Origin of the sequence: Mycoplana rhizolycopersici, from assembly GCF_013378445.1 — a bacterium.
Classification (GTDB): domain Bacteria; phylum Pseudomonadota; class Alphaproteobacteria; order Rhizobiales; family Rhizobiaceae; genus Mycoplana; species Mycoplana rhizolycopersici.
In genome coordinates this window covers 1-227,961 of sequence record NZ_JABXYK010000002.1, presented here as the reverse complement: position 1 = coordinate 227,961, position 227,961 = coordinate 1, and the positions used below count along the sequence as shown (strand labels likewise).

Here is a 227,961-nt window from a genome sequence, read left to right as displayed (position 1 = left end):
CGCATTGACACGACCGACCGACGAGGACTGATGCGCAAGCGGCAAGCCGGCCGCGAAATTGGCAAAGCTTTGTGGAAACAGTTCATTGCCGATGAACCGAATTGAGACGCCGCTGACGCGATCGGCTAAGGTGCCGATGCAATTCGCGTCCGGGTCGATAGACATTTCTGGTCTGGAGTAAGACAAACATGCCCATCACACTTCTCGACGGCATCGTCATCGGCGTTGCGCTGTTCTCGGCAGTGCTTGCGATGGTGCGCGGCTTCTCGCGCGAGGTCCTGTCAGTCGCAAGCTGGGTGGGAGCCGCCGCTGCCGCCTACTTCCTCTATCCCGTGCTCGTTCCCTACGCCAAGGAGTACACGACAAGCGATACCGTCGCGATCATCGGCTCGGCCGGCGTGGTCTTCCTCGTCGCGCTCATCGTGATCTCCTTCATCACCATGCGCATCGCCGACTTCATCATCGACAGCCGCATCGGCGCGCTGGACCGCACGCTGGGCTTCCTGTTCGGGGCGGCACGCGGCATCCTGCTCGTCGTTGTCGCCATGCTGTTCTTCAACTGGCTCGTCGCGCCGCAGCAGCGTCCGGGCTGGATCGAGAGCGCGAAGTCCAAGCCGCTGCTCGACAATCTCGGAAGCAAGCTCGTGGCGCTCCTGCCGGAGAACGCCGACAACGAGATCCGCGACCGCCTGCTCGGCCGCCGCGCGCCCGCCGAGGGCACCGAGACGCCGGCGGATGGCACCGATGGAGCGACAGGGCGGGCTCCCGCCACCGGCGAGGAGCCTACGGAAGACGCCCCCGCAACGAACGGATGACGATGCAAGGCTGCTCCGCATTTTTCGCGAGAGCAGCCGCAACGAAAATCTGGTAGGATGAAAACAGCTACCACTGAAGCCTCCGGACTTCGGTGGTAAAGTCGTTAAGGAATACACATATAGGCATCGCGGTCAGGCGAAGTGAATTCGGGCCGCGCCACACGCATTTCCGGTGAAGAGGCCGACGCAGCGCCGGAAGAAGCGTACTTACGTGCAACCCCGTACCGTCCCGATCAAAGGCTTGCAGCACATGACCGAACTATCCGTTTCCGCCCACCGTTCCGACAGCGATCTGGACGGCGATACGCTTCATGAAGAATGCGGCGTCTTCGGCATTCTGGGCCATCCGGATGCAGCCACGCTGACCGCGCTCGGCCTGCATGCCCTGCAGCACCGTGGCCAGGAGGCGGCCGGCATCGTCACCTTCGACGGCAAGCAGTTCCACAACGAAAAGCGCATGGGCCTCGTCGGCGACCACTATACCGACCCGGCGACGCTGGCCAAGCTGCCCGGCTTCATCGCCATCGGCCATACCCGCTATTCCACCACCGGCGAAGTCGCCCTTCGCAACGTCCAGCCGCTGTTTGCCGAACTCGAAGTCGGCGGCATCGCCATCGCCCATAACGGCAACTTCACCAACGGCCTGACGCTCCGTCGCCAGTTGATCGCCGGTGGCGCCATCTGTCAGTCGACCTCCGATACGGAAGTCGTGCTGCACCTGATCGCCCGGTCGCGCTACACTTCCACAGCCGACCGCTTCATCGACGCGATCCGGCAGATGGAAGGCGGCTATTCGATGCTGGCGATGACGCGGACGAAGCTGATCGCCGCGCGCGATCCGATCGGTATCCGCCCGCTGGTCATGGGCGAACTCGACGGCAAGCCGATCTTTGCTTCCGAAACCTGCGCACTCGACATCATCGGCGCGAAGTTCATCCGCGACGTGGAGAACGGCGAGGTCATCATCTGCGAGATCCAGCCCGATGGCTCCATCTCTATCGACGCCCGCAAGGCCGGCACCGGCCAGCCCGAACGGCTCTGCCTGTTCGAATACGTCTATTTCGCACGGCCGGATTCGATGGTCGGCGGCCGCAGCGTCTATGTCTCGCGCAAGAACATGGGCATCAACCTGGCAAAGGAATCCCCGGTCCGGGCCGACGTCGTCGTTCCCGTGCCGGACGGCGGCACGCCGGCAGCGCTCGGCTATGCGCAGGAAAGCGGCATTCCGTTCGAATACGGCATCATCCGCAACCACTATGTCGGCCGCACCTTCATCGAGCCGACGCAGCAGATCCGCGCCTTCGGGGTGAAGCTGAAGCATTCGGCCAACCGGGCGATGATCGAGGGCAAGCGCGTCGTGCTCGTCGACGATTCCATCGTGCGCGGCACGACCTCGCTGAAGATCGTGCAGATGATCCGCGACGCCGGCGCCACCGAGGTGCACCTGCGCGTGGCAAGCCCGCGCATCTACTATCCGGATTTCTACGGCATCGACACGCCGGACCGCGAGAAGCTGATCGCCAACCAGTACGACAGCCTCGAAGCCATGTGCAAATACATCGGCGCGGATTCGCTGGAGTTCCTTTCGATCAACGGCCTCTATCGCGCCGTCGGCGGCGAGGATCGCAACGATGCCCGGCCGCAGTTCACCGATCACTATTTCACCGGCGACTACCCGACACGGCTCCTGGACAAGGAAGGCGAGACGATGGGCCGCAAGGTTTCCGTGCTTGCCAGCAACGGCTGAGGCGCAGTTGCGGTTTCCATTTCGAAACGAACGCTTTAGAAGGCTGCGGTAACGCGGCCTTTTTCTTTTCCTCTGGCCGGCACGATATGGGACGGACATGATGGATATCGATCTGAAGGGCAGGATCGCGCTGGTCACCGGCGCCTCACGCGGCATCGGCTATTTCACGGCACTCGAGCTCGGCAAGCGCGGCGCGCACGTGATTGCCTGCGCGCGCACGGTCGGCGGACTGGAAGAGCTGGACGACGCCATCAAGGCCGTCGGCGGCAGCGCCACGCTGGTGCCCTTCGACCTTGCCGACATGGCCGCGATCGACAAGCTCGGCGGCTCGATCTTCGAGCGCTGGGGCAAGCTCGACATTCTCGTGGCCAATGCCGGCGTGCTCGGCACGATCTCGCCGATCGGCCACGTCGAGGCGAAGGTCTTCGAAAAGGTGATGACCATCAACGTCAATGCCACCTGGCGGCTCATCCGCTCGGTGGAACCGCTGCTGCTGAAATCGGACGCCGGTCGCGCGCTGATCCTGTCATCGTCCGCCGCCCACAAGTGCAAGCCGTTCTGGGGTCCCTACTCCGCCTCCAAGGCGGCCGTCGAGGCGCTGGCGCGCACCTGGGCGGGCGAGACGCAGCGCACGCCGCTGCGGATCCTCTCGGTCGATCCCGGTGGGACGCGAACGGCGATGCGGGCGCAGGCGATACCGGGCGAGGATCCCTCGACCGTGCCGCATCCTTCCGAGGTCGCCCAGGCGCTCATGCCGCTCGTCGGCCCCGACATGACCGAAACCGGAAAGCTGTTCATCGTCCGCGAGAAGAAGATCGTCGACTACCACATGCCGAGCTGAAACAGGCCGGCCGGCAAAATCCGGACAATCGAACGCCCCGCGCCTCTATTGAAGCGCGGGGCTTTTCATTGCGCCGCCGGGTTTCAGCCTTGTGGCTGGGCGACAGGTCCCGCCGCGGCCGTATCGGTTGCACCGCCCACGACGGTGCGGACCACGACCGAGAGTCCCGGCGCCAGGTACTTCGCCTGCTGCTGGCCGGGGTCGATCGAGATGCGCACCGGAACGCGCTGGGCGACCTTGGTGAAGTTGCCGGTGGCGTTGTCCGGCTTGATAATGCTGAATTCCGAACCGGCGGCAGGAGAGAACCGCTCGACACGGCCATGCAGTTGCACGTTGTCGAGCGCATCGACGGTGAAGGTTACCGCCTGACCGGGGTGAATGCGACTCAGCTGCGTTTCCTTGAAATTGGCGATGATCCACGTGCCCTCCGGCACAACTGCCATCAACTGCGTTCCGGCCGATACATACTGGCCGAGCTTGACGCCGACCTCGCCGACCACGCCGTCGCGCGGCGCGGTGATGCGGGTATTGGTCAGATCGATCTCGGCAAGCTCGAGCGCCGCCTTGGCACCGGCGACCGCCGCCCGCAGCGCGTCGCGGCCGACGATGATCGATTGCAGGTCCTGATTTGCGACTTCCACCTGGGCCTTGGCCTGGCTGACGGCAGCTTCGGCCTGATCCAGCGTCGCACGGCTCTGCTCCCGTTCGCTTTCCGAGACGACGCCTTTGCCGGCGAGACGCTCGACACGGTTCCAGTTCTCGTTGGCCCGGCGCAGGGCCGATTCGGCGCTGTCGACGGCGGCCTTGCCGGCGCCGATCTTCGCCTGGCCTGCCCGCTCCTGCTGGAGCGAGTTGGCGAGTTCGGCCTCCTGGCCCGCGAGCGTCGCCTTGGCCTGGTCCACCTTCTGGCGGAAGATGCGGTCATCGAGGCGGGCGAGCACCTGCCCGGCCTTCACCGTCTCATAGTCCTTCACCGGCACATCGACGATGTAGCCGGACAATTGCGGACTGATGAGGGTGACCGAGCCGCGCACATAGGCGTTGTCGGTGACCTGGATTTCACTCTGGAACGGCGGCAGGTCCCAGGCATAGAGGACGAGCGTCACTCCGCCGACACCCATGGCGACGGCGATGGCGGATGCGAGATTTGTCAGCAGTTTTTTCATGGCATTTACTCAGGCGGCGACCGGCGCTTCTGCGGCATGGCGGTCCCGGATACGGTTCTTGATTGCGTTGAAGGTGACGTGGGCGAGCAGGCAAAGGGCCGCGCCCGCCGAAAGAACACAGATCAGCAGGAAGACGTCGTTGTAGGCGAGCACGTTCGCCTCGCGGGTGATCTGCTGGCTCAGAAGATTGGTGCCTTCGGCCTTGAGCAGCGCACTGTCGGTCAGGGTATGCCCGTAAGTGGCCGAAAGCTGGCTGACACGGTTTGCGACGACGGGATCCGTCAGCGTGATGGCCTGCGCCAGCACATTGGCGTGGAACTTCTCCCGCAGCGTGATCAGCGTGCCGAATGCGGCAGACGCCATCTGCGCGCCGAGGCTCTGTGTGGCCAGGAACAGGATGATGAAGGAGAAGATGTAGTTCGGCCCCTTCTTCAGCGCGTTCGCAAGCCCCTGCCCCATGGTGAGAGGCAGGAACATGGCGGAGGCAACCGCGATCATCCCCTGGCTGAGATAGATGTCGTGCGGCCTGGTCAGGTTGGTGGCGCGGCTGTCCATGAACGCGCCGATCGCGATCAGGGACAGGCAGAACAGATGGATGTGCGGCTCGCGCCCGGGCTTGATGACGAGCGCGCACAGCAAGCCGCCGAACACAGTCGAGACCGCGATCACGGAATAGAGGCCGGTCAGCTGGTCGGCCTGCAGGCCGAGAATCAGGAAGAAATTGGTGGCCGAAGCCGTCTGCTCGGTCAGAAGCAGGCGGAACAGCAGCAAAACCAAGGTGAAATGCACGATCTCCGGGCTCGTAAGCCAGCGAATGTCGAAGAACGGCTGCTTTCGGTTCAGCTCGATCAGGGCGGCCGCGGCAAGGCAGGCGAACGACACGACCAGCGCCTTTCCGATCCAGGGCGCTTCCAGCCACCAGTAAAGCCGTCCCGTCGTCAGGACGATGGCCAACGCGCCGAAGCCGACGGCCACGAACAGGTAGCTGATGATATCGAGCGGTTCGATCACCTTCGCGCGCGGCGGGGAGGCAAGCGGCAGAAGATAGATCGCCCCGAATGCCATCATGGCGAGGCCGAGCTCGAACAGATAGAGGGCGTGCACGCCGCCAAGATCGAAGAGGGCAGGAAAAAGGACACGCGTCAGCGACGGCATGAGCGCGATATTGGTCAGCGCGGCCGTGAGCCCATATGTGAGCTTGTGCTCGGGTGACACTTTCTCGATCATGTAGAGAAAGGCCAGGCCCGACATCGGTGCTGCGGCGATGCCGGCCACGAAACGGATGGCGATGGCCGACTGCAGGTCGGTGACGAACAGATGCAGGATGGACACGAGCACGAAGACGCCGATGCTCCATTCCGCGAAAGTGCGAATACCGAACTGCTGGCGAACCTTGATGAGCGCGACCGAGAGGCTGACGTTCGGCGCCAGATAGGCTGCGATCAGCCAGGTGGCCTCCGTCTGCGTCGCGCTGTAGGCGCCCTGGAACTGCGGCAGGTTGCCGGCAATCATGTTCATCCCGAAGCCCTGAGCCAGCGCCAGCAGCGTGGATGCGCCGAAATAGGCGAAGGCCGGCATTGTCCGGACCGGCGCGGCGGCGGCCGGCGGAACCGGCGCGGCTAGCTCAGGTTCGGAATCGGTCTCCTGCGCCGCCACGAGATCTGCCGCGGCAACGTCGTCGTTCGCTGGTGTGGGTAGGGTAGAAGCGGCAGTCGCGCCGCTGCCGATCTCCTGGTCGTTGATGGTAACCGCGCGCATGGTCACACGCTTTCCCGACAGGAGGTCGACGCGCAGGCGGAGATATTGCGCAGGACCCGGAGCGTCGTCGCCATGTCCTCGTCGCTGACGCCCTTCAGGAGGTCGCGCCTGAGTTCATGCGCCAGTTCCTGGATTTCGAGGGCAACGATTTCGCCGCCGGCCGTCATGACGATCTGCTTGGCGCGGCGGTCGCCGTCCACATTGCGGCGTTCGATGAAGGCCTGCTTCTCCATGCCGTCCAGAAGGCGGACGAGCGTCGGCGTTTCGATATCCAGTTCCTCTGCCAATTCGCGCTGCGTCAAACCCTGCCGTTTCGACAGGATCAGCAGGGTACGTGCGCGCGAAAGCGTCAGCCCCCTCTCCTTCACCCGCGCGTCAAACAGAGCCCGCATCTTGCGCCCTGCGCGCGAGAGTTCTTCGAGAATGACATCATTGGGGTTCGCGGTGGACATTTCATAGCTCGTATATAATTAGCATACTATCGACTAGCATGTTAACTATCACGGCGGGGGACGCTTTTCAATGGTATGGCATCAGGTGGAAACGCAAAGCTGATACCCGGCATTTGCATGCCGAGCCGGACATCCGCCAATGGTCAGGTTTCTCGAAGCGGAAGCGCGAAGCCTCAGTGCTCGTCGTCGTCCTCGCCGGCGAACCGGTTTTCCACCGCCGTATCGGTCGACGGCCAGCCGCCGTACTTGCGATACCAGGCGCGCGCGCCGAACGGTAGTGACGCGAGATAAAGCGCAACCGTCACCACCATGGTCTCCCAGGTGAAGCTCATCAGCGTCGCGACGTAGAAGACGACGACGAGCATGACGGGCAGGACGAGATCCCTGCGAATGCGGCCACCCTCGGACTTGCCGGACCAGACCGGAACGCGGCTGACGAGCAGGAAGGCGATCAGGACGGTGTAGGCCGAGGAGATCAGCGCGAAGGGCGTGCTGGGGGCGACCCCCAGGAAGCCGACATAGACGGGCAGGAGCACGAGCATGGCGCCGGCCGGAGCCGGCACGCCGACGAAATACTCCGATTGCCAGGTCGCCTTGGTCTCCCGTTCCGCCATGACGTTGAATCGCGCCAGCCGCAGGCCCGCGGCGATGGCGAAAATCAGCGCGGCGATCCAGCCGATGGAACGGGCCTGGTCGAGCACGAAGACATACAGCACCAGCGCCGGCGCCACGCCGAAATTGACGATGTCGGCCAGCGAATCCATCTGCACGCCGAACTTGGACGTCGCCTTGAGCAGGCGGGCGACGCGCCCGTCGATGCCGTCGAGGAAAGCCGCCAGCAGCACCATGGCGACGGCGAGTTCGTAGCGGTTCTCGAAGGCAAGGCGGATGCCGGTCAGGCCGGCGCAAATCGCAAGGATCGTGATGAGGTTCGGAATGATGACCCGTAGCGGGATCTGCCGCAGGCGGGGCCCGCGGGCTTCATCATTGGGTCCGTTCGGCTCGTAGGGGTGAAACGGCGTCTTCATCTCGTATCGCTTTGCTGGAGCGGCAGGGCGCACGACGTCTGGCGTCGACGGATCAACGTATCCGACATCGTGCGCGCGCCTCGATCTGTCAACCCCGGCGCCCCAGTGTCGGCCCCTTGGCAGAGCCGAATTCTGCCAGCACCGTCTCGCCTGCGATCGCCGTCTGCCCGACGGAGACACGCGCCTCGGCGCCGGCCGGAAGGAAGACGTCGAGCCGCGAGCCGAAGCGGATCAGGCCGAAACGCTCGCCGGCTTCCAGATGATCGAAGGTCGAGGTCCAGCAGACGATGCGGCGCGCCACGAGGCCGGCGATCTGGACGACGCCGATCTCGCCGTGGGCGGTATCGATGACGAGACCGTTGCGCTCGTTCTCCTGGCTGGCCTTGTCAAGTTCGGCATTGAGGAAGCGACCGGCGCGATAGGCGATCCGGCGCACGCTGCCGCGCATCGGCGAACGGTTCACGTGACAGTTGAAGACGTTCATGAAGACGGAGATGCGCAGCATCGGCTCCGAGCCGAGTTCCAGCTCGAGCGGCGGCGTCACCATGGCGATGGCAGAAACGCGGCCGTCTGCCGGGCTGATGACGAGGTCCGGATCCTGCGGCGTCACGCGTTCGGGGTCGCGGAAGAAATAGGCACACCAGACCGTCAGGATGAAGCCGATCCACATCAACGGCTCCCACAGGAAGCCGAGGATCAACGACACAACGAAGAAGGCGGCAACGAACTTCCACCCGTCGCGATGGACGGGAACCAGCGTGTTACGCACCGTATCGACCAGACTCATGCCATGCTTCTCCGCTTCTTACGTGCCCTGCAACTAGCGCGAAACCGGCGCGGGAGCAATGCGGCGGGGCAAGTTGCCCTTCCTCTGAGGGCCGCATCCACATCTGAACGGTGCACCCATGCAACTTCCAAGGCCATATTGGCCACCAGACGGCGGTGGCCGAAAGTTTCTTTTGGTTGTATTAATATATTTTACAATCAAAAGTAGGAGGACATCATGGCACTCACCCGCGTCGACAGGATTTCAGGACTGCCCCTCTATTACGACCGTTTCAACGGTAACTCCTACGGCCGCACGGCCGTGCCGATGCGCCCCTATATCGATGCGAATTTTCTCGCGCAGTGTACAGCCTGCTTCGACGATCTGAAAACCGTGCTCGCTTCCGGAGAATTCGACATCACGCAGATCTGGAGCGGCGGCGTCGGCCGGGAGGGAAGCGGCACTTCCTATCACTACAAAAACAGGGCCTTCGACCTGGATGCCCTGATCTTTGCCGATGGCACCCGATGGGTGGCGAATACCTTTCCCGAACGGCCGTTTCTCTATCTGGCGATCGAGGCCGTGCTACGACTGCATTTCGGCACCGTGCTCAATCACGACTACAACAGAGCCCACGAGGACCACCTGCACTTCGACAACGGCACGGCCCCGCGTTTCAAGCGGGACGCTCGCAGCCATGTCATCTTCGTCCAGTATGCCCTTGCGAAACTGTTCAACCAGAGCGTCGGCGATGCCGGCGCAGACGGGGTCTTCGGGCCGGAGACCGAGCAGGCGCTCAACCGGGTGCGCCGTCAGCTCGGCATCGGCAGCCTGAGCGAGAACGAAAACTGGTTCGCATTTCTGCGGGCGGTGGCAAAGGCCGCGCTCGCCAGCGAACGAGGCATCGTTCATGCGCCGGAACTGGTAAGCTAGCGCAGAGTTCCGTTGCCCGAGCGTGCGGCGGCGTAACGCGCCATGCTTGCCGGCGCCGGCGTCAGTTTGCCGGCGCCTTGCGGATCACCACGCCCATCTCGTCGGCCTCGCGCACCTGCTTCAGATGCTCTTCCGCCTCGGTCGCCTCGCGCTGGCGGCTCCACATTGACGCATAGAGGCCGGTCTGGCGCATCAGATCGGCATGAGTGCCGCGCTCGGCGATCAGACCGTCCTTCAGGACGATGATCTCGTCGGCGCCCACCACAGTCGAAAGCCGGTGGGCGATGACCAGCGTCGTGCGGTTCTTTGAAACGAGATCAAGCGCCGTCTGGATCTCCTGCTCCGTCCGGGTGTCGAGCGCCGAGGTCGCCTCGTCGAGGATCAGGATGGGCGGGCTTTTCAGGATCGTCCGGGCAATCGCCACGCGCTGCTTCTCGCCGCCGGAGAGCTTCAGGCCGCGCTCGCCCACCATGGCCTTGAAACCGCCCGGCAGGTGATCGATGAAGCCGCTGATCTGGGCAATGTCGGCAGCAGCCCTCACCTCTTCCTCGGTCGCAGCGGGCCGGCCGTAGCGAATATTGTAGCCGATCGTGTCATTGAAGAGCACGGTATCCTGCGGCACCATGCCGATCGCGGAGCGAAGCGATTTCTGCGTCACCTCGCGCACGTCCTGCCCGTCGATGGTGACCGATCCCTGCTGGACGTCGTAGAAGCGATAGAGAAGCCGCGACAGGGTCGACTTCCCGGCTCCCGACGGGCCGACGATCGCGACCGTCTTGCCCGCCGGCACCTCGAAGGAAACGCCCTTCAGGATGGGGCGCGCGGGATCGTAGGCGAAATGCACGTCGCGAAAGGCGATGGCACCGGCACCCGCACGCAGCGGCTTCGCATCCGGGGCGTCCTCCACCTCGGCCTGGACCTCCAGCAGATCGAACATCTGTTCGATGTCGGTGAGGCCCTGGCGGATCTCGCGATAGACGAAGCCGATGAAATTCAGCGGGATCGCCAGCTGGATCAGCATGGCGTTGACGAAGACGAAGTCGCCGATCGTCTGTTCGCCGCGCTGGACGGCCAGCGCCGACATGACCATCATGACCGCCGTACCGATGCCGAAGATCAGCGCCTGGCCGAAGTTCAGCCAGCCGAGCGATGTCCAGACCTGGGTCGCCGCCTTCTCGTAGCGCTCCATCGACTGGTCGAAGCGCTTCGCCTCCATCTCCTCGTTGCCGAAGTATTTGACGGTCTCGAAATTCAGAAGCGAGTCGATCGCCTTGGTGTTGGCCTCCGTGTCACTGTCGTTCATCGAGCGGCGGATGGAAATGCGCCAGTCGCTGGCGCGCACGGTGAACCAGATGTAGAGCGCGACGGTGACGGCGGTCACCAGAAGATAGCTGAAGCCGTAGCCGGCCCAGAAGACGATCGCGGTCAGCAAAAATTCGATGATGGTGGGAATGGAATTGAGGATCGTGAAACGGACGATCGTCTCGATGCCCTTGGTGCCGCGTTCGATGACGCGCGACAGGCCGCCGGTGCGCCGTTCGAGGTGGAAGCGCAGCGACAGGCGATGCAGGTGGACGAACGTGCGATAGGCGAGCTGGCGCACCGCATATTGCCCGACGCTGGCAAAGAGCGCGTCGCGAAGCTGGTTGAGTCCGGCCTGGAGGATGCGGGCGAAATTGTAGGCAAGCACCAGCATGACCGCGCCGAGCAGGAACGACGGCAGGAGATCGACCGCGTCCATCCGGCCGTTCAGCGCATCGGTCGCCCACTTGAAGAAGTAGGGCACAAGCAGGAGGACAAGCTTGGAGGCGAGCAGGAACACCGTCGCCCAGACCACCCGCATCTTCAGGTCAGGCCTTCCCGAAGGCCACATATACGGCCACAGATTGACCAGGGTGCCGTAAGGATTGCTGCTGTCGGCCGAAACCGTCTTCTTCGTCGTGGCCGCCATGCGCGCCTCCGCAGGCCGGCCGCCGCCGGCTCACCTATTCAAGAAAAAATGCGGCGCCCGATTTGGACGCCGCATTGGTGAGATAGGACCGTCAGCCGCGCGATGCAATGCTGCAGACGGCGAAAAGGCAGCTGGAGCTCAGTTGCCCTTCACATGCTTGCGGTGCATTTCCTCCGCCTCGGTCTCCGGCATGGCGCTGTCGGGAACACCGAAGACCTGGCCGGGCAGGATGCGGTCGGGATCGATGATCTGGTCCTCGTTGGCGAGGTAGATCGTCGTATAACGCACGCCCTGGCCATAGACGCGGCGGGCGATCTGCCACAGCGTGTCGCCCCGGCGGATGATGACCGAGTTCTTGCTTTCCTTCAGCGGCGCCTGCTCGATCGTCTGCGGCTGGCCGGCCGACGCCTGCTCCTGACCGACCGCCTGAGCGGCGTCGGTCGCAATACCGGACTGCGCGGCGGCCGGCTGGCCAGTGCCGGCAGCGGCAACGTCGGTGGACGACAACAACGCTTCCGGCGCCGCCTTCAAGCTCGCAAGCGCACCTGCATAGGCCGTCTTAGGCGCATCGGCCGGCACGGACGACAGTGCCTCGACCACGGACCGCGCCCACAGCTTCAGCTTGTCGACGAGCGCCAGCCTTGCGGCATCGATACCGGTCGGCGCCGCATAGCCGACGACCTGGCCGAGAGCACCTTCCAGTTCGACGCGGGCGGCAGCGATCCTTTCAGGCGTCGCACCGGCGTCGGCCAGCAGGTCGGTGAACCGGCGGGAAAGATCGAGTACGCGGTTTTCCAGAGCGCCGACATCGACTGTCGGCGCCGGCGCCTGTTCGGCGACCTGGCCATTGGTGGCCGGCGTCAGCGCGTCCTTCACCGCCGTCTCGATCTGACCGATCGCCTTGCCGACGGTTGCGGCATCGGCGGGCAACGTCTTCAGTTTCGCCAGCACTTCGGCGGCAACCGCAGCCGTTCGGGCAGCGATCGCCTCGCCAGCGCTGCCGGCCGGCGTCTTGTACTCCGAAAGCGACTGCAGCGCGATCTCGGTTGCCGAGCGTGCCGCAGCGAGTTGTTCGGCGGTCGGAACCGCGCCGTTGGCGTAAAGGCCGGTCAAAAGCGCCACCGCCTTGTTCGCCTCCGCACGGAGCTTGTCGAACGAACCGGCGTCGATCAGGCCGAGGGTCGGAGCGGCGCCATCCGTTGCCGGCTCCTGCGCCACGACGGCCACCTGCTCGCCTTCGGGACGATCGAAGGGGACCGATGCCCGCAGTTCGACCTTGGAGGCATCTTCGCTCATCACGTCGGCGCGGATCACGTGGCGGCCGACCGGAAGCGGCAGGACGCCATCAACCACGAAGCGGCCCTGCGGATCGGCCTTGATCTCGCCCAGCAGCTTGTCGTTGGCATAGATGCGCACCAGCGCACCGGCCCGCGAGCTGCCCGCCACGAACATCTTGTCGCCCTCGAGTTCGACGGCGGAGATGCGAACGTTCGGCTGCAGCCCAGCAGTTGCACCCGTTTCCGACTGCGAAGCGCCATTTGCCGCAGTGGCTGCGTCACCCGGCTGGCCGACGGCCGCGGTCTCAGTCTCTGTCTCGGATGCACCGGCCGCTGCTGGAGCGGCAGTCGCCTGCCCTGCATCCTGCGTTGCGTCGGGAACGGTAATCAGGCGGCTCGCCTCGCCGGGCTTGGCGACCATCGCCAGCAACTCGCCGCTGCTGTCCTTCGGGATCGAGACGGTCGCGACCTCCTCGGAGGTTTTGGCGGCACCGCCATCACCCAGGATGCGCAGGGTCAGTTCGTGGTCGCCGACGGCCAGCGGCTTGTCGAAGACTGCAGCAAACTCGCCGGAGGGGCCGACAGCGGTCGTCGCAACCACAGTCTGGCCATTCAGGATCTGCAGCGTTTTGTTGGGTTCCGCGCGGCCGGCGATCACGGTGGAGCCATCCGGCTCCACGCGCAACACGTCAAAGGACGGCGTCTGCCACGCTGAGGCCGGACCGCCGGCGCCTGCCTGCGGCGCTGCCTGGCCGGCTGCGGTTGCAGCGGCCTCGCCTGTCGCAGCTTCGCCTGCGGCAGCGTCGCTGCGCGCACCCTTGGCGTCGGTCATCGTCGTTGCGGCGGACCCGGTTTCGGCTGCCGGTGCCGTGGTCTGTGCAGCGTCCTGCGTCGCTTCGGGCGCCTTGTCCTTTTCGAGGTTCGGAAGGACGAAGAACACCATCAGCGCCGTGGCTGCCGCCAGTACCCCCAATGCAACGAGGCCGGTCTTGTGCTTCATATTTCACTGTCTCCAGGCTGAGCGCCGCTTAATCTGCTAAATTGCTAGCGATTTCCGAGGGTTTGCACAAGCTTGCGGCACTCTCGCATCGCGGCGGCGCGCCTTTTTCGTCATTTTTCTTGACCATCGCGGGTCAGGGATGGCTCAATCGGACCATGAACGAAGAAACCATGCCGATCAGAGCCATATGCGTCTATTGCGGATCCCAGCCGGGCCGCGATTCCGCCTACATCAATGCCGGTCGCTCGCTCGGGCGCTCGATTGCCGCGAATCACCTTCGCCTCGTCTACGGCGGGGGCACCAAGGGGATCATGGGCGCCGTCGCCAGCGGGGTCCTGTCCGCAGGTGGCCGGGTCACCGGTATTATACCGCAATTCCTCGTCGACATGGAGGCCACGCGCCACTCTCTCGGCCAGCTCTCCGAATTGATCATCACAGCCGACATGCACGAGCGCAAGCACAAGATGTTCGAGCGTGCGGATGCCTTCGTCGCTCTTCCGGGCGGCATCGGCACGCTGGAGGAAATCGTCGAGGTGATGACCTGGGCGCAGCTCGGCCGCCACCGCAAGCCGATCGTGTTCGCCAATATCGGCGGCTTCTGGGATCCGATGCTGAAGCTGATCCGCCACATGGCCGAGGCCGGCTTCGTACATGCCGCCCATCTCGTTCAGCCGATCGTCGTGGACGAGGCCGACCACATCGTTCCAGCCCTCATCGAGCACTGGTCGAACACCGTCGACCGCGAAGGCGAGGCAGGTATCGTCGCGCGGCTTTAGCCGTGCGCCGTTTCACCGCAACGCCCCCGGTGCGCCAGATCATTGCGCCGGCTTGGGCACCGCCTTCATAGCCTGCGCGCGCTGTGCGCGGGCGGTCCGCAGCATCGATCCCGAATAGACGAAGAGTGCTACCCAGATCAGCCCGAAGGCCAGCATCTGGGCATGACCGAATGGTTCGTGGAAGATGAAAATAGCGATGATGAAGATCATCGTCGGCGCAATGTACTGCATGATGCCGATCGTCGACAGCTTCAGGAGCTTGGCGCCGTTGGCATAGACCATCAGCGGCACCGCGGTTATCACGCCGCTTGCCAGCAACAGCAGCAGATCGGCCATCCCTGTATCCCCGAAATGACCACTGCCCGTCGTTTCGAGCCAGATGATGTAGCCGACCGCAGGAACGCTCAGCAGCAGCACTTCCAGAAAGAAGCCCTGATTGGGGCCGATCGGCAACGTCTTGCGGAAGAAGGCGTAGAAGCCCCAGGAAATGCAAAGGGTAAGCGAGACCCAGGGCAGGCCTCCGGCCTCGATGGCCAGCACGGCAACGGCCACCGCCGCCAGGGCGATTGCGATGATCTGTGCCCGGGTAAGCTTTTCCTTCAGCAGCACCGCGCCCAGAAAGATGGAAAAGAGGGGATTTATATAGTAGCCGAGCGCCGTCTCGATAGCGCGCCCTGCCCCGATCGCCCAGACATAGATACCCCAGTTCACGGTAACCAGCGCCGCCGTCAGGCAGGCCATCGCCAGCATGCGTGGCGTACGCAGGGCCGTGCGGACCTCCGACGTGCGGCCGAGCACGACGAGCACCATGCCGGCGATCGGCACCGACCACAGGATGCGGTGCGCGACCACTTCCATCGAAGGAATATGCGCCACCGCCTTCATGAAGAAGGGCAGAAAACCCCAGAGCAGATAGGCCGTCAGTGCGAAGAGAAACCCCTGCAACGAATCGCCGTTCGCCGCCGCTGGCGTGCTGATCTTTTCGTCCATGATGCTGGATCCTGCTCCTCACCGGCGCGGGCGACAACGCGCGCTCCACGCACCTTCGTGCAGGAACCTCCTAGTCGAACGGCGACGAATGTACCAATTCATTTCCTTGAAGGATCTATCAGGGAAGCTTCATGCCCCGCCGCGCGTCGCCATCCGCGCCAAGATGGACCATTGGATGACGCCGCAGACCGCGCCTGCGGCAGCGCCCATGAGCGCGTAGGTCGGCTCCAGCCCCGGTGTGGTGAAGTAATCGTCGAGCGTCGCAAACAGCCCGAACAGGGCCCCAGTGACGAGACCATTGCAGACGAGAACCGATAGGGCGCGCGCGGGGCTGCCCAGCCGGCTTTCGGCAAGCAACTCGGCAAGCCAGGCCGTCAGCGCGCCGGGTGCGAGGATCGTCGCCACCATCAGCACCGCGAGCCCGTCATCGGGATCAAACCGCAGAGGCTTGCCGTAGAGCACCTCCTCGACTGCGGGAGACACCTGTCCGAGCAGCACGAGCAAAAGCCCCGAGATCCCCGCCGCGATCACCACCATCGCCAGCTTCTTCATCATCCTCATGCTTTCATTCCTTGGCTGCCGGTCATCATTCCGCGGCGATGCGCCCGGCCTCGCCCCGATTCTTCAAGAGCTTGTAGACGATGCTGTCCATCAAGGCCTGGAAGGACGCATCGATGATATTGTCGGAAACGCCGACCGTCCACCAGCGCGCGCCCGTGCCGTCGGTCGATTCGATGAGGACGCGCGTAATGGCTTCCGTGCCGCCGTTGAGAATGCGCACCTTGTAGTCCGCAAGCTCGAGATCGCCGATTTCGCTCTGATACTTGCCGAGATCCTTGCGAAGCGCCAGGTCCAGCGCATTGACCGGCCCGTGCCCTTCGGCGACCGACATCATCGTCTCGCCGTCGACCAGCACCCTGACCACCGCCTCGGAAACCGTCTTTAGATTGCCGTTGGCATCATAGCGCCGCTCGACCATCACGCGAAAACTCTCGACGTGGAAGAAGTCCGGGATCGAGCCGAGCGTGCGGCAGGCAAGCAATGCGAAGCTCGCATCGGCCCCCTCATAGGCGTATCCGGTCGCTTCCCGTTCCTTGACGATCTCGATCAGCCGATCGAGTTTCGGATCGTCCTTGGACACCGTGATGCCGCGCAGCTTCAGGGCGTTGATGAAGTTCGCCTTACCGCCCTGGTCGGACACCATGACCTTGCGCAGGTTGCCCACGCTTTCGGGCGGCACGTGCTCATAGGTCCGCGGGTCCTTCAGAAGGGCCGAAGCATGGATACCCGCCTTGGTGGCGAAGGCCGAAGCGCCGACATAAGGCATCTGGTGATCGGGAGAGCGGTTCAGAAGCTCGTCGAACTGGTGCGACAGGCGCGTCAATCCCTGCAGGCGCTCGTCGTCGATCGCGACCTCGAAACGGCTGCTGTAGCTCTCCTTCAGCACGAGCGTCGGGATGAGGGTGACGAGGTTGGCGTTGCCGCAGCGCTCTCCGATGCCGTTCAGCGTTCCCTGGATCTGGCGCACGCCCGCGTCCACGGCAGCCAGGGAATTGGCAACCGCCTGCCCGGTGTCGTTGTGCGCGTGGATGCCGAGGTTGGCGCCGGGAATGCCGGCGGCGATGACCGCCTTTACGATCTCGCGGATTTCCGGAGGCTGCGTGCCGCCATTGGTATCGCAGAGGACCACCCAGCGCGCGCCGGCATCGTAGGCGGCCCTCGCGCAGGCGAGCGCATATTCGGGATTGCCCTTGTAGCCGTCGAAGAAATGCTCGCAATCGACCATCGCCTCCTTGCCGGCCGCATTGACGGCCTTCACGGAGGCGGCGATCGCTTCGAGGTTCTCCTCGTTGGTACAGCCGAGCGCGACGCGGACATGATAGTCCCAACTCTTGGCGACAAGACAGACCGCATCGCTCGACGCCGCGATCAGGGCCGCCAGCCCCGGATCGTTGGAGGCCGAAACGCCGGGACGCTTGGTCATGCCGAAGGCGACGAAGCGGGCGTTCTCCGTGCGCCTGCGGGAAAAGAAGGCGGTGTCGGTCGGATTGGCGCCGGGATAGCCGCCCTCGACATAGTCGAGGCCGAATTCGTCCAGCATCGCCGCGATCGCGATCTTGTCCTCGACCGAAAAATCCACGCCCGGCGTCTGCTGGCCGTCGCGCAGCGTCGTGTCGAAGAGGTAGATGCGTTCTTTCTTCATTGCCTGTTCCCTCCCTGGGAACGATCTTTCGTCTTGTGGCCCTCACCCGGCCTGCCGATCACCTGCCGCACCGCCTTCGTCCCCTCTTGCTGTTGACGGGGAGAAGGTCAGGATGCGTGGGGGCAATTCCCGCCTGCGCTTTCACACAAGCTTCAAATCTTCAGCCCGTGCGCGGGCCAGTGGTCGGTCTCGTGATCGGGGTGCTGGAAGGAGATGATCTTCTCCTGACGCGAATAATAGTCCTGATCGTCATGCACCGGCTGATCGAAGATGGTCTCGACCCAGGGCAGACGGGACGCATAGTTCACCTGGATCTGCGGCGCGAGATCGGTGCGATCGTCGAAGGTGCCGATCGCGATCTCCAGCCCGCCGGGATGTCGGTAGGTCATGGGCGTGCCGCAATTCCTGCAGAAGCCACGGCCGATATTCACCGACGACTGGAAATAGCTGGGTTCCTCGCGCGTCCACTCCACCCCGTCCTTCGGCGCGGTGACAAGGGCAGAGAAAAAGCCGCCGAACTGCTTCTGGCACATGCGGCAATGGCATATCGACGGACGCCCGAGGGCGCCGTGGATGCGGAAGCGGACGGCGCCGCACTGGCACCCGCCGGTTCGAACGGTCTCAGTCATAGTCACTCCTCCGGTGGCCAGTGATCCGTGTCGTAGTCCGGATGCTGGCGGTTCGATTCAAGGATGGCGATGTGGCGCTCGCGTCCGGCCGGTCCGGCCGCATCGGTCTCCGTCTCAGGCAGGCGGGCGAGCTGGGAAAACCAGAACATGCGAGACTCGACGCCAGACTGCGCATGCGGGCGCACGTCCTCCGGATCGTCGAGCGAGCCGAGTACGATGTTGATAAAGCGCTCCTTGGGCATGTCGTAGAAGAGCGGCGTGCCGCAGTCGCGACAGAAGCCGCGGTACACATGCTCTGACGACTGGAACCAGCCGGGCGCACCGCGGGTGACGCGGAACGTCGCGCGCGCGGCATTGGCGAGCGGCAGAAAATAGTTGCCCGCCGCCTTCTGGCACATGCGGCAATGGCACAGGTGCGGATCGTCGAGCGTGCCCTCGGCGCGGTAGCGCACCGCCCCGCACTGGCAGCCGCCCGTATAGATCCGCGCGATGCTCATCGGCGCTGCTCCGGAGGCCATGTCTCGGTGTCGTGGTCGGGATGCTGGTAGGAGACGATCTCGAGCACGAACGGCGCCGCTTGCGCATCCTCCTCCGTCGCATGCCCCGGCAGCGTATGCAGGGCATCGACGAAGGGCACCTTCGCCTCGGTGCCGAACTGCACCACCGGCGGCAGCAGCGAGGGGTCGTCGAAGGCGCCGGCTGCGATCGCGACCCCGTCCGGCGCCTCGTAGGTCAACGGCGTTCCGCAATCGGCGCAAAAGCCGCGCAGCACAAAATTCGACGAACGAAACCGCTTCGGCTCTCCCCGCGTCCAGGAGAGCTCGGCGCCGCGCGTGGACACCAGCGGCGCATAGTAGGCGCCGAAGGCCTTCTGGCACATGCGGCAATGACAGATCGAGCTGTCCGTCAGCGCGCCGTGAACGCTGAACCGGACCGCGCCGCACTGGCAGCCGCCGGTATGGAGGGGGGCGGTCATGGTGTGAGCTCGTCGCTTTGGACCCAATTTTCCATTGTCAGTCCTTCGATGCGGGTAAACTCACGCATATTGTCCGTTACCAGTGTCATGCCGAGCGAAATCGCATGGGCGGCGATCAGCATGTCGTTAGGACTGATCGGCGTGCCGCGCCCCTCCAGCGACAGGCGAATGTCTGCATAGGCCTCGTCTGCCGGCGGACCGAAGGGGACAACTTCGACGCGCGCCAGATACTCTTCGACCGCGGCGGAGAGGCGAACCGAGTTCTTCTTGCAGCTGCCGTAGCGCATCTCGGCGGCGACGACGACGCTCACACAGATATTGTCCTTTCCGACCTCGGCAATGCGCTGCGCCACAGCTCCCTGAGGGCGCTTGAAAAGATGGGAGACCGTATTCGTATCAAGCATGTAGCGCGCCTCAGTCACAGATCGACATCCCGGTTCGGCAACAGGCTCTCGTCGAGATCGGGAAAATCCTCGTCGATCGGCTCAAGCGTGGAGAGCCACTCCAGGAGATCACTCTTCTTTTGTTTCGGCTCGATGATCAGGCGGTCGCCGTCCCTGCGGATGACGGCCTCGTCGCCCGGCAGCTCAAACTCCACAGGAATACGCACAGCCTGGTTGCGGCCGTTGCGAAATAGCTTGACGACCCTTTCACCTGTTTCCTGGCCGGTGTTCTTTTCGACACGCACGACATTCATCGCAGCCTCCATTGCCAGCTGGCCTATGCCTCAGCATATGCCAATAGAGACCTGGCCGCAAACCTCACCTCTTCACCTCCCAGGTCGTCACGCGCTCGCCGGTCGCCGGGTCCTTGCCGTCCTTGAGCTGGATGCCTTTGGCGAGAAGATCGTCACGGATCTTGTCGGCCCCGGCGAAGTTCTTGGCCTTCAGCATCTCCAGGCGAAGCTGAATGATCGAATCAACGCCCGCCTCCAGGGCCTCTGAAATCTCGACCTTTTTCGGACTTACCCCGAGCAGTGCCGCACTCGCCTGGAACGATGCCGCAGCCGCCGGATCGTTGGCCGCCTTGTGGGCCAGCGCGTGCAGCGCCTGAACGGCTGCGACCGTGTTGAGATCGTCGGCCAATGCCGCGAGCACGGCCGGATCGACCGTCCCTTCGCCCGCCTCGCCGGTGTTTCCGGCGGGCCACTTGGCGAGCAGCCGCTCCGCCTCCTCCAGTCGCTTCACCGAAAAGTCGATCGGCTCGCGGTAGTGCGTCATCAGCATGGCAAGCCGCAGCACCTCGCCGGGCCATTTGCGGCCGCCGAAGGTCTCGGTCGCCAGCAGGCCGTGGATGGTGACGAAGTTGCCCTCCGACTTCGACATCTTGCGGCCCTCAACCTGCACGAAGCCGTTGTGCATCCACACGTTCGCCATCACCTTCGTGCCATGGGCGCAGCGCGACTGGGCGATCTCGTTCTCGTGATGCGGAAAGATCAGGTCGAGACCGCCGCCGTGGATGTCGAAGGTCTCGCCGAGATAGGCGGCCGACATGGCCGAGCACTCGATGTGCCAACCCGGCCGCCCCCTGCCCCACGGACTGTCCCAGCCGGGCTCTTCCGGCGACGACAGCTTCCAGAGCACGAAGTCGCCCGGGTTCTTCTTGTGGCTGTCGACGGCGACGCGGGCGCCGGCCTGCTGTTCGTCGAGATTGCGCTTGGAGAGTTCGCCGTATCCGGACCAGGAGGTATCGAACAGCACCTCCCCGCCCGCCTGATAGGCATGGCCGCGCGCGATCAGCCGTTCGATCAGCGTGATCATGTCCGCGCGGCCGTCCTGCCGTTTCTGCACGAACTCGGTGGCGCGCGGCTCGTGCGTCGGCGGCAGTGTGCCAAGGGCTGCAACGTCCGAATGAAACTGGTTCGCGGTCTTCTCCGTCACGCGGCGGATTGCCTCGTTCAACGTGACCGTGCCGGCGTCGATATCCTTGCCGAAGTCGCGCAACGCACGCGCGTTGATCTTGTCGTCGACGTCGGTGATGTTGCGCACATAGGTCACCTGCGCTTCGCCATAGACATGCCGCAGCATCCGGTAGAGCACGTCGAAGACGATGACGGGACGGGCATTGCCGATATGGGCAAAGTCGTACACGGTCGGCCCGCAGACATACATGCGCACATTTTCGGCATCGATCGGCACAAACGGCGCCTTCGACCGTGTCAGCGTGTTGTAGAGGGTCAGAGCCGGTCTATCGGCCATCGAAATTCTCCCAAGGGCAAGCGTCCGGCTGGCCCGGCCCGTTTGTCATCTGGGGATTTCAGGAGACGAAAACGGCCAAGCCAGCGGTGAAGCTAGCGAATAATGCTCCGGCAAATAATGCAGAGTACCGTTTTCATGGCCTGCTTTATCGCGCCGGAAACTCCGACGGTCAAGGGGGGCCGCACCGCAAGCCCATGCGGGGAAATCATTTTCTCCTGTGTACTTTTCGGCGCGACCTTCGCGCCGCCGCCAATTCGTCATCTTTGCCGCATGAGAGGGCCATGACGAAATCGAAATCCTCAAGCGGGCTAACGTGTTTCCGGGGTGACATCGGACGGATGACCACCATGCGAAAACAAGGACACGGCAAGTTCGCCAGCAGCGACCAAGGAGAAAGACCATGAACAAGCAGACGCCCCAGCAGAAGAAGCCGGCCACCGGCACCGATCTCGTCGAACGCTACCGTCCGCTGGGCCTCAAGGCCGTCATCGCGGCCGCCCTGCAATTGAAGGCCCGCCGACGCGATGCAAGTGTACCGAACGCCTGAAATATGACTAAATGTCGCATCCGCGGCACATGAACGGCCCTATATTGTAAACATATTAACAATTATTAACAAAACATGAACATGACAAGACAAAGATAAATCGAGTTTTCGGCAGAATTTGACCAAGATTATTGGATACAACCACCTCAACGCCGAGATGACCAATCATTCAACTTAGGCGTAACGGAAATGTTAATGGGAGCAAAGAATGTTTACTGAAGGTGCGAAGCGTTCAACTTCGCCGCGCGACCGCAAGACGGAGAAGCTCGAGGACCAGTACAGGCCGCTGGGCCTGAAGGCCGTGCTTGCCGCAGCCAGCCAGCGCAAACCGCAGGGCAACAAGAACAAGGGTGAATTGCCAGCCGGCCTCAAGCATATGGAAGCGTGAAGGCGGACCGGAGAGGGAGCGACCGCGCGGAGCTAACGGTTCCGCGCGGTTCGCCCGAGGCCGGTACGCGCTCCTGATCCAGAGTAGAGCGCTTGCAAACTAAAGCAATGAGAGCTGGCCGTCGTCATCGTCGGCCGGTTTTGCCTTCGGAAGCGGAAGCGGAGCCGCTTCCTCGACGCGCGACTGGATATCCGGATCCGTATTCACGACCTTGTTGACGCGGTCCGAAACCGGAACAGTCTCGAAAAAGTCGTCCTCGACCGGCGCGAACAGATCGGCGACCTCCCGCGGTTCCTGCGTCTTGCAGTCGAGCCAGCGGGCAAAATCCTCCTGCTTGATGACGACGGGCATGCGGTCGTGAATGCGGCCGATGGCACGATTGGCGGCCGTCGTGAGGATGGCGCCGGTGTCGACCTCCGAACCGTCGGCGGAAGACCAGGTCTCCATCAGCCCGGCAAAGGCGACCAGGCTGCCCTTGCGCGGACGGATCCAGTAGGCCTGCGACTTTTCCTTCGCCCCCTTGGGCGGCCGGCGCCACTCGTAAAAGCCGGTGGCGGGCACGAGGATGCGGCGATGGCGCATGGCGGCGCGGAAGGATGCCTTGCCGATCGCAGTCTCGGCACGGGCATTGATCAGAAGCGGGAATTCGCGCGGATCCTTGACCCAGGACGGCGTAAACCCCCACCGCACCAGCATCGCCTTGCGTTCCGGCAGGTTGCTGCCCGGTTGCTGCCGCTCGCCCGCCACCACGATCAGGATCGGCTGGGTCGGGGCGATATTGTAGCGTGGCGGAAATTCCTCCACCTCGACGACGTCCAGAAACTCCTTCAGTCGGGCGGAAGGCTCCGTCAAAGCAAATCGTCCGCACATGATGGCCGCCTCCGAGTAACCGGTGCCGCCAGGTAAAACCTGCGCGCACCTCATTCGAGATAGATGGCCAAGCTTGCGTTTTCAACGCACGGCTTTGCCTTTGCCGGAGCATCTATGGATCAAATCCCGCCGAACACCTATAAAGGCACGATGAAGAATCGGAACCGCCGATGACAGCCCAAGCCGCCTCCTCTGCCATTCTCGAACGCGACGGGCGCTACCTGCTGGTCCTGCGGCGCAATCCGCCAGCAGCCGACATGTATGCGTTTCCTGGCGGGCGGGCGGAGCCGGGCGAGACGCCCGAAGAGACGGCGCTGCGGGAGTTTGCCGAGGAAACCGGCATCGTCGCCCGTCATCCGAGGCTCTATGCAACCTACGACCTCGACAGCAGATCGACCGGTAGCCACTACTTCCTGTCCGTCTTCCGCGTCGAGGCCGATCGCATGGCGATTGCGGTCGCCGCCGACGATGCGGCTGACCTCGGCTGGTTTACCGCAGCTGAGATCGACAACCTGCCGGCGCCCGAGAGCGTGCGCGACTGCATCCGCCGGCTCGAGGCCGATCGCGATCGCGGCGACGTGCCGCTGCCGCGCCACGTCAGCGGCTTGAGGTGAGACACATGTCGCCTGTCGCCCGCCTTGTTTTTTTGGTCACTCTCGCGGCCGCCTGTCCGGCCGCTGCGCAAACGGCCGCACCGGCAGCGCCCGCAACGAAGACCGCGGCACCGCCGGCCGAGAACAAGCCCGCACTCTATGACGGGCGGCTGGAGCGGTTGTCGGAAATCCTCGGAGCGGTCCACTACCTGCGCAATCTGTGCCTCAAGGACGGCGAAGACAGCTGGCGCAAGGCCATGGAGGACCTGATCTCGATGGAGGCGGGAAGCGAAGCTTATAGGAAGGAGCGCCTTACGGCGGCATTCAACCGGGGATATCGCTCGTTTGCCTCGGTCTACTCCTCTTGCACGGATCAGGCAGTTGTCGCAGAAGAACGCTACCGTATCGAAGGTGCAACACTTGCGACAGAAATTACCGCGCGATTCGGAAATTAGAGGATAATTAACCTCTTTTCTGCCGCACCCGTGTCGTTTTGATAAAAGGCTGCTAAGCTTGTTAACAGTCTGGTAAAGAAGTAGATGCCTCGCATGGATCACATGATGGAACCAAGCCTCAACGATATCGACGAGATGATCGTACACGAGAAGATGCAGGCCGCGCTGGAATACCAGAACGAAGCCTGGGCGGATGGCATGGCCGACGGCATCGAGCCGGAGATCATCGCCGACGCCGCGATCGCGCTCGCCATGCGCGAAACGATTCGCCTCCTAGGCGAAGACGGCGCTGAGGCCATGCTCACATCCCTGCGCGAGCGCATGCTTGCCGGTGAGTTTTCCCCGGAACGGACGCTTCAATAAAGCGGAAAGACCAGGAAATGCCCAGCTTGTCCGACCGCATCAGGCTGCTTCGCGGCAGCGTGTTCGCCGTCTCGCTTTCCCTGGCGGTTGCCGGCGTCTTCGGTACAAATGCGTTCGCACTCAGCGAATTGCAGCAGATTCCCGGTCAGCCGCCACAGCAAGAGCAGTCGGAGCAGCCAGCGTCCGAGCAGCCGCCGGCCGAGGCCGAACCGGACTCCGAACAGAGCGAACCGCTTCAATTGCCGATGCCCGATCCGCTGATAAGGCGCGATTCGGCAACGAAGGACACGGCAGAACCTCCCGAAGAAGATCAGGCGACACAGCCTGAAACGCCGGTCGAGGTCCTCTATGACATCGAAAAGGTGCCAGAGCCTGTCCGGCGCATGCGGGAACTGATCGTCGAGGCAGCGGCATCGGGCGATATCGAACGGCTGCGCCCCCTGCTCGGCAAGGGGCCGACGCAGACCCAGGTCTCGGTGGTGGACGGCGACAGCGATCCGGTAACGACGCTGCGCGGACTGTCCGGCGATTCGGAAGGGGTCGAGATCCTCGCCATCCTGCTCGACGTGCTGGCAACCGGATTCGTGCGCGTCGATGCCGGCACGCCGAACGAGACCTATGTCTGGCCCTACTTCGTGGAGAAGTCGCTGGACACGCTTTCGCCGCCGGAAAAGGTAGAGCTGCTGCGCATCGTGACTGCGGGCGATTTCGCCGACATGCAGGAATTCGGCGGCTACAATTTCTACCGGGCCGGCATTTCGCCGGATGGCCAGTGGAAGTTCTTCGTCGCAGGCGACTGATTTCCCTCGTCCCCTTACGCCGGCCGCCGGCAGGCGCCCGGCGGGACTTGCACAGCCGGGTCCGGCGTTCTACCTCTGTTTCCAAAGACAGCCTCCGGCGCAATCCATGCGCCGCCTGACCATTGGACATGACCATGCCTGCCGTAACGCTCACCGGACGCGCCTATATCGCCATCGCCGGCGCCGATGCAGAAGAATTGCTGCAAGGGCTCATCACGACCGACCTGCCCTCCCTGCCGGCCGGCGAGGCGCGCGCTGGCGCGCTTTTGACCCCGCAGGGCAAGATCCTTTTCGACTTCCTCGTAAGCCGCGCCCCTGGCGGCGGCTTCATCCTGGAGACGACGCAGGAACAGCGCGACGCGCTCGTCAAGCGGCTGACCATGTACAAGCTGCGCGCCGCCGTGACCCTGACGGCCCTGGACGAGACGCGCACGACGGTTTCCTGGGATCAGGATGGCGAAGGTGTCATCGACGGTCGTTTCGCGGTGGCCGGCGTGCAGGTGCTTCGCGCACCCGGCGGTGACGGCAACGAGGCGACGGCAGCCTACGACGCGTTGCGAATCGCCTGCGGCATCGTCGAATCAGGCCCGGACTACCCACTTTCCGATGCGTTTCCGCACGACGTCTTGCTCGATCTCTCCGGCGGCCTGTCGTTCCGCAAGGGCTGCTATGTCGGCCAGGAGGTCGTATCGCGGATGCAGCACCGCAGCACGGCAAGGCGTCGTCCGGTGATCGTGCAGGCCGATACGGCGCTGCCGCCGACGGGCACTCCCATCAGCGCCGAAGGCAAGCCGATCGGCACGCTCGGCACCGTCTCCGGCCGCGACGGCCTTGCCATCATCCGCATCGACCGCGCCGCCGACGCCATGCGCGCGGGTTCGGCTATCCTTGCCGGCGACGTCGCGATAAGCGTGCGCCTGCCGGAATGGACCGGGCTCGCTTTTCCGCAAGACAGCGCCGAGGTGCGGCCACAATGAGCGGCATGGCGCGGCCGAAGACCGAGGCCCGGGCCTGGCAGCGGATGCTTTCGGGGCGCAGGCTCGATCTGCTCAACCCCTCGCCGCTCGACGTCGAACTGTCCGATATCGCCCACGGGCTCGCCCGCGTCGCGCGCTGGAACGGGCAGACGTCGGGCGATCACGCCTTTTCGGTTGCCCAGCACTCCCTGATCGTCGAAACCATCTTCCGCCAGCAGAACCGCTGCGGGCCTGAGGAATGCCTGATGGCGCTGCTGCACGACGCGCCCGAATACGTAATCGGCGACATGATTTCCCCCTTCAAGGCGGTCGTCGGCGGCGGCTACAAGACGGTTGAGAAGCGACTCGAGGCGGCGGTGCAACTGCGCTTCGGCCTGCCGGCAGAAACGCCGCGGTCGCTGAAGGACAAGATCAAGAAGGCCGATCGCATCGCCGCCTTCTTCGAGGCCACGGAGCTTGCCGGCTTTTCCCGCACGGAAGCTGCAAAATTCTTCGGCGAGCCACGCGGCATCACCGTCGAAATGCTGATGATCGCTCCGGTGCCGGCCGTGGAGGCGCAGCGGCTGTTTGCCGAGCGCTTCGAGGCACTGGAAGCGGAACGGGCAGGCGCACGGGAGCTTCGGGCATGAGCTCGATCGTCGTCGCACCGCTTTCGCGGATCGCCGAGATGGCCGTGCGCAACCGCTGCCGGGAGATGATCAGCCTGGTGGCGCCGAAGCAGGGTTTTCATCGCCCTGCGGTGATCGATCCTGCCCGTCACCTTCTTCTCGGCGTCAACGACATCACCTTTGCCGGAACGGGTGCGCTGGTCGCGCCGCAGGAGGCGCATGTGGAGGCGGTGATTGCCTTTGCCCGCGCCTGGGACCGTACAGCACCCCTTCTGGTGCATTGCATGATGGGGGTTTCCCGCTCGCCTGCCGCAGCATTGATCGCAACTCTTGCCGTGGAGCCGGGCCAGGACGAGGACGAGCTGGCGCTTCGTATGCGGCAGGGTTCGCGGCAGGCGACGCCCAACAGCCGGATCGTTGCGATCGGCGATCACCTGCTTTCGCGCGGCGGAAGGCTGGTGCGGGCCGTCGAGAAGATCGGTCGCGGCGCGGACTATGCAGGTGACCAGCCCTTTTCCTTCAGCATCAGGCCTGTTTTGGCAAGTTCGCCAGAGCGGACCGCGCCATGATCGTACCCGCGCCCTCGCCACCGGTCGAAATCGGCCTGAATGCGGTGGTGGTGGCGATCTACAACCGCGGGCCGGCCATTCTGGCGGTCGGCGGCAGAGAGGGCGCGCGCGATGCCCTTCCCTTTGGCCCGTTCGACCCGACACGGCACCGCACGTTCGAAACGAGCCTTCGCGCCAGCGTCGAGGCGCAGACGGCACTGAAGCTCGGCTATATCGAACAGCTCTACACCTTTGGCGACCGCGGGCGGCAGAAGGCCCCGAACGAGGCTGCGACGCACATGGTTTCCGTCGGCTATCTCGGGCTGACGCGCATGGATGCGGAGGCGACGGAACGGCTGGAGGCGGTCGGCGCGCGCTGGCGCGACTGGTATGCCTTCCTGCCATGGGAGGACTGGCGAAGCGGCCGGCCCGCGTTGCTGGACCAGACGATCATCCCAACGCTCAGCGCGTGGGCGGAAGCGCCCGGTGGCGACAGCAAGTCACTCCCTGGCCGCAGGGCGCGGCTTCGCCTCGCCTTCGGCCTCGACGACTTCCCCTGGGACGAGGAACGCGTCCTGGAGCGCTATGAACTGCTCTACGAGGCGGGCCTTGCCGGCGAGGCGGTGACCGACGGCTGGACCGCCGCCGGCAAGCCCGCAGTCGGCCTCGCCATGCGCCACGACCACCGCCGCATCCTCGCCACTGCGGTCGCGCGGCTTCGGGGAAAACTGAAATACCGGCCGGTGATCTTCGAGCTCATGCCGGTGGAGTTCACGCTGACGGAATTGCAGGCGACGGTGGAGGCAATTTCCGGACGGCATCTGCACAAGCAGAATTTTCGCCGCCTGGTCGAGGGAGCCGAACTGGTCGAACCCACTGGCGGCGCCACCGCCGCCACCGGCGGTCGCCCCGCCGCCCTGTTCCGCTTCCGCAGACAGATCCTTGAAGAGCGGCCCGCACCCGGCCTCAAGGTCGGCGGGCGCTGAACGGCAAATCACCGGGAGCCGATGCGCAACACGGCCGGGGTGGTCGCGCGAAGCCTCACAGGATGAAGTCGCCCTTCACAAGAGAATGAACTCCGTCAAGCTTGATAGAGAAATCCGACTTGCCGTCCCCATCCACGTCCGCACGGATATAGATACCGGACTTGCCCTTGTCGTAGCGCAGTTCACCGGCCTGCTTGGAGAACTGCTCCGCGCCGATGAACGTGAATGCCTGATCGCCCTTGCTCTTCCTGCTGGCGTCGATGGCCGACAGGTCGATCCTGTCCGCGCCGCCGAAGCCGAAGATCGTGTCGCGGCCGGAATTTCCGGACGTCGATTCCTCGATCGAGGCGAAGACGAACACGTCCGCGCCCGTGCCGCCGTGGAGATCATCGGCGCCGAGCCCGCCCGTCAGCGTATCATTGCCCTTACCGCCATCCAGCCGATCGCTGCCGCCGCCTCCGTCGAGCCGGTCGCCTCCGCTGCCTCCGTCGAGCCGGTCGCTTCCGCTGCCTCCGTCAAGCCTGTCATTGCCGGCGCGTCCATAGAGCCGGTCGTCGCCGCCACGACCGCGAAGCGTATCGGCGCCATCGGCTCCCCGCAGGTCGTCCTTGGCGCCCGCACCGTAGATGATCTCGATGCTCTTGAGCGTAAGCCCCTCGGCGAGGCCAGCATTCTTGCTCTGGGCGGCGAGGTCGATGGTCGTGGACTGGCGGACATCGCGCAGGCTGTAGAGCTCCAACAGATCCTCCATGGAATCCGTGGGGCCCTCCGGGTGGCCGGTATAGTGATAGGACAGGCCGAAGGTGCCGAAACGCACCGTATCAGTACCAGCGCCGCCGTCGAACACGTCGGTGCCGGTCCAACTGCCGTCGCGGTCGGAATACTCGGCGGCGCGCACGAGGACGTCGTCGCCTACACCACCGGAGAGCCGGTCGTCGCCGCGACCGTCGGCCAGCATGTCGTCGCCGCGGCCGCCTTTCAGCGTGTCGTTACCATCGTTACCCTCCAGGAAGTCAGAACGCGCACCGCCCGTTACTACGTCCGCCCCCGACCCGCCGGCCCAGGAGAGCTCCTCGAAATTGGCGACCGTTGTGTCGGCATCGATCAAGGCGGTGCCGGTCGTAAACGTGAATGTCGTGTCGCCTTCGGCAGTAAAGAACAGGCGATCGATATCCGCCCCGCCGTCGGCGCTGTCGCCACTGGTGGCGGAGATGTAGTCGTCTCCGTCATCGCCGTAGAGCCTGTCGGGGCCGCCGCCGGCACGGATGAGATCGGCGCGGTTGCGACCGCCATATATCTCGTCGTCGCCCGCGCCGCCCCGGATCGTGTCGCTCCCGTCGTTGCCGGCGAGCCGGTCGTCACCGCCACCGCCGGCCAGCGTATCGTCGCCGCCGCCCCCGTAGAGCCAGTCGTTTCCGCTACCCCCGTCCAGCGTATCGTTGCCTCCGTCCCCGTGGAGAAAGTCGTCACCCCCACGGCCGTCGAGTACATCGTCGCCGTCGCCGCCGGCGAGGCTGTCCGACAGCACGCCACCGACAAAGGTATCGTCTCCTGAACCGCCGATGACGTCGAGGCTTTCGAAGTTCGTCAGCCTCACCGGCGATGTGACGTCCGGAGCCTTTTCCGCAAGCGAGATGGTGAGCGCGGACTCGGCATAGAAAAAGTCCAACTCGGCCCGATCGAGACCGCCGCCGCCGTCGATGACATGGCTGGAATTGCTGTAGGAACTGAAGAAGAAGTCGTCGCCCGCGCCGAGGTCGACTGTATAGGTTGTCCCCTTGGCCTCAATTGGAGGAGCGACGGGGTCCTCGTCGAATTCACGCGGCCTACCGAACCTGACGTAGTCATTACCGGAATTGGTGACGATCTCGCGGTCGGCGGTGCCGTCAACACTAACGTTCAGGCTTTCGATACCCTTGAAGGTCGTGCCGTTCGCAAGCGTGGTGGTCTCGTTCGGCGACAGCACCGTCAGGTTTTCGGCCAGGCTCATGATGAGCCGGTCGCTGCCGCTGAAATCGACGATCGTGACCCGACCCCGCTCTATAAAGTATACGTCGTCGCCCGCGCCGCCCTTCAGCGTATCATCACCCTGGTCACCGACGAGCGTATCGTCGCCGCGGCCGCCGTTCAGGATATCGTTGCCGCGGCCGCCACGAAGGTCGTCGTCGCCGTCGCCGCCATTCAGCACGTCGTCTCCACCCTTGCCGCGGATGCTGTCATTGGCTTTGGTCCCCGACAGTATGTCTGCCTTGTCCGTCCCCTTGATTAAAGCCATGCGCCCCTTGTCCATGCGACTAGAAATTGCAGCCTGAACGCAAACTGTATTGGCTGTTCCGCCCACCGTCAACGGTTGATCGGACCGCCAAATTTCAACTCGAAAGCGGGGAGCCCTGCAACAACTCCAGTTCCGAAATCGGACTGTTGGCGGCACATCCTCCAATCAATAGACACGCCGACAGGCTTCGCCGGCATGCCTCCTGCAAGGCTGGCACTCAGGGATTGATCTACTGGATCACTGCACAGGCCAGACGGTCTCCGGCGCCGCCGGCGGGGCCGGTGCGATAGTCGTCGAAGCCGGCATGGACGACGATGGCGCGGCCGCGGATGCTGCGGTCTCCCTCCTTCAGCGTCACCATGCCGTTGAAGACCTGGGCGCGCATCACGCCGTCGTCGCCGACGTACTGGTTGGGCATGTCGCCGGCATGCGGACCGTTCGCGGCGAGGAAGCCGTGCTCCTTCTCGTCCGGATTGAAGTGGCCGCCTGCGGATTCGTGCGACGAGGTCGGATCGCAGGCGCCCGTTTCGTGAATGTGCAGCGCCACCCATTTGCGCGGCGGCAGGCCGGATACCTCGATCTCGAACAGCACGCCGCCTGCGCCCTCCGTCATCGTCGCCCGGCCGCTCTCGCTGCCGCCGAGCCCAAGGAAATCGGCCTGCGCCGTATTGCTGTCCTGAGCGGTGGCGACATTTGCAACAAGTGCTGCAGCCGCCAAGGAAAGCCAGATTTTGCGGATCATCGAACGTCCTTCCCTTCCTAAGTGGTGTCAGGACGTCAACTCTCCCGTGCGGCGCGTGTTCCGAAAACCGGCGAAAAGCGTTATCCGACAGCGATATCAAGCCCGATATCGAGTGTGGGGGCGGCCATGGTGATCTTCGAAGTGGAGATATAGTCGACGCCCGTCTCAGCGATCGCCCGGATCGTCTTTATGTTGACGTTGCCGGAGGCCTCCAGCTTCACCCGCCGCGGATCGGCCGGATAGTCCGCGTCCGAAAGGCCGGCGCAATCGCGGCTGATCTCGACTGCGCGGCGCAGCAGTTCCGGCCCCATGTTGTCGAGCAGGATCACGTCGGGGGCGGCTTCCAGCGCCTCCTCCAGTTCCTCCAGCGTCGACACTTCCACTTCGATCTTGACGAGATGGCCGGCGAAGGCGCGTGCGGCGTGTATGGCACCGGCCACGCCGGCGGAGACGGCAATGTGGTTATCCTTGATCAGGATCGCATCATCGAGGCCGAAACGGTGCGACGACCCGCCGCCCATGCGCACGGCATATTTCTCAAGCGCCCGAAGGCCCGGAAGCGTCTTGCGCGTGCAGCAGACCTTCGCGCGGGTCCCTGCGATCGCGTCGGCGAAGGCTGCGGTGTAGCTGGCAACGCCGGAAAGATGCATGAGGAAGTTCAGGGCCACGCGTTCGGCCGACAGCACCGCACGCGCGGGCCCCGACACCCGCGCGAGAACCGTATCGGGCTCGACGCGATCGCCATCGCTGACGAAGGCCGTAAACACGATTGCCGGATCCATCAGCCGGAAGGCGGTGGCGGCGAGATCCATGCCGCAGACGACACCGCTCTCGCGCACGTTCAGCTCGGCCCTTGCGGTCATCTGCGGGGCGATGGTCGCCTGGCTGGTGATGTCGCCGGCGCGGCCGAGATCCTCGGAAAGTGCGGCACGCACCTGATCCTCGATCAGCAGCGGCGAAAGGACGGGGAGATTGGCCTTGGTCATCGACATTGTTTCCTTCTGTGCATACGCGCGCTACGCCGCTGCGGTTTCCGGCAGTTCGGACACCACGCGATCCGCATCGGCGAGCGTCATATAGGTGCGGTGCTGCCAGGCCTTGCGCTGTTCGGGGAAGTCCGACCGGAAATGGCCGCCGCGGCTCTCCTCGCGCAGATAGGCACCGACGGCGATCAGCTTGGCCGTCGTCACGATGTTGTGGAAGCGCATGCGGCTGTTGGCGCGTTCCAGCTCGGCAATCGCGCGAATTGCCTGCTTCAGGCCGTCGCGGCTGCGGATGACGCCGACGTGATCGCTCATCAGTCCGCGCAGCTTCGTCAGCGCCGGGCTGTCCTCGAGCGTCACCGGATCGTCGCTCTCGCCGGCGTCCTTGCCCCAGTCGACCCGCTGCGGTTCCGGCAGCATGCCCTTGATGTTGTCGGCGATGCGGGCGGCGAAGACGACAGCCTCCAGCAACGAGTTCGAGGCCAGCCGGTTCGCGCCATGAACGCCGGTGGACGTCACCTCACCCGCGGCCCATAGACCGTCTATGGAGGTGCGCCCTTCCGCATCCGTCAGCACGCCGCCCATGTGATAGTGCACCGCCGGCACGACGGGGATCGGCTGCTTCACCGGGTCGATGCCCGCCTGCATGCAGGACGCATAGACGGTCGGGAACATATCCGGGAAATGCTTGCCCACCGCCTTGGTGCAGTCGAGAAAGGCGCCACGGCCGGCCTGGACTTCGGCGAAGACACCGCGCGAGACGATGTCGCGGGGCGCCAGTTCGCCGTCGGGATGGATGTCCGGCATGAACCGCCTCCCCGCCGCATTCACCAGATGGGCGCCGTCGCCGCGCAGCGCTTCGGTGGCGAGCGGCGCCGGATCGCGGCCGATATTGATCGCGGTCGGGTGGAACTGGACGAACTCCGGATCGGCAATGATCGCGCCGGCGCGCGCTGCCATGCCGACGCCCTGCCCGCAGGCCTCCCAGGGATTGGTGGTCACGGCATAGAGATGTCCGACGCCGCCGGAGCACAGCACGACGGCGCGGGCCGGAAAATGAACCCGCTTCGTCGACTGGCCGGCATCGGGACGGGCGACGACGCCGGAGATGAATCGGCCTTCACGCACCAGTTCCTCGACCACGTAGCCTTCCAGCACCCGGATCGAGGGCGTCTTGCGGACGGCGGCGATCAGCGCCTCCATGATCGCCTTGCCGGCCATGTCGCCACGGACCCGCACGATGCGGCGCTCCGAATGCGCGGCCTCGCGCGAGAGCAGCAGCTTGCCTTCGAGGTCGCGGTCGAAGGGAACGCCGTATTCAAGAAGATCGTGAATACGGGCCGGCGCCTCCGAAACCATGGAGCGCGCCATCTTCTCGTCGACAATCCCCGCACCGGCTTCGAGCGTGTCGGCCACGTGCTTGTCGAACGTGTCGCCGGGGCTCATCGCAGCGGCGATGCCGCCCTGCGCCCAGGCCGAGGAGGCACCATGGCCGATGGGGGCCGCCGCCAGGATCGTCACCGGGCGCGGGCTGAGCTTCAGCGCGCAGAAGAGGCCGGCGAGCCCGCCGCCGACGATGACGATGTCATCGATGGCGTTCCATGATTGCGGACGGAAACTTTCCATGGGCATGTCCTACTCCTCCAAGGCGCTCACGACTGATCCGCCCCCTCACCTGCCTGCCGGCATCCTCTCCCCACAAGCGGGGCGAGGAGCGATCGGCTTGCCGCCTTCCTCCTTCTCCCCGTCTGCGGGGAGAATGTCCCGGCAGGGGGATGAGGGGCCAGGGCGATCGGGACAAACGGGAATGATCTGTCGCGCGCCCTCTCTCCAAACTGCGTGCCGGGGCCGCGAGCGCCCCGCGCTACTGCTTCAGGTTCACCATCCGCTCGACGGCGAGGCGGGCGCGGTCGGCGATTGCCGGATCGACCAGAACCTCCTCCGTCATGAACACAAGGCTGTCGAGGATCTTCGGCAGCGTGATGCGCTTCATGTGCGGACAGAGGTTGCACGGCTTGATGAAGTCGACGCCTTCCACTTCCGCCTGAATGTTCGATGCCATCGAGCATTCGGTGACGAGCAGAACGCGGGAGGGGCGGTTGTCCTTGACGTAATTGATCATGCCCGCGGTCGATCCGGAGAAATCGCACACCGCGATCACATCGGGATGGCACTCGGGATGGCCGATAATCTCGATAGACGGGTCGGCTTCCTTGTAGGCGAGCAGTTCGGCGGCGGTGAAGCGCTCATGCACCTCGCAATGGCCCTTCCAGGTCAGGATCTTCTTGTTCGTCTGCCGGGCGACGTTCATCGCCAGATATTCGTCGGGGATGCAGAGAACGGTGTCGCTGTCCAGGCTTTCGACCACCGAAAGCACGTTGGAGGAGGTGCAGCAGATATCGGTCTCCGCCTTCACGTCTGCGGACGTGTTGACATAGGTGACGACGGGGACGCCGGGATAGCGCTGCTTCAGCAGCCGCACGTCGGCGCCGGTGATCGATTCGGAGAGCGAGCAGCCAGCCTTCGCATCCGGGATCAGCACGGTCTTTTCCGGATTGAGCAGCTTCGACGTCTCGGCCATGAAGTGCACGCCGCACTGGACGATGATCTCCGCATCGACCCTGGTCGCGTCACGGGCGAGCTGCAGGCTGTCGCCGACGATGTCGGCCACGCAATGGAAAATCTCCGGCGTCTGGTAGTTGTGGGCGAGGATTACCGCCCCGCGCTCTTTCTTCAGCCGGTTGATGGCATGCACGTAAGGGGCGTAGACCGGCCACTCGATCGCCGGAATGAACTTCCTGACCCGCTCATAGAGATGTTCGGTCTCGCGCGCGACCTCCGGCGTGAAGGTCAGATCGGGCATCTCGGCGATGCCGAAGCGCGCAGCCGCGGTTTGCGGCACAGCCTCCATGGCATCGGCCGACCGGGTAGCAAGCTGGGTCATGACCACTCCTCCTCCTGTGCCGTCATAGGCGGCCTCCAATTTTGCTCATATTGAGCATAACTGAAGCCAAATAAAACCGGCGTCGCCGGCGGCGTTTGATTTAGAAAGTTTTGTGACGGTTTGCAAGGCGCTGCCCGCACAAAGACGGGCAGCCGGACCTCGTAAAAACTCAGGCGAACGCCGGACGGCCTACCGGCTGTTCGCGTATCGGCATATGGACGATCGCGGCGAAGAGGCCGAGCACGACACCGAACCACCATACGGGATCATAGGTCCCGAAGTGGTCGTAGAGATAGCCGCCCATCCACACGCCCAGGAACGAGCCGACCTGGTGCGACAGGAAAACGATGCCGCCGAGCAGGCCGAGATGGCGCGTTCCGAACATGATCGCCACCAGCGCGTTGGTGGGCGGCACGGTCGAGAGCCACAACAGCCCCATGACGATGGCGAAGACGATCACCGACGTCGGCGACTGCGGCAGGAGCAGGAAGGCCGCGACCGCCACCGAGCGGGCGAGATAGATCAGCGCCAGGAAATAGGGCTTGGAATAGTGCTGGCTTATGACGCCGGAGGCGAGCGAGCCGATGATGTTGAAGAAGCCGATCAGGGCGAGCGCAATCACCGCGTAGCGCGCATCGATGCCGATATCGCCGATATAGGCCGGGAAATGCGCGGTGATGAAGGCTACCTGATAGCCGCAGACGAAGAAGCCGGCGACGAGCAGCAGATAGCTGCGATGACTGAGCGCCTCGGTCAGCGCCTGCGCCACGGTCTGCTGAAACGCCGCCTCGTTGCCGCGCCCGCTCGACGAATTGCCGCGCAGGGGTATGGCGAACAACGGCACGAGCAGCATCAGGGCGCCGAGAACGACGAGGCTGTCCGACCAGCCGAGCGCAGAGATCAGCCCCTGGCTCAGCGGCGCGAAAAGGAACATGCCCGCCGAACCGGCTGCGGTGCCGATGCCGAAAGCCATCGAGCGCTGCTGCGGCGTGACATGCCGGGCGAATGCCGACAGCACGATGCCGAAGGAGCCGGAGCCGACGCCAAGACCGACCAGCACGCCGCCGCCGATATGCAGCGTCGCCTCGGAGCCACCGAGCGACATGAGGAACAGGCCCGATGCGTAGAGGATGCCGGACAGGGCAAGCACGCGCCAAGTGCCGTATTTGTCCGCCACGGCGCCGAAGATGGGTTGGCTCAGTCCCCAGCAGAGGTTCTGCACCGCCATCGCCAGGCCGAAGGTCGTGCGGTCCCAGCCGGTGTCCTGCAGCATCGGCAACTGGAAAAAGCCCATCGCCGAGCGCGGGCCGAAGGTCAGCATGGCGACGATCGATCCGGCGGCGATGATGAGCCAGGGCATGTGATCGCGACGTACGGCGCCGGCATCGGTCGAGGTAGTGGCAGACATCGGCGGCTCCATTCCGTCCTTGAGGAGCCATAAAATAGAGTCCCTCATCGATGCGAAAAAGTGAATTAAATTGAGCAATCGATCAGCCGCGTTGATATGCAGGCGGCCGTCGGCCGGATCGGGTTCAGCCCCTCACCTTCATCGGCCAGCGCTCAGGACGTTGGCCAATCACCGTTACGGTATCGCCGAGCCGCAGCCGGCCTTCCGTGCGCGGCACCGCATTCCAGCCGAACAGAACACCAGCGACGCGGCGGTCGGCCGACATGCGCTTTTCGGCCAGCCCCTGGATCGGATTGCCGCCGATGCGTTCGCCCGTCGTCTGGTCCTGCGTCGTCATGATGCAGCGAGAGCACGGCTTGACGAGATCGAAGACGATGCCGCCGATTTCGACGGCTTCCCACAGATCCTCGTCCCAGGCGCCATCGTGCGCGATAAGGATGTTGGTGCGGAAGCGGTCCATGCCGACAGGCTCCTGTCCCTTGGCCACAAGCGTGCGGTTCAGGTCGGCGAGCGATCCGGTCGTGGTGATCAGCACCGGGAAACCGTCGGTGAAACCGACCGGAACCGGCCTACCGGCCCACGCCTCGCCTTCCAGGCGGCTCGCCTGCTGGTCCATGTGCACCAGTTGCACGTCGCGGCCGAGCCATTCGGAGAGCACACCGTTTGTGTTTTCGTCCGCGACAGCGGCATCGACGCTGCTGTCCCAGACCGTGACCGCGGCGCGGCGGGACGGATCGAAGGTGGGCGCGACCGAGCGGCCGTTCATCGCCAGCCGGATCGTTCCGTCCACCGGATGGGCCTCGACCTGCGCAAGGGCCTGCAGTTCGCGCTGGGTGATGAAGCGCCCGGCAGGATCGGTCAGCATGAAACGCCGGTCGTCAGCAAAGCCGTCGAGACGGACCGAGACCTCGCTCATGGGGATCGCGCGGCCGCTCTTCAGGGGATGGATGTTCAGGGCCGCGACCGTCATGTCGGGGGCGTCGTCTTTCGTGGCCATCATGGGTTGAACCTTTCCGGGTTGCGTCCGGGGAAGTGGATACCGGCTACCTCCTTAACCGAATTGGCAGCAGACAGGAACGGGGCGTTTTCCCCCCCTTTTCCGACCGCCAACGGCAACTGGCGCGATCGGGCGCTATTCGGCGTTCAGCATCCCCCTGCTCTCGCCTGCGTTGCCGGTCGGCGCATGAGGCGCAGACGTGTTTCCGAGCGGTGGCGCGCCCCGCCCGGAGAGAATTTTCTGGTAGAACAGCCCGATACCGATCAGCACCGCGCCGAGACCGATGAAGGACAGGGCGCGAAGGATTCCTTCCAGATTGGACATGTCGACCAGAAACGCCTTGATCACGGCGACGAACACCAGTGCCGCCGAGGCAAGACGCAGGCTTCTGGCATCGAAGCGCAAGCCGAGCACCAGCAGTGCCACGCCCGTCAGAAGCCAGACGACGGAGTAGGTATAGGTCTCGCCCTGCAGGAAACCTTTCCAGTCGGCAATGCCTTCGCCGTGCCAGTAGCGCCGGACCGAAAGAGAAATCCAGGCGAAGACCAGTGCCGCCCCCGTCAGCGCGAGCAGGGTCACATAGGGCGCCGGACGCCGGCCGCGCGCATACCAGGCCAGCCCGGCAAAGGCGAGGCCGGGCAGCAGGTAGCCGACCAGCAGCAGGTTGAAGAACGGCCAGCGTCCGGTCAGCTCCCCCGTAAAATAGGGGTTGAGCGCGAAGAAGTGCGCCGACAGGATCGACAGCATCGACAGCCCACCGATCGTCATCGAACCGTAGCGGAACACAGGACTGGGCGACTTCAGGTCGAGCGTCATCAGCACGGCCGACGCGCCGGCGGCAAGCAGCGTATAGATCGCCTGTTTGCCCAGCGTCGGCGCAGCACTGTCGAGCACCCCGCCGTTCATCGCATGGCGCACGAGGATGGCGACGGCCAGGAGCACGAAAAGGCAGGCGAGCGCCTGCAGGAGATTGCGCGCCCGCTCGCCCGGCCACGCGCGGAGCAGATAGGCCGAAAGGGCAAGCAGCAGCGCCGGCCCGCCATATCCGGGCAGCAACTGGTTGAAGAGCGGCGTCTTCGACAGATTGACCGCACCGACGATGGTGGGCTCCCAACCGATGCGGACCGCAACGACGAGTGCAGCACCGACCATAGCCCACGGCAGCACCGGCCAGGGGCGCAGGCAGGTCGAAAGCACCATCGCAAAACCAAGAAGGGTCACGAGCAGCGTCGTGGCCAGCCCGTCGGTCAGCGCGAAGAGCGCCAGCACGAGAAAGGCGAAGCCGCCGGAGACCAGCGCCCATTGCGGCAGCTCCGCCACCCGGCCCCTTTCCTCCGTCATTGTGCGCGAAAACACCTCGGCACCGGCAAAGAAGAGAAGTCCTACGGCAAGCGCAAACAGCCCATGCCTCACGTCGAGCGAGAGATTGCCGAAGGCGGCGAAGCTGAGGGCTGCGATTGCCACGGGGAACGCCGCCATGAGCAGGCTGCAGAGTGCCGCGTGCGCTGGGGCCTTCTCTCGCCACAGGCGTATTCCCGCAGCGCCAACGAGCGCCAGACCGGCGGACAGAAGCAGCAGCAGGTTGACGGGGGCGGAACCTGCGACAGAGATAGGCGCGGCACTGTCAAAGGACGGCTGTCCGGGCAGCGACATCAACGTTTCGAGCGCCAGGCGTCCGGACAGACCTGCGAGGACCATGGTCCCTGCAAGTGCGCAAAGATGGGCCAGCACAGCCGGATAGAGCGCCCAGGCTCGGAAGGCACCGAGGGCGGCAAGCGCCAGGGCGAGTGCTGCAAACGCCGCTGCAGCGGAACCCGGCAGCGGATGGAGAAAGGCAAGCACGATCGCCGGCAGGGTGGCTGCTATCGCGGCACTGAGCGAAACGGGCATGAAGGCGGGGGCGAGGATGCGCTGCCAGCGCCCCATGACCCGAATGGATGCCGGCATGGCTGCGCCATCGGATGCGGCAGCCATCGCGGATGCCTCCCGTGGCGCGGCAGTAGCGATCTCCGCCTCGGACGGCTGTCTGGTGCCATCGGCGATGGCATCCACGCTTGCGGCAGACATCGCATCCTGCGGCGACTGGCTGCCCGGCCAGAGCAGGGCGACGCCGGCCAGCATGACGATCAGAGCGAGCGTCAGCGGCAGCACCTGCACGCTGTCGGCGGCCGCCAGATAGAGCAGCGCCCAGAGCCCAAGCCCGGCATTGGCCAGCGCCGGCACCGCCTGCCAGCGGCGGAAACGCGAGGCCGCCAGGGTGGCAAGCCAGGCAATGGTGAGATAGGCAAAGAGGCGCCTCGGATCGGGCTCGTCCGTCGAGACCAGAAGCGGCGTCACCATGGAGGCGAGCAGACCGAGGCCGGCGAGCGCCTGGCCGTGCAGGAGCGACAGGCCGATGGTCGCGACCGCGATGCCCGCAAGGAGCACGAACGTCAGGGGCGCCCCCATGAAGCCATAGAAGCCGTGGGCGACATAGGTTGCGCCGAACAAGGTCACGACGCCGGCCGCGGTCAGCACGCCGGGGATCATCGCGTTCTGGAACGGCTGCGCCGCAACCGGCTGCCCCCTGCGGCGGATCACCTCGCCGACGGCGACGAGCGCAAGCCCGAAGAGTGCGGCCAGCCAGAGGCGGACGGCCGGGCTGAGAACGCCGCTCTCGATTGCATACTTCACCATGAAGATCCCGCCGAGCGCCAGCGCCAGCCCGCCGACCCACACGGCCCAGCGCGCGCCGATCCGGCTTTCGAGGCTCTCGCGAACGGGAGTGAGGTCGCCGCCGGCGGCAGCAGCAGGCATCGACGAGGGAGCCTCGACCGCCTGCGTGGCGTCTCCGGCCGCCTCGCCTTGGGCACGCTCGCCCGTACCTCCTGCCTCCTGTCGCGCCTGCAACCAGGGGCTGGCAAACGGCGCCTCGCCGTCCGCAGCTGTTGCGTCTGCAGGTGCGGGCAGGGCAGCGTCCGCGCCAGCCGCAATCGGCGGGGCCGGGAGCACTCCATCGGCTTTCATGAGGTTGAGTTCGTCGCGAAGTTTGCGAATCTCTTCAGTGAGTTTCGCCGCGTTCTTACGACTCCGATTCATCGCGGTGATAGCCAGGATGAGGGCGACCAGAGCCAGGATTTCCGCCATTTCGTCTCCGCTTCGCGGGTTGCCCCGCCGCATTGTCCGCCTGCCTGCCATGAAGGCGGCAGCACAGCCCACAATCCTAACCTGTGTGTCCTTTTAAAGAAACCGGCCCCGCAGATCCCGCATGAGGCCGGCTACTGCGACAGATTTGCGATCGGGAAGATGGCGCAGGTCTCGGTGCCGTGGGCGAGCAGCTTGCCGTTCGCATCGCGCATCCATGCCTCCGACGTCGCGATCGTGCGGCCGCGATGGACGAGGCGGCCCTCGCAAAAGACCTCGCCCATGCCGGGAAGAAGCGGGCGGACGAGGTTCACCTTGAACTCGATGGTCGTGTAGGCCTCGCCCGGCGCCACGGTCGAAAAGACGGCGCAGCCCAGCGCCGAATCCATCACCGTCGCGGTCCAGCCGCCGTGCACGGATCCGAGCGGATTGAGATGCTCGTGCGTCGGGAAACCCTTGAAGAGCACCCTACCCTCTTCGACCTCGGCGAGGGAGAAACGAAGCGTCTTTGCCATAGGGGGTGCCGGAAGTTCGCCGGCGAGCATGGCCTGCATCACCTTCAACCCGCCGTCACGGGTAACAACGTCGAGTGGCAGCGTGCCGACGCCGGAAACGGTCAGGCCCGGGTAAATTTCGACATTCATGAAGCAAACTCCGCAGAACGTGCTGCGAGCGCCTTCAGTGTCGCCTGCACGAAGCCTTCCCGCGCGGTGGACAATTGCAGTCCGCGCGGCTCGCATACATGCCGGTTCAGGAAATAGGCGCTGAGGCGAAAGCCCTCTGCGAGCGCCTGTGCGTCGGCAGCGGCACCGGTCGCTTCACCGAGGAAACCCGGCAAGGCCAGCATCCGATCGGCCCAGGGCATCCCGGCACTGCGGCTGACGGCTCGACCGGACTTCGGCGAGACGAAGACGAGATCAACGGTATCGCCGGTCGCCGCGCACCGCGCCAGATCGAGGCCATAACCGAGATCCTCCAGCACGGCGAGTTCGAAGCGCACGACCAGTTCGCCCGCATCGGCCGGCTCGTGCAGATGTTCGAGCACGACGGCCAGCATCTCGAAGAGGTGAGGATGGGGATCGCGCTCCGGCAGGAAGCGCAGCAGGGCTGCCATCGCCTGCACCCCGTACACCGCAATCGCCGCTTCCATCAGCCGGCCGGCGCGGAGTTGCAGTGGCTCGATGCGGAACTCGCCGAGATGCTCGTCCAGGCGGGCCCGCCAGGTTACGTCCACCGAATTTCCGGGCTGCAGCACCGGTTGCATCGCGCGCGAGCGGCCCGAGCGGACGACCCCGAGATGGCGGCCATGACTGCGCGTCATCACTTCCGCGATGACGGATGTCTCGCCGTGGCGGCGTACGCCCAGCACGATGGCCTCGTCGTTCCATTGCATGGCAAAGGCATACGCCCGGCAGACGGGATCGGCAAGCTCGATACGGCGGGCGGAAGAAGGGAGCGTGGCATATGCGCCACAGCCCCCTCAATGCCGCATTGTTGTATAGCCTTCGCCACGCCATCGCCTCTTTTGCTCCGGAGGGAACACATTCCCACCGTTCCGATTCCGGAAAGCCAAAAGGTCAAGTTTATCATGCCTCTGCCGTTGCCCCGCGCCGCTTCCCCGTTGCGCGTCGCCGCCCTCCTGCTGCTTTGTCTGCCGCTCGCAGCCTGTGTCTCGACCGGAAAGCCGGTGAAGAAGGGACCGGATCCGATGCATGTGGCGATGTACGGCGCACATCCGGACGAAAGGTTCCCGCTGCCGGCGATGGACATCTCGAAAGTCGACCCGAAATACTTCCGCCAGCAGGTCGCGTATCCGACATCAGAGCTGCCGGGGACCGTCGTGATCGATACGAGTAACCGCTTCCTCTATCTCGTGCAGGAAAACGGCATGGCGATGCGCTACGGCATCGGCGTCGGCAAGGCGGGCCTGGAATTTGAAGGCTCCGCGCGGATCGGGCGCAAGGCCGAATGGCCGCGCTGGACGCCGACGCAGAACATGATCGCTCGCGAACCGGAGCGCAACGCGCAATGGGCTGGCGGCATGGAACCGGGCCTGACGAACCCGCTGGGGCCGCGGGCGCTCTATCTCTACCAAGGCGACCGCGACACGCTGTTCCGCATCCACGGAACCTCCGAACCCTGGTCGATCGGCAAGGCGGTGTCGAGCGGGTGCATCCGGCTGTTCAACCAGGACATCATCGATCTCTATGGACGCATTCCCGTCAATACGCGCGTCGTCGTCCTGCAGCAGGAAGTGCCCCAGAGCGCGCCCCTGAATGGAACGCCGATTGCCGGCGCGTCCCCGTCGGCGGTGGGGTCCGCCGCCATCTGAGGACGCATCACCCGGCGCCAACGGGGCGCCGGGTTCTGGCGGCGATCAGGCGATGTCGGCTTTCGGCGCGAGATCGACGGCATCGCCTCCCTAGACGAATTCCTGCTGCTCCGATGCGACCACGCCCTTCAACTCGCTCGGATAGTAACCGTGGCGCAGGTTGATGCCGTATTCGAGATAGGCCTTCATGCAGGCAAGCATCTGCGACCAGCCTTCGCAGTTCATGTACGAACTCTTCTGCCCGCGTGCGTCTTCGCGCCATCCGGCCTCGGCGATCGTGACCATCGTGCCACCGTCGTCGAGCGGGGTGAAGCGCATCTCCACGCGCGTCCTGTAGGCCTCCTCGCCCTCGTCCACCATCGCGTCCCAGCGAAAGACGATGCGGGCGTTCTCCTCCACCTCCTCGACGATGACCGGCGCGGAACCCCACCAGGTGACGGTCGTTCCGGCGACGAGCGGTGCGCTCGCCCCGCCGATCGTGGTGAAGTAGCCGCTGAGCTTGTTCGGATCGACCACGGCGTCAAACACCTCGGCCACCGGCTTTGCAATCCGGCCGTTCACGCGAAACTCCAGCGTCATGCCATCCTCCATCATCGCTTGAACCTGCCGCAATTATGTTATAAAAATATAACATGTCAAGCGAATCGGCCGACGATGCGATCTTCAAGGCGCTGGCGAACGGCAAGCGCCGGCAGATGCTGGACGCCATCAAGGAAACGCCGATGACCACCGGCGGGCTTTGCCAGATTTTCCCGGAGATGGACCGCTGCACTGTCATGCAGCACCTGAAGGTTCTTGAAGATGCCGGACTGGTGATCGCCCGGCGCGAGGGGCGGGAACGCTGGAACCATCTGAATGCGCTGCCGATCAAGGCCATTCACGACCGCTGGATCAGTCGGTATGCGGGCCACGCCGTCAGCGTACTGGAGGCGCTGAAGGGCGAGCTGGAAACGTAGCGCGCGTCAACCGCCAAGGATGCGATAGCCGTTTCGCCCGGCGGACTTGGCCTCGTAGAGCGCCGTGTCCACGGCCTTCAGCAGTTCGACCCTGGTTCTTCCCTGATCGGGCGCCACCGCGCCGCCAACGCTGATCTGCGCGCTCAGTTCGACGCCCTCGACCTGGAACGGATCGCGGAAGGTTGCGACGATGCGCTCGGACAGGGAGCGCAGCGCGCCGGCATCCGGAGGATCAGGCAGGAACACCGCGAACTCGTCGCCCCCCATGCGCACGGCCATGTCACCGGCACGAATGACGGAACGGATGCGGTCAGCGGCCTGCTTCAGCACCTGGTCGCCGGCATGGTGGCCGAAGCGATCGTTGATGCCCTTGAAGCCGTCCATATCGAGATAGAGGGCGCCGAACCGCCTGCCCGCGGCCAGCGCGTCCTCCATCGCCTCGTCCACGAAGGTCGGCAGCGCCTGACGATTATAGAATCCGGTCAGCGGATCGGTGACGGCTGCAGCCCGCAGGCTTCTTTCGGCCAGCCCCATGACGATGTTGGCCGTCTGCAGCCGCAGCAATGCGCCCGCCACCATCGCAAAGCGGCGCAGGTTCTTCACCTCCGCCTCGCTCAGCGAGCGCGGGCGCGTATCGAGCACACAGAACGCGCCGACCACGAGTCCAGCCTCGGTGACCACCGGCGCGCCGGCATAAAAGCGGAAACGGGGCTCACCCGTCACATAGGGCATGTCGCACAGCTCCGCGTGCCTGGCCAGGTCGGGAATGACGACGACATCATTTGCATGAACGACCCGCGTGCAGATGGAGATCTCACGCGCGCATTCGCCGAGTGCTATTCCAGCCTGGCCGGCGACACGCTGCCAATCCTCGTCGATGACGTTGACCGCGGCAAACGGCGTGTCGAACACCCCCTGCGCCAGATTGGCGAGGGCGGAAAGCTCCGGCGTGGGACCGCTATCGGCGAGGTCAAGCGCGCGCACTGCAACCAGACGCTCAACCTCGTTCGCCGGCAGACGCAAAACTTGTCCCATTCATCACTCCTCCGTCGTTGCGAGCCGCATAAAGCGACTGTCAGACGATTCCTCTCAAGATCGAGCGGGCTTCAGCGTTAACGCTCTTCGATAGCCGTTCGGTTCCGGCACAAATGTCTGCCGCGCTTCGCACAAGCGCTACTTCCGCTTCATCGCTTCGGCCAACGCCGCCCCGAACGCGCCCTGTGCAGGCGGCTGCGGCTTGGGCGGTTGCGCGCGGCTGTTGCCGCCGCGTGGCGCGTCGCGGCGCTGATCGCGGGCCGGCTGCTCGCCGCCGCCGTCCTTGCGCATGGTCAGTCCGATGCGCTTGCGAGCCACGTCGACCTCGGTGACGCGTACCTTCACGACGTCGCCTGCCTTGACCACCTCATGCGGATCCTTGACGAAGCGATCCGCCAGTTGCGAGACGTGGACGAGACCGTCCTGATGGACGCCGATGTCGACGAAGGCGCCGAAGGCTGCGACGTTCGTCACCGTCCCTTCCAAAAGCATGCCGACCTTCAGATCCTTGATGTCGTCGACCCCGTCGGCAAAGGTCGCCGTCTTGAATTCCGGGCGAGGGTCGCGGCCGGGCTTTTCCAGTTCGGCCACGATGTCCTTCACCGTGGGCAGGCCGAAACGCTCGTCGACGAACAACTGCGGGTCGAGCTTCTTCAGCGCCGCGCTGTCCCCCATCAGGCTGCGCACGTCGCGGCCGCACGCGGCGACGATCTTCTTGGCGACGCCGTAGGCTTCCGGATGGACGGAGGATGCGTCCAGCGGCTCCTTGCCGTTCGGGATGCGCAGGAAGCCGGCACACTGTTCGAACGTGCGCGCACCGAGACGCGGCACCTTGAGCAGTTCCTTGCGGCTCTCGAAAGGACCATTGGCGTCGCGATGGGCGACGATCGCGTCGGCGGACGATTTTCCAAGCCCGGAAACGCGCGCCAAGAGCGGGGCGGACGCGGTGTTCAGGTCGACGCCGACCGCATTCACCGCATCCTCGACGACCGCATCCAGAGAACGGCTGAGCTTGCCCTGGTCGACATCGTGCTGGTACTGGCCGACGCCGATCGACTTCGGCTCGATCTTCACCAGTTCGGCGAGCGGGTCCTGCAGGCGGCGGGCGATGGAGACGGCACCGCGCAGCGAAACATCGAGATTCGGGAACTCGGCAGCCGCGGTCTCCGACGCCGAGTACACGGATGCACCGGCCTCCGACACGATCACCTTGGTGGGCTTGGGCGCGGGCAGCACAGCCAGCATGTCGGCGACGAGTTTTTCCGTCTCGCGGCTGCCGGTTCCGTTACCGATCGCGATCAACTCGACCTTGTGCTTGCGGATCAGCGAGGCGAGTTCGGCCTGCGTGCCGCGCACGTCGTTCTTCGGCGGGAACGGATAGACCGTTGTGGTCTCCAGCACCTTGCCGGTGTTATCGACGACGGCAACCTTGACGCCGGTGCGGATACCCGGATCGAGCCCCATCGTCGCACGCGTTCCAGCAGGTGCCGCCAGAAGCAGATCCTTCAGGTTGCGGGCGAAGACGCGGATCGCCTCCTCCTCCGAGCGCTCGCGCATCTCCCGCATCAGGTCCAGCGACAGCGACATGGAAAGCTTCACCCGCCACGTCCAGCCGAAGACCTCCGCCAGCCACTTGTCACCCGGCTTCTGGCCGAGCGCGTAGAAGGAGGCGATGATCCGCTCGACAGGCTTGACCTGTTCCACATTGTCCTGATCCACGACGATGTCGACGGACAGCACCTCCTCGTTCCAGCCGCGCAGCATCGCCAGCGCGCGATGGCCCGGAACGGTCGCCCACCTTTCGGTATGTTCGAAATAGTCGGAAAACTTGGCGCCAACCTCTTTTTTCCCGTCAACGACGCGCGAACGAAGGAAGGCGTTCTCCTTCATATGGTGGCGCAGCCGCTTCAAGAGGTCCGCGTTTTCCGTGATCTGTTCGGCAACGATGTCGCGCGCGCCCTCGAGAGCGGCCTTGGCATCCGGTACCTCTGCGCTGAGGAAGGCCTGCGCCAGATCCGCCGGTGCCTTGTCGCGTTCGGAGAGGATCCGATCGGCGAGCGGGCCGAGCCCGCGTTCGCGGGCGATCTCGGCCTTGGTGCGGCGCTTGGGCTTATAGGGCAGGTAGATGTCTTCCAGCTCGGCCTTCGTGGAAACGCTTGCGATCTTGGCGGCGAGTTCGTCGGTGAGCTTCCCCTGCCCGGAGATGCTTTCGAGGATGGAGGCGCGCCGCGCTTCCAGCTCGCGCAGATAGACAAGCCGTTCGGAGAGCACGCGGAGCTGGGTGTCGTCGAGCCCGCCGGTCACTTCCTTGCGGTAGCGCGCGATGAAGGGGACGGTTGCGCCCTCGTCAAGGAGCCCGACTGCAGCCGAAACCTGCGCCGAGGTCGCCTTGATCTCGGCGGCGATCGTGTTGGCGATCTTGAGCGGTGTGGCAGCCATCGAAGTCTCCTGTGCAATCTTGCCGTTGGAAGCGCCGCGCCTTCAGCGCGGGCAAACGCTTCGGCGGGCGGCGACCATAGTGCCGTGCCCGGCGAACGCCAATCGCCAGATCTGAGGGAGTCCACAGCTTATAGCGCGCGTCAGCGCCGGAAGCGGACCGGGGCGAGCGGTGGGCGCTGCGCCTCGAACGCCTTGAGCGAAGCTTCCGCCTCGCCGATATAGTCGCGCGCATAGGGTACCGCATCCTGATGGCGGGCAAGCTGCAGCTGGATGATCGGCAGGCGATCGTGCCGGAACGCTGCCTCCATCGCCGCGAGATAGAATTCCCACATCCTGCAGAAGCGCTCGTCATAGAGACGCGCCGCCTCGTCCCACCGCGCGACGAAGCGCTCCCGCCAGGCCTTCAGCGTCCAGGCATAGTGCATCGGCAGCATCTCAATATCCTTCACCAGGAAGCCTGCCCGCTCGATTGCGGGCAGCACCTCCGACAGCGCCGGCAGATAGCCGCCGGGGAAGATGTACTTCTCGATCCAGGGATTGATGCTGTAGGCGGGCTTCACCCGGCCGATATAGTGAAGGACCATCACGCCCTCCTTCTTCAAAACCCGCGCCATCGTCTTGAAGAACCTGTCGTAATTGGCAAGCCCGACATGCTCGAACATACCGACCGAGACGATACGGTCGAACTCGCCCTTCAGGTCGACATAGTCGGTCAGCTCGAAGCGCACCCGGTCGGAGAGGCCGCGCTCGGCGACGCGGTTTCGGGAGACGGTGAGTTGCTCCTCGCTGAGCGTGATGCCGGTCACATCCACGCCGGAGCTTTCGGCCATGTACATGCCGAGGCCGCCCCAGCCCGAACCGACCTCCAGCACGCGCTGGCCGGGCTGCAGCAACAGCTTGGCGGTGATATGCCGCTTCTTGGCCGTCTGCGCCTCATCAAGCGAAATGCCGCGCGGCTGGAAATAGGCGCAGGAATACTGCCAGTCGTGATCGAGGAAAAGATCGAACAGGCGCGCGTCGAGGTCATAATGATGCGCCACGTTCCTGCGGTTGCGATTGACTGGAATTCGGGCGCCAAATTGATAGGCCAGCAGGCGCAGCAGCCCCTTCGCCTTGAGCCGCGGGGTCGCGACGCGGCGGATCCCGTTGCGGCGCAGCAGCGACAGCAGATCGAATATATCGCCCTCCTCCACGACCAGCCGCCCGTCCATATAGGCCTCGCCCAGCTTCAGCGCCGGGTCGGCGGCGATCTCCCCGCCGACTTCCGCATCGGCAAGGCGTATGCGCAGCGCGCGGCCGGAACCGTCACCAAAGTGCGTCTGCCCGCCGGATGGATCGACCAGTAGCAGCTGGCCGCTACCGATAACCCTACCCAGCAGTGAAGAAAGTTCCGCTCCCATGCACGCCTCTCCGACAGTTACCTCTTTGGCAACCTAGCAACCTCGCAGTGCAGCGCAATGTGTTCGTGAAGGTTCAACGCGGGGTTTTCCTGTAAGAATTCCTCAATCGTTGCTCGCTATCCTTGTCTCGTTAAGGGAAAGCCGGGGCCTGTATATGCGGAAATCTGTCTTGGTCGCGACTGCGACACTCGCCGCGTTCTGCACGCCACCATCCGGCGCATCCGCCGAAACGCTCAACCTGCTGATCTGGGAATCCTACATCGACGACGCCATCCTGAAAGAATGGACGGAGAAGACCGGATACGAGGTGCACCAGACCTACTACGACAGCGGCGACGCCCGCGACCAGGTCCTCTCCGATCCGCTGAGTGATGTGGACCTGGTGGTGACGGGCGAAAACGGCGCGCGGCTTTTCGGCGAACGGGGAGTGCTGACGGCCCTCACTCCTGAAAACGTACCGTCACTGTCGGAATATGACGACAGCTGGACACGGCGCTGCGGCGGCTACGGCGTTCCCTATCTCTGGGGAACGATGGGCATTCTCTATCGATCCGACGCAGTCAAGACGGCGCCGGCTTCCTGGGCCGACCTCATGGCGCCGGCCGAACCCATGCGAAACCATATCGCCATGTACCAGGACCACAACGAGGCCTTCGTGCCGGCCCTGGTCCTGCTCGGAAAGTCGATCAACGCGAACGACAACGAGACGCTCAAGGAAGCCTACCAGCTGATGAAGGCGCAGGAGCCCTTCGTGCTCACCTACGACTACGTCATCACCTCGATCCAGAACCCGGAGGTCGGGCCGGAGATCCAGATGGCGCTCGGCTACAGCGGTGACCAGCACGTCCTGAACGAAAAGGTCGGCACCGAAGGGCTTTGGCACTACGCCGTCCCCAAGGAGGGCACGCTCTTCTGGCTGGATTGCATGGCCCTGACGGAGCGGTCGAAGAAAATGCCGCAGGCGCTGGACCTGCTCAACCATATCTCGAACGCCAAAAACGCGGCGCGCAACGCGATCGCGCTGAACATGCCGATCGCGAACCGGGAGGCGATGTCGCTCCTGCCTGTCGAGATGCGCAACAATCCCGAGATCTTCACGGCACCGGAGATCCTGGCAAAGAGCCAGCATCAGGAAGAACTGACCATCCAATCCGTGCAATCCCGCAGACGCATCATCAGCAGCCTGGTTCAGTTACGTGACTCTCGGTAAACGCGCCTTCGTCCTCATCTTCCCGGTTGTTCTTGCAGGCTACGTACTGGCAGCCAGCCTTCTCTACTTCAGCCAGAGCCAGTCCATTCTCGGCCTTGAGCGCGCCCGCCTCTGGCAGAAGCTGGGCCTTCTCGGAGCGGTGTTCGAAAACGACGTCACCAAAAACAAGAGCCTGATCTACTCGCTCGTCGAGGGCAATGCGGTAAGACTTTTCGTCAGCGAGCCGGACGCCAGCTATCGCAGCAACGCCATAGGCGTGCTGATGCAGAAGAACATCAAATCGCTTTCGGAGGATGCGACGCGCTTCGTTTCGCTCGCCATCATCCGCCCGCCGCTGTCGGTCGATTTCTACTATGAAAACAGCCAGGATCCATTCGCCGAGATCTCGGCGGAGCAACTGGAGCACGCGCGAAGCATCATCGACAGCCCGAAGCTCTCCGGATGGTCCTATATCGAGCCGGAAGGGGCCTCTCCCCTCATCGTGCATTCCCAGTTTCTCGATCCGCTGACGTTCAACCAGCCCGTCTCCAGCGCCAAGGATGGATCTATCCTGATTCAGACGGCCGTGCTGCCGCGCCCGTTTCTCGACATGAAGAAGGCGCTCGAACGGGAATATGGCGCGAAGATCGAGATATCGACCCATCCGCTGACCGCCAAGGGCGCGCTATCGGCCACGGTCAGGCTGGGGCCTTCGCTGCATGCCCGCCTGACACCGCCGCAGGACCATCTCGATTCAAAGCTTCTGAATCTCAAGCTCCTGCTTGCGGCCGGTGCTGTGGTCCTCAGCCTTTTCACCATTGGAATCGTGCTGGTCCTTGTCCGCCGCTTCATCACCAACCCGGTCGCCCGGCTGGACAAGCAACTGATGGAGGTCATGTCCGGACGGCGCAGCGAACTGGCGCCAAGCGATGAGGCCGGAGAGATCGGCCGCCTATCGGCCAACATGAAGCAGTTGCACGACAACGTGGTGGAGTCTTTCGCCCTCGTGCAGACCGCTTCATGGACCGACACGCTGACGGGCATTTCCAATCGCGAACACTTCAACGCCCGTTCGAACCAGATCCTCGACGGCGCCCGCCGGTCGGGCACGGGCTGCACGCTTCTGTTCATCGACGTGGACAACTTCAAGTTCGTCAACGACAAATACGGGCACAAGGTGGGCGACGAGCTTCTGAGGACGCTCGCGCCGCGCATCCAAGCCATCGTCCGGTCGGTGACGGAGCACCGCGAGCTGCCCGAGGCGCTGGTGGCGCGCCTTTCGGGTGACGAGTTCGCCATCATGGTGCAGTCCAACCCGGCAGACGGCACCATCACCGAAATATCGCGCTCCATCCTGGGTCTCTTCTCCGACGGCTTCCAGATGCTGGAAAAGTCCTATCCCGTCACCGCCAGCATCGGCATCGCCATCTTCCCCGACGACGCCGCCGACCTGCAGGAGCTGCTGGCGAACGCCGATGCGGCGATGTACCAGGCCAAGGCGCAGGGCAAGAACGGTTCTGCCCGCTACTCGCGCTCCCTGCACGAGAAGAGAACGCGCCAGCGCCAGATCGAGGAAGAACTGCAGACCATGTGCCCGGACGACGAGATGCATCTCGTCTACATGCCGATCGTGGACGGTCGCGGCAGGGTTTCGGCGTGCGAGGCGCTGCTGCGCTGGACGTCGCCCTTGCTTGGCCGGGTGACGCCGGACGAATTCATTCCGATCGCGGAGACGACCGGCCTGTTCAGCAAGATCGACAGCTGGGTCATCGACAAGGCAATGTCGCAGTATGGGCAGATCAGGCAGCTCTTCGGTTCCGACACGGTGCTCTGCATCAACATCTCGTCGGCCGAGCTCTACAACAAGTCGATCTGCGAGCGGTTCTGCGACGGCCTGATCCGCTACGGGATCGAGGCGCGCTCGATCGAGATCGAGCTGACGGAGACGTTCGCCGTCAAGCTCGGCGATCTCTCACAGCGCAATATCGACATGCTGCGCAGCAAGGGCTTCCGCATTTCCATCGACGACTTCGGCGCCGGCTACACCTCGGTCCAGCAGATCATCGACTATCCGGCCGAGACGATCAAACTCGACCGGGCGCTGGTCGAGAGCCTGGCCAATGCCGCCGCACTCCCCACCCTGCGCGCCGTCATCGCACTCTGCCATGCCCAGGACATGCAGGTCGTGGCCGAAGGGGTCGATACACCCGAGAAGATGGCGCTGCTGGCCGCGGCCGGCTGCGACCTCTACCAGGGCTACCTGATCAGCGAGCCACGGACGATCGACGACCTCGGCCTATGGGCCATGCAGCGACTGATGGAGCAGGCAAGGGAAAAGAGCCCTTCCAGAAAGGCCGGAACGGCTCGAAAAGCGTCGCAAGCCTGAGCGGCTTGCGACCTGCGACGTAACTGGCTTCCATAATCTGGCGAGCGCGCGCAGCCCCTCCCCGAGACCGCGCGACGGCGGCAAGCTCAGCGCGGGAAGTCCAGCCCCATCTCGCGGAAGCGCTCGGGGTCGTCCCCCCAGTTCTCGCGCACCTTGACGAAGAGGAACAGATGAACCGGCTGTTCGAGGATCTCGGACAGTTCCTTGCGCGAAGCCATCGAGATCGCCTTGATCGCCTCGCCGTTCTTGCCGAGCGCGATCTTCTTCTGGCTGTCGCGCTCGACGAAGATCACCTGCTCGATGCGTACCGAACCATCCTTGCGCTCCTCCCACTTTTCCGTCTCGACATGAGAGGAATAGGGCAGTTCCTGGTGCAGGCGCAGGAACAGTTTCTCGCGGGTGATCTCGGCTGCGAGCTGGCGCATCGGCAGGTCGGAGATCTGGTCTTCCGGATAGTACCAGGGGCCTTCCGGCAGGGCCTTGGCGAGATAGTCCATGACGTCGTCGCAGCCCGATCCGTTCAGTGCCGAGATCATGAAGGTACGCTCAAAGGGAACGACGTCGTTCGCAGCCTTCGCAAGCGTCAGCAGCGTCTCCGGCGACACCTGGTCGACCTTGTTGAGCACGAGGATTTTCGGCTGGTGGACCTCTTTCAGTCCTTCCAGGATCGTCTCGGCGTCGCCCTTCAGGCCGCGTTCGCTGTCGATCAGGAACATGATGAAGTCGGCATCCTTGGCCCCGCCCCAGGCGCTCGTGACCATGGCGCGATCAAGCCGACGGCGCGGCTTGAAAATGCCGGGCGTGTCCATGAAGACGATCTGGGCGTTGTCGTGGATGGCGATGCCGCGCACGATCGCCCGCGTCGTCTGCACCTTGTGGCTGACGATCGAGACCTTGGCGCCAACGAGCCGGTTGACCAGCGTCGACTTGCCGGCATTGGTGGCGCCGATCAGGGCGACGAAGCCGGAGTGGGTGGGAGCGCCGGCTTCCACGGCTTCGTTTTCTTGTTCTGTCATGGCAAAGTCCGTTCTCTTCTGCGCCGCCGGCATGCATCATGCGCACAGGTCGCGGCGGCACTCAATTCATTTCGGGTCGGTATTCTTTTCGTGTCCATCGCCGGCGGGCAGCCAGCCTTATGGCCACCTCAACCGGCAGGCTTCGGCCAGACGCCCTCGCGTTCCAGCACCCTGGTCGCAGCCACCTGTTCGGCCGCGCGCTTCGAACGCTCCGTTCCGGTCGCGGGTGCCACGCCGGCAATCTCTACCGTCACCGTGAAGCGCGGATCGTGATCCGGACCGGAGCGGTCATCGATGCGATAGACGGGCGTCGTGGCAAAGTTGGCGTGTGCCCATTCCTGCAGTTCGGTCTTGGCGTCACGCCGTCCGCCGTGTTCGCTCCTGGCGCGGTTCTGCCAGTTGCGCAGGATGAAGCCGCGCGCGGCCTCCAGGCCGCCGTCGAGATAGATCGCGGCGATCAGCGCCTCGACCACGTCGGCGCGCACGTTCATCATCGGCTTTCCCGTGAGCTTCTTCACGTCGGAGCCGGTGCGGATGAACTGGTGCAGGCCGAGATCGTCGGACACGCTGGCGCAGCTCTCGGCGCTGACAAGCTGGTTCAGGCGCACGGAAAGCTCGCCCTCGCTTGCCTCGCGGAACGTCTGGAACAGCATTTCGGCAACGCACAGGCCCAGCACGCGGTCGCCGAGAAACTCCAGCCGTTCGTAGTTGCTTCCCTTGGCAGGGCGCGCACTGGCATGGGTGATCGCCCGGTCGAGGCGTTCCTTGTTGGTGAAGGCGTATCCGATCGCGGCCTCGAGGCGGCCGCGATTTTCCTCGTTCAACGGCTTTGCCGATTTCATTCTACGACCTTGAAGAGGCGATCCCAGCGCAGGTTGGTGGGCCACTTCCAGATTTCGCGGAAAGCGGTGTCGTTGCCGAGAGAGAAGAAGATGAGGCTGGCGCGGCCGATCAGGTTCTCCGCAGGCACGAAGCCCACGTCGAAGCGACTGTCAGCGGAATTGTCGCGGTTGTCGCCCATCATGAAATAGTGGCCCTCGGGAACGAGGAACTCGCGCGTGTTGTCGCCGATGGTGCCGATGCGGGTATCCAGCGTGTCGAACGACACGCCGTTGTCGAACGTCTCGCGGAAGAGGGGGATGTTCTCGCCGGTGTCGTACTGGCCGTCTGCGCGGAAGAAGCCGTCGGGCTGGCGCGGAACCGGTTTGTCGTTGATGTAGAGGACGCTGTCGCGCACCTGCACGCGATCACCGGGCAGGCCTACGACGCGCTTGATGTAGTCGATGTCCGGGTTCGGCGGAAAGCGGAAGACGACGATATCGCCGCGCTTCGGCTCGCTTGCGAAGATGCGTCCCGAAAACAGGTCGGGCGAAAAGGGCAGCGAGTACTTCGAATAGCCGTAGGAAAACTTGTTGACGAACAGGTAGTCGCCGACGAGCAGGGTCGGCATCATCGAGCCGGACGGGATGGTGAAAGGTTGAAACAGGACCGTGCGAATGACGACCGCGAGCAGGAGCGCCTGTATGATGACCTTGACGTTTTCCCACAGGCCGCTTTCAGCCTTCTTAGTCTTCTCTGTCACGCCTGATTTGTCCTCTTGTGCAACCATGACGCCCTCTTAGCGCAAGTTCGAATGAATTGAAATCGCAGGCGTGAAAATGCCGCAAGCGCCGCTTGGCGGCGCGCTTACTGCGCCGGCGATACGGGCAGCGCCTCGATGATGACGAATGCCTGCGCCAGAGGGAAATCGTCGGTGATGGTGATGTGGATGTGTGCTTCGTGCCCTGGCGGCGTCATCGCCTTCAGGCGCTCCCCCGCCCCGCCGGTCAGCTTCATCGTCGGCTTGCCACCCGGAAGATTGACGACACCCATGTCCTTCCAGAAGACGCCCTGCGCCAGGCCGGTACCCAGCGCCTTGGAACAGGCCTCCTTGGCGGCGAAGCGCTTGGCATAGGAGGCGGCGCGATTCTTGCGGCCGTCCGACTTCCGGCGCTCGATCTCGGTGAAGCAGCGCCGCGTGAAGCGTTCGCCGAAGCGCTCCAGCGACTTTTCCACACGCCGGATATCGATGAGGTCGCTGCCGATGCCGATGATCATGTCTCAATCCTGTTTCCAACGAGCCAAGCGGAACTGGCCGAATTCAAACCGTCGGCGGCGACAATGCTCGATCGCTCTGCCCGACCAGGCGTTGCGACCGCCGCCGCTGGAAGATCCGCACGCCGATCAGCGTCGCGCCATACGCCAAAACCGCGACAGGCAAGCCGAGCACGAATGATCCGACGAGCATCGGCTTGAGCACCGGCGCCCACAGATCGGCAAACTTCAGATGTTCGAAAAGGTGGCGCAGGTCAATTGGCCCGCCGCTGTGCTCCGAAGCCAGACCCAGAAGCCACTCCCCGAGCCTGAACGTACCGGCCCAGATGAAGGGAAGCGTCAGCGGATTGGCGAACGTGGTCGCAAGGGCTGCGGCGACCAGGTTTCCCGCGAGCACATAGCTCACCAGGACGGCAAGGATCACATGAAGCCCGAGAAAGGGCGTGAACGCGCTTAACGTGCCGACGGCGACGCCGGTGGCGATCGCGTGAGGCGTGGCCGACAATCGCAGGATTCGCTTGCCAAGATAACGGAACGGCCGGCTCAACCCCTTGCGGGGCCAGAAAAATTCTCGGACCCGATCACGCCAGGTCGCAGGCTTGCGGCGTCGGAACAACATGGCTCAGACATAGCCGATCGCTTGGTGGCTTTTCAATGGCGGTCCGTCACCACGAGCCACAAGGTGGCGCAAGCGTTTCGCTGCGCCACAAGGCGGCATCTTTGCTTAGAAGTGCTTGCGGAACAGACCGCGGTCGATCTGACGCTGGCGATATTCGAGATCGATGCGATCGATTGCGCCGTTCAGATAAGCTGTCTCGCGTTCGGCAGCGGTTGGTACGCGCAGGGCGCGGGTGAAATTTCTGATCTGCTTCAACATCGGTTAAACCCTTGTCTGGTTCGACCTCCCGAGGACAAAGATAGTAAAATCCGAGCAAACAACCAGCGTTACTAACGTACCTCAGCCATGCACTTTACGCATATCACGCCGGTCAAAAAATAGGCATTTGTGCATTTTTCAGGGCAAGCGCCGGCAAAACTGCATGGAACCGCCCGGTATCGGGCGGCTTTGACCGGACGCACCCCGGCAGCGTCTCAGGTAAAGACGCGGCTGACCGTGGAAACGCAGTTCAGTTCCTTGAGCTGGCCGATGATCTGGTTCAGCTGGCGCAGGTCCCAGACTTCCAGGTCCATCTGGACTTCGGTGAAATCGGCGGCCACGCGGTTCATCGTCAGCGAGCGAATATTCACGTCGCCGGTCGCCAGCACCTGGGTCACCTCCGCCAGGGAGCCCGGCTCGTTCAGCTCGTTGAGCACGATGCGGGCCATGAAGCGGGTATTGTTCGCCTCGTCCAGATCCCAGCGCACGTCGATCCAGCGCTCCGGTTCGTCGTCGAACTTCTGAAGCGCGGGCGACTGGATCGGGTAGATGGTGATGCCCTTGTCCCGCTCCATGATGCCGACGATGCGATCCCCCGGCACGGCGCCGCCTGCGGAGAAATGGACCTCGGCATTGCCGGAGAGCCCACGGATGGGCAGCGCCTCGGGGCCAGCGGCCATCATCGCGTCCAGCTGCGCCTTGGACTTGCCGGGCAGCTTGAAGACCATGCCGGAGGCGCTGCGCATCGGGAACCAGCCCTCCTCCTGATTGGGCTTCACGGTGACACGCTCATCCTGGTGGTCCGGGTGCACGGCGCGCAGCACGTCGAGCGAGGAAAGCTCGCCGCGGCCGACGGCTGCGATCGCATCCTCGACCTCCTTCTGGCCGAGCCGGTGCAGAACCGGCTTCAGTGCATCGCGCGAAAACGACTTCCCGGCACGGTCGAAGGTGCGCTCGATGATGCGGTAGCCGAGACCGGCATACTGCTTGCGCACCGCAGCACGCGTCGCACGCCGGATGGCGGCGCGCGCCTTGCCGGTCACGACAATCTCTTCCCAGGCCGGCGGCGGCACCTGGATGCCAGAGCGGATGATCTCGACCTCGTCGCCGTTGTTGAGGCGGGTGACGAGCGGCATGATGCGGCCGTTGATCTTGGCGCCGACGCAGGTGTCGCCGATGTTGGTGTGGACCGCATAGGCGAAATCGATCGGCGTCGCCCCGCGCGGCAGGGCGATCAGCTGCCCCTTCGGAGTGAAGCAGAACACCTGATCCTGAAAAAGCTCCAGCTTCGTATGCTCGAGGAACTCCTCGGGATTGTCGCCTTCGGCCAGCGATTCGATCGTGCGCCGCAGCATCGCATAGGCATTGGAGGGAGCGGCCTTCTCGCCGTTGGGCGCCGGCTCCTTGTCCTTGTAAAGCGAATGGGCGGCGATACCGTACTCGGCGATCTCGTGCATGCGGCGCGTGCGGATCTGCAACTCGATGCGCTGGCGGGACGGACCGATGATCGTGGTGTGGATCGACTGATAGTCGTTCTGCTTCGGGGTGGAGATATAATCCTTGAAACGCCCCGGCACGACCCGCCAGCGCGTGTGGACGATACCGAGCGCGCGGTAGCAGGAGGGCACGTCGTCGACGAGGATGCGGAAGGCATAGACATCCGACAACTGCTCGAAGGACAGCGATTTGGACTGCATCTTGCGGAAGACCGAATAGGGCTTCTTCTGCCGCCCCTTGACGATCGCGGTCGCAAGGCCGTTCGCGACCAGCAGCTCGCCCAGTTCCGCCTCGATCTTGCGGATCAGGCCCTCGTTGCGCTGCGACATCTCGGCCAGCTTGCGCGTGACCGTCTCGTAGGCCTCGGGATTGATATGCCGAAAGGCGAGGTCTTCCAGTTCCTCGCGCATGTCCTGCATGCCCATGCGGCCGGCGAGCGGCGCATAGATGTCCATCGTCTCTTCGGAGATCCTCGCCCTCTTCTCGGCCGTCATGTGGTCGAGCGTGCGCATGTTGTGCAGCCTGTCGGCCAGCTTGACGAGGAGGACACGCACGTCGTCGGAAATCGCCAGTAGCAGCTTTCGCAGGTTTTCCGCCTGCTTGGCCTTCTTGGATACCAGATCGAGCTTCTTGATCTTGGTCAGGCCTTCAACCAGCCGGCCGATGTCCTCGCCGAACAGCTCGTCGATCTCGGCGCGGGTTGCCGTCGTGTCCTCGATCGTATCGTGCAGCAGGGCGACCGCGATCGTGGACTCGTCGAGCCGCATCTCGGTGAGGATCGCCGCCACTTCCAGCGGATGGGAGATATAGGGATCGCCGCTCGCCCTCTTCTGCTGCCCATGCTTCTGCATGGCATAGACGTAGGCCTTGTTCAGCAGGGCCTCGTTCGCATCGGGCTTGTATTTCTGAACCCGCTCGACGAGTTCATATTGGCGCATCATCCGGCGGCTGCTCCCACTGCGCCGGGCGCCCGGCCGGGCGCAAATGAGCGCAGTTATATCTTCAAACGACTCATGCCGGACGGACTGGACCGTTCCGGAACAAAGGCGGGCAACGAAAAAGTGCGCCGATCGAGAAGACGGCGCACTGCACAGCTTTCATATATGCGACGGCGCGTGCGCCATCAATAATCGTCGCTCTTCTCCGGCGGGACAAGACCCTCGATACCGGCCAGCAGTTCTTCCTCCGACATACGGTCGAAGGTGACGACTTCCGGCTGGTCTTCGTCTTCCTCGGCGAGAACGAAGCCTGCCTCCTCGGTGACGAGCGAGGCCGCATCGGGCTCGGGCTCGTCCACTTCGACATGCTTCTGCAGCGAGTGGATCAGGTCTTCCTTCAGGTCGCCCGGCGACAGCGTCTCGTCCGCAATCTCGCGCAGCGCGACGACGGGGTTCTTGTCGTTGTCGCGATCGACGGTGATCGATGCGCCCTGCGAAATGAGGCGCGCGCGGTGGCTTGCGAGAAGAACCAGCTCGAAGCGGTTGTCTACCTTATCAATGCAGTCTTCAACGGTGACACGGGCCATTGCCTGTCCTTTACGCTCGAGAATTTCCGGAGTTTTAAAGCCCCGATACAATCAATGGGCCGGGAATTCAAGCTTTTCCTTGCCGACAGAACACGTGAAGGCCCGACGCGCCTCCCGCAGCGGTCTGCCAAGAATTTCACTGTATTCAACCTAGGTTTGCTTGGAAATTTCTAGGCCCTGCCCTAAATCGCGTATATCATTCGTTTGTAATGTTTCTGAGCCGGGTACGCATCAACGCATCGGATTCATACAGATTTTTCAAGCGCTTTCGGCAAAAGGATATCGCTGAATGTTTGATCCCCGCGAAAAGATCGCACTCTTCATCGACGGCGCCAATCTTTATGCCGCGTCGCGAACACTCGGATTCGACATTGACTACCGCAAGCTGTTGAAGGCCTTCCAGAAGCGAGGCTATCTTCTGCGCGCTTATTATTACACGGCACTGATCGAAGACCAGGAATATTCCTCCATCCGCCCGCTGATCGACTGGCTGGACTACAACGGCTACAAGGTCGTCACCAAGCCCGCCAAGGAATTCACCGACTCCCTCGGCCGCCGCAAGATCAAGGGCAACATGGACATCGAACTGGCGATCGACGCCATGGAACAGTCCGAAACGGTGGATCATCTCGTCATCTTTTCCGGCGACGGCGATTTCACCACGCTCGTCGAAGCCCTCCAGCGCCGCGGCCGGAAGGTGTCCGTCGTCTCGACCATGTCGACCCAGCCGCCGATGATCGCCGACGACCTGCGCCGCCAGGCCGACTACTTCATCGATCTCGTGTCACTGAAGGCAGAAATCGGGCGCGATCCTTCCGAGCGCGCGCCGCGCGTGACCGAACATCCGGCGGAAGACCTGCAACACTGACCGGGCGCAACCGGCCGGCAAGCGGAGAAAGCGGGAAAAATCGATAAAATCCCGCACATCCCGCTCAGCATTTCTTCACGCGAGCCTGCTACGGAGATCTTCCAGGCAGGAGCTCGACCACGGAAATGCTGAGTACGATTTCGAACATCAACGGCGGCGCATTTGACATTGCGGCCGGCAGGGCGCAGTCGGCCGGTACCCGGACCGAAGCGGCTGCGGCCGCATTGGCGGCATTGTCGCCGGCGCAGCTCCTGCCGTCTGCGTCCGATCCGTTCGACGACGATGGCGATGCGCTCTCCTTCCTCTACCGCCCAAGCGGCCTTCCCGCCGGCCTTTCGGCACAGTCGGAGGGATCGTCCGGCCAATCCCCCAGCGGCGAAGCGCGCCTCGCCGTCGAAAGCACGCAGCTCACTGCGCTCCTGACGTCGTTGATGGCGCCGGCCACCGCTGCGGACGAGACGCAAAGTGATACGGCGCAACAGCAGGAGGCATCCGAGACGCAACGGCGAGCGCAGGAGCAGGCGCTTCTTCCCGCCCTGCAGCAGTCGCTGATCGCAAGGTTCTACCAGCAGTTCTGATGCGGACCCGCTGTAGCGAGCCATGGCGCACTTGTGACGCGCCGAAAGTCCGCTCGCTCTCATTTGGTGGAGTGGGCCGAGGCAGCGCCACGAAGTCTCCCACCCGTGCAGGCAAGCCCAAGCGCCATGCGATCCGATGGATTGCCCATTGCGCTATCGGCGCGTGTCTTCCCGAAATTTCATGCGATTTCTGCTCCCGCTTCCGGGGAGCCGTCAGCCGCGATCCTTCAGAAGCCGGCTCTTCTGCCGGTTCCAGTCGCGCTCCTTGGCGCTCTCGCGCTTGTCGTGCAGCTTCTTGCCCTTGGCAAGCGCCAGTTCCAGCTTCGCACGGCCGCGATCGTTGAAGTAGATCTTCAGCGGCACGAGCGTCATGCCCTCGCGGTTGACGGCGTTCTGCAGCCGGTGCATTTCGCGCTTGGACAGAAGCAGCTTGCGGCGGCGGCGGGTCTCGTGATTGAAGCGGTTCGCCTGCAGATACTCCGGCAGATAGGAGTTGATCAGCCAGATTTCGCCGCCCTCGTCGGAAGCATAGGACTCGGCGATGTTGGCCTTGCCCTCGCGCAACGACTTAACCTCGGTGCCGGTCAGGACCAGACCGGCCTCGTAGGTGTCCACGATCTCGTAGTTGAAGCGGGCCTTGCGGTTCTCCGCCACGATCTTCTTGACCGTCGCCGGCCCGGCCTTCGTCGCCATGATGCGCCTCAGTTCAGAAGGCCCGCGTGCCGCAGGGCCGCGTCGATGGCCGCCTCGGTCGCAGGCTCGAGCGTCGGCACGAGCGGCGAGCGCACCTTGCGGCTCATGCCGCGCAGGCGGTTCAATCCATATTTCGCTCCGCAGAGGCCGGGCTCCATGAAAATCGCCTTATGCAGCGGCATCAGGCGATCCTGATATTCCAGGGCCTTCGCATAATTGCCGGCGAGCGTCGCCGCCTGGAAATCGGCACAGAGACGCGGGGCGACGTTCGCCGTCACCGAAATGCAGCCGACGCCGCCATGCGCATTGAAGCCGAGCGCAGTCCCGTCCTCGCCCGAAAGCTGGACGAAGTCCTTGCCGCAGGCGATGCGCTGCTCGGAGACGCGCTCGATCTTGCCGGTGGCATCCTTGACACCCATGATCGACGGATAGGCCTTGTGCAACGCCCCCATCGTCTCGGGCGTCATGTCGACGACCGAACGGCCGGGAATGTTGTAGATCACGATCGGCAGACGGACGGCTTCGGCGATCGCCGCATAATGGGCGAAAAGGCCCTTCTGGGTCGGCCTGTTGTAATAGGGTGTGACGACCAGAATGGCATCTGCGCCTGCCTTTTCCGCGTGCTCGGCCAGTTCGACGGCTTCGCGGGTGTTGTTGGAACCCGCACCGGCGATGACGGGAACGCGCTTGGCCGCGACCTCGATGCAAAGCTCAATCACGCGCTTGTGTTCCGCGTGCGAAAGCGTCGGCGATTCACCCGTCGTTCCCACCGGAACGAGGCCGTTGCTGCCTTCGGCGATCTGCCATTCCACATGGGCGGAAAAGGCCGCTTCGTCGACCTCGCCGCTTTCGGTGAAAGGGGTAACGAGAGCGGGTATGGACCCCTTGAACATCGAGTACTCCTGAGGCCAGAGGCGTTCTCTCCGAACCCATGCTTTGGCCGTATTCCTTGATTAAATGCTGCCGCACCATAATCATGTGGCGGTCGGGCGGCAAGCGGCGCAAAACGCGTTTTCTGACTTCGCACATCATTCACGGACAAGTCCCGGGACAGGCCCGGGACAGGCCAGGTCCGGTTGCTTGCGAGCGAATGACGGCGGAGGCGAACGGGACATGGTAACGCTTCATTAACGAAACGAGACGCTAATCATACCAGACGGTTTCGGACGCGCTTCGCGCACGGGGAACATTCGGCGGGCCAGGCTCTTCATGACCAGAACCACAGGCATTGCAGCACTTATCCTGCTCGCGTCGGCGATGGCCGCACCGTGCGCCGCCGACGAGCTTCCGTCCGGCAAGGTGCCGCTGCCCCGCCTGAAGCCGCTGGGTTTTGCGGCCGGCATGCCGTCGCACGAGACGACTGCGGCGATCGCAGCTTTCAGCGGGGCGACACAGGTCGCGCCCGAACTCAAGAGCGGTCTTGACGCGCTTTCGAACCGCGACGTGCCAGCAGCGTTGCGCATCCGCAACGGCATGCAGCAGGACAGCCTCGACCGGCATATCCTGACCTGGGCGATTGCGGTTTCCGGACAGAGGAGCGTTCCCTCCTACGAGATCGCGGCGGCGCAAAAGTCCCTCAAGGGCTGGCCCGGCCTGAAGATCCTGCGGGCCAATTCCGAACGGGCGATGTCCAACGAAAACCCCGATCCCGACGCAGTGCTTGCCGCTTTCGGCACGACCCGGGCCGAAACGGTCGAAGGGGCAATGACGCTGGCGCGCGCGCGCCTCGCCCGCGGCGACGCTGCCGCCGCCGCCGAGACACTGCGCCCGTTCTGGTATGCCAACACGCTCGACCGTGATACCGAGACGAAAATTCTCTCCGAGTTCGGAACGATCCTCACGGTTGCCGATCACCGCAAGCGCATGGACATGCTGCTTTATCGGGAACGGGCAACGCAGGCGCAGCGCTTTGGCGATCTCGCCAAGGCGCAATCGCTCTGGCGCGCCTGGGCCGCCGTCATCAACAAGGCGAAGAACGCCGACGCACTGGTGAAGGCCGTCGATTCCTCGTGGCACAAGGACCCGGCCTACACGTTCCTGCGCGCCGAACTGGCGAACCGACAGGACGACTACGCGCTTGCCGCCAGGCTGCTTTCCGCTGAAACGCCGCCGAACGGAGATACGGCCGCCGCATCCGCATGGTGGGTGGAGCAGCGAATTGCAAGCCGCGGCCTGGCCGACCAGGGCGACTTCAAGACCGCGTACCGTGTGGCCGCACACCATGTCGCCAAGCGCGAAGCCGATGTCGTGGAGGCCGAATTCCATGCAGGTTGGTACGCCCTGCGCGGGCTGAAGGACGCCAAGACCGCATCCCCCCACTTCGGGCGCATCTTGAGCGTTTCCAACCGTCCGCTGGCCGTTTCGCGCGCCTGGTACTGGATGGGACGGGCGGCGGAAACGGACGGCTCGCCGCAGGCGAGCGAATATTACGCCAAGGCCGCCAACTTCGGCGGCACCTACTACGGGCAGTTGGCCGCCGCCCGCATCGGACAGACAAACCTCAACGTCAGCTATCCCAAGCCCAGTACTGCGGAGCGTGACCGTTTCCATGCGCGGGAAGCCGTGCAGGCGATCGACCGGCTGACGGCAGCGGGTCACGGCTTTCGGGCCGACAGCCTTTACCGCGCGCTTGCCGAGGAATTGCAGAGCCCCGGAGAACTGGCACTTCTAGCCGCAAGGGCGGAGACGACAGGAAACCACCAGCTTTCGCTACAGGTCGGCAAGATCGCCTTCGGGCGCGGGATCGACGTCGCCGCGCTGGCGTTTCCCGTCGGCGTAATTCCCGCCAATGCCAACATATCCGGCTCCGGGAAGGCGCTGGCCTATGCGATCGCCCGGCAGGAGAGCGCGTTCAACCCGGCCGCAGTCTCGCCCGCCAATGCTCGTGGCCTGCTGCAGCTTCTGCCAGGCACGGCTCAGGGTGTCGCCAAGCGCTACGGTCTCGCCTACTCCGCCGAACGGCTGACCAGCGATGCGGCCTACAACGCCACGCTGGGTGCGCATTTCCTCGGTGAGCAGATCGACGATTTCAATGGCTCCTATATCCTGACCTTTATCGCCTACAACGCCGGCCCGCGCCGCGTCGGCCAGTGGATCCAGCGCTACGGCGATCCGCGCGGCAGGCCGATCGACGAGGTCGTCGACTGGGTCGAGCGCATTCCCTTTTCGGAAACGCGCAGCTACGTTCAGCGGGTGATGGAGAACTATCAGGTCTACAAGACGCGGCTGGGCCAGAAGGCCGACATCGTGCAAGACCTGCGCATGGGGCGCTGAGCAGCATGCGTCTTCTCTCCTCGCCCCCGGCCAACATCGGATAAAGCCAAGCGATGAGCGAGGGAACCGACCGCAGCTTCGAAGAGATATTTTTCCCCGCCGCAGATGGCCTGTCGCTCTACGCCCGGGACTATCGTGCGCTGTCGGGAGACAGCGCACAAAAGGCGCCCGTCGTCTGCCTTGCGGGACTCAGCAGGAATTCGCGCGATTTCCACCAGTTCGCGATTGCCTTGCGCGAACGGACCGGAAAGCGCGTCGTGGCACTGGATTATCGCGGCCGCGGCCGCTCGGCCAGGGATGACAACAAGGCGAATTACAACATCGCCGCCGAATACGGCGATGTGCTGAGCGCGCTCTCCAGTCTTCGAATCGATCGCGCCGTCTTTGTTGGCACGTCCCGCGGCGGCCTGATCCTGCACATTCTCGCCTCCTCGCGGCCGGATGTCGTGGTCGGAGCTGTCCTGAACGACATCGGCCCTGTGATCGAGCCGGCCGGGCTGCTCGAGATTGCGACATACCTCAATCGCGGCGAACGGCCGCGCGACTGGGCGCAAGCGACCGCATTCCTCCGGGCAACGCATGGAGCGAGCTTTCCGGTGCTGTCGGACGAAGACTGGCGGGATATGGCGGAGGCGATCTATGTGGAAAAGGACGGCGGCATCCATCCCGATTTCGATCCGGCGATTGCACAGCAGTTGCTCACACTGGATTTCGAAAGTCCCCTGCCCGACCTCTGGGCGCAATTCAAGGCTTTCGAAAACATGCCGCTGATGGCGATTCGCGGCGAACACTCAAAGCTTCTTTCGGCGCAGACGCTTGCCGAAATGTCAGGGCGTCAGCCAGGGATGCGGCAGTATCTGTCGATCGGGCAGGGCCATGCGCCGCTCCTGCACAGGCGGGACGTATTTTCCGCCGTTGCCGGCTTTATAGATTCCATCTGATTTCCGGACTGATCGGGACGCGAAAGTCCCGACGTGCCAATCCCCTTGTCAGACAGACCCTCGTAGCGCCCTTGTGGGGCAGCATGCAGAGCAGCCACCTGAGGCCACCACCGGTCACGGCGCGAATATCTAGGCATTCTCAAACGGCAAGAGCCCGGCTTTTGGCCGGGCTCTCTCCAATTTGACCGAGGTCAGATCAGATTAGAAGTCGCGCTGGAAGCGGATCATGCCGCCCCAATCGTTGGCTTCGCCGCCAGCGATGTCGCTGAAGTCAGATACGTAGCTGACTTCCGGACGGATCTTGAAGCCCGGAACAACGGCGTAGTCGAGACCGAGCGAAGCTTCAACCTTGGCGGTGTCGGTGTCGAAGCCAACGCCCTGATCCATGAAGTTCAGGTCGCCGTAGATAGCCAGCTTTTCGGTGGCCTGGTACTTCGCACCGAGCCAGACAGCCCAGTCACCGTACCACTGAGCGTAGTCGTTCAGCTGGTCGCCATCGGTGTTCCAGCCGGCCATGACGTATGCGCTGAATGCGCCGAAGGTGGCGTTGATACGGCCCTTGATAGCGCCTTCTTCAACAACACCGTCGTAACCGCCGACGAGGAATGCCTGGAAGCCACCGCCCGAGTAGCCAACACCGCCAACTACGTTCGGAACGTAGGTGTCAGCGTTCAGTTCGTTCGCGTCGGAGCTGTCTTCAACAGCTGCGGTGAACGTGAAGCCGGCGCTCGTGTCGCCGTAGGTGTAGCGGATCTGGTTGCGAGCCGTATCACCGTAGTTGACGTAGATGTAGTCGTTGTTCGAGAAGCCGCCACCGATGTAACCGCCTGCGAAGAGCGAGTCAGTGAAACCGACGAGGAAGCCGGCGAATTCGATGTAGCCGTGCGCCAGGTTGGTGGAGCCGCCGTTGTTGTTGTCCTTCTGGAACTCAACTTCAGCGTAGGTCTTCAGGGCGCCGTATTCGGTGTCCGTTGCCGTGGAGAACTTAACCGTTGCACGGGTACGGGTGTTCCAGGAGTCGCCACCGCCGAATGCGAAACGACCTTCGTCGTCGAAGCCGTAGGTGTCCTGACCGAGAACGTCGCCGCCCTTCCACTCAACGCGGATGTAGCCGCCGATCTTGAGGCAGGTTTCGGTGCCGGGGATGTAGAAGTAGCCGGTGCCGAACGCGTCGCAGACGCGAACGTATTCCATCGGCTCCGGCTCGGCAGCGACGATTGCGTCGGCAGCCTGTGCGCCGGATACTGCTGCGAGAGCAGCAGCGGAGCCGAGAAGAAGGCTCTTGATGTTCATTTTCTGACCTCCAGTCAAAAGTTTCATTCGGGTCTGGGTCTTTTTGCTGAAGGACAGCGTTCCCTGCCCCATCCCCAACTTCAAAGAAGAGGACGATCACCGCCCCTGCTTCCGGAGTTGAAAATACAAGACGATCAGACCGGCGCAATCTCCAAACAGCCAGAAGCGAGCGTTTGGCTCGTGCTTCCGGTTACCCTGTTGCGCAAAGGACACAAAACTGTAACCAGGGACCGAGAAAATTTACCGGTCGTTAATAAAAAAGCTTAGTATCCGGCCACTTAAGCGCTCCACGCATGGTTCGCGCGCGCCGTACCGAAGCGAAGGAATGCAGGGATTCGCACCGCATAAGAGCCTGTAGCTACTGCAGGCAGCGAAGCCCCGAGCCCATATTGGCCGCGCCATGCTGAGCGAATCTGCGAGCCGCAGCTGTACCGATTCGAGAATCGGCGGCCGGGCCAGATGTGGAAAACCCGGCTCGACGCCGGGTTTTCCGATATCCCCTGGAGGAGATTAGAAGTTGCGCTGGAAGCGGATGACGCCGCCCCAGTCTTCGGCCTCGCGGCCAGCCTTCTCGTCCATGTCGCTGCGGTAGTTGAGTTCCGGAATGACCGTGAAGCCCGGAACGACCTGGTAGGCAACGTTCAGCGCCGCTTCGACGTTGTCGCCGTCGTCGAAGTTGACACCGGCGTTGATGGTTGCCTTTTCGGTCAGCGAGTACGAACCGCCAAGCCAGACAGCCCAGTCGCCATCCCAACGAGCGTACTTGTTCCGGACGTCGCCGTCGGTGTTCCAGCCGCCCATTGCGAAGAGCGAGACCTGGCCGAAGGTGACGTCGCCGCGAACCTTGACTGCGCCTTCTTCAGCATAGTCGTCGTAGCCGCCGACTGCACGGAGCTGCCATACGCCACCGTTGTAACCGACGCCCGCAACGAGGTTCGGTACATAGCTGTCGTAGTTGGCGTACGTGTTGTAGCCGTCGTCGTTGCTGTCGCTGCCGTCTTCGATCGAGAACACGGCGGTGAAGCCGGAGCCCGTGTCGTACTTGTAGGTCAGCTGGGTGGACTGGAAGTCACCGTAGTCAACGTCGTAGTAGTCGTTGATGTTGTTGTTGCCGAAGCCGGTGAAGCTCGAATATGCCGAGTCGGTGTAACCGACCAGGAAGCCGCCGAGCTCGATGTAACCTTCCTGCAGGTAGGTGTCCGAATCCGTGTTGTTGTCACGGTCGAAGCGGGTTTCGACGAAGGTCTTGAGCGCACCGTATTCGGTGTCGGTCGCCGTCGAGAGGCGCAGGGCTACACGGGTACGGGTGTTCCAGGAGTCGCCGCCACCGCCGGGGAAGGTGTCCTGGCCGTTGACGTCGCCGCCCGAGATGTCGACGCGGACGTAGCCGCCGATCTTGAGGCAGGTCTCGGTGCCGGGGATGTAGAAGTAGCCGGTGCCGAACGCGTCACAGACGCGGACGTATTCCATCGGCTCGGGCTCAGCGGCGACGATCGCGTCGGCAGCCTGTGCGCCGGATACTGCTGCGAGAGCCGCAGCGGAGCCAAGAAGAAGGCTCTTGATGTTCATTTTTGACCTCCAGTCAAACATTCTGATCCGATTGCGTCGGGGGGCGAACTCCTCGTCCATCCGTCCGACTGACGCATGTCCGGGTGGGTGCCCCGACCTGCTGACCGCCACATTGCAGCCGGCGGCAAACGACGCAACCGTGAAGCGCGAATATCTGAACTATAATTCAAATAGACTTCCATCAATGTTGCAATAATAACACTGGAAGTGGATGCTAATATACGCCAACCATCAGATTATTTTGGATATTTTTCCCGAATGAGACAACATATTTTATCGTAGGTATCAAAAATGTTCCCTACGTATACTTACGTAATATGGAAACACGGCGAAAATTATGCCGTTAATTTTTAGCAACTCACAGTTAAAATCATATTTTACAAATAAAAATTCAGTAATACTTAGATTGCTGTTAATTGAACTCAAAAATCCGCAGGCTTTTCCGGCCGATGGCAAGCTGCCATCCCCACTGCGAAGGAGCGCCGGATCCCAATTGCCTTGCGTGCGAAGGAAGGATCGGCGAACATGACTTCGACTGGTTTTGTAGTTTCATGGAGTGCAACGGTATGAGCCGCGCCGCGATCAGACTTGTCTTGGCGACGTGCTTGAGTGCCGGAGCGGCTTTCGGTGCTTCAGCCGAGGAAGCCATCAAACAATTCCAGGCGGAAGAATCACGCCCGACGAATCCCTGCGCCCATTTCGGCCCGGGATATTCGCAGCTGGGCGGCACCCAGACCTGCATCAAGATCGGCGGGAGCATTCGCTTCGACGTCGGCGGCGGCGATATCGGCGACAGGGATGCCGGGGCCGTGCGCAAACGGACTGGCGGCTGAAATTCTGCCGCATCGGCATGCTTAGGGTCCAAACAGACCACATAGGCAATGCGCATGAAGACACCACTTGCCGCCTTTGCAGCGCTGCTCTTTTCGACGTGCGTCGCACACGCCGCGGATGCGGCCGTGACCGCGGCGCCGGAGCCTGCTTCCTACGTTCGCGTCTGCGACGCGTTCGGCACCGGCTACTTCTATATTCCAGGGACCGAAACCTGCCTGAAGGTCGGCGGATACCTTCGCGTGGAGGCCGCCGGCGGTGATCCGAACGGACAGGACACCTTTCTAGGCGGCGGCGGCGATTCGTGGTCGACCCGCTCGCGGCTGGCGCTGCGCCTGTCCTCGGCGACCGATACGGAGTACGGCGCCCTCTCGACCTACAGCGAGGCGGAGATCCAGAACGACGACAACGGGCCGACGAGCATCAATATCGAGAACGCCTACCTGGAACTCGGCGGCCTGCGGGTCGGATACTCCGATACGCTCTATACCGAATTCACCGGAGATGCCGGCAACACGATCAACGACTATTACGACGTGAACTACGGCGACTTCGGCCGGACGCAGTTCCGCTACACCTATGGCGGTGAAACGGGCTTCAGCTTCGCCTTGTCAGCAGAAGACGACAGCGATCCGGACGGCGGCCAGGATAATAGCGTGGTCGCGGACGCGGCAAAGCCCGACGACAATTACATGCCCGACCTCGTCGCCGCGCTCGGCTACGCCGCGGACGGCTTCCGAATCCGCGCGGTCGGCGGATACGACGAATCGATGAATGCCGGTGCGGTCAAGCTTCGGCTGGACGGGACGCTGGGGCCGGTCGAACTCTTCGCGATGGGCGGCTGGAACACCAATGGCAGCGAACCCAACAACTATGCCCGCTGGAGCGGCGACTGGGCCCTGTGGGTCGGCGGCACCTTCAAGATGACGGAAAAGGCGACCATGAACGCCTCGGCCAACTTCGACGAGGGCGGCGACGCCGAAGCGGCGCTGAACATGACCTACACGATCGCGCCGGGCTTCACCGTGACGCCGGAAATCAACTACCGCAATCACATGGACGAAAAGGCGGGACCGAACGCGAAGGACTGGGGCGGCGTGATCCGCCTGCAGCGCAATTTCTGATCGCGAACGGATCGGGGTATGCCCGCTCCTGCTCCTACGCTTTGATGACGAAGCCGCTCGGGAGGGGTGCTCGCAAGCGGCTTTGAATTTTGCGGCGCGCCCGATCGCGCGGACGCGGTTGCGGCGGCGCTACCTTTGGAAGTTGACGACAACCTGGGCCTCCGGGTGCGCGCCGGCCTCGGCCTCCATGGCGCCCAGCCCGGTTGCAACCACCGAAACGCGGAAGGTTCCGGCGAGCTCCTGGTCGAAGATGGCGCCGACGACGATGTTGGCGTCGTGGTGCACTTCATCGCGAATGCGCGAGGCGGCTTCGTCAACTTCGAACAGCGTCATGTCATTGCCGCCGGATATCGAAATCAGCACGCCCTGGGCTCCCTTCATCGAGGCTTCGTCCAGCAGCGGGTTGGCAATGGCCGCTTCGGCAGCCTTCATCGCCCTGCCCTCGCCCGTCGCCTCGCCGGTGCCCATCATCGCACGCCCCATATCCTTCATCACGGCGCGAACGTCGGCGAAGTCGAGGTTGATCAGACCTTCCTTGACGATCAGGTCGGTGATGCAACTGACGCCGGAATAGAGCACGCGGTCAGCCAAGATGAACGCATCGGCGAAGGTAGTATTGGCCGTGGCGACGCGGAACAGGTTCTGGTTGGGAATGACGATGACGGTATCGGCGCTTTCACGCAGCCGTGTGATCCCCTCATCGGCCATCTGCATGCGGCGACGGCCCTCGAACGAAAACGGCTTGGTGACGACGCCGACCGTCAGGATGCCGGCATTGCGGGCGGCCTGGGCGATGACAGCCGCAGCCCCGGTGCCGGTACCGCCGCCCATGCCGGCTGTGACGAAGCACATATGGGTGCCGGACAGATGGTCCATGATCTCGTCGATCGATTCTTCCGCAGCCGCCCGGCCGATCTCCGGATGGGCGCCGGCCCCCAGTCCGCCGGTGATATCGGCGCCGAGCTGGATGATGCGGGTGGCCTTCGACATGGTCAGCGCCTGGGCATCCGTATTGGCGACGACGAAGTCGGCGCCCTGCAGATTCTCGGTGATCATGTTGTTGACCGCGTTGCCGCCGCCGCCGCCGACGCCGATCACGGTGATCTTCGGGCGCATTTCCGCGACCTCATGGGTCCGGGCATTCGTCATGTCTCGTCTCCTCGTAGCATCGGGCTGGCGCGCCCCGTAAGGGTTCCGCGCATTCGCGAATCACCGCATCCCCGTTCGTGGATAATGGATAACAGATGTCCGCCGCAAATAAACGCAACCGACAGTTCAGCCTTCGGTGCGTCTCGAATCACGAGGAGACCCAAGAAATGCGGCTTTCTGCCGGCAATGCAGCCGCAAGCGGCTGTTGTGAACAGATTTGGGCACGATCACCGCAACAGCGTGACCAGAGATTCGCTCGATTGGCTCCAGTTCGGGACTAACCCAGGCCAAGCTTGCTGCGCTGATAGGCTTCGAAGCGTCGCGCCTCTTCCTCTGTTGCAAATGCGGTATGAACCGAACTGGTTTCGACCCGCACCGTCACGACCCACTTGCCGCTCTGCTTGACGATCGTCACGGATTTTTCCGCTGCACATCCTCTGCTCAAAGTCCATCTCCCCGACAAGCCACACTCTCTGAGACTGTAATACGTGTCAGAGCACGGTTTGGTTTCAGCAACTTGTCGTAAATGTTTCGTGATCTCGGCCATCATCGCGGGTCCTACGGCCCGCGCGCGACACGGGGCGGCCAGAACTCCGATTTAGAGGCAGAGTTGAGCGCTTGCGCCTCGGGCAGCGGGTGACCCGCCGATTTTCGCGATCAGCCGGTCGGTCGGCGCAATCGGGGGCAGACCGTCGCCTTGAGCTTTTCGCGATCGCGCGCTCCGGCCTTGTAGAACTGGATGATCTGTCGTGCCAGTTCGTCCGCGGCGGCGGAATGGTGAGACAAAAGACATTCCCTGCAGAGATCGTCGAAGACCTCCTGCAGCATGCTGAGATCATCCGGCCCGACGAAATCGTCGGCACGGATAAAGCGCGTAATCATTCACGCCTCCCTTGCAACGACTCCGGGCGCGTCCTGTCTCGCGCCCCATCGCGAAAACACCGAGTTCTAGATCGAAAGATCGATATCGGAGTGCGAGGAAATTTTTACGCTGATAGCGATGAACAGCCAAGCGGAATCTGCCGAGATGGCTGTGGCGGGCGGGTCGAGCATTGCGATAAACCCCATTTCGCTAATGCAGAAATTGCTAAATCGGCAATGAACGGCGATCGAACACAGACGGACCAGGTCATGAACGCATGCCGTGCCTACTGCAAGCGGCGTAACCCAATCAGGTGACGCAGGGCACGCCTGATGCCCTTTTTACGGGCAGCCTCCGATAGCGTCGAAACAGCCATTTCCGCCATCTCGTTTTGTAAACGGCCGTCCACAGGCTGGAGCGGCAATATCAGTTGATGAATGCTTAATGATATATTAAGCCCGGGTGCGGGAGGGGAAGCCGGGAAATCACGAATATGACCTTTCAACTTGTCCAGCTCCTCTGTTTCTTCGCCGCCGTATTCTGGTTTTACCGCTGGGTTGCGCGCGACACGCGCTAGGAGACGTCCGTGCCGCATAGCGTCCGACCGTGATGCCGCGCGCCCTTGCGCACGGTTTCGATCAAACTCACCAAAAGACGAAACCCCGCCGCCGGCTGACCGACGACGGGGTTTTTCGCGAAAGGCCAGCAGACCTTTAGCGATACGGCGAAATGCACTGCGCCCGGACACCGATCTGCGGCACGTAGCTGTTATCGAAGGCGCGATAGGTACGGTAACGGGACATGCACCAGTCGACATGCGCCTGGCTCATGCCGCGCGGGGGTGGCGCTGCCACGCCGGGACTTGCGATGGCACCGCCTATGACGGCACCGGCAGTGAACGCAGCCAGCGGGTACCACCATCCGTCATTGTAGCGGCGATAGCCGGGCCGGTACTCCCGGTAGCCCCTGTGACCGTTGTGCCAGCCGTGGCGCGGCGGCGGACGTCGATAGTGCCGGTCGCGACCGCGATCATCGCGACGGTACTGCACGTCCTGAAGATCGACGGAAATGGCTGCCGGCTGTTTCGCGGTGAGGCTAAAAGGTGCTGCGCCTGCGGGCAAAACGCCCGAGAATGCGGTCAACGCAGCCAAGACGACGACAGAGAGTTTTTTCATAATTCCACCCTTTCAATGTACGCCCCATATGATGAGGGTCCTAGTTGAACAGGGCATGAATGGCGAGGCGCGCGCCCGCCTCGCGCGATCGCGCAAGGATGCGTTGCCGGATTTCGAGCACTCTCAGCGCCATCACAATTGCTTTGCGCCGCCAGCCCCCCCCTTGCGTCGTCCGGGCGTCCCGGCCCCCTCCGCCACTCTCCCAGGCTCGACCAACGGCGGGCTGCACCAAGGGCAGGCTAGACCGAGGGGTCGGGGTCTGCCGCAAAGCGGATGGCGATACTCGCCCGCATCTCGCTTCACCGGAACGGCGTCACCTGACAGAGCATACCCGCGAAGAAGGCGAGCCGGCGGCATAGGGACCGCTGCGGCGGCTCCTTCTGGCAACTGGCCAGCAACTGAAGTTCCGGCGATGTTTCCGGCTTTGGCCGCCGGTGTCCCCACCATCAAAAACGGGGATGCGCGCCGCCAACCAGAAAAAAGGCTTGATCGCCCATCCGATTCCCCATATCAGGACCGCGACGGAGAGGTGGCCGAGTGGTCGAAGGCGCTCCCCTGCTAAGGGAGTATACCGGGAACGGTATCGAGGGTTCGAATCCCTTCTTCTCCGCCACGTGACCTTTGTCCGACCCAGACACATAGGTAACAGTTTGTTCCCAAGACATAGATGACAACTTCGTGCCGAACGGGTTGTCGATGGTTTGCTGGGTCCTCTGCTCCAGATCAACATATCCGTGATCATAGTGCATGAAGCTGACAAGCCAAATGCGTCGTCGATCTCCTTATCATTGTCGCGTCCAGCTCGTCGAGCGGACTAGAATTTAACGACAAGTCCCAGGATCGGCCCCTGCTGGACGACATCGAAGACAAAGCCGTCATTGCTGTAATCGACGCCCAATGCGCGGTAGCCGGCCACTGCCGAGAACGTGTCGTTGAACTTGTAGCCAAGCGTGGCAGCCACGTCCCAATCGATATTGGCACCGCCGCCGCCAACCAGTCCCCAACCGGTCACGAACAGGTTCGGCGTGAACGAGTAGGTGCCTTTCAAGCCTCCGAGTGCATCGACCCAGGTGTCGCCGTCATTTCTCGACTGATTGCCGAGACTTCCCCCGCTCACCGAGACCGACGTATTGACGTGCCAGACCCGGATACCACCAACCACATCGAGACGTACCCTGTTGTCTTCCAGCATGGAATAGCCCACGCCTGCGAACGTCTCGGCGTCGACATCCACGCTCTCGGCCAGAACTCCCAGGGGCGTCCCCCTGCTTCCCGACAGCTTCGTATAGAGGACGTCGCCGACGATGCTGAAGCGGCCATAGCGAGCCTCGCCGATGGCCATCGCTGCGAAATCAAGATGATCCCAGTGTTCCAGGGTTTTGGTGCCCATCATCGTCAGTTCGAGATCGGAACGGTTGATCGTCAGCGTAAGGTCTGCGTCCTTCGCCTGGTGTCCTTGAATATTGGTAAGTGTCGCGTTTTCCATCTCGACCAGGAACATCTCACCAATGTCTGGTAGGATCAGGTTGATGGTGAAGCGCATGCCCTCGGCCTTCCGGCTGTCCATGCGAATGCCGAGGAAGTTGAGAAACAGTTCGGTGGACATGGCCCGGATCACGTCGGGGCTGCTGGTGTCCGCCGTCTCACCCTGTGGAATGCCGGTGCGCAGTTCATAAGACGCGGCAAGAAAACTGTTGCGCACGCCGGGGCTTGCCTGCTGGTAACCGACCTGCTCGAAGACGTCCGCCAGCAGGTCCTTCGCAGCCGCATTCGTCGGTTCGGCCTGCACGAGCTTGTTCAGGATTTCCTGCGCAAGCAGATACTGGCCCTGATCGTGGAGCTCGCGGCCTTTCGCCAGGATTTTGTCAGCGCCGCCCATCATCTCCACGAAGAGTGCCGCGGACTCGGCCTGCGGCACAGGAATCAGCGTCGTCGGGTTGCAGTCCCAGAAGCCAAGGAACCGCTGCACCACGCCGCGGCTGTTGTGCCGCGGGGTGCCGTGATAGTTGCGGCAGTACCATTTGTCGAAGGCGGGCGGTATGCGTCGCGATGGCGGCGGCTCGACCGTCGATGTCATCAAAGAATCATCTCTTCAGCCTCGTTTTGCCACGACTTCGAGCAACCTTTGGGTGCGTCGGCCGACCGTGGCTTCGTTCAAGCCGCATTCAGGAAGGTGCGCATAAGCTTTCAATCATCGACGCCATAGCAGGAAGAGGACGACAATTATGGGTTGGATCAACTCCTACACTTTCGAAGGCAGCAACGGCCGTGACACTGCCACGCAGAACGGCCGTATCGAGGTCGACATCTACACCTACGGCGGCAACGACACGATCTACCTGAACCTCACGAGCCCCGACGGCGGCTTCAACTATGTCAAGGCCGGCAGCGGCAACGACTATGTGAAGAACTGGTTCGAGGGCGGCAACAAGATCGACCTCGGCTCCGGCAACGACACCTATATCCACAACGGCTACGCCATCGACGACGACTATTACGACGTCGTCTACGGCGGCTCCGGCAACGACTGGTTCGAGGTCGAGACGCTGCAGAGCGACTACTACGGCGAAAACGACAACGATACGTTCCTGTCTGTCGGCTATGACAACTACTTTAACGGCGGCTCGGGCAACGATACGCTGAGCTATGCGCTGCAGGACGACAGCGACCTGCGCGGCCGCGGCGTGTATGTCGATCTCGACAAGAAGTTCGCCAAGGTGGGGTCGAACAAGGAGACGTTCACGAGCATCGAGAACGCCACAGGGACCGGCTTCAACGATACGCTGCGCGGCAATTCCGGTGCCAACGACCTGAAGGGCGGCAGCGGCAACGACATCCTGTCGGGCCGCAGCGGCAACGACTATCTCGTCGGAGGCTCCGGCAGCGACGAACTTCTGGGCGGCAACGGCAACGACGATCTCGTCGGTGGCCGCGGCCACGATATCCTGAACGGCGGCTCGGGCTCGGACTATTTCATCTTCGATTCGATCAAGGATTCCGTCGTCGGCAGCAAGCGCGACGTCATCGAGGATTTCTATCGCTCCGAGAATGACAGGATCGATCTCAGCAACATCGACGCCAACGTCAACCGCAGCGGCAACCAAGCGTTCAAGTTCATCGGTACGGATTCGTTCGACGACAGGGCGGGCGAACTGCGCTACTCCGGCCACGTCATCTCCGGCGACGTGGACGGCGACGGGAAGGCGGATTTCCAGATCTATGCCAACCTGACGAAATACTATGCGAGCGACTTCGTCCTCTGAGGCGAAATGAACGCTCGAATGGCTCGAGAGGGGGCGCGGCCTGACGACGGCCGCGCCTCTTGCATTTCAGACAGTTCCCGACGCCCATCCGGACGGCGCCTCACACATCCGCGACGTCCACCCAGCGACGTTCGGCAAAGGACTGCGCCATCGCATGCACGGAGCGCTCGATTCGGAGGCCCTCGGCAAAGTCGATGGCGCGGAAGGGCTCCCCGCCGATCGCGGCGACCAGTTCACGGCATTCGACCACCTTGAGGTCGTTGAAACCGAGGCTGTGTCCGGGGGCAGGAACGAAGCGATCGTAGGGCCTGTGCTGCGGACCGGCCAGCACCGTGACGAACCCCTGCTCTCCCGTCGGGCCTGCGGCGCGGTAGATCTGGAACTCGTTCATGCGCTCCTGATCGTAGACGAGCGCGCCTGCGGAGCCGAAAATCTGCAGCGCGATGCGCCCCTTGCGGCCCCAGGCCGCGCGGTTGACCATCAGCACCGCGGGAATGCCGCCTTCCAGCCGCATCAGCACGCTGGCCTGGTCGTGGTTTTCGACCGTGCGCCGCCCGCCGTCCGTAAGCGGGCGATCGGCATAGGGCTTGCCGAGATCCGTCATGACGGATTTTGCGTGGCCGACGAGGTTCCACAGCAGCGACAGCGTATGCACGGCGAAATCGTCGAGCGCGCCGTAGCCAGACGCCTTTTCGCTGCGCGGCGAGAACGGCGCTTCCGGATCGGCCATGAAGTCTTCGTCCATCTCCACCCGCACCTGGGTGACGGTGCCGATCGCGCCCTCTTCCAGCAGCTTGCGGATATGACGCATGACGGGGTTCTGGATGTAGTTGTAGCCGATGATCGCAACCTTGCCGGAGCGCTTGGCGGCGGCCAGCATCCGTTCGGCATCGGCAAGCGAGGTGGCCATCGGCTTTTCGCACCACACGTGCTTGCCCGCCTCCAGTGCCGCAATGGCCATCTCCGCGTGAAACTGGTTGGGCGTGGTGATCGAGATGACGTCGACCTCCGGATCGGAAAGAAGCTCGCGCCAGTCGGCGGTTGCCCTGGCAAAGCCGAATTCTCTGGCGCGGGCGGCGGCGAACTCGGCATTTCGCTCGGCCAGATGAACCAGACGCGGCCGGTCCACGTCGCCGAATATCGTCGCAACATTGTTCCAGGCAAGCGCGTGACACTTGCCCATATATCCCGTACCGATCAAACCGACACCGATGGCTGCCATCGTCTCTCCTCCGTCGTGGCGTGCGCGGAAATGATGGACCGGAATATTTCGGAATGAAAGTGACATTTTGCGATATTTATGGAATAAACATTTCATCGGATCGCAACAGGCTTTACCGGGGAACTGATCGAGGATGGACGAACAGGATAGTGCGGCAATCCGCGTGCCGCGGGATTTCGACAGTCTGCGCAGCGTCATCATCGAGCGTAAGGAAGCGCTGCCGAAACGCCTGGCGCAGGTGGCCGCCTATGCGCTGGGGCATCCCGACGAAATCGCCTTCGGAACGGCGGCGAGCATCGCATCTGCCGCAGACGTGCAGCCCTCGACACTGGTGCGCCTCGCCCATCACCTCGGCTTCGACGGGTTCTCCGACCTGCAGACGGTGTTCCGCGAGCGACTGCGCGAACGCACGCTTTCCTACGAGGACCGGCTTGCGACCCTCGAACAGGGCACGGACGGCGATGGCGAGAACGAACTTCTCGGCGGTTTCATCGCCGCTGCCAGCCAGTCGGTCGCACGGCTGGCGACGACCATCGACAGGGATGTGTTTTCACGGGCCGTAGCGCTTCTGGCCAGCGCCGAGACGATCTTTCTTGTCGCCAAGCGAAGGTCCTATCCGCTGACGGCGCACATGGCCTATGCCTTCGGCAAGCTCGGCATCCGGCACCAGATGATCGCCTCGCCGAACGGCATAGACGGAGAACTGGCCGGATTTGCCACCCCGCGCGATGCCGCCATCGCCGTCAGCTTTTCGCCCTATGCCGCCGAGAGCCTCGGCCAGGCGCAAGCCTTGAGCGAACGGGGCGTGCCGATCGTGGCGATCACCGATTCGGCGTTTTCACCGCTGGCGGGTTGCGCCACCCACTGGTTCGAGGTGGCCGAGGCGGACTATGGCGGCTTCCGCTCCCTCTCCGCTTCGATGGCACTTGCCATGGCGCTGCCCGTCGCCATCGCCGAGAAGCGCCGCCAGCAGGAACGCGACGGCAAGCGATCCGGCCAGAAGTGATTTTGGGCCTGTGTGTTACGGGGCACAAGCGATATGGAACAAATATTCCGAATTGACTAGACTTCGGAATTGATGTTTCATTTTCGGCAGATGCGAATGGTCGTGACCGGCCGTGCGCAGGGAGGACCCGATGCCGAACAACAACCCGCATACCTTGCCTGAACCGAGCCTCGACGTGATCGCGATCGGGCGCTCGTCGGTCGATCTCTACGGGCAGCAGCTCGGCAGCCGGCTGGAGGACATCACCTCGTTTGCCAAGTCGGTCGGCGGCTGCCCGGCCAACATTGCGATCGGCACCGCCCGGCTCGGGCTGAAATCGGGCCTGATCACCCGCGTCGGCGACGAGCAGATGGGGCGCTTCATCCGCGAACAGTGCGCCCGCGAGGGCGTCTCGACGCAGGGCATCGTCACCGACCGCGAGCGCCTGACCGCGCTGGTGCTGTTGGCGATCGAGGCGGAGGGCGTCTCGCCGATGATCTTCGTGCGCACCGACTGCGCCGACATGGCGCTCTGCGAAGACGACATCGACGAGGCATTCATCCATTCCGCCCGCGCCGTCCTCGTCTCGGGCACGCATTTCTCGAAGGCCAACACCGAAGCCGCGCAACGCAAGGCGATGCGGATCGCGCGGGAAGCCGGCCGCAAGGTCATCTTCGACATCGACTATCGCCCGAACCTCTGGGGCCTTGCCGGCCATGCCGAGGGCTTCGAGCGCTACGTGAAGTCCGAGCGCGTCTCGCAACTCCTGAAATCGGCGCTGCCGGAATGCGACCTGATCATCGGCACGGAAGAGGAGATCATGATCGCGTCCGGCGCGGACGACGTGCTCTCCTCGCTGAAGGCGATCCGTGCGGTCTCCGACGCGACCATCGTGCTCAAGCGCGGCGCCATGGGCTGCATCGTCTATGACGGCGCGATCAGCGACGACCTCGAGGACGGCATCGTCGGCAGGGGGTTTCCGATCGAGGTCTACAACGTGCTCGGCGCCGGCGATGCCTTCATGTCCGGCTTCCTGCGCGGCTGGCTGGGCGGGGAAGATCTCGCCACCTCCGCGACATGGGCAAACGCCTGCGGCGCCTTCGCCGTCTCCCGCCTGCTCTGCTCGCCGGAATATCCGACCTGGGCGGAACTCAGCTATTTCCTCGAACACGGCAGCCCGCAGCGGGCACTGCGCAAGGACGAGGCGATCAACCACTTGCACTGGGCGACGACACGGCGCGGCGAGATTCCGCTGCTGATGGCGCTTGCCTGCGACCACCGCATGCAGCTTGTCGAGCTGGCCGACCAGCTTGGCGTGCCGCACGAGAAGATCTCCGCCTTCAAGCGGCTGACGGTGGAGGCGGCCGCGCGCGTGGCCGACGGCAGGCCGGGATATGGCATGCTGATCGACGAGCGCTTCGGCCGCGACGCCTTTTTCGACGCGGCGACGAAGAATTTCTCCTGGATCGGCCGGCCGGTGGAACTGCCCGGCTCGCGGCCGCTGCGTTTCGAATTCAGCCAGGACATCGGCTCTCAGCTCGTCGAATGGCCAGCCGGCCACTGCATCAAGTGCCTGTGCTTCTATCATCCGGACGATCCGGCGCCGCTGAAGGCCGAGCAGCAGGAGAAACTGCGAACCCTTTTCGAGGCGGCGCGGCGGGTTGGACGCGAACTGCTGGTCGAGATCATCGCCGGCAAGAGCGGACCGTTGGAGGATGAGACGGTTTCCACCGCCCTGCAGGAGCTCTACGAGCTCGGCATCAAGCCGGACTGGTGGAAGCTGGAGCCGCAGGCTTCTGCGCAGGCGTGGCGGAACATCGAGGCGGTGATCGCCGCAAACGACCCCTATTGCCGCGGCATCGTGCTGCTCGGGCTGGAGGCGCCCAAGGAGGAATTGCTGCGGGCGTTCGAGGCGACGAAGGCAGCGCCTGCGGTGAAGGGGTTCGCTGTCGGGCGGACGATCTTCGCCGATGCGGCGCGCCAGTGGCTTTCCGGCCGGATCGACGACGAGGCAGCGATCAAGGACATGGCCGGACGGTTCCGGGAGTTGACCGAGGCCTGGCTTTCGGCGCGTGGGGCGAAGTAGCCCAGAATCCCATCGAGGAGAAGGTGACCCAAAGGGCCGGACGAGAGGGACGGCCCGGCACTCTTGCCCAGCGCTGATGGGCGGAGGATTATGTTGACGGGACAAGAAGAGACGATGGGTGGAGGAGACCCGATGGCAAGCACGATCCGGCTGACGATGGCACAGGCCGTCGCGCATTTCCTTAAAGTCCAGATGACGATCGTCGATGGCAAAAAGGTGCCGATCTTCGGCGGCGTCTTTGCGATCTTCGGCCACGGCAATGTCGCCGGCATGGGCGAAGCGCTCTACCAGGTGCGCGAGGACCTGCCGACCTTCCGCGCCCATAACGAGCAGGGCATGGCGCATGCGGCCATAGCCTTCGCCAAGGCGAGCTTCCGCCAGCGCTTCATGGCCTGCACCACCTCGATTGGCCCCGGCGCCCTGAACATGGTCACGGCGGCCGGCGTGGCGCACGTGAACCGACTGCCCGTGCTGTTCCTGCCCGGAGACGTCTTCGCCAACCGTATCCCCGATCCGGTCCTCCAGCAGATCGAGGACTTTGGCGACGGCACGGTCTCCGTCAACGATGCCTTCCGTTGCGTCTCGCGCTACTTCGACCGCATCACCCGGCCGGAGCAGATCATCCCGGCGCTGAAGCGGGCCATGCAGGTCCTGACCGACCCCGCCGACTGCGGGCCGGTGACGCTGTCGCTCTGCCAGGACGTGCAGGCAGAGGCCTACGACTATCCCGAAAGCTTTTTTGCCGAGCGCGTCTGGAAGGAGCGCCGGCAGCGGCCGGACACGGACGAATTCGCGGCCGCGATCGAGGCGATCCGCCATGCCGAGAGGCCGCTGATCATCGCCGGGGGCGGGGTGCTCTATTCGCGCGCCACCGTCGAGCTGAAGGCGTTTGCCGGATTGCACGGCGTGCCCGTCGCAGTCACCCAGGCCGGCAAGTCGGCCATCCCGGACGACCACCCGCTCTGCATGGGTTCGATCGGCGTCACCGGCACGTCGGCCGCCAATGCCTTTGCCGAGGAAGCCGACCTGATCATCGCCGTCGGCACCCGGCTGCAGGATTTTACCACCGGATCCTGGGCGCTGTTCAAGGACGCGCGCGCCCGCATCATCGGGCTGAACACCGCTGCCTTCGACGCCGTCAAGCACGATGCGCTGCCGCTCGTCTGCGACGCGCGCGAGGGACTGACAATGCTCTCGGAGGCGCTCGGCGGCTGGAAGGCGCCTGCGGCGGTGGAAGCCGCGGCGGCGCGGCGCAAGGCGGAATGGACGGCCGCGGCAAACAAGGCAACGGCTGCGACCAATGCCGCCCTGCCCTCCGACGCTCAGGTGATCGGCGCCGTCCAGCGGACGCTCGGTGGCGAAAATTCCATTCTCGTCTGCGCCGCCGGCGGGTTGCCGGGCGAGTTGCACAAGCTCTGGCATGCTGGCGCACCCGGCAGCTACCACATGGAATACGGCTTTTCCTGCATGGGCTACGAGATCGCCGGCGGGCTCGGCGTCAAGATGGCGCGACCGGATGCCGACGTCATCGTCATGGTCGGCGACGGCTCCTACATGATGGCGAATTCGGAGCTCTCGACCTCAATCATGCTGGGCAGAAAGCTGACGGTCGTGGTGCTCGACAACCGCGGCTACGGCTGCATCAACCGGCTGCAGATGGCGACCGGCGGGGCCAACTTCAACAACCTGCTCAAGGACGCCCGGATCGAGACGATGCCGGACATCGACTTCCGCGCGCATGCCGAAAGCATGGGTGCGGTGGCGGTGAAGGTCTCTTCGCTTGCCGACCTGGAGACGGCGATCGAGCAAAGCAAGGGCAACGACCGCACCTCTGTCATCGTCATCGACACCGATCCGCTGATCACCACCGACGCCGGCGGCCATTGGTGGGACGTGGCGGTGCCCGAGGTAAGCACGCGGCCGCAGGTGGCGGCGGCGCGGGAGAAGTACGAGGCGGCGCGGAAGCTGCAACGGTGAAGACGTGCGCTGAGATGCCGCTCCCGCCCTGCCGGCAGGGCCTTATGAACTCGACCTATGACCTGGGAGAAAGAACCACATGATCCGCTACGGCACCAATCCGATCGCCTGGAGCAATGACGACGACCGGACGATCGGGGCGCACCTGACGCTTGAGGACTGCCTGTCCGACTGCGAGAAGATCGGTTTCGACGGCATCGAGAAGGGCCACAAGATGCCCAACGACGGCACCGAGCTGAAAAAGGTGCTGGCCGCGCACAATCTGGTCTTCGTCTCGGGCTGGCATTCGCTGAACCTTCTGTCCCATGACGTCGAGGCCGAGAAGAAGGCGATCCAGCCGCATCTCGATATGCTCAAGGCGAATGGCTGCAAGGTCTGCATCGTCTGCGAGACCTCGAACGCCATCCACGGCGACGACGCGAAGGCGCTGGCCGACAAGCCGGTCCTTGCCGACGACGCCTGGAAAAAATTCGGCGCCGATGTCGAGGCAATCGCGCAATATTGTGCCGACCAGGGCATCGACCTCGTCTACCATCACCACATGGGCACGGTGGTGCAGACGGGCGACGAGATCGACCGGCTGATGGACAATACCGGACCTGCCACCAAGCTCCTGCTCGACACCGGCCACGCCTGGTTCGGCGGATCGGACCCGGCGGAACTGGCGCGCAGGTACATGGACCGGGTGCGCCACGTCCACGCCAAGAATGTGCGGCCGGCGATCCGAAAGCAGGTCGAGGGTGAGCGGCTGTCGTTCCTGGAGGGCGTGCGCCGCGGCGTCTTCACCGTCCCCGGCGACCCGGAGGGCGGCGTCGATTTCCCGCCGGTGCTGAAGATCGCCGCCGAACACGGCTATGACGGCTGGCTGGTGATCGAGGCCGAGCAGGACCCGCTGGTGCGCAACCCGTACGAATACCAGTCGATGGGGCTGAAGGCGCTGAAGGCGTTTGCCAGAGAGGCGGGATTGGACCGGGGGTGATCGGTCAGCCTGTTCTCCCCGCCAAGGAGAACAGGGAAGCATGCGGCCGGGCGCAGTCGGGCCAGATAGACACATTCAGGGAGAAACGCCGATGCCGAAACTGCTGGTCAAGCCGAACGGAACCCATGGGCGGGTGACGCATGTGACGCCGGAGAGCGCCGGCTGGACCTATGTGGGCTTCGACCTGCACCGGATGAAGCCGGGCGAGATCGCGGCAGCGGAGACCGGGCGCCGCGAAGTGTGCCTGGTATTCGTCAGCGGGCGTGGATCGACGACGGCGGATGGCGAGAGTTTCGGCATTCTCGGCGAGCGCATGAGCCCCTTCGATGGCGCGCCGCACGCGCTCTACGTGCCGGCCGGCTCCAACTGGTCGGTGACGGCGGAGACGGAACTGGAGCTGGCCGTCTGCTCTGCGCCGGGCGGCAGCGGCTACAAGGCGAAGGCGATCCCGCCGGGAACGCATCCGAAGCTGACGCGCGGCAAGGGCTCCAACGTCCGCCATGTGCACAACATCATGCCCGAAGACGACAACGCGGCCCATTCCCTGCTCGTCGTGGAGGTCATTACGCCGAACGGCAACACCTCCTCCTATCCTTCGCACAAGCACGACCGGGACGATCTGCCGAACGAAAGCCTGCTGGAGGAGACCTATTATCACCGGCTCAACCCACCGCAGGGCTTCGCCTTCCAGCGCGTCTACACGGACGATCGCTCGCTCGACGAGGCGATGGCGGTGGAGGACGGCGACGTGACGCTGGTGCCGAAAGGCTACCACCCCTGCGCCACCATCCACGGCTACGATCTCTACTATCTCAACGTCATGGCGGGACCGAAGCGAGTGTGGAAGTTCCACAATGCCGCCGAACATGAGTGGCTTCTCAAGTAAAGGTTTCAGCTGATTAGCTGCAACCATTCTTGCCTCTCGCTACCCCCGGACCAAACGCAACAGCGGCAGGAAGCAAGACATGCAGTTCTCCGTGGGACGCCGTCACGTTGAAATCCGGCGGACCGTGATGACCATTCGCTGGATGGAGGACGGGCAAGCCTGATGCGAATGGTTCGACGTCAAGGAAAACCACGGCGCGGGCTTCACGCTGCCCCAGCTCGAGACGTGACGACAGCGGTCGGATTCCGTTTCGCCGCGGCAGGCCGCACGCGCAGCAGTCCCCACTCCCGCGCGATCTCCAGCGTCGAGGAAAAGCCTGCCTCGAGCATGAACGGCTCGGGCCGGGCGGCATAGCCGCCGCCTTTGCCGCGCGCGATCGGGGTGCCATGTGCGAGACCTGCGATGCGGTGGAAGGTGACCTGGCTTCGCCCCATCGCATCACGCCAGCGGCGGATGCGGCGTCCCTTCGCGCGCGTTTCCGAAAAACCTGCCGGATCGATACCGCGTACGTCGAGCCATTGGGCGACGAGCGCCTCGGCATTCGAGATCGAGACGGTGCGGTCGGCGGTGCCGTGCCAGATCGAGAGCGGGGGCAAGCCACCGGCCGATGGCGATGCCACTCGCACCAGATCGCCCCATTCGCTCGCGCTCCGCTCCGGCGCATGCTCCATCGCCGCCAGCGCCCGGCGCGCATCGCGGGCGGCACCAAAGGGAAGGCCGGCGAAGATCGCGCCGCCTGCGAAGAGTTCGGGGTAGTTTGCGAGCATGGCGGCAGTCATGGCGCCGCCGGCGGAAAGTCCGGTGATGTAGATGCGGGTCGGATCGCAGCCGGCGCGGGCGGACAGATGAACGATCATCTGGCGGATGGAGGCGAGTTCGCCGCGATCGCGCGTTACCTCGCTTGGCCGAAACCAGTTGAAACAGCGGCGCGGATTGTTCGCATCCTTCTGCTCCGGATAGAGCACGCAAAATCCCTGCTCGCGCGCCAACGCGGTCCAGCCGGCGGCGCGATCGTAGCTTTCCGCCGTCTGGCGACAGCCGTGCAGGACGACGACGAGCGGGGCTTCGGCCGGCAAGGCCTCCGGCACGTATTCGAACATGCGCAGATTGCCGGGATTGGAGCCGAATCCTTTTGTCTCGGAGAGGCCGGGGTCGTCTCCCCGTCGCCTGCGCACCCCTGCGGGCCGATACTCGGGTTCGAGATCGGGAAAGAACGGCCGGAACAATTCGCCGAAGCGCTCGGGATTGAAGAACAGACGATCCATCATCGATCGTTTGAAGCGATCACGCACAGGGGCTGCTCCTTGGCAATTGACACATCTCTCCTGCCACCGGCGGCGGACATAATCATGACGAAGGCTGAAAAAGCATGCAGGATCGGTTGTCTCGATGTTTCATTCGGTGGGCGCATGAAGCCATGCGCAAACAGGTAAAGCGTTCGCGCGAGCCCTTTGTTCCCGCCCTTCCTGCGGGCGGCAGAGTGATGTAGCACTTCTGCAGCAGATAATTTCGCGAGAAGCGATGGCAAGAGGAAGCCCCAAGATGAGTGCAGGAAAAGCAACACCGGAGCACGCGCGCGCCAAGATGGCCGCCTTCGACTGGGAAGATCCATTCCTGCTCGAGGATCAGTTGACCGACGAGGAGCGGATGATCCGCGATGCCGCCCGCGCCTACTGTCAGGACAAGCTCGCCTCCCGCGTCACCGAGGCCAACCGCCACGAGATCTTCCACCGCGAGATCATGACCGAGATGGGAGCGCTCGGCCTGCTCGGCCCGACGATCCCCGAGGAATATGGCGGTGTGGGCGCCAACTACGTCTCCTACGGCCTCGTCGCCCGCGAAGTGGAGCGAATCGATTCCGGCTATCGCTCGGCGATGTCGGTGCAATCCTCGCTCGTCATGCATCCGATCTTCGCCTACGGCACCGAGGCGCAGCGCACGCGCTACCTGCCAAAGCTCGCTTCCGGCGACTGGGTCGGCTGCTTCGGCCTGACCGAGCCGGACCATGGTTCCGACCCCTCCTCGATGATCACGCGGGCGAAGAAGGTGGACGGCGGCTACATGGTCTCCGGCGCAAAGAACTGGATCACCAATTCGCCGATCGCCGACATCGCCATCGTCTGGGCCAAGTCGGAGGCCCATGACGGCAAGATCAAGGGTTTCATCCTCGAGCGCGGCATGAAGGGCTTCGAGACGCCGAAGATCGAGGGCAAATTCTCGCTGCGCGCCTCGATCACCGGCATGATCATGATGCAGGACGTGTTCGTGCCGGAAGAGAACCTGTTGCCGGAAGTCGCCGGGCTCGCCGGCCCGTTCGGCTGCCTCAACCGCGCCCGCTACGGCATCGCCTGGGGTGCCATGGGGGCTGCGGAATTCTGCTGGCACGCCGCGCGCCAGTACACAATGGACCGCAAGCAGTTCGGAAAACCGCTGGCGCAGATGCAACTCATCCAGAAGAAGCTCGCCGACATGCAGACCGAGATCGCGCTCGGCCTGCAGGGCGCGCTGCGGCTCGGAAGGCTGTTCGACGAGCATCGTGCCTCCGCCGAACTGATCTCGCTGATGAAGCGCAACAACTGCGGCAAGGCGCTCGACATCGCCCGCGTCGCGCGCGACATGCATGGCGGCAACGGCGTATCCGACGAATATGGCGTGATCCGCCACGTCATGAACCTCGAGGCCGTCAACACCTACGAGGGGACGCACGACGTGCATGCGCTAATCCTCGGCCGGGCGCAGACGGGGCTGCAGGCCTTCCAGTAAACCGACCCGCCCCATCGCTTTCCCGAATCGAACTCAGGCGGCACCCCGCGATATGCAGGGCGCCGTCTTTGCATTTCGTCAACTGCGCCAGCCTAAACTGGTGTTCGAAATGCGGGGAGGATCGCATGCCGTTGGAGAGCTTTCACGAACAGATCAGGCCGCAGCACCCCAAGCGCAGCTTCGTCCAGCACCGGATCGACCGGCCGGGATACGTCATCCCCATCGGGCACCACCTGAGCGCGTCTACGGAACATGCCTGCCTGATCCGCACCATCTCTTCCGCCGGCGCCCTCATAAGCCTGGACGGATCGCTGGAACTTTCGGAGAATTTCTATCTTCGCATTGGCGGGATGCGCGACGAGATCGGCTGCACCGAGGTGCAGCGCGAGGGCAGCGAGCGGGTGGTGCGGTTCAACATGTTCCTCGATCCGGACTACCTGGCGCTCGTGCTTTCGCGCGGATAGTTCTGCTGTGGCCCGGCTTACCAAGCGATTCACGCGACGATTGCAATACGTAAAATCTTACATATCGCCTTCAGCGAATTCGAACTTATAAATGCAATCCTGTGCCGCAGTGACAAATGGCGGCGTGATGCCTGCATCGGGGAGTGCGTCTTGGTACAGCTGGTAGACAAGCGGCAGAGCGGCGGCCTTTACGAGCGCAAATGGGAACGGTTCCGGGTCAATCGCCAGGGCATGGTCCTGTCGGTCGGGCTCGATCTGGCGGCCCCGAAGGTCAGGACCTGCCAGCTGATCGACATCTCGCTCGGCGGCGCCAGTTTCTCGGTGAACACCACGATCGGCCTCGGCGAACACTACTACCTCACCGTCGTCGGGGTTCTCGCCAAGATGGGATGCGCCGAAGTCTACCGGAACGATCACCGCATCGGCGTGCAGTTCATCAAGGAAATCGACGAGGAGCTTCTGCACCAGATCGTCCGCGCCGATTACTTCACCGGCGGCGTTGCGGCGAACCCGAAGCAGCAGAACCCGGGCTACATGCGCGGGGTGGAACGCCCGCGCTTCGAACTCCAGCGGACCTGACCGTCCCGTTCGTGCGATGCGGTACGGCGGTGCTGCCGTCCGCATGTGCGCCCTGAGCACTTCCGGCATTCCGACCCGAAAAGCGATTTGGAATCGCCGCGCCATACAGTAGGGTGCCGACCGCCTTGGCGCTGCGGCTTCCCGTCGCCGGCGCAGGGCTTCATGGTCGATCTCTCGAGGTTCCAGCAGACATGTCCGGATTTTCCCGCTTCACCCCGCTCGTCAACGGGCTTCCCACCACCATCCCCTTCGTCGGCCCGGAAGCGATCGAACGCCAGCGCGGCCTTGCCGTAAGGGCCAGGATCGGCGCGAACGAGAGCGGGTTCGGCCCTGCCCCGACCGTGCTTGCGGCGATCGCGCGCAAGGCCGGCGAGACCTGGATGTACAACGATCCGGAAAGCTACGAACTGCGCGAGGCGCTGGCGCTGCATCACGGCGTGTCGCGCGACAACATCGCCGTCGGCGGCGGCATCGACGGGCTTCTCGGCGAGATCGTGCGGATGGTGATCGAGCCGGGTGCTGCGGTCGTAACCTCGCTCGGTGGCTATCCGACCTTCAACTATCATGTGAACGGCTATGGCGGACGGCTCGTAACCGTGCCTTACGCGAACGATCGCGAGGATCTGGACGGCCTGCTGGAGGCTGCACGGCGCGAGGATGCGCCGCTGGTCTACCTCGCCAATCCCGACAATCCGATGGGCAGCTGGTGGGACGCGGACAGCGTGACGGCTTTCGCCCGGGCGTTGCCGGACCGCAGCCTGCTGATCCTGGACGAAGCCTACTGCGAGACGGCGCCCGCCGGATCGACGCCCTCGATCGATGCGTTGATCGGCCTGCCGAACGTTCTGCGCATGCGCACGTTTTCCAAGGCCTACGGGCTTGCGGGCGCCCGCGTGGGATATGCGATCGCCACCCTCGGCAACGCGCAGGCCTTCGACAAGATCCGAAACCATTTCGGCATGGCGCGCATATCCACCGTCGCCGCGCTCGCGGCCCTGGAGGACCAGGCCTATCTCAAGGACGTAGTCGGACGGATTGCGGCCGCACGCGACAGGATTTCCGACATTGCCCGGAAAAATGGCCTGACGCCCCTGCCCTCCGCCACCAATTTCGTGGCGATCGATGCGGGAGGCGACGGCACGCATGCGCGCGCCATCGTCGACGGGCTGATGGAGCACGGCGTGTTCATCCGCATGCCGGGTGTCGCGCCGCTGAACCGCTGCATCCGCGTCAGCGTCGGACCCTCGGCAGAACTGGACCTGTTCGAGGAAGCCCTGCCGAAGGTGCTTCGGGCGGCAAGATAGGCGGTCGTCAATAGACAGCGGGGTTGCGGACAGCATGGTTCCGCAGGCTTCTTGTTGTTGGGTCAACCCCACTGCCTATTGGCTACCGCCCACATGACGCCGCGCGTCTGATGACGCGAACAGGTGCCGCAAGGCTCGTTCTCCTGCAAGTTTCGCAAGCGGCCATCATGGCCCCGCCGAACTTGCAGCAATCCTGCAATCAATGCGTGGTCATCCAGTCCCGGGCGGCGCGAAGTGCCTGTGCGAGATCGGTCTTGCTCATCGTGGCGGCCAGATCGGCCCGCAACTCGGCGGCGCGATCACAACCCTTGATGGCTGCGATGTTGAGCCACTTGTGAGCTGCGACCAGATCGACGCCACATCCGCGACCGGTCGCATACATCAGGCCCATGTCGCAGAAAGTCTCGGCGCGGGCCTCGCCGCCCATCATGGCGGCCATTTCGGAATTCTGGATATCGAAGCGTGCCATCGTTTTTGTCCCTGTCCTGTTCGTTCTTTTCTTATCGCCCTGTTTTCATTGCCTTTCGCCGCCTTGCCGTCTTCTGCGGCCCGTGGTCTGCGAAGGTTTTTCCGGCCGGTGTTTTCCGTGCTCGTCTTATGGCTTCACTATGCCACGAGGCCTTCAAGGGTCGCTTAAAATGCATGCTTAATTTGACGCAAACAAAGTTCAAACGCTTGGTAAACTTGGCTTTTCGTTAAGCATCGGACCGTCTGGAATGCAGCGGATTCGCTTCAAAATTTACGGAAAATTCAACCTGCAATTTCAACCAATTGCTAACCACGCAAGCGGGTCGATTCTTTTCGACCACCGTAAAAGCGCCGGTCGGACGCCGCCAGACCATCATGATTTCAGCGGCGAAACGCCTCTCCCACATATTTACGCTTACGTTTGCGTAAGATAATGTCGCGACGCACCGCTGGAGGACACGGAGCGAATTGCCCATGCATCGGCCGGACCGCCATAAGGCGACCGGAAGCCGGCGCCGGCATGCTGACACTGCGACGGGAGGGACACATGAAGAGCAAGATGATCCTTGCATTGACGCTCGGCTTCGGCCTGGCCGGCGGGGCGCTTGCCGCCGAACCGATCGAGGGCAACTGGAAGACCGCAAGCGGCGAGACGGCAGCGATCGGGCCTTGCGGCGCCGGCTTCTGCATTACGCTGAAGACCGGCAAGTTCGCCGGCAGGAAGATCGGGGAACTGGCTGGTTCCGGCGGCGAATATACCGGTTCGATCACCGACCCGGCCGAGGACAAGACCTATGACGGTTCGGGAGCGGTGAGCGGCAACGCGCTGAAGATGAAGGGCTGCGTGCTGAAGGTGTTCTGCAAGACGCAGACCTGGTCGCGCCTCTGACGCGCTCGACGACGGGCTCGAAGCAGGCAAGACGCAAGCGGTGTGCGCGCTATCGACCGACGGGGGTTCTGCGTTCGCGCGCAGCCAACGGGCGTTGAACGGGCGGAAGCCGGCTGACGCCGGCACCCGCCCGCCCTGTTTCATGCTCAGCGAGCGCGCTGATTGAACAGGATCTTCTGCGCTTCCTTGTCTTCGGCAAGGCTCGCCTGCCGGGCGCGCTCTTCCTTGCCGACCTCGATGCCGCGCTGGACGGCGGGGCGGGCGAGCATGGCCTCGAACCAGCGCTTCAGGTTCTGGAAGTCCTCGAGCCTCTGCCCCTGGTTCTCATACGAGCGGACCCAGCCGATGCAGGCCATGTCGGCAATCGAATAGTCGCCTGCCAGATATTCATGTTCGGCCAGCCGCCTGTCCATCACGCCATAGAGCCGGTTGACCTCGTTTGTATAACGGTTGATGCCGTATTCGATCTTCTCCGGCGCGTACTGGCGGAAGTGGTGCGCCTGCCCGGCCATCGGCCCCAGGCCGCCCATCTGCCAGAACAGCCATTCCTCGACCTGGACGCGGGCGCGCTCGTCTGTGGGATAGAAGCGGCCGTACTTGCGACCCAAATACTGCAGGATGGCGCCGGACTCGAAGACCGAAATCGGCGCGCCGCCGGGGCCATCGGGATCGATGATCGCGGGCATGCGATTGTTTGGCGCGATCTTCAGGAAGTCGGGAGCGAACTGCTCGCCCTTGCCGATATTGATGTACTTCACCTCGTAGGGAACGCCGAGTTCCTCCAGCATGATGGTGATCTTGTGGCCGTTCGGGGTCGGCCAGAAATAGAGTTCGATCGGTTTGGTCATCCGCTTCTCCTTCGATGTCTGGCAGAGGTAGACAACGATGCAACCCGGTTCAAGGCGGGAGGAGCGAATCCGCCGTGCCGGTTTTCGACTTTTCTGAACGCCAGATGAACCGCACCCTCAGAACACATTCAGTTGCAACCTGCGAGAAAGGCGTCACGATTTGACACTTTCAGGGGAACGAACATGGAAATCCTGGCACGCAGGCTTACGATCATCACGCTGCTCATGACCGTATTTGCCATCTCGGTCGCCGCCGCCGTCGAAACCGACGCCCGCCGGCACGAGAAGATGCAGCGCTACGGCACTGCCAGCGCCTGCAGCCTTCCCGTCTCCTGCCACACCGCTCTCTGATCTCCTGATTGGGTCCGCTACCATGCCAATCGCGCTTCTTTCCGGCTTCGCCATCAGCCTGCGCATTCTCGTTCTCACCGTCATGATGGTGGCACCGCTCGCAGCCGTCAGCTTCGCCGGCAATGGCGGCCTTGGCATCGGCAAGCAGGGAGCCGGCCTGGTGCTCTTTGTCACGCTGCAGCGGCAGTCGATGATCTGAGCGGCGCCACGATGTTCAGGTTCGCGTCGTCACGACCGGCCTTGCAATCAGCCTCCATTGCCGCCCCCCACGACAAGGCAAGTTTCGAATCCGCTCCGAATGCGATAGTGCTCGGCTTCAACGATCGGAGCCCCGCATGCAGCCCATTCTCATCTATGCCGCCGCGGCACTCGCCGAGATCGCCGGGTGCTTCTCCTTCTGGGCGTGGCTGCGAATGGACAAGTCCATCCTCTGGCTCATTCCCGGCATCGCGGCGCTTGCCGTCTTCGCCTGGCTGCTGACGCTGATCGATTCCGAGGCGGCCGGTCGCGCCTATGCCGCCTATGGCGGGATCTACATCGCCGCCTCGCTGCTGTGGCTGTGGCTTGCCGAGGGCGTCGCGCCCGACCGCTGGGACCTGACGGGCGCAGGCATCGCCATGGCCGGCGCCATCGTCATCCTCGCCGGGCCGCGCTGATTGTCGCGAAAACCACAGCAGAAAAGTGCAGTTCGCGCGACGGGCGTTACATTCTTGTCGATTGCATGCAAAATCGGGCGACCTATAATGATTCATGAGCAAACGAATCTTGTCGCCCGCACCCCTCCCCTTCGCCACGCCGGAACCCTTCACGCCACGGGCCTTTGATGATCCGGTGCAGGCGGTCGATTGCCTCGAAGCGCTCTATGAGCGCAACACCCGCTTTCTCACCGATGCCTTCGCCGGGCTTGCCAAGGTCAACACGCCTGATTGCCGCTATCGCGCGTGCTATCCGCAGGTCAGCGTCGAGACCACCAGCTTCGGTCATGTGGATTCCCGCCTGTCGTACGGCTACGTCGCCTCGCCAGGCATCTACTCCACCACCATCACGCGCCCGAAGCTTTTCCGGCACTATCTCAAGGAGCAGCTCGGCCACCTGATGCGCAATCACGGCATCAGCGTTACCGTCTCGGAATCGGCGACGCCGATTCCGTTGCATTTCGCCTTCGGCGAGGGCGCCTATGTCGAGGCGGAAGTGGCGGAAAACATCACCGTTCCGCTGCGCGACATGTTCGACGCGCCGGACCTGACCAACACCGACGACGAGATCGCCAACGGCTCCTACGAGCCCGGCCCCGGCGAGCCGTCCCCGCTTGCGGCCTTTACCGCCCAGCGCGTCGACTATTCGCTGGCGCGCCTCAGCCACTATACGGCGACCAGCGCCAATCATTTCCAGAACTTCGTTCTCTTCACCAACTACCAGTTCTACGTCGACGAGTTCTGCGCCTGGGCGCGGCTGCAGATGGCCGAGGGCGGCAACGGCTATACCGCCTTCGTCGAGCCCGGCAACGTCGTCACCCAGGCCGGCAACGACAAGCCGGACACCGACCTGACGCTTGCCCGGCTGCCGCAAATGCCGGCCTACCACATCAAGCGCAAGGGCCATGGCGGCATCACGCTGGTCAATATCGGCGTCGGCCCGTCGAACGCGAAGACGATCACCGACCACATCGCCGTGCTGCGCCCGCATGCCTGGCTGATGCTCGGCCACTGCGCCGGCCTGCGCAACAGCCAGACGCTCGGCGACTATGTGCTGGCGCACGCCTATGTGCGCGAGGACCACGTTCTCGACGACGACCTGCCGGTGTGGGTGCCGATCCCTGCCTTGGCCGAGGTGCAGGTGGCGCTGGAAAGTGCTGTCGCCGAGGTGACGGGGCTGGAAGGCTACGACCTGAAGCGGATCATGCGCACCGGCACCGTCGCTACCATCGACAACCGCAACTGGGAACTGCGCGACCAGCGCGGGCCGGTCAAGCGGCTGTCACAGTCGCGCGCGATCGCGCTCGACATGGAATCGGCGACGATCGCCGCCAACGGCTTTCGCTTCCGCGTCCCCTACGGCACGCTGCTCTGCGTCTCCGACAAGCCGCTGCACGGGGAACTGAAACTGCCCGGCATGGCGACGGCCTTCTATCGCACCCAGGTCAACCAGCACCTGCGCATCGGCATCCGGGCGCTTGAGAAGCTGGCGGGCATGCCAACGGAAAAGCTGCATTCGCGCAAGCTCAGAAGCTTCTTCGAGACGGCCTTCCAATAGGCCGTCAACGCGGCTCGTTCGAAAACCACGAGAGCACGACCGACAGCGCCGTTCCCACACAGGCGCTGGCGACGATCATCAGGTGCGCGTTGATCGCAGCCTCGGCCATGACTGATACCGCCGCACGCGCCTTGTCCGCGCCAAAGGCGACCGCGCCGGCCGTGATCCCGGCCGGATAGGTGCCGACGCCGCCGGGTGCATGGACTGGCAGGACGGAGGACAATTCGCCGCCGAGTGCGCCGCCGAAGGTGGCGGCAAGCGGCGCCACGCCGAGCAGGCCGAGGACCCAGGCGAGCACCAGCACCTTCACGCCCCAGTTCAGCACGGTGAAGAGCCAGGCGCGGACGAAGCGGCCGGTATCGGCCGGGATGCCGGCATCGACCTCTTCCAGAAGACGTTCGAGCTTGCCGGGCAGGCGCCCCTTGAGCTGTCGGAAAATCGGCCCCTTGGCGGCGAAGAACACGAGCGGCGACACGAGAAAGAGCGCCCAGACCAGCCAGGCGAGCGGCCGGCCGGAAGCCCCCATGACGAGGCCGATGCCGGCTGCGGCGCACAGCGCATGCAGGTCGAGCAGGCGCATGACCAGAAGGGCTGCGGTCGCACGCGGAAGCGGCACGGAAAACTGCGAGCGCATCAGCAGCGGAAAGCTCGTCTCCCCTGCCCGGAAAGGCAGCATGATGTTGAGCAGGTTGTGTACCTGCGTCAGGCGAAACAGCTTCAGGAAATGCCCCGCGGTTTCCTTCGGAAAGTAGTCGTAGATGCGCTGGGTGCGGACGAAATAGGTTGCGGTCAACAGCGCGAGCGCACCTGTCGTCGTCCATAGGCCGACCTTCTGCCACTGCACGAGAAGCCGTCCCCAGCCCCACTGCCATTCGACGAAGGCGGCATAGGCGACAAGGCAGGCGACCGTCAGAAGCGTCATGCCATGACGGCGGGCAACACGGGAAAGCCAGGGACGTCGGCTGGAATTCGGCGCGGAAGTCATATAAGTGCTGGGTTTCCCTTATCAGGCTGCGAGCGCGTGGTACCACGATACGCAGACGGAAAGAACTCCGCCGGAGTGGAGAAAGAAACATTGCAGGAAAATTCGCAAACCATCGCCGCCGTCGAGCTGCAGCCGGCCGGCATCGAGATTTCGCTGGTCGTCCCCGTCTTCAACGAGGAAGAGAGCGTCGTCCCGCTGATCGAGCGCATCTACGAGGCCATGGACGGTTTCGACAAACCGTGGGAACTGATCCTCGTCGACGACGGCAGCACGGATGCGACGCTCTTGAAGGCGCGCGGCGCGCTCGACCGGCCGGGACTGAACCTTGCGATCATCGAGCTGCAGCGCAATTTCGGCCAGACCGCGGCCATGCAGGCCGGCATCGACGCCGCCCGCGGCCGCCTGATCGCCACGCTCGACGGCGACCTGCAGAACGATCCGCGCGACATCCGCGCCATGGCGCAGGCCCTCGACGACCGCGAGCTCGACCTGCTCGTCGGCTGGCGCAAGAACCGCAAGGACGGCCTGTTCCTGCGCAAGATCCCTTCCTGGTGCGCCAACGCGCTGATCGGGCGGATCACCGGCGTACGCCTGCACGACTACGGCTGCAGCCTGAAGATCTACCGCGCCTCGATCATCAAGCAGGTCAAGCTGATGGGCGAGATGCACCGTTTCATCCCCGCCTGGGTCGCGGGCGTGGTGCCGAGCTCCAGAATCGGCGAGATGGTCGTCGCCCACCATCCGCGCACGCTCGGCACCTCCAAATACGGCATTTCGCGCACGTTCCGGGTCATACTGGACTTGCTGTCGGTGCTGTTCTTCATGCGCTACAAGGCGCGACCGGGCCACTTCTTCGGCTCGATCGGCCTGGCAGCGGGCGCGCTGAGCGCTCTCATCCTCGCTTATCTCTTCATCGACAAGTTCGCCTTCGGCAACGACATCGGCACGCGACCGCTGCTGCTGGTCGGCGTCCTGCTGTTCCTGTCGTCGGTCCAGCTTATCACCACCGGCATCCTGTCGGAGATGATCGCGCGGACCTATTTCCGCGACGACGACACGCCGAACTACGTCATCCGGCAGACGTTCCGGCACGACTGAGATGACCCGCTTCCTGCGCGCATCGCCGAATGCGGCCTTCATGCTCCTGGCCGCATATTTCGTCGTCAATTTCCTCGTGCGGATGGCTCTGCCGGATTCGCTGGAAAGGGACGAGGCGCAGCAGATCCTGCTGTCGCAGTGGCTGGCCGCGGGCTACGACACGCAGCCGCCCTTCTACAACTGGCTGCAATACGGACTGATCCAGATCACCGGGCCGAGCGTGTTTGCGATCAGTTTCCTGAAGAACCTGATGCTCTTTGCCGCCTACCTCGCCTATGGCCTGGCGGCGAAATCGGTCCTGAAGGACCGCGATCTTGCGATCATCGCCACGCTGTCATTGCTGACGATCCCGCAAATCGCCTTCGAGGCGCAGCGCGACCTAACGCATACGGTGGCGGTCGTCTTCGCCGCAGCGCTTTTCCTGTACGGCTTCTTCCGCACGCTGGCAGCCCCCACGATCGCAAGCTATCTGCTGACCGGCATTGCGATCGGCATCGGCATGATCGCCAAGTACAATTTCGTTCTGCTTCCGGCAGCGGCACTCCTGGCCGTCCTGTTCGACAGGGAATGGCGGCAGCGGGTCTTCGACTGGCGCCTGATGCTGACGATCGGCGCGAGCCTTCTGATCGTCGCGCCGCATGCGCTCTGGCTCGTCGACCACCTCGGGCTTGCATCGGAGCGGACGATGGAGAAGCTTGCCGAAGAGGATGCCGCCCTTGCCTCGCAGATCGCCGAAGGGCTGCTGTCGCTCGTCACCGCGATCGCCGGCTTCTCCGCCGTCACCGTGATCGTCTTCGCCGTCGTCTTCCGCGGCAGCCTCTGGCAGGCACTGTCGAAGGGCAACCGCTGGACGGCGCTGATCGAGCGGATGATGGTGCTGTTCGTGCTGGCGCTGGTCCTGCTGATCCTGTTTGCCGGGGCGGCGCACATCAAGGACCGCTGGCTGACGCCGCTGCTTCTGGTGCTGCCGCTCTACCTCTGCCTGAAGGTGGAAGCCGCAGGCCTTGCCGACGGACTGCAATTGAAGCGCTTTGCGCCAATCGTGACGGCGATCATGATCGCCGTGCCGGCCATCCTCTTCGGCCGGGTCGCCGCCGCCGGGCTGACCGGCGACTACCAGAAACTCAACGTTCCCTACGACGCCTTCGCACGGAGTATCGCCGACGACGGCATCAGGCCGGCGGCCATCCTCACCGACGACACGCACCTCGCCGGCAACCTGCGCCTGCATTTCCCCGGCATTCCGGTGGTATCTGAGGACTATGCGGGCTTTGCCCCGGATGTCGCCTGGAGCGCAACGTCGCCCGTCCTGGTCGTCTGGCGCAAGGAAGACGGCGCTGCGGCCGACGCGGCCCCGGATTTGCTGGCTGACGCCGCTCGCTTCGGCAAGGGCCGGCCGGCCGCCGCGCCCGATCTGCACCGGATGGAACTGCCGTATCACTATGGCCGCGACGGCAAGCGCTACAGCATCAGCTATGCCTGGGTGTATCCGGCGGGGGAGTAGCGCGGGGCACGGCCCGCGCACGCGGATGGGTCAGCAACATACTCAAGCGATATCAGCGGACTTGATCCGGGAGCCCGCAGCGCCGTGTCCATGGCGCGGGAAATACTCTATCGCGCAAGGACTTGCGCAACTGGATGCCGGATCTAGTCCGGCATGACGGGGGCGTGGGGGCGTGGGGCGGAGAGGCAGGACGCGCTGGCGCAGGGCCGACTTCGCGGAGGGATCAGGAGGCACCCCAAGCCTCGGGTCACCGTCCACCGATGGCCTGCCGCGACCTTCAGCGGACGCCGGCCGATCAGCCTTTCATCGCCTTCCACCCGTGATCCAGTCCCTTGCGGGTGGTTTCGATCATCTGATCGATCTCGGCGCGGGTGATGACCAGCGGCGGGGAATAGAGCATGCGGTCGCCGGTGGCGCGCAGCACAAGACCGTTGGCGAGGCAGTGGTTGCGAACCTCCACACCGACCTTTTCCTTGTCCTCGAAACGCTTGCGGCTCGCCTTGTCGTCGACGAGCTGGACCGCGCCCATCAGGCCGACCGACTGGGTCTGGCCCACCAGAGGGTGGTCCTCCAGCGATTTCAGCCCTTCGGCAAGGTAGGGGCCGACATCATCGTGCACGCGCTCGACCAGCTTCTCGTCCTCGATGATGCGCAGGTTTTCCAGTGCGGCGGCGGCGCAGACCGGATGGCCGGAATAGGTGAAGCCGTGGTTGAAGTCGCCCACCTCGTTGACCAGAACGTCGCCGACGCGGTCGGAGACCATGACGCCGCCGATCGGCAGGTAGCCCGACGACAGGCCCTTGGCGATCGGTGCCAGATCCGGCTGTACGCCGAAATGCTGGTGGCCGAACCAATGGCCGGTGCGGCCGAACCCGCAGATCACCTCGTCGACGACCAGCAGAATGTCCTTTTCCTTGCAGATGCGGGCGATCTCCGGCCAGTATGTTTCCGGCGGCACGATGACGCCGCCCGCCCCCTGGATCGGCTCGGCCACAAAGGCTGCGACATTATCGGCGCCGAGTTCGTCGATCTTCTCTGCCAGCTCGCGTGCGACCTTCAGGCCGAACTCGGCCGGCGAGAGCTCGCCCCCCTCGCCATACCAGAAGGGCTGGCCGATATGGACGATGCCTTCGATCGGCAACGCGCCCTGCTCGTGCATGTATTTCATGCCGCCCATCGAGGCGCCGACCACGGTGGAGCCGTGATAGCCGTTGCGCCGCGCGATCACCATCTTCTTCGACGGCTTGCCAAGGGCCGCCCAGTAGACGCGCGCCATGCGGAACCAGGTGTCGTTGGCCTCCGAGCCGGAACCGGTGAAGAAGACGCGGTTGATGTTGGGCCCCGCATGCGAGGTAATCTTCTGCGCCAGCAGCGCTGTCGGCGGCGTGGTGGTGCCGAAGAAGGTATTGTAATAGGGCAGCTCGTTCATCTGCCGGGCGACGGCATCGGCAATTTCCTTGCGGCCGTAGCCGATGTTGACGCACCAGAGGCCGGCGAAACCGTCGAGATACTTCTTGCCGTGATTGTCGTAGATATAGCAGCCCTCGCCGCGCTCGATGATGCGGGTGCCGGCGGCATTCAGCTTCTTCATGTCCGAGAAGGGATGCAGGTGGTGGGCAGCATCAAGGGCACCAAGATTCGAGGCGGCAGGCATTGTCGACATGTTACGCATCCTTGGGTTTCAGGGTGTCTCACCGGCTTCTCCGCAACGCGGCGAAAGTTTCGGTGCTCATTGAATGGCGGGCCAGAATAGGCTAGGAAAATGCCCTTGTAACAGGCATTTGGCAAGAGAGCGGCAGAAGAATCGCTCGCCCGGATGCACGCTTGAAAACCTGCCTGAGGCGAAACCTGACCATGCGCAAAGATTCCACGGCGAACGGCAACGTTCCGGCCAATGCTCCTCCCCGGATCGAGATCATGCTCGTTGGCATGAACGGCGACCTGCGCGGCAAACAGATCCCGCTGGAGGCGGAGAAGAAGATCTGGGACGGCACCGTCCGCCTGCCCTCGTCGACCCAGTCGCTCGACATCTGGGGCGATGACAATGACGACATTACCGGCCTGTCGCTCTCGGTCGGCGACCCGGACGGGGAATGCAAGCCGGACCGCCGGTCGCTGACGCCGATGCCATGGGCACCGGAAGGTTCCAAGCAGGTGCTCGCCACCATGCACGAGCTCGACGGCACGCCGAGCTTCATGTGCCCACGCGCCATTCTTTCCGCCCTTCTGAAGCGCTTCGACGAGCGCGGCCTGACGCCGGTCGTCGCGACCGAGCTCGAATTCTACGTGGTGCAGGACGATTGGCGGGTGACCGGGAAGCCCCGCCCCCCGGAGCGGCTGATGTATCGCGGCCAGCCGAACGGCTACCAGCTCTACGACATGAGCGCGGTCGATGCGCTGGACGACTACCTGCAGACCGTGCGGGCCTTCGCCCGCGAGATGGAGCTGCCGGCGGATGCGACGACCGCCGAATTCGGCCACGGCCAGTTCGAGATCAACCTTCTGCACCGGCCAGACGCGCTGGCTGCGGCCGACGACTGCATCTACCTGAAGCGCGTCGCCGAGCAGGCCGCCCGCCTGCACGGGCTGAAATCGACCTGCATGGCGAAGCCCTACGCCGACCAGGCGGGCTCCGGTCTGCACGTCCATGCGAGCATCATCGACAGGGACGGCCGCAATGTGCTGGATGCCAAGGGGGGCGATCCGAAGAAGCTGAAGTCGGTCTGCGCCGGCATGCTCAGGACGATGCGCGAGGCGCAACTGATCTTCGCCCCGTTCGCCAATTCCTACCGCCGCTTCCAGCCGGGCTCGTTCGCGCCGGTCGATGTCGACTGGGGCTTCGGCCACAGGGGCACGGCGATCCGTATTCCCGACAAGGACGGCCCGGCCGCCCGCATCGAGCACCGCGTCGCTGGCGCGGACGTCAACCCATACCTGCTGCTGACCGCCATCCTCGGCGGCATGCTGCTCGGGCTGGACGAGGAGCTGGATCCAGGGCCGGCGACGGAACCGGGTCAGGACCCGGTCGGTGTGCCGCGGCTGACGCACGACTTCCTCACCGCCGTCGAGGAGTTTTCGGCCTCGTCCTTCATCGCCGACGTCTTCGGCGAGCGCTACCGCAAGCTCTATGGCGATACCAAGCGCAAAGAGGCCATCACCTACCTGCGGACGGTGTCGGACTTCGACTACCAGACCTATCTGGCGAGGCTCTGACGGGTTTCCCTTCAGGCCGCCGCGGCCTGCGGGGAGGATTGCGCCTTTACGCGGGGCACGATGACCTTCAGTTCGCCGGCGTGAAGACGCAGCGACACGTCGCGGCTCATCGGCAGCAATTCGCCGTCTATGACGCAGTTGACGGCGCGGTCCATCTTGGGGAAGTGGAGATCGACGGCGCTGCCGACCATCTCCGTCACGTCGCCATTCTCCCGAAGCTTGCCGCGCAGGATATCGTAGGCGAGCCGTGCGACGCCCGAAGTCGAGAGGGGCTGGGCGACATAGAAGCCCAGATGACCGCCGGTCACGCTGTCGGCATAGAGCAGCGCATCATTGCCGAAGCGGTTGTTCGACACGTTGATGGCGGAGACGCGGCGATGCTCGCGAACGCCGTCGACGTCGAACTCGACCTCGAATTCGGGAGGATCGAGCATGACGCCGCCGGCGGCGCGGACGTTGGCGAGGATCTTGCCGGCACGCGAGCGATAGGTCATGCCGTTTCGAAGCCGCACCATGCGGGCATGCAGACCGGCGGAAAACTGGTGTACAAACGCCCGCCCGTTGGCACTGCCGATGTCCGCATCCGCCACGGTTCCGTCCGCGAGTGCATCGAGCGCCTGCCAGATATCGAGGGGAATGCGCAAGGAGCGGGCAAAGAGGTTCATCGTCCCGGCGGGGACCACGCCAAGCGAGATGCCGCTTTCCCAGGCAATGCCGGCGGCGGCCGAAATCGTGCCGTCGCCACCGCCTGCAAGCATCGCATCGAGATCTGTCCGGTCGGCGCAGCGGCGCAGCGTCATCTCGATGTCTGCCCCTTCGACGACGTCGCAATCAAGGTGATGGCCCGCCGCAGCGAATACCGATTCGGCATGCCGCACATAGGCTTCCATGTCGGTCGTGCGAAACGTGCCGCCGTCCTTGTTGAATATCGCCTGAATCCGCATTCACGTTCTCCAAACCTCGTTAGCGCCCTCCCCAAACGTCACTGACATTAGATAGTTGCAAAAAGGCGAAATAACAGCAGCCGCGCGGCACGACGCCCACATACGCAAATCCGTGGATGCTGCCATGCAAAATTGCCGATAGTTAATCCGCCGTAGAATGTTAGCTTCACTGCGACCATCGGCGTGTTCTGCGCAGCCGATTCCCATCGTCCATTCATGCATGGCCTGCAGCCGGATCGATATGCCCAGCACTGAGGAGGAAGTGCCGCGCAGATGTTCTCCTGCTCGGCATGCGGGACCTGCACAGGTAATTCACGTGGCACAATCGCACATAACGGCCGACACCCTCCCCGCCTCCGCACAGCAACCCGTTTCGGCCCTTACCATTTCCCTCATCATTTTCGCGCTCGCCGTCGGCAGCTTCGGCATCGGCACGGGCGAATTCGCCATCATGGGCCTGTTGCCCGACGTGGCCGGAACCTTCGACGTGACCAACGCGCAGGCAGGCTACGTCATCAGCGCCTATGCGTTCGGCGTCGTGGTCGGCGCCCCGGTCCTTGCCGTGATGGGTGCGCGTTTCCGCCGCCGCGACCTGCTGCTTGCCTTCATGGGCGTGTTTGCGATCGGCAACATCGCCAGCGCGCTGGCGCCGACCTTCGAGAGCTTCATCCTGATGCGGTTTTTGACGGGGCTGCCGCATGGCGCCTATTTCGGGGTCGCAGCCCTCGTCGCCGCCTCCATGGTGCCGGTCAACAAGCGCACCCAGGCCGTCGGCAAGGTGATGCTGGGCCTCACGCTTGCAACGCTCATCGGCACGCCGCTTGCCGCCTTCTTCGGCCAGATCCTCGACTGGCAGTATATGTTCGCCGCCGTCGGCGTCACCGGCGCGCTGACCGTTTTGCTGATTGCCGTGTTCCTGCCGCGCGACGAGGCGCCGGTCGGGATCAACGCCTTTACCGAACTCGAAGCCTTCAAGCGCAAGCAGGTCTGGCTGACGCTCGGGATCGCCGCGACCGGCTTCTGCGGCATGTTTGCCGTCTTCACCTATATTTCGCCGATCGTCACCGAGGTCGCCGGTCTTGACCTGGCCATGGTGCCGCTTGTCATGGCCGTCTTCGGCTCGGGCATGATCGTCGGCAACATCTTCGGTGCGAAACTTGCCGACCTGTCGCTGATGCGCACGATCGGATGGTCGCTCCTGGTCTACTTCCTCGTGCTCGTGACACTGTCGCTGACCGCGCATATTCCGGCGATGCTGTTTCTCTGCTGCTTCCTGATCGGCTGCAGCTTCGTCGTCGGCCCTGCCCTGCAGACGCGGCTGATGGATGTGGCCGGCAACGCGCAGACGCTTGCCGCCGCCCTCAACCACTCGGCCTTCAACGTTGCCAACGCGCTGGGCGCCCTGCTCGGCGGCCTCTCCATCAGCCATGGCTACGGCTATGCCTCGATGGGCTATGTCGGCGCGATCATGGCCGTATGCGGCTTTGCGGTCTTTTCGATTTCGGTCGCCCTCGACCGGCGCGACCGGCAGGTCGGATCGCTTGCCGTCTGCCCCGCCGAGTAACCGCCCGGCGCCTGCCTCTGACGGGTGTTACCGAAGTGACACCCGCAATTTTCCGCTCTGCTAGACATGTCTCCAGCGACCCGCCGCGACGATCCAGAGGATCGGGCAGGTCGGCACCGGTCCGCCCGGCGGGCCCGGGACGTCAACATGTCAATCGGAGACTGAAATGCCTCGCTTCATCGATTCGCTTACCGGATCCACCTGGTTCGGCTATGTCGCACGCACGGTGCTGACATCGATGTTCTGGATGAGCGGCCTTGCCAAGCTCATCAACTTCGACGCCGGCGTTGCCGAGATGGCCCATTTCGGGCTCGAACCCGCCCCCTTCTTCAATGCGGCCGTGGCGCTGACGCAGCTGTTCGGCTCCGCCTTCATCATCGCCAACCGCCTGACCTGGCTCGGCGCCGGCATGCTGGCGGTCTTCACCGCCCTGACCATTCCGATCGCCCACGCCTTCTGGACCATGGAAGAGCCGTTCAGGACGCTGGAATTCTACTTCGTCGCCGAACACGTCACCGTCATCGGCGCCCTGATGGTCGTGGCGTGGAAATCCTCCCATCCGGAACCGGTTGCCGCTGCGGCGTAGCGGCGACGGGACGCCGCCCTGCCCCCCACTCTCCGGGGCGGCGTCCTCGCTTCCCTCACCTCCGGCATCGGCGTGTCGTTTGCCGGAGGGCTGCCATCGAAGCGGATCTGAGACTGCCAAATTCGACGTGAAAAGCCCCGACACTCGGTGTCGGGGCTCATCCTGTCGTCGCCGGGCTCGGCGATCAGCCGTGCACGATCTCGCGATGGCGCTGCAGGCGCTTGCCGTAGGCCTGGCTGACGCGGTCGAAGATGATGGCGATGCCGACGATGGCAAGCCCGTTGAACATGCCCAGCGTGAAGTACTGGTTGGAGATCGCCTTCAGCACCGGCTGGCCGAGGCCCTGCACGCCGATCATCGAGGCGATGACCACCATGGCAAGCGCCATCATGATCGTCTGGTTGATACCGGCCATGATGGTCGGCAGCGCCAAGGGCATCTGCACGTTCTTCAATTTCTGCCAGCTCGAGGAGCCGAAGGCGTCGGCCGCCTCCAACACGTCCTTGTCGACGAGGCGGATGCCGAGATTGGTGAGGCGGATCATCGGCGGGATGGCGTAGATCACCACGGCGATCAGGCCCGGCACCTTGCCGATGCCGAGCAGCATGACGACGGGGATCAGATAGACGAAGCTCGGCATCGTCTGCATCACGTCGAGGATCGGATTGATGAGGTTCTGCAGCCGGTCGGAGCGCGACATGGCGATGCCGATCGGAATGCCGATCGCGATCGACAGGACGGTGCAGACGAAGATCATCGAGATCGTCTTCATCGTATCGTCCCACATGTCGAAATAACCGATGACGAGAAGCGTGCCGATGCAGCCGGCAACGATCTTCCAGTTACGGCTGGCGAACCAGGCGATCAGGGCGATCGCGAGAATGACGATCGGCCAGGGCGTGCGCGTCAACAGTCGTTCGGACTGGATCAGGAAGAACTGCAATGGCTCGAAGAAGCTCTCGATCGCATCGCCATAGGCGCGGGTAAAGGCGCGAAAACCTTCATCGATCGCCTTTTTCAGATCGCGCAGCGAGTTGTCGTTCATATGCGGAAATTTCGTGAGCCATTCCATGCCGATCCCCTTTCTTGTATTTTCGATGCCGGCCGTCCCGCCGGCAACCGCCGGAAAACCGGCAAACGGCGCACCCGCAAGAGGTGCGCCGCAAGGTTCAAGCGCGGAGGATCAAAGCGAGGCCTTGATCTTTTCGGCGGCCTCCGGGGAAACCCAGGGGGTCCACAGAGCTTCGTTTTCCTGAAGGAAGTGCTTGGCGCCATCCTCGCCGCTCGCCTGGTTGTCCGTCATCCAGGCCATCAGCTTGTTGACGGTGTCGTTGGTCCAGGCGCGCTTGTTGAGATACCCCATGACGTCCTCGCCGGCACGGTCGGCAAAGCTCTTCGTCACCAGCGTCTGCACCTTGTCCTTCGGCCAGTCGTTCTTCTTCGGGTCAGAGCAGTCGGCGACGGTGTTGCAGCGCTTCCATTCGGCCATGTCGACCGGAACGCCATGCTCGAGCTTCACCATCTCGTACTTGCCGAGCAGCGCGGTCGGGGCCCAGTAGTAGCCGACCCAGCCTTCCTTGCGCTCGTAGGCCTTGGCGATCGAGCCGTCGAGGCCCGCGGCCGAGCCGGTGTCGATCAGGCTGAAGCCGGCAGCCTCGCCGCCATAGGCCTTGAAGAGTTGCGCGGTGACGACGGTGCCGCCCCAACCCTGCGGGCCGTTGTGGACGGCACCTTTGGAGCTGTCCTCCGGATCGGGGAACAGTTCCTTGTGCTTGAGGACGTCATCGATCGTCTTGATCTCGGGGTTGGCGTCGGCGAGGTACTTCGGGATCCACCAGCCCTGCACGGCACCGTCCGACAGCGCCACGGCGGCGCCGACAAGCTTGCCTTCCTCGATGCCGCGGTTGACGACGTCCGGCAGAAGGTCGACCCAGCCCTCGGGCGCGAGGTCCGGCTGCCCCTTTTCGATCATGGAGGTGATGGTGGGAACGGTGTCGCCAACGATGATCTCGGCATTGCAGCCGTAGCCTTCGCCGAGAATGATCTTGTCGAGGCTCGCCAGAACTTCGGCGCTCTGCCAGTTCATGCTGGCGATCGTGACGTCGCCGCATTCGGCGGATGCCGCACTCGCCAGGCCGAACAGGCCGAAGGCGAGACACGTGGATGCAAGCAGTTTCTTCATTGTCGGTTCCCTCTGTTATCCCGGCGGTGATAACGCCCCAATGTCCGACTGCACCGCCGCAACCGGCATCGCGATTCGATCAGCGGAGAGCAGGCCGCGAAAAACCTCGCGGGCATATGATTTCCGCCCTAGGGAGTTTTGCAGGAGTAGAGCTTAATGTCGCTCAATATGCGCCCGACACTGGTCACGTTGCGCCATCGCGTGCAATTCGTCGCGAGCGCGATGGCTGTATCGCGCAACCACCCCACGCTATGCGCGCAGGGTGGCTAATCAAATGATAGAATTTGGCTTTTTTGCCCCGGAAGGCGGGCTCAGGCCTGGATGACGACGACCTTGTCGCCGACCTTGACGCGCTCGTAAAGGTCAATGACGTCGTGATTGAGCATGCGCACGCAGCCGCTCGACATGGCAAGGCCGATCGATTCCGGCTGGTTGGTGCCGTGGATGCGGAAGTGGGTGTCGTTGCCGCCGCGGTAGAGATACATGGCGCGGGCACCGAGCGGATTCCACGGCCCGCCCTCCATGCCGCCGGCGAGCTTGCGGTAGCGCTCCTCGCGACGCATCATGTTCTCCGTCGGCGTCCAGCGCGGCCACTCGGCCTTGCGACCGACATAGGCGCTGCCGGCAAACGCCAGCCCCTCGCGGCCGACGCCGACGCCGTAGCGCATCGCCCTGCCCTCATCCATCACGTAGTAGAGCCGGCGCGCAGGCGAATCGACGACGATCGTGCCGGACTTGTGCGGCCCCTCATAGGCGACTTCCTGGCGGCGCAGTTCCGGCTTGATCTTGTCCAGCGGCATGGCCTTGAGCGGGAATTTCTCGTCCGGCACGGCCGCGTAATTGGCGACATGATTGGGAGCATTGGTGGCGCAGCCGGCCAGCAGGGCCGACATGCCCAAAAGCAGACCTCGACGGGAAATCGACATAAATGTGTCCTTGGTGAGTCAATATGATGACCAAGGTTTATTGAGATTATGGTTAATGAATTGATAAAGACGCATAGTGGAAGTTGGTCACAAACGCGTCAGCGCAAGGCAGGGCTTTGCCAGCGGGGGTGAGGCTTTCCTTGCAGGCTTACCGAACCCGCCGGCCGACAAGCTCGGCGGTTTGGATGTGGGTTTGCGCCCGGCATCAGTGCCGAGCGTGCCGACGCGACCATACGACCAATTCGCCGCCAGCGTTTCACGCGAACAACAGTACGTATGATGACGCTCGGTCAAGTCGGTCCGTCCCCCTGCTTTCCTAGGCGGACGCCGCCCGGCCCTCCCTCTCCGCTCGCTACATGTTCGGATAGACCGGCCCTTCGCCGCCTTGCGGGGGCACCCAGTTAATGTTCTGGTTGGGGTCCTTGATGTCGCAGGTCTTGCAGTGGACGCAGTTCTGGGCGTTGACGACGAACACGTCCTTGCCGTCCTTCTGCACCCATTCGTAGACGCCGGCGGGACAGTAGCGGGTGGAGGGTCCGGCGTAGACGTCGAGTTCCGAGGTCTTCTGCAGTTCCGGGTTTTTCACCTGCAGGTGGATCGGCTGGTCTTCCTCGTGGTTGGTGTTCGACAGGAACACCGAGGAGAGACGGTCGAATGTGAGTACGCCGTCGGGCTTGGGATAGTCGATCTTGTTGTGCTTTTCGGCCGGCTCCAGCGAGGCGGCGTCGGTCTTGCCGTGCTTCAGCGTACCGAAGAAGGAGAAGCCGAGCAGCGTGTTCGTCCACATGTCAAGGCCGCCGAGCGCCACGCCGATGGCGGTCCCGAACTTCGACCACAGCGGCTTGACGTTGCGCACCTTCTTCAGGTCCTGGCCGATGGCGCTGTCGCGCCAGCCGCGCTCGATCTCGACAGGCTCGTCATGGGCACGGCCGGCGGCAAGCGCGTCGGCGAGCTTTTCGGCGGCAAGGATGCCCGACAGCACCGCATTGTGGCTGCCCTTGATGCGCGGCACGTTGACGAAGCCGGCCGAGCAGCCGATCAGCGCGCCGCCGGGGAACGACAGCTTCGGCACCGACTGGTAGCCGCCCTCGGTGATGGCGCGGGCACCATAGGAGAGGCGCTTGCCGCCCTCGAAAGTGCCACGAATGGCCGGGTGCGTCTTGAACCGCTGGAACTCCTCGAACGGGTAGAGCCAGGGGTTCATGTAGTTGAGGTGCACGACGAAGCCGACGGCGACGAGATTGTCTTCCAGGTGATAGAGGAACGAACCGCCGCCGGTCTTCATGCCGAGCGGCCAGCCGAAGGAATGCTGCACCAGGCCGGGCTTGTGGTTTTCCGGGCGGACTTCCCAGAGTTCCTTCAGGCCGATGCCGAATTTCTGCGGCTCGCGGCCTTCATCCAGCTTGAACTTCGAGATCAGTTGCTTGGCGAGCGAGCCGCGCACGCCCTCGCCGATCAGCGTGTACTTGCCGAGCAGCGCCATGCCGCGGGTATAGTTCGGCCCCGGCTCGCCGTCGCGGCCGATGCCCATGTCGCCGGTGGCAACCCCGATGACGGCACCCTCGTCGTTATAGAGCACCTCGGTCGCGGCAAAGCCCGGATAGATCTCAACCCCGAGTTCCTCCGCCTTGGTCGCAAGCCAGCGACAGACATTGCCGAGCGAGACGATGTAGTTGCCGTGGTTGTTCATCAAAGGCGGCATGGCGAAGTTCGGCAGGCGAATGGAACCGGCCGGGCCCAGCAGCAGGAAATGGTCGTCCGTCACCTCGGTCTTGAAGGGATGGTCGGGATCGTCGCGCCAGTCCGGCAGCAGCCGGTCGATGCCGATCGGATCGACGACGGCGCCCGACAGGATGTGCGCGCCGACCTCGGAGCCCTTCTCCAGCACGACAACCGAAAGATCCGGATCGACCTGCTTCAGCCGGATCGCTGCGGCAAGACCGGCAGGACCCGCGCCGACGATCACCACGTCGAATTCCATGCTCTCGCGTTCGGGAAGGTCCATCGCCTCGCTCATATCTTCTAGCCTCCGCTGCCGTCCCCTTTGACGACTAATTCGTTTTGGAGTCCTCATGACAAATGTACAAGCGTCTGTCGAGCCAAGGCGCGACAGAGAATGACCGCATTTACGCATGAGGTCATGCGCGGGGCCGAAATGGCGTCCTTGACCGGGACAAGTCGCCCCGACGGGCACGATTGGCGGATGCGAAAGCACGCCGGTCTGGCAATCCGCCTTGCATTTGCCCGACGAACGTGGGAGGACGCGCGCCCTTCCCGCCATTCACCACACCGGACCCGTCATGACGATCGCCTACGGCCTCGATTTCGGCACCACGAATTCCGTGCTCGCCACCACCTGCGGCACAACGACGCAGTCCGTGCTCATGCAGACGCCGGTGGGCGAGACCGACACGCTCCGGACCGCGCTTTCCTTCATGAAGAAGGGCATGCACGGCCTTTCCAGCGAAGCCGGGCCGGCCGCGATCGCCCAGTTCATCGACAACCCCGGCGAATGCCGTTTCCTCCAGTCGATCAAAACGTTTGCCGCCTCGCCGCTGTTCCAGGGAACACTGGTCTTTGCCAAGCGCTACGAGTTCGATGACCTGATGCACGCATTTCTGTCGCGCCTGCGGGACTATGCGGGAGCGGAATTCGAAGGCGGCGCGGGACGCGTCGTCGTCGGGCGGCCGGTCCGGTTCGCCGGCAGCAATCCGGACGAACGGCTTGCGACCGATCGCTACAACGCAGCCCTCGCCCGCTTCGGCTTCCCCGAAGTCCATCACGTCTACGAACCTGTTGCCGCCGCGTTCTATTTCGCGCGCAACCTCGACCGGGACGCCACCGTCCTCGTCAGCGATTTCGGCGGCGGCACGACGGACTACTCGCTGATTCGCTTCGAGAGCCATGCCGGCCGTCTGACGGCGACGCCGCTCGGCCACTCCGGCGTCGGCGTTGCGGGCGACAATTTCGACTTCCGCATCATCGACAACATCGTTTCGCCTGCCATCGGCAAAGGCACGATGTTCAAGAGCTTCGACAAGCTTCTCGAAGTGCCGACCAGCTACTATGCGAATTTCGGCCGCTGGAACCAGCTCTCGATCTTCAAGACGCTGCGCGATTTTACGGAATTGAAGAAGCTCGTGCGCTCCAGCCTCGAGCCGGAGAAGCTGGAGGCCTTCGTCGACCTCATCGAGATGGACGAAGGCTACCCGCTGTACCAGGCCGTCTCGGCAACGAAGATGCGGCTATCGAGCGCCGAGGAGACCGAATTCGCCTTTCCGCCGCTTGGCGACAAAGCACGGCGCGTCGTCAAGCGCAGCGACTTCGAAGGCTGGATCGCACCGGAACTCGAGCGGATCGAGGAGGCGCTGGACGACGTGCTGACGCAGACGGGTACGGCGCCCGGCGATATCGACAAGGTGTTTTTGACGGGCGGAACATCGTTTGTGCCGGCGGTGCGCCGCCTGTTCGAGCAGCGTTTCGACCGCGACCGGATCGAAAGCGGCGGCGAGCTTCTGTCCATTGCGCACGGGCTGGCTTTGATCGGCGCGCGCGACGACATCGCCGACTGGTCCGCCAAGACGCTCTGAGCGGCGGCTCGATTCCAGCCGTTTGCGCCGACGCCATTCTCGACTAGTTTGCCGGCCGAGCGATCACAGGGAGCGATCACAGGGAGAATTTCATGGACCTCGGGATTTCGAAGAAGAAAGCGCTGGTGCTGGCCTCGTCGCGCGGCCTCGGCCGCGCCATTGCCGTCGCACTTGCCCGGGAGGGCGCCGACGTTTTGCTCTGCGGCCGCAATGCCGAAGAGCTTTCGGCAAACTGCGCCGCAATCAACGCGGAAGGTTTGGGACGGGCCGATTTCGTCACCGCGGACCTGTTCGAGCCAGACGTGGTCGAGAAGCTGGTGGCGGGCGTTGCCGAGAAGCTGGGCGGGATCGACATCCTGGTGAACAATTCCGGCGGCCCGACGCCGGGTTCGACCGAGGACATGACGCCGGAGACGCTTCAAACCTACTTCAACGCGATGGTGCTGCGGCTGATCACCTTGACCAACCGGCTGCTTCCGCAGATGAAGAGCCAGGGCTGGGGGCGGATATTGACTGTCGCGTCTTCCGGCGTCATCGAACCGATCCCCGGGCTGGCGCTGTCGAACACGCTGCGGCCGGCGCTTGCCGGCTGGTCGAAGACGCTGGCAAACGAGGTCGCGGCTCAGGGCATAACCGCCAACCTCTTGCTTCCGGGCAGCATTTTGACGGACCGGCTGAAAAGCCTGGATGCAGCCGCAGCGCAGCGAAGCGGGCGGACGCTGGAAGAGATCGCGGCTGCATCCGAGGCGGCCATTCCCGCCGGACGCTACGGCACGGTCGAGGAATTCGCCGCCACCGCCGCTTTCCTGTGCAGCCAGCCGGCCAGCTACGTGACCGGCAGCATCATCCGCTGCGACGGCGGCGCTGCGCGCTCCGTCTGACGGCAAAAGCTTTGACGCGGGGATTCGCGGCACGCAGGTGCCGCACCCTTGCCGCCCATGCAAGGGTTCCTGTATGGCTAGCGTCATGATCTCCGCTTCCGACCTCGACGCCGCCGAACTGGCCGCCCTGCTCGCGTTCCACGCCGATGCCGGCGTCGAATGGCTGCTGGAAGAACAGCCGGTGGACAGGTTTGCCGAGTTTGAGGCGATGCGGGCCGCGCATGCGGCACGCCAGGGGGCGGCAAGCGCCTCTTCGCCGAGGCAGGCCGAAGACACGCAGGCACGAACCGGCAGCGCACCCGCGCGCACGACGACGCGCGCGCCGCAGCGCGAGGCGGCCCCCGCACCTTCCGTCGCCATTCCGGACGGGCAGGCCGTTGCCGATGCCACCTTCGTGGCGTCGAGCGCGCGCACGCTTGCGGAGTTGCGAACGGCCATGGAAGGCTTCGGCGGCTGCAACCTGAAGAACAGTGCGCGTGGCCTGGTCTTTGCCGAAGGCAATGCGAGCCCTTCCGTGATGGTGATCGGCCCCATGCCGAATGCCGACGACGACCGTGAAGGCCTCCCCTTCTCCGGACGGCAGGGCGCGATGCTGGATCGGATGCTGACCGGCATCGGGCTTAGCCGCGCCGAGGTCCTGCTTTCGAACGTCATCCCCTGGCGTCCGCCGGGAAACCGGGTGCCATCGGGCGCGGAAAGCGACATCTGCCGCCCCTTCATCGAGAGGCAGATCGCACTGGCGGAGCCGAGTCACCTGCTGCTGCTCGGAAATTTCGCCGCGCGATTCTTCTTCGGGGGCAGCCAGACGATCCACCAACTGCGCGGGGAATGGCGGGAAATCGACATCGCAGGCCGGACAATACCGGCATTTGCAACACTTCATCCCCAGGATCTCGCCGCAGCGCCGGTCAGCAAGCGCCTTGCCTGGCAGGATTTGCTCGTGTTTCGCGCCCGGATCACCGAAAGCGGCGCGGCGACGGCGAAGGGTTAAACCCTTATATTTCAAAGTTTTAATCGCCGCAGCACACGTCGCCGGCCGGAGACCTGGATGCAACCTGCCGCTATTATGAACAAAATATTACCGAAGCCATGTGAAATACGCATATCAGGCGGGCGTAATGTCGCATTGCAAATCAAATGCTGCGTTGCAATATTAGCAAGCGGGAGGACAGATTAAGGAACGAGATCATGACCGCCCGCCTTCGCCCCATCCATTCCGGCTTCGAGACGCTGCGCTACGCCGGCTTCCGTCGGGCTAGTGGTTTCGGCGGCACGCGCGCCCCGGCCAACGAGCAGATGACAGCCGCTGGCTACGCTCGCATCAACCGCCCGGCCAATATCTACGCCGAATTCGTACAGCGTTGACCGCCCGCTCCGGCATGCGAAACGTTGCATGCCGGGCGCATGAACTGGCTCCTGCCCGCGCATTCACATTCACGGAAGAAGCCCCACGGAAGAAGCGAAGGAGCGCCCTCAGCGCTCCTTTTGCCGTTTTGCCTTCGCCCGAATGCCGTTCACGTGTTTTGGAGAGAGGCTCCAGGAGAAGACAATGGCACGCATACACAAGCTGATTGCCGACCTGCACGACATCCGCGCCGCGATCAACGCCGCACGCGAGTACAACGTGCTTGCGACGCTCCCGCGCAACGCCACCCACCGCCAGGATCAGTTGAAGGCCTTCATGCCGAGCTGAACGGGCGGAAGGCCTTCCTACGACCGCTGCAAGCCGCTGCAGGCTCGCGGCGTCAAGGCCCGTGCCGCTGCGGTTCTTTGCGCCAGCGGCTGTCGCGCTGGACAGCGCACGAGGAGTTCTTTAGAGGCACACTCCTCGTGTCCGCGCTACCACGGAAAATGGCGCATTTCTTCTTTCCGGATTTCCCGATGCTCGCGAGCCTCGTTCCGTTCCTGAGCCTGCTGATATCGACGCTGCTGATGATGGTGGCATTCGGCCTGCAGAGTTACGTCGTTCCCGTGCGGGCCGTTGCAGAAGGCTGGTCGACGCAGACGATCACCTGGATCGCGACCGGCTATACGCTGGGCTTTACCTCCTCGTGCATCGTCACGCCGAAATTCATTCTCGCCGTCGGGCATGTGCGCGTCTTCGTGGCGCTGATCACGCTGCTCTCCATTGCCATCCTGCTCTGCTCGCTCATGGTCGACTGGCGCGCCTGGATCGTCTTCAGGACGATATCGGGCTTTGCCATCGCCGGCAGCTACCTGATCATCGAGAGCTGGCTGAACGAGCGGGTCACGAACGAGAACCGCGCCAGCGTGTTTTCCCTCTACGTCATGATCACGATGGTCGGCAGCGTGGCCGGCCAGTACCTGGTGCCGCTTGGAGATCCGACGAACACGTCGCTGTTCATTCTCTGTGCCATCATCTTCTCGGTGTCGCTGCTGCCGACCGCGCTGACCTCCTCGCCGCTGCCCGCACCGCCAACGCAGGCGCGCTTCAACGTGCTCAAGCTTTACCGCCGCTCGCCGGTTGCCGTCGTCGGCGCCTTTCTGGCCGGGGCGCTGTCGGGTGCATGGCTGAACCTCGGCGGCGTCTTTACTCAGCGGATCGGGCTTTCGACAGCGCAGGGGGCCACCCTGCTCGCCGCCCTTCTCGTCGGCAGCACGCTCGCCCAGATCCCGATCGGTCGCGCCTCGGACCGCATGGACCGGCGCCTCGTGATGGTCGCCTGCGGCCTCGTCGGCGTGGCCGCCAGCCTCGCCATGATCGCCGTTCAGGGCGGCTCGCCGACGCTGCTCTATTTCGTTGCGGCGCTCGTCGGCAGCGTGCTGTTTCCGATCTATGCGCTCAACGTCGCCCATGCGAACGACCTCGCCCAGCCGGACGAATATGTAGAAGTGTCCTCGGGCATGATGATCGTTTACGGCATGGGCACGATCTCCGGCCCGCTGGTGGCCGGTCCGGTGATGGAGCGTTTCGGGCCGACGGCGCTGTTTGCCGTCTTCACGCTCTACTTCGCCATCTACGGCGGCTACGCCGCCTGGCGTATCGCCCGTCGCGACGAGGCAAGCGGCATGGTGGCGAAGACCGACTACCAGGCGATGCCGGTTCAGCCACTCGGCGCGGAAGCGTCTGCGGCAGCACTGCAGGGAGAAAGCTCCGACGAGCAGCTGATCGCCGACACCACCACGCCGCAATGGACGAAGCACTGACGGGAACCGCGGCTCCGGATATCCGCGACGTCAACCGTGCGGGGTCATATGCCTGCGGGCGGCCTTCCGGCGCAGGCCGAGCCTGTGCTCGCGGATAATGATGAAAATGCCGGCGCAGATGACGATCAGCGTGCCGACGAGCATCGCAACCGTCGGCACGTCGCCAAAAAGCACATAGCCGAAGCCGAGGCCGAGCACGATCGAGGTGTATTCGAACGGGGCGATGGTCGAGACGTCGGCATAACGGTAGCTTGCCGTCAGCAGGATCTGCGCCACCCCGCCGCAAAAACCTGCAAGCGCCAGAAGCAGCAGCGCCCTGCTGTCGAGATCCGCCCAGCCGAGCGGCAGGGTGGCGAGCGAGAACACCGAGGCCGAGAGCGAGAAGTAGAGAACGATCGTCGGCGTCTTTTCCGTTTGTATCAGCTTGCGCACCAACACCATCGCAATGGCGCCAAGGGTTGCCGAAACCAGGACGGCCGCAGCGCCAAGGGCCTCCGCCGTCCCGATACCGCCCGCATCGACGAGGGTCAGACGTGGCCAGGTGATGATGGTGACGCCGACCAGTCCGATGAAAACCGCCGACCAGCGGTAAAGCCCCACCGTCTCCTTCAGGAACAGGGCGGCGATCATGACCGCGATCAGCGGCATCGCATAGCCGATGGCAATCGCTTCCGGCAGCGGCAGATGGATCAGGCCATAAAAGCCGAAGCTCATGGCCAGGATGCCGACGAAGCCGCGGGCCAGATGCCCGGTCACGTCGTTGGTCCGGAAGGAATGGATCAGCTCGCCACGAAAGGCGAGATAGGCCAAAACCGGCAGCATGGCGAAGGCCGAGCGGTAGAAGGTGATCTGGCCTGTCGGAATATCCTTGCCCGCCGCCTTGATCAGCGTGGACATGCAGACGAAGATCACAACGGAGGAGACCTTGAGTAAGATCGCCTTCATCGGCTGCTGTTGGTCGAACTCCATCGGAGAAAAGTCTTTCATTCACGGCCCGGACGGGAGCCGGAGACGCGAAGCGTCATTCGGATGCACAAATCAGGCGGACAATAACGGGGTTTTACAAGGTGCGGGGATGAATTTTGGTGATCCCGGCGAAAAGGTTTTGATGAGCGCCGCTCAACCTGCGGCCGCACCGCCTCAAAGAAATCGTTGGAGGGTGCGATACGGCAATGAGATGTTAAGCCGGAGTGCATAGAAGGAATTCAGCCGAAGACCAATCCGTCCTTTCGCCCTTCGTCCCGATGCTCTAAATCAGGACAAGCTGAAGGACACGAGCAGGACATACCATGCGCACTGAGAGCGGCCGGATCATCAATCTGGCAGACTACCGTCCGACTGACTTCGTACTCGAACGTGTCGACCTCACCTTCGAACTTGATCCGACGGAAACGAAGTGCACATCGCGCATGCTGTTCCACAGGCGGGAGGGGGCAGCAACGGACGCCCCGCTGGTCCTGGATGGCGACGAACTGAACATGACCGGCCTGCTTTACGACGGCATGCCGATGGAAGCCGAAAGGTTTACCGAAGAAGACGACGTTCTCACGATCCGCGAACTTCCCGAAACGGGATCGTTCGAGATCACGGTCGAAACGGTCATCAATCCCGAAGCAAACACGCAACTGATGGGTCTCTACCGGACCAACGGCATCTACTGCACCCAGTGCGAGGCCGAGGGTTTTCGCCGGATCACCTATTTCTATGACCGGCCCGACGTGCTCTGCGTCTACACCGTCAACATCATAGCCGACAAGGAAAGCTGCCCGCTGCTCCTGTCGAACGGCAATTTCCTGGGTGGGGCCGGCTATGGCGAGGGCAAGCACTTCGCCGCCTGGTTCGATCCGCACCCGAAGCCCAGCTATCTCTTTGCACTGGTGGCCGGCGACCTCGGCGTCGTCGAGGATAGCTTCACCACCATGTCCGGCCGCGAAGTCGCGCTCAAGATCTATGTCGAGCACGGCAAGGAACCGCGCGCGTCCTATGCAATGGACGCACTGAAACGCTCGATGAAGTGGGACGAGGAAGTTTTCGGCCGCGAATACGATCTCGACATCTTCATGATCGTCGCCGTCTCCGACTTCAACATGGGGGCGATGGAGAACAAGGGTCTCAACGTCTTCAACGACAAGTACGTGCTTGCCGACCCCGATACGGCGACCGACGCGGACTACGCCAACATCGAGGCGATCATCGCCCACGAATACTTCCACAATTGGACCGGCAACCGCATCACCTGCCGCGACTGGTTCCAGCTGTGCCTGAAGGAAGGGCTGACGGTCTATCGCGACCACGAGTTTTCGGCCGACCAGCGCTCGCGCGCCGTCAAGCGCATCGCCGAGGTCCGGCATCTGAAATCCGAGCAGTTCCCCGAGGACGCCGGTCCCCTCGCCCATCCAGTGCGCCCGACGAAATACCGGGAAATCAACAACTTCTATACGACGACCGTCTATGAGAAGGGCTCCGAGGTCACGCGCATGATCGCGACCATTCTCGGTGCCGAGCTTTTCAAGAAGGGCATGGATCTCTATTTCGAGCGTCACGACGGCGATGCCGCGACGATCGAGGACTTCGTCAAGTGCTTCGAGGATGCGAGCGGCCGCGACCTGTCGCAGTTCTCGCTGTGGTATCATCAGGCCGGCACGCCGCTGGTGACCGTGTCGAGCGCCTACGACCAGGCGAAGGGCGTGTTCACCCTGTCCTTCGAGCAGATGGTTCCGCCCACGCCCGGCCAGTCCGCCAAGGAGCCGATGCACATCCCGCTGCGCTTCGGCCTGCTGCTCGCCGACGGCACGGAAGCGGAGCCGCAAGCCATCGAGGGCGCTGAGGTCACCGGCGACGTGTTGCACCTGACGCAGCGCCAGCAGACGGTCACATTCTCCGGCATCCCGACGCGGCCGGTCGTCACGCTCAACCGCGGCTTCTCCGCCCCGATCAACCTGCATTTCGAACAGTCCCCCGCAGACCTCGCCCACATCGCCCGGCACGACAGCGACTTTTTCGCCCGCTGGCAGGCGCTGAGCGACATCGCGCTGCCCAACCTCGTCGCAGCTGCCCGCAACGCCCGCAACGCCGCGGAAATCGCCGTCGATCCGCTTCTGGTCGACACGCTCGTCGCCATCGCCGGCGACGAAACGCTGGAGCCGGCTTTCCGTGCACAGATCCTGGCGCTGCCGAGCGAAGCCGACGTTGCCCGTGAGCACGGCGGCAACAACGACCCGGATGCGATCCGCACCGGCCGCGAGGCGGTCATGGCAGTCGCCGCGCACAAGGGAGCGGAACTCTTCGCAGCACTCTTCGACCGTAACCACACAAAGGGCGGCTTCACGCCGGATGCGGCAAGCGCTGGAAAGCGCGCGCTGCGCAATGCCGCTCTCGGCTATCTCGCCATTGCCGAGGGCCGGCCCGATCGCGCGGCGAAGGCCTTCGAGACCGCCGACAACATGACCGATATGAGCGCGGCCCTCACCGTTCTCGCTCATCGCTTCCCGGATGCGCCGGAGACGGCGGCAGCGCTGGAGGCTTTCCGCGCGCGCTTTGCCGACAACGCGCTGGTCATCGACAAATGGTTCTCCATCCAGTCGACCATACCCGGCCACGGCGCGCTGGAGCGGGTCAGGACGCTCATGGAAAGCCCGCTCTTCAACAGGTCGAATCCGAACCGCGTGCGCGCTCTCGTCGGCACCTTCGCCTTCGCCAACCCGACCGGCTTCAACCGCGCCGACGGCGCAGGCTACCGCTTCCTCGCCGAGCAGATCCTCGAGATCGATCCGAAGAATCCACAGCTTGCCGCCCGCATCCTCACTTCGATGCGCTCCTGGCGAGCGCTCGAGGACGTGCGCTCCGACCATGCGCTCAATGCGTTGCGCACGATCGCTGCCGGAGAGAAGCTTTCTTCGGACGTTTCGGACATCGTGGAACGCATGCTGAAGGCATAAGGGCTACGGCCCTTCGCTCCATTCCTGATAAAGGCTTGTTGCCTGCCGGGACTTGTTCTGGCCGGGCGGCAGCCCGATGCCACCTTTCCCCCTACCCCGATCGCAACGCCTGCGAGGCGCATGCGCCGCCCGCCACCGGCAAGTGCTACTTTGCACCCGCAAGAAATGGTTAACAAAGTTTTACCGTTTCCTCTGGACAAGGCGAATCGCGAATGATTCATTAGCTTAGATTCGGATGCGGCATTTCCGAATCACCAGAAGAAACAGGGTATTGGACATGGCGGACGCGCAGCGGGGACGCGCAGCCGGGGGGCGGATTCGTCTCAAATTTCCAGGTTTGGCAACCTGGGACAAGGAGCTTTCGGGGCGCGCGCGGATATTCGCCGGACCGGAATCGCTGCGCATTTCGCGCGCGGAACCAGTGCTTAAGCGTTCGATCCCGGTCCTGATCATCGCCTTTCTCCTCGTCGTCGGGATCGCCCGGCTGAGTGGGCTGATGCTGGAGCAGCAGCGCATGGATACGGGCGTCCGCGACAGTACCGCGCTGATGGCCGCCGCCGTCTCCGTTCTCGTATCAACGGACGAGGGTCGCCTGATTTCGGACGGCGTGCGCGGCGACGCCGAGCGCGCCCTTGCGAAGTATCTCCCCCAGGACCGCCTGCCCGAAGGCGCGCTCGTCCTTTTCGTTCAGAAGAGCGGCCGGGTGTTCGGCGGCTCGCTGTCGGGGGCGCGTTTCGTCGGCATGTCGGTCGCCCGGATCGCGCCCGACGTGGCTGCGACGCACTATTTCGGCGAACCTTCCGGCGTGATGCGCGCAAGCATCGGCCATGCGGATCACTACGTGTCGATCATCGATGCGCCGAACGGCGCCGGCTATGCGCTCGTCGCCAGCCCGCTGGAGGCGATCGAGATGCTGTGGCGGAGCGAGCTATCGCTGAACGTGACGCTTTTTGCCGGCATATCCGCCATCCTCGGCTTCGTCCTCTATGCCTATTTCCTGCAGGCCAAGCGCTCGCGCGATGCGGATGCAATCTTCGTCGAATCCAATCTGCGCGTGGAAACTGCCCTTGCGCGCGGCCGTTGCGGCCTGTGGGACTTCGATCTCTCCGGCCGCCGGCTGTTCTGGTCGCGCTCGATGTACGAGATGCTCGGCATGAACCCGAAGGACGACTACCTCTCCTTCGGCGACGCAGCGCGCCTCATGCACCCGGACGACGACGGCATCTACCAGGTGGCGCGTGCGATCGCCAAGGGCGAAGCGCGCCAGGTCGACCAGGTGTTCCGCATGCGGCATGCCGACGGCCACTACGTATGGCTTCGCGCCCGCGCACAGCTCATCCGCATGGGGTCGGGACGCACCCATATCATCGGCATCGCCATGGATGTCACCGAACAGCATCGGCTGGCCCAGCGCTACCAGGAAGCCGACCAGCGGCTGGCGGTCGCGATCGAGTGCACCTCCGAAACCTTCGTGCTGTGGGACAAGGACGACCGCCTCGTCATGTGCAACGCACACTACCAGCAGGCATATGGACTGCCGGACGATGTGCTGGTGCCGGGCACGGAGCGACTGGTGGTACTCGCAGCCGCCGCCCGTCCGGTGATCGCAAGGCGGATGGCCGACAACGGCGTCGGCAGCGGTTCGCAGACGACAGAGGTGCAGCTCGCCGACGAGCGCTGGCTGCAAGTCAACGAGCGGCGCACGCGTGACGGCGGCCTCGTCTCCGTCGGCACCGACATCTCCATGATCAAGCGGCATCAGGCGCGCCTGCGTGAATCGGAACGGCGTCTAGTGGCTACCATCGGCGATCTTTCTGCCTCCCGCGCAACGCTGGAACAGCAGAAATCCGAACTGTCGATCGCCAATGCGAACTACCAGGCCGAGAAGGATCGCGCCGAAGCGGCCAACCGCGCCAAGTCCGAGTTCCTGGCCAACATGTCGCACGAGCTGCGCACGCCGCTCAACGCCATCCTCGGCTTCTCCGAGATCCTGCAGAACCAGATGTTCGGACCGCTCGGTTCGGAGAAGTACGACGAGTACGCTCGCGACATTCACGACAGCGGCCAGCACCTGCTCAACGTCATCACCGACATTCTCGACATGTCGAAGATCGAGGCGGGCCACATGCGCATCAGCTGCGATCAGATCGATCTCGCTCCGCTCGTCGACGAGACGCTGCGCCTGACCGCCGTGCAGGCCAAGCAGAAGAACATCCATATCGTGCAACAGGTTTCCAGCGGGCTTTCGCTTGTGGCCGACCGCCGCGCGATGAAACAGATCCTGCTGAACCTGCTCTCGAACGCGATGAAATTCACCGACACCGGCGGCGAGGTGCGCGTGCGGGCACGCAAGCTCGGCGGCGCCGTGACGCTGACGATCGCCGATACCGGCATCGGCATCCCCAAGGAAGCGCTCGCCAAGATCGGGCAGCCGTTCGAACAGGTGCAGAGCCAGTATGCCAAGAGCAAGGGCGGTTCCGGCCTCGGGCTTGCCATATCGCGGTCGCTGACCCGGCTGCACGGCGGCGCCATGCGAATCCATTCGCAGGAAGGCAAAGGCACCGTCATCTCGGTGCGGATCCCCGAACGTCAGGGTGCGACGCAGCCCTGCAAGGCGACCGCCTGACGGACGCCCCGCCTCGGCGAGAAATCAGGCAGCAACCGTCGCCTGGAAGATACGCCGCACCGCTTTCGATAGGCGGCGCAGCTCGGCCTCCAGCGTCTTGAGGTCCGGGCAATCGCCGGCCCGGCAGACGAGGTCGACGAGGCCGGCCGGCGCATCCTTCGGATCGAAGGCGCCATCGATGCAGAGGCGGACGATCTGGGAGATCTCCGTATAGGTCCGCAGCGCCTGCAGGATGGTGTCGAGGCTGTTCGGGTCCATCTGCCCGCGGGCGACGATCGCCAGCGCCTCGCCGGTCGGCATGGCGGCGGCGGGAAGTTCGGCCCCGCGCGCGGGACCGACAAGCGTCAGGAACTGCGCGATGAACTCGATGTCGATCAGGCCGCCCGGGATAAGCTTCAGGTCCCAGATGTCCTTCGGGGCCTTCTCCTGCTCGATGAGGGCGCGCATTTCGGCCACGTCTTTCACGATCGCCGAAACATCGCGCTTTCGTTCCAGCAGCTTGCCGATCGTGTTCCGCGCCTCCTGGGCAAGGCTCTCGTCGCCGCAGACGACACGCGCGCGGGTCAGCGCCATGTGTTCCCAGGTCCAGGCCTCCTCCTCCTGATATTTGGCGAAGGATGCAATCCGCGTCGCGACCGGCCCCTTGTTGCCCGACGGGCGAAGCCGCATGTCGACCTCGTAGAGCACGCCCTCGGCGGTGGGCGCCGACAGCGCCGCTATCAGGCGCTGGGTCATCCGGGCGAAGTAGCGCGTCGCATCCAATGGCTTGGGCCCGTCCGATTCGGCGGCAGCATTCCCCTCGTAGTCGTAGAGCAGGATGAGATCGACGTCGGAACCATCGGTCAGCTCGAAACTGCCGAGCTTGCCCATGCCGAGGACTGCGACGCGCCCGCCGGGGAACACACCATGCGCGGCCTCGATCTCGCGCTGGACGGCGGCAAGCGCCGCCTCGATGATCAGATCGGCAACGTGTGTGAACGCGCGTGCCGCCTGCGCGCCACCGATCGTGCCTGTCAGCAGCCGGATGCCGATCAGGAAGCGCTGTTCGGCGGCAATGATGCGCAGCCGGTCGAGCACCTCCTCATAGTGGCGCGCGCCGGACAGGAACGCCGCAATCCGCTCGGCCAGGTAGGTTCGTGTCGGCAGTTCCGCCAGAAGGCGCGGATCGAGCACGCCGTCGAAGACGTGCGGGCGCGCGGCGATGATTTCAGCCAATCTCGGCGCGGACGACATGATGTTGACGATCAGCGACAGCAGCCGGGGATTGTTGCCAAGCAGCGAGAACAGCTGGATTCCCGCCGGCAGGCCGGAAAGGAAGTGATCGAAGCGCAGCAATGCCTCGTCGGCACGCTTGCTTTGTCCGAACACCTTCAGAAGCTCCGGCGTCAACTCTGTCAGACGCTCGCGCGCCTCGACGGACTGGGTGGCGCGGTAGCGCCCGTAGTGCCAGGTGCGGATCGTCTGCGAGATCGCTTCTGGCCGCTGAAAACCCAGCTTGCGCAGGGTGGCGAGCGTGTCGGGATCGTCCCGCTGCCCGGTGAAGACCAGGTTTCCGCCTTCGGTGGAAAGCTTTGCCTCCTGCTCGAAGAGGTCTCCATAGCGGCGTTCTACGGTCTTCAGCACCGTGACGAGCGCGTCTGCGAATGCGGCCGTATCGGCAAAGCCCATCATGAAGGCGATGCGCTTGAGGTCGGCCTCGGTCTCCGGAAGCACATGGGTCTGTTCGTCGCGTACCATCTGGATGCGGTGCTCGACGTCGCGCAGGAACCAGTAGGCTTCGGTCAGTTCGGTCGCGGTCGCTGCGTCGATCCAGCCCGTCCGCGCCAGTTCCTGCAGCATCGCCTCCGTCGAGCGCAGCCTGAGTGCGGGCATGCGTCCGCCGGCGATCAACTGTTGGGTCTGGACGAAGAATTCGATTTCACGAATTCCGCCGCGGCCGAGCTTGACGTTGTGGCCCTTGACCGCGATTTCGCCATGCCCCTTGTGGACATGAATCTGGCGCTTGATCGAATGGATGTCAGCAATCGCGGCATAGTCGAGATATTTGCGGAAGACGAAGGGGGTCAGCTCGCGCAGGAAGCCTTCCCCTGCGGGAATGTCGCCGGCGATCGCCTTGGCCTTGATGAAGGCGGCGCGCTCCCAGTTCTGGCCGCGACTTTCATAATAGAGCATGGCAGAATCGAACGAGATCGCCAGCGGCGTGGCGCCCGGATCCGGCCGCAGCCGGAGGTCGGTACGGAAAACGTAGCCATCGGCCGTCCGCTCCTGCATGATCCGGATCAGCCGCCGAACGAGCCTTGCAAAGGTCTCCGTCGCCTCGCCCGGATCGAGCGCAATCTCGGCCTGCGGGTCGAAGAAGACAACGAGGTCGATGTCGGAGGAGTAATTGAGTTCGCCGGCGCCGAGCTTGCCCATGCCCAGCACGATCATGCCCGATCCGGCCGAGGGACGCGTGCTGTCCTTCAGCTTTACCTTGCCGGACGTTTCCGCCGACAGCAGCAGGTGATCCATCGCTGCGCACACCGCGGCCTCGGCCAGGTCGCTGAGAAGTGCTGTCGTCTGCCGCCCGTCGATCAGCTTGGCAAGGTCGGCCATCGCAGTCAGGAATGCTACCTTGCGCTTTGCCCTTCTCAGCCGCGTCATGACCGCCGCCTCGGAGACGTCGGCATTCAACGCCGGGTCCCATGCCCCGCGCGCCTCGGCAATGGCCTGGCGAAGCTCCGGGAGGAGCGGCCTGGCAATGGCAATGGAAAGAAGCTCCGGCGAGACGCGAGCAGTATCGCGCAGGAACGGCGAAAGCGAAAAGGCAGCGACGACGAACTCCTTCAGCACCGTCTCGGATCCCAAAAGGTCGGCAACGTCCTGACGGTCGCGCGCGATATCCTTCAGGTCGGAAAGCACCGACTTCACCTCCGTCTGGCTGAGCGGCCTGACCTTGCAGGCACAGATGTCGCTCAGGCGCGTTTCGTCGGTCAGCCTCATGGTTCTCCTCCGATGGGTCGACTTGTCGGTGCAGGCTCTGGCAAGACCGCCCTGCCCACGCCCCCTCTCCCTCCTCTACCAGCCAAGGCGAGCGACGAAAACCGATCCCGGGAGAGAAAGCGGCTGATTTGTCAGCAAATTCCATTCGGACGGGGGATTCGAACAGCGATCGGGCGTCAGGACTTTGCCGGCATAGCAGCAGGAAAATGCATCGTCGCCGTCAGCCCGTGGGCATCGATGCCCTCGCCGGTTTCACTGAGGACGAGGCTGCCGTGATGAACCTCCATCACCGCCTCCACCAGCGACAGGCCCAGGCCTGTCCCCGGCTTGCTGCGGCTCTTGTCGAGACGAACGAAACGCTTGAGCACGTTGGCGCGCTCTTCCGCGGGAATGCCGGGCCCGTTGTCGGAGACGGAGACGACCGCCCCCTCGCCCTCGCGTTCCAGACGCACGCAAATCCGGCCGTCTGCAGCGCCCTCCGCATATTTGATCGCGTTGTCCAGGAGATTGCCGAGCGCCTGACCGATCAGTTCGCGATTGCCTGTGATGTGGATATCGGGTGCGATATCGGCAGTGACGGCCAAACCCGCCTCCTCGGCGGCCGGCTCGTACAGCTCGACGCAGTCGGAGACGATCTGGGACAGGTCGACAGGCAACATTTCGGCGACCGCCGAACCCGCCTCGACCCGCGAGATCATCAAAAGTGCGTTGAAGGTACGGATCAACTGGTCGGATTCCGCGATCATCTCCGAAAGCGCCTCGCGGTACTCCGCTGGCGTGGTCTTGCCGGCAAGCGCCGCCTCGGCCTTGTTGCGCAGCCGTGCCAGCGGCGTCTTGAGATCATGGGCGATGTTGTCGGAGACCTGCCGCAGGCCTTCATTCAGCTTCTCGATACGCCCCAGCATGGAATTCAGGGATTCCGAAAGCCGGTCGAACTCGTCGCCCGAGCGACCGACAGGCAGGCGCTGGCTGAGGTCGCCGTCCATGATACGCTGGCTGGCGTCCGACATGCGGTCCATGCGGCGCAGCGCGTTGCGGCCGATCAGATACCAGATCGCCAGCGCGCCGATGCCCATGATGCCGAGGGCGACGACGAGCGCCTGGCGCACCAGGCCGCGGAAGTGCTCCGGCTCGCCGAGATCGCGGCCGACCAGGATCTTCAGGCCGTTGGATAGCAGGAAGACCTCAGCGCGCGCGGCATGGCGCTCGGACTTGCCTTCGTCACCGAAGCGTTCGTAGCGAAAGGGCGTCTCGGTCCAGCCCTCCCTGTCCAGAACGCCGGGCTGGAGGGACAGCACGTTACCGGCGAGTATCTCGCCTGCGGGATTGGCGATGATATAGAGGTTGGCACCCGGCTGGCGGGCGCGACGCTCCAGCGTTCTCAGAAGACCGTTCATGCCGGCCCGGTTGAAGACGTCCTGGATCTCGGCGACCTCGCTGAGCACGGTCTCGTGCATCTGCTGGCGCAGCAGGTTTTCCGACATCGATGTGACGTAGAAGACCAGGAATGCGGCGCAGGCGGCAAACAGCAGGATGTAGAGCCCGGACAGGCGAACCGCGGTCGTCCGGAAAAGTGTCGCCATTCCCGACAGCATTCAGGCGGATACCTCGTCCTTGATCATATAGCCGGCGCCCCGCACCGTCCTCAAAAGGGGCTGGTCGAAGTCCTTCTCGATCTTGGAGCGCAGGCGAGAAACATGCACGTCGATGACGTTGGTCTGCGGATCGAAGTGATAGTCCCAGACGTTTTCGAGCAGCATGGTGCGCGTCACCACCTGGCCGGCATTCTTCATCAGATATTCGAGCAGGCGGAATTCGCGCGGCTGCAGCAGTATCTCCCGGCCGCCGCGGCGCACGACATGCGCCAGCCGGTCGAGTTCGAGATCGCCGACCCGGTAGGTCATGTCCTGCTCGGGGGTCCCCTTGCGCCGGCCGAGCACCTCGACACGCGCCAGCAGTTCGCTGAAAGCATAGGGCTTGGGCAGGTAGTCGTCACCGCCGGCGCGCAGGCCGGTCACCCGGTCGTCCACCTGGCCCAATGCCGAAAGGATAAGGGCGGGCGTATGAATGCCGCGAGCGCGCAACTCGGAAATCAGCGACAGGCCGTCGCGCCGGGGCAGCATGCGGTCGACGACGAGCGCGTCGTAGGAATTCTCCGTGGCAAGAAACAGCCCGCTATCTCCATCGCTGGCGTGATCGGACACGATCCCCGCCTCGCGAAACGCCTTGGTCAGGTAGGCCGCTGCATCCAGATCATCTTCTACAATCAGTATCTTCATGGATGAACCTTACACGGGTTATAGCGAGCTTGACAGGTTGCCTGTGACTTCCGGAAACGCGAATTGTCTTTCGTCTTCGACGCAAGCGCCGCGAAACCTTGCGATTTCGCGGCGCCGGGATCGAGCTGTGCGGGTCAGCCCTGGTCGATCGGCAGGGCGAGGAAGCGGCTGCCGTTGTCGGTCTCCACCTGGAACAGCGCCTTGGAACGACCGTCCTTGCGTGCCTGTTCGATGACCTTCGTGATTTCGTCAGCCGACTTGATTTCCTGGTTGTTGACCGAAGTGATGCGGTCGCCTTCCTTCAGACCGCGATCGCTCGCGTCGGAGTCCGGGTCCACGGCGGCGACGGTGACGCCGTTGCCGTCTTCGGACGGGATTACGGAGATGCCGAGGCTGGCGAGTTCTTCCTGGGCAGACGGCTGCTGGTCGGGTGCAGACTGCTGCTCGGAAGACGCTTGCTTGTCAGCCTCGAGCTTGGCGATGTCGACCTTGACGGTCTCCGACTTGCCGTTGCGCCAGACCGAAAGCTCGACATTTGTGCCGGGCTTGACCGCGGCCACACGCTTTGCGAGGTCGCGCGGGTCCTTGATGGTGTCGCCGTCAAGAGCGGTGATCACGTCGCCCTTCTTGATACCGGCCTTCTCACCCGGCGAACCTGCCTGCGGCTCGACGACCAGCGCACCCTGGGCCTCTGCCAGGCCGAGCGATTCGGCGATGTCCTTCGTCACCGGCTGGATCTGGACGCCGAGCCAACCGCGATCGACCTTGCCATCCTTCATCAGGTCGGACACCACGTCCTTTGCGACCGACGCGGGGATCGCAAACGCGATGCCGACGTTGCCGCCCGAGGGCGAGAAGATTGCCGTGTTGATGCCGACGACCTGACCATTCAGATCGAAAGCCGGGCCGCCCGAGTTGCCCCGGTTCACGGCGGCGTCGATCTGCAGGTAGTCGTCATAGGGGCCGGAGCCGATGTCGCGGCCACGGGCCGAGATGATGCCGGCGGTGACCGTACCGCCGAGGCCGAACGGGTTGCCGACGGCGACGACCCAGTCCCCGACGCGCACCTTGCTGTCGTCGGCAAAGGTGACGTAGGTGAACTTGCGGTTGTCCTTGTTGTCGACCTTGAGCACGGCGAGGTCGGTGCGGCTGTCCTTGCCGACCAGCTTCGCATCCAGCTCGGTGCCGTCGTTCATGATGATCGTGAAGGCGGCACCGTCGTCAACGACGTGGTTGTTGGTGACGATGTAGCCGTCTTCGGAAATGAAGAAGCCGGAACCCTGGGAGGTCGGGCGCAGGTGACCCTTGCGCTTGCCACCGTCCTTGTCGCCGAACTGGCGCTGACCGGGGCCGCGATCAGCACGCGGGCCGCCGTCCGGGCCGCCGAATTCGCGGAAAAAGCGCTTCAGCGGATGGTCGTCCGGAAGATCGTCAAAACCGCGGCCGCCGAAGTTGAAGCCGAAGCTGTTGCTGTCGTCGGAGACGGGCTTGACGTCCGACTGAACGCGAACGGAAACGACGGCCGGCGATACCGCATCGACAACGTCCCCGAAGCTTGCCACCTGGGGTGCCGTCACCTTGACGGGTTCGGCGAACGACTGGGCGACCTGCGCCGGAATGCCCGTCGCCAGCATCAGCGCGGCGAGACCGGCAACGGTCGAGGTCTTCAGGACCGTCTTGAAAGAGGGACGGAAGGAAACTTGTTTAGACATCGCAGAACCTTTTCTCTGTTGGCTCGACTGGAGATCGATGACCAAGAGATAGGTCCTCGGACATTACGGTGCACTGTCCGCGGCATGAATTTTTCGTAATGTTGGCAATATCGCGCGTATGGTGCCCCAGCTATTATGAACCGGCCCTTCCGTCCGGCCGATCCGTCCCCACGATCCGCTCCAGCGCCGTCTTCTCGTCCGCCGTCAACGGCTCGCCGACGGCCTGTCCGGAACGGCGACGGACGAACAGGGCCATCGCGATCGCCCCGCCCAGGAAAAGGACGATCGGCGCGCCCCACAGCAAAAGCGTCTCCGGCTTCAGCCGCGGCTTGAGCAGCACGAACTCGCCATAGCGCGAGACGACATATTCGATCACAGCCTCGTCGCTGTCTCCACCCGAGATCCGCTCGCGCACGAGGAGCCTCAGGTCGCGGGCAAGCTCGGCGTTGGAATCGTCGATCGACTGGTTCTGGCAGACCATGCAGCGCAGCTGCGCCGACAACGCGCGCGCGCGCGCCTCCAGCGCCGGATCGGACAACACTTCGTCCGGGTTGACGGCAAGTGCCGGGATGGCGCTCAGGACAAAGACAGCGGCAAGAAAAAGCTTGCGTATCATTCCGCTGCCTCCAGGCGCGCGGCTGCCTTCGTTGTGCGCGCGCCCTGCGGTGCACCTATCCTCAGGCGGCGGTCGAACAGCGACACGGCGCCGCCGGCCATCATGATCAGGGCGCCAAGCCAGATGCACAGGATCATCGGTTTCCACCAGACGCGAACGACGATGCCGCCGTCGCCCATATGATCACCCAGCGACACATAGAGCTGGCTGAGCCCGAAGGTGCGGATGCCGGCCTCGGTCGTCGGCATCCGCCGCGCCGTATAGAGCCGCTTCGAAGACCAGACCTCGCTCGTCTTGACCCCGCCGCGGGAAATGCTGAAATGCCCGCTCTCCTCGGTATAGTTGGGTCCGCGCCCCTGCCGAATGCCATCGAAGGTCAGCGTATATCCGCCGGCGGAAACCGTGGCGCCGGGCTTCATCTCGACGACGTGCTCGGTCTCGAATGCGGTGACGGCGACGACGCCGATCACGGTTACGCCCACGCCGAAATGGGCGAGCGCAGTGCCGAAGGCCGATCCCGGCAGGCCGAACAGGCGCTTGCGGGCAATGCCCGCGCTGACCTTGCCGACGCCTGCCCGCAGCGCCAGGTCGGTGACCGATCCGGCCAGCATGTAGAAGCCGAGCGCGAGGCCGAAATAGGCAAGCACCGGCCCGCCGCCATGCATCCACTGGACGATCGCCGCCAGTGCCAGCCCGACGCCGACGGCGGCGAAGAGGCGTTGCCCGGCGGCGAGAATGTCGCCGCGTTTCCACGCGAGCAGCGGTCCGAACGGTACGGCCAGCAGAAGCGGCACCATCAGCAGTCCGAACGTCATGTTGAAGAACGGCGCGCCGACCGAGATCTTTTCGCCGGTAAGAGATTCGAGCACCAGCGGATAGAGCGTGCCGGTCAGCACCGTGGCGGCCGCCGTCGTCAGGATCAGGTTGTTGAAGACCAGCGCGCCCTCGCGAGACATCGGCGCGAACAGCCCGCCTGCCTTCAGCGCCGGCGCGCGAAAGGCGAAGAGCGACAGGGCCCCGCCGATGAAGACGATCAGGATCGCAAGAATAAAGACGCCGCGGGTCGGGTCGGTGGCAAATGCATGAACAGAAGTCAGCACGCCGGAGCGCACGAGGAAGGTTCCGAGCAGCGACAGCGAGAAGGTCAGGATCGCGAGCAGCACCGTCCAGATCTTCAGCGCCTCGCGCTTTTCCATCACCAGCGCCGAATGCAGGAGTGCCGTGCCCGCCAGCCACGGCATGAAGGAGGCGTTTTCAACCGGATCCCAGAACCACCAGCCGCCCCAGCCGAGTTCGTAATAGGCCCAGTAGGAACCCATGGCGATACCGGCCGTCAGGAAGCTCCAGGCCATCAGCGCCCACGGCCGCACCCAGCGGGCCCAGGCCGCATCGATGCGCCCGTCGATCAGCGCGGCGATCGCGAAGGAAAAGCAGACGGAGAAACCGACATAGCCGAGATACAAAAGCGGCGGATGGATCGCCAGGCCGACGTCCTGCAGGATCGGATTGAGGTCCTTGCCTTCGCCCGGTGCCGGATCGAGACGCAGGAACGGGTTGGAGGTCAAAAGGATGAAGAGCGCGAAGGCGGCTGTGATCCAGCCCTGCACGGCCAGCACGTTCGCCTTCAGCCGGTCGGGAAGATTGCCGCCGAAAGTCGCCACCAGCGCGCTGAAGAAGGCGAGAATCAGCAGCCACAGCATCATCGAACCTTCGTGGTTCCCCCATACGCCGGAGACCTTGTAGATCATCGGCTTCAGCGAATGAGAGTTTTCCCAGACGTTCCGCACCGAAAAGTCCGAAGTGACGTAGGCGAAAGTCAGGACAAAGAAGGAAAAGAGCGTCAGCAGGAATCCGGCGGTCGCCGCCGCAGGCGCCACCGCCATCAGCGCGGGATCGTTCCTGAGCGTGCCGGCCAGCGGCAGCAGCGACTGGACGATCGATGTCGCCAGCACGAGGATCAGCGCGTAATGCCCGATTTCGATGATCACCGGATCGTCTCCTTGCCGCTGAGCGTCACGCCTTGGGCCTTCAGGCGGTCGGCCACGTCTTTCGGCATGTAGGTTTCATCATGCTTGGCAAGCACGGTGTCGGCAACGAAAACGGATCTGCCGGCGGCGAAGCTGCCCTCGGCGACGACACCCTGCCCCTCGCGGAAAAGATCCGGCAGGATGCCGGTATAGGTCACCGGCACGGTGCCGATCGTGTCGGTCACGGCAAAGGTCACGGTGGAACCCTCGCCGCGCTTCACCGTTCCCGTCTCGACGAGACCGCCGAGCCGGATGCGCGTTCCCGGTGGCACATTGGCGGTAGCAAGATCGCCCGGCACATAAAAATATGCGATCGACTGGCTGAAGGCGAACATGACCAGCAGCACCGCCGCAAGCAGGAAGCCCACGCCGCCGCCGATGACTGCCAACCGCTTTTGCTTGCGCGTCATTGCTCGCTACCCTCGACCTTGATCGCCAGTTCGCCCGCCAGCGCCAGCAGTTGCCTACCGTTCTCGCTTTGCGGCGGAAAATTCTTCAGCGCCGTGCGTAGGGCGTCCTCGGCCGCCTGTCTTTGATCCAGAACAGCATAGGAGCGGATGATGCGCATCCAGCCCTCGAAATTGTCAGGGTCTTCCTGCAGCCGGCTCGCAAGGCTTTCGACCATGCCGGCAATCATCTGGCGGCGATCATCCGGCGACATCTCGTCGGCGGCCGCCACTTGCCCGGCATCGGGATTGCCGGGCGGCTTCGCCTGCTCGCCGCGGGAAAGCCCGGCGACATGGCGGTTGACGAGCGGCAGCCAGGGCGCATCGGCCGGAGAATCCTTCGCAAGCGCTTCGAAGGCGGCGAGCGCCTCGTCGCGCCGGCCTTCCTGCTCCAGCGCCAACGCGAGGTAGAAGCGCGTGCGCGGATTGCCGGCATCCAGCGCCTGCGACTGCTGCAGCGCCTCGCGCGCATCCTTCGTGACGATCCCGCCCGACAGCGCGATCAGCGCCTCGGCGTATCCATCGAGCCTTGCTGCGGACGGTCCGAGCACGCGCATCGCCTCCCGATAGGCGTTGGCCGAATCCTCGATCCGCCCGTTGCGGTAGTAGATGGGTGCCAGAATGTCCCAGCCGGCCCCGTCGTCCGGGTTCTCGGCGAGATGGGCTTCCGCCTTGGCGATCAGGATGTTGACGTCGCTGCCGGGATTGGCAAGGCGTGCGGCCAGCGGCTGCGCGGGAAGCTCGGGATGTCCGGCCGACAAATAGAGACAGAGCCCCACCGCCGGCATGACGACGATGATCAGCGCCTGAGCCAGGAGATTGCGCCGGCGCGCCGATGCGGGCTGTCGCCCGTCCTTGCTTGCCCCTTCGCGCGCCGTGGCCGCGATCAGGCGCCGGGCAATCTCCGCCCGTGCAAGCTCGGCCTCCGCCTTGCCGATCAGACCTGCGGCCTCATCGCGCTTTAGCTCTTCAAGCTGGTCGCGGTAGACCTCGGCGTCATTCGCATCGTCGACATTCGAACGCCCCCCTGCCCGCAGCAGCGGGAGGAGCAGGACGGCCGCAACCGCGGCGGTGAGAACGGCAACAAGGATCCAGAAGAACATGAGGTCCAATTAATGGAACACCATGCCTTTTCCAATTGCAAAAGCCGAATTGACGGAGATTTGAGGCGTTTAGCCGCAAGCGGTGCGCGAGGGGCCGAAAGCCTCAGCTCAAGGGGGTCCAAGTGCCTGCCGCCGTCCGGCAGGCAGCCCCGCGGCTGACGGTCTCTCGGCCATCGGCCGCCACCGTATGGCTGTATTGGCGGCAGTTCTGAGAACCGACCTGATAGGGCGCCGCCGCAACCACAGAGCCTTGTACGCCACGGCCTTTCCATATCACCGGCTGCCCGCCCGGTGCCGCCTCGAGCGCACGATATTCGGCTTCCAGCGCCCGCTGGCGGTCGGCGGTCGACAGCGTGATGCCGTTCGCCTTGGACACGAGGCCGCCTTCAAGGGCGGAAATATATGACGCTGAGGAAACGGCAACGCCGGCCGACGCATTCGCCGCGCCCACCGTCCGCCCCGACGTCGTCGTGCAACCTGCAAGCCCGATCGAAGCAACCACCACCGGAATGGTAACGACACGCGATTTCCTGCTCACCCGGTGTGTCTGCGTCATTTCAAGCCTTTTTTCCCGATCCACGCTGGCACGCACTGCGCCGCACGCAGCAGCGCCAGCACGCCTATCTTGCACTGTCTTCGGCATCAGGCAACATCCTTTGCAACCGCGGGCAGGACGAGGCGTGCCAGGAGGCCGCCCATGCTCCCGCGCGCCAGCGTCAGCGTTCCCTGATACTCCGAAGTGATCTCGCGAACGATCGACAGGCCAAGGCCTGTCCCGGGCTTGCTTTCGTCCAGCCGGCGCCCGCGTTTCAGGGCCTCCTGGATTTGGTCCGGCTCGAGGCCCGGGCCATCGTCCTCGACTTCCACGACCACCCAGCGGCGGCGCTGGGCATCCGCATCGGTCTGATCGTCGGGGGCGAGGATGGCGCGGATCGTGACCGTGCTTCGGGCATAGCGCGCGGCGTTCTCCAGCAGGTTGCCGACCACTTCCTCCATGTCCTGCTGCTCCATCGCCACCATCAAATCCTCCGGCTCGATCGTCACCGGGAACTCGATGTCGGCATTCAGCCTGCGCATCACGCGGGCGAGGCGCTGCAGGACCGGGGCCGCCTCCGTGCGCGCCAGCACCGATTCGCGCTGGGCGGCGATGCGGGCGCGGTTGAGATAGGACTGGACCTGTCCCTGCATCGCCTCCGCCTGCGTACGCACCAGTTCGCTGTGCGGCGGAAGCAAAACGCGCGCCTCGTTCAAAAGCACCGCGATCGGCGTCTTGAGCGAATGGGCGAGATTGCCGACCTGCATGCGCGCCCGCTCGATGATACGGCGATTGCTGTCGATCAGCGCGTTGACCTCGCTCGCCAACGGCTGGATCTCGCGCGGGAAGACGCCGGCGAGCCGCTCGGCCTGGCCGGCGCGGATCTGCTCCAGCGCCTTGCGCACGTGATCGAGCGGCCGCAGGCCGATCAGGATCGCGATCGCGTTGAGGCACAGACTTCCGAAGCCGAAGCCGGCGAGCGCCAGATAGAGATTGCGGGAAAAGGCCTGGATATCGTCCTCCAGAACGTTTCGGTTGCCGACGATGCGAAAGCGCGCCGTCCGCCCCTCCTGATCCAGCACCACTTCCGTCTCGACCACTTCGACCTTGTTGCCGAAGGTATCCTCGGTCGTGTAGTAGCGCTCGTAACGCGTATCGAACGGAATGGTTTCCGTGTCGGGAATGGGAATGCTGCCGTAACCGAGCGAGGTGGAAGACATCGGCTCGCTCGGAAAATTGTCGCCGATCGGCTCGACGACCCAGTACCAGCCGGTCTGCGGCTGTGAGAAGCGCAGGTCGCCCAGCTGCGGGCTGCCGGTCAGCTGGAAGCTCTCGTCGGTCGAGACCGAATTGATGACGTTGTAGAGCTGGGCACGCAGCAGGTCCTGGAAGCTCGCCTCGGCGCTGCGCCTATAGAGCGTGGAGATCACCAGCGCGATCACCACCAGCGCCACCGCCGACCACAGCGATGCGAGCAGCAGCACGCGAAACGTGAGCGATCGAGCGCCCCCGGGTGCCTTAATGGCCATTGCCGGGCGCTTGCATGCGATAGCCGAGCCCGCGCACGGTCTCGATCAGATCGACGCCGATCTTCTTGCGCAGCCGGCCGACGAACACTTCGATCGTATTGCTGTCGCGGTCGAAGTCCTGGTCGTACATGTGCTCGACGAGTTCGGTGCGCGAGACCACCTGCCCCATATGATGCATGAGGTAGGAGAGCAGGCGATACTCATGCGACGTCAGCTTGAGCGCCACGCCGTTCACCGTCGCCTTGGACCCCTTGGTGTCGAGCCGAACAGGACCGCAGACGATCTCCGAGCTTGCATGTCCAGCCGCGCGGCGGATTAGCGCGCGGATGCGCGCCAGCACTTCCTCGACATGGAAGGGTTTTGCCACGTAGTCGTCGGCCCCCGCGTCGATTCCGGCGACCTTGTCGCTCCAGCGGTCGCGCGCCGTCAGCAGAAGCACGGGCATGCGTTTGCCGTCCGCGCGCCATTTTTCCAGAACGGTGATGCCGTCCATCTGCGGCAGGCCGATGTCGAGGATCACGGCGTCATAGGGTTCGGCATCGCCGAGATAGTGCCCCTCCTCGCCGTCATAGGCCTGATCGACCACGTATCCTGCTTCCTTCAGGGCTTCCGCCAACTGCCGGTTGAGGTTGTCGTCGTCCTCGACAACGAGAATGCGCATCTGTCTGTTCCCTTCTGTCAGGCTGCCCCGTCGGGCGGCCGGACCAGCTTACTGTATCGGCACGCGCACCGTCACCTTCCGCGGCCGGGCATTGCCCTTGCCGGGCACCAGCACCGTGACCACGCAAACGCCGTTGCGCGGCTGAGCAGATAGCAGTTCACCGCCCGTGTCCGCAACGACCTGGCGCGCGGCGTCGCTGCAGTCGGACGCCACCGTCTGGACGTCTTGAGGACGGTCCGCGGCAGACGGCGCAAACACAGCCATGCTGACGGCTGTCGCAGCGATGAGGATAGGCGAGGTCATGGACTTACTTTCGATGGCACGGTCAACTTGGCCGCAAGAATTAACGCAACGACGCTGAATGGCAAATGAATGTCCCGACGATTTCGCGCGCAGATTGGCCGCGGTCAGCGCAACCGCCTGTTGGCGGCCAGTCGTCCCGCAATAGCGATGATTCCACCGGCCGCGGCGAAAAAAGCCGTCACTTGATCGGCCAGCGTGGCCTGATCGCCGTCGCTCAACTCGATGCCGGCGAGGTTCAGGATCGAGGCTGCGATCGCGAGCACGCCACCCCATACGGTTTTCGACAGGTACCAGGGTTTGAGGTCCGATTCCATGGAAGGCTCCCTTGCTGGAATTGATCAAAGTGCGATGGTCCCGCGCGCGGCGACGCCCTCTCGGACGAGCAGCCCGAGCTGCCGCACGCGAATGGTGAGCGACGACTGCGCCGCGCCGAAGTCGGAAAGCTCGTCTTCGGGCTGGTAGACGTAGGAAGACGTATCCGTTTCCACGGAGCGAATCACCGTTACCCCGGACAGGATGTCGAGGCGGTAGGCCTCGAACGGCTCGTCGAGCGGGATGTCGAAGCCATCCCATCCGTCCGCATTGCGCCGTGCGCGACGTATCCAGGAAAACCTGACGCCACCGCCCTCGATCCGCCGGCCGCGCAGATGCACCGGCGCGATCGGCGTTTTCGCGCGAATGCCGCCGGCAAAGACCGCCGGAACGGGCACGTCGGAAACGTCGCGTGCCTCGGCGATGAAGTTGAAGCTGCGCCCCGCCTCCTCGGCGGCAAGCGAGAGCGGCCGCACCGCGCCATCGAGAATGACGAACGTGGCACCTGCGGCATGCCCTTCGACCATGGCGTCCTCGCTGCCGACCAGTCCTCGCAGCAGGCCGGCAAGCCGCCAGCGCCGGGGAGCGATTTCCTCCGCCTCGAGAAAGCCGAGGATTTCGAAGCCGCCTCCCGGCGTTGCGATCGCCAGCCGGTTCTCGCCCCCCAGCACCGCATTCCTGCCGATGGATGAAAGTGCTCCGAACGGGAGTTCGACCTCGAGCGCATTGGCCCGGTCGAACAGTCCCCAAACGCCCGGCGGCAGGTCCGCCACCAGCGTGCCGATCCGCGCCGGCCGTTCGAGGCGGACGCGCGGCAAATAGCCTTCCGCGCCCGACGAGGACGAAACCAGCATCGGCCGCCATGGCTTCGCATAGGCCGCGACGCGGGCGAAACTCTCCTCCGTCCCCGCCTCGAAGCAAGGCAGATCGAGGAAGCTCACCTCCGGCAGAAATGCCGATGCCTCCAGGCCGGCGGTCGAACGGGCGGCGCGAAGCGCAGCCGGCGCCGGTACGCTCGCCTCGCCGCCCGCAAAGCTCTGCGCCTCGATCTCGCGAACCTCGCCCTCGGCGACGCGCGTAACGACGAAACGCCCTTCCGGTCCGTCGACAAGCTCCACGACGTCGCCCGGCGTGACCGCCAGCGCATTCGGCGGCAGCCTGAAGCTCAACCTGCGCATACCGGCACGATGATCCCGCAGGGCCGCCTCCACCGCGCCTGCCGCAGCGGTCGCATGCATCACCGCCGGCAGAGACAGGCGTAGCAGCCGGTCGTTCCCGGTCGTCTTGCGGCGGGAACGGGCGGTCACCTGCTGGTAGGCTGCGGTGTCCGAGATGTGGTCGAGCACGGCTTCGCCGGCGAATTCGCCGGGATGGCCACGCACCTCCTCGAAGGCCGTCTCGTCGGGACGCTCGGCAAGCACGTCGATCGCATGCGCCGGCAGCGCCGCCCGCAGTCGCGATCGGAAGCAGAGCGTCCGCCCCTCCTCGATCGCGTCGATCTGGAAAGCCGCCATCAGCGTTTCCAGCAGGCTGCGCGCCGACACCGGCTCGGCTTGCACGAAGCCTGTGAGGTCGCCGCTCACCATCGACACGTCGAAATCGGCAAAGCCGTGATCGCGCAGGATCGCCGCGATCGTATCGGCAACCGTCGATGCGCCAAGCCGCCCATTCAGCCAGTGCCCGAGCTGCCAGTTGTGCCCGTCCGCCCAGAGCGCGTCGTTCTCCGGAAAAGCCGGATAGGGGCGCGCATCCCAGGTCCAGACAAAGATGTGGTCGGGATCGACCATGGCCGGCTCCGGCCCGCTCGCGCGCCGCCACCAGTCGAGATGGGCGTCGAGAAAGCGGCGCTGCATCGCGTCCGCCCGTCCGCCACCGGAAAAGTAGGGCAGCGCATTCTCCGCACTTTTCGGATCGGTGAAAACGTTCGGCTGGTTGGCGCCCTTGTCCACGGCCGGGCATCCGAGCTCGGTGAACCAGATCGGCTTTGCGCGCGGCACCCAGGCGGTCGGCTCGGCATGCTCCACCCCGCCCGAGCGCTCATAGTGGAGGTTCGTCCACCAGCCGGCGAGGTCCTTGTAGCGATAGAGCCAGTCGCGTCCTGCCAGACCGTCGGTGATCGGCAGGCGCACGCGCCCGGCGCGGCCTTCCGTATCCGCATAGTACCAGTCGAAGCCCTCGCCTGAGGCAATCATGCCGCGCATCGCCTCCTCGTCGTCCGCCAGCCGGAAGCCGTCCGGATTGCCCGAAAGCGCGTCACCGTCCCGCCAGTCGGACAGCGGCATGTAGTTGTCGATGCCGACAGCGTCGATCGCTGGCGAAGCCCAGAGCGGATCGAGATGGAAATGCACCTCACCACTGCCGTCGGCCGGGTGATAGCCGAAGTATTCGCTCCAGTCCGCACCGTAGGTCAGCTTCGTCTCCGGTCCGAGGACGACGCGCACGTCCTGCGCCAGCGCGCACAATTCCTCGACGAAGGGAAATGCGCCCGCCCCGTCACGCACCTGCGTCAGCCCGCGCATTTCCGACCCGATGATGAAACCGTCCACGCCGCCCGCAGCCTCCGCCAGCAGCGCGTAGTGAAGGACCATGCGGCGATAGCCCTCGTCGTCGCCACCGAAAGAGACCGATGCTCCCGAAACGGAGAAGTTGGCCGCCTGTGCGTCCCCGCAGAAGGCGGCCACCTGCGCGCGGGCCTCAGCCGTCCTGTCGGCGCTCGCCGGAAGCCCCGGTGCCGGATGGCAGGTGATCCGCCCACGCCAGGGATAGGGAGGCTGCCCCGTGCCGCCATAGGGATCGGGCAGCGCGTTTCCCGCCGGCACGTCCATCAGCACGAAGGGATAGAGATAAACCGTCAGACCTCGCGCCCTGAGGTCGGCAATCGCCTCAACGACGCCATCGTCGGAGGGCGTGCCGCCATAGGCGGGGCCGCCGCCGCTTTCGCTGACGAGATGCGCCGCCTGCCGCCCGATGCCATCGACCCGCCAGGGCCGGCTTTCGTCGCTGCGCGACGCCACTTCCACGCCGGGCAGGATCCGGCAATGGCCGGCGCGAAGGTCGGTGCCGAACCAGGCGACGACCAGCGCCACGCGCTCCAGATTGGGGCACAGCGCCTGCAGCTCGTCGATCGAGGCGGTCCAGTCGGACTGCGCGACCTTGTTGTTGCGGTTGATGTTGCGCCCCTCGCCCGCGCCGATCCGCTCCGTCACCCGGCGCGGATCGTAGCCGTGCTCGCTGGACCCCGGAATGACCGTGACGGCACGGATCCGGTTTTCCAGCGCACCCGTCGGACGCAGCACCTCGAACTGCAAGATCGGTATCCGGTTGCCGAAGCCGTCGAGCGGCAGCCGCTCGAAAACGGCATAGGCAAGGCCGCGATAGGCAGGCGCGTTGCCCGTCCCCTGCTTCGCCTCGATCAGCGGGTCCGGCAGCTGATCGGCATCGCCACGATGGATGCGCATCGGGATGCTGGTCAGGTCGAGTTCGCGCCCGTCCGCCCAGACGCGGCGCACGCCGGCGATCGGTCCCTCGCAGATGCCAACGGCGAAATTGGCAAAGTAGCTGTAGGTCTCGACGCGCGGGCCGGTCGCCTTTCCGCCCGACCGCTCGGAGGTCACCTCCTCCTCGAAACGCGTCGCCCAGATCAGCGTGCCGCCGACGCGCGCGGTGCCGTAGACCCGGCTGACGCCGGCCCCCTCGTCGGCGCCCGGAATGCGGCCGTCCTGCAGCCGGGGTCCGCTCACCGTGGAGCTTCCGCCGATCAGCGCACGATCGACCGCCGAGCCGGCAAGTGCCCCGATCGCGCGGCCGGCGATCGCCCCGAAAGGCCCGAAGATGCCGCCCAGCGCAGCACCCGCCGCCTGAAACAGGATTGTCGCCATGAAACCGCCTCCGGCTAGTTACGATGTCCCGCGGAATGATCAACCGACCGCTTCACCGCGCCGCGCACCGCACGAAAATGAATGTTTGCAACGTCTTGTCAGAGTTCCCTGACAGACCGATTCCGCCAGCACGAACAGTCCCGTCACCGCCGGTCTTCCGGGCAGCGGGGCGATCGGCTTCAGATCTTTTCCGGGAACCGGAAGACACCGCAGACCCGCCGCCGCCATGCGGGCACGAGTGCGGATTCGATCACCGCCGCCTGTTCGTAGGCGTGGATGAAGTGCCCCGGAGTGCTCAGGATACCCACGTGCTTGGCGGCACAATCGGCCCGCCAACGAAAGAGCAGCACGTCGCCTGCGACCATCTCCCCAGGCGGCACCGCCGGGCCGAAATGGCGGACGGCGGCGGCAAGCAGCCGGTCGCCGCCGTCCCGCTCCGCCCAGTCCGGCTGGTAGGGTCCCGGCGCCTCGGGTTCGCAGCCGTAGAGCTCGCGCCAAACCCCGCGCACAAGTCCGAGACAGTCGCAGCCCACACCCTTGCGGCTCGCCTGATGGCGATAGGGCGTGCCGATCCAGCCGCGCGCAGCTTCGACGGCCCGCTGAGCATTGCCCGCCTCATTCATAGAGCGGCCTGCCGTCATGCACCGTGTCGCCATCGGCATATCCGTAGGCGAAATCGCTTCCGGGCATATGCGGGAAACCCCTGAAATTGAGGTGGTTTGCAAACTTCGCCCGGCAGGTCGTAAAGCTCTTGTCGCAGCCGGCCACAACCGAGAAGCGGTCGCCGACGGCGACCGGCAGCGCCATCGGCAGCCACAGCGTCAATTCCGCCGCGTCCTCCCCCTGTCGATGGTCCTCGATATCGGCGGCCAGCCCGGCATTTTCCCCGTCGGCAAAGGTCAGCACCCCATAGCGGAAGAAGCGCGTGGCAAAGCCGTCGAGCCCCGTTACCCGCAATCGCCGCTCGTCGAGAACCTCGCTCACCTCACCGTCCGCGCGCAGACCGCCCGCTTCCAGAGCAACGCCGCAGCGCGCATCGCCGAGAATGGCGTCGCAGCGGTGGCCGTAGATGCGGCCCTTCACCTGGTCGAGGGAGTGCGTCATCCGTCTCAGCTCGGCGCGAAAGGCCGCACCCGCGCGCGTCACCTCGCCGATCTCGCCGGTCCGCACCAGCATGCGCCGTGCGGGCTCCTGCCAGTCGACGAGGAAGACCTCGACCTGCGCCCCGTCATATCGGCCGGCGACGAGGTCGGCCTCGCTGATCGCGCTGGAAGAAAAGCCGCCCGCGATCTCGCTCGCCTCCGCGGCAAGGCCGGACCCGGCCTCCGCGTCGCTCGCCTGAAAGCCGCTCGCCGCATGAAACGCCAGGCCGGCAAAGGCAAGGTCGCGGTCGTGCTCGGTGAAGCCCAGCACGGTTCCGTCACGCCGCGTCACGCGCCAGCACTGGCACAGGGTCGAGGCGTCGTTTAGCAGGTGAGCGGCCAGGTCGGCCGGGATCTGTCTCATGGCAATACTTCCACCAGCGGGATCGAGGGAATGCGACCGGCGCTGAACTGCGCGAGATCGATGTCGATCCGGTCGGTGTCGAAGCGGACAGGCACGTCGAACTCGAAACCCGCCCGCACGACCTGTCCTTCAGCGGGAATGGCGCCGGCCGAAAACGTGACCACGCCGCTGTCGTGGTCGACCGCATAGTCCGCTGCCGGCGCGGCCACCCCGTCGACCGATACGCTCACGCTGCCCTGCACGGGCTTTGCGATCACCCGCGTCGTTGACCCGCCCGCATCGCGATAGACCTTGACGAGCTGGAAGCCCGCCGTTTCGCCGTCGCCGGTGCCGACGTGCTGGTCGGTGGGCGAGATCGCCTCGCCCGGCGCGCAGGACTTGAAATCGACGGGATCGCGGAAGCGGAAGCCGTAGAGCTGCCCCGCCCGCGCTTCGAAGAAGGCGAGCACCGCATAGAGATCGTCGATCGAGCGCACGCCGGAACCGGCGTCGTAATGCCTTCTTGCATTGTGCCAGCGGCGGTTGCGGTTCTCCCGCCCGTTGGAAAGCGAGACGATGTCGGTGCGCCGCACCGGGCCGCCACTGGTGCCGAGCGCGATCCGCAAGGGAAAGCGGACGTCGTGAAATCCGGTCATGGTGGTTACTCCGCCAACGTCAAAGGCCGCGCCGGCCGCGGCCGACCGCGCGTGTCAGCATGGCCGCGATCTGTCCCTGCGAGCGCGTGAAGCTTGCCGCGTCGGTCGCGCTCACGTTGAAGACGATGTTCGTCGCCCCGCCGCCTGCGCCTGCGGCGACGCCAAGCGCTCCGTCCGGTCCGCGCTGCAGCGGCAGGATCGCCTCCGCACCCGCCTCGCCCATCAGGCCGAGGCCGCCGCCCGCACCAGTGCCCGTCGCAAAATAGGTCGGCGCAGCGACGACCCCGCCCTTGGCAAACGGCGTGACGCTGCCCGCAAGACCCGACAGTGCCGAACCGATCAGCCCTTCGAGCGGCTTCAATCCCGCCGAAAGGCCGATATCGCTGATCCGCAAGGCCAGTCCCTTCAGCACACCCTCGAGCCCGCGCCCGTCGACCGTCGCGCCCTTGAGCGCCCCCGTCAGCGCGGCGCCGAAGGAGCGCGAGCGCGCCTCCAGATCGTCGAACACGTCGCGCAGGGCCTCCGCACTCTCCACGGTGCCGGCCAGCGGCCGATCATCCATTTCCGCCATCGCAATTGCTCCCTTCGCTCATTTCCGAAATTGCAGCGAACGCCTAAGGCAGATCCCGCCCATGCCGTGACGATCCGCAAATTGGACGCGCAGCACGTTGGCAGGCCGCTCAACGATCGGGCGTAGCGACAGCGCCGCCGCCCGCCGCTCCCGCCATGCGCCCCCGGTCGGGATAGCTGCGCATCAGCGCCAGCAGGGCGTTGCGGTCGGGGGCGCCACCGGCTGGCGCTTCGGCATGCAGGCCGCTTGCGATCGCCAGTTCCAGTGGCGTCATCGCCCAGAACGTCTTCGGATCCAGCCGCATCCGGCAAAGCCCCTCATGCAGCGCCGCCTTCCAGGGAAAGGGTGCTGCCGATGGGCTCAGCCGCTCCCCGGATGCGGCAACGGAGGGTTTTGGACGTCGCCACCCGCCGCTGCCGCACCGCCGGTGCTGCCGGCCGCGCGCGATCCATGTTCGTTCGCCGCCGGCGCAAAGGTAACGGACAGAAGTTCGGCGACGATGCGCGCGAACCCTTGGATCCCGCCCTCCGCCGTCATGGCAGCCACGTCCTCGTCGCTCATGAGGTTGCCGCCGCCCCGAAGACCCGCGCCGACGATGCGGATGATGTCGTGCGCGCCGATGGCCCCGCGCGAAAAACGGGCCGCCAGTTCATTCAGGCTGTCGATGGCGAACGCCGTCTCCAGCTCAGCCAGCGCGCCGAGCGTCAGGCAGAGAATGCGGCGTTCGCCGTCCAGCACCGCCTCGATCTCACCGCGTCGCCGATTGGCCCGCCCCGTCATCACGGCACCCCGAATGCGAGCGCGCCGGCCGATTCGAGGGCAATTTCGAACAGCACCTCGCCGTCATGCGACCCGGAATATTCGAGCGCGGTGATCTGGAACGCGCCCGTCACCGTCCCGAAATCGGGGATCGCCAGCTGCCAGGAAAGAACGGTACCGGCGAAAAACGCCGCCCGCACCAGCGCGTCCGACGCCTGGTCCTTGAAGATGCCGCTGCCGGAGACGGATGCGCGCTGCACGCCCGCGCCGCCCAGAAGCTCGCGCCAGCGCCCGGCCGACTGCGCGTCCGTCACATCGACGGTCTGTGCGTTGAAGGACAGCCGCTTGGAGCGCAGCCCCGCGACCGTCACATAGCTTCCGCCGTCCTCGACCTTCAGCAGAAGGTCGCGTCCCTTTTGCGCCACCATGCGCCACTCCTTTTCAGTTCGATCAGACGTCCCGTTCGGTCGGAGGGCGCGCAACGGCGCCCCCGACAAATCTCATTCGGTCACCGCGCGGAAGCGCATCTCGGCGCGGTGGAACGGCTTGCCCCTGTCGCGGCCGATCCGCGTGGAGCGGTGCAGCAGGCTGACGAGGGTGAAGCCTGTGACGGGAATACCGGCGTCGTGCAGCAGGGCATGCAGCCTCGCCGCAATTGCCTGCGCCTCCCGGTGCCCGTCCGCCTTCGACCAGGCGGCGAGCGTGATGAAATGCTCTTCGCCCACCTCCGTCGCGGTCGAATGGTCGCGGCTCTCGATCGCCTCGATGACGACGACCGGCAGGTGCTGCCGGTCCAGAAGCCGGTCGCAGATGCCACCGGCGCCGATCAGCGCCGTCAGGGCGGCGTCGCCGGCAAGCCTGTCGTGGATCGCTTTTTGCAAGGCGGATGCGGCGCTCATCGTTCCATCTCCTCGCAGTCGCAGACGACGTAGCGCCGGCTCTCGTCCGGGTCGCGGAACGTCCTGATGTCGAAGAGGCGGGCGCCCTTCCTAAGGCGCATGCCGCTTGCAAGGTCGTCACGGTTGCGCAGCCAGATCCGGTGCGTCACCCGCATTGCATCCGTATCCGCCGTCGCGAAGCGGCCTGCGGAGACCGGCTCGATCCGCGCCCAGGCGGAGCCGAGTGCGACATAGGTCCGGCTGACGCCGCCCTGCCCGTCCGGCGTCTCCGTCGAGCGCTCCAGCACCACCCTTGCGGTGAAGACGCCGGCATCGAAGGAAAGGCGTGCCATCACAGCCTCCGGATGCGGAAGGGTGCCACCAGCCGCTCGTAGCCGGGCGGCACCGCGCCCGGCTGGTCGCTGGCCGATAGAACCCCGCGCAGCTCGAACATTGCCGCCACATGCGTCAGCAGCGCCCGCTTCAGGGTGTCCGGCACGTCGGTGCCCGCCTCGCCGAAGCCGGCGGTGAAGTCGATCTCGATACCGTTCAGCGCCAGGCCGGGCGCCGGCAGCTCCGGCAGCATCAGCCGCGCCGGGCGCGCGGCGCCGTCGAGCACGGCACCGGACAGAGCGACCTCCACCGGCATGCCGGCGTCGTCGTAAACCGTAACGCTGTCAATGGCTTGCACCGGCCCCCTGACGATCTGAATCATCCGGCTTGCGGGCCAGGCATCCAGATAGAGGCGGAAGCTTCGCGCAATCAGCGCCAGTCCGGTCACGTGCTCCAGGTGCTCGCGCGCGGTGCGCACGAGGGCGGCCAGCAGCTCGTCCTCGGCGCCGTCGTCGAGGCGCAGGTGTGCCCGCGCCTCGGCAAGCGTTATCGGCTCCGCGCCTGGCGGAGAAAGTTCGGCAATGGTCATGGAGGGGCTCGCGATTGGGAGGGATGGCCGATGCTTCGCCGCCAGTGTTCCAAGGCACACATGCGGTAGATCGGAGGCGGGTGGATGCGGCGGGAGGCCTTCCGCATCCACCCCTCATACCGGCGGCTTGGGGGATACCCGCCGGTACGATGCGTTCGAAGGAAACGCCGATCATGGCGTTTGGTTGCGGATCGCCGCCTCAGCTTGCGGCGAATTTCACCAGCTTGATCGCCTCGAAATTCTGCACGCCGCCGCCCACGCGCTTGGTCGTATAGAAGAGCACGTAGGGCTTGGCAGAATAGGGATCGCGCAGAACACGCACGCCTGTGCGATCGACGACGAGATAGCCGGCGCGGAAGTCGCCGAAGGCGATCGAGAAGCTGTTTGCGCCGATGTCGGGCATGTCTTCGGCCTCGGCAAGCGGGAAGCCCATCAGCGAGGCCTGCTGGCCGGGTCCGGCCGGCGGACGCCAGAGATAGTTGCCGTCGGCGTCCTTGAACTTGCGGATCTCGGCCTGCACCTTGCGGTTCATCACGAAGGAGGCGTTCTGGCGGTGGCCCGCCTTCAGCGCGTAGATCGTGTCGACCAGCGTGTCGGACGGACCGGCCGCCTTGAAGGCGCCGGCATTGCCGGTGGCGATGTAGCCGATGCTGCCCCAGGCCCAGTCGTCGTCGGCAACATTGGTGTAGCTCAAAAAGCCCTTCGGCTTGTTGACCCCGTCACCGGTAACGAAGGCGGTGCCCTCCTGTTCGCCGAAGACGACGTCGACCTCGGAGGTGATCCAGCTTTCGACATCGACGGCCGCATCGTCGAGCAAGGCGGCCGTCGCCGCCGGCATGGCGTAGAGTTCCATGGTCGGGAAGGCGAGTTCGGCAAGCTGCACCGTCCCGGTCTGCGGACGCGCCGCGGCCTCGGCTACCCAGCCGGCCGCCATGCCGCTCGTCGAGAACGGCTTCTTCAGGACGGCCGAGGAGACCTGCCGGACGGTGGCAAGCGCCCGGATCGGCGAGGCCGCCGAAAGCCGGCGGCCGATCTCGGTATCGGTCTCGGCCGGCACCAGGTAGCCGCCATCGGCGGCGGAACCGACCGACATCGCCTTGCCCTCGAGCTCGCGCAGCCCCGCCTCGTCGCCGCGGCGGATATAGGCGGAGAACGCCTGCTTGTGCTCGGCCGCCTCGATGCTGTCGCTGCCGCGCGAAAGCGCCGGCCGCGCCTTCTTCAGCGCCATCTGGTCGAGCGTGCGCTTGTGCTCGTCCATCGCCTTGTTGATGCGCTCCAGCTTGTCGCGGGTGACGACGTCGGCCGTAAGCTTCTGTTCGATCTCGCCGAGCCTGCGGTCATTCGTCTCCTTGAACGCCTCGAAGGCCTCCATGAAGTCGTCGAAGGCCGCCGTCATCGTCTCGGGTGCCGCCTTGGTCTCGGGCGCTGCGGTCATCGCCGGCGCGGTGGTCGTAATTTCCATCCTCATTGCGTCTTCCTTTTGGCTGGAGCATTTCCAGCCCAAGCGGCATCGCTTCGGCTGGAAATGCGGGGAAAAATAAGGATCTGGAGCAATTCCGGTGAAGCGGATTTCACCGGAATTGCTCTAGAGTTTCATCATCCGCGCCGCCCGCCGCATGGAACGGACCAGCTCGGTTTCGCGATCGCGGAACCACCGCGCATTCTTGACATTCGAGACCCGCGCCGAGGGCAGCATCGGAAAGGTCACGATCGAGATTTCCCACAGGTCCGCCTCGAGGATGCGTCGCACCCCGCTTACGCGGTCGGTCCGCGAACGAACGGTCTGGAAGCCGATCGACAGGCCGTCGAGCGCACCGCTCTTCATCAGCTGATGCACCTCGCGGGCCCGCGCCACGCCGGGCGAGAGCACGCCCTCGACATAGAGCCCGCGCCCGTCCTCGCGGATCGTCCGCCAGCGGCCCAGCGGCTCGTTCGGATCGTGCTGGAACAGCATGCGCACGCCCGCCGCCCCACGCTTCTGCAGCGATCTTGCAAAGGCGCCGGGCTGGATCGCGTCCTTGCCCAGGTCCACCTCCTCGAACACGCTCGCATAGCCCGAAAAGACCCCGTCTCCGGTCACGCCGGACAGCGTCAGGTCCGCATATTTCTTCGTCCGCCAGACCGGCAGCCCGTCAGTCGTCATGAGAAGTCTCCGATATTGGAACGAACCCGTCGGCAGGGGCAGCGGGCAGCCACAGGCCGCAGAAAGGCCACGAAGCCGCAGCAAGCCGCCGACACCCAGGAAGGAACAGAAACGTCGCCGCACCCGCCTTCTCCCCGCCTGCGGGAAGAAGGTGCCGGCAGGCGAATGAGGGGAAAAAGGAGCGAGCAGGTGACCGCAGGAAACCGGCGCGGCACAAGACCGGCACCGCCCGCCACTCCCTCGGTCTTCCAAAGCGTGTGGCGTCTATTTGGAGCCATTCCGTTGGCTCCCATCGGCTACGACACGCTCTAGCCCTTCATCCTGTCTGCCGCCCGCATCAGCACGCCAAGCCCCCACCAGGCGCTCAGGCTGGCGGCGGCGGAGCCTGCAAGCGTCACCTCGTAGCGGGAGATGAAGGCGACGATGTCGAGGCGGGTGGCGATCCACATCCCGGTCGGGCCGCCGAAGATCATCCCGCAGGTCAGGCCGGTAATGAAACGCGAGGCAGCCTCGCGCCGCCCCTTGGGCAACATATAGACGAGCGACACGGCAGCACCCGCCGCCGAGCCAACCCAGCGTGCGCCCCAGAGCGGCGCGTCGTTTCCGAAGTCAGCCATCGTTAAACCTTTCCGATATACCTGATGTCGCCCGGTTCACGCAGGCGAACGCAACGCCGCCGCCCGGCAAGGCGCGACGTCCCGTCTCCTGGAAATTTCCGAATCTTTTGAATCTCTTGGCGGACGCCGCTGGGAGATCGATTCAATCGGCTGAGAAGCCGATTCAACCGCCCCTTTGGCGGTTTCAGCGCCCGACCCGCGTCCCATGAACTTCACACAGAACACGCGCGCCTGATGGACGTCAGTATCCCACCGCCTGCCGCTTCTCCTCGTCGCTGAGGAAAGTCGCCGCGCCGACCCGCGACCACAGTTCGCCGCGCTCGGCCGAAAGCCCCGACACCTGGTCGAGGTCCGGCGCCAGCCGCAGCGCCGTTTCCCGCCCCTCCGACAGCCAACCCGACAGGGCAGAAGCGGTGCGGAAGATCAGCGGCAGCACCGTCAGGCGCCAGAAGGCGCGGTTGGCTTCCTGGTAGTTGGCATAGGTCGCGTCGCCGGGAATGCCGATCAGCATCGGCGGCACGCCGAAAGCCAGCGCGATGTCGCGCGCCGCCCCGTTCTTCGCCTCGACGAAGTCCATCTCGCGCGGGCTCATGCCCATCGCCTTCCAGTCCAGCCCGCCCTCCAGAAGCATCGGCCGGCCGGCGCGCGCCGGTCCGGAATAGCCCTCCTCCAGCTCCGCCTTCAGCCGCTCATACTGGTCGGGGGCGAGATTGCCGCCGTCCTTCGGCTGGTAGACGAGCGCGCCGGAAGGACGTGCCGAATTGTCGAGCAGCGCCTTGTTCCAGTGCGCGGCCGCGTTGGAGAGGTCGAGCGCTGTGGAGGCAGCCTCCAGCGGCGCAAAACCCAGATGATCGTCGAGCGGATGAAAGAGCCGCAGATGCAGCACGGCGGCCCCCTCCTCGCCGGCCGGATCAGCCGCTGCGGGATATCGCCGCGCATGGCCGCCAGCCCGGTACTCATAGGCTTCCGGCCAGCCGTCCCGCCCCTCAAGAACCCGCATCCGGTCGGGCCGCAGAAGATGCAGTTCGCGCAGCGTCCCGCCGATGCGCACGCCCTCGATGAAGGCGTTGCCGGAGATCAGCAGGTGGCCGTACAGCGCTTCGAAGAACTCGTTGCCGCCCAGGCGCGGGTTCGGCCGGGCCAGCAGCGCGACGGCCACATCGTCCGTCGTCTCCTCCGCGCCCTCGTAGACCAGCCAGGGCACCGAAGCCGCCGCCTCGGCGATCATCCGCACGGCGCGGTGCGCCACCGGATTTCGCATGAAACCCTCGCGTGCCAGCGCCGCATAACTGCGGCTCGTCCAGCGGGCGCGCCCCTCCGCAGTCAGCGTCACGAAGCCTCCTGCCGTCGCCTTGGTTTCGGGAATGGCAACGCCATTCGCCCCGGCGCGCCGCCAGGGCAATGAAAACGGAAATCTCATCGGAAATGTCCTCGTCGAAAGGGCTGTCGCCGGCGGCTCGGTGTCGGCCGCCGCGGTGTCGGTTCTGGCAGATCCTCAGCCGGTGGTGTAGCTGATTGCCGAATAATAGTGCTTTGCGTAACGGGCGATGTCGTCGGCACGATCGTAGCCGTTGACGATGCGGCGCGCCTCGACCCATTCCTCGCGTGGGCCGTCAAAGAAGTCGCCCAGTGACTTGCCCGTATAGCGCCCCTCGATCATGCCGTCGAACAGCATGGTGAGCGCGCCGTCCGTCTGCAGCGCGTCGTCCGGGGATTCTGCGATTCCGAACTTTTCGTAATTCGTCTTCCCGGTGATCTGCACCAGCCCACGGCCGCGATAGCGCCAGCCCTCACCGCTTGCCTCGTCGCCATTGCCCAGCCTGTCGGCATAGACGCGATTGGCGATCTTTTCCGGCTTTCCGGCATAACGCGCCGCCTCCGCCGCATCCTTGAAACGCCCTGGGAAGACCTCGAGCAGGCGCTTGGCGGAATAGTTCAGGTTCTCTTCGACCGGCTGCATCCTTCCGCCCGTCTCGTGATAGGCCGTCGCCAGCATGTAGGCGAGCCAGCGGTCGTCGTCTTTCGGGATGTCCTTTTCCCAGCGGTCAAGAATCGCCGAATGCCCGTCCACGGCGTCCTGGTCCAACCCGTTCTTGTAGAGGTGCGTGCGCACCCGGTCGAAGAAGAACTTTCGGTTGATCGACATCATCCCCTCCGTCACAGCAATATTTTCCACAAGCGCATGGCGGCCTCGGTGCGCGCCCGGCCGGCCAAGGCCGCGTTTGCTCTCTTCAAGCACCACGCCACCCCGCGCAAATCAGCCCCGTCGCAATGCGGCCGCAGCACTTGCCACGCTCCGCTCTGTGGCAGTGTCTGCTCTATCGCCGTCGTCGAATGCATCCGGCGGTTTCAGCGCACTCAACCATAACGGAAAACGAAATGCACGCAAAAACTGCATAATTCATGTAAGCTCGCTATAATTGCATCAAATCTCTCGCACGCGCGGCTCGCCGCGCCGTTCCAGAACCAGCGCCGTCAGCGCCCAGACCAGCGCGTCGAGGCGGTCGGGAGACCGGCCGGAAGACAATCCGTCCGGACCGAAGTCGCACATCTGGTCCTCCAGCTCGGGAAAACTGCCGGCATGGACCACCCGCCCCTGCTCGTAGAGTGCTGCAACCGGCTCGGCGCGCAGGAACTTGCCGCGCGTCGCCCGCACCATGGTCACCGGCAGGGCCGCGTCGATACTGCGCAGCACCGCCGTTACCATGTCGCCGCCCTGGTTGACCTCGGCCACCACCCGGTCCGAGTCGAAGCGGCGGAAGGCGCGGACCACAGCCCCCGCCCATCCGGCCGGGCTCGCGCCCACGACGGAGAGGTCGGCGAGAACCACCGCCCGGCCCGCCTCGTCGAGCCCGGCCACGACGATCCCGCAGCAGGAATGCGCCGAGGCCGTTGCCGGCGGATCGACCGCCACGACGATGCGCGACAGCGGCCCGGACATCCGCTGGCGGATCGCCTCCAGCCTGTCGCGGCTCCACAGCGCATCCTCGCGGTCGGCGATCATCTCGCCGTCCAGTTCCTGCCGTCCGAGGCGCGTGCCGCCATAGCGCTCGTTCAGCGCCTCGATGAAACCTTTCGCCAGGTTTCCTGCATTGTCGGCAGTGCGGATCTTCGCCAGCACCGTGCCCCGGTCGGACGCCATCGCCCGCAAAATCTGTACCGCACGCGGCGTCGTCGTCACCAGCGTCCGCGGCCGGTCGCCCAGCCGCAGGCCGAACTGCAGCATGTCCCAGGTTTCCTGCCCATGCCGCCATTTGCCGAGTTCGTCGCACCACGCCAGGTGAAACTGCGGGCCGCGCAGGCTTTCGGGATCCTCCGACGAGAAGATCTGCGCGATCGTCCCGTTCGGCCACACCAGCCGCCGGCGCGAGGCTTCGAATTCCGGCCTGTGCCGCCGCGCGATGCGGCAGATGCCGGAAACTCCGTCGATCATCACCTCGCGGGCGTCGCCCAGAGTTTCGGCCACCAGCGCGATCCTGAGCTTGCCCGTCCTGCGCGCCACCTCGTGAACCCATTCCGCCCCCGCCCGCGTCTTGCCCGATCCGCGCCCGCCCATCAGCAGCCAGACGCGCCAGTCGCCTTTTGGCGGCTCCTGCGCGGGGTGGCGTTGCAATTCCCACAGGCGGAGACCCGCAGCCAGCGGCAGTCCGGCAACATCCAGCGGCCGGTCGATAGCTGACGCCAGATCCGCCCCGGTTTCGATGCCGCCACAGTCAACCGACTGCGGTGTGCCACGTTCCGTTTCGCTCAGGCCCGGAGCGGTGCCAAGACCAGAGCCCGTACCGGTTCCGGTTTCTCTTCCGGTTCCGATGGCACACTCCATGTGGTTCGCATCCTTTTCCGTGCCCCAGGCCAAGCCCTCAACGACAGCAGCAACGGTGGCGCCGGGAGAATGCGAACTGCATCCGCCGCCCGCCGCGCCATCGCCGATTGTTGATGGCCGCATCTGAGCCGCGGCATCCGCCGTTGGCCTCACCTCTACCTCAGGGTCTGTCGAAGGCTTCGCCCGCACCGCGGCAACTTGCGCTGGCTGCGCCGTCCCCTCCGCCGCACGAACGGCTTGCTGCTGCGCGGCCTTTTCGCCGGCAGCACCTTCCGCAACATTGCTGGATCCGATCCGCGCTTGCAGCACCGTCATCGTGGCGAGTGCATCTGTCACTGCCGCCTTATGTCGCTTGCCCACGCGTGCCGCCTCATCCGCCATGCGCCCGCTCGCCTTTGCAATTGCCTTTTCGATCTTCCGGGCGAGCCGGCGCTCCTCACGGGCCGTTCTTGCCGTCGGCGCCACTGCCGGAAACCGCGCCGCCTTCCGTCCGCTCCGCGCAGGTCCCATGTTCCGCCTTCCACTTTTCGAGATAAGCGCGCGCCTTCGCCTCGACGCGGCGGTCGAACTCGGCGATCAGCGCGTCGATGTCGGCCACCTCGCCCTGACGCTCCTCGGCATCCCGCCGCTCGCTCATGATCGTCCGCTGCAGGCTGTCGATTTTCTCCAGCGTGCGCACGATCAGCGATACAGCCTCGATCGCCGCCTTCGCGTCGGCCTGCCCGAGCTTGCGTTCGGCCTCGTCGGCCGCCTCGGCGGCAATCTGCTCGGCGGAGCGCCGCTGGCTCTGGAACCGCTGGAAGCGTTCGCGCAATTCCTTCGTCATCTGCGACAGCATCGCCTGCATGTCGCCGAGCGGGTCGCCATCCACCTCCGACTTGAGGTCGAGAACCGCCGCCGCGCCGCCTTCGCCCCACCGCACACCCGCGGCAAAGCCGTCATAGGCCGGCTGCGTCGCCGGCAGGCCGAACAGGCCTGGATCGACGTCGTCAAAATCGTGCATCACTTGCTCCGGAAACAAAAAAAGCGCCGCGATCCTGACCGGACGGGCGCTTCAGCTCATATCTGAACAACCAGCTCAAACAGCCGGTCGGCGGGCGGATATCACCCCGGACAAGGGAGGCGACCCGCGCTCATGTCATAGCCGCCAGAACGATGGCCATGCGTGGCTTGGCCCATCCTGGGCAGCGTTGCGACCCGAGCGGTTCTGCCAGCGTAGCCCGGTATCGATCTCGTCTTTTCCCGGGACCACCCACAGCGTTTCGGCCGCCCGGCGACCTCTCCGCCCGCACTTTTCCGACTGTAGCAATACCCTACCAAACGACCGTCACGCCGTCAAGGATTTTTTTCCTATTCCGGCAAGAAAACACCGCCGCGGCATCACCTTTCAGCCCACCCCGATCCGTGCTACCTTTGAACATGTTATCCGAAGATCTGGTCCAGATGGCGCTGGCAATGCCGGGCGCCGAGGAAAGCGCTCATTTCGGCAAGCGCGATTTTCGCGTGCGTGGACGTATCTTTCTGACCCTTCCCGAAGCCGGCCGGGCCGTCTGCAAGCTGACGCCGGGCCAGCAGGCCATGCTTCTGCAAACCGAACCCGGACTGTGCGCCGCCGTTCCGGGCGGCTGGGGGCACAAGGGCTGGACCTCGCTCTATTTCGCCGGTGCGAATCGTGAAACCGTCCAGCACATCGTCGAAACCGCGTGGCGAAATGCCTCGCCCGCCCGCAAGCCGTCGCCCGCCACCGGGCAAGGCGCCGCGGAAGAGCGGCCCACCAGCCACTGATTGCGCATCTTGCCCGGCGCAGCACGGGGCAAAGCGTCGGCGTACAACTCCCCGCCTCGCCAAAAAATGTCTTTCTTTCTTCCGCCGGATGAATAGAAGTTCGATCCGAACCGCCGCAAAGCCGGCACTTCTATTTGACCGCCCTCTGGCGGAACAGAACAAGACGATGGGTTTCATATGCGGATTGTGATGATTGGCGCCGGCTATGTCGGCCTTGTTTCGGGTGTGTGCTTCGCCGATTTCGGCCACGAGGTCATCTGCGTCGACAATGTCGAGGAAAAGATCGAGGCGCTGCGCAAGGGCGAGATCCCGATCTTCGAACCGGGCCTGCACGAGCTCGTCAAGTCCAACAGCGAGTCCGGCCGGCTGAGCTTCACCACCGACCTCGAAAAGGCGGTCGCCTGGGCCGACGTCGTCTTCATCGCGGTCGGCACGCCCTCGCGCCGCGGCGACGGCCATGCGGACCTGACCTATGTCTATGCCGCTGCCCGCCAGATCGCCAAGGCCATGGACGGCTACACCGTCGTCGTCACCAAGTCGACCGTGCCGGTCGGCACCGGCGACGAGGTCGAGCGCATCATCCGCGAGACCAATCCGGACGCGGATTTCTCCGTCGTCTCCAACCCGGAATTCCTCCGCGAAGGCGCGGCCATCGGCGACTTCAAGCGTCCCGACCGCATCGTCGTCGGCACTGACGAGCCGCGCGCGATCGAAGTGATGAGCGAGGTCTACCGCCCGCTGCATCTCAACGAGGGCCCGCTGTTCTTCTGCGAGCGCCGTACCTCGGAACTGATCAAGTACGCCGCCAACGCCTTCCTCGCCATGAAGATCACCTTCATCAATGAGATCGCCGACCTGTGCGAGCGCCTCGGCGCGGACGTGCAGAAGGTCTCCAAGGGCATCGGCTACGACAAGCGCATCGGCGACAAGTTCCTGCACGCCGGCCCCGGCTACGGCGGCTCGTGCTTCCCGAAGGACACGCTGGCGCTGGTCAAGACCGCGTCGGATGCCGACAGCCCGATGCGCCTGATCGAGACCACCGTCGCCATCAACGACAACCGCAAGCGCGCCATGGCCCGCAAGGTGATCGCCGCCTGCGGCGGCTCGGTGCGCGGCAAGAAGATCGCCGTCCTTGGCCTCACCTTCAAGCCCAACACCGACGACCTTCGCGATGCCCCGTCGCTGACCATCATCCAGGCCCTGCAGGATAACGGCGCGAAGATCGCTGCCTTCGACCCGGAAGGCATGGACGGCGCCCGCGCCATCCTGTCGAATGTCGAATTCGGCGCCGATCCTTACGCGATCGCCGCCGATGCCGACGCGCTCGTGCTGGTCACGGAATGGGACGAGTTCCGCGCACTGGACTTCCGCAAGCTTCATGCCACGATGAAAGCGCCGAACCTGGTCGACCTGCGCAACGTCTACCCGCCGCAGGAAGTGGCGCGTTACGGCTTCCAGTATGTCGGCATCGGCCGGAGCGGCGACGGGAAATAAGCATGCGCTACTTCATTACCGGCACGGCCGGCTTCATCGGCTTCCATCTCGCCCGGCGCCTGCTGGAGGCCGGACACGAAGTCGTCGGCCTTGACGGAATGACCCCCTACTACGACGTCAGGCTGAAGGAAGCGCGCAATGCGGGGCTGGTGCAGTTCCCGGCCTACCGCTTCCATCAGGTGATGCTCGAGGACCAGGCCGGCGTGCGCCGTGCGCTTCAGGACGCAGCCCCCGATGTCATCGTGCATCTCGCCGCGCAGGCCGGCGTGCGCTACAGCCTCGAGGAGCCGAAGTCCTATGTCGAGGCCAACATCCTCGGCACCTGGAACCTTCTGGAAGCCGCCCGCGCCGTCGGCGCGCGCCACCTCATGCTCGCCTCCTCGTCTTCGGTCTACGGCGCCAACGACAAGATCCCGTTCCGCGAAGGCGACCGCACCGACGAGCCGCTGACGATCTACGGCGCCAGCAAGAAGGCGATGGAGGTCATGGCGCACAGCTATGCCCACCTCTACAACCTTCCGACCACGGCCTTCCGCTTCTTCACCGTCTATGGCTCCTGGGGCCGTCCGGACATGGCGCTGTTCAAGTTCACCGATGCCATTCTCGAGGACCGCGAGATCGAGCTCTACGGCGAGGGCCGGATGAGCCGCGACTTCACCTTCGTCGGCGATCTCGTCGAGGCCATGCTGAAACTGTCCGTCGTCATTCCAGGCGAGGACAATCGCGTCGCCGTTCCCACAGGCCTCGATACGCTGTCGCATCAGGCGCCGTTCCGCATCGTCAACATCGGCGGCGGAAATCCGGTCGGGCTGATGGACTTCGTATCGACGCTGGAGGATGCGCTCGGACGCAAGGCCCGGCACAAGCTGCTGCCGATGCAGCCCGGCGAGGCACCGCGCACCTTCGCAAGCCCGGACCTTCTCCAGGCCCTGACCGGCTACAAGCCGGCAACTCCGCTTGCCGCCGGCGTGAGGGACTTCGTCGACTGGTATCGCGACTACTACCACGTGGACAGGCGCGCCGCGCAGGGCGCCTGATCTTCAAGCAGGGTTCAAAGGGTGGCCGCGCCTCGGCCGGCAGGCAGCAGCGTCACCTGAATATGTGACGCTGCGTCAACGATCTACCGCCTTCTCCCGGCCGCGTTACTGGCATAGTTATTACGAATCGGCCTTGCGGAGTGCATGCGGCCGTTCGCCTCGGCCCGCCCATAGCGCCCGACAAAGCCAAAAGCCTCTCAGCTCCCGGGCGAGGCGTCCGGAACGGAATCCGCAAATGGCAGTTTCACAAGTCGCAGATCAGGATCGCCGGACCGGAACATGAACAAGGCCATAGCGGCGATCACCTCCGAACGTTTTCTGCAGAAGCTTCGCCTCGGGTCTGGCCTTGTCATGCTCACCTTCGTGGGCATGCATCTGTTCAACCATGCACTGCTGCTCGTCTCGCTCGATATGGCCGATCGCGTCAGCGTCGTCTTCGCTCTCATCTGGCGCAACCCGGTCGGCACGATCCTGCTTTACGGCGCGCTCGTCACCCATGTCGGACTGGTACTGCGTTCGCTGTACCACCGCCGGACGCTGCGCATGCCGATGCGCGAGGCTGCGCAGGTTCTCTTTGGCCTGCTGATCCCCTTCCTCATCATTGAACACGTCGTCCCCGCCCGCCTTTCGCAGCCGCTCTACGGCATCGTGGTCGACTACCGGATGGTTATCCGCAGCCTGTGGGTGGTCAATCCGCTGTCGGGCCTGCGCCAGGCGGCAGCGCTTGTCTTCATCTGGGCGCATGGCTGCTTCGGCGTCTATTTCTGGCTGCGGTATCGCAGCTGGTATGCCACAGCCGCTCCCTGGCTCTTTGCCGTCGCCATCCTCGTTCCGGTGCTTGCCCTTCTCGGGTTCGCGGACGTCGGGCGCATGCTCGCGCACATGGCCGAGAGTGCGCCGCAGATGGACCCGGCCTATGCGCAGTCGCTGCGCGCGACCCGCCCGCCGATCGACCAGGCAGCGGTGGCGCAGGGGCTGGGCCAGATCAAGTTCGTCCTGTACGCAATCTTTTCCGCCGCCATCCTTCTCGTTGCCGTCCTTCGCCGCATGCGGACGCTGGCCGAGCGCGCCTCACAGATCACCATCCGCTATTCCAACGGGGCGCAGGTGCGCGCCCCGCGCGGCCTCAGCCTGCTTGAGGCCAGCCGCTACGGCGACGTGCCGCACTATTCGGTCTGCGGCGGCAAGGGGCGCTGTTCCACCTGCCGGGTACGCGTTCTGGACACCTACGCGCCCCTACCCCCACCCGGCACGATCGAGGCCGCCACGCTTTCGCGCATCCATGCGGATGCGGATGTGCGGCTCGGCTGCCAGTTGCATCCGACCGCCGATCTCAGTGTCGCATTGCTGATGGCGCCGAACCCGGATGCCGCCCTGCCGGTTGCCACCGAACCGGTGCGGCCGGGCCGGGAGGCGGAGATCGTCGTCCTGTTCTGCGACCTGCGCGCCTTCACCGACCTGTCGGAGACCAAGCTGCCCTACGACGTGGTGTTCCTGCTGAACCGTTACTTTGCGATCGTCGGCCAGGCGGTCGAAGACGCCGGCGGGCGGCTCGACAAGTTCATCGGCGACGGCGCCATGGCGCTGTTCGGTCTCGGCGGCAAGCACGAGCAAGCATCCCGGCAGGCTTTGGCAGCCGCCGCCGCGATCGTCCGCGACATCGGCCATCTCAACGAAGAACTCGGCCACGACTTCGCCATGCACCTGCGCGTTGCGATCGGCGTCCATACCGGGCCGAGCGTCGTCGGCATGATGGGCTACGGCTCGACCAAGAGCCTGACCGCCGTCGGCGACACCGTCAACGTTGCAAGCCGGCTGGAAAGCACAGCAAAGCAGCACGACGTCGCCATTGTCGTCTCCGAGAGGGCGCTGCGACAATCCGGGATCGTGGTCGAAGGCCTGCAGGACGACGTCATCACCATCCGCGGTCGCAGCGCGCCGCTACGCGTCTACCTCGTCACCGAGGCCGAGAGCCGGCGGTTTGCGGCGGATGCGGAGAATGCGCGGAGCGCGTAACGAACGTTGGCCCGTCGCCATTCGCGCGCAACGGACCGCAAGACCCGCGATGCTGGAAACAACCGATCGAAGCAGGAAGTGCCGACGGACGGAAAAGCGGAGAATGCCGCGGGCGGTGGCGGTGGCGGCGCACCTGCGGGCGGGAACGCGGAAGGCCGAGCAGCCCAACATCGTCGGGCGACCGCCGCAGGCCGACCGGCCGGCACTGTGGGCGGATACCTGTCGGGACGGGAAAGCACTGCCTGACCTGCAAGCCGCCTCGCCTGCGCGTGTTCGGCAGGTGGAGCCTGTACCCCGCCACAGTTCTGTGGTCTGTGCCTGCCGAAGGCACTTACGAGGTACTGCGATGATTCGGTCGAAACTGCTTCTTCTTCCCCTCGCCGGGCTGCTCGGCGCAGCACTCGCCGGCTGCGAGACATCGGGCTATTCCGGCGGCGGCTACTATTCCGAGCCGCCACGCTACCGAGTCGTCGAACCGCGCTACGATCGCGACTATCGCCGGTACGACAACTGGGACGGGCGCGGCGACAGGGACGACCGGCGGCCGAGCGACGACAGGGACAGGGACAGGGACCGCAATCGGGATCAGGACCGGGATCGCGACGCAAACCGGGACAGGGATCGCAACAACGACCGCACGCGAAACGACGACCAGCGGCGGGGATACGACCAGCGCCAGCAGGACAACAAGCAGCAGGATAGCAAGAGGCCTGAGCGCGACAAGAGCCGCAACGACCGTCCGTCGCAGCGCGATTGCGAACGTGGCGACAGCAACTGCCGGCCGCGTAGCTGATTTCCGGCGGGGGCCGATCCGGCCCTCCCCGCTCCACTGCGGCTTGCGGCACCACGGTCCGTCCCGGCGCAAACTTCGGGGCGATCGGAAATCGGCGCCAATGCGTAACAGCGGCCTCATTGTCGCTGGAGCAGACGGGCGGCGCGTTTCCGGTCGATCATCCCATTCCGTTTAGCCAACAGAATGCCAAATAGACGCGACCCGCTTTATGCCGGAAACGCCCTCACCCTTTCCGGTAGAGGAAATACCGGTCCTGCGGCACGCTTTCCGGCACCTCAAGCCTCTGCAGCGACGGTTCGTCCAGCGGCAGGCCGCTGACGGCGATGCCGCCCGGCGCCAGCATGCCGGCCACCATCTGCGGCAGCCATGTCAGCGTGACGGCATCCTTTTCCGGATATCCGGTGCCGATGTCGGCATGAACCAGGGCCGCCTCGCCCGTTTCGAACTTCTTCCCGGTGTCGCAGATCTCGCCCAGCATCAGGCAGCCCGGCTCCGGCACGCTCGAGGCATGCGCGCCACATGCCCGGTCGAAGGCCAGGATCCGGCGACGCGGATAAAGCTCGCGCAGATGGCTGAAGGTGCGGCCATTGCCGAGCCCGATCTCCATGACCGCGCCCTCGTCAGGCAATGCCAGATGCTCGCTGACATAGTTGAGAATGTCGCGCTGTGCCGTCAGGCGACGGATGAAACTGTCGAGACGGCTCATGCTGGCTCCCGCTCTCCCTCGTTGTCGCACTCTCGGGCGCGATCACTGGCGCGCGCTCGCGCGCTGTCGGCCTCCACCGCTAGGCCTTGACGATGTTGCTGCCTTCGATGCCGCGGCGGGCAAAGGCGTTGCGGGTGTCTACGATCAGCGGCGACCATTGCGCAAGTGCGCCATAGTCTACGATGTCGTGATCGGTCGAGATCAGCACCGCGTCGTAGCCGCGCACTGCCTGCTCGTCGAGTTCGACTGACCGCCGTCCCTTCAGCGCCATGTACTCGCGGGTGCCGGGCACCTCGGCGACGAAGGGGTCGTGGTAGTCGACCGCCCCCTTTCGCTCCTCGATCAGTTCGATCAGCTTCAGCGAAGGGCTTTCGCGGATGTCGGGCACGTTCTTCTTGTAGGCAAGGCCGATCACGAGGATGCGCGAACGGCTGAGCGCCTTGCCGAGGCGGATGTCGAGCGCTTCGGCAAGCTGAGACACGACATGGCGCGGCATTGCCGAGTTGATCTCGCCGGCAAGCTCGATGAAGCGCGTCGGCAATTCGAACTCGCGCGACTTCCATGTCAGGTAGAACGGATCGATCGGGATGCAGTGCCCGCCAAGGCCAGGTCCGGGATAGAAGGGCATGTAACCGAAGGGCTTGGTCTTGGCCGCGTCTACCACTTCCCATATGTCGATGCCCATTGCCTCGTAGAGCACCTTCAGCTCGTTGACGAGGGCGATGTTGACCGCGCGGAAGACGTTTTCGGTCAACTTGACGGCTTCGGCGGTCGCGTTGGAGGACACCGGCACGGTCGCCTTGACCACCGCGCCGTAGAAGGCCTGCATCAGCGCGGACGCGGCCTCGCCGTCACCGGCCACGACCTTCGGAATGGTCGCCGTATCGAAGTCGCGGTTGCCGGGATCCTCGCGCTCGGGGGAAAAGCCGAGGAAGAAATCGACGCCGGACCGCAATCCCCCGCGCTCGAGGATCGGTCGTACAAGCTCGTCCGTCGTTCCGGGCCATGTCGTCGATTCCAGCACGACCAGTTGCCCCGGCCGCAGCGTCCGCGCAATGGCTTCGGCGGTCTTGACGACATAGGACATGTCCGGTTCGCGCTGTTTGGTCAGCGGCGTCGGCACGCAGATCACCACCACGTCGCATTCGGAAAGTACCGCAAAATCGGTCGTCGAACGGAACCGGCCAGCCTGTGTCTCGGCCGCCAGCGCTTCTGCCGGCACCGCCTCGATATAGGATGTCCCGGCGTCAAGCGCTGTGATCTTTTCGGGGTCGATGTCGAAGCCGGTCACGGTAAAGCCGCTTCGCGCAATCGTGATCGCCAGCGGGAGCCCGACATAGCCGAGCCCGATGATGCCGGCGCGTGCACTTTTCCCGGCAATCGCCGTCATCAGGGTTTCGGCGGAAGAAGGAAGCAAGGTCAATGCGTTGGGCCCTTTTGGTCTGGTGGCAGACAATTGGGCGCAAATCGCTGCCGCGTCAAGCCGAGCCGGGACGCCCTCGCGGCGCGGCCGCGACCGGCGAGAAAGATTTCTTCGCCGCCGCTTCTGGTTTCAGGATGGTGCCTCCCTTATATCTTGTTGCACTGCGTCGTAGCGGTTCGACCGCCCGACGCTCCCCGGGGCAAGCCGGAAGACTTCACATCGACACTTCGCCTCGGCATCGCTGCGACAGCGCGCCATCAGGCATCGACAAGGACAAAAGATGAACACGCGTACGGCCGACGTCTCCAACATCCTCCTTGATCGCGTCTCCTCCTGGCTGAAGACCGCGGCGCTCGGCGGCGAAAACCTGGAATATATCATCTCCGGCTTCTGCGAACGGCTTGCCTCCGCCGGCCTGCCGCTTCTGCGCGTCCATCTCAGCTTTTCGATGCTGCATCCGCTCTACGACGCGCTGGGCTTCACCTGGATGCGCGGCCAGGGCGTCACCGTCGAAGGCTTCCGCGCCTCGGGCGAGGACAGCGAGCCGTCGCGCTTCCTGCTCAGCCCGTACTACTACCTGCTCAACAACAGCCTCGATCACCTTCGCCGGCGCATCGACCACAAGGCGCCCTCCGAGTTTCCGATCTTCGACGACCTCAAGGAGGCCGGCGCGACGGACTATCTGGCCTTCGTCCAGTCGTTCGGCGAATCGCCCGGCCAGGGCATGGTCGGATCATGGTCCACCGATGCCCCCGGCGGCTTCAGCGACAACGTCATCGAAGCGCTCCTGAAGATCCAGAACAGCCTCGCGGTCGCAGCCAAGATGGCCGTGCTGGGAAAGCTCGCCGACAACATGCTGATGACCTATCTCGGCGGCAATGCCGGCCGGCGGGTGCTTTCGGGCCAGATCCGCCGCGGCGACGGCGAAACCATCCGCGCCGCCCTCGTCATGGCCGACATGCGCCAGTCGACGGTGCTCGCCGAAAAGGAGGGTCGCCAGGCCTATATCGATACGCTCAACCAGTTCTTCGATGCGATCGCCACGCCGTTCAACCGGAACGGCGGCGAGATCCTGTCCTTCATCGGCGACGGCTTCCTCGCGGTCTATCCTTGCGGCCGGCACCGCGAGCCCTCGCAGGTGGCGGCCCAGGCGGCGATGTCCGCCGTCCGCCATGCGACGATGCGCATGGAGGAACTCAACACCAAACGCCACAAGGACGGCCTCGCCGACATCCGCTACGGCATCGGCCTGCACGTCGGCAACGTCATGTTCGGCAATGTCGGGTTGAAGGACCGGCTGACCTTCTCGGCCTTCGGCTCGGCGGTCAACGAGGTGCAGCGGCTGCAGGGACTGACGAAGAAATACTCGAAGTCGATCGTCGCCAGCCAGACGTTCGCCACCTATTGCGGCGGCGAATGGACGACGCTGGGCGAGGAGAAGCTGCGCGGGGTCCGGCAGAAGCTGACGGTGCTGCTGCCGGGGCAGACCAATCTCAAGATCGACCGGGCCGAAGCGCTCGACGGCGAAGGCCGCGACGGACGCTCGGAGGCCGAGCAGGTCATGCTGCTTTATCGCGACGCGCGTTCCACTCCCAGTGCGGACAGGCGGGCGAGCATTCCGTTGATTGCACGCGGGCTGAACTGACATGGCCGGCGGCTCTTCCCGACGGAATGAAGCCGCGCAGCCCCGCCCCTTCGAGGCGCCGCTTTTCGACGGCTTCGAAGGCGCCACCTTCTCTCCCTCCGGTGGCCTCTACTATCGCGACAATCCCGAGCAGCGCGCCGGCTGTGTCGAGTTCCAGAGCGCGGTCACGCACCGCAGCGCGGGCGCGCTGAAGCTCAGCGTCCGCCCGCTCTGGGGCGGCGAAAGCGGACGAAGCGAGCGGGCGGAGATCTGGGAGCGGTCGCGCCTGCGCGTCCCCTATGACTGCGCCGTCTGGTACGGGTTCTCGGTCCGCTTCGCCGATCCGGTGCCGCAAGACGCCACGCGTCACCTGATCGCCCAATGGAAGCGGGAGATCGGCCCGGCCGCCAAGGGTGACTACAGCCCGTTCTTCGCCCTGAGGCTCGTTCGCGGCAGGCTGTTCGCCACCGTCGAGACGACGCTGCGCCCGGGTGACGGGACCAGCGACGGCGACGATGCTGGCCACGCCGATGCCGGTATGGCGGCAGCCTCCACCCCTGTCTGGCTGCGGCCGGAGAAGCACCAGATGCGCGCGCTCGTCGCCACCGACCCGCGATGGGGAGCGCTTGACGGACAGCCCTACGGCGCGCGCACCGGTCGCATCAGGGTGACCGACCGCGGCAACCGGCTGCCTTTACCCGAAAGTGGCTGGATCGACTTTGCCGTCATGACCCGGCCGGGGCCGGACGGCAGCGGCCATGTCGAACTGTTCGCAAACGACCGCTGGATCGTCACGGTGAAAGGCGACATCGGCCACGACGATCCCGGGCTCGGCCCGCGGCAATACTTCAAGTTCGGCCCCTATCGCGCAGCCGCGAAGGGGGAGTGGACGCTCTACTTCGACAACTTCCGCCGCTCGCTGCACGCAACCGACATTCTCGGCAGCGAAGGACTTTCCGCGCTCGCGGCAGACGCCTGCTGAAAATCGAATCCGGTGCATGTTTATGAACAGGGTTTGTCATACAACCTCAACGCGTTCAGCCTATGGCAAATGTCATGGACAGGCCCAATGGCCTCGGATAGTCTGCCGTACTTCTGGTGGTAACAAAGAGTAACAAAGGATACTCCGGGCATGATCTTAGGGGCGGATCTGTTGCGGATAGAAGATCTCAGCATCTCGTTCGCAATGCTCGGGGGCAGGATCGACGCGGTACGCAAGGCGAGCCTGCGGGTTTCCCCGGGCAAGGTGACTGCGCTCGTCGGTGAGTCCGGCTCGGGCAAATCCGTCATCAGCCAGGCAGTCATGGGCATCCTGCCGAAGATCGCGACAGCCAGCGGCCGTATCCTTTTCAACGACCCGCTCGACGGCGTGCAGACCGACATCCTGAAGCTATCGCATGACGGGCCGGATATCCGCGCCATCCGCGGCCGCCGCATCGGCAAGATCTTCCAGGAGCCGATGACCTCGCTCTCGCCGCTGCACACGATCGGCGACCAGGTCAGCGAAGTGCTGACCATCCACGAGGACATGTCGAAGGACGAGCGCTACGAGCGCACCATCGAGATGCTGCGCCTGGTCGGCTTCTCCACGCCCGAGCGCGCTTTCCGCATGTACCCCTTCGAGCTTTCGGGCGGCATGCGCCAGCGCGCCATGATCGCGCTCGCCCTGATCTGCCGTCCGGCGCTTCTGATTGCCGACGAGCCGACGACTGCGCTCGACGTGACGATCCAGGCACAGATCCTTCGCCTGCTGAAGGACCTGCAGCAGGAATTCAACATGGCGATGCTGCTGATCACCCACGATCTCGGTGTCGTCGCCAACGTCGCCGACGAAGTGGTGGTGATCTACCACGGCGAGGTGATGGAGGCAGGCACGGTGGAGGACATCTTCCGCCGCCCGACGCATCCCTATCTCAAGGGCCTCATGGCGGCGGTGCCGCATTTCGACATGAAGCCCGGCGAGCGGCTGAAGGCGTTGCGCGAGGTTCCGGTGAATGCCTCGCAACTCATCGGCAAGTCGGGCGGGAACGAACCGCCGGGACCGGATGTGCTTCTGTCGGTGCGTGATCTCACCAAGTCCTACAAGGTCCGCAAGGCCGGGTTTTTCCGGCAGCCGGACGAGGCACCGATGCGCGCCGTCGACAGCGTCAGCTTCGACATCCGCCGTGGCGAGTGCCTCGGTCTCGTCGGCGAGAGCGGTTGCGGCAAGACCACCGTCAGCAAGATGCTGATGCGGGCGGTGACGCCGGATTCCGGATCCATCCTCTTCCACGACCGGCAGGGCCCGATCGACGTTTTGCGCGCGGACGGCGCACAGCTGAAGCGCCTGCGCAGCAAGATCCAGATGGTGTTCCAGGACCCCGTCTCCTCGCTGTCGCCGCGCATGACGGTTCAGAACATCCTTTCCGAGCCGCTCGAGATCCACAAGCGCGGCACGCCGAAATCGCGACTGGAGACGGTCAGCGCGCTGATGGAAGTGATCGGCCTCAACGGCCGCTATCTCAACCGCTATCCCCACTCGTTTTCCGGCGGCCAGCGGCAGCGCATCGGCATCGCCCGGGCGCTGGCACTCGGGCCGGAGCTCCTGATCTGCGACGAGCCGGTGTCCGCGCTTGACGTTTCGGTGCAGGCACAGATCCTCAACCTGCTGAAAGACCTGCAAAAAGACCTTGGCTTGACCTACCTGTTTATTTCGCACAATCTGGCGGTAGTCGACTATATGGCCGACCGGATCGCGGTGATGTGCGCGGGACGGATAGTCGAACTCGCGCCGCGTGAAATTCTCATGCGTGCGCCCGTTCACCCCTATACGAAGTCGCTCCTTGCAGCCGTCCCGTTCCCCGATCTCGATCGGCCGCTGGACTTTTCGACGTTGCAGACGGCGAATGCCAGCGACATGCGGAACTGGTCCGCGCCGTTCCGCCAGGACGACGATGGCCACGGCCTGGCGACCGCCGATCTCGGCGATGGCCATCTCGTGCTCGCCCGTAACAATGCGGATGTAAGAGAGTTGCGCCCGTGATCACTCGTCGAACCGTACTCGGCATGCTTGCCGCGACCTGTCTGTCCCCGCCGCTGGCGCGGGCGGCGCTTGCCCTGGAGGAACCGGAATTCCTGAAGGAAAAGCTTGGCGACGGCGCCCTGCCGCCAATGGCCGAGCGCCTTCCCAAGGTGCCGCGCGTCGTCAATCTCGCGGCGATGGACCGCAAGCCCGGACAATATGGCGGCTCGGCGCGGATGATCATCGGCAGCCAGAAGGATATCCGCCTGATGACCATCAATGGCTATGCGCGGCTCGTCGGTTTCGACGAGCACCTGGCGCTGCAGCCGGACATCCTGGAAAGCTTCGACCAGATTGAAAACCGTGCCTACACGTTCCGCCTGCGCGAGGGACACCGCTGGTCGGACGGCCATCCCTTCACCGTGGACGACTTCGCCTACTACTGGGAGGACGTGCTCAACAACAAGGAGATGCGCCCGCGCGGCCTGCCGCTCGACCTTCTGTCGGAAGGAAAGCCGCCGCGTTTCGAGGTGATCGATCCGCTGACCGTGCGTTATACATGGGACGTTCCGAACCCGGACTTCCTGCTCCGGCTTGCCTCGCCGCAACCGCTGACGCTGGCGCTGCCCGCCCACTACATGAAGCAGTTCCATCCGAAATATGCCGATCCGGAAACGCTGAAGAAGCTGATCGAGGACAGCGGCTCCGACGACTGGACGGGACTGCATATCGACATGTCGCGCACCTACCGGCCAGAGAATCCGGAGCTACCGACGCTCGACCCGTGGCGCAACCTGACGAAGCCCCCGGCCGAGCAGTTCATTTTCGAGCGCAACCCGTTCTACCACCGCGTCGACGAGACGGGGCAGCAGCTACCCTATATCGACCGGATCTTCCTGAACGTCTCCGCGCCGGGCATCATTCCCGCCAAGGCTGGAGCCGGCGAAACCGACCTGCAGGCGGGCGGCCTGGATTTTGCCGACTACACCTTCCTCAAGGACGCCGAGGACCGCTATCCGATCCGCGTCAGCCTGTGGGAACGCACCCAGGGGTCGCGCGTCGCGCTCCTGCCCAATCTCAACTGCGGCGACAAGGCCTGGCGCGACCTGTTCCGCGACGTCCGCTTCCGCCGGGCTCTGTCGATGGCGATAGACCGGGAAGAGATCAACAAGGCGAGCTTCTTCGGCCTCGCCCGCGAGAGCGCCGATACCATCCTGCCGCAGAGCCCTCTCTTCAAGGAGGAGTACCAGCACGCCTGGGCGCAGTTCGACCCCGACCTCGCCGACAAGCTTCTCGACGAGGTGGGCCTGAAGGAGCGGCGCAGCGACGGCCTGCGGCTTCTGCCGGACGGGCGACCTGCCAGCATGATCATCGAATCCGCCGGCGAAAGCACGCTGGAGACCGACGTCCTCGAACTCGTCACCGATCACTGGCGGCAGGTGGGGCTGGCGCTCAGCGTCCGGACTTCACAGCGCGACGTGTTCCGCAGCCGGGCGCTCGGCGGCGAGATCATGCTGTCGGTGCAGCAGGGCATCGACAACGGCATTCCCACCCCCGACATGTCCCCGTCCGCCCTTGCGCCGACCGGCGACGAGCAGTTGCAATGGCCGGTATGGGGCCTGCACTATCTCTCGGCCGAGCAGAAGGGCGAGGCGCCGGAGCTGCCCGAGGCAAAAAGGCTCGTCGAGCTGATGCGACAGTGGAAACGTTCAAGCTCGACCGCCGAACGCGAGACGATATGGACGGAGATGCTGACGATCTATACCCAGCAGGTGTTCTCGATCGGCATCGTCAACGGCACGCTGCAGCCGGTCGTCAGCAACCGGAAGATCAGGAACGTGCCGGAGAACGGGCTCTACGGATTTGATCCCACCGCCTTCATGGGTGTCTATCTGCCCGATACGTTCTGGTACGACGGGAGCGCCTGATTGATGCTGCGATATATCCTCTGGCGCATCGCCGTCATGGTGCCGACGCTGCTCCTGATCTCCATGCTCGTCTTCACCATCATCGAGCTGCCGCCCGGCGACTATTTCGAGAGCTACATCTCCGAACTGCGCGCCATGGGCGAAGCGGCGGACATGGAGGAGATCGAGGCGCTGCGCGAACGCTACGGCTTCGACCAGCCGGCGCCGATCCGCTACATCCAATGGGTTGGCGGCATGCTGCACGGCGATTTCGGCTATTCCTTCGAATACCAGCTGCCGGTGTCCGACGTGGTGGGCGACCGGCTGTGGCTGACGGTGCTCGTCTCCTTCGTCACCATCCTCGTCACCTGGATCATCGCCTTTCCGATCGGCATCTACTCGGCCACCCACCAGTACAGCTGGGGCGATTACGGCCTGACCTTCCTCGGCCTGCTCGGGCTCGCGGTGCCGAACTTCATTCTCGCGCTGATTCTCATGTACTTCGCCAACATCTGGTTCGGCACCTCGATCGGCCACCTGATGGACCAGAAGTACCTGAACGAGCCGATGAGCTGGGACAAGGCCATGTCGATCCTGGAGCACCTGTGGATCCCGGTCATCATCATCGGCACGGCCGGAACGGCCGGCATGGTGCGCCGCCTGCGCGCAAACCTTCTCGACGAATTGCAGAAGCAGTATGTCGTCACCGCGCGCGCCAAGGGCATGGGTCCGTTCCGGGCGCTGGTGAAATATCCACTGCGCATGTCGCTCAACTTCTTCATCTCCGACATCGGCTCGATCCTGCCGCAGATCATCTCCGGCGCCGAAATCACCGCGATCGTGCTGTCGCTGGAAACGACCGGGCCGATGCTGATCAAGGCGCTGCAGAGCCAGGACATGTATCTGGCGGGCTCGTTCTTGATGTTCCTCGCCTTCCTCACCGTCATCGGCGTGCTGGTCTCCGATATCGCGCTCGCCCTGCTTGATCCGCGCATCAGACTCCAGGGCGGGAGCACGAAATGACCGCATCGCTTCCCCCGTCCGGCGCGCCGCTCAGCCACTACGTCTCCACCGCCCCATTCGACCCCTATTCCGTCGAAGCGATGACGGCGGGACAGGCGAAGATCTTCCAGGCCTCGCAGCTGCGGTTGATGTGGTGGAAGTTCAAGAAGCACAGGATCGCGCTTGCCTCCGGCATCTTCCTGCTGGCGCTCTACCTGATGATCGTCGTCGCGGAGTTCCTGGCACCCTACAATCTGCATACCCGCAACATGGACTTCATCCATGCGCCGCCGCAGCGCGTGCGCCTGTTCCACGAGGGACAGCTCGTCGGTCCGTTCGTCTACGGCCGGACGATGACGCTGGACATGGACACGCTCAGGCGCGTCTATGCCGACGACAAAAGCGACGTGCAGCGGCTGCGCTTCTTCTGCTCGGGCGACCCCTACAAATTCTGGGGGATTTGGGAGGCCAGCACCCATCTCGTCTGCCCGGCCAAGGACGGCGAGTTCTTCGCGCTCGGCACCGACCGCCTCGGCCGCGACGTGCTTTCGCGCATCATCTACGGCGCGCGGATCTCGCTGACGATCGGCCTGATCGGCATCGCGGTGAGTTTCACGCTCGGCATTGTCATCGGCGGCTTTGCCGGTTATCACGGCGGCGTCATCGACCTCGTTGTGCAGCGCATCATCGAGGTCCTGCAATCAATTCCCAGCATCCCGCTGTGGATGGCGCTTGCGGCGATCATGCCCGTGAGCTGGAGTCCCATTCTTGTCTATCTCGGCATCACAGTCATTCTCGGCCTGCTCGACTGGACCGGACTTGCGCGTGCCGTTCGCTCGAAGCTTCTGGCACTGCGCGAGGAAGACTATGTGCTGGCGGCACAGCTGATGGGAGCCAGGAGCAGCCGCATCATCGGGCGCCATCTCGTGCCGGGCTTCATGTCGCACCTGATCGCGTCCGCCACGATCACCATACCCGGCATGATTCTCGGCGAGACTGCGCTGAGCTTCCTGGGGCTGGGCCTGCGGCCGCCGATCACGAGCTGGGGGATCCTATTGACGGAAGCGCGAAGCGTCAGCGTGATCGCTTTTTATCCCTGGCTCTTGTATCCGATGATACCCGTCATACTTGTCATCCTGGCGTTCAATTTCCTGGGTGACGGCTTGCGCGACGCCGCCGACCCTTACAAGTAACGCGAAAATATGCGATGCATAAGCTATCTGGAGAATTCGGTCGTTTGACCCGTACGAAGAGCCAAGTGCGATGACGCGACGTCTGGAAGACGCCCGAATTCTGATGTACAGCCATGACACGTTCGGTCTTGGCCACCTCCGGCGTTGTCGCGCGATCGCGCATTCGCTGGTGGAAGAATTCCGCGGCCTCAACATCCTCATCATCTCCGGATCCCCGATCGCCGGCGCGTTTGACTATCGCGCGCGCGTCGATTTCGTGAAGATCCCGAGCGTCATCAAGCTGCGCAACGGCGAATACACCTCGATGGAGCAGCACATCGACCTGCAGGAAACGCTGAAGATGCGGCAGGCGATCATCCGCCACACCGCCGAAAGCTTCCAGCCGGACATCTTCCTCGTCGACAAGGAGCCGATGGGACTGCGCGGCGAGGTCGAGGACACCCTCGCCTACCTGAAGGCCAGCGGCACGACGCTGGTGCTCGGCCTGCGTGACGTCATGGATGCGCCGCACCTGCTCGACGCCGAGTGGAAGCGCAACGACGTCATGCGCAAGATCGGCCGGTACTACGACCGGATCTGGGTCTACGGGCCGCCGGAGTTCTACGATCCGCTCGCCGGCCTCGACGTGCCGCCACAGGTGCGCGCCCGCATGGACTTCGTCGGTTTCCTGCAGCGCAGCGTCTCGCAGGAACCGGCGCCGGAGCATCGGCCGAGGGGCGACTACATTCTCGTGACCACGGGCGGCGGCGGCGACGGTGCGTCGCTGATCCATGACGTGCTGCACGCCTACAAGGAAGACCCGGAACTGACGCACAAGGCGCTGATCGTGCTTGGGCCCTACATGCCGGGCGAGCAGCGTCAGAAGCTCCTGAAGAAGGGTGCGAAGATCCCCTACGTGGAAGTGATCGAGTTCGACAACCGCATGGAGGAGCTGATCGCCGACGCCAGGGCGGTCGTGGCGATGGGCGGATACAACACCTATTGCGAGATCCTCTCTTTCGACAAGCCGGCCCTGATCGTGCCGCGCGTCAATCCGCGCGAGGAACAGCTGATCCGGGCAAGCCGCGCCGCCGAACTCGGGCTGGTGCAGATGCTGTCCTCGGAAGATTCCTGCCATCCGCAAGTGCTGTCGCAGGCGCTGAAGGAACTGATGCACCGTGCGCCGCCGTCGCAGACGTCGCAGTCGCTGCGGCTGGAAGGGTTGCGCAACATCTCCCAGATCGTCGGCGATCTGCTGGACGACCGCGCGCGCACGCAGCTCACCGTCGTAAAAGGCTGAGAAAACTTGAAATCGCAGAAGAAAATCGTCGTGATCCTGAAAGGGTATCCGCGCCTTTCGGAGACGTTCATCGCCCAGGAACTGCTCGGACTGGAGCGTGCGGGATTCGATCTGACTCTGATCTCCATGCGCCACCCGACCGACGCCAAGCGCCACCCGATCCACGACGAGATCAAGGCGCCGGTGCACTACCTGCCGGAGTACCTATATCAGGAGCCGCTGCGCGTGCTGCGCGGCATCGCAACGAGCCGGAAGCTGCCCGGCTTCTGGACCGCCGTCCGTGCCTTCCTCAAGGACCTGCGCCGCGATCCGACGCCGAACCGCGTGCGCCGCTTCGGGCAGGCTGCGGTGCTCTGCGCCGAATGGCCAGAGGGGGCAGACTGGCTGCATGCCCATTTCATCCACACGCCCGCCTCCGTCGCCCGCTATACGAGCCTGATGAACGGCATCCCCTGGACCTGCTCGGCGCACGCCAAGGACATCTGGACCTCGCCGGACTGGGAACTAGCCGGCAAGCTCTCGGAGACGCGCTGGACGGTGACCTGCAACCAGCCCGGTTTCGACCGGCTCAGGATCCTGGCCAACGGCAAAAGGCACGTCCACCTCAGCTATCACGGGCTGGACCTCGACCGCTTCGCGCCGTTTGCGGGAACGCATTCGCTGCGCGACGGTTCTGATCCGGGCAATCCGGCGACGATCGTCAGCGTCGGCCGCGCCGTCGACAAGAAGGGCTACGACATCCTCTTGAGGGCGCTGACCCTGCTGCCGGCCGAACTGTCGTGGCGCTTCGTCCATATCGGCGGCGGCGCCAACCTCGTGGCGCTGAAGGCGCTGGCCTTGAAGCTCGGCATCGCCGATCGCATCACCTGGCACGGCGCGCTCGACCAGCAGGACGTGCTCGAACATTATCGCAGGTCCGACCTTTTCGCGCTGGCCTGCCGCATCACCGCCGATGGAGACCGCGACGGCCTGCCCAACGTCCTGGTCGAGGCTTCCAGCCAGCGACTCGTCTGCGTCTCGACGAACATTTCCGGTATTCCCGAGCTGTTGCAGGACGGCGAGAACGGCCTTGTGATCCCGCCCGAAGACCCGGCAGCGCTTGCCAAGGCGCTGGAAAGGCTGATCCGCGATCCGGGCCTGCGAAAGCGGCTTGGCGATGCGGCGGAACGCCGCGTCAGGAGCGAATTCGACCACCACGTCAGCATCCGACAGTTGAAGGACCTGTTCGAGACCGAATGGCAGGCCGCCTGATGCGCGCAGCCAACCCGTCCGCGCTGCGCGTCTTCTTCTATGTCCAGCACCTGCTCGGCATCGGCCATCTGGCCCGCGCCAGCCGCATCTCGCACGCGCTTGCCGAGGACGGCTTCGAGGTGACGATGGTGACGGGCGGGACACCGGTAAAGGGCTTTCCGGGCGATGGCATCCGCCATGTCGAGCTGCCGCCGGTGGTCGCGGGCGACGCCGGATTTTCGGGGCTTTGCGACCTCTACGGCAATCCCGTCGACGAGGCGTTCAAGGCGAAGCGGCGGGAGCTGCTGCTTGCCGCTTTCCGGCAGGCATGCCCTGACATCGTCATCATCGAGGCCTTTCCGTTCGGGCGCCGGCAGGTGCGCTTCGAGCTGATCCCGCTTCTGGACGAGATCGCGGCGATGGCCGAAAGGCCGCTCGTGTTGTCGTCGCTGCGCGACATCCTGCAGGAGCGCAGCAAGCCCGGCCGCGACGAGGAGAGCGTCGCGCTGGTCAACGAGCGCTTCGACGCCGTGCTCGCCCACGGCGACCCCCGGTTTGCCCGGATCGACGACAGTTTTCCGCTTGCCGGCCGGATCGCCGGCAAGGTGATCTACACCGGCCTCGTCGCCGCATCGCCGCCGGAACCCGCCTCCGAACGCTTCGACATCGTCGTGTCGGCTGGCGGAGGCGCTGTCGGCGCGTCGCTGAACGAGGCGGCGATCGCGGCTGCGCGCATGCTCGAGCCGGCGCTGCGCTGGCTGGTGATCGCCGGACCGAACCTGCCGCAGCCGGCCTTCGAGGCGACGGTCGCGGCCGCGCCCGCCAATGTCACCATCGAGCGCTTCCGGACGGATTTCCCCAGCCTTCTCACCGCCGCGCGACTGTCGGTCTCGCAATCGGGCTACAACACCGTCTGCGATATCCTGCGGGCAGGATGCCGCGCCGTGTTCGTGCCGTTCACCGCCGGCGGCGAGACCGAGCAGACCGCACGCGCGCTACGCCTGGAGCGGCTGGGACTTGCAAGGACGTTGCCCGAAAGCGGCCTGTCGGCTGCCGCCCTCGCCCGGGCGATCCGAGAAGCACTGGACAGTCCTGCCTCTCCGATACCGCCGCTGGACCTGAACGGTGCGCAAGCGACGGCCGCCATCCTGCGCCGCCTCGCCTCCGGCACCCCGCCCGGCACGCTTGCCGCCGAGACCGGCAAGCGCTGAGCAGGGCGCTGCGCGCATCCGCGAAGCGGTGCAAGGCAGGGACGTGCAGCCTGTAGAGCCTTGCAATCAATGCAAAAACGCTTTTCACTGTGATCTGGTGTCCAGGGCTTCCCGCGACGGCGAAGTTCGCGGAAAGCGGCACAGCCGTTTAATGTGTCGGTTTGTATCGAGCGGATTGCGATTGGGGATTAGTGACACGGTCGGTCTTTCGGGGAGCGCAAGCCATGCCTATATCGCCGGGCATACAAACGATGGCGCCACCGTCCCGCCTGACGGTTGCTGCTGCCTGCGACGACGGTCGACACGTGGCCCGTTCGTCTTTTCCTGCATGGATTGAACGATAGATGGAAAAAGGCCTAACCCATTACATCTGGACGCATACGCGCAAGCAGCAGCTGTGGATCCTGGTGATCGTCGCGCTGTCGATGATCCCCTACTTCCTCTCCTTCGACCTGCCCAAGCAGATCGTCAACGGCCCGATCCAGGGCCAGGGGTTCGAGGGCGAAGCGGCGCGCCAGATGTTCATGCGCATCGAGTTTGCCCTGCCCTTTGTCGGCAACGTCGTCTTCTTCCCCGGCCTCGAGCTGAACCGGCTGGAGATGCTGATCGCGCTCAGCATGGTCTTTTTGGCGCTCGTTGTCGTCAACGGCATGTTCAAGCTCTACATCAACACCTACAAGGGCCGCCTTGGCGAGAGGCTTCTGCGCCGCATCCGCTTCGAGCTCGTGGATCGGGTGCTGCGCTTCCCGCCCTCGCAGTTCAAGCGGGTGAAGGGCGCCGAGATCGCCAGCATGATCAAGGACGAGGTGGAGCCGATGGGCGGCTTCACCGGCGACGCCTTCGTCGCACCTGCCCTGCTCGGTGGGCAGGCGGCCACGGCCCTGTTCTTCATCTTCGTGCAGAACGTCTGGCTCGGCATGATCGCCGGCGTCATCGTCGCCGTGCAGGCGGTGCTGATCCCGCGCATGCGCCGCCGCCTCCTCGTGCTCGGCCGCGAACGCCAGCTGACGGCGCGCGAACTTGCCGGGCGCGTCAGCGAGATCGTCGAGGGCATCGGCACGATCCACGCTTATGACACCACCAATTTCGAGCGCGCCGACGTGGCCTCTAGGCTCGGGCGGATCTTCAAGATCCGCTACGACCTCTACCAGTGGAAATTCCTGGTCAAGTTCATCAACAACTTCCTGGCCTCCGTCACGCCCTTCCTGTTCTACCTGATCGGCGGCTACCTGGCGTTGCAGGGCCGGCTGGACATCGGCCAGCTCGTCGCCGTCATCGCCGCCTACAAGGATCTGCCCGGCCCGCTGAAGGAACTGATCGACTGGGATCAGGCGCGGCAGGACGTGCAGGTGAAATACAATCAGGTGGTCGAGCAGTTCAAGGTCGACAACATGGTCGACCCATCCATCCAGAAGGTGTCGGTCGAGGAGACCGCGGCGCTGGCCGGAACACTTGCCGCCGTCAACCTGACGATGGCCGACGACAGCGGCGCGCGCACGCTGGAACATGTGTCCGTCCAGTTCGCACCGAACGAAATCGTCGCGATCATCGGCGGTGCAGCGGCGGGCGGCGATGCCCTTGCCGAGGCCATTGGCCGCACCGTGTGGCCGGAATCGGGGCGGATATCGGTCGGAGACCGGGACCTCTACGACCTGCCGGAGTCCGTGAGCGGGCGCCGTATCACCTACGTCTCCTCGGACGCCTACTATTTCTACGGCACGCTGCGCGACAACCTGCTCTACGGGCTGAAGCACGCCCCGCTGCGCGACCCCGTCTACGACGACGCCCACCTCAACTTCCGCGCCTGGGAGAAGGACGAGGCGCGGATGGCCGGCAATCCTGACTACGACGTGCACAGCGACTGGATCGATTACCGGGGCGCCGGCGCCACCGGCCCGGACGACCTCTTCCAGTCCGTCTCCTCCGTTCTCGACTGCGTCTACCTGACCAAGGACATCATGGAGCTGGCGCTACGCTCCACCGTCGAGCCGGCGCTCAACGAGGCGCTGACCCAGCATATCGTCGGCCTGCGCCACACCCTCCGCGACGAACTCGACAAGGCGAACCTCAGCAACCTCGTCGTTCCCTTCGAGCCCGACCGCTACAACATCGAGGCGACGGTGGGCGAGAACCTGCTGTTCGGCACGGCGATCGGCGAGGAATTGGTGGGCCGCGCGATCGGCCGCAACGCCTATTTCCGCGAGGTGGTCGGACGCAACGGCCTCGACCGGATGCTCTATCAGATGGGTTACGAGATTGCCGAAAACGCCGTCGAACTGTTCGCCGGGCTGCCGCCGGACCACCCCTTCTTCCAGCAGCTGACCTTCATGACGCCGGACGACATTCCGATGTACCAGCAGCTCCTGCAGAAGCTGAAGGGCAAGGATTTCTCCGAGACCACGGACGACGACAAGCACAAGATCATCCGCCTGAGCTTCGCCTATATCGAGCCCCGGCACCGCTTCGGTCTTCTGACCGAGGAACTGATGGCGAAGATCGTCGACGTGCGGCTGCAGTTCCACGAAAACCTGCCGGATGGCCTGAAGGGCGCAATCGACCGCTACGATCCGCACAGCTACATGGCGTCGGCCAGCATCATGGACAACGTCCTGTTCGGCCGCGTCAGCCATCGCCAGGCCGACGGTCCGGAACGCGTCCGCGCGATGGTGATCGCGCTCCTCAGCGAGCCCGGCATCTACGACGAGGTGCTGTCGATCGGGCTGGAGTTCAACGTCGGCTCCGGCGGCCGCCGCCTGACGCAGGTGCAGCGCCAGAAGCTGAACCTGGCCCGCGCGCTGCTGCGCCGCTCCGACTACTACGTCTTCAACCGGCCGCTGCCGGCGCTCGATTCCAGAAGCCAGGAACAGATCTGCCGCAACGTGCTGACGCTCGTACGCGACGGGGAGAACAGGAACGCCGCGGTGATCTGGGTGCTGACGAACACCTCGCTGACCGATCTTTTCGACCGCGTGTTGATCTTCGACAAGGGCAGGCTCGTCGGAGACGGCAAACATACGGATCTCGCAGACAATGCGACATTCAAGGAATTGGTGTCATAATAATGCAATACCGCTAAACTAGCAGGCGGATCGAGGGGACGGACACGACGATGCTGTTGAAAGACGAAGTACAGATGTTGCGGCGGGTGCCGCTGTTCTCCGGGGTGGATCCGACGAAGCTGAAGCTTCTGGCGTTCACCTCCGACCGGGTGCACTACGCCGCCGGCGAGATCCTGTTCCGCCAGGGCGACAATGGCGACGCCGCCTATGTCATCCTGACCGGCCGCGCCGACATCCTGGTCGAAGCTCCGGGAGGTCAGATCAAGGTCGCCGAGGTGGAGAACAATTCCATCGTCGGCGAAATCGCCATCCTGTGCGACGTGTCGCGCACCGCGACGGTGAAGGCCGCGACCAGCCTCGAGGCCTTGCGCATCAGCAAGGAGCACTTCCTCAAGCTCCTGACGGACTTTCCGGAAATGACGATCGAGATCATGCGCGAGCTCGCAAGCCGGCTGAGCCGGACGACGATGGAACTGACAGACGAGCGCGCCCGCGCCAGGAAGCCGGATTGACCCTGCCTGCCGCATATCCGGTTTCGCGCGTAAAAGCGCTCCCAAAGCCCCGGCATGGAACATTTTCGGCCGTGAAGCGTTGCGATTGCAGGCCGGAGAATGGTGCGTGCGATGACCGGTCGTCGCCACAGAAAGGCATGAGATACGCGCCTGAACTTCGTCCTCGCAAAATAGTTTCACATTCGCTACGCTTAGGACACTCGCTGTGCCTGTGGCGTAGCGAGGAACTGTGGAAGGTTAGAGTGACGGATGCGCAGTTGATGACGAGCGAAGGTCACGCGACGAGCGAAGGTCACGCAAGGGGCTGGTATCGCGAGGCCGCGAAACCCGCCGGATTGTGCATCCGCCACTCCAACGCCATCGCCAATGAAGGCGAGCTGGACGAGGCCAGGCAGAAATGAACATGATCGGAAGGCCGCCGCATTCGAGCCGCAGAACGGAGCCGCCGCGCCAGCTCAAACAGAGCAACGGCGCGAATGATATCCTGACCGTCAAGTTCTGGGGCACGCGCGGCAGCATTCCCGTATCCGGGGAACAGTTCGCCCGCTTCGGCGGCAATACGGTCTGTGTCGAAATGCGCTGCGGCGACGAGATCCTGATGTTCGACGCCGGTTCCGGCATCACGCCGGCGGGCCTTGCGATGAAAGCCGAAGGCGTGAAGCGGGTCGACCTCTTCTTCAGCCACTGCCACTACGACCACATCATCGGCCTCCCCTATTTCAAGCCGCTCTACAACCCCGAATGCGACGTGAAAATCTGGTCCGGCCACCTCGCCGGACAGATGACGACCTGCCAGATGGTCAGTGAATTCATGCGGCCGCCATGGTTCCCCGTCGATCCGAAAATGTGCCGGGCGCATCTCCACTACGGCGATTTTCGCGCGGGCGACATACTCGAACCCCGCCGCGACGTGTCCATCCGAACCGGTATGCTGAACCATCCGGGTGGAGCGATCGGCTACCGTGTCGACTGGCGCGGCCGCTCCATCGCCATGATCACCGATACCGAGCACGTGCCGGGTGTCCTCGACCCGGAAGTGCTCAAGCTGATCGAGGGCGTCGATCTCTTCATCTACGACTGCTGCTACGTCGACGAGGAGATGGAGATCTTCAAGGGCTACGGCCATTCGACCTGGCAGCAGGCGATTCGGCTTGCCCGGGCGGCGAACGCCAGGAACATCGCCTTCATCCATCACGCGCCCTGGCGCACCGATGCGGAACTGGACGAGATCGACCGACAGGCCTCCGCCGAATTCGCCGATTCCTTCTCGGCCCGCGACGGGCAGGTAATCGAATTCGTCGCGGTGGACAGCTGAACGCCCTGACCTGACCGCTTCCCTGCCGTCGGCTTGGGGGAGGCGACGTGCAAAATTCAGCCGATCCCCCGCTCCGACAGGATGGTCGACAGCGCCGCCCACCGGCACGCCGGGTGCCCCGCGGTTCGCTCGAACAGCGCCTCCAGGAACGTCCACACCGCCTCGTCGTGAACGAGATGATGGGTCAAGAGGCCGAGCGTCCCCTCGCCAGCCTCGAACTGCCGCAGCCTCGCCGCCATTTCCAACGCAAGCGTGCCGGTGTCCCGGCCGCCGCGCGTGCCGTGCCAGTCCATGACATCGACATGCGTATTGATCGCCGGCAGTCCGCGGTCCTTTTCCGGCCCGAAGACAGAGAGGGCGCGCAAGCCGATCCCGCCGAGCCGGGGGATCAGCGCCGGATCGATGCGGTTCCACGGCGGCACGAGGACCGGTATCAGGCGCGGACCATGAAGCTGCCGGAGGCGAACGAAACCCTGCTCCAGCGAGGCCAGCACCGGGTCGGCAGGGCGATGGGCTCCAAGCTCCTGCTTCTTCTCGCCCGTCGGGGCGAAATTCTCGTGCGACCAGCCGTGCACCGTCACCTCGACATGGTGCGTGTGCGCCAGCCTTGCCGCCAGCGCCTCGCCGGTAAAGGCGGGGATGACCGCAAGCGCCACGGGCACGGAATGGTTCGCCGTCAGCGTCAGCAGGCGCTCCAGCGCCGGCGTCGGCTCGATGGCATCGTCGTCGCGCAGCCAGAAGGTCGCCACATGGCCGGCCTGCCGCCAGCGATCGAGCTCGTCCATCAGAGGTTGCCAGGCATCGCCGTTCATCGGCGCCCTCCCACGTCTTCGTTCAGGATTTCGTCCAGCCGCACGGCAGCACCTGCGATCGAGCATTCGTCGGTCACGAAGCGGCGCGCGGCAAGCGCCATGCGCCGCCGCTCGTCTCCATCCGTCAGAATCTGCAACAGCGCGGCGGCATAGGCCTCGACGTCGCCGGCGGGCGTCAGCAACCCCGTCACGCCGTCGCGGACCACCTCCGGCACGCCGGCGACCCGTTGGGCGACGACGGGAAGCCCCGCCGCCTGGGCCTCGAGATAGGCGAGCCCATAGGCCTCGCCGGTGCCGGGCCAGGCATAGACGGCGGCGCGGGAGAGGATTTCGGCGATCTCGGCCGGGCCGCATTCGCCGTGCCAGACGATGCGCCCGCGCGGCAGCGACGAAAACAACGCCTCGACCTCGGCCCGCACAGCCCCGTCACCGACGATCGAAAGCGTCCATGGCAGGCTTTCCGGCAGGCGGGCGAGTGCCGCCGCCAGCATCCGGTAGCTGTCGAACTTGTCGCCGGGGCGCATCATGGCGACGGTCGCGATCCGGCCCGCTCGCGGCGCGGGCTCGACTGCCAGATGGGCGGCCGGATCGATGAATGGCCGAAGCAGCCGGTAGCGCCCGTCGGGAATGCTCTGCGCCAGCCCGTCGCGGTCCCGCGTGGTAAAGCAGAGGTTGACCGCCGCATGCCGGACCGTCTCCGCCAGCAGCCGCTGGTTCTGCGCCCAGAGGCCGCGGTTGCGGCGCTGGGAATAGGACGCTTCCGCCGTGACATAGGCGATCGCGAAGCGGCGGGCGAGTTCCGGGCCGATCAGGTCCGGCGCCTTGTAGTAGGGATGGTAGCAGAACCAGACGTCCGGCGCGCCGTCCGTCCGCCACAGGCGATCGATGCGTTCGACTTCCGCGGCAGCCGCAGTATCGATCGCGGCGCGACCGTCGTCTTCGTCACCGGCGAGAAACGTGCGCAGTTCGGAGGCGACTTCGACCACATGCCCGGCGCGACCGAGCGCGGAGATCAGAAGGCGCGCCATCAGGCGGTCGCCGGAGGGGACCGGATGGTTCGGCGATTTCAGTGGCGAGTAGAACGCGATCCTCATGTCCCGCTTTTATACGAATGATCGTTGATGGGAACCTGTTGCGCCGGGTTTCGGAACGCAGATGGGAGTCTCCCGAGCGCCACCCGCTTAACCCCTTGAAAACAGTAGGGCCCTCGCACAGAATTGAATGCAGTGCCGCGCCGGTGCAGATACAGTCGCCGCATCCTCACCAACAGCCAGAAAGCCCGCCATGGTCCCCTTTTCCCGCTACGCCCTTGCCGCCCTCGTCGCCTTCGGCACCTCGCTGTCCTGCGCCCATGCACAGGATGCCGTCTCGACGAAGCTTTACGACGGCTTCGACGGAACAACCTTTGCGGAAACCGGCGGCCTCTACTACCGCGAAAATGCCGAGCAGAAGGCCGGCACCGCCACCTTCCAGAGCGAGGTCAAGCGCGCCGGTACCGGCGCCCTGAAGCTCAGCGTGCGCCCGCATTGCACGGCTGACAGCGAAGGCTGCAGCGAGCGGGCGGAGATCTGGGAAAAGACCGAACTGCGCGTCCCCTACGACAAGGGCGTCTGGTTCGGCTTCTCGGTCAAATTCGCCGACCCCATTCCGCAAAACGATCATCGCTACCTGATCGCCCAGTGGAAGCGCGAGATCGGGCCGGATGCGGAGGGCGACTTCAGCCCGTTCCTGGCGCTTCGTCTCGACAACGGCCGGCTGTTTGCCACCATCGAGGGCAATTTCCGTCCAGGAACACCCGCAGAGGAGAAGGACGGTGCCTACACATGCCCTGCCGGGCAGACCTCCGTGTGGCTGCGCCCGGAGGTGAACCAGATGCGCTCGCTCGTCGCGCATGACGCCAACTGGCGCCCCGACGACGGCAAGACGTTCTCCAGTTGCACAGACGAACTCGTGCTGACCGCCCGCGACAATCCGCTGCCGGCACCCGATAGCGGCTGGATCGATTTCGCCGTCTATTCGCACCCCGGTCCGGACGGCGACGGCCGCGTCGAGCTCTTCGCCAACGGAAAGTGGATCGTCACCGCCACGGGCTTCATCGGCCACAACGATCGCGGCCTCGGGGAGAACCAGTATTTCAAGTTCGGCCCCTACCGCGCTGCCGGCGAAGGCGAATGGACGCTGTACTACGACGATTTCCGCCGCTCGCCGGACTGCATTGACGTCCTGCGCGACGAGAAGGCCTGCGCGCTGATGGATTGAGAGCGGCGGCGCCCTGGCACTCGCGTGCCGGACGGGCAGCCAGAGACCACGTCCACGGACCGGGCGGCAGCATTCGAAGATGCCTCTGATCCGCCCTGCCGGGCACCTTCTCCCCGCTGGCGGGGAGAAGGACGGACGACCGCGACGTCATACGTCTTGCGGCGGAGTACAGGGAAAACAGCGCCCGGAGAACATCAAACCGAAAGGCCGGTGCAGGTGAAAGGCATCTGGCAAAAGAAGCGGACCGCGTCCCAGCCCGCGACGCGTCCCCTCTCCCCGCCCGCGGGGAGAGGGTTAGGGTGAGGGGCGGCAGCCTGCCACGGCTTGGCGAGCAAGCCATGCGACGGCGGACCGCAGATCCGGAGATGATCGCCCGCCGCCTACCAGGGTTTCCAGGCGAGCAGCAGGCCGCCGTCGTCGCGCTCGGCCTTCTCGCACAGCGGCAGCACGGCCTCGATCGGCGCGCGGCGGGGCACGGAGCCCGCGACGATGGCCGCATCCGCGACGGTGACGGCGCCGCCGCGGCAGACGACGGTGAAAAGCAGGGGGCCGGTCGACCACCAGGCGGGCGCTCCGGGCAGGGCCTGTGCGGCCTGCGGCAGGGCTTCGAGCAGGCGCCGGATGGCCGGATGCGCCGGCGGCGCGGCGATGAAGGAATTGGCCAGAAGCAGGCTGCCCGCGCCGGTCTCGCGCGGGATTTCCTCGGCCAACGCCGTCAACCCCGTCAGCGGCAGGAGACCGTGGAAGGCGATGCCGGAGCGTGCCGGGTACCAGTCGCAATCCAGATAGATTCCGCCGAAGCGTTCCAGGATCAGGTAGCGCGCAACGTCGACCGCGCCGGGCAGGTCGCCGATCGAGAGCATCGCTGTGAAGACGGGATGGCGGTCGATGCCCTCTTGGGCAAGATCGGCCTCGCGCCAGAGGCGGCAGCCATAGCCGTGCCTTGCGGCATGCTCCGCCCATGCCCCCGTCGATGCCGGCAGTTCGCCCGAACCGATCCAGACCATGTGCAGCACGCGCGGCACCGGCTGGCGGCCTGCTTCGGCCAGGGCCGCCCGCTCCGCTGCCGAAAAGCGGCCGAAAGGTGCGAGCACGGCCGGCGGCGGCACGAGCGTATGCTGGTAGCCGATGCGTCGCAGCATGTCGCCCTGCCGCTTGGCGACCTTCAGGAAGGCCGAGTGCAGCGGGCGCGGCAGTCCGAGGACGGTCGGCGGACCGAGGACGCCGTTATCGGGATCGGCGGCGATCGCGTTCAGGATGTCGATCGCCGCATCGAAGCGCCCCGCCTCGCGCTGCACCTCGGCCTCCTTCAGCCGCGCCTTGAAAATGTCCCTGCCGGTCATGCGCCTGCTCCCTGCGGCCGCTCCGGCCGATCACCATGGCAAACGGGCTAGCGCGGAATGACGATGGCCGTCAACGGCGGCCGAGAGCTGCCGGACGTGCAGGTTCCCGGTACCCGACAATTGACGGTTTCGCTTTGCCGCGATCGGAGGAACAATCGTGAATTGAAGGGAGCGAGTCGCATGGAGAGGGAGGCAAGCATGAGGATCGCAGCGGCGCAGACGATCGTGACCCCGGATATCGGCGCCAATGGCGAGGCCATACGCGCAACGATCGTCGCGGCGGCGGCTGCAGGCGCCCGGCTGGTGCATTTCTGCGAGGGCGCGCTATCCGGCTACGCCAAGGCCCAGATCGGCCGTCCCGACGACTGGGCGCGCTTCGACTGGCAGCGCCAGGAGGCGGAGTTGCGCGCGATCGGCGCGCTGTGCGGCGCGCTGCGGCTGTTTGCCGTCGTCGGTGGCGCGCACCGGCTTGCCGCTCCCGCCCCGCCGCATAACAGCCTCTACGTGTTTTCCGATCAGGGCAGGCTCCTCACCCGATACGACAAGCGCTACCTCTCCAGCAGCGAACTGGGCGGCTGGTATACGCCGGGAGCAGAAGCCATCACCTTCGATGTCGACGGCTACCGGCTGGGCTGCGCGATCTGCATCGAGGCGCAGTTTCCCGAGGTCTTCGCCGAATACGAGCGAAGCGCGGTCGATGCGGTGCTGTTTTCCTCCTATGGCACTCCCGGCCGCTTCGACACCGCGCTGCGCGCCCATGCCGGACTGAACTGCCTTTGGATCAGCGCCGCCACGCCGGCGCAGACCGTCCCGGACCGGGCGCCTGCCGGCATCGTCGGGCCTGACGGCAAATGGGCGGTGCGCTGCCTGCCTTCGAACGCGGCGGGCTTCGCCGAGGTGCTTCTGGACCGGCAGGACCCGGCCTACGACATCGCGCTGAACAAGGCGCGTCCCTGGCGGCGACTGGCGCGCGAGGGCGCGATCTACAGGGAAAGACTGTCCGACGATCCGCGCAGCCGGCGCAGGGACGAGTTCTGAGTTGGAGCAATCCTGGTGAGATCCGTCTCATCGGACGTTGTCCGGTGCATTGTTCTTGCCACGCTCTTTCACGTCGGGCGATGTCGCTTCGGCTGGAGGGCGATTGCTGGGGCACCCCATTCCGGCGGCCTGCCACCTCTACAGGAGCGAAGAGACGGCCCGCCCGGGGCTCTTTGGCGGAGACACGGCGGGTGCGGGCAGAAGCCGGCACAAACCGCAACGGCCGCGGGCAAAACCCGCGGCCGGCGACACCGTCAGCCAAGATTAACGTGTGAAAAGGCCGAGCTCGGCGCGCGTTCAGGCGCGAATTCCGGCCCCGATCAGCGCATGCCGCGATCCTTGCCGCGGTGGGGCATGAGCATGCGCTCGATCGTCTCCTTCTGTCCGGGTTCGAGCACCGCTTCCAGCGCCTGCTTGGCCTGCTTCAGCGTCTCGGCCTTCTCGGCCCGGTTCTCGACGCGCGCGATCATGCGGTCGAGCATGTCGAAGCCGGAGGGCCGCATGCGATCGGGACGGGCCTCGCCGGCCGGAGCGGGTGGCGGCGGTGGCGGGGTGCCGGCATCGGCACCCGGCGGTGGCGGCGGAGCCGAAGGCTGGACGTCTCCGGTCATGCCGCCCGGGCGCGACGGCGTTGCGAAATCGACCAGCGCTGCGGTGAAGGTCCGCCAGGCGTCGAGCTGCGCGGACTTGATGCCGGCCGCCGTCTCCGCCGCCGCAAGCCGCATCGCCAGCCGTTCGCCCGACCATTGACGATGATGCCAGCGGCGCTGCCCGCGATCACGGTCGCGATCGCCGCCGCGATCACCCATCATCATGTGCTGGCCGTGATAGCCGCGCCCAGCCCTGTCTCTATCCGGCCTGTCTCTATCCGGCCTGTCGCGATCAGGACCGCGTTCGCCCGACGCGGCAACGCCCGGCATCGACGGCGCGTCGCCCTGCTGCGCAAGCGACGGCAGCGCCGTGGCGGCGGCGAGCGGCAGGGCCAGCGCTATGACGAGTGCGGTGCGGAGCCTTCTCGAAGGGGTGGAAGTGACGTCGGTCATCATTCTGTTTCTCCTTGGGAAATCGTCCCTACAGGAGGAAGATAGAAAGCAGTGATGACCGCTCTAGGGCGCAAACATGTCAAATCGCAATCTGACGATGAATTTTGCGTGAAGCGTATGATTGTGCGCGTGCCGGGCATACAAGGCGGCATCACGCCGGACAGAATCCCGCCGAAAACAGATCATGCGACACGCTTCAGGCGCGCCCGCCGTCCTCGCCGACTTCGAGGGGCCAGGTGACGAGGTAGTCCTCGAAGTCCTCCACGTCGATGCCCTCTTCGCTGACCGTGCGGCCGCGCGCGGAAATGCCGGCCTGGTGGACCGTTTCGGGATCGCCGGAGACCAGCGGATGCCACCAGTAGAGGTCCTCGCCGTCGCGGATCAGACGGTAGGCGCAGGTCGGCGGCAGCCAGCTGATCTCGGAAACGGACTTGACCGTCAGCCGGATGCAGTCCGGCACGGTCGCCTGGCGATTTTCGTAGTCCTTGCAGCGACAGCTATGATCGTCGAGCAGCTGGCAGCGGATCGAGGTCCAGACGATCTCGCCTGTGTCCCAGTCCTCCAGCTTGTTGAGACAACAGAGGCCGCAGCCGTCGCACAGGCTTTCCCATTCGCCATCCGACATCTCGGCAAGCGCCTTGGTCCGCCAGAACGGCAGTTCGTCGCTGGCAATGTCCGCCACGACATCCTGTTTCATCTCGGTCTTCGCGTTCATTCCTGTCCAGTGGACCCGGGCGGCCCAAAGGTCAAGCAAAAGCGCCGCCGGACGCGTTTCAGCGGCTTCATCGGGAGGGCTACGCCCGCCGGACTGTGGCCGTCCTGCACGCTTGCCCGCCTAACGTGGCAGCCACGGCAACGGAACGGAAACCATGCTGTTTTATCCATGGCGATTGACTGATATCGTCAAGGACAGATCGCGCGAGGGGCCTTTCGCGCGCATGAGGATGGACAGCCGTGCAGGACGACCACTTGGAAGACCACTTGGACGCCCCCGAGCCGCCGCAACAGCAGCGTCGCCGCAAACGCCACATTCTGCTGCGCATCGACAGCTTTATCGATTCGACCATGTGGAACGCCGGCTTCCGGCTGGCGGAGATCTGGGAGGAGATCACGATCTTCTTCCGGCGCTTCACAGTCAAAGGCTGGAAGCGCGCTGTCTTCGAGATCGCCGGCGAGGGAATGAACCTCGGCGCGGCCGGCTTCGTGCTGCTTCTGGCGCTGGCGCTGCCGGCCTTCGAGGAGACCAAGGGCAACTGGCGCAACCAGAGCGACTTCGCCGTCACCTTCCTCGACCGCTACGGCAACGAGATCGGCCACCGCGGCATCATTCACGAAGATTCGGTGCCGATCGACGAGTTGCCCGACCATCTGATCAAGGCGGTGCTGGCGACCGAGGACCGGCGCTTCTTCGACCATTTCGGCATCGACTTCCTGGGGCTTGCGCGTGCCATGACGGAGAACGCGCGCGCCGGCGGCGTCGTGCAGGGCGGCTCGACGCTGACGCAGCAGCTCGCCAAGAACCTGTTCCTCAACAACGAGCGCACGATCGAGCGCAAGATCAAGGAAGCCTTCCTGTCGCTGTGGCTGGAGGCGAACCTGTCGAAGAAGGAGATCCTCAGGCTCTATCTCGACCGCGCCTACATGGGCGGCGGCACCTTCGGGGTGGCGGCAGCCTCGCAGTTCTACTTCGGCAAGGACATCACCGATGTCGATCTGGCCGAATCCGCCATGCTGGCCGGCCTGTTCAAGGCGCCGGCCCGCTATGCGCCGCACGTCAACCTGCCGGCCGCCCGCGCCCGCGCCAACGAGGTCCTGACCAACCTCGTACAGGGCGGGCTGATGTCGGAGGGACAGGTGATCGCGGCCCGGCGCAATCCGGCGAGCGTCATCGACCGGCAGGAGCGCACAGCGCCCGATTTCTTCCTCGACTGGGCCTTCGACGAGGTGCAGCGCATCGCCCGCCCCTTCGCCCAGCACTCGCTGATCGTGCGCACGACGATCGACATGGGGCTGCAGGCGGCGGCGGAGGAATCCGTCGAGACGAGCCTGCGCCAGTACGGCGAAAGCTTCCACGTCAAGCAGGGCGCGCTTGTGATGATCGAAAACGGCGGTGCGGTGCGTGCCATGGTGGGCGGGCGCGACTATGGCGAGAGCCAGTTCAACCGCGCCACCAAGGCGCTGCGCCAGCCGGGCTCGTCGTTCAAGGTCTATGCCTATGCGGCGGCGATGGAGAAGGGCAAGACGCCGGAAGACACCATCGTCGACGCGCCGATCACCTGGCGCGGCTGGTCGCCGCAGAACTACGGCCGCAGCTATTCCGGGCGGGTCACGTACATGACCGCGATCGCCAAGTCGATCAACACGATCCCGGTACGTCTGGCCAAGGACCTGCTCGGCACGGAGCTGATCGCCCAGACGGCCAAGGACATGGGCGTGGAAACGCCGATCCGCACCGACAAGACCATGCCGCTCGGCACCTCGGAAGTGACCGTGATGGACCAGGCGACAGCCTATGGGGTATTTCCCGCCGGCGGGCTGCAGTCGCATCGGCACGGCGTCACCCAGATCCTGAACTATGACGGCGACATTCTCTACGATTTCGGACGCGACGAGCCGCAGGCGCGCCGGGTGCTGTCGGAGACCGCCAACGCCAACATGAACAGGATGCTGGTCAACATCCCCGTCAACGGCACCGCGCGCAAGGCGGCGCTTGACGGCGGCATCGTCACCGGCGGCAAGACGGGCACGACGCAGGCCTATCGCGACGCCTGGTTCGTCGGCTTCACCGGCAACTACACGACCGCCGTCTGGTTCGGCAACGACGACTACACCTCGACCAACAACATGACCGGCGGCTCGCTGCCGGCGATGACCTTCAAGCGGCTGATGGACTACGCCCACCAGGGCCTCGAGCTGCGCCCCATCCCCGGCATCGAGACCCCCCTGCCCGGACCGGCAGCGGCCAAGACCGCCGCCGCCCCTCCCTCCGAGCAGCCCGGCGACGCACTGCCGGCGCTGGTGCGCCCGCGCTCGCTTTCGGTCGGCGTGACGCGGCTTTTGCGCCAGATCGCCAAGGAGCTGGAAAACGCCAAGCCGCTCTCGGCCGACGGGCGCGTCGCAGCCCTTTGAGGGCGAGGCCGGTATGCGCCGACGAACCCGCCCCTCCCCGTCACACCATGCGGCACAACAAGCTGCACCGGCTGGTGCGATGGGCCTGCTTGCGATGCGGCAAGCCCCGCCGTCCGGGTAGCACAAGGAACGTAACGCCACAGTCGTCCCACCTTCTCCCCGCCTGCGGGGAGAAGGTGCCCGGCAGGGCGGATGAGGGGCGGCGTCGAAGTTGCCGCTCGGAACGCGAATGAGGGGCCCCTGTCCGTTGCGCCGTTGCAAGGGCTGCGAGCGGCTATGCCGTGCACGCGCGTTTGCCATCGATTTCATGAGCGGAATCATGCATTGTTCCGCGCAGATGCCATCACCGGGAACGCATTTCGCGGCGGCGGCGATCTTCCGTCGCGCATCCAACCGGTAGGCCGCATTGTTCCGTATCCCCCTCCTCGTCGCCCTTGCGCTTGCCATTACCTTCGGTCTGGGAACCTTCTCCGCCGTCTGGGCGCTGAAGGCGACGATCGGCTTCGGCTCGATCGCGCTCGGGCCCTGGAACGCTTTTCCGACCGCACAGACGAGCCGCGCCGACCCCTATGCCAAGGCGCACCGCGCACGCGACGGCGCGCTGCTGTTCGGCAGCGCGGAGGGACTGGTCTTCCGCGCCGTGAACGACAGCGGCGGCCAGCCGCTTTCGGGCGGCTGCTCCTACGACATCGTCGGACTGACACCGCAGGCGCGCTTCTGGACGCTGCACGCGACCACGACCGACGGCCGGCCGGTGCCGGTCGCCCGCAACATCAACGGCGGGTTGAATTCGTGGACGGTGCTGCGGCAACCCGACAACAGCATCGCGGTGCACGTCGCAGCCGACGCGCAGCCCGGCAACTGGCTGGCGGTGCCGCCCGGCCAGCCGTTCCGGCTGGTGCTGACGCTGCTCGACACGCCGACCGCGGGCAGTTCGGGCGTAATCGACCTGTCGATGCCGGCGATCAATCGCACGGGATGCGCCAATGCGTAGCATCCTGTTTGCCACCCTCGTCGGGCTGCTGGGGGCTGCGGCCCTTCACATCCTGATCATCCTTTCGGTACCCTATTTCACCGGCAACGACGCCTATACGCGCATCGCCGATCTCGGCGAGCCGCTGCGCTTCTATCCCCTGCAGAACGAACCGGTAGCCGGCGGCGGCCTGATCAACGATGATCCCGAAATGCGGCTTGCGGTGTGTGCGCTGTCGGTGGCCGAAAACCCGGTGCGCCTCTATGCGCCGGCGGGCGTACCGTTCTGGTCGGTGGGCCTGTTCGACAGCGCCGCCAACGAGGTCTTCAGCATGAACGACCGCACCGCGGTCGCGGGCGCGCTCGACGTGGTGGTGGCGACGCCGGTCCAGCTGAACGCCATCCGCAAGGCGCTGCCGCAGGCCCTGTCCCAGTCGATACTCGTGGAAATGCCCGACGAGGACGGCTATGCGGTGCTGCGCACCTTCGTGCCGACCGCGACCATGGACGAGGCCGCGCGCGCCTTTCTCGCCAATGCCGCATGCGAGGCGATCGACCAGAGCACTCTCGAATGAGCGCGGACCGGACTCCGGCTTTCTGCCAGATCAAACGAAAAGGTCTGCCGGGCTGCATGCCGGCGATGGCTGCTGAACGCAGCCGGGAAACAGGTCGCCAATCGCGACCTCCGTGAACCGCGCCCCCGCGGCGGCATTTTCAGCGCCGTTCCTCGCCCGCGGAACGCAGGCGTGGTCGGGCGGCGCATCGGCCGGCGGCCTCGCCTATTGGCGGGCGTCCTTGCCGGTTTCGGCGTTCCGGCGGCCGGCGCGGGTTTTGGCCACCATCGCCGGGGTAAGCTTCTCATAGCGCACGCCCGTGAAGAGCAGAACCGCCGCAGGCACCTCGTGCCAGAGCCTCTCGCGTCGCGGCATGCGCGACAATCGTTCCTGCAATCGAACTACGTCTGCCATTCTCGCCTCCTAACAAGAATCTAGACGGATGAAGTAACGCACAAATTTCATCCTGCCCGTCTATCGGGCCAGTGCCACCGAATCCGTCCCGATTGCAGCAATGAAAAACGCGGAACACAATTGCCGCAATCGTACCCTGAATGATCGAGGGCTGATGAAGGTTTCCCGATGCGGGAAAGAATCTCGCCCCTACCAGTCAAAGCGTATCCGGTGCATCGCACCTTGCCTTGTACAGCTATCGCGGAAAACTGTCGCAACACAGTCCCGTGAAACCGTCTGGATGGTAGCATGGCTTGCATGCGCGCAGCTGCCCATCCCTATGCCTGAAGCGTAATGCCATTACGGTTAACATCTTGCTAATTCTTTTCGTCTAATTGTTGTCCATCAATCGGTTCAAGCGGCTGCGGTTCTCTCAAGGGCCGCCCACCCGCGGCAGTCCTGCCGTATCCGGACGTCCAGGCGGGCCGGCCCGGCGGGCACCGGGAACGGCTGCATTTGCGTAAAGAGTGGTGCGTGGTGGGGGACAGGTTTCGCGAACTCGAAAAGCCGCAGGCGGGCCGGCCAAAGGACATCGTCCTCATGGCCACCGTATCCGGTTTCGAAAGTCTCGCCCGCCCTTCCCGTTCCAATCTGAAACAGTTCCACGAACTCTTCGTCCCACTCTATCTCGCCTCCAGCGACGAGGCGCGCCGACAGGCGGTTGCAGCGCTGTCGCAATGTGCCGTCCTGCCTGAACCGACCTCGCTCTTCATCGCGCGCGAGCCGATCGCGATCGCGGCGATCTTTCTGACGCGGTCGCAGGCGCTGAGCCAGCGCGTGCTTCTGGAGATCCTGCGCGAGGCTTCGCCCGACCATGCGCGCGCGATCGAGCGGCGCGACGACCTCTCGCCGCAACTGATCGAGGCCCTCGTCGGGCTGCACCAGACCCACCGCAGCCGCGGCACGCACAACGCATCGAGCGAGGCGGTGGCGGCAGCGGCTGCCGAAGCAGACCGGCAGGTGCGCGAGGAAGAGCTGCGCGATGAGATCAAGGCACTGGCGCGCGCGCAGATGCCGCAGGACGCCGGTATTGTGCCGCTTGCGCCCGTCGAGGATGCGCATATGGCACTGATCGTCCGCTTCGCCCGCGCCGGCGAGACCGGCATGCTGGGCGTCGTGCTGGCCGACGCGCTCGACGCCAGCCAGTGGCTCAGCGAACGCATCCTGCTCGACGTGTCCGGCCAGCAACTGGCGACCGCCTTCGTGGCGCTCGACGCACCCCGTGCCGACAGTTCCTACGTGCTTTTGCGCCTCTATCCGCATCTCGCGCAGGCGAGCGGCAGCGTCCGCCGTGCCGACCTCGTGCTGTCCGGCCTCGATCGCTCAGCCTGCATCGAGCGGGTGGAGAGCTGGCGACGGGCGGACGCCTATACGCATTCCCTGCAGCCTCAAACGGCGGCAAACTCCGACACCGGCGACGAGCACAGGGACAATGGCGCGGGAAACCGCGCGCTGCGCGCCTGACGGCCGGCGCCGGAGCAAGCCACCCCTAACGGCGCGGCGGCGTGCGGAATGAGGGAGAACCTTCGGTCGGAGGCTGCTGGATCTGATGGCCGATCAGAAGATGCGGCGTTCCGTCCTGCCTTCGCGCAGGTCGGCCGCGACGGCGGCATACATGGTGGCGACGAACATCGCGGCGATAAGAACGGCGAGCGCGGGCAGAACGACGAACATGGTGGCAGCTCCGGCGAGCGGGACTAAGGACATGCCCGCTACTGAGCACCCTTGTCGCACGGTTCTGCCTACCAGCCGGTTACCGGCGGAACACAGAATCGTTGGGGTCGATTTTCTTTTCGTCCGTCTCGGCCAAATCGATCAGATCTCCGATGTCATCGGCCTCCAGCGCGACGATCCAGAGGTCGGGGTCGAACCGCACCTCGCGCTCCAGCGCCGCCGTGACGTCCTCGCGGGCGCTGCTGTGCACGCGGCGCTCGAACAGCCGGCGGGAGCTGTCGTCGTCTTCAAAGAAGCTTTGCGGTGCGGGTGCGTAGAGCGTCTCGGTGCCGTCGCGAAACGACTGGCGGATGAAAATCGCGCCGCCGTCGGAAGCACCCTTGCGCTCGATTGCAGCGAAGTCGCCGCGCGCAAAGACGTTGCGGACCAGGGCTGATGCGAAGATCTCTGATTTCAGGCGCATCCCGCCTGCATACCGGTCATCGACCGCCGAGGCAACGGCTGGCGCGGCGCACGGCTTTCCCGAACGGTGACGGGCACGGCAAATCCCCCTCTGGCCTGCCGGCCATCTCCCCACGAGCGGGGATTGGGCAAACCGTAACCGCCCTGCCCGAGCGGAGCTCCAGCGGAGAGGACCAAGCAAAATTTTCGGCAGGAAGGGCGGGTTAAGCCCTCCCCCTTGTGGGGAGGGTTGGGAGGGGCTTCCCCCTGCGATGGCTTTCGCCGCCCGTGTTTTCCGAGGCAACGATTGCCGCCGCCGGGCGCTGCCGTCAAAGGATGAAATCGGATGCCTTCAGGTTGATCGACGCGTCGATGACGATGGCGAATTCGGCCGTCTTGTCGGCATCGACATTACCGTAGACGAAGGTGTCGCCGCCCTTCTTCTCGTAGCGGATCTGTCCTGCGGCCGTGAACGCCTTGGTGCCGATGAAGGTAAAATCCTGGTCGCCGGCCTTCTTCGTGTCGGCATCCATGACGTCGAGCTGGATCTTGTCACGCTGGGAGCGGCTGAAATCGACGATGACATCGCGGCTCGACGAGGCGAGCGGGCTTTCCTCGGGAACGACGAACAGGAAGAGGTCCGCGCCGGTGCCGCCGCCCAGCACATCGCGGCCAAGTCCGCCATTGAGGACGTCGTTGCCGCTGCCGCCATGGAGCTTGTCCTTGCCGTTGCCGGCAATCAGCCAGTCGTCGCCGGCCTCGCCGTTCAGCGTATCGTTGCCGTTATAGGCAAAGATGCGGTCGTCGCCCTTTCCGGCCTTGAAGACGTCATTGCCGTCATAGCCGTAGAGCTGGTCGGAAATGGAGGAGCCGATCAGGGTGTCATTTCCCTTCAGGGCCACCATGCGCATGCCTTCCCAGCCATAGGCGTTGATGGTCTTCTGCAGCGTAGCCGCGGAAACGGAAAGTCCGGTGAACTCGTTCAGCTTCGCGCCGTCGCGGCTGTAGAAGACGATGGAATTGATCGTGCCGCTTGTCGGCTCGCCATCGGCGTCCACCTTCAGACCCTTGCCGGTCACGCTGAACTTCACCCCGTTGGGCGCCACCATCGTCACCTTGGTCGAGCTGTGGCTGTACGCCCGCATCTCACCGAACCATTTTTCGTCGAACGTCCCGTAGTCGCCGAGGGACGCAAACCAGGTAACTTTGGCCATCAAATTTCTTCCCGTATCGAATTGAACCCAAACCTTAAGAACGGGCGGGGGCTAGAAATATTCGACCGCAGGAAGCAAGAAAGGCCGCCAGTGCGCGCCCTGTGAAGGTGCCAGCCGATACGGAGCGGCAGGGGCGGGACTGAGACCGGACCGAAACCATCCGCTCTCGATGCATTCAGGCATCACCGGAAGAGACCGTTACGCAAGTGCCTGAATCCTCAGAGCGCGCCGATTTCCTTGAGCTTGCTCAGCACCATCTCGTTCGGCTCGCCGGTGGCGGGCAGGCGATAGTGTCTCTCGAAGGCGCGGATCGCCTCGCGCGTCTTTTCGCCGGCGACGCCGTCGACGGCGATGTCGGCATAGGCGATGTTGCTGAGCCCCTTCTGGATCTTCATCACCAGAGCGCTTGACTGGGGCGCACTTGACTGGGGCGCGCTTGACGGGGCCGATCTTGACTGGGCCGACGGGCCCGGCGCGGCGGGCCCGGGTGCCGGGCTTGGCGGCAACTCGGCCTCGGCCGCGCGGATCGCCGCGGCGACCGGGTCGATCGCCGTGCCCGTATCCTTTTCCGCCGCCGTCTCGGCCGGGCGCTCCGTCGGCAGCACCGCAACCTCGCGCGGCGCGGCTACGCCGCCGAGCTCGACCAGCAGGTCCTCGCTCGGCTCGCCGGTCACCGAAAGGCCGCGCGCCTGCTGGAAGCGGCGGATCGCATCGGCCGTTTCCTTCTGCATGACACCGTCGGGGTCGGCTGCATAGAGGCCCTGGCTGGCAAGTGCGGTCTGGATGTCCAGCACGAGGCCGGAGACCTGCGCGGCCGCACGCGCCGGCGCCTCGTCTCCCGCCTCCCCTTCGCGCTCGATGACGAAGGTGGTGACGTCGGAGGGCGGCTCGCGGAGCGCGGAAAAGCCGAGCGTGTTCTGCGAGGAGCGGGTCTTCATGATCGGCGAGGGATGACCGCCCGGCTGGTACCAGAGCGCATTTGCCGCGACGAAGGAGAAGACGACCGCAAAGGCGGCGCCGCCGCCGATCACGGACGGATGGCGCGCGGCGAACGATCCGAGCGCGACCATGGAGCGCTGGAGGAGACCCGGTGATGGAGCCTGCCGCTTGCGGGCGCCGGCATTGCGCCCGCGGTCAGGCTGTTTTCGCGCGCGTGCCGTCATGGCCCCTGCCTTCATAGCCTGTGTCCTTGTCAGCTTCGGAGGGAGCACCCTCCGTCATCTGCATGCGTATCGCATCGTTCCGCTCGCGGGGAAACAGTCGCGGCGGGAATTCCCCGGCATTGATCACAGCGCCGGTCTCGCCAGTGCCAGGCGCGGGCGCGCCATCGGCCGGGATGGTGATGGTGATGCGGGTGCCCTCGCCCGGATCGCTGTGGATGGCGAAGGTTCCGCCATGCAGCGCGACGAGCCCCTTGACGAGCGACAGGCCGAGACCGGTTCCCTCGTACTTGCGCGTATATTCGTTTTCGACCTGGACGAAGGGCTGGCCGATCATGTCCAGCTTTTCGGCGGGAATGCCGATGCCGGTATCGCTGACGCTGAGGACGAGATTACGGCCCGCGCGCGAGGCGTCGATGGTGACGATGCCGCCCTTGTCGGTGAACTTGATGGCGTTGCCGACGAGATTGATCAGCACTTGCTGCAGCGCGCGCTGGTCGGCCACGGCCTCGCCGATGTCGTGCGGCACGCGGCTCGTCAAGCGCACGCCCTTCTGGCGGGCCTGCAGCGCCAGCATCTGTTCGCAGGTGTTCACGCTATCGGCAACGGCGAAGGGTTCCAGCAGAAGCTCGTAGCGACCCGCCTCGATCTTGCTGACATCAAGCATGGTGTTGACGACAGACAGCAGGTGTCCGCCGGACTGATGGATCAGGGCGACGTATTCGCGCTGGCGGTCGTTCTCCAGCCGGCCGAAGTACTCCCCGGCCAGGATATCGGAAAAGCCGAGGATCGCGTTCAGCGGCGTGCGCAGTTCGTGGCTGACGGCGGCCAGGAAGCGGGTCTTGGCGTCGTTGGCCGATTCGGCCTCGGCGGCCTTGCGCGCGCTGTCGCTGCGCAGTCGGGCTTCCTCGGAGATGTCGCGCGACTGGGCGACGATCGAGGCCAGAAGGCCGGCGGTGTCGCGAACGGCGGTCATCTCCGTGCGCACATGCAGGAACTGCCCGCTCGCCTCGCCGGCACGCCCCTGTTCGAGGCGGATGTCGATGCTCGCATGGGCTTCGCCCTGGCGCAGCCGGTCGATCGCCTGGAGGAAACCCAGCCGGTCGGACACATGGATCTGGTCGATGAAGCCGCGCCCGAACGGATCGCGCATGGGCTTCAGCAGGGCCTCGCGATCGCGCCCGTGGACGGCGGTGACATGGCCCCGCGGATCGTGGACGGTGACGAGGCCGGCGAAGAGATCGTAGCTGGCGGCCGGATCGGGGGCTGCGCTGATGGCGATCTGAACCCTTTGACCAGAACGGCGGCGCGAGACGACGGAAGCCGCAGCCGTGGCCAGCAGGCCGCCCGAAGCAGCAAGGGCAGCACCTGCCGGCAGCGCTGCGGAAACCGGCATGACGGCGCAGAGCGCAAGCGGCAGCACGGGTACGGCGACGAGCGAGGACAACAGAATCGCGCGCAGGCCGGCAGGCGTGCCGACATCCGTGCCGGCCGCACAAAACTCACCCGTAACAGCGGCCGCAATGGCTGCCATTCTGTCAGCGATGTCACTCAGAAGACGCACGCAATACCCTGCCGTCTGTTGTTCTTTTATCTGGTCGCAGAATCGCACCGGCGACTTAGAAAAGGATAAACATCGGCGGTCGGAAAGCCCCCGAAAGGGCCGAAAAAGCCTGTTTCAAAGCGATACGGGCGGCATTTGAACTTCGTGGTTAACGGCGGGTAAGCGTCTCAAAATGCGGCATTTTTTCGTTCGCGTTAACCTGTGTGCCGGGCCATTCGACGGTGAAGGCCCGGTTCTTCGGAGCTTCGTCTCCCAACTCTCGCCACGAAGCTTAACGACAGTCGCTAAAATTTGCGAGAAATGCCCGATAATGGCGCTTCCTTCAAGTTTTATGCAAATTTGAGGAAAACCCGAGTGATTCCGGCAAAGGGCCATTTTCCTGTCCTGCGTATTCTCGCATCAACAAACGGCCGCGGCCGAAAGAGTCGCACCGGACGGCAAGGACGCCAAAGCCACTCCATAGACAAGAGAGTGGCAGGCGCCGCAGACTGAGGATGGGCACGACGATGTGGTTTCTGATCAAGGGAGCGTTCTGGTTCTCGCTTGTTCTGGTGCTTCTGCCGCTGTTCGACAGCGAATCGACGCAGAAGCTGGAACACGGGCCGACCATGGAACTCGGCAATACCGTGAGCGCGGCGAGTGAAGCTATCAGCTATCTTTCCGATCTCTGCCTGGAGAAGCCCGACGTCTGCCAGAAGGGCGCCGAAGCCTTCGTGGCGCTGGGGCACCGGGCCCGCGAGGGCGCGCATGTGGCCTACAAGCTGCTGGACTCCCAGTTCGCCGACCCGGCCGAACAGGCCGGCGACACCGCAGCCGCCCTCGACCAGCCGATGCCCGCGCTTGCAGTGCCGGCGGACGAACAGGCGCACAAGGCCACAGCCGAGCCGGATGGCGTCGTCACCGGCACGATCGCCGTTCCCTCGCGCCGTCCCGATCCCGCATCCTGATATTTTCCATTACTGCCTGAACTGTCGCTGTTTACAGCCGCCGCGAGGATGCCCATGCCTCGCGGCGTTTTTTTTGCCGCAGGTCATCCAGCAAGGAAAAGACCGCAGCGCGATGCCAAGGCATCGTGCGAGGATTTTGACGCCGCCGGGGACCGGATAGAGGCCACCCGCAGGGCCGGTCGCTTTTGATTTCCGGCCGTCGTTGAAAATCCTCTCCAGACCGGTTGGTCCGGATGCGGTTTTCGCCTCGCCGGAAACCAAAATCGATCCGGCGCAATAGGTTTCTATCATCTATCATTGGTATTATATGTTCCGGCAGAAGACCAACGGGACACGACATGACAGACCTCGCCCAGATCATCGACGACTTCGCCTTTCTCGACGAGTGGGAGGACCGCTATCGCTATGTCATCGAGCTCGGCAAGGCGTTGCCGGAGCTGAGCGAAGACAAGCGCACGTCGGAGAACAAGGTGCAGGGCTGCGCCAGCCAGGTCTGGCTCGTGACCCATTCGGACGGCGGCGGCGACCCGGTCCTGACCTTCGAGGGCGATTCGGACGCGCATATCGTGCGTGGCCTGGTGGCCATCGTTATGGCTGTCTATTCCGGCAAGCACGCCTCCGAGATCGCCCGGACCGATGCGCTGGAAGTCTTCAACAAGATCGGCCTCGTCGAGCATCTCTCCTCTCAGCGCGCCAACGGGCTGCGATCCATGGTGCGGCGCATTCGCGAGGAGGCAACGGTGCGGGTCGCCGCCTGAGACGGCAGCGGCCTTCCATCACCTCGCGTTCCCCCGTCTCAATCCGGCCGGCAGAAACGGGCGGCCATGTCGGGCCGGAAACCCTCCGCGCCCCAGGCGTGGCTGCGCCGCTGCGCGGATGGCGCCGGCTCGTAGTGGCGCGACAGCGCCATCAGGGCCGCGCGCAGCATCAGCTTGGCGGAACGCACCGGCCACTGGCGCTCGCGTTCCACCGTCTCCAGTCCCTTCATGAAGCAGCAGATGTCGAGAGCGACGCCGGCAAGCTCCGGCCCCATGGCCTCGATGGCAGCCTGCAGGCGCTGCCGCGCCGCCACCGCCGTATCGGAGATCTCGCGCGCCTGCCCCGGCTCACCGCCATTGCGGCCGGCAAGACGCGGCTCCCAACTCATCGTCAGCCGCGGTTGCAAGCCGCACCGAAGGAAATCGCGCGCGAGGCGCTCGCCGGCGGCAACGGCATCCTCGCTGAGATACGGCGTCCCGGCCTTGTCCTTCAGGCGCACCAGCGCTGATAGCGGCGACTCCAACTGATTGACCCGCACCGCCTGCCGGCCGGCGGCGGTCTCGACCGTGCGCGCGGCGATGTCGCGGTGCTGGTCCTGATAACCTTCCGCGCCGGCCAGAAGGCGACGCAGATAGGTCTTCGTGCCGGCGGCGGCCGAAAGCGCATCACCGTTTCGGAGCGCCAGCCCGAGCCGAACCGCTTCACGCACGACGTCCGCAGGAACCATCGCCGTCCGGCCGTTTTCGGCCTCAAGACGGACGGGATCCCCGGCGTCGATCCTCGCCTTTCCGGCTGCCACAAGAAAACGCAGCAACGATGCGAGCGGCTTGCCGGCGCCGGCGGCCAAGGTGGATTTTTTCTCACTCATGCTCGATCGCCCCGGCACTTGCGAAGATCGAAAGCGCGATGCGCTCGACGGTGGCGACGAAATCGTCGAAGGCGCAGTCGTCGCGCCGGTCCTCGACCGCGTTGCAGGCGTGGCTGACCGTGGTGCGATCGCGGCCGAAGGCGGCTGCGATCTCCACGAAGGAGATCTGCAGCGCCACATGGCAGACATACATGGCGATCTGGCGGACATGGGCGGCCGCCCGGCGGCCGTTGCGCCGGCGCATCTGCCGGTCGCTGGCCAGCGCCAGAAGCTCGGCGACCAACTGGCGGACAATACGGCAGACCGAGCGCACGGCCGGCTCGGTACGATCGAACGCACCGCCGCCGGACTGCATTACCGACAGAAGCCGGCTGCGGCGCGCGCCGAAGCGTGCCGTACCGCGGGACCGGCGGGATCGCTTGACGGGGTGGCGGACTCCGCCTTCGGTCGCCTCGGGCGCTGTACCGGGGGTTCGATGGGGGGCCGGGCCAGGGTCGTGCATGATTGCTCACTCCGTTGATAGGAATTTATTCATACACCCTACGCAAGAGGCGGGGATGAATGAAGCGCAGCGGCACAACCATTCATTGAAATCATAAGGAAAATGTAAATAAACGTCCCCGATCTAGGCTTTTTTTCCTTTGCCGGGGTGCAAAAAACCGGGCGCGAAGGCCCGGTTCGGTTTTTCGGCTTCCTCGTGCAGGCGGCTGTGCCGCGCATCGAGGAGGCTTTATGGCTATCCCCGGCCTCGCTCGGAGCGCCGGAACGCGCGTCAGCGGCGGGCCTTGCGGCGCTGACCGAGGCCCATCTCCTTGGCCAGACGCGAACGCGCCTCGGCATAGGCGGGCGCAACCATCGGATAATCGGCCGGAAGGTCCCACTTCTCGCGGTACTCCTCCGGGGTCATGCCGTAGTGGGTCATCAGGTGGCGCTTGAGCGACTTGAACTTCTGGCCGTCTTCGAGGCAGATGATGAAGTCGTTCTGCACCGACTTGCGGATCGGTACCGGGGGCTTCGGCTTTTCCGCCGGGACGGGTACCTCGGCAACAACAACCGGTTGCGACGTGTTGTTCAGCGCGGTGTGTACGTCGGCGATCAAAGTCGAAAGTTCGGAAACGGGGACGACGTGGTTGCTGACATAGGCGGCAACGATGTCGGCAGTCAATTCTACCAGCAAATTCGAGCCGTTGCCGTCGGAAATCTCAGTCATTTTCTTCTCCTGTCGGTTGAACCGCCCGTCGCAAGGCATGCGAAGACGGAACAAACTGCGATCTTACGCAAAGCTAACCTTGTCAGGGCTGGGTGAACCTGTCCGCGTCCTTGAAAGGACCTCCCCCGGGAGGCAGATTTCACAGATAGCTAATATTACTTCCGTTTCCGAAGCGCCCCTCATCGATCCAAATCTTTGTCACGACGGCGCCCGAAAAAGAGCACTTTAGAAAGGTCGCAACTTAGACTGGAGCTGGTCGCGCAAGTAAAATCAACACAGCAGCTTTACTTGGAGTGGAATAACATCGTTTTCCGCAAAGTCCAATATTATTTTGGCGCGGATCAAGTGATTCTTGTACATCCCCCATTCGGGTGAGGCGGCAAGAAAAATATGTCCGACCAAAGATGCCGCAACGGAATGTAGTTGCAGCTCAGTTCTTGGCCTTGTCACGCATGTCGTCGCAGACTGCGCCGCGCGACAACCGGTATCCGGCCTGGTGTGCCGCCTTGGCCACCAGATGCGCCGCCACAGGCGCGGTCAGGATGAAGAAGACCACGCCGGCAAAGGCGCGCGCGAAGGTGGCGAACTCCCCCGAATGGAGACCGGCGGCGACAAGCATGAGGCTGGAGCCGACCGTGCCCGCCTTGGAGGCGGCGTGCATACGCGTATAGACATCGGGAAGACGCACGATACCGATGGCAGCCAGCAAGGCAAAGAGACCGCCGACCACCAGCAGCACGGCAACGACAAGAGCGAGCAGGATATCCATCTCAGCGCCCCTTTCGCTTGGCGGGCGAACGTTTCCGCCGCTGTTCAGGCAACCGCGCGCCGCGGGCCGCCGGGGAAGCCAGCGGGTCGCGGTCGTCCTCCGGCATGCCCTGGCTGAGGACGAAGCGGGCGAGCGCCACCGTCGCCAGGAAGCCGACCAGTCCGAGCGATATGGCGATATCGACGTAGAGGTTGAAGCCGGTCTTGATCGCGACGACGGCGAGGAAGCCGATCGCGATCGCCACCAGCATGTCGAGCGCGACGATCCGGTCCGGCAGCGTCGGCCCCTTGATCACCCGCCATGCGGTGAGAAAGAAGGCGACGCACATCATGAAGAGCGCGAAGGAGGATGCGGCAAGGACGATCGTATGGGCGGTCATCAGCGGAGCGCCTCCAGGATCTTGCGCTCGAAGCCGTCGGCGATATCGCGCCTGGTGGCCACGGGATCGGAACAGTCGAGCGCGTGCACATAGAGGAACCGGCGGTCGTCGGAGACGTCGACGGACAGCGTTCCCGGCGTCAGCGTGATCAGGTTCGCCAGCAGCGTGATCTCGATGTCGCGATCGACCGTGAGCGGAAAGGCGAAGATGCCGGGCCGAAGCGCCATGCGCGGGCTTGCGACGAGGACGGCGACCCGCCAGGCCGACAGCGCCAGTTCCTTGACGAAAAGGGCGGCGAGCGCCAGAAGCCGCAAGGGGCGGAAGGCCGTGCGGTTGCCTGCGAAATCGCGACGGATAAGCCAGAGCGCCAGAAGACCGAGCAGAAAGCCGAGGATCACGTTGAGCGGCGACAGGCTGCCGGTAACGGCGGCCCAGATCATGGCGAACACCACTGCGGGAATGACCAGCTTCATCATCGCGCTCCATGCGGGAAGACGGAATCGATATAGGCGGAGGGATCGGCCAGCAGGCTCGCCGCCGCCTGGATCTGCGACAGCAGCGGATCGGGGAACAGGCCGACCAGCACGGTAACGAGCACGAGTGCGGACAGCGGCAGGATGGCCGCAGGCCCCGGCCCTGCCCCCTCGCCTGCCGGCGTAGTTGATGGCCGCCAGTAGGCAAGCGCCCAGACGCGACCGACCGCGATCATCGTCAGGAAACCGGTCAGGAGGACCGAGCCCGCCAGCCACCACGCGCCGATATCGATCGCAGCCTTTGCTACCATCACCTTCGGCCAGAAGCCGGAGAACGGCGGCATGCCCGCGACCGACAGGAACAGGACGAGGGACAGGGCGGAGAAATAGGCCGTGCGGCCATAAAGCCCTCCTGCCCCGTTTAGGTCGAAGGTGCCGGACAGCCGGCCCGCCACACCGCTTGCCATGTAGAGCGCCGTCATCACCACCATGGAATGGAGCGCATAGAAGATCGCGCCGGCGACGCCGGGACCGCCCACGGCAATGCCGGCCAGCATCACGCCGATGCCGGAAACCACGAGATAGCCGAGCAGACGGCGGATGTCGCTCTGGCCGATGGCGCCGAGCGCGCCGAGAAGCATGGTTGCAGCCGCCGCCACGGCGATGACGAAGCTCAATTCCTCGCGTTCGACGGGAAACAGCATGACCATGACGCGCAGGAGGGAATAGATGCCGACCTTGGTCAGCAGCCCGGCGAACAGCGCGGAGACGACGATGCGCGGCGTATGATAGGAGGCCGGCAGCCAGAAATTGACCGGGAAGGCCGCCGCCTTCATGCCGAAGGCAAGGACGAACAGGGTGGCCAGCGTCATCAGCGGCAGGTCCGCCCGGCGCTCGGCCGCCTTGATGGCGATGTCGGCCATGTTGAGTGTGCCGAACAGGCCGTAGAGATAGCCGACCGCGATCAGAAACAGCGTCGTCGCCACGAGGTTGAGGAAGGCATACTTGACCGCGCCGTCGATCTGCTTTGGCTCGGAGCCGAGCACGAGCAGCCCGAAGGACGAGATCAGCAGCACCTCGAACCAGACATAGAGGTTGAAGATGTCGCCGGTCAGGAACGCGCCGGACACGCCCGCCATCAAAAGCAGCAGGAACGGATAGAAGCCGTAGCGGCGGCCGGAGCCGTCGATGTTCTGCACGGCGAAGACGCCGCCGGCCAGCGCCACCAGCGCGGAGAACAACGCAAACAGCGCGCCGGTGAGATCGGCGGTGAAGGCGATGCCGAAGGGCGGCAACCAGCGGCCCATCACCATGGTCAGCGGGCCGCCCTCGATAACGCGCCACAGAAGCAGGCCGTCCAGCACGACGAGAACGGCAAGCGCCAGGATGGCGAGCAGCGGCTGGATGTGCAGGTTCTTGCGCAGCATCAGCAGCACGGCGCCGCTCACCAGGCACCAGGCGACCGGCAGGATCACCAGCCAGTCGGCAAGCGGGGCCGGCGCCAGCACGAGCGCGGCAGACAGATCGATCGAGGAACCTGCGGGTGCGGCCATGGGGTGTCAGTATCCGGTCGGAGGCGCGCTGTCCGCCACCGGCTCGGCGACGCGCATGTCATTGGCGTTGTCGGTGCCGAGATCCTGAAAGGCGCGATAGGACAGCACCAGCAGGAAGGCGAAGAACGAAAAGGAGATGACGATCGCCGTCAGGATCAGCGCCTGCGGCAGCGGGTTGGCGGTCACGGCCACCTGCCGGTCGAGACCGGCGGGAATGACCGGCGGCACCTCACGCAGGATGCGTCCGCTGGTGAACAGCAGCAGATTGACCGCATTGCCGAGGATCGCGACGCCGAGGAGGATGCGCACGAGAAACTTCGACAGCATCAGATAGACGGCAGCGGCGAAAAAGACGCCGACGAGGAGGGAGAAGAGCACTTCCATCAGATATCCTCCCGCTCCAGCGCCAGCGCGATCGAGGTGATGGCGCCGACCACGACGAGATAGACGCCGAGGTCGAACAGCATCACGGTGGACAGCGGGACCTCGACGCCGAAGAGGCTCGGATAGATCCACAGCCCCGTCATGAAGGGGACGGCTGCTACCATCGAGACCAGCCCGGCGACGCAGGCAAGCAGCAGGCCGAAGGCTGCTATCGTCATCGGGTGGAACCACAGCGCCTGGCGCACCGGCTGGATGCCGCGCCCGATCCCGTAGATCGCCAGCGCCGAGGCCGCGATCAGCCCGCCGATAAAGCCGCCGCCGGGCTCGTTGTGGCCGCGCAGCAGCACGAACACCGAGAAGAGCAGCATCAGTGCGGTCAGGAAGGGGGCGAGCGTGCGGAAGATGACGGTGTTCATCGCTGGGGCTCCCCTGCCGCGGCCTTCGTTGCGCCGGTGGCTGTCGTGGCAGGTCCCGCGACGGACTTGCGGATGCGGATCAGCGAGAGGATGGCAAGGCCGGTCGCCATGACGACGGCGATCTCGCCCAGCGTATCGGTGCCGCGGAAGTCGACGATGATGACATTGACGACATTGGCGGCGTGCGCGATCGCCTTGGAATAGAGGTTGAAGAACTCCGTCAGGACGGGATCGAAGCGGCCCTGCGTGACCCGCAGGAGATAGAGCGAGAAGCCGAGCCCGCAGGCGATCGCAAGCGCGGCATCGGGCAGTTTCTGCGAAAGCGGGCGGGCATCGCGCGGCTGCAGGCGCAGCCGGGTCATCACCAGCGTCAGGATGACGACCGACAACGTCTCGACCATGAACTGGGTGAAGGACAGGTCGGGCGCACCGAACAGCAGGAACAGCAGCGCCACGGCGAAGCCCTGGATGCCGAGCGCGAGGATGGCGTTCAGCCTGTTCGTCGCCGACAGCACGCCGAAGACGCCGGCGAGCGCCAGCGCCATCACCGCAAGCTCGTGGAATTGCGCATCGGCCGGCCAGATCGGCAGGCGCGGCCACTCGCCGTACCAGGCTATCGGCAGCAAGAGTGCTGCGGCAACGACGACGAAGGTCACGGTGAGATAGACTTCCATCCGGCCGGGCTGCAGCAGCAGCGCCAGCCGGTGCGAGAAGCGCACGAGGCCGGCCATGAACTGGTCGAAGCCCCGATCCGGCCCCCAGCCGATGTCCTCCACCAGCCGGTCGGCGGCGCGGCGTGCGCGATCCAGAAGCAGGAAGAAGACGACGCCGAGCAGGATGGTAACGGCAGAGAGGAGCAGCGCAAGGCTGGCATGCGGCATGGCCGAAACGGTTACCGCCTGCGGTTGCCCGGCGATCGCGGACGCGAGCGGCGACGTGACTAGCGCGTGGACCTCAGCCGACATCAGGCCGGCCGCAAGGCCGCAGGCGGCAAGCAGCATCGGACCGAGCCACAACAGCGCCGGCCCCTCATGCGGCGCCTTCGGCGTCGCGACGCGGGGGCCGAGGAACGGCTTCAGGGCGATTGCGAAGGCCACGGCGAACATCAGCGCGTTGCCGATCACCGCAGCCAGCATGAACGCCGCCGAACGCAGGCTGCCGCCCGAAAGCGCCACATAAACCTCTTCCTTGGCGAGGAAGCCGAAGAAGGGCGGCAATCCGCCCATCGAAAGCGCCGCCAGGACTGCGGCTGCGAAGGTCAGCGGCATGGCGCGGCCAAGCCCGCCGAGCCGGGTGATGTCGCGCGTGCCGGTCTCGTGGTCGACAAGGCCGGCGACCATGAAGAGCGCGCCCTTGAACAGCGAGTGCGCCACCAGATAGAGGGCGGCGGCTGCCGCCGCATGTTCGGAGCCGAAGCCGGTCAGCATGACGAGCAGGCCGAGCGATGCGACGGTGGTATAGGCCAGCATGAGCTTCAGGTCGGTCTGCCGGATCGAGAGGACGGCGCCGACGAGCAGCGTCAACCCGCCGAAGGCCGGCAGGATCGTCTCCCACGGCGTCGTGCCGCCGAGAACGGGGTTGAGGCGCATCAGCAGGTAGACGCCGGCCTTCACCATCGTCGCCGAATGCAGGTAGGCGGAGACCGGCGTCGGCGCCTCCATCGCGTTCGGCAGCCAGAAATGGAAGGGGAACTGCGCGGATTTCGTAAAGGCACCGCCCAGCACCAGCACCAGGATCGCGACATAGAACGGGCTTGCGCGCACCTCGGGGCCGAAGGACAGCAGCAGCGACAGCTGGGTGACGCCGGTGACGTCCCAGATGACCAGCAGCCCCGCGAGCAGCATCAGTCCGCCGCCGCCGGTGACGACCAGCGCCTGCAGCGCAGCCCGGCGCGACGCCTCCCGCGCATGATCGAAGCCGATCAGCAGGAACGAGGTGATGGAAGTCAGTTCCCAGAAGACGAACAGCATCAGGAAGCTGTCCGACGCCACGAGGCCCAGCATGGCGCCCATGAACATCAGGATGAAGGAGAAGAAGCGCGCCTGATGCGGATGGCCCTTCAGGTAAGCGCCGGAATAGAGAACGATCAGCGCGCCGATACCGGAGATCAGCAGCAGGAAGGTCAGCGAGAGACCGTCGATCAGCCAGGAAAAGCTGACATTGTAGTGCGGCACCCACATGTAGCCGCCGGTGACGATTTCGCCGCGGCCGATTTCCGGCAGAAGCTGCGCGAAGTGCAGGAAGATCGCCAGCGGGAAAAGCGCCAGCGGCAGGGCGGCGCGATGACCAAGGAGACGGGTCAGGAGGGGTGCGGCCAGCGCGCCCGCAAAGGGCAGACAGAAAGCGACGAACGTCATGGCCATCATGCCTGTATGCATTCCTTCTCCCCAACCACGCTACCGCAGCGCGCCTTCGGACGTGCCGGCACTGCCCTTGCCCCGCACCGATTGCCGACCATAGAACCTTCGTCGCGGCGACAGTCAAATGCCGCGCTACGGCTCGGCGAACTGATTGCGGGCCTGTATGGCCGAAATCCTCCTGCATGGAAAGCAACGACCGGGCATTTTGGCGAACACATCCATGTTATTACCTGCTTTTGCACCCTACATAGGGGACCGAAGGAGACGCCCATGAGTGAGAATGCAAAGCTGAAGGTTTTCAAGACGGACGAGGAATGGCGGCAGTTGCTGACGCCGGAGCAATACCGCATCACCCGCGAGCACGGCACGGAACGGGCGTTTTCCAGCCCGGATTTCGACAGTTCGAAGACAGGCACCTATCACTGCGTCTGCTGCGACCGCCCGCTCTACAGTTCGGAGGCGAAATTCAACTCCGGGACCGGCTGGCCGAGCTTCACCCAGCCGATCGAGTCGGGTGCGGTGACGAGCCACCGCGACCTCTCCTACGGCATGAACCGGATCGAGATCCGCTGCGCGGATTGCGACGCCCATCTCGGCCACGTCTTTCCGGACGGCCCCCCGCCACATGGCTTGCGCTTCTGCATGAACGGCGTGGCGCTGACGTTCGAGGAAAAGTAGGCCGAAAGGCCGAAAATCCTTTTCGGTTCAGCGCGCTGGCTTGCAACGTTGAAAAACTGATTCCGGGGCGGAGCTTCTGCCCTGGCGAATGGGCACGGCATCACGGGAAGATTCACAATACGCGACACCAGCGTTGCATGAGTATGAGACCTTCCGCTTCCGTCATTCCGGCCCCGAGCCGGAATCCAGCCTTCTTGCGTCCGCATCCCGGCTCAAGGCCGGGAAGACGGAAGCGGGTAGCCTCGTGAATCACGACGGAGATCGAGACCGTCTCGCAAAGTTACACCTTGATGTCGTGTCCTGTGAAAAAGATTCCGCCTACGCCACCAAGTCCCTGTTTTGCATGGGATGTTGCACGCAGAGTTCCATGCAGGTCAGGTCCAGCCAGCGGCCGAACTTGGTGCCCACTTCGCGGAAGCACCCGACGGTGCGGAAGCCGAAGCTCTCGTGCAGGCGGATCGACGCCTCGTTCTTCGCCTCAATACCCGCGATCATGACGTGGATGCCGGATGCGCGCGCGCGCTCGATCAGCGCGCCGAGCAGCGTGCGACCGATGCCGTTGCCACGGGCATCCTTGTGCACATAGATGGAATGTTCGGCGGTGTGGCGATAGCCGTCGAAGGCGCGCCAGTCGCCATAGGAAGCATAGCCGACCACCGCGCCGTCCAGTTCGGCGACAAGCACCGGGAAGCCGCGGTCGCGCCGGCCGCGAAACCATTCGAGGCGGTTGTCCAGGTCGACAAGGGCGTCGTTCCAGATCGCGGTCGTATTGGCGACGGCGTCATTGTAGATCTCCATCACGGCCGCCATGTCCTCTTCGCGCGCATCGCGGATCAAGACCGCCGCTGCCGAAACCTCCTGTGCCATTGCCGCTTGCTCCTTCGTTTTTCGTCTACTATTGTTACGTTATGTCCACTTTAGCAGACGACTTCGACCAGAGTCTAGGCCTGCGCGTCCGCACCGAGAGGGAGGCGCGCGGATGGTCGCTGAGCGACCTGTCAGAACGCGCCGGCGTCTCGCGGGCGATGATCCACAAGATCGAGCGCGGCGAGAGCAGCCCGACGGCGGCGCTGCTCGGCAGGCTTTGCGCCGCGTTCGGCTTTTCCGTCTCCACCCTGATCGCCCGGGCGGAGGCCGGCGCCGAACGGCTGATGCGCCTTGCCGACCAGCCGGTCTGGGTCGATCCCGAAACCGGCTACCGGCGCCGCCAGGCTTCGCCTGCCGCAGCGCCTGCCGAGCTCGTCGAGGTCGAGCTTCCGGCCGGCGCCCGGGTCGCCTACCCCGCAGCCGCCTTCGCCTTCCAGCGCCAGATGCTGCGCGTCATTCAGGGAACGTTGACCTTCGTCGAGGGCGAAACGATCCACCGCCTTGCCTCCGGCGATTGCCTGGCGCTCGCAGCGCCGGTTGATTGTGCCTTCGTCAACGACAGCGAGGAGACCTGCCGCTACCTCGTGATCCTGGTACGTGGCGATCGCGGCTGAATTGCTCCGTCCGGGGCCGCGTTCACGCGCTGACGCAGGTGAGGACGGCCGAATAGTGGACGCCGGCGGCGGCCACCACGAAGCCGTGCCAGATGGCGTTCTGGAACCGCAGGCTCTGCCAGACGTGGAAGATCACGCCCACCGAATAGAGCAGCCCCCCGATCAGGATCAGCGTGAGCGTCGTTTCCGGCAATGTGGCGCGCAGCGGTCCGGCGGCAAGGGTGCCGCTCCATCCCATGGCGAGATAGAGCAGGATCGCCAGCCGGTCGTACCGGCCGGGCAGCAGGAATTTCATCGCCACGCCGGCGGCGGCGATCAGCCACACGGCGACGAGCATGCCCACCAGCAGCGGCTCTTCCAGACCGCGCTGCAGGAAGGGCGTGTAGGTGGCGGCGATGAGAACGAAGATCGCCGAATGATCGAAACGGCGGAGGTGCCATTTCACCTTCGACACCGGCCAGAGATTGTAGGCGAAGGAAATGCCGAGCGACAGAAGCAGGCCCAGGCCGTAGACGGCGGCGGCGGCCAACTGGCCGCTTGTCGTCCAGACCGTGGCGTAGAAGATCAGCGCGGTTACCCCCACGAGGGCAGATATGACGCCGACGCCATGAACGATGCCATCGGCAATCAGTTCATGGCGATCGTACTGCCATCTGATACCTTCGATTTCCATGCGACCCGTTCCACGCGGTACACAGCGGACGACTAGACTTCGAAGGCGCGTCCGGCAGGTCGGGACCATCGGCGCCATGCTGCTGCCCCACTCCCTTCCCGTTAGGAGTGCCCCTGTGAAGGCCTCTCGAGCTGGAACCATGGTGCCAATTGCAACCGTCATGATCAAGGCCGCCAAGGGGCAGGAACGCCGGCTGAGGCTTCACTTTTGGTAACCTGCGTAACGGTTCGCAAAACCCGATGCGCAACGCTTGGCTGCGCGCGGGCGCATTTGACCTCGATATGCCCTCAGCGCTTGATGCACTCTTCGCAGAGTGCGGCGTGGGGAACGGCCGCCAGACGCGCCGGCGAGATCGGCTGCCCGCACTTGGGGCAGATGCCGAAGGTGCCGGCCTCGATGCGGTTGAGCGCGGCATCGATGGCGGCAAGCTCGCCGAGCCCCGTGTTGCCGATCTCCTCCAGCACCTCGTCGTTCTCGCGCTCGGTCGCCCGCTCTTCTGCGTCCGGATTGGGCGTCGCCTCGAGATCGCTCTCGATCCTGTGCAGCAACCGGTAGAGCTCGTGCTTGCGGCCGAGAAGCCTGTCTTTGAATTGTGCGGTATCCAGCATGGCCAGTCTTTCCTTTTCGACGGGGGTTCCGCAGTCCGAGGCCGGGCCCGGCTCTCGCATGAAGGCACCTCGCGGCACCATCCGCACTGCCCTCAGCTTGTCGTCTTCTGGTCTTTAGGCCTGTCTTCCGAAATCGGGCGTACCGATTTCGGAAGCATTCCTAGCGATCTACGAGCACGGATGTCGGCGAATGACGCACGACCCGGTCCGCTGTCGAGCCCAGCAGGTAGTTTGCCAGTCCGGGGCGGTGAGATGCAACAACGATGAGATCGGCCTTGTGTTCCTCGGCCGCGGCGATGATCTGTCCGGCGCCGGCGCCGTAGCGGATGTCGATCAGGGCGGAAATGCCCAGTTTGTCACGCACACGGGCCAGCCGCTCCTCGGCCTGCTTGATCTCCGTCTCGACGAGGGCGGCTGGAAATTCGATGGAGATGTAGCTGGTCGCGATCTCGATGACATTGACCAGAACGATCTCGCCGCCGTCCGCAAGCAGGCTCTTCGCGCGCTTGAGGATCTGCTCGCCGCGTTCCAACTGGTCCATTGCGATGGGAACGATGATCTTCCTGTACATGCCAGGCCCCTTTCCGCCTTCCGCTTTGCATGCGTACGTTGCCTTTCGAGACTGCGCGCCGCATTGACGAGGATCAAGCCGAAACTGCAGCGCCGATCCCGAAGTGACGTATGGTTGCAGGAAACCGGCGGTCGCGCAGGCTGCATCGTCAACGGCACGTTGACGAAATATCGCCATTTCATCATCTTTCCCGAACGACCCGGTGCGGCCATATTCTGGCAGCCGGAAGCAGCGCAATCCCATGCGAGATGCTGCCGTGTCCGGCCCCGGATCATTCGACGGAGGACTTTCATGACCGAAGCCACTGCGCTCAACTCGCCCACGCACGCCGTCAACATGCCGGCGCATGTGGAGCACGCGCATCTGCTCGTCACCGATCTGCCGACCACGTCCGAATGGTATCAGAAAATGATGGGCCTTGCGGTGCTGGAACGGTCCGCTTCGGGCCATACGCTCGGCGCGGGCGGGCGCCCGCTGCTGACGCTGACGACGGACGGCAAGGCCGTGCGCGCTTCCCGGCGCGCGCCGGGCCTCTTCCACAACGCCTTCCTGCTGCCGAGCCGCAAGGAGCTTTCGCGCTGGCTGGCGCACGCAGCCCACAATGGCGTGCAGTTGACCGGCGCCTCCGACCACCTCGTCAGCGAAGCGATCTATCTGGACGACCCGGAAGGAAACGGCATCGAGGTCTATCGTGACCGCGGCCGCGACGAATGGAACTACCAGCCCGACGGAATGGTGGAGATGGCGACGCTGCCGCTCGACCTGCAGCGGCTCTACGACGAGGCGCCGAAGGGCGAACGCTGGAGCGGGATCCCGGATGATTCCGCGATGGGCCACATCCACCTCCAGGTATCCGACATCCCGCAGGCCGACGCCTTCTTCCGCGACGTGCTCGGCCTCGACCTGATGGCGCGCTATCCCGGCGCGAGCTTCTTTGCGTCCGGCAAGTATCACCACCACATCGGCGCAAACGTCTGGAATTCGCGCGGCGCGGCAAAGCGGGACGCCGCGATGACCGGCCTTGCCGACTACACCATCCGCTTCGCCAGCGCCGACCGCCTGCAAAAGGCCGTCGAGCAGCTCGACGCGCTGGAAATCGCGACAACCCGCAGCGGCGACACGGTTTCGCTGATCGACCCCTGGGGCATCGGGCTGCGGCTGTCGGCCTAGGGTCAAAACTCAATCAGGCTGGTGTTCTGTTGGCTGAAACGGGCGCCTGGTCGACCGGCCTCGCCCGCCCCCCTGCTCGCCCGGCGGTGCCGGGCGCGGCGTTCAAGAATGGCGGTATCAGTCGTAGAGATAGTGCGCGTCCCAGTCGTCGCGCGGCACCATGTCGCCGATCCTGTACTTGAACGCGGTCACGTCGAAATGATCGTCGGACGTCTCGCACTTGAAAGCGAGGCGATACCATTCGCCCTTGCTGCGAAAGACCGCACCTTCCGTCTTGAGCTTGTTTCCGCTCGTCTTCGGATCGCCGAAGGAATAGGCGATCACCTTGTCCGGTCGGTAGCCCTTCCCGGCGGCCTTGATGCGGTCCATCGCTTCCATGTCGCAGCGCTGCTCGAGCCGGGTCTGGGGGTCGAGCTTGGCCAGCTGGCTGCGGATCCGCGCGTCCATGGCGTGGGCGTTCATGGCAATGGCATTAGGCGCAATCGCACATGCGGACGCGAACAATGCGGTGGCAATCTTCATTCGCTGAGTCACTCCGATGCTAGGCATTGCCGCTCGTGCGACCGAAATGGGGCAAGAGAGAGTCAAAATTGGAAATTGTCCGACTTTTGCACAGAAGCGCGAAACCGCACCCCGCGCGACGGAACCGGCTGGAACCCGAACCCCGGTACCGCGTTGTGCAGCAATTGAGGGAAAGTCGCGCCGATGCACAAGCTCGTAACCAGGACATTGCAGGAGGTCGCCCAAAAGACCGCCCGAAGGAGCGATGCAGAGGCTGCGAGCCTCGAGGCAGCACTGGCGAAGGAGCGGAAGCCGCCGAGCTACACCGGGCTCGACCTGAGTGCGCGATGGGCGGTGATCGGCATCTTCGTCATCATGGCGCTGAGCGTGATTTCGCTGATGGCCCACATCCTCATCCCGCTGACGCTCGCCGTCGTCACCGGCCTCATTCTCGCAGTCGCGGCCGAAAAGCTGCACGCTCTCGGCATCCCGCCGCTGCCGACGGCGCTGCTATTGGCAACCGCCTGCGCCACCGGGGCGTTCTTCGCCATCGCCGCCCTGTCGGGTCCGATGATGCAGCTCGCCTCGGAGGCCCCCAGCATCGTCAACGCGACGATCGAGAGGGTCACGCCGCTCTTGAACAAGCTGGAATGGCTGCACATCGACCCGCGCAGTTTCGGATCCGGATCGGTGACGCTGGACAGCCTTCTGGAGAAAGGCGGAAGCCTGCTCGGCATCGTCACCGTCGGGGTGACGCCGGCGCTGCTGCAGGTGCTGATCTTCTTTGCAGCACTCGTACTCTTTCTTTCGGGCCGGCTGAAACTGCGGCGCATGCTGATCCTGGCCTTCCCGCAGAGAAGCCAGCGACTGGCGGCGATCCGCGTGATGAATGCCATCGACCGCTCGCTCGGCTATTATTTCGCAACCGCCGCACTGGTCTATGGCGGGCTCGGGCTGATCACCGCCCTCATCGCCTTTGCCGGCGATCTGGGGATGATCTGGATGTGGGGGCTGTTTGCCTTTCTCACCTCGTTCGTGCCGTTCGTCGGCGTCACCGTCATGACGCTGGCGCTGGTCGCCGGCGGGCTTCTGGCCCATGACGGCATGATCGCGGCACTGTCTCCGGCGCTCGCCTATTTCTGCGTGCACCTTTTGATCGAGAACTTCGTGCTGCCGGCGGTGATGGGGCGCCGGTTCGAGGTCAACGCCTTCATCATCTTTACCGCCATCATCTTCTGGAGCTGGATGTGGGGGGCGGCGGGCGCCATGCTGGCGCTGCCGCTGTCGATCATCGGCATGACGATCGCCGACGAGCTTCGCCCCGGCCGGAAGCAGCCGCCATCGCTTCCGGGATGAGCCCGACGGCCGCCAGGCGCCGTCAGAAGCCACTCAGATCCGTCACCGGATGGGCGGGCTCCTTGCCCAGGATACGGCGAAGCGTGGCGTTGATGACGGCCACGTCGTTGTCGAAACTGCCATGCGCGGCGTCGATCTTCCGCCCTGGGGCGGTATCGACCTGGTCGGCCGCGAGACTGGCAAAAGCGACGTCATGCTTGTCGACGAGGGCCTGCCATTTGACGAGCGGCGAGGACTTCTTCCTCGGATCGAAATCCTTGTGGAAAGTGTCTTCCTTGACCGCCTTGTCCCACCAGGCCTTCCAGGCCAGCTGAAGACCGAGCAGCGGCGTCTTGTGCTCCCGCTCGAAGGCGCGGCAGACGAGATAGAGGAGCGACTTCCCATAGGGACCGACGGTGTCGTTCTTCTCGAGCCGATCGTCGAGGAAATGAACCAGCATGCTCGCCTTCGGCATCACGCCCGCCTCGAAGGCCGGGCCATAGGTGTCGACGGCGAAATCGACGGTGGCCGCGGGCGCGAAAAGCGTCGTCGTGGTGATCTTGATGCCGCTCGACCTGCCGAGCCGTTTCAAGAGATGCCCGAACAGGATCGCGCCGGCGGAGTGGGCGATGATATGGATGGTTAGGTCGGGGCAGTCGGCCGCAAGTCCGCCGAGAATGGAGGCGACCTGCCGCATGCCGCCCTTGCTTTCGGCGGAATAGGCGGCGTTCTCCTTCATTTCCGTCCAGACCGCCTTGCCACCCCCGACCCGGGCCGCAAGCTCTAGCGAATTGTCCTTCTGGTCGTCCAGCCAGTCCAGCATGGACTTGCCGATCTCCCTGACAGACCATTCCACGCGCTCCTGCTGCAACGGCAGCAGGTCCTTCAAGATGTTGAGTATGGTCTCGCCAAAGCCGGTGCGCCAGACGACGAACACGGGGTGCAGCCCGTTGCGCGCGAAGGCAGGACCGAGCACCGACGCACGGGCAATCCCCGCCGGCTCGCTGTTCAGCCCGCCATGCAGATAAAGCACCAGCGTCTTGGTGCCCTGCCCGTAGGCTTGCTCGACCTTCGTCTTCAGGACGTATTCGAGGTTCGCAGCACCGTCGCGGCACTCCGGCAGGCGGCGCATCGGCGTGCCGTCATTGCCGAGCACGGCCGCATGCTGATAGCAGGTGGCATTGTCCCACAGGGGCCGGGCGGCGGTGCTGGCGGCAACCGTGTGCGCGGTTGCCGAAGCCCGGTCCTGCAGGGACACCGGCGAATAGGCAACGACGGACTGGTCGACGAAGACCGGAGCGCCGGCTGCGGCGACCCAGGCGTCGAAGCCGCCTTCCACCCAATCGGCATAGCTGAGCCGGGCGAAGCCGCCGTAACCCCAGTCCGTGCCCCACGAATTCTGGACGATGAAGCCGCGGCGGTCGTATCCGACCAGCGCAAAGGCATGACCGCCGACGAACTCGCCGGTGCGGCGCGCGATGACGGCGGCCTCGATCGCCTCGACGCGCCCGATATCGAACCAGCCGGCATGAATGCGCGCGGAGGCATAGACCGCGCCGCATTCGCGGATCGCCGCCTGCATGTCGTTCAGCGACTTCGCATCGACGCGATAATAGGCGCCGAGCGGGCGTTCGGTCGCGTCGTTCGCCCAGCCGTCCTTCGGCGGGATGAAACGCTTGCCATAGGGCCAGAGCGCCTCGTCGCAGACGCCGTGCTTGTGCCAGCCCTTCATCGCACCACGGCAGCTCGATCCGTCGTAATCCTCGCCGTCCCACTCGTCATAGAGCCTTGCCAGCTCATAGAGCATGCGCGGGCTGACCCGGGCGGGCAGCGCCTCGCCCGCCGTCGAATGCCGCCAGTAGAGAAAGTTGATCATTGCGGCGAGCCCGAAGCCGGTGCAGGCCCCCTCGCTGAACTGGTTCAGCACGTAGGTCCGTGCGTACTCTTCGAAGTAGCGGTTGATGTCTTCGCGCACCGGATATTCCGGCGGCAGAGGCCGCAGCGGCGGCAGATAGGGCCTGTCGCGGAAATCCACGCGATCCGGCCGCGCATCGAGAAGCCTGCCTGCGAATTCGAACTGCCCCATGTCCCTCTCCATGTGCTTTTCAACCGCTCAGGAGCACAACACTAACGCAATGGTGTAATCAGTCAATATTACAATCAAGGATTGCGCATGCCGGAACGAGATCGACCTTGCGGGCCAACTCGGCTCACAGCACGACACCAGCGTTGCAGGAGTACGGTACCTCCCGCCTCCGTCATTCCGGCCCGGAGCCGGAATCCAGCCGCCTTGCAGCCGCAAGGCGAAAGGAATCTCTTGCGATCAAAGACTTGATCGCGCTGGCTCCCGGCTCAAGGCCGGGAAGACGGAAGCGGGTAGATCAGAGCGCCGGCTGTGACGGAACGGCGTCGGCGTCGGAAAGACGGACGAACTGCACGCCGCTTGCCTTCAGCGCCAGAATGCCGCGCGCCACGCCTTCGCCCGCCGCATGCGTCGGCTGGTTGATATGGGCGATGACAACGTCTCCGTCGCGGGCGCCGGCAATGCGGCGCTCGGCGGCCCTCGCCCCCAGCAGCGAACCGTCGTCGCCGTTCAGCGAGTAGCCGGCGATCTTGTAGCCGAGGCTTGAAATCCCGGCGATCGAGGATGCGGTATACTTGGCGGTGGCGCCGCGGAACCAGTGCGGCTGCGGCGCGCCCGCGGCAACGATCGCCGCGCCCCCGCCCTCGACCTCGCGCGCAACCGCCTCGGGAGAGCCGGCCGCAGTGATACCGTAGACGGTGGTCGGATAGTCGACCGGCGGCACATGCATGGCGCCGTGGTTCTCGATCTCGAACTGGTCGGGATGGGCAAGCAGGATCGCCGTTGCCTGCGGATTGTGCTTCAGCCAGCGCGCCGTGACGAAGATCGTCGCCGGGATTTTTTCACGCAGGAGCACGTCGAAGATGCGTTGGTCGACCTTGCCCATGCAGGCGTCGAAGGTCAGCGCCACGCGCGGCGGCCCGCCATGGGCCTTGGCGACGGTCAGCTTCGGCTCGACAAGCCGCGGCCCCGCCGCGACCGGCGCTGCCAGCGCAAGGGTGAAGGCGAGGGAAACGAGAGGACGATGCATGGCGGGCTCTGAAAGTGCGGCTGCGGACGTAGCGCTATGCCACGTTCTATCGGCGGCGAAAACGCCCAGACTGTGATGGGCGGCAGATTGCGGCACAATCCGACACGAACCGGAAGGGTGTTCAAGCAAAGACCACGGGGATGGGCGCGGAGGGAATAATAGGCCGCCGCCGGCTGTCTCCCTGAGCGTTCAATTGGAGTAGAATTGGACAAAGTCGCATACGGCCAGCGGCATTCGGAAAGGCGTTGTGGCAGGTCTTACCGCTGTGGATCGGAGCCATGGAGATCGAGCCACTGGAAGCCGGACCGGAGCCGCAGCAGTTCCCGCCCCGGTCGGGATGGAGAAGCAGGGCGGACGGGCCGGCGGCAACCATGCGACAGCCCGCGGCGCTCCGGAATTGCTCAAACGCCTGTCGCATCCGTCTAAGGCTGCACCGGGTCGCGCGACACTCCGGCCGGTGCGCGGCCGGCCGCCGGCGTGGTACACGATCGGGAGGACCATCGCATGCGCAAACCGCGTGACAATGGCTATGGCATCGGTGAGATCTGCCTGCACTGGCTGATGGCCGGTCTCGTGCTGGGGCTCGTCGTCCTGGGCTTCGCCATGCGGCGCAGGGGGATCGATCCGGCGCTGCAGTTTTCGCTCTACCAGTGGCACAAATCGTTCGGGCTCATAGCGCTCGCGCTCGCGGGCCTGCGCGTCTTCCTGTGGCTTGCCGCCGGTCGGGTGGCCCCTGCTCCGGGCCTCGGCGTAGTCGAGCGGCGCGCATCCACGGCAACGCATCTGCTTCTGGGTTTCCTCTGCCTCGTCGTACCGCTCGCCGGCTGGGCCGTCGCCTCGACCACGACGCTGAACATCCCGACCTTCCTGTTCAATCTCGTGGTGATCCCGCCGCTGCCGATGGCGCGCAGCGCGGGCGCCGAGGCCTTCTGGTCCTGGGTTCACGCCACAACGGCCTACACGCTGCTGGCGCTGGCCGCGCTCCATTCCGCAGCCGCGCTTTTCCACCATTTCGTCCGACGCGACGGCGTCCTCATGCGCATGCTCGGCAGGCGGACGATCGACCCGGTCGACACCCCCGCAAACGAAGGAAGCAAGCGATGAGATACGCCACCCTGGCACTTGCAGGCCTCACGCTCGGCCAGATCCTTCTGCCGCAGGCGGTGTTTTCGAAGACGCCCGAACTTTCGCAGGCGGCAGGCACCTACAATATCACCGGCACTTCGCAGATCCGCTTTTGGGTCGACCAGGTCGGCGGCGGCAGCATCAACGGCCGCTTCACGAAATTTTCGGGTCGGTTTCGCATCGACGGCCGGAGCATTGGCGCCTCGTCCATTTCCTTCACGCTCTATCCGCAGAGCGTCGCCACGGCGGAGGGCCGCATGGAGGACTTCCTGCGTTCCAGCGCCGTCTTCCATGCCGATGCCTATCCGACCGTGACGTTCCGTTCGACCGCGGTGCGCCAGACCGGCGACGACACGGCGGTGGTCGACGGCATGCTGACCGCCCGCGGCATCACCCACCGCGAACAGTTTTCGGTCCGGCTGCAGGGCCTGAAGGGCAACGCCATTGCGTTCAACGTGACCGGCAACGTCTATCGCTCGCGCTACCGGATGGACGTCGGCACGCCGATCTACCTGAACGTCGTCAAGTTCGACATGGACATACGCGGCGTGCGGCAGTGAAGGCAGGCGGTGCCGATGGCGCGGCGCGCCGTCGCGGCCGTTCCTCCACGCCCCACATCGCACCCTCCGTCATACCGGCCCCGAGCCGGTATCCAGCCGCGCAAGTCCTTGCGCGGGAAAAGCATTCTTTCGCACCGCCGACGCGGTGCCGCTGAACCCCGGATCAAGCGTCCACACAAGTCCGGGGTGACGGAGGGGATGGGAGCGCCGCCGTCGCAAATGGCCGCCGTCGCGAAAGGCCGCCGCGCAAATGGCAGCCGCCCGGCGGCGTGTCGGCAGGCGCCGGCAACGCCCGTATCGGCGTCGAAAGCACCACCACCGGTCTTCTGCCGACCCAAAGCGTCTTGATGCGCGGGGCCGCTCTCTCTATCTCTTTCGTTTCCGCCGCACCGGCCTCTATCGGAGTATCGCCTTGTCCGCCTTCAAGAATCTGCCCACCGCCCCGATCGCCACGAAGAAGCCGGTGCAGGAAACGCGCCACGGCATCACCCGCACCGACGACTACGCCTGGTTCCGCGCCGACAACTGGCAGGCAATGTTCAAGGACACCTCCATCCTCGATCCGGAGATCCGCGCGCACCTCGAGGCTGAGAACGCCTACATGGAGGCGGCGATGGACGACACGAATGACCTGCAGAAGACGCTGTTTTCCGAGATGCGCGGGCGGATCAAGGAGGACGACAGTTCCGTGCCGGTGAAGGACGGACCGTTCGCCTACGGCACCTCCTTCGTCACCGGCGGCGAGCAGCCGCGCTATTTCCGCCAGCCCCGCGACGGCGGCGAGCAGAGGCTCTTGCTCGACGGGGACAGGGAAGCCGAGGGCAAGGGCTATTTCCGTCTGTCCGGCCTGGACCACAGCACCGACCATTCGCTCGGCATCTGGGGCTATGACGACAAGGGTTCGGAGTACTTCACGCTGAAGGTGCGCGATCTCGAAACGCTTGAGGACCGCGGTGACGTGCTGGAAAACACCGGCGGGGGCGGCGTCTGGGCGCCCGACGGCAAGAGCTTCTTCTACACGCTGCAGGACGAGAACCACCGCCCGTCAAAGATCTACCAGCACATCCTCGGCGAACCGCAGTCGCAGGATCGGCTCGTCTATGAGGAGAAGGACCCGGGCTTCTTCATGTCGGTCGGCGGATCACTGCTGGACGACTTCATCTACATCGACATCCACGACCACGAGACCAGCGAATACCGGCTGCTGTCGACCAAGGACCTCCTGGCCGAACCGGCGATCGTCGCGCCGCGGCAGACGGGGCTGGAATATTCGATGACGGAGGGCGGCGACGTCTTCTACATCCTGACCAATGCCGACGGCGCCAAGGACTTCAAGATCATGGAGGCGCCGGTCAATGCACCTGGCCGCGAGAGCTGGAGGGAAGTGGTGCCGCACCGTCCCGGCACGCTGATCCTCAGCCACCTCGCCTTTGCCCGCCACCTCGTCTGGCTGGAGCGGCACGAGGGGCTGCCGCGTATCATCGTGCGCGACCGCAAGAGCGGCGAGCAGCACGAGATCGCCTTCGCCGAGGAGGCCTATTCGCTCGGGCTCTCGGGTGCCGCCGAATACGACACCGATGTCATCCGCTTCTCCTACTCCTCGATGACGACACCCTCGCAGCTCTACGACTACGACATGGCGACGCGCGAGCGCACGCTCTTGAAGACGCAGGAGGTGCCGTCCGGCCACAATATCGACGACTACGTGACCCGCCGCGTGTTCGCCCCCGCCCATGACGGCGAGCGCATACCCGTCACGCTGCTCTACCGCAAGGATACTCCGCTCGACGGTTCGGCCCCGTGCCTGCTCTACGGCTACGGCGCCTACGGCATCTCCATCCCCGCCGGCTTCAACACCAACTGCCTGTCGCTCGCCGACCGCGGCTTCGTCTATGCCATCGCCCATATCCGCGGCGGCAAGGAGAAGGGCTACGCCTGGTACGAGAACGGCAAGATGGAGAAGAAGCCCAATACGTTCAAGGACTTCATCGCCGCGGCGGACTATCTGAATCAGGAGAAGTTCACCTCCTACGCAAACATCGTCGCAGAAGGCGGCTCGGCCGGCGGCATGCTGATGGGTGCTGTCGCCAACATGGCGCCGGAGAAGTTCGGCGGCATCATCGCCGCCGTCCCCTTCGTCGACGTGCTCAACACCATGCTCGACGACACCCTGCCGCTGACGCCGCCGGAATGGAACGAATGGGGCAACCCGATCGAGAGCGCCGAGTTCTACCAGCTGCTCGCCTCCTACTCGCCCTATGACAATGTCGCGGCCAAGGCCTATCCGCCGATCCTGGCGCTGTCCGGCCTGACCGACCCGCGCGTGACCTACTGGGAGCCGACCAAGTGGGTGGCGAAGCTGCGCGAGAAGGCGACCGGGTCAGCCCCGATCCTGTTGCGCACCAACATGGGCGCCGGCCACGGCGGCGCGTCCGGCCGATTCCAGCGCCTGGAGGAGATCGCCTTCGAATATGCGTTTGCGATCAAGGTGGCGGGGAAGATGTGAGGGCGCGGCCACACGGTACACGACAGTTATACGTTGCCCCCCTCACCCCGACCCTCTCTCAAGCGGGGAGAGGGAGAAGGAAGGCGTCTACTGCTTGCTTCCTTCTCCCCGCCTGCGGGGAGAAGCTTGCCCGGCAGGGCGGATGCGGGGCTAGAACGGTCGTGAACTCTACGTCAGCCGGCGTTTGGCGGAACGCAACCGCCAGCCACTAAAAATCGCAGCAGCAGCGCGGCGACTTCTGCGGGCGATTCCCAATGCGGGTTGTGTCCGTGACCGTCGAGCTCATGGCTGTCTGCAGCCGGGAAGGCTGCGGCGAGACCGGCCCGGTGCCCGCCGTCGAACAGCGCATCGTCAGTGCCACCCACCAGCAGGACCGGTGCGCGCACCGCCTGTGATGTCGCCGACAGGTCTGCGCTCTGCAGCATCGCGAACAGCGAGCGCCAGACTTCGGCCGGCATCGCCGCCGCCTCCAGCGCGATGTGGCGGAGAAAGCCGGCATCGACCGGCCTTGAGCAATGGTGCCAGTCGCACGGTAGATCGGTGGCCGCATCGATCGGGTCACGCAAGCCGCCGATCGCCCGGGCAAGCGCGCTCTCGTCTTCCAGATCGGGCCGCAGGCTACCCGACAGGCTTACGACTGCATCCACCGCGCAGGGGTGCCGGGCAGCGAGCGCAAGCGCCATCATCGCCCCCATGGAGTGGCCGGCCACGGCATAGCGGCCGATGCCGAGCGAGGCCATCAGCGCGGCCAGATCGTCGGCAAAGCCTTGCAGCGATGGCGGCGTGGACGGCGGCGACTGCCCGTGGCCCGGCAGGTCGGGCATCACAAGCCGCAGCCCCGGCAGGAACGGCTCGATCAGCGACCAGCTGCGGCTGCTGTCCGTATAGCCGTGGACGAGCAGCAGCGCTGGCGCATCCACGGCGTTGTCGACAAAGGCGATCTTGCGGCCGTCAGGGCGGTGGAGGAACTGCTTGCGCCCGTTCCAGCCTTCCTGATCTGTTGCGGTCACAAGCCGAGCGCCTTTTTGACCGCATCGATCCCCGGCGCACCATCGATGGTCGTAACCCGGGCCAGCCACGCATCGAGACGTTGCGGCTCCGTGACGAGTGCCTTGCGGCCGGCGTCGGTCGGCGAAAGGCCTTCGTTCATCAAGTAGCCCATGCCGCGATTTTCGAAATCGATGTCGAAGGTGAGGTTCTTCAGCAGCTGCCCGACATTGGGGCACTCTTCCAGATAGCCCTTGCGCACCTGCGTGGAGACCGTGGCCGCGCCGAAGTTCGGGCCGAAGAACTTGTCGCCCCCGGTCAGATAGCGGATATCATAGGCGGTGTTCATCGGATGGGGTGCCCAGGCCTGAAAGACGATGAACTCCTTCAGATCGATATGGCGGGCGACCTCGGCCAGCATGCCCTGCTCGCTGGATTCGACCACTTCCCAGCCGTCGAGACCGAGATCGGGATCGGCAACCGTATCCAGCATCAGCTGGTTCGAGCCGGGCTCGATGCCGTACATCTTCTTCCCGAACTTTTCGGCATGGGCCTTCAGGTCGGCAAAGTCCTTCACGCCGGCTTCCCAGACATAGGCGGGCACGCCGAAGGTGTACTTGGCTCCCGTCAGGTTGGTGCCCACTGTCTCGACACTGCCATCGGCCTTGTAGGGCGCGAAGTAGTTCTGCATCGCCGGATCCCAGTAACCGAGGAAAACGTCGAGGTCCCGGTTCTTGAGGCTCAGATAGATGACGTCGATTCCGAGCAGGTTCGTCTGCGGCTCATAGCCGAGCGCGCTGAGAATGGTCTGGGCGACCCCTGTCGTAAAGGCGAGGTCGTTCCAGCCGGGCTCGGCGAGACGGACGGTGCGGCAGCTTTCCGGATCGGCGGCAGCTGCAGACGTGGCAAAGGTAATCAGGCCTGCCGCCAACGGCACGAAGGCATATTTCATCGACGTTCCCCTGTCTCTTTTGGCGAATTTATCCATATGGTCATTTAATTGACCAGTGGGACAATTATTGAACTTACGGTAAAACCTGTCAATCTCTGCTGTGAGACGGAGGCGATTCATGGCGGGACGGCTGACGAAGCTGGTGGACATCCGGCGCAAGGAACTGCGGCAGGCAGCCTTCGAAGTGCTGCAGCGCGAGGGCATGGCCGGTGCCACGCTGGAAAAGGTGGCAACCCATGCCGGCGCCTCCAAGGGCATCGTGCTGCACTATTTCCGCAACAAGCAGGAACTCTTCGAGCAGGCCATGCGCGAGGCGAATGCCAGCCTGCGCGACGCGGTCGCCGAGCGGCTGAGGCGTGCGACGACGCCGCGCGAGCGCCTCGTCGCAATCATCGAAGGCAACTTTGAGGAACGCTTCTTCCAGCCGTCGATCGCCCATGCCTGGCTTTCGCTCTGCGCCGAGGTGCCGCGCGAACCGCAGCTTGCCCGCATCCAGGCGGTGATCCATTCGCGCATGCATTCCAATCTCCTCTCCGCGCTGGTGCCCATGCTGGGCGCGCAGGAAGGCCGGTGCATGGCGCTTCAGGTGAGTTCGCTGATCGACGGGCTCTGGCTTCGCCTCGGACTGCAGTCCGGCGGCCTGTCGCGCACGGAAGCGCTGGAGCTGATCCACGATTTCATCGATCGCCGGCTGTCGCGGGACAGGTGACTGGGCACCCAGTACGCGTTTTGCGGCCACCATGACGACGCCCCATCGGCAGAGACGCCTGAAGCTTCTGCAGGTCTAAATTCGGGCCTGCCCCTTCAGAACACGCAATCGTGACATTGCCTGCAAGTTTTTGTTCAGGAGCGCATCCTAGGATTGCGCCCGAAACGAGGGTTGGCCGGGAGTTTACGTGGAGAGGATGGACCAGACGGAGCCGGTCTGTGGCGCGCTGAACGTCAGCGTGCTGACGGACCGCGCGGCGATGGAGGCGATCGCGGATGACTGGCGGGCGCTGGAGCAGCGCTGCGAGGGCGGGCTGTCCTTCTTCCAGGGCTACATGTGGTGCCATAGCTGGGCTGCGCGCTTCGCGGGCGGGGCCGGCGGCCCGCGGCCCTTCGTTGCGACAGCCTGGTGCGCCGGCCGACTGATCGCGCTCTGGCCGCTGATGCAAAGCGGCGTGGCCGGCGCGTTGAGCAGGATCGAGGCGCTGGGCGGCACGCATACGCAGTACAGCAACCTCCTGATGGATCCCGATTTCGCCGGTCTTTCGGAGACGATCGCAGACAAGCTTCTCGCGGCGTTGGTCGACCGGGGCGACTTCGACGTCGCATTGTTCGAAGGCGTTCCGGACGGGTCGGCGCTGGCGACCATGATGGCGCGGGCAAATTCGGTGGCCACCGTGCGCAATGCCGCCTCGCTCCTCGACCTGACGGGCTTTGCCTCCGCCGAGGCTTATGTCGCAGGGCTCGGCAAGCTGCAGCGGCGCAACCGCAACCGCCGGCGAAACCACCTCGCCCGCCACGGCGAGCTCCGGTTCTCGGTGGTGTGGCCGGACGACCCGGCGTTCGCCCCGACCATACAACACGCGCTGCACCTGAAACGGCGCTGGCTGACGGAGACCGGGCGGCTCGGCCTCGGCCTGTCGCAGACCGGCTTTGGCGACTTCCTCGCCGGCCTGGAAGGCGACCGAGATAGCCTGTCGGGCGCCTGCCTGTCCGTGCTTGAAACCGGCGACAGGATTGCCGCCGTCGAACTCGGCTTCCTTCATGGCGGCCATTACTACTGCTACATGGGGGCGTTCGACTGGGACCTGCGGGACGCCTCGCCCGGCAAGGTGCAGATGGAGATGACCGTCTGCTGGCTGATCGACAACGGTATTGCGACCTACGACCTGCTTGCCAATCCGGCCGGCTACAAGGAAAGCTGGAGCAACAGGACCATCGGCCTTTCAACCTACACGATCGCACCGAGCTGGCGCGGACGCTTCTATGCGCGCGGCTGGGTGGCGACCGCACGCCCTGCCCTGAAGCGCGGGCTGGAGGCGCTGGCCTACCGCGTCCGCCGCCTCGCCGCGCTGACCCAGGGGCTCGGGTGTATCGTGCTGCTGGCGTAACGCAGCCACGCTCCGACACCGCCCCCTTGCGCAGCTAGAGCAGCCCCCCGGCTGCCGCGCGCCGTTCCCCGCCGCCGCGGAACAGCATCCTGACGAAGGAGCGCAGGACGAGAAGCTGGTCGGGAAGGCTTCTGGGGTCCTTCAGCGCCTTCGACATGATGATGCCGCCCTCAAGCATGGTTGAGACCGTATCGGCAAGCCGCTCGGCGTCGATCGGCTCGCGCGGCTCGTAGACTGCCATGATTTCCTCGAACATCGCCTTGAAGCGTCGGCGCCAGTTCAGCGCCGCCTGGCGGTTGATCTCCTGCACTTCGCGGTCGAAGGCGCGTTCGTGGACGCACATGACGGCGACGAGGCAGCCGGGATGGCCGTTGGGCAGGTCGGCCAGCTGCTCGGCGAGGAGCTTCAGGCCGAGCAGGAACGCCTGCAGGGGATCATCCGCCAGTTCATGCGCGCGGCCGAAGATCTCATCGTAGAGGCGGTTGTCGTTTTCGACGTAGCGTTCCAGCAGGGCCCGGGCGAGTTCATTCTTGCCATGGAAATGATAGAAGAAGCCGCTCTTGGTGATGCCGGTCTCGGTGATCAGTTCCTCGATCGAGGTCGCGCCGAAGCCTTTGGCGAGCACGGCGGCTTCTGCCACCGCCAGTATCCTTGCCCGCGTCTCCTCGCCCTTGCGCATCGCTCGCCTCCTGTACCGTTGGTACAGTTTTTTTGGCTTCACGCCCCAGCCGTGGCGTTAACATTGGCGTGAAAGGCGGCGCCAAGCAATTGATAATTATCTAATATAAAAGCCAACTGTGGGCGCTTGACCATGAGTGGTCTAGTTTTACGGGCGAAAAACAGGCAAAAATCCACACGCGTTTCGGAAAATGTGGGAATACCCTCGATACGAAAGCGCATAGAGGGAAACAAAAACACTGCACTCATGACTTGGCTCTCGTCGGCGCGCTCCACGGACCGCGCCCGCTCCTGAATTTCCGAAACGGAATTGAAACGGGTGGAGACAGACAGTTATGGCAAAATACAGACATGGCCTGCCGCTGACGAAGGGCAATCGGTTTCTCACCGATGGCGGCATGGAGACGACGCTGATCTTCCATGAAGGCGTGGAACTTCCGCATTTCGCCTCGTTCGTGCTGATGGCCAGCCCCGAGGGGCGGCGCAAGCTCAAGGATTACTACGTCCGCTATCTCGACCTGGCCCGCAGCGCCGGCACCGGATTCGTGCTGGACACGCCGACCTGGCGCGCCAACCCCGACTGGGCCGAAAAGCTCGGCTACGACGCTGAAGCGCTGAAGGCGGTCAACGAGGAAGCGATCGGCTTGCTCGCCCAGCTTCGCGCCCAGTACGAGCGGCCCGGCCAGCCGATCGTGCTCAATGGCGCCATGGGCCCGCGCGGCGACGGCTACAAGGCCGGCAACATGAGCGCCGACGAGGCCGAAGCCTATCACCGGCCGCAGGTCGAAACCTTCGCCGCCACCGATGCCGACATGATCAGCGCGGTGACGCTCACCAACATCGACGAGGCGATCGGCGTGGCAAGGGCGGCCCGAAAGGCCGGAATCCCCTGCGTGATCGCCTTCACCGTCGAGACGGACGGCAGGATCGTCACCGGCAGAACGATGCAGGAGGCGATCGAGGCCGTTGACGCAGCTACCGGCAGCTATCCGCTGTTCTACATGATCAACTGCGCGCATCCGAGCCATTTCGATGCCGCGCTCGATCACGACAGCACCTGGGTTCGACGCATCGGCGGCATCCGCGCCAATGCGTCGGCGTTGAGCCACCAGGAACTCGACGAGAGCGAGACGCTGGACGCCGGCGACCCCGACGACTTCGGCCGGCGTTACGGCGAGTTCGTCCGCCGGATGCCGCATCTGCGCGTTCTCGGCGGCTGCTGCGGCACCGACCATCGCCACATCGGCGCCATCTGCGAGGCCTGCATGCCGCGGCCGGCGATGAGCGCTTAGGAGAGACATCTTGAGGAGACATCGTCATGACGACGAAGGAGCATCACGGCAGGCGCCATAGTGCCGGCCATTCGAAGGCAGAGAGTACCGGCATGTTCGGGCGGCTGTTTTCCAGCTGGCTCGGACGGCCTGACTACGACTGGGGCTGCGGCCCGATCGACCTTGCAGGCCTAGAGTCTGTCAGCGCTAAGCGGAATCGGTGGGGATTCCGTTTGCCTTTGATGTGTGATTCACTGTCATTGCTGGTGAGGAGGCCGGCAGTGATGGCGAGACCTCTATCTCTGGATTTGCGCATAC

Annotated in this window: 214 protein-coding genes, 1 tRNA gene and 2 pseudogenes (1 of these 217 only partly in view); 92 read left to right on the top strand and 125 right to left on the bottom strand. The window is 64.6% G+C overall.

What is annotated here, in order from left to right; genetic code table 11:
- The 4 genes from radA to HV823_RS03565 all read left to right on the top strand — a co-directional run.
- On the top strand, positions 1-31 hold the 3' portion of the coding sequence (radA, locus tag HV823_RS03580) for a DNA repair protein RadA (protein ID WP_097139154.1). It extends 1,373 nt beyond the left edge of the window; 31 of the gene's 1,404 nt are visible here — the last part of the coding sequence; its start codon lies off the left edge, out of view; the stop codon is at positions 29-31.
- A gap of 157 nt (positions 32-188) precedes the next feature.
- The gene (locus HV823_RS03575; protein WP_176948366.1) at positions 189-815 is read left to right on the top strand and encodes a CvpA family protein; all 627 of its coding nucleotides are present in this window, start codon (positions 189-191) and stop codon (positions 813-815) included.
- A gap of 250 nt (positions 816-1,065) precedes the next feature.
- Positions 1,066-2,562, top strand: a complete 1,497-nt coding sequence (gene purF, locus HV823_RS03570) for an amidophosphoribosyltransferase (protein ID WP_176948365.1) — start codon at positions 1,066-1,068, stop codon at positions 2,560-2,562.
- Positions 2,563-2,662: 100 nt separating this feature from the next.
- Positions 2,663-3,403, top strand: a complete 741-nt coding sequence (locus tag HV823_RS03565; RefSeq protein WP_176948677.1) for an SDR family NAD(P)-dependent oxidoreductase — start codon at positions 2,663-2,665, stop codon at positions 3,401-3,403.
- Between the two features lie 83 nt (positions 3,404-3,486).
- Here HV823_RS03565 and HV823_RS03560 read toward each other — a convergent pair whose 3' ends face one another.
- The 5 genes from HV823_RS03560 to HV823_RS03540 all read right to left on the bottom strand — a co-directional run bounded on the left by HV823_RS03560 (position 3,487) and on the right by HV823_RS03540 (position 8,594).
- Positions 3,487-4,569 carry an HlyD family secretion protein gene (locus HV823_RS03560; protein ID WP_176948364.1) on the bottom strand — a complete coding sequence of 361 codons (1,083 nt, stop codon included), beginning with the start codon at positions 4,567-4,569 and terminating at the stop codon, positions 3,487-3,489.
- Between the two features lie 9 nt (positions 4,570-4,578).
- On the bottom strand, positions 4,579-6,147 hold the full coding sequence (locus HV823_RS03555; protein ID WP_425487637.1) for an MFS transporter: 1,569 nt from the start codon (positions 6,145-6,147) through the stop codon (positions 4,579-4,581).
- A gap of 182 nt (positions 6,148-6,329) precedes the next feature.
- The gene (locus tag HV823_RS03550) at positions 6,330-6,779 is read right to left on the bottom strand and encodes a MarR family winged helix-turn-helix transcriptional regulator (RefSeq protein WP_176948363.1); all 450 of its coding nucleotides are present in this window, start codon (positions 6,777-6,779) and stop codon (positions 6,330-6,332) included.
- Positions 6,780-6,952: 173 nt separating this feature from the next.
- A complete protein-coding gene (gene pssA / locus HV823_RS03545; protein ID WP_176948362.1) occupies positions 6,953-7,807 on the bottom strand; it encodes a CDP-diacylglycerol--serine O-phosphatidyltransferase in 855 nt (284 codons plus the stop codon).
- Positions 7,808-7,895: 88 nt separating this feature from the next.
- Complete coding sequence (locus HV823_RS03540; protein WP_176948361.1) at positions 7,896-8,594, bottom strand: phosphatidylserine decarboxylase; 699 nt, start codon at positions 8,592-8,594, stop codon at positions 7,896-7,898.
- A gap of 216 nt (positions 8,595-8,810) precedes the next feature.
- Between HV823_RS03540 and HV823_RS03535 the strand changes: the two genes are divergently transcribed.
- A complete protein-coding gene (locus HV823_RS03535) occupies positions 8,811-9,506 on the top strand; it encodes an extensin family protein (protein WP_176948360.1) in 696 nt (231 codons plus the stop codon).
- A 61-nt stretch (positions 9,507-9,567) separates the two neighbouring features.
- Here HV823_RS03535 and HV823_RS03530 read toward each other — a convergent pair whose 3' ends face one another.
- Both HV823_RS03530 and HV823_RS03525 read right to left on the bottom strand, forming a co-directional pair.
- Entirely contained in the window at positions 9,568-11,457 is a 1,890-nt protein-coding gene (locus tag HV823_RS03530) for an ABCB family ABC transporter ATP-binding protein/permease (RefSeq protein WP_176948359.1), read from the bottom strand.
- 138 nt (positions 11,458-11,595) lie between these two features.
- Positions 11,596-13,734, bottom strand: a complete 2,139-nt coding sequence (locus HV823_RS03525) for a LysM peptidoglycan-binding domain-containing protein (protein WP_176948358.1) — start codon at positions 13,732-13,734, stop codon at positions 11,596-11,598.
- A gap of 155 nt (positions 13,735-13,889) precedes the next feature.
- Between HV823_RS03525 and HV823_RS03520 the strand changes: the two genes are divergently transcribed.
- Positions 13,890-14,510: an LOG family protein gene (locus HV823_RS03520; RefSeq protein ID WP_176948357.1), complete on the top strand. Its 621-nt coding sequence runs from the start codon at positions 13,890-13,892 to the stop codon at positions 14,508-14,510.
- 39 nt (positions 14,511-14,549) lie between these two features.
- On the opposite strand, the gene rarD is transcribed toward HV823_RS03520, so the two are convergent.
- The 9 genes from rarD to cysS all read right to left on the bottom strand — a co-directional run bounded on the left by rarD (position 14,550) and on the right by cysS (position 21,506).
- A complete protein-coding gene (gene rarD / locus HV823_RS03515; protein ID WP_176948356.1) occupies positions 14,550-15,500 on the bottom strand; it encodes an EamA family transporter RarD in 951 nt (316 codons plus the stop codon).
- Between the two features lie 129 nt (positions 15,501-15,629).
- Positions 15,630-16,061 (bottom strand): hypothetical protein, encoded by a 432-nt coding sequence (locus HV823_RS03510; protein WP_176948355.1) that lies wholly within the window; start codon positions 16,059-16,061, stop codon positions 15,630-15,632.
- 25 nt (positions 16,062-16,086) lie between these two features.
- Positions 16,087-17,703: a citramalate synthase gene (gene cimA / locus HV823_RS03505; RefSeq protein ID WP_176948354.1), complete on the bottom strand. Its 1,617-nt coding sequence runs from the start codon at positions 17,701-17,703 to the stop codon at positions 16,087-16,089.
- 152 nt (positions 17,704-17,855) lie between these two features.
- Positions 17,856-18,332, bottom strand: coding sequence for a GFA family protein (locus HV823_RS03500; RefSeq protein ID WP_176948353.1), 477 nt, complete (start codon positions 18,330-18,332; stop codon positions 17,856-17,858).
- A 2-nt stretch (positions 18,333-18,334) separates the two neighbouring features.
- Positions 18,335-18,829: a GFA family protein gene (locus HV823_RS03495; protein ID WP_176948352.1), complete on the bottom strand. Its 495-nt coding sequence runs from the start codon at positions 18,827-18,829 to the stop codon at positions 18,335-18,337.
- The gene (locus HV823_RS03490; protein WP_176948351.1) at positions 18,826-19,308 is read right to left on the bottom strand and encodes a GFA family protein; all 483 of its coding nucleotides are present in this window, start codon (positions 19,306-19,308) and stop codon (positions 18,826-18,828) included. Before HV823_RS03490 ends, HV823_RS03495 begins: the two co-directional genes overlap by 4 nt.
- Positions 19,305-19,712, bottom strand: a complete 408-nt coding sequence (locus tag HV823_RS03485; RefSeq protein ID WP_176948675.1) for a type II toxin-antitoxin system VapC family toxin — start codon at positions 19,710-19,712, stop codon at positions 19,305-19,307. Before HV823_RS03485 ends, HV823_RS03490 begins: the two co-directional genes overlap by 4 nt.
- 14 nt (positions 19,713-19,726) lie before the next feature.
- Positions 19,727-20,005 (bottom strand): antitoxin, encoded by a 279-nt coding sequence (locus HV823_RS03480; protein WP_176948350.1) that lies wholly within the window; start codon positions 20,003-20,005, stop codon positions 19,727-19,729.
- A 64-nt stretch (positions 20,006-20,069) separates the two neighbouring features.
- Positions 20,070-21,506, bottom strand: coding sequence for a cysteine--tRNA ligase (gene cysS, locus HV823_RS03475; protein WP_176948349.1), 1,437 nt, complete (start codon positions 21,504-21,506; stop codon positions 20,070-20,072).
- A 400-nt stretch (positions 21,507-21,906) separates the two neighbouring features.
- On the opposite strand from cysS, the gene HV823_RS03470 reads away from it, so the two are divergent.
- Positions 21,907-22,053: a hypothetical protein gene (locus tag HV823_RS03470; protein ID WP_176948348.1), complete on the top strand. Its 147-nt coding sequence runs from the start codon at positions 21,907-21,909 to the stop codon at positions 22,051-22,053.
- A gap of 208 nt (positions 22,054-22,261) precedes the next feature.
- Positions 22,262-22,441, top strand: a complete 180-nt coding sequence (locus tag HV823_RS03465) for a hypothetical protein (RefSeq protein WP_097139187.1) — start codon at positions 22,262-22,264, stop codon at positions 22,439-22,441.
- A 99-nt stretch (positions 22,442-22,540) separates the two neighbouring features.
- On the opposite strand, the gene HV823_RS03460 is transcribed toward HV823_RS03465, so the two are convergent.
- Entirely contained in the window at positions 22,541-23,311 is a 771-nt protein-coding gene (locus HV823_RS03460; RefSeq protein WP_176948347.1) for an SOS response-associated peptidase, read from the bottom strand.
- A gap of 170 nt (positions 23,312-23,481) precedes the next feature.
- Between HV823_RS03460 and HV823_RS03455 the strand changes: the two genes are divergently transcribed.
- From HV823_RS03455 to HV823_RS03420, 8 genes are all read left to right on the top strand, one after another.
- A complete protein-coding gene (locus HV823_RS03455) occupies positions 23,482-23,925 on the top strand; it encodes an NUDIX hydrolase (protein ID WP_176948346.1) in 444 nt (147 codons plus the stop codon).
- 5 nt (positions 23,926-23,930) lie between these two features.
- Positions 23,931-24,359, top strand: coding sequence for a TIGR02301 family protein (locus tag HV823_RS03450; RefSeq protein WP_176948345.1), 429 nt, complete (start codon positions 23,931-23,933; stop codon positions 24,357-24,359).
- Positions 24,360-24,452: 93 nt separating this feature from the next.
- Positions 24,453-24,722, top strand: a complete 270-nt coding sequence (locus tag HV823_RS03445; RefSeq protein WP_176948344.1) for a hypothetical protein — start codon at positions 24,453-24,455, stop codon at positions 24,720-24,722.
- Between the two features lie 17 nt (positions 24,723-24,739).
- On the top strand, positions 24,740-25,522 hold the full coding sequence (locus tag HV823_RS03440; RefSeq protein WP_176948343.1) for a hypothetical protein: 783 nt from the start codon (positions 24,740-24,742) through the stop codon (positions 25,520-25,522).
- 134 nt (positions 25,523-25,656) lie between these two features.
- Positions 25,657-26,499: a CAF17-like 4Fe-4S cluster assembly/insertion protein YgfZ gene (gene ygfZ / locus HV823_RS03435; protein WP_176948674.1), complete on the top strand. Its 843-nt coding sequence runs from the start codon at positions 25,657-25,659 to the stop codon at positions 26,497-26,499.
- Positions 26,500-26,504: 5 nt separating this feature from the next.
- On the top strand, positions 26,505-27,128 hold the full coding sequence (locus tag HV823_RS03430; protein WP_176948673.1) for a YfbR-like 5'-deoxynucleotidase: 624 nt from the start codon (positions 26,505-26,507) through the stop codon (positions 27,126-27,128).
- Positions 27,125-27,676 (top strand): tyrosine phosphatase family protein, encoded by a 552-nt coding sequence (locus HV823_RS03425; RefSeq protein WP_176948342.1) that lies wholly within the window; start codon positions 27,125-27,127, stop codon positions 27,674-27,676. Before HV823_RS03430 ends, HV823_RS03425 begins: the two co-directional genes overlap by 4 nt.
- On the top strand, positions 27,673-28,641 hold the full coding sequence (locus HV823_RS03420; RefSeq protein WP_176948341.1) for an NUDIX hydrolase: 969 nt from the start codon (positions 27,673-27,675) through the stop codon (positions 28,639-28,641). The genes HV823_RS03425 and HV823_RS03420 overlap by 4 nt, the downstream gene beginning before the upstream one ends.
- Positions 28,642-28,696: 55 nt before the next feature.
- Here HV823_RS03420 and HV823_RS27010 read toward each other — a convergent pair whose 3' ends face one another.
- The 10 genes from HV823_RS27010 to recO form a co-directional block, all read right to left on the bottom strand.
- Positions 28,697-30,916 carry a calcium-binding protein gene (locus tag HV823_RS27010; protein ID WP_176948340.1) on the bottom strand — a complete coding sequence of 740 codons (2,220 nt, stop codon included), beginning with the start codon at positions 30,914-30,916 and terminating at the stop codon, positions 28,697-28,699.
- A gap of 229 nt (positions 30,917-31,145) precedes the next feature.
- On the bottom strand, positions 31,146-31,658 hold the full coding sequence (locus tag HV823_RS03410; protein ID WP_176948339.1) for a superoxide dismutase family protein: 513 nt from the start codon (positions 31,656-31,658) through the stop codon (positions 31,146-31,148).
- An 80-nt stretch (positions 31,659-31,738) separates the two neighbouring features.
- Positions 31,739-32,644 carry a carboxylating nicotinate-nucleotide diphosphorylase gene (gene nadC / locus HV823_RS03405; protein WP_176948672.1) on the bottom strand — a complete coding sequence of 302 codons (906 nt, stop codon included), beginning with the start codon at positions 32,642-32,644 and terminating at the stop codon, positions 31,739-31,741.
- Between the two features lie 30 nt (positions 32,645-32,674).
- Entirely contained in the window at positions 32,675-34,273 is a 1,599-nt protein-coding gene (locus HV823_RS03400) for an L-aspartate oxidase (RefSeq protein ID WP_176948338.1), read from the bottom strand.
- 232 nt (positions 34,274-34,505) lie between these two features.
- On the bottom strand, positions 34,506-35,585 hold the full coding sequence (gene nadA, locus HV823_RS03395) for a quinolinate synthase NadA (RefSeq protein WP_176948337.1): 1,080 nt from the start codon (positions 35,583-35,585) through the stop codon (positions 34,506-34,508).
- A gap of 169 nt (positions 35,586-35,754) precedes the next feature.
- Positions 35,755-36,993, bottom strand: coding sequence for an MFS transporter (locus HV823_RS03390; RefSeq protein ID WP_176948336.1), 1,239 nt, complete (start codon positions 36,991-36,993; stop codon positions 35,755-35,757).
- A 124-nt stretch (positions 36,994-37,117) separates the two neighbouring features.
- Positions 37,118-37,963: an MOSC domain-containing protein gene (locus HV823_RS03385; protein ID WP_176948671.1), complete on the bottom strand. Its 846-nt coding sequence runs from the start codon at positions 37,961-37,963 to the stop codon at positions 37,118-37,120.
- 162 nt (positions 37,964-38,125) lie between these two features.
- The gene (locus tag HV823_RS03380; RefSeq protein WP_176948335.1) at positions 38,126-41,116 is read right to left on the bottom strand and encodes a DUF2339 domain-containing protein; all 2,991 of its coding nucleotides are present in this window, start codon (positions 41,114-41,116) and stop codon (positions 38,126-38,128) included.
- A 131-nt stretch (positions 41,117-41,247) separates the two neighbouring features.
- The gene (locus HV823_RS03375) at positions 41,248-41,757 is read right to left on the bottom strand and encodes a PaaI family thioesterase (RefSeq protein WP_176948334.1); all 510 of its coding nucleotides are present in this window, start codon (positions 41,755-41,757) and stop codon (positions 41,248-41,250) included.
- The gene (gene recO / locus HV823_RS03370; protein WP_176948333.1) at positions 41,754-42,506 is read right to left on the bottom strand and encodes a DNA repair protein RecO; all 753 of its coding nucleotides are present in this window, start codon (positions 42,504-42,506) and stop codon (positions 41,754-41,756) included. The genes HV823_RS03375 and recO overlap by 4 nt, the downstream gene beginning before the upstream one ends.
- 195 nt (positions 42,507-42,701) lie before the next feature.
- Between recO and HV823_RS03365 the strand changes: the two genes are divergently transcribed.
- Positions 42,702-43,445, top strand: coding sequence for a L,D-transpeptidase (locus HV823_RS03365; protein ID WP_176948332.1), 744 nt, complete (start codon positions 42,702-42,704; stop codon positions 43,443-43,445).
- 90 nt (positions 43,446-43,535) lie between these two features.
- On the opposite strand, the gene HV823_RS03360 is transcribed toward HV823_RS03365, so the two are convergent.
- A complete protein-coding gene (locus HV823_RS03360; protein WP_176948331.1) occupies positions 43,536-44,024 on the bottom strand; it encodes an SRPBCC domain-containing protein in 489 nt (162 codons plus the stop codon).
- Between the two features lie 53 nt (positions 44,025-44,077).
- Between HV823_RS03360 and HV823_RS03355 the strand changes: the two genes are divergently transcribed.
- A complete protein-coding gene (locus tag HV823_RS03355) occupies positions 44,078-44,401 on the top strand; it encodes an ArsR/SmtB family transcription factor (protein WP_176948330.1) in 324 nt (107 codons plus the stop codon).
- Positions 44,402-44,407: 6 nt separating this feature from the next.
- Here the strand turns inward: HV823_RS03355 and HV823_RS03350 are convergent, their stop codons facing one another.
- The 3 genes from HV823_RS03350 to HV823_RS03340 form a co-directional block, all read right to left on the bottom strand.
- Positions 44,408-45,436: a GGDEF domain-containing protein gene (locus HV823_RS03350; protein WP_176948329.1), complete on the bottom strand. Its 1,029-nt coding sequence runs from the start codon at positions 45,434-45,436 to the stop codon at positions 44,408-44,410.
- Between the two features lie 138 nt (positions 45,437-45,574).
- Entirely contained in the window at positions 45,575-47,875 is a 2,301-nt protein-coding gene (locus HV823_RS03345) for a Tex family protein (protein WP_176948328.1), read from the bottom strand.
- Between the two features lie 140 nt (positions 47,876-48,015).
- The gene (locus tag HV823_RS03340) at positions 48,016-49,275 is read right to left on the bottom strand and encodes a cyclopropane fatty acid synthase (RefSeq protein WP_176948327.1); all 1,260 of its coding nucleotides are present in this window, start codon (positions 49,273-49,275) and stop codon (positions 48,016-48,018) included.
- Between the two features lie 154 nt (positions 49,276-49,429).
- Between HV823_RS03340 and HV823_RS03335 the strand changes: the two genes are divergently transcribed.
- Positions 49,430-50,485 carry an ABC transporter substrate-binding protein gene (locus HV823_RS03335; protein WP_176948326.1) on the top strand — a complete coding sequence of 352 codons (1,056 nt, stop codon included), beginning with the start codon at positions 49,430-49,432 and terminating at the stop codon, positions 50,483-50,485.
- Complete coding sequence (locus tag HV823_RS03330; protein WP_176948325.1) at positions 50,472-52,850, top strand: EAL domain-containing protein; 2,379 nt, start codon at positions 50,472-50,474, stop codon at positions 52,848-52,850. The genes HV823_RS03335 and HV823_RS03330 overlap by 14 nt, the downstream gene beginning before the upstream one ends.
- Positions 52,851-52,936: 86 nt before the next feature.
- Here the strand turns inward: HV823_RS03330 and era are convergent, their stop codons facing one another.
- From era to rpoZ, 8 genes are all read right to left on the bottom strand, one after another.
- Positions 52,937-53,866, bottom strand: a complete 930-nt coding sequence (gene era, locus HV823_RS03325) for a GTPase Era (protein WP_176948324.1) — start codon at positions 53,864-53,866, stop codon at positions 52,937-52,939.
- Positions 53,867-53,994: 128 nt separating this feature from the next.
- The gene (rnc, locus tag HV823_RS03320; RefSeq protein WP_176948323.1) at positions 53,995-54,708 is read right to left on the bottom strand and encodes a ribonuclease III; all 714 of its coding nucleotides are present in this window, start codon (positions 54,706-54,708) and stop codon (positions 53,995-53,997) included.
- Positions 54,705-55,475: a signal peptidase I gene (gene lepB / locus HV823_RS03315; protein WP_210270686.1), complete on the bottom strand. Its 771-nt coding sequence runs from the start codon at positions 55,473-55,475 to the stop codon at positions 54,705-54,707. The genes rnc and lepB overlap by 4 nt, the downstream gene beginning before the upstream one ends.
- Before the next feature lie 77 nt (positions 55,476-55,552).
- Positions 55,553-55,963: a holo-ACP synthase gene (acpS, locus tag HV823_RS03310; protein ID WP_176948321.1), complete on the bottom strand. Its 411-nt coding sequence runs from the start codon at positions 55,961-55,963 to the stop codon at positions 55,553-55,555.
- A gap of 43 nt (positions 55,964-56,006) precedes the next feature.
- Positions 56,007-56,579: a DUF2062 domain-containing protein gene (locus HV823_RS03305; protein WP_176948320.1), complete on the bottom strand. Its 573-nt coding sequence runs from the start codon at positions 56,577-56,579 to the stop codon at positions 56,007-56,009.
- A 105-nt stretch (positions 56,580-56,684) separates the two neighbouring features.
- Positions 56,685-56,837 carry a DUF3563 family protein gene (locus HV823_RS03300; RefSeq protein WP_176948319.1) on the bottom strand — a complete coding sequence of 51 codons (153 nt, stop codon included), beginning with the start codon at positions 56,835-56,837 and terminating at the stop codon, positions 56,685-56,687.
- Between the two features lie 215 nt (positions 56,838-57,052).
- Positions 57,053-59,275: a RelA/SpoT family protein gene (locus tag HV823_RS03295; RefSeq protein WP_176948318.1), complete on the bottom strand. Its 2,223-nt coding sequence runs from the start codon at positions 59,273-59,275 to the stop codon at positions 57,053-57,055.
- A 182-nt stretch (positions 59,276-59,457) separates the two neighbouring features.
- The gene (rpoZ, locus tag HV823_RS03290) at positions 59,458-59,859 is read right to left on the bottom strand and encodes a DNA-directed RNA polymerase subunit omega (protein WP_097139243.1); all 402 of its coding nucleotides are present in this window, start codon (positions 59,857-59,859) and stop codon (positions 59,458-59,460) included.
- Positions 59,860-60,148: 289 nt separating this feature from the next.
- On the opposite strand from rpoZ, the gene HV823_RS03285 reads away from it, so the two are divergent.
- Positions 60,149-60,727: a LabA-like NYN domain-containing protein gene (locus tag HV823_RS03285; RefSeq protein ID WP_176948317.1), complete on the top strand. Its 579-nt coding sequence runs from the start codon at positions 60,149-60,151 to the stop codon at positions 60,725-60,727.
- A gap of 125 nt (positions 60,728-60,852) precedes the next feature.
- The gene (locus HV823_RS03280; protein ID WP_176948316.1) at positions 60,853-61,305 is read left to right on the top strand and encodes a hypothetical protein; all 453 of its coding nucleotides are present in this window, start codon (positions 60,853-60,855) and stop codon (positions 61,303-61,305) included.
- Positions 61,306-61,518: 213 nt separating this feature from the next.
- Here HV823_RS03280 and smpB read toward each other — a convergent pair whose 3' ends face one another.
- Complete coding sequence (smpB, locus tag HV823_RS03275; protein WP_176948315.1) at positions 61,519-61,998, bottom strand: SsrA-binding protein SmpB; 480 nt, start codon at positions 61,996-61,998, stop codon at positions 61,519-61,521.
- Positions 61,999-62,006: 8 nt separating this feature from the next.
- Positions 62,007-62,891 (bottom strand): 4-hydroxy-tetrahydrodipicolinate synthase, encoded by an 885-nt coding sequence (gene dapA, locus HV823_RS03270; RefSeq protein ID WP_176948314.1) that lies wholly within the window; start codon positions 62,889-62,891, stop codon positions 62,007-62,009.
- Positions 62,892-63,207: 316 nt separating this feature from the next.
- Between dapA and HV823_RS03265 the strand changes: the two genes are divergently transcribed.
- Both HV823_RS03265 and HV823_RS03260 read left to right on the top strand, forming a co-directional pair.
- Positions 63,208-65,271: a lytic transglycosylase domain-containing protein gene (locus tag HV823_RS03265; RefSeq protein WP_425487631.1), complete on the top strand. Its 2,064-nt coding sequence runs from the start codon at positions 63,208-63,210 to the stop codon at positions 65,269-65,271.
- A 53-nt stretch (positions 65,272-65,324) separates the two neighbouring features.
- Positions 65,325-66,212: an alpha/beta fold hydrolase gene (locus HV823_RS03260; RefSeq protein WP_176948313.1), complete on the top strand. Its 888-nt coding sequence runs from the start codon at positions 65,325-65,327 to the stop codon at positions 66,210-66,212.
- Between the two features lie 201 nt (positions 66,213-66,413).
- On the opposite strand, the gene HV823_RS03255 is transcribed toward HV823_RS03260, so the two are convergent.
- Positions 66,414-67,505 carry a porin gene (locus tag HV823_RS03255; RefSeq protein ID WP_176948312.1) on the bottom strand — a complete coding sequence of 364 codons (1,092 nt, stop codon included), beginning with the start codon at positions 67,503-67,505 and terminating at the stop codon, positions 66,414-66,416.
- A gap of 510 nt (positions 67,506-68,015) precedes the next feature.
- Positions 68,016-69,074 carry a porin gene (locus HV823_RS03250; protein WP_176948311.1) on the bottom strand — a complete coding sequence of 353 codons (1,059 nt, stop codon included), beginning with the start codon at positions 69,072-69,074 and terminating at the stop codon, positions 68,016-68,018.
- Between the two features lie 566 nt (positions 69,075-69,640).
- On the opposite strand from HV823_RS03250, the gene HV823_RS03245 reads away from it, so the two are divergent.
- Positions 69,641-69,907, top strand: a complete 267-nt coding sequence (locus HV823_RS03245) for a porin (protein ID WP_176948310.1) — start codon at positions 69,641-69,643, stop codon at positions 69,905-69,907.
- Between the two features lie 54 nt (positions 69,908-69,961).
- On the top strand, positions 69,962-71,029 hold the full coding sequence (locus HV823_RS03240) for a porin (RefSeq protein WP_176948309.1): 1,068 nt from the start codon (positions 69,962-69,964) through the stop codon (positions 71,027-71,029).
- A 129-nt stretch (positions 71,030-71,158) separates the two neighbouring features.
- Here the strand turns inward: HV823_RS03240 and ftsZ are convergent, their stop codons facing one another.
- The 4 genes from ftsZ to HV823_RS03220 all read right to left on the bottom strand — a co-directional run bounded on the left by ftsZ (position 71,159) and on the right by HV823_RS03220 (position 74,215).
- Positions 71,159-72,178: a cell division protein FtsZ gene (gene ftsZ / locus HV823_RS03235; protein ID WP_176948308.1), complete on the bottom strand. Its 1,020-nt coding sequence runs from the start codon at positions 72,176-72,178 to the stop codon at positions 71,159-71,161.
- Between the two features lie 277 nt (positions 72,179-72,455).
- Positions 72,456-72,593: a hypothetical protein gene (locus HV823_RS03230; protein ID WP_176948307.1), complete on the bottom strand. Its 138-nt coding sequence runs from the start codon at positions 72,591-72,593 to the stop codon at positions 72,456-72,458.
- A 242-nt stretch (positions 72,594-72,835) separates the two neighbouring features.
- Complete coding sequence (locus tag HV823_RS03225) at positions 72,836-73,060, bottom strand: hypothetical protein (protein WP_176948306.1); 225 nt, start codon at positions 73,058-73,060, stop codon at positions 72,836-72,838.
- A 693-nt stretch (positions 73,061-73,753) separates the two neighbouring features.
- Positions 73,754-74,215, bottom strand: a complete 462-nt coding sequence (locus HV823_RS03220; RefSeq protein WP_176948305.1) for a BA14K family protein — start codon at positions 74,213-74,215, stop codon at positions 73,754-73,756.
- 523 nt (positions 74,216-74,738) lie between these two features.
- On the opposite strand from HV823_RS03220, the gene HV823_RS03215 reads away from it, so the two are divergent.
- A tRNA-Ser gene (locus tag HV823_RS03215) sits at positions 74,739-74,828 on the top strand.
- 201 nt (positions 74,829-75,029) lie between these two features.
- On the opposite strand, the pseudogene HV823_RS26575 reads toward HV823_RS03215, so the two are convergent.
- Together HV823_RS26575 and HV823_RS26570 are read right to left on the bottom strand one after the other, a co-directional pair.
- A pseudogene (locus HV823_RS26575) lies at positions 75,030-75,578 on the bottom strand (hypothetical protein); the annotation flags it as partial.
- Positions 75,579-75,596: 18 nt separating this feature from the next.
- A pseudogene (locus HV823_RS26570) lies at positions 75,597-76,292 on the bottom strand (alkyl sulfatase dimerization domain-containing protein); the annotation flags it as partial.
- A gap of 148 nt (positions 76,293-76,440) precedes the next feature.
- Here HV823_RS26570 and HV823_RS03205 point away from each other — a divergent pair.
- Entirely contained in the window at positions 76,441-77,478 is a 1,038-nt protein-coding gene (locus HV823_RS03205) for a calcium-binding protein (protein ID WP_176948303.1), read from the top strand.
- Positions 77,479-77,578: 100 nt separating this feature from the next.
- Here HV823_RS03205 and HV823_RS03200 read toward each other — a convergent pair whose 3' ends face one another.
- Positions 77,579-78,700, bottom strand: coding sequence for a Gfo/Idh/MocA family protein (locus HV823_RS03200; protein ID WP_176948302.1), 1,122 nt, complete (start codon positions 78,698-78,700; stop codon positions 77,579-77,581).
- A gap of 133 nt (positions 78,701-78,833) precedes the next feature.
- On the opposite strand from HV823_RS03200, the gene HV823_RS03195 reads away from it, so the two are divergent.
- The 5 genes from HV823_RS03195 to iolB all read left to right on the top strand — a co-directional run bounded on the left by HV823_RS03195 (position 78,834) and on the right by iolB (position 85,613).
- A complete protein-coding gene (locus HV823_RS03195) occupies positions 78,834-79,706 on the top strand; it encodes a MurR/RpiR family transcriptional regulator (protein ID WP_176948301.1) in 873 nt (290 codons plus the stop codon).
- Between the two features lie 130 nt (positions 79,707-79,836).
- On the top strand, positions 79,837-81,771 hold the full coding sequence (locus HV823_RS03190; protein ID WP_176948300.1) for a bifunctional 5-dehydro-2-deoxygluconokinase/5-dehydro-2-deoxyphosphogluconate aldolase: 1,935 nt from the start codon (positions 79,837-79,839) through the stop codon (positions 81,769-81,771).
- Between the two features lie 132 nt (positions 81,772-81,903).
- Complete coding sequence (gene iolD / locus HV823_RS03185; protein ID WP_176948299.1) at positions 81,904-83,748, top strand: 3D-(3,5/4)-trihydroxycyclohexane-1,2-dione acylhydrolase (decyclizing); 1,845 nt, start codon at positions 81,904-81,906, stop codon at positions 83,746-83,748.
- A gap of 79 nt (positions 83,749-83,827) precedes the next feature.
- Positions 83,828-84,727 carry a myo-inosose-2 dehydratase gene (gene iolE / locus HV823_RS03180; protein ID WP_176948298.1) on the top strand — a complete coding sequence of 300 codons (900 nt, stop codon included), beginning with the start codon at positions 83,828-83,830 and terminating at the stop codon, positions 84,725-84,727.
- Positions 84,728-84,818: 91 nt separating this feature from the next.
- Positions 84,819-85,613 (top strand): 5-deoxy-glucuronate isomerase, encoded by a 795-nt coding sequence (gene iolB / locus HV823_RS03175; protein WP_176948297.1) that lies wholly within the window; start codon positions 84,819-84,821, stop codon positions 85,611-85,613.
- 203 nt (positions 85,614-85,816) lie between these two features.
- On the opposite strand, the gene HV823_RS03170 is transcribed toward iolB, so the two are convergent.
- Positions 85,817-86,905, bottom strand: coding sequence for an extracellular catalytic domain type 1 short-chain-length polyhydroxyalkanoate depolymerase (locus HV823_RS03170; protein WP_343051726.1), 1,089 nt, complete (start codon positions 86,903-86,905; stop codon positions 85,817-85,819).
- 250 nt (positions 86,906-87,155) lie between these two features.
- Between HV823_RS03170 and HV823_RS03165 the strand changes: the two genes are divergently transcribed.
- The 4 genes from HV823_RS03165 (at position 87,156) to HV823_RS03150 (ending at position 90,723) form a co-directional block, all read left to right on the top strand.
- On the top strand, positions 87,156-88,376 hold the full coding sequence (locus HV823_RS03165) for an acyl-CoA dehydrogenase (RefSeq protein WP_176948296.1): 1,221 nt from the start codon (positions 87,156-87,158) through the stop codon (positions 88,374-88,376).
- Positions 88,377-88,501: 125 nt separating this feature from the next.
- Positions 88,502-88,840 (top strand): hypothetical protein, encoded by a 339-nt coding sequence (locus HV823_RS03160; protein WP_176948295.1) that lies wholly within the window; start codon positions 88,502-88,504, stop codon positions 88,838-88,840.
- A gap of 150 nt (positions 88,841-88,990) precedes the next feature.
- Positions 88,991-89,419 carry a PilZ domain-containing protein gene (locus HV823_RS03155; protein ID WP_246300882.1) on the top strand — a complete coding sequence of 143 codons (429 nt, stop codon included), beginning with the start codon at positions 88,991-88,993 and terminating at the stop codon, positions 89,417-89,419.
- Between the two features lie 191 nt (positions 89,420-89,610).
- Complete coding sequence (locus tag HV823_RS03150) at positions 89,611-90,723, top strand: pyridoxal phosphate-dependent aminotransferase (protein ID WP_176948294.1); 1,113 nt, start codon at positions 89,611-89,613, stop codon at positions 90,721-90,723.
- 199 nt (positions 90,724-90,922) lie between these two features.
- On the opposite strand, the gene HV823_RS03145 is transcribed toward HV823_RS03150, so the two are convergent.
- Positions 90,923-91,192, bottom strand: coding sequence for a sel1 repeat family protein (locus HV823_RS03145; RefSeq protein WP_176948293.1), 270 nt, complete (start codon positions 91,190-91,192; stop codon positions 90,923-90,925).
- A 546-nt stretch (positions 91,193-91,738) separates the two neighbouring features.
- Between HV823_RS03145 and HV823_RS03140 the strand changes: the two genes are divergently transcribed.
- A complete protein-coding gene (locus HV823_RS03140) occupies positions 91,739-92,080 on the top strand; it encodes a DUF2147 domain-containing protein (RefSeq protein ID WP_176948292.1) in 342 nt (113 codons plus the stop codon).
- A 146-nt stretch (positions 92,081-92,226) separates the two neighbouring features.
- On the opposite strand, the gene HV823_RS03135 is transcribed toward HV823_RS03140, so the two are convergent.
- The gene (locus HV823_RS03135; RefSeq protein ID WP_176948291.1) at positions 92,227-92,928 is read right to left on the bottom strand and encodes a glutathione S-transferase N-terminal domain-containing protein; all 702 of its coding nucleotides are present in this window, start codon (positions 92,926-92,928) and stop codon (positions 92,227-92,229) included.
- 183 nt (positions 92,929-93,111) lie between these two features.
- Between HV823_RS03135 and HV823_RS03130 the strand changes: the two genes are divergently transcribed.
- From HV823_RS03130 to HV823_RS03115, 4 genes are all read left to right on the top strand, one after another.
- A complete protein-coding gene (locus tag HV823_RS03130) occupies positions 93,112-93,279 on the top strand; it encodes a hypothetical protein (RefSeq protein WP_176526713.1) in 168 nt (55 codons plus the stop codon).
- A 22-nt stretch (positions 93,280-93,301) separates the two neighbouring features.
- Entirely contained in the window at positions 93,302-93,478 is a 177-nt protein-coding gene (locus HV823_RS03125) for a hypothetical protein (RefSeq protein ID WP_176948290.1), read from the top strand.
- A 136-nt stretch (positions 93,479-93,614) separates the two neighbouring features.
- Complete coding sequence (locus HV823_RS03120) at positions 93,615-93,935, top strand: YnfA family protein (protein ID WP_176948289.1); 321 nt, start codon at positions 93,615-93,617, stop codon at positions 93,933-93,935.
- Positions 93,936-94,029: 94 nt separating this feature from the next.
- Positions 94,030-95,532, top strand: coding sequence for an AMP nucleosidase (locus HV823_RS03115; RefSeq protein WP_176948288.1), 1,503 nt, complete (start codon positions 94,030-94,032; stop codon positions 95,530-95,532).
- A 4-nt stretch (positions 95,533-95,536) separates the two neighbouring features.
- Here HV823_RS03115 and HV823_RS03110 read toward each other — a convergent pair whose 3' ends face one another.
- Positions 95,537-96,517, bottom strand: coding sequence for a lysylphosphatidylglycerol synthase transmembrane domain-containing protein (locus HV823_RS03110; RefSeq protein WP_176948287.1), 981 nt, complete (start codon positions 96,515-96,517; stop codon positions 95,537-95,539).
- A 90-nt stretch (positions 96,518-96,607) separates the two neighbouring features.
- Here HV823_RS03110 and HV823_RS03105 point away from each other — a divergent pair, with 90 nt between their 5' ends.
- Together HV823_RS03105 and HV823_RS03100 are read left to right on the top strand one after the other, a co-directional pair.
- Complete coding sequence (locus tag HV823_RS03105) at positions 96,608-97,615, top strand: glycosyltransferase family 2 protein (RefSeq protein ID WP_176948667.1); 1,008 nt, start codon at positions 96,608-96,610, stop codon at positions 97,613-97,615.
- 1 nt (position 97,616) lies between these two features.
- Entirely contained in the window at positions 97,617-99,119 is a 1,503-nt protein-coding gene (locus HV823_RS03100; RefSeq protein WP_176948286.1) for an ArnT family glycosyltransferase, read from the top strand.
- Positions 99,120-99,414: 295 nt separating this feature from the next.
- Here the strand turns inward: HV823_RS03100 and HV823_RS03095 are convergent, their stop codons facing one another.
- Complete coding sequence (locus tag HV823_RS03095; protein WP_176948285.1) at positions 99,415-100,782, bottom strand: aspartate aminotransferase family protein; 1,368 nt, start codon at positions 100,780-100,782, stop codon at positions 99,415-99,417.
- A gap of 191 nt (positions 100,783-100,973) precedes the next feature.
- On the opposite strand from HV823_RS03095, the gene HV823_RS03090 reads away from it, so the two are divergent.
- The gene (locus HV823_RS03090) at positions 100,974-102,332 is read left to right on the top strand and encodes a glutamine synthetase family protein (protein WP_176948284.1); all 1,359 of its coding nucleotides are present in this window, start codon (positions 100,974-100,976) and stop codon (positions 102,330-102,332) included.
- A gap of 11 nt (positions 102,333-102,343) precedes the next feature.
- Here the strand turns inward: HV823_RS03090 and HV823_RS03085 are convergent, their stop codons facing one another.
- Complete coding sequence (locus HV823_RS03085) at positions 102,344-103,276, bottom strand: diacylglycerol/lipid kinase family protein (RefSeq protein ID WP_176948283.1); 933 nt, start codon at positions 103,274-103,276, stop codon at positions 102,344-102,346.
- A gap of 316 nt (positions 103,277-103,592) precedes the next feature.
- Between HV823_RS03085 and HV823_RS03080 the strand changes: the two genes are divergently transcribed.
- On the top strand, positions 103,593-104,840 hold the full coding sequence (locus tag HV823_RS03080) for an MFS transporter (RefSeq protein ID WP_343051724.1): 1,248 nt from the start codon (positions 103,593-103,595) through the stop codon (positions 104,838-104,840).
- A gap of 166 nt (positions 104,841-105,006) precedes the next feature.
- Positions 105,007-105,426, top strand: coding sequence for a DoxX family protein (locus HV823_RS03075; RefSeq protein ID WP_176948281.1), 420 nt, complete (start codon positions 105,007-105,009; stop codon positions 105,424-105,426).
- Positions 105,427-105,610: 184 nt separating this feature from the next.
- On the opposite strand, the gene HV823_RS03070 is transcribed toward HV823_RS03075, so the two are convergent.
- From HV823_RS03070 to HV823_RS03055, 4 genes are all read right to left on the bottom strand, one after another.
- Positions 105,611-106,498, bottom strand: a complete 888-nt coding sequence (locus HV823_RS03070) for an ABC transporter permease (RefSeq protein WP_176948280.1) — start codon at positions 106,496-106,498, stop codon at positions 105,611-105,613.
- Between the two features lie 111 nt (positions 106,499-106,609).
- Positions 106,610-107,608: an ABC transporter substrate-binding protein gene (locus HV823_RS03065; protein WP_176948279.1), complete on the bottom strand. Its 999-nt coding sequence runs from the start codon at positions 107,606-107,608 to the stop codon at positions 106,610-106,612.
- A gap of 311 nt (positions 107,609-107,919) precedes the next feature.
- Complete coding sequence (locus HV823_RS03060; protein ID WP_176948278.1) at positions 107,920-108,534, bottom strand: L,D-transpeptidase; 615 nt, start codon at positions 108,532-108,534, stop codon at positions 107,920-107,922.
- 352 nt (positions 108,535-108,886) lie between these two features.
- Complete coding sequence (locus tag HV823_RS03055; protein ID WP_176948277.1) at positions 108,887-110,551, bottom strand: electron transfer flavoprotein-ubiquinone oxidoreductase; 1,665 nt, start codon at positions 110,549-110,551, stop codon at positions 108,887-108,889.
- A 283-nt stretch (positions 110,552-110,834) separates the two neighbouring features.
- Here HV823_RS03055 and HV823_RS03050 point away from each other — a divergent pair, with 283 nt between their 5' ends.
- The 6 genes from HV823_RS03050 (at position 110,835) to HV823_RS03025 (ending at position 116,173) form a co-directional block, all read left to right on the top strand.
- A complete protein-coding gene (locus HV823_RS03050) occupies positions 110,835-112,124 on the top strand; it encodes an Hsp70 family protein (protein ID WP_176948276.1) in 1,290 nt (429 codons plus the stop codon).
- A gap of 92 nt (positions 112,125-112,216) precedes the next feature.
- The gene (locus HV823_RS03045) at positions 112,217-113,005 is read left to right on the top strand and encodes an SDR family oxidoreductase (protein WP_176948275.1); all 789 of its coding nucleotides are present in this window, start codon (positions 112,217-112,219) and stop codon (positions 113,003-113,005) included.
- Between the two features lie 85 nt (positions 113,006-113,090).
- Positions 113,091-113,996 carry a uracil-DNA glycosylase gene (locus tag HV823_RS03040; protein ID WP_176948666.1) on the top strand — a complete coding sequence of 302 codons (906 nt, stop codon included), beginning with the start codon at positions 113,091-113,093 and terminating at the stop codon, positions 113,994-113,996.
- A 197-nt stretch (positions 113,997-114,193) separates the two neighbouring features.
- On the top strand, positions 114,194-114,370 hold the full coding sequence (locus tag HV823_RS03035; RefSeq protein WP_176948274.1) for a hypothetical protein: 177 nt from the start codon (positions 114,194-114,196) through the stop codon (positions 114,368-114,370).
- 184 nt (positions 114,371-114,554) lie between these two features.
- Positions 114,555-114,698 (top strand): hypothetical protein, encoded by a 144-nt coding sequence (locus HV823_RS03030; protein ID WP_176948273.1) that lies wholly within the window; start codon positions 114,555-114,557, stop codon positions 114,696-114,698.
- A gap of 188 nt (positions 114,699-114,886) precedes the next feature.
- Complete coding sequence (locus tag HV823_RS03025; RefSeq protein WP_176948272.1) at positions 114,887-116,173, top strand: MFS transporter; 1,287 nt, start codon at positions 114,887-114,889, stop codon at positions 116,171-116,173.
- A 30-nt stretch (positions 116,174-116,203) separates the two neighbouring features.
- Here the strand turns inward: HV823_RS03025 and HV823_RS03020 are convergent, their stop codons facing one another.
- The gene (locus HV823_RS03020; RefSeq protein WP_246300873.1) at positions 116,204-117,160 is read right to left on the bottom strand and encodes a DMT family transporter; all 957 of its coding nucleotides are present in this window, start codon (positions 117,158-117,160) and stop codon (positions 116,204-116,206) included.
- A gap of 302 nt (positions 117,161-117,462) precedes the next feature.
- On the opposite strand from HV823_RS03020, the gene pepN reads away from it, so the two are divergent.
- Positions 117,463-120,111 (top strand): aminopeptidase N, encoded by a 2,649-nt coding sequence (pepN, locus tag HV823_RS03015; RefSeq protein WP_176948271.1) that lies wholly within the window; start codon positions 117,463-117,465, stop codon positions 120,109-120,111.
- A gap of 277 nt (positions 120,112-120,388) precedes the next feature.
- Entirely contained in the window at positions 120,389-122,737 is a 2,349-nt protein-coding gene (locus HV823_RS03010; protein WP_176948270.1) for a PAS domain-containing sensor histidine kinase, read from the top strand.
- Between the two features lie 24 nt (positions 122,738-122,761).
- Here HV823_RS03010 and HV823_RS03005 read toward each other — a convergent pair whose 3' ends face one another.
- The 31 genes from HV823_RS03005 to HV823_RS02855 form a co-directional block, all read right to left on the bottom strand.
- Positions 122,762-125,719 carry a bifunctional [glutamine synthetase] adenylyltransferase/[glutamine synthetase]-adenylyl-L-tyrosine phosphorylase gene (locus HV823_RS03005; RefSeq protein ID WP_176948269.1) on the bottom strand — a complete coding sequence of 986 codons (2,958 nt, stop codon included), beginning with the start codon at positions 125,717-125,719 and terminating at the stop codon, positions 122,762-122,764.
- A gap of 176 nt (positions 125,720-125,895) precedes the next feature.
- Positions 125,896-127,311, bottom strand: a complete 1,416-nt coding sequence (locus HV823_RS03000; RefSeq protein WP_176948664.1) for a sensor histidine kinase — start codon at positions 127,309-127,311, stop codon at positions 125,896-125,898.
- Between the two features lie 3 nt (positions 127,312-127,314).
- Positions 127,315-127,998, bottom strand: coding sequence for a response regulator transcription factor (locus HV823_RS02995; RefSeq protein WP_097139344.1), 684 nt, complete (start codon positions 127,996-127,998; stop codon positions 127,315-127,317).
- A gap of 134 nt (positions 127,999-128,132) precedes the next feature.
- Positions 128,133-129,710 (bottom strand): Do family serine endopeptidase, encoded by a 1,578-nt coding sequence (locus HV823_RS02990; protein ID WP_176948268.1) that lies wholly within the window; start codon positions 129,708-129,710, stop codon positions 128,133-128,135.
- A 133-nt stretch (positions 129,711-129,843) separates the two neighbouring features.
- On the bottom strand, positions 129,844-130,326 hold the full coding sequence (locus HV823_RS02985; protein WP_176948267.1) for a cytochrome c-type biogenesis protein: 483 nt from the start codon (positions 130,324-130,326) through the stop codon (positions 129,844-129,846).
- Complete coding sequence (locus HV823_RS02980; protein ID WP_176948266.1) at positions 130,323-132,314, bottom strand: heme lyase CcmF/NrfE family subunit; 1,992 nt, start codon at positions 132,312-132,314, stop codon at positions 130,323-130,325. Before HV823_RS02980 ends, HV823_RS02985 begins: the two co-directional genes overlap by 4 nt.
- Entirely contained in the window at positions 132,311-132,763 is a 453-nt protein-coding gene (gene ccmE, locus HV823_RS02975; protein ID WP_176948265.1) for a cytochrome c maturation protein CcmE, read from the bottom strand. Before ccmE ends, HV823_RS02980 begins: the two co-directional genes overlap by 4 nt.
- Entirely contained in the window at positions 132,760-133,902 is a 1,143-nt protein-coding gene (gene ccmI, locus HV823_RS02970) for a c-type cytochrome biogenesis protein CcmI (protein WP_176948663.1), read from the bottom strand. The genes ccmE and ccmI overlap by 4 nt, the downstream gene beginning before the upstream one ends.
- 103 nt (positions 133,903-134,005) lie before the next feature.
- Positions 134,006-134,458: a hypothetical protein gene (locus tag HV823_RS02965; protein WP_176948264.1), complete on the bottom strand. Its 453-nt coding sequence runs from the start codon at positions 134,456-134,458 to the stop codon at positions 134,006-134,008.
- Positions 134,459-134,544: 86 nt separating this feature from the next.
- Entirely contained in the window at positions 134,545-135,966 is a 1,422-nt protein-coding gene (locus HV823_RS02960) for an ATP-binding protein (protein ID WP_176948263.1), read from the bottom strand.
- On the bottom strand, positions 135,956-136,627 hold the full coding sequence (feuP, locus tag HV823_RS02955; protein ID WP_176948262.1) for a two-component system response regulator FeuP: 672 nt from the start codon (positions 136,625-136,627) through the stop codon (positions 135,956-135,958). The genes HV823_RS02960 and feuP overlap by 11 nt, the downstream gene beginning before the upstream one ends.
- A gap of 48 nt (positions 136,628-136,675) precedes the next feature.
- Entirely contained in the window at positions 136,676-136,930 is a 255-nt protein-coding gene (locus HV823_RS02950) for a hypothetical protein (RefSeq protein WP_176948261.1), read from the bottom strand.
- 104 nt (positions 136,931-137,034) lie between these two features.
- Positions 137,035-137,244, bottom strand: coding sequence for a hypothetical protein (locus tag HV823_RS02945; protein ID WP_176948260.1), 210 nt, complete (start codon positions 137,242-137,244; stop codon positions 137,035-137,037).
- A 24-nt stretch (positions 137,245-137,268) separates the two neighbouring features.
- The gene (locus HV823_RS02940; protein ID WP_176948259.1) at positions 137,269-141,120 is read right to left on the bottom strand and encodes a baseplate multidomain protein megatron; all 3,852 of its coding nucleotides are present in this window, start codon (positions 141,118-141,120) and stop codon (positions 137,269-137,271) included.
- 179 nt (positions 141,121-141,299) lie between these two features.
- The gene (locus HV823_RS02935; RefSeq protein WP_246300865.1) at positions 141,300-141,761 is read right to left on the bottom strand and encodes an NlpC/P60 family protein; all 462 of its coding nucleotides are present in this window, start codon (positions 141,759-141,761) and stop codon (positions 141,300-141,302) included.
- A complete protein-coding gene (locus tag HV823_RS02930; protein WP_176948258.1) occupies positions 141,736-142,626 on the bottom strand; it encodes a DUF2163 domain-containing protein in 891 nt (296 codons plus the stop codon). Before HV823_RS02930 ends, HV823_RS02935 begins: the two co-directional genes overlap by 26 nt.
- The gene (locus HV823_RS02925; protein ID WP_176948257.1) at positions 142,623-143,261 is read right to left on the bottom strand and encodes a DUF2460 domain-containing protein; all 639 of its coding nucleotides are present in this window, start codon (positions 143,259-143,261) and stop codon (positions 142,623-142,625) included. The genes HV823_RS02930 and HV823_RS02925 overlap by 4 nt, the downstream gene beginning before the upstream one ends.
- A gap of 19 nt (positions 143,262-143,280) precedes the next feature.
- Entirely contained in the window at positions 143,281-143,823 is a 543-nt protein-coding gene (locus HV823_RS02920) for a phage tail tape measure protein (protein ID WP_176948661.1), read from the bottom strand.
- A 118-nt stretch (positions 143,824-143,941) separates the two neighbouring features.
- Positions 143,942-144,196, bottom strand: a complete 255-nt coding sequence (locus HV823_RS02915) for a rcc01693 family protein (protein ID WP_176948660.1) — start codon at positions 144,194-144,196, stop codon at positions 143,942-143,944.
- Positions 144,193-144,612, bottom strand: a complete 420-nt coding sequence (locus HV823_RS02910) for a gene transfer agent family protein (RefSeq protein WP_176948256.1) — start codon at positions 144,610-144,612, stop codon at positions 144,193-144,195. Before HV823_RS02910 ends, HV823_RS02915 begins: the two co-directional genes overlap by 4 nt.
- Positions 144,612-145,019: a phage major tail protein, TP901-1 family gene (locus tag HV823_RS02905; RefSeq protein ID WP_176948255.1), complete on the bottom strand. Its 408-nt coding sequence runs from the start codon at positions 145,017-145,019 to the stop codon at positions 144,612-144,614. Before HV823_RS02905 ends, HV823_RS02910 begins: the two co-directional genes overlap by 1 nt.
- Positions 145,020-145,091: 72 nt before the next feature.
- Positions 145,092-145,490, bottom strand: a complete 399-nt coding sequence (locus HV823_RS02900; RefSeq protein WP_176948254.1) for a DUF3168 domain-containing protein — start codon at positions 145,488-145,490, stop codon at positions 145,092-145,094.
- Positions 145,487-145,822, bottom strand: a complete 336-nt coding sequence (locus tag HV823_RS02895; RefSeq protein WP_176948253.1) for a phage head closure protein — start codon at positions 145,820-145,822, stop codon at positions 145,487-145,489. Before HV823_RS02895 ends, HV823_RS02900 begins: the two co-directional genes overlap by 4 nt.
- Positions 145,822-146,391 (bottom strand): head-tail connector protein, encoded by a 570-nt coding sequence (locus HV823_RS02890; protein WP_176948252.1) that lies wholly within the window; start codon positions 146,389-146,391, stop codon positions 145,822-145,824. The genes HV823_RS02895 and HV823_RS02890 overlap by 1 nt, the downstream gene beginning before the upstream one ends.
- Positions 146,392-146,590: 199 nt before the next feature.
- Positions 146,591-147,853 (bottom strand): phage major capsid protein, encoded by a 1,263-nt coding sequence (locus tag HV823_RS02885; protein ID WP_425487636.1) that lies wholly within the window; start codon positions 147,851-147,853, stop codon positions 146,591-146,593.
- 123 nt (positions 147,854-147,976) lie between these two features.
- Positions 147,977-148,534 carry an HK97 family phage prohead protease gene (locus tag HV823_RS02880; protein WP_176948250.1) on the bottom strand — a complete coding sequence of 186 codons (558 nt, stop codon included), beginning with the start codon at positions 148,532-148,534 and terminating at the stop codon, positions 147,977-147,979.
- Between the two features lie 308 nt (positions 148,535-148,842).
- Positions 148,843-149,151, bottom strand: coding sequence for a DUF6107 family protein (locus tag HV823_RS02875; RefSeq protein ID WP_176948249.1), 309 nt, complete (start codon positions 149,149-149,151; stop codon positions 148,843-148,845).
- Between the two features lie 241 nt (positions 149,152-149,392).
- Positions 149,393-150,571: a phage portal protein gene (locus HV823_RS02870; RefSeq protein WP_176948248.1), complete on the bottom strand. Its 1,179-nt coding sequence runs from the start codon at positions 150,569-150,571 to the stop codon at positions 149,393-149,395.
- 75 nt (positions 150,572-150,646) lie between these two features.
- On the bottom strand, positions 150,647-151,297 hold the full coding sequence (locus HV823_RS02865) for a hypothetical protein (protein ID WP_246300856.1): 651 nt from the start codon (positions 151,295-151,297) through the stop codon (positions 150,647-150,649).
- A gap of 279 nt (positions 151,298-151,576) precedes the next feature.
- The gene (locus HV823_RS02860) at positions 151,577-152,974 is read right to left on the bottom strand and encodes a DNA-packaging protein (RefSeq protein WP_246300854.1); all 1,398 of its coding nucleotides are present in this window, start codon (positions 152,972-152,974) and stop codon (positions 151,577-151,579) included.
- 436 nt (positions 152,975-153,410) lie between these two features.
- Positions 153,411-153,977, bottom strand: a complete 567-nt coding sequence (locus HV823_RS02855; RefSeq protein WP_176948247.1) for a hypothetical protein — start codon at positions 153,975-153,977, stop codon at positions 153,411-153,413.
- Positions 153,978-154,393: 416 nt separating this feature from the next.
- Here HV823_RS02855 and HV823_RS02850 point away from each other — a divergent pair, with 416 nt between their 5' ends.
- The 5 genes from HV823_RS02850 to HV823_RS02830 all read left to right on the top strand — a co-directional run bounded on the left by HV823_RS02850 (position 154,394) and on the right by HV823_RS02830 (position 160,099).
- On the top strand, positions 154,394-154,759 hold the full coding sequence (locus HV823_RS02850; protein ID WP_176948657.1) for an MmcQ/YjbR family DNA-binding protein: 366 nt from the start codon (positions 154,394-154,396) through the stop codon (positions 154,757-154,759).
- 177 nt (positions 154,760-154,936) lie between these two features.
- A complete protein-coding gene (locus HV823_RS02845) occupies positions 154,937-156,253 on the top strand; it encodes a UDP-glucose dehydrogenase family protein (RefSeq protein ID WP_097135944.1) in 1,317 nt (438 codons plus the stop codon).
- A 2-nt stretch (positions 156,254-156,255) separates the two neighbouring features.
- Positions 156,256-157,290, top strand: a complete 1,035-nt coding sequence (locus HV823_RS02840) for an NAD-dependent epimerase/dehydratase family protein (protein WP_176948246.1) — start codon at positions 156,256-156,258, stop codon at positions 157,288-157,290.
- Between the two features lie 279 nt (positions 157,291-157,569).
- On the top strand, positions 157,570-159,306 hold the full coding sequence (locus HV823_RS02835) for an adenylate/guanylate cyclase domain-containing protein (protein WP_246300845.1): 1,737 nt from the start codon (positions 157,570-157,572) through the stop codon (positions 159,304-159,306).
- Between the two features lie 346 nt (positions 159,307-159,652).
- Complete coding sequence (locus HV823_RS02830) at positions 159,653-160,099, top strand: hypothetical protein (protein ID WP_176948245.1); 447 nt, start codon at positions 159,653-159,655, stop codon at positions 160,097-160,099.
- A 223-nt stretch (positions 160,100-160,322) separates the two neighbouring features.
- On the opposite strand, the gene HV823_RS02825 is transcribed toward HV823_RS02830, so the two are convergent.
- Positions 160,323-160,805, bottom strand: a complete 483-nt coding sequence (locus HV823_RS02825; protein ID WP_176948244.1) for a class I SAM-dependent methyltransferase — start codon at positions 160,803-160,805, stop codon at positions 160,323-160,325.
- Between the two features lie 79 nt (positions 160,806-160,884).
- Positions 160,885-162,195, bottom strand: coding sequence for a nucleotide sugar dehydrogenase (locus HV823_RS02820; protein ID WP_176948655.1), 1,311 nt, complete (start codon positions 162,193-162,195; stop codon positions 160,885-160,887).
- Positions 162,196-162,508: 313 nt separating this feature from the next.
- Here HV823_RS02820 and HV823_RS02815 point away from each other — a divergent pair, with 313 nt between their 5' ends.
- From HV823_RS02815 to HV823_RS02755, 13 genes are all read left to right on the top strand, one after another.
- Entirely contained in the window at positions 162,509-163,873 is a 1,365-nt protein-coding gene (locus HV823_RS02815) for an adenylate/guanylate cyclase domain-containing protein (RefSeq protein WP_176948243.1), read from the top strand.
- A 1-nt stretch (position 163,874) separates the two neighbouring features.
- Entirely contained in the window at positions 163,875-164,834 is a 960-nt protein-coding gene (locus tag HV823_RS02810) for a polysaccharide lyase family 20 protein (RefSeq protein WP_176948242.1), read from the top strand.
- A 150-nt stretch (positions 164,835-164,984) separates the two neighbouring features.
- Positions 164,985-166,874, top strand: coding sequence for an ABC transporter ATP-binding protein (locus HV823_RS02805; RefSeq protein ID WP_176948241.1), 1,890 nt, complete (start codon positions 164,985-164,987; stop codon positions 166,872-166,874).
- Positions 166,871-168,781, top strand: coding sequence for an ABC transporter substrate-binding protein (locus tag HV823_RS02800; protein ID WP_176948240.1), 1,911 nt, complete (start codon positions 166,871-166,873; stop codon positions 168,779-168,781). The genes HV823_RS02805 and HV823_RS02800 overlap by 4 nt, the downstream gene beginning before the upstream one ends.
- A gap of 3 nt (positions 168,782-168,784) precedes the next feature.
- Positions 168,785-169,783, top strand: coding sequence for an ABC transporter permease (locus tag HV823_RS02795; RefSeq protein WP_176948239.1), 999 nt, complete (start codon positions 168,785-168,787; stop codon positions 169,781-169,783).
- Complete coding sequence (locus HV823_RS02790; RefSeq protein ID WP_176948238.1) at positions 169,780-170,955, top strand: ABC transporter permease; 1,176 nt, start codon at positions 169,780-169,782, stop codon at positions 170,953-170,955. Before HV823_RS02795 ends, HV823_RS02790 begins: the two co-directional genes overlap by 4 nt.
- Before the next feature lie 70 nt (positions 170,956-171,025).
- The gene (locus HV823_RS02785; protein WP_176948237.1) at positions 171,026-172,234 is read left to right on the top strand and encodes a glycosyltransferase family protein; all 1,209 of its coding nucleotides are present in this window, start codon (positions 171,026-171,028) and stop codon (positions 172,232-172,234) included.
- A gap of 6 nt (positions 172,235-172,240) precedes the next feature.
- Positions 172,241-173,485, top strand: coding sequence for a glycosyltransferase family 4 protein (locus HV823_RS02780; RefSeq protein ID WP_176948236.1), 1,245 nt, complete (start codon positions 172,241-172,243; stop codon positions 173,483-173,485).
- A complete protein-coding gene (locus tag HV823_RS02775) occupies positions 173,485-174,675 on the top strand; it encodes a glycosyltransferase family protein (RefSeq protein ID WP_176948654.1) in 1,191 nt (396 codons plus the stop codon). Before HV823_RS02780 ends, HV823_RS02775 begins: the two co-directional genes overlap by 1 nt.
- 344 nt (positions 174,676-175,019) lie before the next feature.
- Entirely contained in the window at positions 175,020-177,734 is a 2,715-nt protein-coding gene (locus HV823_RS02770) for an ABC transporter ATP-binding protein (protein WP_176948235.1), read from the top strand.
- 50 nt (positions 177,735-177,784) lie between these two features.
- Positions 177,785-178,246 carry a cyclic nucleotide-binding domain-containing protein gene (locus tag HV823_RS02765; RefSeq protein WP_176948234.1) on the top strand — a complete coding sequence of 154 codons (462 nt, stop codon included), beginning with the start codon at positions 177,785-177,787 and terminating at the stop codon, positions 178,244-178,246.
- Between the two features lie 242 nt (positions 178,247-178,488).
- Positions 178,489-178,647, top strand: a complete 159-nt coding sequence (locus tag HV823_RS02760) for a hypothetical protein (protein ID WP_176948233.1) — start codon at positions 178,489-178,491, stop codon at positions 178,645-178,647.
- A 2-nt stretch (positions 178,648-178,649) separates the two neighbouring features.
- Positions 178,650-179,561 carry an MBL fold metallo-hydrolase gene (locus HV823_RS02755; RefSeq protein WP_176948653.1) on the top strand — a complete coding sequence of 304 codons (912 nt, stop codon included), beginning with the start codon at positions 178,650-178,652 and terminating at the stop codon, positions 179,559-179,561.
- Between the two features lie 56 nt (positions 179,562-179,617).
- Here HV823_RS02755 and HV823_RS02750 read toward each other — a convergent pair whose 3' ends face one another.
- The gene (locus HV823_RS02750) at positions 179,618-180,373 is read right to left on the bottom strand and encodes a polysaccharide deacetylase family protein (protein WP_176948232.1); all 756 of its coding nucleotides are present in this window, start codon (positions 180,371-180,373) and stop codon (positions 179,618-179,620) included.
- Positions 180,370-181,467 carry a glycosyltransferase family 4 protein gene (locus tag HV823_RS02745; protein ID WP_176948231.1) on the bottom strand — a complete coding sequence of 366 codons (1,098 nt, stop codon included), beginning with the start codon at positions 181,465-181,467 and terminating at the stop codon, positions 180,370-180,372. The genes HV823_RS02750 and HV823_RS02745 overlap by 4 nt, the downstream gene beginning before the upstream one ends.
- Before the next feature lie 190 nt (positions 181,468-181,657).
- Between HV823_RS02745 and HV823_RS02740 the strand changes: the two genes are divergently transcribed.
- The gene (locus HV823_RS02740; protein WP_176948230.1) at positions 181,658-182,632 is read left to right on the top strand and encodes a polysaccharide lyase family 20 protein; all 975 of its coding nucleotides are present in this window, start codon (positions 181,658-181,660) and stop codon (positions 182,630-182,632) included.
- Between the two features lie 380 nt (positions 182,633-183,012).
- On the opposite strand, the gene HV823_RS02735 is transcribed toward HV823_RS02740, so the two are convergent.
- On the bottom strand, positions 183,013-183,975 hold the full coding sequence (locus HV823_RS02735) for a glycosyltransferase (protein ID WP_176948229.1): 963 nt from the start codon (positions 183,973-183,975) through the stop codon (positions 183,013-183,015).
- A gap of 198 nt (positions 183,976-184,173) precedes the next feature.
- Here HV823_RS02735 and HV823_RS02730 point away from each other — a divergent pair, with 198 nt between their 5' ends.
- Positions 184,174-185,013: a carbon-nitrogen hydrolase family protein gene (locus HV823_RS02730; protein ID WP_176948228.1), complete on the top strand. Its 840-nt coding sequence runs from the start codon at positions 184,174-184,176 to the stop codon at positions 185,011-185,013.
- A gap of 320 nt (positions 185,014-185,333) precedes the next feature.
- On the opposite strand, the gene HV823_RS02725 is transcribed toward HV823_RS02730, so the two are convergent.
- Both HV823_RS02725 and HV823_RS02720 read right to left on the bottom strand, forming a co-directional pair.
- Positions 185,334-186,056 (bottom strand): hypothetical protein, encoded by a 723-nt coding sequence (locus tag HV823_RS02725; RefSeq protein ID WP_176948227.1) that lies wholly within the window; start codon positions 186,054-186,056, stop codon positions 185,334-185,336.
- 196 nt (positions 186,057-186,252) lie between these two features.
- Positions 186,253-186,771 carry a YcgN family cysteine cluster protein gene (locus tag HV823_RS02720; protein WP_246300840.1) on the bottom strand — a complete coding sequence of 173 codons (519 nt, stop codon included), beginning with the start codon at positions 186,769-186,771 and terminating at the stop codon, positions 186,253-186,255.
- A gap of 254 nt (positions 186,772-187,025) precedes the next feature.
- On the opposite strand from HV823_RS02720, the gene HV823_RS02715 reads away from it, so the two are divergent.
- The 3 genes from HV823_RS02715 to HV823_RS02705 all read left to right on the top strand — a co-directional run bounded on the left by HV823_RS02715 (position 187,026) and on the right by HV823_RS02705 (position 190,732).
- Positions 187,026-189,185 carry a transglycosylase domain-containing protein gene (locus tag HV823_RS02715; RefSeq protein ID WP_425487630.1) on the top strand — a complete coding sequence of 720 codons (2,160 nt, stop codon included), beginning with the start codon at positions 187,026-187,028 and terminating at the stop codon, positions 189,183-189,185.
- Positions 189,186-189,591: 406 nt separating this feature from the next.
- A complete protein-coding gene (locus tag HV823_RS02710; RefSeq protein WP_176948226.1) occupies positions 189,592-190,179 on the top strand; it encodes a DUF1214 domain-containing protein in 588 nt (195 codons plus the stop codon).
- Positions 190,172-190,732 (top strand): DUF1254 domain-containing protein, encoded by a 561-nt coding sequence (locus HV823_RS02705; RefSeq protein ID WP_176948225.1) that lies wholly within the window; start codon positions 190,172-190,174, stop codon positions 190,730-190,732. The genes HV823_RS02710 and HV823_RS02705 overlap by 8 nt, the downstream gene beginning before the upstream one ends.
- 204 nt (positions 190,733-190,936) lie before the next feature.
- Here HV823_RS02705 and HV823_RS02700 read toward each other — a convergent pair whose 3' ends face one another.
- Positions 190,937-191,125, bottom strand: coding sequence for a hypothetical protein (locus HV823_RS02700; RefSeq protein ID WP_176948224.1), 189 nt, complete (start codon positions 191,123-191,125; stop codon positions 190,937-190,939).
- A gap of 513 nt (positions 191,126-191,638) precedes the next feature.
- Between HV823_RS02700 and HV823_RS02695 the strand changes: the two genes are divergently transcribed.
- Entirely contained in the window at positions 191,639-192,628 is a 990-nt protein-coding gene (locus HV823_RS02695; RefSeq protein WP_176948223.1) for a hypothetical protein, read from the top strand.
- Positions 192,629-192,917: 289 nt separating this feature from the next.
- On the opposite strand, the gene HV823_RS02690 is transcribed toward HV823_RS02695, so the two are convergent.
- From HV823_RS02690 to HV823_RS02675, 4 genes are all read right to left on the bottom strand, one after another.
- Complete coding sequence (locus tag HV823_RS02690; protein WP_176948222.1) at positions 192,918-193,301, bottom strand: DUF1491 family protein; 384 nt, start codon at positions 193,299-193,301, stop codon at positions 192,918-192,920.
- A gap of 307 nt (positions 193,302-193,608) precedes the next feature.
- A complete protein-coding gene (locus HV823_RS02685) occupies positions 193,609-194,493 on the bottom strand; it encodes a calcium-binding protein (RefSeq protein ID WP_176948221.1) in 885 nt (294 codons plus the stop codon).
- Positions 194,494-194,711: 218 nt separating this feature from the next.
- Positions 194,712-195,656 carry a peptidoglycan-binding domain-containing protein gene (locus tag HV823_RS02680; RefSeq protein ID WP_176948650.1) on the bottom strand — a complete coding sequence of 315 codons (945 nt, stop codon included), beginning with the start codon at positions 195,654-195,656 and terminating at the stop codon, positions 194,712-194,714.
- Entirely contained in the window at positions 195,628-197,217 is a 1,590-nt protein-coding gene (locus HV823_RS02675) for a sensor histidine kinase (RefSeq protein ID WP_425487629.1), read from the bottom strand. The genes HV823_RS02680 and HV823_RS02675 overlap by 29 nt, the downstream gene beginning before the upstream one ends.
- 506 nt (positions 197,218-197,723) lie before the next feature.
- Here HV823_RS02675 and HV823_RS02670 point away from each other — a divergent pair.
- Together HV823_RS02670 and HV823_RS02665 are read left to right on the top strand one after the other, a co-directional pair.
- A complete protein-coding gene (locus HV823_RS02670; protein ID WP_176948219.1) occupies positions 197,724-198,164 on the top strand; it encodes a DUF5330 domain-containing protein in 441 nt (146 codons plus the stop codon).
- Positions 198,165-198,502: 338 nt separating this feature from the next.
- Positions 198,503-198,922 (top strand): SufE family protein, encoded by a 420-nt coding sequence (locus tag HV823_RS02665; RefSeq protein WP_176948218.1) that lies wholly within the window; start codon positions 198,503-198,505, stop codon positions 198,920-198,922.
- Positions 198,923-198,960: 38 nt separating this feature from the next.
- Here the strand turns inward: HV823_RS02665 and HV823_RS02660 are convergent, their stop codons facing one another.
- The 10 genes from HV823_RS02660 to HV823_RS02615 form a co-directional block, all read right to left on the bottom strand.
- Positions 198,961-199,791, bottom strand: coding sequence for a DUF6456 domain-containing protein (locus HV823_RS02660; RefSeq protein WP_176948217.1), 831 nt, complete (start codon positions 199,789-199,791; stop codon positions 198,961-198,963).
- Positions 199,784-200,293: a helix-turn-helix domain-containing protein gene (locus HV823_RS02655; protein WP_343051716.1), complete on the bottom strand. Its 510-nt coding sequence runs from the start codon at positions 200,291-200,293 to the stop codon at positions 199,784-199,786. The genes HV823_RS02660 and HV823_RS02655 overlap by 8 nt, the downstream gene beginning before the upstream one ends.
- A 270-nt stretch (positions 200,294-200,563) precedes the next feature.
- The gene (locus tag HV823_RS02650; RefSeq protein WP_097135883.1) at positions 200,564-201,001 is read right to left on the bottom strand and encodes a Ros/MucR family transcriptional regulator; all 438 of its coding nucleotides are present in this window, start codon (positions 200,999-201,001) and stop codon (positions 200,564-200,566) included.
- Positions 201,002-201,431: 430 nt separating this feature from the next.
- Positions 201,432-201,770 (bottom strand): monovalent cation/H(+) antiporter subunit G, encoded by a 339-nt coding sequence (gene mnhG, locus HV823_RS02645; protein WP_176948216.1) that lies wholly within the window; start codon positions 201,768-201,770, stop codon positions 201,432-201,434.
- Position 201,771: 1 nt separating this feature from the next.
- Complete coding sequence (locus HV823_RS02640; protein WP_176948215.1) at positions 201,772-202,149, bottom strand: cation:proton antiporter; 378 nt, start codon at positions 202,147-202,149, stop codon at positions 201,772-201,774.
- Positions 202,149-202,622 carry a Na+/H+ antiporter subunit E gene (locus HV823_RS02635; protein ID WP_176948214.1) on the bottom strand — a complete coding sequence of 158 codons (474 nt, stop codon included), beginning with the start codon at positions 202,620-202,622 and terminating at the stop codon, positions 202,149-202,151. The genes HV823_RS02640 and HV823_RS02635 overlap by 1 nt, the downstream gene beginning before the upstream one ends.
- Positions 202,622-204,175 carry a Na+/H+ antiporter subunit D gene (locus tag HV823_RS02630; RefSeq protein ID WP_176948213.1) on the bottom strand — a complete coding sequence of 518 codons (1,554 nt, stop codon included), beginning with the start codon at positions 204,173-204,175 and terminating at the stop codon, positions 202,622-202,624. Before HV823_RS02630 ends, HV823_RS02635 begins: the two co-directional genes overlap by 1 nt.
- Before the next feature lie 6 nt (positions 204,176-204,181).
- Entirely contained in the window at positions 204,182-204,559 is a 378-nt protein-coding gene (locus HV823_RS02625; RefSeq protein ID WP_176948212.1) for a Na+/H+ antiporter subunit C, read from the bottom strand.
- Positions 204,559-204,975: a Na(+)/H(+) antiporter subunit B gene (locus HV823_RS02620; RefSeq protein WP_176948211.1), complete on the bottom strand. Its 417-nt coding sequence runs from the start codon at positions 204,973-204,975 to the stop codon at positions 204,559-204,561. Before HV823_RS02620 ends, HV823_RS02625 begins: the two co-directional genes overlap by 1 nt.
- Positions 204,972-207,353: a putative monovalent cation/H+ antiporter subunit A gene (locus HV823_RS02615; protein WP_176948210.1), complete on the bottom strand. Its 2,382-nt coding sequence runs from the start codon at positions 207,351-207,353 to the stop codon at positions 204,972-204,974. Before HV823_RS02615 ends, HV823_RS02620 begins: the two co-directional genes overlap by 4 nt.
- Positions 207,354-207,605: 252 nt before the next feature.
- Here HV823_RS02615 and msrB point away from each other — a divergent pair, with 252 nt between their 5' ends.
- Entirely contained in the window at positions 207,606-208,013 is a 408-nt protein-coding gene (gene msrB / locus HV823_RS02610) for a peptide-methionine (R)-S-oxide reductase MsrB (RefSeq protein WP_176948209.1), read from the top strand.
- Between the two features lie 318 nt (positions 208,014-208,331).
- Here the strand turns inward: msrB and HV823_RS02605 are convergent, their stop codons facing one another.
- Positions 208,332-208,880, bottom strand: coding sequence for a GNAT family N-acetyltransferase (locus tag HV823_RS02605; RefSeq protein WP_176948208.1), 549 nt, complete (start codon positions 208,878-208,880; stop codon positions 208,332-208,334).
- Positions 208,881-208,921: 41 nt separating this feature from the next.
- On the opposite strand from HV823_RS02605, the gene HV823_RS02600 reads away from it, so the two are divergent.
- On the top strand, positions 208,922-209,494 hold the full coding sequence (locus HV823_RS02600; protein WP_176948207.1) for a helix-turn-helix domain-containing protein: 573 nt from the start codon (positions 208,922-208,924) through the stop codon (positions 209,492-209,494).
- Between the two features lie 22 nt (positions 209,495-209,516).
- Here HV823_RS02600 and trhA read toward each other — a convergent pair whose 3' ends face one another.
- From trhA to HV823_RS02585, 3 genes are all read right to left on the bottom strand, one after another.
- Positions 209,517-210,167, bottom strand: coding sequence for a PAQR family membrane homeostasis protein TrhA (gene trhA / locus HV823_RS02595; RefSeq protein WP_176948206.1), 651 nt, complete (start codon positions 210,165-210,167; stop codon positions 209,517-209,519).
- Between the two features lie 287 nt (positions 210,168-210,454).
- A complete protein-coding gene (locus tag HV823_RS02590) occupies positions 210,455-210,775 on the bottom strand; it encodes a TraR/DksA family transcriptional regulator (RefSeq protein WP_097135860.1) in 321 nt (106 codons plus the stop codon).
- A gap of 160 nt (positions 210,776-210,935) precedes the next feature.
- Complete coding sequence (locus HV823_RS02585; RefSeq protein ID WP_176948204.1) at positions 210,936-211,346, bottom strand: universal stress protein; 411 nt, start codon at positions 211,344-211,346, stop codon at positions 210,936-210,938.
- Between the two features lie 291 nt (positions 211,347-211,637).
- Here HV823_RS02585 and HV823_RS02580 point away from each other — a divergent pair, with 291 nt between their 5' ends.
- On the top strand, positions 211,638-212,516 hold the full coding sequence (locus HV823_RS02580; RefSeq protein ID WP_176948203.1) for a VOC family protein: 879 nt from the start codon (positions 211,638-211,640) through the stop codon (positions 212,514-212,516).
- A 117-nt stretch (positions 212,517-212,633) separates the two neighbouring features.
- On the opposite strand, the gene HV823_RS02575 is transcribed toward HV823_RS02580, so the two are convergent.
- Positions 212,634-213,038: a DUF930 domain-containing protein gene (locus HV823_RS02575; protein ID WP_425487628.1), complete on the bottom strand. Its 405-nt coding sequence runs from the start codon at positions 213,036-213,038 to the stop codon at positions 212,634-212,636.
- A gap of 183 nt (positions 213,039-213,221) precedes the next feature.
- Here HV823_RS02575 and HV823_RS02570 point away from each other — a divergent pair, with 183 nt between their 5' ends.
- Positions 213,222-214,373, top strand: coding sequence for an AI-2E family transporter (locus HV823_RS02570; RefSeq protein WP_176948202.1), 1,152 nt, complete (start codon positions 213,222-213,224; stop codon positions 214,371-214,373).
- A gap of 22 nt (positions 214,374-214,395) precedes the next feature.
- Here HV823_RS02570 and HV823_RS02565 read toward each other — a convergent pair whose 3' ends face one another.
- Both HV823_RS02565 and HV823_RS02560 read right to left on the bottom strand, forming a co-directional pair.
- The gene (locus HV823_RS02565) at positions 214,396-216,438 is read right to left on the bottom strand and encodes a C1 family peptidase (RefSeq protein ID WP_176948201.1); all 2,043 of its coding nucleotides are present in this window, start codon (positions 216,436-216,438) and stop codon (positions 214,396-214,398) included.
- Positions 216,439-216,733: 295 nt separating this feature from the next.
- Positions 216,734-217,465, bottom strand: coding sequence for a polysaccharide deacetylase family protein (locus HV823_RS02560; RefSeq protein WP_176948200.1), 732 nt, complete (start codon positions 217,463-217,465; stop codon positions 216,734-216,736).
- Positions 217,466-217,969: 504 nt separating this feature from the next.
- Between HV823_RS02560 and HV823_RS02555 the strand changes: the two genes are divergently transcribed.
- The 3 genes from HV823_RS02555 (at position 217,970) to HV823_RS02545 (ending at position 221,656) form a co-directional block, all read left to right on the top strand.
- Complete coding sequence (locus HV823_RS02555) at positions 217,970-218,569, top strand: cytochrome b (protein ID WP_176948199.1); 600 nt, start codon at positions 217,970-217,972, stop codon at positions 218,567-218,569.
- Positions 218,566-219,150 (top strand): YceI family protein, encoded by a 585-nt coding sequence (locus tag HV823_RS02550; protein ID WP_176948198.1) that lies wholly within the window; start codon positions 218,566-218,568, stop codon positions 219,148-219,150. The genes HV823_RS02555 and HV823_RS02550 overlap by 4 nt, the downstream gene beginning before the upstream one ends.
- A gap of 412 nt (positions 219,151-219,562) precedes the next feature.
- Positions 219,563-221,656, top strand: coding sequence for a S9 family peptidase (locus HV823_RS02545; protein ID WP_176948197.1), 2,094 nt, complete (start codon positions 219,563-219,565; stop codon positions 221,654-221,656).
- Between the two features lie 173 nt (positions 221,657-221,829).
- Here the strand turns inward: HV823_RS02545 and HV823_RS02540 are convergent, their stop codons facing one another.
- Together HV823_RS02540 and choX are read right to left on the bottom strand one after the other, a co-directional pair.
- Positions 221,830-222,666 carry an alpha/beta fold hydrolase gene (locus HV823_RS02540; protein WP_176948196.1) on the bottom strand — a complete coding sequence of 279 codons (837 nt, stop codon included), beginning with the start codon at positions 222,664-222,666 and terminating at the stop codon, positions 221,830-221,832.
- Positions 222,663-223,595 carry a choline ABC transporter substrate-binding protein gene (gene choX, locus HV823_RS02535; protein ID WP_176948195.1) on the bottom strand — a complete coding sequence of 311 codons (933 nt, stop codon included), beginning with the start codon at positions 223,593-223,595 and terminating at the stop codon, positions 222,663-222,665. The genes HV823_RS02540 and choX overlap by 4 nt, the downstream gene beginning before the upstream one ends.
- Before the next feature lie 118 nt (positions 223,596-223,713).
- Here choX and betI point away from each other — a divergent pair, with 118 nt between their 5' ends.
- Positions 223,714-224,304 (top strand): choline-binding transcriptional repressor BetI, encoded by a 591-nt coding sequence (betI, locus tag HV823_RS02530; RefSeq protein WP_176948194.1) that lies wholly within the window; start codon positions 223,714-223,716, stop codon positions 224,302-224,304.
- Positions 224,305-224,500: 196 nt separating this feature from the next.
- On the top strand, positions 224,501-225,694 hold the full coding sequence (locus tag HV823_RS02525) for a GNAT family N-acetyltransferase (RefSeq protein ID WP_246300906.1): 1,194 nt from the start codon (positions 224,501-224,503) through the stop codon (positions 225,692-225,694).
- 34 nt (positions 225,695-225,728) lie between these two features.
- Here HV823_RS02525 and HV823_RS02520 read toward each other — a convergent pair whose 3' ends face one another.
- Together HV823_RS02520 and HV823_RS02515 are read right to left on the bottom strand one after the other, a co-directional pair.
- Positions 225,729-226,373, bottom strand: coding sequence for a TetR/AcrR family transcriptional regulator (locus HV823_RS02520; RefSeq protein WP_176948192.1), 645 nt, complete (start codon positions 226,371-226,373; stop codon positions 225,729-225,731).
- A 38-nt stretch (positions 226,374-226,411) separates the two neighbouring features.
- Positions 226,412-226,648, bottom strand: a complete 237-nt coding sequence (locus HV823_RS02515; protein ID WP_176948191.1) for a hypothetical protein — start codon at positions 226,646-226,648, stop codon at positions 226,412-226,414.
- Positions 226,649-226,707: 59 nt separating this feature from the next.
- Between HV823_RS02515 and HV823_RS02510 the strand changes: the two genes are divergently transcribed.
- Together HV823_RS02510 and HV823_RS26490 are read left to right on the top strand one after the other, a co-directional pair.
- The gene (locus tag HV823_RS02510) at positions 226,708-227,664 is read left to right on the top strand and encodes a homocysteine S-methyltransferase family protein (RefSeq protein WP_176948190.1); all 957 of its coding nucleotides are present in this window, start codon (positions 226,708-226,710) and stop codon (positions 227,662-227,664) included.
- A gap of 26 nt (positions 227,665-227,690) precedes the next feature.
- Positions 227,691-227,961, top strand: a 271-nt coding sequence (locus HV823_RS26490; protein ID WP_210270685.1) for a hypothetical protein, incomplete at its 3' end; no start/stop codon positions are given.

Bases quoted from the DNA above. Each gene is read 5' to 3' on its own strand.
- HV823_RS02830 (WP_176948245.1), top strand. From the start codon at position 159,653: ATGATTCGGTCGAAACTGCTTCTTCTTCCCCTCGCCGGGCTGCTCGGC.
- HV823_RS02580 (WP_176948203.1), top strand. From the start codon at position 211,638: ATGACCGAAGCCACTGCGCTCAACTCGCCCACGCACGCCGTCAACATG.
- HV823_RS03050 (WP_176948276.1), top strand. From the start codon at position 110,835: ATGACGATCGCCTACGGCCTCGATTTCGGCACCACGAATTCCGTGCTC.
- acpS (WP_176948321.1), bottom strand. From the start codon at position 55,963: ATGATCATCGGCATCGGCAGCGACCTCATCGATATCCGGCGTGTGGAA.
- HV823_RS03350 (WP_176948329.1), bottom strand. From the start codon at position 45,436: ATGGGACAAGTTTTGCGTCTGCCGGCGAACGAGGTTGAGCGTCTGGTT.
- HV823_RS02725 (WP_176948227.1), bottom strand. From the start codon at position 186,056: ATGACCGACGTCACTTCCACCCCTTCGAGAAGGCTCCGCACCGCACTC.
- smpB (WP_176948315.1), bottom strand. From the start codon at position 61,998: ATGGCGACGAAGGCCGGGCCGGCGACGGTCAAGAAGATCGTGGCGGAG.
- HV823_RS02620 (WP_176948211.1), bottom strand. From the start codon at position 204,975: ATGAACACCGTCATCTTCCGCACGCTCGCCCCCTTCCTGACCGCACTG.
- HV823_RS03485 (WP_176948675.1), bottom strand. From the start codon at position 19,712: ATGCTTGATACGAATACGGTCTCCCATCTTTTCAAGCGCCCTCAGGGA.
- HV823_RS03460 (WP_176948347.1), bottom strand. From the start codon at position 23,311: ATGTGCGGACGATTTGCTTTGACGGAGCCTTCCGCCCGACTGAAGGAG.
- HV823_RS03110 (WP_176948287.1), bottom strand. From the start codon at position 96,517: ATGACTTCCGCGCCGAATTCCAGCCGACGTCCCTGGCTTTCCCGTGTT.
- iolD (WP_176948299.1), top strand. From the start codon at position 81,904: ATGGCAAGCACGATCCGGCTGACGATGGCACAGGCCGTCGCGCATTTC.
- HV823_RS02810 (WP_176948242.1), top strand. From the start codon at position 163,875: ATGGCCGGCGGCTCTTCCCGACGGAATGAAGCCGCGCAGCCCCGCCCC.
- HV823_RS02735 (WP_176948229.1), bottom strand. From the start codon at position 183,975: ATGACCGGCAGGGACATTTTCAAGGCGCGGCTGAAGGAGGCCGAGGTG.
- HV823_RS02870 (WP_176948248.1), bottom strand. From the start codon at position 150,571: ATGAGATTTCCGTTTTCATTGCCCTGGCGGCGCGCCGGGGCGAATGGC.
- HV823_RS02525 (WP_246300906.1), top strand. From the start codon at position 224,501: ATGGACCAGACGGAGCCGGTCTGTGGCGCGCTGAACGTCAGCGTGCTG.
- HV823_RS02940 (WP_176948259.1), bottom strand. From the start codon at position 141,120: ATGGCGACAATCCTGTTTCAGGCGGCGGGTGCTGCGCTGGGCGGCATC.
- HV823_RS03285 (WP_176948317.1), top strand. From the start codon at position 60,149: ATGTTTGATCCCCGCGAAAAGATCGCACTCTTCATCGACGGCGCCAAT.
- HV823_RS03060 (WP_176948278.1), bottom strand. From the start codon at position 108,534: ATGTCGATTTCCCGTCGAGGTCTGCTTTTGGGCATGTCGGCCCTGCTG.
- HV823_RS02625 (WP_176948212.1), bottom strand. From the start codon at position 204,559: ATGGAAGTGCTCTTCTCCCTCCTCGTCGGCGTCTTTTTCGCCGCTGCC.
- HV823_RS02615 (WP_176948210.1), bottom strand. From the start codon at position 207,353: ATGCATACAGGCATGATGGCCATGACGTTCGTCGCTTTCTGTCTGCCC.
- HV823_RS02960 (WP_176948263.1), bottom strand. From the start codon at position 135,966: ATGGCCATTAAGGCACCCGGGGGCGCTCGATCGCTCACGTTTCGCGTG.
- HV823_RS02585 (WP_176948204.1), bottom strand. From the start codon at position 211,346: ATGTACAGGAAGATCATCGTTCCCATCGCAATGGACCAGTTGGAACGC.
- HV823_RS02930 (WP_176948258.1), bottom strand. From the start codon at position 142,626: ATGAGACAGATCCCGGCCGACCTGGCCGCTCACCTGCTAAACGACGCC.
- HV823_RS02590 (WP_097135860.1), bottom strand. From the start codon at position 210,775: ATGCTGGATACCGCACAATTCAAAGACAGGCTTCTCGGCCGCAAGCAC.
- HV823_RS02775 (WP_176948654.1), top strand. From the start codon at position 173,485: ATGCGCGCAGCCAACCCGTCCGCGCTGCGCGTCTTCTTCTATGTCCAG.
- HV823_RS02520 (WP_176948192.1), bottom strand. From the start codon at position 226,373: ATGCGCAAGGGCGAGGAGACGCGGGCAAGGATACTGGCGGTGGCAGAA.
- HV823_RS02750 (WP_176948232.1), bottom strand. From the start codon at position 180,373: ATGAACGGCGATGCCTGGCAACCTCTGATGGACGAGCTCGATCGCTGG.
- ccmE (WP_176948265.1), bottom strand. From the start codon at position 132,763: ATGACGCGCAAGCAAAAGCGGTTGGCAGTCATCGGCGGCGGCGTGGGC.
- HV823_RS02705 (WP_176948225.1), top strand. From the start codon at position 190,172: ATGCGTAGCATCCTGTTTGCCACCCTCGTCGGGCTGCTGGGGGCTGCG.
- HV823_RS03530 (WP_176948359.1), bottom strand. From the start codon at position 11,457: ATGGCGGCCACGACGAAGAAGACGGTTTCGGCCGACAGCAGCAATCCT.
- HV823_RS03160 (WP_176948295.1), top strand. From the start codon at position 88,502: ATGCCGTTGGAGAGCTTTCACGAACAGATCAGGCCGCAGCACCCCAAG.
- HV823_RS02905 (WP_176948255.1), bottom strand. From the start codon at position 145,019: ATGGTGGCGCAAAAGGGACGCGACCTTCTGCTGAAGGTCGAGGACGGC.
- HV823_RS03355 (WP_176948330.1), top strand. From the start codon at position 44,078: ATGTCAAGCGAATCGGCCGACGATGCGATCTTCAAGGCGCTGGCGAAC.
- HV823_RS02570 (WP_176948202.1), top strand. From the start codon at position 213,222: ATGCACAAGCTCGTAACCAGGACATTGCAGGAGGTCGCCCAAAAGACC.
- HV823_RS02790 (WP_176948238.1), top strand. From the start codon at position 169,780: ATGACCGCATCGCTTCCCCCGTCCGGCGCGCCGCTCAGCCACTACGTC.
- HV823_RS03390 (WP_176948336.1), bottom strand. From the start codon at position 36,993: ATGTCTGCCACTACCTCGACCGATGCCGGCGCCGTACGTCGCGATCAC.
- HV823_RS02840 (WP_176948246.1), top strand. From the start codon at position 156,256: ATGCGCTACTTCATTACCGGCACGGCCGGCTTCATCGGCTTCCATCTC.
- HV823_RS03260 (WP_176948313.1), top strand. From the start codon at position 65,325: ATGAGCGAGGGAACCGACCGCAGCTTCGAAGAGATATTTTTCCCCGCC.
- HV823_RS03420 (WP_176948341.1), top strand. From the start codon at position 27,673: ATGATCGTACCCGCGCCCTCGCCACCGGTCGAAATCGGCCTGAATGCG.
- HV823_RS02850 (WP_176948657.1), top strand. From the start codon at position 154,394: ATGTTATCCGAAGATCTGGTCCAGATGGCGCTGGCAATGCCGGGCGCC.
- HV823_RS02950 (WP_176948261.1), bottom strand. From the start codon at position 136,930: ATGACCTCGCCTATCCTCATCGCTGCGACAGCCGTCAGCATGGCTGTG.
- HV823_RS03335 (WP_176948326.1), top strand. From the start codon at position 49,430: ATGCGGAAATCTGTCTTGGTCGCGACTGCGACACTCGCCGCGTTCTGC.
- HV823_RS03410 (WP_176948339.1), bottom strand. From the start codon at position 31,658: ATGATCCGCAAAATCTGGCTTTCCTTGGCGGCTGCAGCACTTGTTGCA.
- feuP (WP_176948262.1), bottom strand. From the start codon at position 136,627: ATGCGCATTCTCGTTGTCGAGGACGACGACAACCTCAACCGGCAGTTG.
- HV823_RS03085 (WP_176948283.1), bottom strand. From the start codon at position 103,276: ATGCGGATTCAGGCGATATTCAACAAGGACGGCGGCACGTTTCGCACG.
- lepB (WP_210270686.1), bottom strand. From the start codon at position 55,475: ATGGTTGCACAAGAGGACAAATCAGGCGTGACAGAGAAGACTAAGAAG.
- HV823_RS02900 (WP_176948254.1), bottom strand. From the start codon at position 145,490: ATGAGCGCCGCATCCGCCTTGCAAAAAGCGATCCACGACAGGCTTGCC.
- iolE (WP_176948298.1), top strand. From the start codon at position 83,828: ATGATCCGCTACGGCACCAATCCGATCGCCTGGAGCAATGACGACGAC.
- HV823_RS02880 (WP_176948250.1), bottom strand. From the start codon at position 148,534: ATGACGACTGACGGGCTGCCGGTCTGGCGGACGAAGAAATATGCGGAC.
- cimA (WP_176948354.1), bottom strand. From the start codon at position 17,703: ATGAAGAAAGAACGCATCTACCTCTTCGACACGACGCTGCGCGACGGC.
- HV823_RS03125 (WP_176948290.1), top strand. From the start codon at position 93,302: ATGCCAATCGCGCTTCTTTCCGGCTTCGCCATCAGCCTGCGCATTCTC.
- ftsZ (WP_176948308.1), bottom strand. From the start codon at position 72,178: ATGACGAATGCCCGGACCCATGAGGTCGCGGAAATGCGCCCGAAGATC.
- HV823_RS02795 (WP_176948239.1), top strand. From the start codon at position 168,785: ATGCTGCGATATATCCTCTGGCGCATCGCCGTCATGGTGCCGACGCTG.
- HV823_RS03190 (WP_176948300.1), top strand. From the start codon at position 79,837: ATGCCGAACAACAACCCGCATACCTTGCCTGAACCGAGCCTCGACGTG.
- choX (WP_176948195.1), bottom strand. From the start codon at position 223,595: ATGAAATATGCCTTCGTGCCGTTGGCGGCAGGCCTGATTACCTTTGCC.
- HV823_RS03145 (WP_176948293.1), bottom strand. From the start codon at position 91,192: ATGGCACGCTTCGATATCCAGAATTCCGAAATGGCCGCCATGATGGGC.
- ccmI (WP_176948663.1), bottom strand. From the start codon at position 133,902: ATGTTCTTCTGGATCCTTGTTGCCGTTCTCACCGCCGCGGTTGCGGCC.
- HV823_RS02635 (WP_176948214.1), bottom strand. From the start codon at position 202,622: ATGAAGCTGGTCATTCCCGCAGTGGTGTTCGCCATGATCTGGGCCGCC.
- HV823_RS03470 (WP_176948348.1), top strand. From the start codon at position 21,907: ATGAACAAGCAGACGCCCCAGCAGAAGAAGCCGGCCACCGGCACCGAT.
- cysS (WP_176948349.1), bottom strand. From the start codon at position 21,506: ATGGCCGATAGACCGGCTCTGACCCTCTACAACACGCTGACACGGTCG.
- HV823_RS03450 (WP_176948345.1), top strand. From the start codon at position 23,931: ATGTCGCCTGTCGCCCGCCTTGTTTTTTTGGTCACTCTCGCGGCCGCC.
- HV823_RS03360 (WP_176948331.1), bottom strand. From the start codon at position 44,024: ATGACGCTGGAGTTTCGCGTGAACGGCCGGATTGCAAAGCCGGTGGCC.
- pepN (WP_176948271.1), top strand. From the start codon at position 117,463: ATGCGCACTGAGAGCGGCCGGATCATCAATCTGGCAGACTACCGTCCG.
- HV823_RS03250 (WP_176948311.1), bottom strand. From the start codon at position 69,074: ATGAACATCAAGAGCCTTCTTCTTGGCTCCGCTGCGGCTCTCGCAGCA.
- HV823_RS03345 (WP_176948328.1), bottom strand. From the start codon at position 47,875: ATGGCTGCCACACCGCTCAAGATCGCCAACACGATCGCCGCCGAGATC.
- HV823_RS03020 (WP_246300873.1), bottom strand. From the start codon at position 117,160: ATGAAAGACTTTTCTCCGATGGAGTTCGACCAACAGCAGCCGATGAAG.
- HV823_RS02845 (WP_097135944.1), top strand. From the start codon at position 154,937: ATGCGGATTGTGATGATTGGCGCCGGCTATGTCGGCCTTGTTTCGGGT.
- HV823_RS02600 (WP_176948207.1), top strand. From the start codon at position 208,922: ATGTCCACTTTAGCAGACGACTTCGACCAGAGTCTAGGCCTGCGCGTC.
- HV823_RS03295 (WP_176948318.1), bottom strand. From the start codon at position 59,275: ATGATGCGCCAATATGAACTCGTCGAGCGGGTTCAGAAATACAAGCCC.
- HV823_RS03340 (WP_176948327.1), bottom strand. From the start codon at position 49,275: ATGGGAGCGGAACTTTCTTCACTGCTGGGTAGGGTTATCGGTAGCGGC.
- ygfZ (WP_176948674.1), top strand. From the start codon at position 25,657: ATGCCTGCCGTAACGCTCACCGGACGCGCCTATATCGCCATCGCCGGC.
- HV823_RS03115 (WP_176948288.1), top strand. From the start codon at position 94,030: ATGAGCAAACGAATCTTGTCGCCCGCACCCCTCCCCTTCGCCACGCCG.
- HV823_RS02670 (WP_176948219.1), top strand. From the start codon at position 197,724: ATGTGGTTTCTGATCAAGGGAGCGTTCTGGTTCTCGCTTGTTCTGGTG.
- purF (WP_176948365.1), top strand. From the start codon at position 1,066: ATGACCGAACTATCCGTTTCCGCCCACCGTTCCGACAGCGATCTGGAC.
- HV823_RS03220 (WP_176948305.1), bottom strand. From the start codon at position 74,215: ATGAAAAAACTCTCTGTCGTCGTCTTGGCTGCGTTGACCGCATTCTCG.
- HV823_RS02565 (WP_176948201.1), bottom strand. From the start codon at position 216,438: ATGGGGCAGTTCGAATTCGCAGGCAGGCTTCTCGATGCGCGGCCGGAT.
- HV823_RS03490 (WP_176948351.1), bottom strand. From the start codon at position 19,308: ATGACCGCCCCCCTCCATACCGGCGGCTGCCAGTGCGGCGCGGTCCGG.
- mnhG (WP_176948216.1), bottom strand. From the start codon at position 201,770: ATGGATATCCTGCTCGCTCTTGTCGTTGCCGTGCTGCTGGTGGTCGGC.
- HV823_RS02895 (WP_176948253.1), bottom strand. From the start codon at position 145,822: ATGGCACGCCTTTCCTTCGATGCCGGCGTCTTCACCGCAAGGGTGGTG.
- HV823_RS02820 (WP_176948655.1), bottom strand. From the start codon at position 162,195: ATGACGGCGATTGCCGGGAAAAGTGCACGCGCCGGCATCATCGGGCTC.
- HV823_RS03265 (WP_425487631.1), top strand. From the start codon at position 63,208: ATGACCAGAACCACAGGCATTGCAGCACTTATCCTGCTCGCGTCGGCG.
- HV823_RS03375 (WP_176948334.1), bottom strand. From the start codon at position 41,757: ATGAATGTCGAAATTTACCCGGGCCTGACCGTTTCCGGCGTCGGCACG.
- HV823_RS02935 (WP_246300865.1), bottom strand. From the start codon at position 141,761: ATGACGGCAGGCCGCTCTATGAATGAGGCGGGCAATGCTCAGCGGGCC.
- HV823_RS02920 (WP_176948661.1), bottom strand. From the start codon at position 143,823: ATGGATGATCGGCCGCTGGCCGGCACCGTGGAGAGTGCGGAGGCCCTG.
- HV823_RS02925 (WP_176948257.1), bottom strand. From the start codon at position 143,261: ATGACCGGATTTCACGACGTCCGCTTTCCCTTGCGGATCGCGCTCGGC.
- HV823_RS03305 (WP_176948320.1), bottom strand. From the start codon at position 56,579: ATGTTGTTCCGACGCCGCAAGCCTGCGACCTGGCGTGATCGGGTCCGA.
- HV823_RS03300 (WP_176948319.1), bottom strand. From the start codon at position 56,837: ATGTTGAAGCAGATCAGAAATTTCACCCGCGCCCTGCGCGTACCAACC.
- HV823_RS02665 (WP_176948218.1), top strand. From the start codon at position 198,503: ATGACAGACCTCGCCCAGATCATCGACGACTTCGCCTTTCTCGACGAG.
- HV823_RS03525 (WP_176948358.1), bottom strand. From the start codon at position 13,734: ATGAAGCACAAGACCGGCCTCGTTGCATTGGGGGTACTGGCGGCAGCC.
- HV823_RS02815 (WP_176948243.1), top strand. From the start codon at position 162,509: ATGAACACGCGTACGGCCGACGTCTCCAACATCCTCCTTGATCGCGTC.
- HV823_RS03560 (WP_176948364.1), bottom strand. From the start codon at position 4,569: ATGAAAAAACTGCTGACAAATCTCGCATCCGCCATCGCCGTCGCCATG.
- HV823_RS02745 (WP_176948231.1), bottom strand. From the start codon at position 181,467: ATGAGGATCGCGTTCTACTCGCCACTGAAATCGCCGAACCATCCGGTC.
- HV823_RS03465 (WP_097139187.1), top strand. From the start codon at position 22,262: ATGTTTACTGAAGGTGCGAAGCGTTCAACTTCGCCGCGCGACCGCAAG.
- HV823_RS02990 (WP_176948268.1), bottom strand. From the start codon at position 129,710: ATGTCTAAACAAGTTTCCTTCCGTCCCTCTTTCAAGACGGTCCTGAAG.
- HV823_RS03575 (WP_176948366.1), top strand. From the start codon at position 189: ATGCCCATCACACTTCTCGACGGCATCGTCATCGGCGTTGCGCTGTTC.
- HV823_RS02985 (WP_176948267.1), bottom strand. From the start codon at position 130,326: ATGATACGCAAGCTTTTTCTTGCCGCTGTCTTTGTCCTGAGCGCCATC.
- HV823_RS02910 (WP_176948256.1), bottom strand. From the start codon at position 144,612: ATGACGGGGCGGGCCAATCGGCGACGCGGTGAGATCGAGGCGGTGCTG.
- HV823_RS03280 (WP_176948316.1), top strand. From the start codon at position 60,853: ATGCTGAGTACGATTTCGAACATCAACGGCGGCGCATTTGACATTGCG.
- HV823_RS02755 (WP_176948653.1), top strand. From the start codon at position 178,650: ATGATCGGAAGGCCGCCGCATTCGAGCCGCAGAACGGAGCCGCCGCGC.
- HV823_RS03380 (WP_176948335.1), bottom strand. From the start codon at position 41,116: ATGGCGGAAATCCTGGCTCTGGTCGCCCTCATCCTGGCTATCACCGCG.
- HV823_RS03005 (WP_176948269.1), bottom strand. From the start codon at position 125,719: ATGAGGCTGACCGACGAAACGCGCCTGAGCGACATCTGTGCCTGCAAG.
- HV823_RS03030 (WP_176948273.1), top strand. From the start codon at position 114,555: ATGGCACGCATACACAAGCTGATTGCCGACCTGCACGACATCCGCGCC.
- HV823_RS02630 (WP_176948213.1), bottom strand. From the start codon at position 204,175: ATGGCCGCACCCGCAGGTTCCTCGATCGATCTGTCTGCCGCGCTCGTG.
- HV823_RS03055 (WP_176948277.1), bottom strand. From the start codon at position 110,551: ATGAGCGAGGCGATGGACCTTCCCGAACGCGAGAGCATGGAATTCGAC.
- HV823_RS03555 (WP_425487637.1), bottom strand. From the start codon at position 6,147: ATGCCGGCCTTCGCCTATTTCGGCGCATCCACGCTGCTGGCGCTGGCT.
- HV823_RS03040 (WP_176948666.1), top strand. From the start codon at position 113,091: ATGATCTCCGCTTCCGACCTCGACGCCGCCGAACTGGCCGCCCTGCTC.
- HV823_RS03095 (WP_176948285.1), bottom strand. From the start codon at position 100,782: ATGTCGACAATGCCTGCCGCCTCGAATCTTGGTGCCCTTGATGCTGCC.
- HV823_RS02560 (WP_176948200.1), bottom strand. From the start codon at position 217,465: ATGCATCGTCCTCTCGTTTCCCTCGCCTTCACCCTTGCGCTGGCAGCG.
- dapA (WP_176948314.1), bottom strand. From the start codon at position 62,891: ATGTTCAAGGGGTCCATACCCGCTCTCGTTACCCCTTTCACCGAAAGC.
- HV823_RS03045 (WP_176948275.1), top strand. From the start codon at position 112,217: ATGGACCTCGGGATTTCGAAGAAGAAAGCGCTGGTGCTGGCCTCGTCG.
- rnc (WP_176948323.1), bottom strand. From the start codon at position 54,708: ATGAAATCGGCAAAGCCGTTGAACGAGGAAAATCGCGGCCGCCTCGAG.
- HV823_RS03440 (WP_176948343.1), top strand. From the start codon at position 24,740: ATGCCCAGCTTGTCCGACCGCATCAGGCTGCTTCGCGGCAGCGTGTTC.
- HV823_RS02875 (WP_176948249.1), bottom strand. From the start codon at position 149,151: ATGGCTGACTTCGGAAACGACGCGCCGCTCTGGGGCGCACGCTGGGTT.
- HV823_RS03165 (WP_176948296.1), top strand. From the start codon at position 87,156: ATGAGTGCAGGAAAAGCAACACCGGAGCACGCGCGCGCCAAGATGGCC.
- HV823_RS02805 (WP_176948241.1), top strand. From the start codon at position 164,985: ATGATCTTAGGGGCGGATCTGTTGCGGATAGAAGATCTCAGCATCTCG.
- HV823_RS03205 (WP_176948303.1), top strand. From the start codon at position 76,441: ATGGGTTGGATCAACTCCTACACTTTCGAAGGCAGCAACGGCCGTGAC.
- HV823_RS03130 (WP_176526713.1), top strand. From the start codon at position 93,112: ATGGAAATCCTGGCACGCAGGCTTACGATCATCACGCTGCTCATGACC.
- HV823_RS02855 (WP_176948247.1), bottom strand. From the start codon at position 153,977: ATGCACGATTTTGACGACGTCGATCCAGGCCTGTTCGGCCTGCCGGCG.
- HV823_RS02945 (WP_176948260.1), bottom strand. From the start codon at position 137,244: ATGGAATCGGACCTCAAACCCTGGTACCTGTCGAAAACCGTATGGGGT.
- rarD (WP_176948356.1), bottom strand. From the start codon at position 15,500: ATGGACGAAAAGATCAGCACGCCAGCGGCGGCGAACGGCGATTCGTTG.
- HV823_RS03150 (WP_176948294.1), top strand. From the start codon at position 89,611: ATGTCCGGATTTTCCCGCTTCACCCCGCTCGTCAACGGGCTTCCCACC.
- msrB (WP_176948209.1), top strand. From the start codon at position 207,606: ATGAGTGAGAATGCAAAGCTGAAGGTTTTCAAGACGGACGAGGAATGG.
- HV823_RS03385 (WP_176948671.1), bottom strand. From the start codon at position 37,963: ATGACGGTCGCGGCCCTGAACATCCATCCCCTGAAGAGCGGCCGCGCG.
- HV823_RS03565 (WP_176948677.1), top strand. From the start codon at position 2,663: ATGGATATCGATCTGAAGGGCAGGATCGCGCTGGTCACCGGCGCCTCA.
- HV823_RS03455 (WP_176948346.1), top strand. From the start codon at position 23,482: ATGACAGCCCAAGCCGCCTCCTCTGCCATTCTCGAACGCGACGGGCGC.
- HV823_RS03120 (WP_176948289.1), top strand. From the start codon at position 93,615: ATGCAGCCCATTCTCATCTATGCCGCCGCGGCACTCGCCGAGATCGCC.
- HV823_RS02650 (WP_097135883.1), bottom strand. From the start codon at position 201,001: ATGACTGAGATTTCCGACGGCAACGGCTCGAATTTGCTGGTAGAATTG.
- HV823_RS03090 (WP_176948284.1), top strand. From the start codon at position 100,974: ATGCGCAAAGATTCCACGGCGAACGGCAACGTTCCGGCCAATGCTCCT.
- HV823_RS03135 (WP_176948291.1), bottom strand. From the start codon at position 92,928: ATGACCAAACCGATCGAACTCTATTTCTGGCCGACCCCGAACGGCCAC.
- HV823_RS03495 (WP_176948352.1), bottom strand. From the start codon at position 18,829: ATGAGCATCGCGCGGATCTATACGGGCGGCTGCCAGTGCGGGGCGGTG.
- HV823_RS02860 (WP_246300854.1), bottom strand. From the start codon at position 152,974: ATGGAGTGTGCCATCGGAACCGGAAGAGAAACCGGAACCGGTACGGGC.
- HV823_RS03550 (WP_176948363.1), bottom strand. From the start codon at position 6,779: ATGTCCACCGCGAACCCCAATGATGTCATTCTCGAAGAACTCTCGCGC.
- recO (WP_176948333.1), bottom strand. From the start codon at position 42,506: ATGCAATGGAACGACGAGGCCATCGTGCTGGGCGTACGCCGCCACGGC.
- HV823_RS03480 (WP_176948350.1), bottom strand. From the start codon at position 20,005: ATGAATGTCGTGCGTGTCGAAAAGAACACCGGCCAGGAAACAGGTGAA.
- HV823_RS03520 (WP_176948357.1), top strand. From the start codon at position 13,890: ATGAACGAAGAAACCATGCCGATCAGAGCCATATGCGTCTATTGCGGA.
- HV823_RS03075 (WP_176948281.1), top strand. From the start codon at position 105,007: ATGCCTCGCTTCATCGATTCGCTTACCGGATCCACCTGGTTCGGCTAT.
- HV823_RS02835 (WP_246300845.1), top strand. From the start codon at position 157,570: ATGAACAAGGCCATAGCGGCGATCACCTCCGAACGTTTTCTGCAGAAG.
- HV823_RS02510 (WP_176948190.1), top strand. From the start codon at position 226,708: ATGGCAAAATACAGACATGGCCTGCCGCTGACGAAGGGCAATCGGTTT.
- nadA (WP_176948337.1), bottom strand. From the start codon at position 35,585: ATGACCCAGCTTGCTACCCGGTCGGCCGATGCCATGGAGGCTGTGCCG.
- HV823_RS02700 (WP_176948224.1), bottom strand. From the start codon at position 191,125: ATGGCAGACGTAGTTCGATTGCAGGAACGATTGTCGCGCATGCCGCGA.
- trhA (WP_176948206.1), bottom strand. From the start codon at position 210,167: ATGGAAATCGAAGGTATCAGATGGCAGTACGATCGCCATGAACTGATT.
- HV823_RS02720 (WP_246300840.1), bottom strand. From the start codon at position 186,771: ATGAACGCGAAGACCGAGATGAAACAGGATGTCGTGGCGGACATTGCC.
- HV823_RS02555 (WP_176948199.1), top strand. From the start codon at position 217,970: ATGCGCAAACCGCGTGACAATGGCTATGGCATCGGTGAGATCTGCCTG.
- HV823_RS02690 (WP_176948222.1), bottom strand. From the start codon at position 193,301: ATGCGCCTGAAATCAGAGATCTTCGCATCAGCCCTGGTCCGCAACGTC.
- HV823_RS27010 (WP_176948340.1), bottom strand. From the start codon at position 30,916: ATGGCTTTAATCAAGGGGACGGACAAGGCAGACATACTGTCGGGGACC.
- HV823_RS02865 (WP_246300856.1), bottom strand. From the start codon at position 151,297: ATGTCGATCAACCGAAAGTTCTTCTTCGACCGGGTGCGCACGCACCTC.
- HV823_RS03240 (WP_176948309.1), top strand. From the start codon at position 69,962: ATGAAGACACCACTTGCCGCCTTTGCAGCGCTGCTCTTTTCGACGTGC.
- HV823_RS03065 (WP_176948279.1), bottom strand. From the start codon at position 107,608: ATGAAGAAACTGCTTGCATCCACGTGTCTCGCCTTCGGCCTGTTCGGC.
- HV823_RS03195 (WP_176948301.1), top strand. From the start codon at position 78,834: ATGGACGAACAGGATAGTGCGGCAATCCGCGTGCCGCGGGATTTCGAC.
- HV823_RS03400 (WP_176948338.1), bottom strand. From the start codon at position 34,273: ATGCCCATGGAAAGTTTCCGTCCGCAATCATGGAACGCCATCGATGAC.
- HV823_RS02965 (WP_176948264.1), bottom strand. From the start codon at position 134,458: ATGACGCAGACACACCGGGTGAGCAGGAAATCGCGTGTCGTTACCATT.
- betI (WP_176948194.1), top strand. From the start codon at position 223,714: ATGGCGGGACGGCTGACGAAGCTGGTGGACATCCGGCGCAAGGAACTG.
- HV823_RS02740 (WP_176948230.1), top strand. From the start codon at position 181,658: ATGGTCCCCTTTTCCCGCTACGCCCTTGCCGCCCTCGTCGCCTTCGGC.
- HV823_RS03540 (WP_176948361.1), bottom strand. From the start codon at position 8,594: ATGAGTCTGGTCGATACGGTGCGTAACACGCTGGTTCCCGTCCATCGC.
- HV823_RS02680 (WP_176948650.1), bottom strand. From the start codon at position 195,656: ATGACGGCACGCGCGCGAAAACAGCCTGACCGCGGGCGCAATGCCGGC.
- HV823_RS03010 (WP_176948270.1), top strand. From the start codon at position 120,389: ATGGCGGACGCGCAGCGGGGACGCGCAGCCGGGGGGCGGATTCGTCTC.
- HV823_RS03100 (WP_176948286.1), top strand. From the start codon at position 97,617: ATGACCCGCTTCCTGCGCGCATCGCCGAATGCGGCCTTCATGCTCCTG.
- HV823_RS03425 (WP_176948342.1), top strand. From the start codon at position 27,125: ATGAGCTCGATCGTCGTCGCACCGCTTTCGCGGATCGCCGAGATGGCC.
- HV823_RS03245 (WP_176948310.1), top strand. From the start codon at position 69,641: ATGAGCCGCGCCGCGATCAGACTTGTCTTGGCGACGTGCTTGAGTGCC.
- HV823_RS03140 (WP_176948292.1), top strand. From the start codon at position 91,739: ATGAAGAGCAAGATGATCCTTGCATTGACGCTCGGCTTCGGCCTGGCC.
- HV823_RS03225 (WP_176948306.1), bottom strand. From the start codon at position 73,060: ATGATTACGCGCTTTATCCGTGCCGACGATTTCGTCGGGCCGGATGAT.
- HV823_RS02685 (WP_176948221.1), bottom strand. From the start codon at position 194,493: ATGGCCAAAGTTACCTGGTTTGCGTCCCTCGGCGACTACGGGACGTTC.
- HV823_RS03445 (WP_176948344.1), top strand. From the start codon at position 24,453: ATGGATCACATGATGGAACCAAGCCTCAACGATATCGACGAGATGATC.
- HV823_RS02785 (WP_176948237.1), top strand. From the start codon at position 171,026: ATGACGCGACGTCTGGAAGACGCCCGAATTCTGATGTACAGCCATGAC.
- HV823_RS02640 (WP_176948215.1), bottom strand. From the start codon at position 202,149: ATGACCGCCCATACGATCGTCCTTGCCGCATCCTCCTTCGCGCTCTTC.
- nadC (WP_176948672.1), bottom strand. From the start codon at position 32,644: ATGACCAAGGCCAATCTCCCCGTCCTTTCGCCGCTGCTGATCGAGGAT.
- HV823_RS02995 (WP_097139344.1), bottom strand. From the start codon at position 127,998: ATGAAGATACTGATTGTAGAAGATGATCTGGATGCAGCGGCCTACCTG.
- HV823_RS02550 (WP_176948198.1), top strand. From the start codon at position 218,566: ATGAGATACGCCACCCTGGCACTTGCAGGCCTCACGCTCGGCCAGATC.
- pssA (WP_176948362.1), bottom strand. From the start codon at position 7,807: ATGAAGACGCCGTTTCACCCCTACGAGCCGAACGGACCCAATGATGAA.
- HV823_RS03535 (WP_176948360.1), top strand. From the start codon at position 8,811: ATGGCACTCACCCGCGTCGACAGGATTTCAGGACTGCCCCTCTATTAC.
- HV823_RS02660 (WP_176948217.1), bottom strand. From the start codon at position 199,791: ATGAGTGAGAAAAAATCCACCTTGGCCGCCGGCGCCGGCAAGCCGCTC.
- HV823_RS02575 (WP_425487628.1), bottom strand. From the start codon at position 213,038: ATGAAGATTGCCACCGCATTGTTCGCGTCCGCATGTGCGATTGCGCCT.
- HV823_RS02825 (WP_176948244.1), bottom strand. From the start codon at position 160,805: ATGAGCCGTCTCGACAGTTTCATCCGTCGCCTGACGGCACAGCGCGAC.
- HV823_RS03255 (WP_176948312.1), bottom strand. From the start codon at position 67,505: ATGAACATCAAGAGCCTTCTTCTCGGCTCCGCTGCTGCTCTCGCAGCA.
- HV823_RS03500 (WP_176948353.1), bottom strand. From the start codon at position 18,332: ATGACTGAGACCGTTCGAACCGGCGGGTGCCAGTGCGGCGCCGTCCGC.
- HV823_RS03200 (WP_176948302.1), bottom strand. From the start codon at position 78,700: ATGGCAGCCATCGGTGTCGGTTTGATCGGTACGGGATATATGGGCAAG.
- HV823_RS03430 (WP_176948673.1), top strand. From the start codon at position 26,505: ATGGCGCGGCCGAAGACCGAGGCCCGGGCCTGGCAGCGGATGCTTTCG.
- HV823_RS02730 (WP_176948228.1), top strand. From the start codon at position 184,174: ATGAGGATCGCAGCGGCGCAGACGATCGTGACCCCGGATATCGGCGCC.
- HV823_RS03025 (WP_176948272.1), top strand. From the start codon at position 114,887: ATGCTCGCGAGCCTCGTTCCGTTCCTGAGCCTGCTGATATCGACGCTG.
- HV823_RS02655 (WP_343051716.1), bottom strand. From the start codon at position 200,293: ATGCACGACCCTGGCCCGGCCCCCCATCGAACCCCCGGTACAGCGCCC.
- HV823_RS03035 (WP_176948274.1), top strand. From the start codon at position 114,194: ATGACCGCCCGCCTTCGCCCCATCCATTCCGGCTTCGAGACGCTGCGC.
- iolB (WP_176948297.1), top strand. From the start codon at position 84,819: ATGCCGAAACTGCTGGTCAAGCCGAACGGAACCCATGGGCGGGTGACG.
- HV823_RS02765 (WP_176948234.1), top strand. From the start codon at position 177,785: ATGCTGTTGAAAGACGAAGTACAGATGTTGCGGCGGGTGCCGCTGTTC.
- era (WP_176948324.1), bottom strand. From the start codon at position 53,866: ATGACAGAACAAGAAAACGAAGCCGTGGAAGCCGGCGCTCCCACCCAC.
- HV823_RS03510 (WP_176948355.1), bottom strand. From the start codon at position 16,061: ATGAGGATGATGAAGAAGCTGGCGATGGTGGTGATCGCGGCGGGGATC.
- HV823_RS02890 (WP_176948252.1), bottom strand. From the start codon at position 146,391: ATGACCATTGCCGAACTTTCTCCGCCAGGCGCGGAGCCGATAACGCTT.
- HV823_RS03070 (WP_176948280.1), bottom strand. From the start codon at position 106,498: ATGGAATGGCTCACGAAATTTCCGCATATGAACGACAACTCGCTGCGC.
- HV823_RS02605 (WP_176948208.1), bottom strand. From the start codon at position 208,880: ATGGCACAGGAGGTTTCGGCAGCGGCGGTCTTGATCCGCGATGCGCGC.
- HV823_RS02770 (WP_176948235.1), top strand. From the start codon at position 175,020: ATGGAAAAAGGCCTAACCCATTACATCTGGACGCATACGCGCAAGCAG.
- HV823_RS02885 (WP_425487636.1), bottom strand. From the start codon at position 147,853: ATGGAAATTACGACCACCGCGCCGGCGATGACCGCAGCGCCCGAGACC.
- HV823_RS03365 (WP_176948332.1), top strand. From the start codon at position 42,702: ATGCCTCTGCCGTTGCCCCGCGCCGCTTCCCCGTTGCGCGTCGCCGCC.
- rpoZ (WP_097139243.1), bottom strand. From the start codon at position 59,859: ATGGCCCGTGTCACCGTTGAAGACTGCATTGATAAGGTAGACAACCGC.